Below are 180,472 nucleotides of genomic sequence, written 5' to 3'. Positions count from 1 at the left end.
TATATCCAGCCTTGCCAAAAGAAACCGCCACCGGCAGCCCCACATAGCCCAGGCCAATTACTGAAAGTGTGTAGTTAGAAGAAAGAGAGGTCATCAGTATTCTCAATTTTTAATAGCTTGAACTCTAGCACTCAAAAAATAAGAAATCAAAAAAATTCAAATTTATACAAGCAATCCTTGTCGTTTCAAGGTTGTCTCAAAATCAGCGGCAGATAGGCTTGCATCTAAGAAAAGGCCTTTCTCAAAAATAACTCGGTTAAGGCCGCTCCCTGGTGCAAGTTTAAAACTTTTTTAATTTTAATGCAACCGGCCTGATGTTCATGCATGAGGTATTGCACCACCTCTAAGTTAGAGAAAAAAATGCCCGTTTCTGAGTTTGCCGCCGCAAAAACTTTCCATGATTATGGGGTTTTCACGGGATATTTTATTTAAGGGAGTTGCGATATATTTTTTACATACTTAGAAAAGATTTTATAATGAAACCGTTGCTCTATCGCTTGAGTTTATTTTTGACACTTTTTTGTTGTGATCAAGCTATTGCTTTACCTTCAAATTTTCCAAGTGATGCCGAGATGGAAGGTCATCTCGTTCAAATGCATCAGGTTTATACAACCCATATGATTCCCTTTTCTAAGGCCTATCATGAACTCAAGAAAAATGGGAAAACACAATACAAACACAGCGCCCTTAAAACACTTTTTGACCAACTACCGAGATGCTCTCACAAAAAACAAAAAACAGGTCATTTACACTATGAATTAGATGATTTCCCCCTACACTTTGGTTTAGGACATATTAATGAAAATGTCGACTCAGGGGCCTTCAAGGGACAGTACGAAATATTACAACCTTTTATGAACTTTCTTTGTAATGATATTTTCTACCTTCCCATGACACCCCGATCAGAACGCACTGCAATAAAGAGAAGAAAAGTGGACGTCATTAACCCTTTTACACCACGGCCTATTCAAGAGCAAATAGCGGTATATAAGCAGTATGTTGAGAATAAAGAACTTTTCGAAGAGAAGATGAAGCACTATCGGGAGTTAATTTAAAAAGAGTTCTTTGAGGAGCTTTACATATTTTCTATAAGTTCGCGGCCGCGAACTTTAATCTTATATAAACCAAGGGGTGGCTATTGAGGTTATTTGCTTTGGGCTCTCTGTTAATCAATGTTTCTTTCTTATTATCCTATTCGCTTAAATGGCTTTTTAATAATCGAAGGGAGTTCGAATCCCGTTTTTGGATTTCTTAGAAATGCTCATCGTTGTAGAACATTTTATCTGAACACCATAACCGGAACATGGCAGGATTTAATCAACTGGGCTGTTGTGCTTCTTAAGAGCATTGTCCTCATGCGTGAATGACTATAAGACCCCATTAATAAAAGATCCATTTCTTTCGCTTCTACATAAGCCTTAATCACGTCATCAACGTGCCCGTCTTTTTCAGTGTGTTTGACAACTTTATAGCCCGCTTCTTCTAATTTTTTGATGGCGGATGCCGTCTCTATGGAAGCCCCCTGATCAACAGTGATGAGATGGCACTCAAGCCCTTTCAACAGATTCGATGTGCAAGTGAACTCAATGGCCTTATTGGCGTTCTCTTTTCCATCATAGGCAATCAAGAATTTGTGAATGGGGCGCATGTAACTCGAAACTAGGAACAAAGGCTTGTGAACACTTCGGGCCACTTTCTCAAGGTTAGAGCCAAGAAATTCTGATTCAGCATTGGCTTGTTCCCCGCGCTTGCCGATAAAGATCATATCTGCGGCGCTTTCAAATTCTTTGATTGTTTCAGATAGGCTGCCGCGCCGGTGGATCGTGTTAATTTTTTGTACATCGGCCTTTCTCAAGGCCTCTGCTGCATGATCTAGAATGAGACGACCCTTTTGCTGATCAAGCTTGGCACGCTCTTGATCGATCTTCACAAGCTCGTCCATAAGATCGCTTCTGGCTCCGATACCAATGGCTCCTGTGTGATCTGTAGACGATGCGTTATAATCAGAATGACGACGCAGAACATGAAGTAAATCTATTTCAGCATCCATGCGCTTTTCTGCCCATGCGGCATGGGTTGTGATGTTATCGGCATAAGCTGAGCCATCTACACATACGAGTAATTTTGTCATTTTATTTTCCTTAATGTTTCAGCAGCAGATCAAGCGCATTTGGCTTATCGTGAATAGCGAGCTTGTCCACGATTGTCGCACTGGCTTCATTCATGCCAATAAGCTCAACTTCTGTTCCCTCGCGTCGGAATTTCATGACAACTTTGTCCAAAGCGCCCACGGCGGATAAATCCCAGAAATGTGCCTGACTGACATCAATGGTAACTTTTTCAACAACTCCTTTAAAGTCAAAAGCATCTGTGAAGTTATCTGCAGATGCAAAAAACACCTGGCCATAAACGGTATAGGTTCTGTGCTGTTTATCGTCTGACAGCGTTGAGGTGATTTCCATCAGGTGGGCCCTTACGGGCAAAGAACAGCGCACTCATCAAAACACCAACGAACACACCAATAGCGAGATCATGGGTCAAGACGACAACAGCCACCGTTACCATCATGACAAGGCTTGAGCTTTTTGGGTGGGTTTTTAAATTTTTAATTGAAGACCAGCTGAATGTTCCGATGGCGACCATGGTCATTACGGCAACAAGCGCGGCCATTGGAATTTGGCGCACCCAATCTCCTAACATCAAAATTAAGAACAGTAAAAACAAGCCAGCAAACAATGTTGATAAACGTCCACGACCCCCGGATTTGATGTTAATAACGGATTGTCCAATCATCGCACATCCAGCCATTCCACCAAAGAAACCAGAGACGATGTTGGCAATACCTTGACCTTTACATTCACGATTTTTATCACTTGGGGTATCCGTTAAGTCATCAATGATTGTGGCGGTCATAAGAGACTCAAGCAAACCAATCGCGGTCAGCGTTAAGGCGTATGGTAAAATAATCGTCAGTGTTTCAAGGTTCAGGGGAATATTAGGCAGCAGGAACATAGGCACTGTGTCGGGTAATTGACCCATATCTCCCACCGTTCTTAAATCTAACCCCAGTGCCATGCTCAGCACTGTGAGCACAACAATGCAGATCAAAGGCGATGGTACGGCTTTGGTAAAACGGGGCAGGATATAAATAATGACCAGCCCCAGGGCAACCATGGCGTACATGATGATGCCCGCCCCCTCGAATTCTGATAATTGTACCAAAAAGATCAAAATAGCGAGCGCGTTCACAAACCCTGTGACAACAGATCGTGATACAAAACGCATGAGACTGCCTAATTTAAATATTCCGGCAATTATTTGAAACACACCCGTCAGGATGGTTGCAGCCAATAAATATTCCAGCCCATGCTCTTTAACAAGTGTTACCATTGCCAAAGCCATTGCACCTGTTGCGGCAGAGATCATGCCTGAACGCCCCCCAACAAAGGCAATTACCACAGCAATACAACATGAAGCATAAAGTCCCACTTTAGGATCAACGCCAGCAATAATTGAAAAGGCAATCGCCTCAGGGATAAGCGCAAGGGCAACAACCGTCCCTGCAAGCAGGTCGTTCTTAATATTGCCTAACCAGTGTATCTTATGTGTTCTAAAGCTGATGCTCGCATTCTTATATGCTCCATTAAGTTCGACTGTTTCAGGGTTTTCTTAAGAGACGACGCTTGATAATAGATGCTTATTCAAGCCTGACATCATTTGATCACGCTAGAAAAGAACTATAATACACGATACCTAGGCTGAAGGTTCGGTATACATTTCCAGCTCCTTCCCAGTTCTGGTGTGCCGCCCGAAGTTCGTTTTAAGTTAATGGCGGAGGGAGAGGGATTCGAACCCTCGATACAGCGTTAACCGTATACACACTTTCCAGGCGTGCGCCTTCAACCGCTCGGCCACCCCTCCAATAGAGAAAGTTGAAATCAATCTAGGGAATTAAAACATAAAAATCCATGTTTTTTTTATTTATAAATGCGCTTGCTGGAAAAGTGAGCTGAGCTAGATTTTCTTGAATTCAAGCCTGATCTCACATATGCTGAATAAGTTATAGCTTAATCAGGAAGGCAAAACTCATGAGATCACTGGTTTTATTGGCTGCTCTCTTGCTTTTTATTGCACCAGATCTCTCTGCTGAAATGGTTATTAATACCGTGACTCTTTCTGGATCAGATGAGAAAACATACTTCATTCTTGAGAGCAATCAGAAGAAACCATTAAAAGTTAAGACGGAAGATACTCAAGGCATTAAGGTTGAGCTCCCGGAAGATGTGAGTTGGCGGGCACCTCTTTCTAACGCGGCTGCTCAGGGCTTGGTTGAAGGCTATCGGATGGAATCCGGGGTATCGTTGTTGATTTTACGTCTGAAGCGCATGTTAAAGAGGTTATTTACAGGCAGCATAAGGGCATTGTTGAAACCATCCTTATCATTGTGCCAGGGCCAGCTGAACAAAGTATGAAGCAAACGGATCTGACAATATCAGCTGATGCACCGCCTCAGGCAGAACAAGAAGAGCCTAAGCTCCCTTCTAAATTTGTTCAAAAAAGAACCATTCCACAAACTGTTAAACGTGTGGATTTAGATTACGATGATCAAACCATTAAAATTGCCATTACTTTATCGCAGCCGGAACGTCTTAAGGTTGTTGAAAATGAACGCACGCATCAGTTCTCCATCCAACTTCCAAAAGTGAATTGGCAAACGGTTGATATTGACCCTGAACTTGAGCAAATCGCCAGCAGTTATTTTGTCGATCAATCCCATCCAAAATGGACAACGCTGGTTATTTCCATGGATCGAGATCTCACCATCTTAAAGCGCGAGGTCATCAATAATCCGGGACAAAACCCTCTCTTTGTTTTGTATCTGGGTCAAATACAGGGATGAATAGCATCAGGACAGCTTCAAACGACCCTTCAGCGATCCACCTAGGGGCGGACCTTAAAGAGGAAGCGGAAAAAGAAGACCCCCTTGAGCAACACATGCATTATGCAAACTCTGAAAAAACAATTATTCAAAAGAATCCTTTTTCTTCTCAAACAGAAAAGCCAAAGAATCCTTTTTCTTTTCAAACAGAAAAGCCGTTGTATCTTAAGAAAACAGCCCGCTATAAAAAAGGAACAACCAACTATACGGATATTTCTCGAGGGCCGTATATGGCCATTACTTCAGGATTCGCCTCGGGCCAGTCTGGGTTGGTCATGAGTGCTCCAAACACTACCACAGCCCAGCAGCCTGGCTTAAATGGCTTTAATTATGGCTTTATTGTTGGGTATGGTGAAAACATTGATAAATTTTATGTCGGTCTAGAGCTCTTCTTTGATATGAACCGTCAGTCTGGCACCTCCAGTGGTACCGATGCTGCTTTAGGCGCTTTTAAAACAACCACAGTTTTAAAATATAGCTACGGTGCGGCGCTTCGCCTGGGGATGTATGCAGGCCCTGAGTCTATGGTTTACATGCGTCTTGGAGGAATTGGGAGCAAATTTCGCCATAAATCCACCGACACAGCCGGGGGGAGAATGGCTTTTGCGGGAAGTGCCACACAGGGAATGTCTGGGTTTCTGTATGGCTTTGGTATGGAAACCGCTCTTGATAATCACTTCAGCGTTCGGATGGATTATGACCGGCTGACGTATCAAAGCTTTAGTAAAAACTTAACCAATCAGCTGGGCGCTAGTTCTGGCAAGTTTTCACCGCGCATGGATCGTTATACTCTTGCCTTAAGTTATAAATTTAATGACAGTGTTGGACCCAATAGCCCCACAGGTATTTATCAAATTCCAGCTGGTTTTTATCTTGGGACCGGTTTGGACATGTCTAACACATCCCTCAATCATTCCATTACAGCGCCAACGCTTTCTTGGGGTATGAAATCAACCACGCTCACGCCCATGTGGATGATGCACATGGGGTATGGCATTCAACACGGACGTTATTATTATGGTATGGAACTCTCAACAACGTTGGGAACAAAATACATCAAGGAAACGCTTAATGATCAAGTGAACAATGCCATTCAAACAGCTAATTCACGTTTCCAACCCACAGCGGGGCTGTTCCTGAGGGGAGGCTACACCTTTGGTCATGGCAATATGGTTTACTTAAAGTCTGGCATGATCCTCTCAGGCTTTCACCGTGAAAGCCAAGTTCAAGGAACGGCCCGTCTTGCAGGAAATGTTCAGGGCAAAAAAACATTGACCGGTGTTGGTATTGGGGGTGGACTCGAGACCTTTGTCAGCCAAAATGTCAGCATACGAAACGAAGTCATGCATGAAATATACAAAAAATTCAAACTCCATTCAGCGGGTGTTCAAGAACACTTTTCGCCCAGCTTGATGCGCTATCAATTATACATGAATTATACGTTTTGATCCTAGCTATGTTAGTTGTAATAAATAATGACTAAACTCTATTTCATAGGTGGTGCAAGTGGCAGTGGCAAAACTTCTATTATGGAAGAACTGCAGTTGCTCTTGGGCCTGGACATCAATGTTTATGATTTTGATGACATAGGTGTTCCTGACGGGGCGGATAAAAAATGGCGTCAAGAAACCACAGAAAAATGGCTGAAAAAATTACTCGATACGGGCAAAGATTCCTGCTTGCTTGGACAAGTTGTTTTGGGAGAGATTCTTGCCTGCCCTTCAGCTGTAAGGTTAGAAGGCATCTTTTTTTGTTTGCTCGATGTTCATGACTCTGAACGTATTCAGCGCTTGCAAAAACGCAATCCAAATGATGCTGATTAAAGCATGTTAAATTGGGCTTCTTGGCTTCGCATGCATCAACAAGATCCCCAGTGGGCGCAACATGTAATTAAAGAAGAGGCTTGGGAGGGGATGGATTTTTCTATCTGGGACAAAGAATCAACATGGCCTGAAAAAGTTAAACTGAAAGAGATCGATACAACAAACAACCATATAAAGAAAGTTAGTGAGCACGTTGCCCACTGGATCCAAGGCCTAAGAGGAGAGACTTAAGGGAGAGATGATTATGAAAAGTGAAGAGCTAGGATTACCCATATTTTATCAACAATATCCTGAGTATTTTGATACGCCATCTAATATTTATTATACAAATGAAAAAAATGCAGTAATAGAAAAATTACTAAATACGTATGGTGTCAGAACTGTTTTGGATATGGCTTGTGGCACTGGCGCTCAAGTATTATATCTAGCAAAATTAGGATATGAGATTTCTGGATCAGATTTCAGTCCTGGCTTATTAGAAATAGCTCGGGAGAAAGCTTTAGAGCAAGGCACGAATGCTCAGTTTATTAATGGCGATATGCGCACATTACAGATGGGTAAGTTTGATGCGGTGATCACCATTGATAATGCAATAGGCCACCTTGTCAAAGGTGATTTTGGATTAGCTATCAGAAATATACATAAAAATCTGAAGCAAGATGGAATATATATTTTTGATATTCTTAATCTAGATGAGATGACTGACGAAGTTGTGAAATCTGACAGTGAAAGAATGACCGACAGAAGAGTAACGAGTGATGGAACCATAATTGATAATACAAGATATTCTACAATCGATAGAAATAATGGTCATCTCACATCAGAAAATAATTTTACTATTCAAAAAGGCGGCGAACAAAAGAAAGTTAAAAATAAATGTACCTTGCAAATTTATACTATGGATGAGTTGAGAAATATCCTTTCTAAAAATGGCTTTCAGCTGATTGAACAGTATAAAATGAATGCATACACTTTTCAAAAAGATGATCTTGGCTACAGCATCATGACCGTTGCTCAAAAGGTTTAGTATCGTGTGTGCGGTGATCTACTGAGATTCTTGAGGCATTCAAGTAATAATTTTTCAAAAATAATTTTATCATCATGGCTAATGGTTGACATCATTTTACTCTCGACGTCTCTAATAAGGCGATGAGCTTTTTGAACAGCTTCAAGCCCTTTCTCTGAAAGGTTTGTAAAAATAACTCTTCCATGATTTGGACTCTTTTCTCGCTTTATAAGACCGCGCTGCTCTAATTTTGCAACTATGCCATGCATGGTTTGTGCCGTAATGAAAGATCGTCGAGCAAGCTCCGCATTTGAAATTCCAGGCTCAAGCTCAAGTTGAGCAAGAACGGCATATTGAGGTGTTGTAAGATTGATCTCTTTTAAAGCTTCATCCATTTGAAGTCGTAATGCGTGCTGCGTTTTCTTAAGAGTATAACCCAGCGAACTAGATGTTTTTTTAGCAATTGACATATCAGCTTCCTTATACTAGTTTGTCGGCATGCTTATAATATATTGAGGTATACACATGAACGCAACTCCATTTAAAGATAAAACAAATTTAGAAAGAGTCATAGGTTACTATGATGCCATGATTGCCAAAGATTTTGAAACGATGGGAAGCTATCTCCATGATGAAGTTGAATTCATAGGCCCTCTTGCGGAAAGGAAGGGTAAGGCTTCCCTTATTGCAGCTGCTGAGAATTTAAGTCAAATATTAGACAAGATAGAGATACGATCTAGGTTTGAAAACGATAATCAAGTTATGTTGGCCTATGATTTTTTGTTTCCGAGTCTTAATTTAAATTTGCGATCAGCTGGCATGATAAATTTTAAAAAAGGTCTAATCATAAGAATAGAGGTATTTTATGATGGCAGGCCCTTTCAACAAAAGCAGGAAGAAATATTTACAGATCAATCTTAGTTTGTGCATCTCTGAGACCACCTTGTAAACGCTTTAGATTTTAATGATTTTACGTTAGACTTAAGTGCGTATAAATCTGATTAAGACATTCAAATGGAAACACTTCACTACAAATCACCTCTTGGTTGGATGCAGATGCATCTGAATGAGAATAGCCTAAACAATTGCATTTTTGTTGAGGGTGATTCCTTGATAACCCAACAAATGACCCTCTCTACCTTGGGCGAAAAGGTCGTTGGCCAATTGACAGATTTTTTTGAAGGCAAAATACGAAGCTTTGAGCTGCCGTTTTCAGCAAAGGGAACCCCTTTTCAAAAGGAAGTATGGCAGGCTATTTGTTCAATTCCTTATGGACAAACTATGGATTATACAACCCTTGCACACGCTATCGATCGACCTAAGGCCGTTCGCGCGGTTGGCTCTGCTTGCGCTCAGAATCCCTTAGCGATTTTTATTCCTTGTCATCGGGTGATCCATCGTTCTGGATCTGTTGAAGGCTACTTGTGGGGAGATGAGAGGAAAAAATGGCTTTTGGACTTTGAACAAGCCCACTTAAAATATTAGTGAAAATGAGGACGGATAAAATCTCCCAAATAGCCAACCGATCCTCTTTCAAACGCATTGCTATTTTTGGAAGGCCTGGCTCAGGAAAGTCAACCTTTGCATCTCACCTCAGTTTAAAGACCGGCCTACCGTGCTATCATTTGGATAAAATCTTTTTTGGTCCCGGCTGGGTCGAAAGACCATCTGAGGATTTTTTGACAGATCAGCGAGGGTGTGTGAAAAAGAGTGCGTGGATCATCGATGGTAACTCGTTTCGATCCCTGGAAATACGGTATGAAAATGCCGACTTATGCCTTTATTTCGAACTCCCTTTTTGGCTGTGCTGTTATCGGATTTTTAAAAGAATCATTACAAGAGATGGGACCATTGATGATCGGGCAGATCACTGTCCAGAAAGGCTCAATATAAAGCTTTTATGGTATTGTTTGAGTTTGAGAAAAAGGGCGCTTCCTAAGCTTAAAACCCTTAAAGAACTGTATCCCAACGTTTTGATCCTGACAGTCAGATCAAGAAAAGAAGTGAGAGAGCTGTTTACTTACCTTGCAAAAAAAAGCTAAACATCCTCGCCATCAGCAATCAATAAACCTTTGAGTTAATTTATCGTCAGCCATCACTCCACTATTTTATAAGTTTTACGAGGCTTTTAAGTCGATGAAGCTGATTCCTTCTCCGTTTTTGCGACGTATTTGTCTAAACTTGCTTGGGAACAGAGTTCAAGCAGCACCGGGCTTTGGGGTTTAATATTTTGAATGTTCCAATGCGTTTTTGTGCGGATGGCTTCAATGGTATTTTTGGTTGTACCAATGAGTTTAACAATGTACCCCTCTCTCATTGTTGGGTAGTGCTTTAAAAGCCAAGAGATGGCGTTGGGCTTATCTTGGCGGCGGGCAATGGGTGTATACTTTCCCTTTTTGCTTGTGGCACCAGCCATAAGGTTTTTTTGCAGCTTGAGCTGGGCATCTTTGTCTTTGGTGCAACGATCGATTTCTTCTTGAGTCAGTTGACCGTTAATGATGGGGTCTAAACCGATAATCGTCGCAACTTCTTGGTTGGCCAAAGTTTCGACCTCTAATATGTGGAGGTGGCAAAAGTCTGCAATTTGCTTAAATGTAAGGGCTGTATTATCAAGCAACCATACGGCAGTTGCTTTTGGCATGATGGGGGCTGTCATAATCTGTATTTCTCCTGCAAGGTCTCAGTAAATTTTTGTCAATATATTATATATTTAGTCAATTGTCTCCCGCAATTGTTTTGGGATCAACGCCAAAGGAGGTACCAAGCCGTAGCGCTGCTTTAACAAGTTCACTTCCAAGGTCAACATATTTATAGTGTTGTGTGGCTTTTTCCAATGGCACTACCGTAACAGAACTATTGTGCCATGCAACCATACAATCAAATATATTATTGGCAATGCATTCAATGGCTTTTGCGCCAAAGGCTGCGGCCATAAGGCGATCTTGGGATCCAGGACGACCACCCCGTTGAACGTGCCCGAGAGTGGTTGCTCTGATTTCTCCATCAATCACTTTTCCTAACTGCTCACATAAGTAGGGTCCAATGCCCCCATAACGTCTTGCCCCAGAACATTTTTTTGCTGTTTCTGGATCTTCGCCTTTCTGATGAGCTGCTTCTGCAACAACAATGAGAGCAAAAGTACGACCGCCGTCCCGAATGCTTTTAATTTTTTGGGCAATCAGATCCACGTCGTAAGGAATTTCAGGCAAGAGAATAATATCAGCATCTCCAGCAATACCTGTGTGGAGCGCAATATTTCCTGCATCACGGCCCATAACCTCAAGAATCATAACCCGGCTATGGCTGGCTGCTGTGGGCTTCAAGCGATCAAGAGCTTCTGTTGCAACTTCAACGGCTGTTGCAAAGCCGAGGGAATCCGTGAAGCTAATATCATTATCGATGGTCTTGGGAACGCCAACAAAAGGAATGTTTCCTTTTTGACATATTTTTCGCAAGACAGATAAACTGCTATCGCCCCCGCTGGCAACCAAGGCATCTAGACCTAGTTTTTGATATCCCTCAATAAAACGGTCGGCATCTTCAAAAAAGCAGGTTGCAGGGGGAATGGGTTTGTTGAGCGTGCCAAGACATGTACCAGCAACACCCAGAAGTGAATATCCGTATTTGGATCCAAAAATCTCATCAATATTGATTGATTTTATCGGGCGTGTCATCAACCCAGGAATGCCATCTTCAATGCCAATCACGGTCCAATCTTTTTCTTTTGCTGCCAGGTATACAGAGCGAATCAGTGCATTGAGTCCGGCACAATCACCGCCGCTGGTAAGCAAGCCAATTTTTTTAGGCATGCGCGCTTCCTCTCTTCTTGAATTGGTTAGATTATTGTATAGAATGACACCCTAAATCAATAAGCGATTTCTGTGGACATGGAATGTAGAGATAAATTGCGTCAAAAGCTGGATCAACTTGTTGAGGAGCATAAATCTTGTGAGGCAAAATTAGCCCAACAAATGCGTGCTGTTGTGCCGAGCTGCTTTGAAATTCGCTTGTTGAAAAAAAATAAACTAGAGCTCAAAGACCAGATCCAAAGCCTTAAAAATAAAATTAATCCCGACATCATTGCTTAAATATTTTGCTAGATACCTGATATAGACCTTAGGTTGAATGTTATGGAGCGCAAACAAATGATTGACAGCTCGTATAAAAAGGATTAGAGAACTAACAAACAATTTTTTGGAATAAAACATGGCGAACCATAGCGCTACTGAGAAAAGTATTCGTAAAACAGCAACGCGGACACAGCACCGTCGCTCGCTGATGTCTGCGGTTAAAACATCTGTTCGTCAGTTCCAAGAATCATTAGCATCAGGCAACAAAGAGAAGCTTGAAAAGACGCACAAAAATATGCAGTCTCAATTAATGAAAGCTGCAAAAAAGAACTTGATGCACAAAAATACAGTTTCTAGAAAAATTGCACGCCTGACAAAGAAGCTCAAATCATCAGTTTAATCTTTTGTGTTTTCGTGTAGAGTGACGCTATGGACGCGCGCTTTAAACAAAAATACCCTTTACTTCAGGAAATAGCGACAGGTCTTCGCGCCAACCCTTTTGTCATTCTCGTTCTGTTAATGCCTTTTAGCCTGTTCATTGGAAAAAGTGCAACAGATATACTGGTCAGTGCTTCGGCGATTCTTTTTATTTATCAAAGTTGGCGCAAACAAGAGTGGGCTTGGGCCCATCAAAGATGGTTTTTGGCACTTTGGGCGGTGTGGCTCTATATGCTGATCCGCGCGCCGTGGACGGTAGAACCGTTAAGCGCACTCAAAACAGCCACTACCTATGGCCGATATTTCGTTTTTTCCGGGTTGATTTCTTCATTGCCTTTTACTCAAAGATGGGCACGAATTTTACTTTTGTCAGTGTTATACGGAGTTGTTCTATTTATTTGTATAGACACGATGACCCAATATATCTGGGCCGCGAACTTGTTCAATAAAGCTTCAAACTATGGTTCTCGATTGGTGGGGCCCTTTAAGCGGCCCTATGTCGGCGTTTACCTCTCGTGGTTAAGTTTTCCATTAGTCAGTCATCTTTTTCAACAAGTATGTGATCGTACAACTTTAAGACAAAGCATCATTAAACTGGTTATATGTCTCAGTTTTTCTTGCTTGACCCTTATGACGATATATAGCTCCGGTGAAAGAACGGCTCTTTTAGGCACGCTGTTATGTTATGGCTTGATGATATTTTTTGGCCCATCAAAAAAACGCTTTTTGCTTGGCTTGATTGTTTTTGTAAGTTTGATTATAAGCATTCCGGCTGTCAAAATAACGAAGGAGCTTTTAACGAGTAATCATCTTTCAAGCACAGTTAATACACCTACTACACCTACTACAGGGCCAATATGGCAGGTGGTTCTTCAAGAAATTCAGCTTAAAATTACTTCTTCGAAATCTTCTTATCAGACTCGGGGAGGGTATGGTCCGCTCTTCCAAGACGCACTTAGGTTGGCACGAAAAAATATTATTTTTGGTATGGGGCCTAACCAGTTTCAGTATTTATGTCATATTCATCATGATCCAAAACCAGACATAAAAAAATGTGCTTACCGCCATCCACACAATGCATGGTTGACTATTTTTGCCGAGTTAGGCCTGATTGGCGTGACATTATTTGGTGCTTTCTTTTTTACAGTGGCGTGGCGCATTAAGGAAGGCTGGCAACATTTTAAGCGCAATGGGTTTGTCATTGGCCTTCTGTGTGTTTTGATTTATCGATTTTTCCCCCTTGCTGGGGGTATGAGTATTTTTTTAAGCAATAATGCCCACATTCTATGGCTTTTGGCGGGGTGGTTGATGTGTTTTTTGAATAAAGACAGCCAATCCAAGGCCAGTCACTCAATTCCTCAATAACTCTCTTTAGAATTTTTCTAAATTTTATAGATGAAATCCAAGTCCGGCTTTGGTGACCAATTCATGGGGGGGCGCTTTTTAAAACTTAAGTTTGATTTTTTATTAGATGTTTTAATGGCAAGCTTGTAGTCAGCACCAGCAAGCCAGTAAAGCCGATCATTGATAACACTCTCCACACCAATTCCCTGGAACAATATAAGTCACGCCGGTATCTATTTTTGTTTCTTTGTCTGCTTTGAGGGTGATTTGACCAAGGTTATGCTCAAGCCCAAATTTAAAATACCCCAGAAGATCTGGCATGAAAAGGTATCCAAAGCGCAACGCAGCAGAAATGCCAAGCCGAGGTTTGTAGAAAAAGGAATAACTTTGGCCATTGACCAATCCAAGGCCTGCGTTTGTTGTGTTGGCGGTGAGGGTGCCAATAGCTGGATTGGCATTGGCATAAGACACCCCGAGTTCTGCGGAAAAATGTTTGCGCCCATAGGTGTGGCGATGCCCGGCATTGACCGCTACCGAATAGCTACCTTTGGATTGGCTGCGCCCCGCGAGCGTGCCATAATTTTGCCCCGAAAAGTTGCACAGAGGTCGAGTCTTTCAGCTGCGCTTTAGCTGTGCTGTATCCACCTGTTGTGCTTAAATAGTAACCTTCATTCCAGGAGGCTAATACAAGGGAAGGGATACTCGCAATAAACGCACAGATAATTTTTTTTGTCATTTTAGCCTCGCCTGAGTCAACTTAATCATAGCCATTTAACGTATCAAAGGCTAGTGGAGAAATTTTCTATTTTTTAATGAAAAGAAATACATTATCATAATAAAAAAACAGGGAGTTCACGTGTTTAAATCTTTTTCTGCAATTTTTTTATTAACGCTATGTTTTAGTTTTGCTCATGGCGGTGGTGAAGACGATTATGTTCTAATTAATAAAAGTGAAGCTGGCGGCGAACTCACGCAACAGGTCGTAAAAGGGAAGAGGCTGCAAAAAAAAGAAGAGAGTTCGTGGTTGCCAGATCTAGGCGTTATGAAAATGTGCCGTCGATTTTCATCCCTGGCAGCTTTGTGGTCTAATCCTGAAAGCTGCAGCAATGATTCCTCAAAGGTTGCTTTTATTATTGGTTATGGTTTAAAATGTAACTATCCATGGTCCGTTAGAAGACCAACTTTCCCTTGTTTAAGAGCTTATATGGAAGCAGGAAAATCAGATGCAGCTAAGGCAGTGCGAATGTCTTGCCTTAAAGATTCCACGCAAGGAAACGGTGGTAAAATGCTGGACATGGCATTGGAGTGGACTCTTAAAGCAAAAGAAGATCCAAAGAAAGACCAAGAAAAAAAATTATTTATAACTAAAAAAAGATTACACCAGACATTAAAAGAATTTCGTTATTATTCTGCTTTTGTACAGGCAATGAATGTATTGCAAGAAAAGATGGTAAAAAATCCAAAGCTATCTAAAGAGAAACTTTTGGAAACAACTCTCAACAGTAGTAGATTTAAAGAAGTTGACAGAAGCTCTATTAACATCATTAAAAAAATTATCCTTGCTTATGACAGATCTAGAAAAGGATATTTTCTTGATGTTCCTATAAGTCATGCCGCAAAATTTTTCCGTGATATTGTTATAGAAACAGATGAAGGCGCGACTTTAGAGCTTGTTAATCCTAAGATTGTTGCTGATATATATCAAGAGTGGTGGGAGACATACTTCACCAAATTAGAGTACCCTGATCATCCTTATTAATTCTGAAAGAAAACAACGCCTGAATTGAAAGAGGGATTCGCATCCCTCTTTTTTTATGCGTCAGTAAATGTGGACTTTCGGAAAAGGCTTGTAAGAATATGAGTTGCAGCCCCCGCATTATTGACAGGCTCTTTAGCCACACCCTCTTTTGCAAGGGATATTAGGCCAAGATGATGACTTAGAGAAGCCAAACGGAAACGGGGCACCCCGCTTTGTTCTGTGCCTAGCAAATCTCCACTTCCCCGAATTTTTAAATCTTCCTCGGCGATATGAAAACCATCTTCTGATGTTTTCATGACCTTTAGCCGTTGTTGCGTGGTTTGTGACAAGGGTGGTGTATATAGCAAAACGCAATACGATTGATGATGACTTCTGCCGACCCGCCCACGCAGTTGATGCAGCTGACTGAGTCCAAAACGCCCAGCATTCTCAATAACCATCACAGCTGCATCAGGAACATCGACGCCCACTTCAATCACCGTTGTGCTGAGAAGAATTGATGCTTCAGGATCTTCACGAAAAGCTTGCATGGCCTTTTCTTTGTCTCCAGATTTCAATTGACCGTGAACAACATGAATCTTATTCGGAAAGTATTTTTTCAGAGTTGGAAGACGTTCTTCAATGGAGATGACATCGAGTTCTTCGCTCTTTTCAATCAAAGGACATACCCAATAAACTTTAAAACCGGTCGCTATGATTTTATGAATCCATTGATAAAGAGGTTCTAATTTTGTTGTGGGCATTACAAGGGTTTCGATGGGTTGTCGATTTTTGGGTTTTTCAGATAAAGCATAAATATCCATCTGACCATAAAGCGTCATAGCCAAGGTCCGCGGGATGGGTGTTGCACTTAGATAAAGTAGATCGGGCGAGGGGGATAACTTTGTCAGAACTTGTCGTTGTTCGACACCAAAGCGATGCTGTTCATCAATAATAATTAAAGCTAAATCATTAAAACTCACCGTTTCTTGGATAAGTGTGTGGGTGCCAATGATGAAAGAAATATATCCAGATTTTAGTGAATTTTTGATCTGTGTTTTGTTTTTGGTATTAGAGGTGAGAAGATCAACGGCAATTCCTAATTTCTGACAATAAGGTAAAAGTGTTTCATAGTGCTGTTGAGCCAGCAACGTTGTTGGTGCCAATAAAGCCACCTGACCTTTGTTTTCTAGGGCCTTTAAAGCGGTTAGAAAGGCAACAATGGTTTTTCCCGAGCCAACGTCCCCCATCAGCAGGGCGCGCATCACTTCGTCTGACTGAAGAGATGCGTCAAGATTTTGAAGAACGTCGCGCTGCCCTTGCGTCAGTTGATAAGGCAAAAGTTCTTCGGCTTGTTGACGAAGAGAGGGAGAGGCATTTTGATAAAATCTTTGGCGTTTGTTTGAAGATATATATGTTTGGGTAAGACAAAGTTGATAGTGATAAAGCTCATCAAAGCCTAGACGCATCCGCGCTGGTGAATCAGGGCTGAGATCCTCCAGTATTTTTGGACTATGCACCTGTTTTAGGGCCTGGGTAAAAGAAGGCCAATGATGCTGGGTAAGGACATCTTTAGGAATCCATTCAGGAAGGCTGGGTATACATTTTAATATTTCTTGTATAAGTGCTCGATAGCGGGCTTGCCCAACGGCTTGAACGGAGCGATAAAGCGGCACACTCCCAACCCATTTGTTTTTTTGGCTTGGAGCCCCCACAAAATCAGGATGAATGATTTGCTTTTGGCCGTGAAAGACATCAATCTTACCGCTGATTAATTTTTTGTGGCCAACGGTATATAAACGTTTTAACCACTGAGCATTGGTGTTGAAATAAACCAACGCCATGGTTTCATGGCCATCTGATGCCCAAATAGTTGTTCGCTGGGGTGTTTTTTGAATATCAACAATTTCTACGATGATCGTCACGCGGGTGCCTGAGATACAGGTTGATAAGTGGGAGTGTTCATACCTTGTTTCAAGGGCATAAGGAAGATGAAACAAAAGATCAATCGGATGGACGCCAATTGTTTGCTCGATCTTTTTTTGTCTTTGAGGGCCAATTCCTAAGAAAGAGCTGAGAGATTTAAAAAAGGGGTGTAAAATTTCAGGGCGCATCGTGTATGTTACAGTCATTGGATCATAGTATAGCGCATGAAGACCATTCATAAAAAACTTCTTTATCAAAGCTGCTACATAGGGAGCAAAGAAAACGATCTGATTTTTGGAGGGTTTGCAAAAAGATACTTGCAAGTACTGACACAAAAGGAACTTGAGCTCTACCAAGATTTGTTAAGCCATAGCGATGGAGATTTATACAGGTGGGTTACGCGCGCACAACCTTTTCCCCATAAATATCAAGGCAGATTAAGCCAGCTTCTTATCGAATATAGCCTTGAAATAGGCGTTAGTTGATTTCTGCGTTGGGATCTTTAATCACTTTGTGGGCAAAGATTGTATAAACCACTGGAATCACATAAAGAGTAAACAAGGTTCCAATGATCATCCCCCCAAAAATGGTCCAACCCAATTGATGGCGGCTATAAGCACCGGCCCCGACTGCCCATAAGAAGGGAAGCGCCCCCAACGCCATGGCAAGTGTTGTCATGAGGATGGGCCGCAAGCGAAGAAGGGAGGCTTTATGAGCGGCTTCGGCCATGGTGAGGCCTTGCAGACGTAATTTATTGGCAAAGTCAACGATCAAGATCCCGTGTTTGGTGATCAATCCAATTAATGTTACTAGGCCAATTTGCGTATAAACATTAAGTGTCCCGCCTGTTAATTTGAGGGTTAGGATAGCGCCTGCAAGAGAGAGAGGCACCGTGAACATAATGATAAAGGGATCCGTGAAGCTCTCAAATTGCGCGGACATAATAAGGTAAATAAAGACGATCGCCAGACCAAAAATCAAAACCATTGAACTATTGGACTCGAGAAGATCTTTTGTTGTTCCGGAAAACTCGTAGCTGACATCTTTGGGCAAGTTTTTATCGGAAATTTCGGTAAGAACCTTGATGCCATCACCAAGGGTATAGCCAGGATTGATCATACATGTCAGTTTAATGGCTTTAAGTTGATTGTAACGCATGATTTCTCGGGGGCTGTTTTCTTGTTTGAAAATAACCAGATTTGAAAGGGGAATCATCTTTTTATCTTGGCCACGGACATAGATTTCTCGGAGGTCTTCGACGGACATTTTGCGTTCCATAGGGACGCCTACTTTAACTTTGAACTGATCCTCATTTCGTTTGAAGGTGGTTATTTTTCGGCCTGAGACAAAAATATCCAGCGTTTCTGCAATGGATTGAATATCAACATTCAACGCTGCTGCTTTGTTGCGATCAATATCAACCTTATATTCGCTGACATCTCCACCAACTTCGTACCATACTGTTGAAAACACACCGCTGTTTTCAGCCAAATTTTTAATGATAGCGCTTGCTGGCCCAAGTTTGCTGGCTTCTTTGGAGGTTTGGATGATAAAGGCAATGCGGTCCGAAGAGCCCCCACCGATAAACGATCCTCCGGGGTGAACACCCACACTCCCCAATCCTGGTGCTGTTTCTAGTTCGATTTTCTCTTTAACATCTTTGACAATTTGTAACGAACTTTTCTTTCGTTCACTCCATGGTTTTAAGATATTCCAGGTATAAATCTTATCTAAACCGATCATTGCTAGACGATTGGCAACTTCAGGAATGTCTCTAAAGACTTCTTCAACTTGATCGACCTGTTTTGTGATGTACTCAACCGTTGCACCGACGGGCGGAAAACCATAGGAAAAGACAACGCCAATATCTTCACGAGGTGCCATCTCTTTTTTGAGGCCATCAAAAGCAACGATTGCGCCCAATAAAGAGAATGCTCCGCCAAAAAAGAAAATAATAAAACGATGTTTGAGGGCCCAAACCAGGGAGTGACCGTAGTGCGCCTCAATGCGGTTGTAAACCTTATCAAAAGGTGTGAGACCCCCATGGGGTTTAAGCAGGCGGGCACACATCATGGGGGAGAGGGTCAATGCAACCAGACCTGAAATAATAACCGAGCCTGCCAATGTAAGGGCAAACTCTGTAAACAATTTACCAACAACACCCTGAGAGAGACTGATTGGCGCATAAACCGCTGCAAGGGTCAACGTCATGGCAATAATGGCAAAGCTGATTTCTTTACTTCCCTTGATGGCGGCTTGCATCGGGCTTAGGCCTTCTTCAATATAGCGATATATATTTTCCAGCATCACAATGGCATCATCCACCACAAGGCCAATCGCCAAAACAATCGCTAAGAGGGTGAGGGTGTTGATGGAAAATCCTAGAATATAAAGAAGCGTAAACACAGATATTAAGGAAACTGGAATGGTGACTAATGGTATCAGCGTTGCGCGGCCAGACCATAGGAAGAGGAGGATAACCGCTAAAACGCAGAGCGTTGCTTCATAAAGCGTTTTGTAAACTTCATTGATGGACTGCTTGATGAAGAAGGTTTTGTCGTAGGCGATTTGAATATCGTAGTCATTAGGAAGGGTTTTTCGGATTTTTGGAAGAATGCTCTCAAGCGCTTTTGAAATTTCAACAGGGTTGGCAATCGATTTCCTTTTAATACCAATTAAGATAGCGGGTTTATCGTTGAAGTAAGCGGCATCCCGGGCTTCATCTGCGCTAAATTCAATATCAGCAATATCATTTATTTTGATGGGATATCCCTTGTGATTGGCGACAACAACCTCACCAAAGGCTTCAGGGCTTTCAAGTTTAGCGGCCGTATTGACGTTGTATTCTCGATCGTCACCCTTTACACGCCCTGCAGGCATATGAATATTTTGACGCTTAAGCGCGCCCGAAACATCTTGAGCTGTTACATTGAAAGCTGACATCTTTTGACTATCAATCCATACGTGGAGAACAAAGTCGGCCGCGCCAGAGATTTCAACTTCTGATACCCCGGGAAGGGATTCTAAATCAGACTTGATATTCTTATCGGCATAACTAAACAAATCCACAACTTTTTGAGTGTTGGATGAGAGGGCAAGATAAATAATAGGGGCGGATTCAGACTCTGTCTTTCGAATGGTTGGATTTTTAGCCCCGTCAGGAAGTTGGGCCCGCACTCTAGATATTTTGTCTCGAACATCATTGGCAGCATCGTCGAGGCCACGTGTGACTTTGAAATGAAGATCAATAAAACTTCCTTCGGTCTGGCTTCGTGATTGAATAAAGTCAAGCCCCTCAATCCCTGCCAAAGCAGATTCAAGTGGCCTTGTAATAAGGCTTTCAATAATTTGCGGGCTCGCCCCTTCATATCCTGTTTGAACACTGACTACAGGCCTATCGTACGCAGGATATTGTCTTACGGGTAGGTACGAAAAACTTACACTGCCAACGATAACCATAATCAAGCTTATGACAATGGAGAGGACTGGACGACGGATGCAAAGTTCAGTTAATGACAAGACAAAGCCCCTTACTAAGTTTGTTTATATTTCTGGATGGTCCCACGAGAGCGAACAAGAACTTTGACTCCATTGGCAACCCTTTTTTGTCCGGAAACAATAATAACCTGACCCGGCCTTAATCCACGGCTGATTTTAGCAACTTGGCCATTTCGGCTAGCAACTTCAATGGGCGCCTGGCGGGCGACTCCATCAACAACAATGAACACATAGTCTTGGTTACCAGAGTTTTCGAGGGCAGATTCAGGAATTATAATCGCTGAATCATCTTGAAACTCAGGGATTTTAATCCGTGCAAAGAAGCCGGATCTGAGCTCTTGGTTAGCATTGGGGAGTTCAGCGCGCACCCGGATGGTGTGGCCGGTGGCATCCGCACTTGGTTCGATGGATTCAATGATCGCTGTGTAGTCATTTTGCGGAAACCCATCAATTTCAACCATGATTTCTTGGCCAACTGTGATGGTACTGACGTGTTTCTCGTTAAGCATGAAGTCCAAATACATGGGATCTGTCTTATCCAAAGTTACAAAGTCTTGACCTGGCTTCAGATAACCACCTGGGCTTATTTCTTTGAGGCCTAAAAATCCATCGAAAGGAGCCCGAACGGTGGTTTTCTCTAACCGCAACCGATTAATTTCAACATTTGCAGCCGCAACGCGATAGGCGTTTTCTGCTTCTTCAAGTTTGCTCAAGGTTTCAATTTTGCGTTCATAAAGAGCTTTAGACCGCTCATACATGCTTTTGGCGGTGCGAAATTTAGAGAGAGTTTCATTAAGACGCGCTTCTGCCTCTGCCTTTTCAAACTGTAAAAGAGGGTCCCCTTGCGCAACTTTTTGCCCGCTTTTGAATAGGACTTTTTCAACAATACCGCCCTCTTGTGAGGCAAGCTTAACGGTTTCACTGGCTTTTAAGGAGCCAACGGCTGAAATATATTTTTGATACGTGCCTTTATGAACAAAAACAGTTTCTACTTGAGCGGCGGGAAGCTTACGAGCCGTCTGCGCAGCCACATCGATGGATTTGAATTGATTTTTTAAAAAGTAATATCCAAGACCCAAGATCACTAAGAATTGTAGCAGCGCAATAGAGATCCATACTGTTGACTTATTTTTTTCAATTTTTAAGTTCATTCTATCTTTTCTTAATTTATTTATGAATATGGGTTTTTCTTTGTTTTTTTCAAGTATAATATTCATCCGATAGTCTATCTAATTGAGCGGCTGAATACCAGAACATTCACTTTCTTAACGCCTGCCTTCTTTAATGTTTTTGCACACGCTTCAAGGGTAGCGCCGGTGGTCATAACATCATCAATCAAGGTGATGGTACTTTTTAGGAGCGTTTTCTCGTTTGTTTTTGAATGAATAGAAAAGGCCTTCTCAATGTTTTTCTGCCTACTTTTGCGGGATAATTGTCCTTGTGAGGGGGTGTCTCTGTGTCTTTTCAAAAGACTTGTATTGACTTTGACTTTTAGAGAAGGGGCAAGGGCTCTGGCTAGGAGCGTTGCTTGATTGAATCCCCTCTGCTTAAGTCGATTGGGATGCAGAGGAACGGGAATGATAAAATCTGATTCTTGTAAAAAAGATTTTCCAACTTGATGCATGTGATGTGCCATGAATCGTGCGGTGGGCGTTGCCTGGCTTCTTTTGAGCTTCAGGGCTATTTTTTTTACGAGATCTGAGTAGGCATATACAGCGAGTGCTTGATCAAAAGCCGGAGGTGTTAAAATACACGCCCCGCACTTTTCTTCATTCAAAAAGGCTGCTTCCAATGGCGCTGCACACTGTAAGCAAAAAGGTTTTTCAATGCGTTGCACCTTAGGCCAACAGCTATTGCATGTGCTGAATTCCTGATCAACTTTTGTGCGACAATAAGGACAAATAACAGGATAGAAAATATTGATAATGGATTGAATCAAATGGTTTGTTTTAAGCATTTTCTTAAGAGCGTGTTAGCTCGCTACTTTCTGAATATCTATCAGACTCGTCTGTGATATCTCCAACAATTTCTTCAAGAATATCTTCAAGTGTAATGATGCCAATAAAATGTTTATTTTTATCAACGACAATGGCCATGTGATGATGGCGGGCCTTAAACAGTTGGAGTTGATGAAAAAGAGTATTTGAATCTGCGACGAGCCAAGCAGGAGCAGAAATTAAGTCTTTTATTTTTTGGGTGTTTTTCTGTTTAGACAGCAAAAGCTGGGTCAAAAATCGTAAATGAACAACACCGCTAATATTGTCTGGCGAAGCATCCCAAACAGGGAAGCGAGAATAGGGTGAGTTGAGTAATTCAGGCATAAGCTCTTCTAAGGTTCGGTTGCCGTCAATGGTCATAACCTGATTTCTGGGACGATAACAACTTAATAAATTTGATTGAGAAAGCTCTAAAATACCGCGAATCATCCCCAAATCATTGCGCGCTTGTGCATCTTGAAGCATTTCCAGCAGCGCGGTTATTTCCTTTCTTGTGCTGAGCGTGTCCATGGCTCGAGGGGGCGTCATTCCCATAAGATGCCAAAGCCAATACACGAAGCGTTGGATGGTTGAGACGACAGGGCCTAAAACCTGAAAGATGACTTTTAAAACAGGAGCGGTAAATAACACATATTTTTCAGCATGTTGGAGGGCATATACTTTTGGCATGAATTCTGCAAAAACAATCAGGATCACTGTCATACAGAACGTTGCAATCCCAATTCCGCCTTCGGAAAAAAAGCCTATAAAAATGCTTGTTGCAATCGATGTGGCAAGAATATTAACAAAATTATTGGCCAGAAGAACGGTTCCCAAAAGACGTTCCATTTGTTTTTGAAGCTGACCTGCTAGCTTTGCATTATAAACGTTTTGTTTTGAGAGTTGATGTATGCGGGCTCTTGAGACGGTGGTGAAAGCCGTTTCAGCGCCAGAAAACAGCGCGGAAAGCAGGATGAGCAAAAGGATAATAAGCAGGAGGAGGATCATGAATTACTTTTTAAGAATGTTTTCTAGCATGTATAGATCATCCGCAAATTGTGTATCTTGCTGCAAGAGCTCTTCTACTTTTTTAACGCCATGCATAACAGTCGTATGATCTCGCCCCCCAAATTTACGACCAATTTCTGGCAGGGAAGCAGACGTCATTTTTTTGGCAAGGTACATCGCAATTTGCCGTGGACGGGCAACAATCCGCAGGCGTCTATTGGAATACATGTCACTGATTCGAACATTGTAATGCTCGGCAACTTGTTTCTGGATATCTTCGATGGTCATCACTTTATCATTAGCCCGCAAAAGGTCTCTGAGAACAGCTTGCGTAGACTCTAAGGTAATCTTTTGCCCCACCAGAGTGGCATGGGCAACAATACGATTGAGGGCTCCCTCTAGTTCGCGAATATTAGACGTAATTTTATGGGCGAGAAATTCAATAACATTTTCTGGAATGACCAAATCGATGGATTCAACTTTGGATGCTAGGATTCCCAAGCGTAATTCATAGGTGGTGGGATGAATATCAACAACCAAGCCCCACCCCAATCGAGAGCGCACCCGTTCCTCTAAACCCTGCAATTCTGTTGGAGACTTATCAGCGGAGAGAATGATTTGCTTTTTTTTATCTACCAAAGCATTGAAGGTATGAAAAAATTCTTCCTGGGTTGAGTCTTTACCACTGATGAATTGAACGTCATCAATCATCAGAACGTCCACAGATCTAAATTGGTCCCTGAACGCAATAATATCTTTGTGTCTTAGAGCCCTAACAAAGCGATGCATAAATTGTTCAGCCGACAGGTATAAAACCTTTCGTTTGGGATGGTTATGATTAATGTGCCAAGCAATGGCATGCATTAAGTGGGTTTTACCAAGGCCAACGCCTCCATGGAAAAACAGAGGATTGAAATAGATTGTTTTTGAATCAGCAACGCGTTGGGCGGCTGCATACGCAAGTTCATTTGGTTTGCCAACCACAAATGTATCAAAGGTATAGCGATTATCGAGTTTGTTGTCCCCATCAAGATTGGTTTTGGTTTTTTGAATGAAAGACGTGTCTTGTGTTGATTGCTTCGTAACAGTCTGCGATGAGTCCATTGATTCAGCAGGAGTGTTCTGAGGTTTTACCAAAACTTCTAGGGAGAAAACCCCGGGCATGGACTCTTGCCATAGCTTTAAAAGTTGATCTAAATAGCGATTGGTTATCCAATCTCGAAGAAACCGCGTGGGAACAGATAAGTATATACGCCCATTATTAAGCTCTTCTAGCTCAAGAAATTTAAGCCAACTTTCATATGTTTTCTCGCTAAAATGAGTTCGCAAGCGAGGTTTAAGCTCACTCCAAATTTTATTTGGTGACATGGGTTATGTTTGAATTTTCATAATTTAGGAACATTACACTATTTTTACAGCAGCATACAATTGGAAAAAATAACCAAATTGGTGTCCTCGGCAGGATTCGAACCTGCGACCTTCGGATTAGGAATCCGACGTTCTATCCTACTGAACTACGAGGACATAATGAAGATTTACCATCTAACCAATGTGGGTGAAACATCCTTTTGCATGAATAAGCTTGAAGTTCTGCGCGCGCCACCATGCGCTGTTTAGAGATCTTTCAATGTCAGGATGGCCATTGACCAATCGGCTGGTGGGGTTTTGATAGACATAAGGCAAAATGGTTTTTAATAAAAATGACCCCGAGGTCATGAGCGCTTGATTGGTCCAGTTAAAATTTTTAGGAGAGAGCTCATACCCTGCTTTGTGCCACGTAAAAAGAGTTTGTTTTACCTCTTCTGGAAGAGCGGGATCGTATAAAGCTAATCCCAAAAGTTTCTTGGTTTTGAGGGGTCTTAGCTTCCCCTTTAGGTTTGGTGTGAGCGTGCCATTGGAAAAAGAATAGAGTTTTTTATATTTCGTTAAATCAAAATTATTGCCTGGTTTTTCCAAGTCTCTCAGAAAACAAACAGTGGCTTCCTTTTTTTGCAGGGCCTCTACAGAAAGTTTGAGTTGATTGTAGACGGTTTGTTTATTTCTGCTGATGAGCATGTCTTCTTCAAGGTGTAAAACGTGTTCTGTTGGCGCTTGTGCAAAGGTGCGTTGAACCCCGCCTGCAATGCCTCTGTTATCAGCAAACGTATTCAAAGAAACGCCAAATTCTTTGCATATACTTTCATGCTCTGGGGTTGCTTCTTGGGCAACAACATACAAATGTGCATAGTGATCAACAGCAGCATTTTTCAAAAGGCTCAAATTTGCTCTTAAAAGGTGAGGGCGGCGCCATGATAAAACACCAATGCTTAGAGGTAAGGGGCTAAATTGATTCATACATTGGTCTTAGCAGAAAAAGGAGTGTCTGTGAATTCTAGTTGTTGTTCTTATTAAAACTGCGTTATTCTTAAGAAAGATAACTATTAATTTTTTTGTTAAACTTGCAATGCAAGGATTGACCTGATAGAGCACATTTAACAAGAGCGGGTATACATGAGAAAAGATAGCATCCGTTTTATTGATAAGCGCACGCCCCTTTATGAAGGGGCAAAGAAGATTGTCTTTGATGGCAATGATTACAATACATCATTGCTTTACTTTAAAGACAGCTGGCCAATAGCTGATGACGCGCCTCAAACCATCCCTGAAAAAGGTGTGATCAACAACGCCTTGTCTTCTTATATTTTTGAAAAGTTGAATGTATATGGCTTGCAAACGCATCATATACTTAAGCAAAATGGTCGTGAACAATTGGTTCAAAACCTTGAAATGATTCCAGCACACATCCACATTTATAATGTTGCCCCACCGCATGTCGCTAAGCCCCTGGGCTTATCAGAGGGGGTTTTGCTGCCGACAGCCGTCGTTGATTGGTTTGTCAAAGATGATCAAAAAACAAAATCTATGATGAACCCTCAGCACTTTGAAGCTTTGGGAATTGTCAGTTCAGATGAAGTAAATGACATCAATACCATGGCTTTGCGGGTGAATCATTTCTTGACGGGGTTTTATGCGGCTCTTGGCCTGCAACTGAATGAAGTGTATCTTCGGTTTGGTCGTCGATACAATGAAATTATTGATGATACTGAAATCATGCTGGGGGATGAAATAAGCCTAGATACCTGTTTTATTGTTGATATTCTGACTAATAAAAAACTTGGTTTTGCAGGTATAGATCGTGAAGTACCGGATTCACAGCACTGTTATAGAGATTTTCTTTCGCGTTGTCCTTTTGATCTGCTTTCAAGTGGCTCAAACCCCCTGCCATCCAATGCCGATGTTGTGAACCTGAAAGCTAATATTAAGGAAGCGGCGCATAATGGCCATTAGTCACAATGATCTTTTGAAACTCATTCAAGATACTTTTCCGACTGCAGAAATAGAATTAACAGATCTTGTTGGTGACGCTGATCACTATCAGGTGGTTATTAAGGATTCAAGTTTTGACGGATTGTCTAAGCTTGCTCAGCACCGCAAAGTTCACGCAGCCTTAGGCTCACGATTAGGCGCTGAACTTCATGCTTTAAGTATTAAGACGGCTCCTAAGTCTTAAAACTGAACAAACCAGCCTCAACCCGGGGAAGGTTTTCATTTGTTTTGATTGCTAGCTCGAAAATCTCTCCTTCTATCGCTTGAGGCTGTCTGCTAATATGACATTGTTATAACGTATCGGAGTTCAGTATGATTGAAACAGCATCGGGTCAGGTTGCAGAAAGTCTTTCGCAACAGGCATCTTCCCCTTCTTTTTTTCACCTTTTTCTCAGCGCTGAATGGGTCGTTCAATTGATTATGGTGGGATTGATTCTAACCTCAATCGTGACATGGGCCCTTATTTTTTCTAAGGGGCGCCATTTATTGCGCCTGCGCAAAGCCATTCATAACTTTGAATCTTTCTTTTGGCAGCAGCAAGAACAACAATCGGTTGATAAGCTAACCCTTCCTATGGAAACGCCTCAGGTTTATAAAAAGTTTTTGAATATCCTTCACCGTGAGACGAAGCTGATCAATGCCTTAAACCAAAAAGAAAATGGCAGAATGGTGTCTCTCTTCCAAAATCGGTTGGAACGAGCATATGGCGTTTATATCAGGCAAGAAATTGAAAAACTCTCCCATGGATTGACGTTTCTTGCAACGGTTGGATCTGCCGCTTTATTTGTTGGATTGTTTGGAACCGTTTGGGGCATTATCCATAGTTTTCAGAGTATTGCTGCCAGTAAGAACACCAGCTTGGCTGTGGTTGCGCCAGGCATTGCAGAAGCATTGTTGGCAACAGCGTTAGGACTCATCGTCGCCATCCCTGCAGTTGTGGCTTATAATAAGCTTTCAGCCCTTGTTGATGGTATTGGTTCTCAGCTAGAAAACTTTGCTGATCGCTTGATCGGGGTCAGTGGTCAGGGGTTATTGCAGGTTAAATGATGAGACAGTCTCGATACAGCCGCCGCGCTTTGACACCGATGAGTAGTATCAATGTTACGCCTTTTGTGGATGTTGTTTTAGTGCTGCTGATTGTCTTCATGATTTCTGCGCCCCTGATTAACGTGGGCGTTGAAGTGTCTTTGCCTAAAACTGAAGCTGGCCCCATCCGTGAGAAAAGTGAGCCTGTGGTTATTAGTTATCAGAAAAATGGCAAAATTTTTATTCAAGAGAAAGCCACAACGCTTAAGCAGCTGATTCCCCAACTAAAAACCATTATGCAAAAAAATCCTAAAACAGAGATTTTTATTCGGGGGGATAAAGGCTTGAGTTATGGAAAAGTCATGGAACTTTCAGGCCGCCTTAGCCAGAATGGCTTTGAGCGTATTTCACTTGTGACAGATCCGCTTTAGGGTGATGTTTGATGCTTGGTCCACAGAAGCTTAGTTTTCTTTTTTCTCTCTTCCTCCATATCTTTATTTTGCTTTTCGTCTATCTTATTGGATCTTATTCAAGACCTCAAAAACCTTTGATGCCGAAATCTATTCCTTTGAAAATGATGCCGATTAAGAGCAAAACACAGCTCAAAAAACAAATTAAAAAGGATCAAAAAACGGTTAAAAAGACCCCTAAAATGGTCAAAAAACAGCCTAAAAAGACCTTAAATAAGGCTAAAAACCCCTTAAAAGAGGCCCAAAAAGTCGAAAAAAATGTCAAAAAACTTCCGGATAAAAAGAAAATGGGAGAGAAAAAAGCGCCAAAAAAAGAAGAACCTGTGAAACCAAAAGAAAAGCCACAAGAGGTGAAGAAGCAGAAGGTCGAAGATACAAAAAGACCAGTTGAAGAAAAAGATGATTTCTTGGAAGTGATGCGCACCATTGAAGATCTTCCGACGGAAACCAAGGAAGAAATGAAAATGGATGAAGAGAAAAAAAAGAGTGAGCCAGAGGCGGTCGACGATCAACCGATTGAAGAAATCCTTTCTTTGTCTGAGCTTGACGCCTTACGTCAACAAGTTTCGTCCTGTTGGCGTCTGCCGGCGGGTGTTCGCGGCGCACAAGATCTTGTGATACGGATGCGGGTGACCATGAATTCTGATAGGACTGTTCAAGCGGTGGACCTAGAAAATACCGGTGCTGAAACCAAGGACCCGGTTTTTGTTGTGGCGTATGAAAGTGCTAAACGAGCCTTGTTCCACCCCAAATGTACGCCGCTTAAGTTACCAGCTGAGAAGTTTAACCAGTGGCAACGCTTTTTAATTATATTTAATCCAAAGGAGATGATTGTATGAGGACCCTTGCATTTATCGTATTTTTCACCTGTATGTTCTGTCGGTCTGAATTTCAGCTGGAAGTAACAGAAGGACACCGAGAGCCGCTTCAAATGGCGATGTTTGTTCAGCCCAGTGAGAGCGCTGATCAAAAACAATTAAGTGACAATCTGAGTAAAATCATTCATCTCGATCTTCAAAGTACCGGCTTGTTCCAGTTTACTGATCCAAAAACTTTCTTAGAAAAGGACATCCCATTGAATAATCCACCGCGGTTCGTTGACTGGCGGTTGTTACAGGTTCAATTTGTTGTGAACCTTCAAATTAATCTGCTTGCCAACAATAAAGTTCAGATTATTTACCGGGTTTGGGATGCGCTCACTGAACAACTGTTGATCTCAGCAACGTTAGAAACGGAAGCGCGTTATCAGCGACGTTTAGCCCACCTAGTGGCAGATGCCATATACAGCCGCCTGACAGGAGAGGCGGGCTACTTTGATACGCGTATTGTTTATGTGACTGAAGAGGCTAAAGGACTTGCTCAAAAGAAACGGTTGGCAATCATGGATCAAGATGGCGGCAACCATAAGTACCTCACAAGCGGTAAGCATATTGTTTTAACCCCGCGATTTTCAGCGAATCTTCAACGAATTACCTATTTGTCTTATGAGAAAAAGATTCCCCATGTTTATGTGTATGATTTGGAAACAGGCCAACATGAATTGGTGGGCGCCTTTCCAGGTATGACCTTTGCGCCCCGCTTTGGCCCTAAAGAAACGGATCTGATCATGAGTCAGGCAGTTGGAGGGCGGACAGATATTTATCATATTGACCTGAAAACGCGCCGGTTTAAGCGGTTGACTCAAGGAAATTGGATTGATACCTCCCCGTGTTATGATCCTGCTGGGGAAAAAATTGTCTTTAACTCGGACCGTGGTGGGACCAAGCAGCTTTATATGATGGATAAAAAGGAAGGCGGGGTGAAGCGTATCAGTTTCGGCGATGGCAATTATGCCACCCCTGTTTGGTCACCACGTGGTGATTATATTGCCTTTACTAAAACGCACAAAGGCAGTTTTTATATTGGCGTCATGCGCCCAGATGGATCAGGGGAGCGCTTGGTCTCAACGGGATATATTGTTGAGGGTCCAACTTGGGCGCCTAATGGCCGGACTTTGATGTTTACTCGTACGGACAAAAAACCTGGTAAACAAGCCAATCCCTCATGGATCTATGCCATTGATATGACAGGATTTAATGAAAGACGGGTTAAAACACCTCAGTACGGATCGGATCCTTCTTGGTCAGCGCCTTTGCCTAAGGCGTAAATCAGGCATAAACAGAGGATGATCTGCACTCTTCTTTAGGTTGCATCAGGCGCATGGCTTTGATGAATTGATCGGTGTTGTGTCGGATCATTGCAAGATAGGTTGAGCCGGGTTGATCTTTTTCAGAAAGAGCATCAGAGAAAATTTCTTCCCCAATTTGAATGCCTGTTTCTTCAGACAATTGTTGAATCAGTTTTTTATTGGTAATGTTTTCAACGAAAATCATCTTAATTTTGTGCGCTCGAATGACATCGATTAAAGAGGCCATGGCTTTGGGGGAAGGTTCATCGGCAGTGCTCGTCCCGACTGGCGCTAGAAATTTCACACCATATCTTTGGCCATAATACCCAAAAGCATCGTGAGCTGTGATGATGATTCTCTTTTTTTGGGGAATCTCTTTGATCGCATTGACAATAAATTGATCCAGATCTTCAAGCTTTGCCAAATAATCTTCATAATTTTTGCGATAAAAAGGCGCTTGCTCAGGGTCAATCTTACTGAGAGAGGTATATATGTTTTTAATGTATATTTTAACATTCTTAATATCGTTCCAGGCATGGGGATCGGGCACTTCTCCTTCACCAGGATCGTTAATCATCATGGGCTGAATTCCGTCTGTGGCGGTCACAATTTTCCCTTTATAGCCGGAGCTTTTGATCAAACGGTGAATCCAGCCTTCAAATCCAAGTCCATTGATAAAAATCAGGTCAGCTTGGGCAATTTGACGCACATCCCGGGGAGTTGGCTGATAGGTATGCGCATCACTGTTAGGGCCAACAATAGATATCACGACTTTATCCTTACCAATTTCACGAACGAAATCTTGTAGAATGCTAAAGGTGGTCACAATTTTTAGAGGGGGGGATGTGTCTGCGCGGCAGCCAAAGATGGATGCAACGAGAACAAAAGGAATAAGGAAACGGCAGCAATAATAATTCATGTCTTGCTCTTCATATACATTAAAACACTGCCTCGTCTACCAATAAAAAGAGATAATAGGTAAAAAATACCCGCAACCAAAACAATGGCTGGACCCGATGGTAAGTTGAAGTGATAGGACAAGGTTAGGCCTACATACCCCGAAAGGGTAGCAAGAATAGTTGTTAAGATAATAATGCTAAACAGTTTTTGTGACCAGAAGCGTGCGGCCAGTGCCGGTAAAATCATCAGCGCGAGAGATAAGAGCGTTCCCATGGCTTGAAACCCAGAGACGAGATTCAGGACAACAAGAAAGAGAAATATAACGTGGTTTCGGGTTCCTTGCCCACCAATCATTCTGAAAAATTCTGGATCAAAACATTCCATGACCAATGAGCGATAAAGAAGGGCCAGCACTGATAATGTAATGGTGGAAACAGTGCCGATGACATAAAGAGAGATACGATCAATGGCAAGCGCGCTGCCAAAGAGGATATGCATAATATCAATGGAGTTACTTCGCGTTGAAATAATCAGAACCCCCAAGCCAACCGAAATCAGGAAGAATCCGGCAAAACTAGCTTCTTCTTTCATCATGGTATATCGAGAGACAATGCCGGCTAAAATGGCGACGATAAGCCCTGAAATGACACCACCGATCGCCATCGGGAGAAGAGATAATCCCATGACCACATAGCCAAGCGCGGCCCCTGGTAGGATTGAATGAGAAAGGGCATCGCCCATAAGACTCATGCGCCGCAAGATCAAGAAGATGCCAACGGGGCCGCAGCTTATGGCAAGGCATAGGCATCCAACGAGCGCTTTTTTCATGAAGGCATATTCAAAGGGAGCGAATAAAATATCGTAAATCATGCCGTATTTTCCAATAATTTTTTAAAGGCAGCTGCAATATTCTTTTCAGACATAACCTGATCTGTAGGCCCATGGCTGATAACTTCACGAGCCAGCAAGACGGTATTGGGAAAAAACCGTTTAACAAGATCAAGCTCATGGAGAATGACCACAATGGTTTTGCCCTTTTGATGCCAAGTTTGAATAATGGATAACAGCACTTCTTTTGTCTGCTCGTCAATGTGAGCAAAGGGTTCATCGAGAATAATTAAGGGTTGATCTTGCAAGAGAAGCCTTGCAAACAGGAGCCGTTGAAATTGTCCTCCGGATAAGGTTTCAACCAATTGCTCTCTTTGGTTCTGAAGGCCCATATCTTCCAGTGTTTGATCAAGTTTTTCAATCTGATCGGAAGTAATGGCTCGATAAAGATTTTTTTTGGACAAAAGTCCCATTGCAGCCACTTCATGAACCGTTATTGGGAAAGACGTATCTAAGAAAGATTTCTGTGGAACGTAAGAAATATTCTCAGAAGAGGTGCCATGAAGACAGATACGACCTTTGGTGGGTTGAAGTTGGTCTGTAACGCATTTCATGAGCGTTGATTTTCCGCCGCCATTGGGCCCAACGATGGCCGTTAGACTTCCTTTTGGAAAGCACAGGTTAATATCTTTGAGGGCAGTAAAGTGACCAAAAGAGATGTTGAGACCATCAACGACTAACTCGCATTGCTTCATGGTTTTCTTCATGTGCGTGCTGACCAAAGTATCATAACCCACATGAGGGAAATCAGCACCAGAACTACGCTGAAAAGAGAGAAGGACCCAAAAAAGAAGGCGGATTTTTTCTTCATGATTTTTTGCTGACTGAACTTCAAATTTATTTTTTAGTTAGCTTTTGTATTTCTTGTTGAACGATCTGCTCTATGAGCCGTGGAAGATGAGCATTGATCCATTCTTTAAGCATTGGTTTAAGGGCACGCAAGACTAGGGCTTCTAGACCATTATCAGATGAAGGCTTTTGATGCTTTTCTTCTTCATGTTTTCTCTCAAGGGTTTTTGCGAGGTCATCGAGTGCTTTTCTGGAAGCATTCGATGCATCTTCTGAAAGGAGAGACTGATCAAAAGATACTTTATCCAGATGAGGAGCATTTTGCACCGAGACAGTTTCTTGGCGGAAGATATATTCCTCCTCTGTGATTTTTGGGTCAAAAGACGCTTCATCCGAATGATATTCATTTTCATTGGATGGTTCCTCAGCAATTTCGTTTGTGAGCTCAATGATTTCATCATCACGAGATGCTGAGTTCTGGGCTTGAGCGTCAGCAGCTTCATGATCAGTGGTAATGATTTTGCGGATGGATGCCAACACTTCATCCATAGACATGTCAGGATGGGCGTTTGAGGGAGATTGGGTGTTATTACTCATTGATTTTCTTTTTTTCTGTGGTGGGTTTTTCAAAATTAATCTTAGACAAAACCGGATCATTTTTCCAACCAAAAGCAGCATACTGACGGGGAGAAGTGTCCCAGTATGGGCTTTCTTGTGAATGACTCAATTGTTCTTTTTCAGCATCTTTTTTGAGATGTGTTGTCAATGTTCCCATTCTCTTAAGCAATTCGTAGCCGCTCAACAGGGCTGCTTTTTTATTTCTGATGTAAGCATTGTTTGACTGAGCAGCCCTTGAGATCGCTTCGAGGACATCAAGATATTTCATTGTCCCTGCGTTGTATTGTTCTTGGACGGCCTCGAGAGATAGATCGGCTGCTTTGATTTGAGCCAGATACTTTTCATTGTTACTGAGGGAAGTTTTATAGTTTTTCCATGTTTGAAAAAGTTTTAAAATAAACTGACGTCTGAAGTTAAGCTCATCAAGGCGCTTTTGTGCATGGGCTGTTCTTTTTTCACGAACCTGAGCATGTTTAGCGCCGGTGTAATCGAGGGGAACTGTTAATTTAAGGGTAACGGATGCATTGTCTTGACGGCTCCAATCAACTTTTCCAGGAGTCGTTGACCCATTGGCGGCGCTCCAGTTTCGACCTCCAGATGCCGTTAAGGACAATTGAGGATAAATAACGGATTCGGATGCAGCGGCTTCTTGTTCAGCGATTTCAACGCCCAATGTTTTGGCTTTGGTTTCATAGCTGTTGGCAAAGGCCATTTCTTGAATAAGGTCAAAAGATTCTGGCAGGTCAGGCGTGGGGATGTCGATTTCTCCTTCATCAAGCTCAGAGCCAGTTAAAATTTCGTAGGTTTTTTCAGCAACATCTACCGCGGTTTTCTGGGCATTATATTCGGCTTTTGCCTGTTCTGCCTCCGCCTTGGTTGATTCCAGAGATGTAATGCTTTCAAGGCCATAGTCGGCTCGAATTTGCATATCATCGGCACGTTTTTCAAGAAGTTCTTTCTTTCTTAAGGCAACCTTTAAAAGGCCGCGCGCTTCTAAAATGTTCAGTAAGGATGTGATGACTTCAAGTACAAAACTATTTTCAGCTTCTAGATAGTTATTGTTTTGAAGGATATCAGTGAGTTGTGCTGCTTCAATTCTGCCGTCAATAGCCCCCCCTGTGTAGAGGTTTTGGGTGATCTCAAGAGTGGTTGAAGCAGAGGTTTGTGGAACTCTATTTTTCGTTGGATCACGCCCATTAACCTGCCTCCTTCTCACCGACTTGGTATCGTTAACAGCGCCGGTGCCATTGGCAACGATGTTGATGGTCGGCCATCGCGCTGCTTTGGCTTGTATGAGGGCTTCTTTGGCAATTTCTCTTTGCGTATCGGCGAGTGGAAGCGTTAAGGCGTTTTTGAAGGCGCTTTGAAGACTGTGTGATAAAAGTTCAGGCTTCTTGTTTTGTTGTGGTTTGTCTGCGACTTGTTTGTCATCACCCAAAACAGGAATGGCAAGGAAGCAGAGCAGTAATGAGAGAAAGTGATTTTTTTTGAACATTTGGTTGTCTGTGTTTTGTTGATTCATGGTGTTTATCTTTATTTATTCTTAGTACTTTGGGCACGTAGGGTCAATCACTTCTGACCAAAGATCAATCCCTCCTTTTAAGCTTTTTGCCGGAATATCTGCCGATGCAAGTATTTGAACAGCCTTCAGGCTACGCACGCCATGATGACAATAAAATATGAGGGGAGATTTTTCAGCTAATTCAGAAGCCCTGTCAGGGAGTTGCCCAAGGGGAATTTTAAGGGACGGTTCTATCGAGCACATTTCAACTTCCCAAGGTTCTCTGACATCCACAAGGCATACAGACCCTTTTTCTAAAAGAGGCTGAAGCTCGTCGGGGGTGATTTCTAATATATTCATGAGAGCACTCTAACAAAAACTTGACCTGATTGATAGCCATAGGGTAGGTAAGTGGGTATGAGGCCGGATGGCAGAGTGGTTATGCAGAGGACTGCAAATCCTCGTAGACCGGTTCGATTCCGGTTCCGGCCTCCACTTTTCTTATGCATATCGCATTTATGTACTTTATTTTTTAAAATAACTTTGTTAAACACATGAGTATAAATGGTCCACGGTAGCTCAGTTGGTAGAGCAAGTGGCTGTTAACCACTGGGTCGCTGGTTCGAGTCCGGCCCGGGGAGCCAATTTAAAAAATGTTTCCTTGTCTTAGCTTCAAAAAATATAGTAATTTGATTGTGTTATCTTGATAGGGTCGCGTTATCAAAAAACTAAGATCAACTTTTGCATCCCTTGCTGGGAACTTTATTGAGTACTACGACTATACGCTTTACGCTTTTCTAGCGACAGAAATCAACACTCATTTTTTCCCCGCATCTGCCCATAATAAGACTTTGGCCTTTATTCGTGTTTTCGGTGTTTTCTTTATGGGGTTTGCTGCCAAACCCGTCGGATCTATATTTTTGTCAAAAATAGGGGATTTGTATGGGCGGAAAAAAGTCCTCTTCATCAGCATCTTGAGGATGTTGTTGTCAACATTGTTGATTGGGTTTTAGCCCTCTTATGCAGAGATTGGCTGGCAAGCAACGGCTTTACTTATTTTTGCACGAACGCTTCAAGGAGCCTGTATTAGTGCAGAGGGAGATGGGGTTCGTGTGTTTGCCATGGAACATTGGGGAGAACGTAAATATTCTCTTGCCAATGGCTTTTCCAGTTTATCCTGTTCTGGTGGGATTTTCATGGCCTCTTATTTGGCTGGTTCTGTTTTAGACTTTGGATTTTCATGGCAATGGCTTTTCATTATGGGAGGTGTGTTAAGCCTAGGTATTCTTCTTCTGAGATTATCAATGGATGAAACACCAGACTTTGCGCATGCTCTGCAGGATGGTGAAGCGCTGTCGACTTGGGATTGCATTCAAAAAAATAAAACACTGATTATTTATATGGCTATTTTCGCGGGTTTAAATGGCGCGATCTATTATTATCTGGCTGTTTTTATAAATGGTTATCTAGCGGATATTCTTGAAATTATTGATCAAAAACAAGGGGTGAAAATCAGCAATGCCTATCTTTTTGGGTATGCCTCTGTGACGTTAGCGTTGGGATATTGTGCTGATAAGATTGATAAAGTTACAATTATTAAGGTTTTTTTATTTGGTTTAGTGATTTGTATCGCCATTATGGTTTACTGCGCCGCTCATAATCATTATCCCCTTTTCTTATTTGGTATCCTTGGTGTGTTGACTTTTGGTATGGTGGGGCCGATTATGCCCCTTATGATGGAGCGGACCACTGTCCGGGATCGTTTTCGGGTGATCTCCATTGGCCATGCGGTGGGAAGTACGGCTTTGGCTGGAACGGCCCCCTTAATTGGATCCTTATTACATGAGTATTCACAAAGTGCGCTTTTGACGCTGTCATATCCTGTGCTACTCGCGGTGTGTTATTTCATAACCATTACGTGCTTTAGCAGAAATTTTTCAACAGCTTCTTCTTGACATGTTGGCACCTTGCAGATATACATGTTAGCACACTGGCACATCAAGTGCTAAACATCAAAAATCTAATAACAACGAGGTCAAAATGAATTTTAAACCCCTACATGATCGCGTTCTTGTTCGCCGCGTAGAACAGGAATCTAAAACATCAGGTGGTATCATTATCCCTGATACAGCTAAAGAAAAACCAATCGAAGGTGAAGTGATTGCCGTTGGTGAGGGAAGCCGTGACGAAAACGGTAAGCTCGTCCAGTTAACCGTTAAAAAAGGAGATAAAGTTATCTTTGTTAAATGGTCTGGCACAGACGTGAAAATCGGTGATGAAGATCTACTCATCATGAAAGAATCCGACATTTTCGGAATCGTTCAATAATCTATAAACAGTTAATTTAAGGAGAAAACATATGTCTGCTAAAGAAGTTAAATTTTCAACAGACGCACGCAGTAAAATGCTTAAGGGGCTTGATACCCTTGCTAATGCGGTGAAAGTAACATTGGGGCCTAAAGGGCGTCACGTTGTTTTGGAAAAATCATTTGGAGCGCCACGGATAACCAAAGATGGTGTGTCTGTTGCCAAAGAAATCACCCTTGAAGACAAATTCGAGAACATGGGTGCGCAAATGATTCGTGAAGTTGCGAGCAGAACAAACGATCTTGCTGGTGACGGAACAACAACAGCTACAGTTTTGGCTCAAGCGATTGTTCGCGAAGGTCTGAAAGCAGTTGCAGCTGACATGAATCCCATGGATTTGAAGCGTGGTATTGATTTGGCAACAAATGCTGTTGTGGCAGATATCAAAAAACGCTCTCGCCAGGTGACAACAGATGATGAGATCTCGCAAGTTGCAACCATCTCAGCCAATGGTGAAAAAGAAATTGGTGAAATGATTGCCAAAGCCATGCAAAAAGTGGGCAAAGAAGGTGTCATCACTGTTGAAGAAGCAAAGTCTTTTGAAACGGAACTTGAAGTCGTTGAGGGTATGCAGTTTGACCGTGGATACATCAGTCCGTACTTTGCCAGCAACACCGAGAAAATGGTGTGTGAGCTTGAAAATCCATACATCTTGCTTTATGACAAGAAAATTTCAAGCCTGCAGCCAATGCTTCCCGTTCTTGAAAGCGTTGCGCAATCTGGTCGTGCACTGATGATCATTGCTGAAGATGTTGAAGGAGAGGCCCTTGCGACCTTGGTTGTCAACAAATTGCGCGGTGGTTTAAAAGTATGTGCAGTGAAAGCACCAGGATTCGGCGACCGTCGTAAAGCAATGCTTGAAGACATGGCCGTTCTAACAGGTGGAACACTTGTCAGTGAAGAAACTGGTCAAAAGCTTGAAAACATCACGGTTGATAATCTTGGTACAGCCAAACGCATCACAGTCAACAAAGAAAACACAACCTTTGTTGATGGGGCAGGTAACAAAGCTGCCATCGAAGCGCGCTGTAAAGAAATTCGGGGCCAAATGGAAGAAACAACCTCTGACTATGATCGCGAAAAACTTCAAGAGCGATTGGCAAAACTTTCTGGCGGTGTTGCGGTGATCCGCGTTGGTGGCGCAAGTGAAGTTGAAGTGAAAGAGCGTAAAGACCGTGTTGAAGATGCGATGCATGCAACGCGTGCTGCTGTTGAAGAAGGCGTTGTTGCCGGTGGTGGTTCTGCCCTTCTTCATGCACACACTGTGTTTGCCGGTCTGAAATTCGAAAATGATGATCAACGCGTCGGTATTGATATCATTCGCCGCGCTATTCAGTCTCCAACTCGCCAGATCGCCCAAAATGCGGGACATGATGGATCGATTGTTATTGGTAAAATCATGGAAAGCAAAGACAGCAGCTTTGGATTCAATGCGCAAACAGCTGAATATGGTGACATGTTCAAGTTTGGGGTTATTGATCCAACAAAAGTTGTGCGGACAGCACTTCAAGACGCTGCCTCTGTCGCTGGTTTGATGATCACAACCGAAGCAATGGTTGCTGATAAGCCAGAAGATAGCTCAAAATCAGCGATGCCTGACATGGGCGGCATGGGTGGAATGGGCGGCATGGGAATGTAATCCCCGTCGTCAGCTCTCACTCGAGTTGTTATCACTAAAAACCTGCCTCAAATTGGGGCGGGTTTTTTTTTGAGGATGAACTAAGGTATCCTCGGCATTAAGAATATATGGCATCATAGAAAACATTCCGAAAATAACCTTTGACGGTGATATATTAAAGCGCGTGATTTATTGTTAATTTTTTTTAAAAAACGTATATGAAAAAAAAATTATGAAAGATTTTAGAAAAATCCTCCTGTGTTTTTTAGTTACCGTGGCACTTTTTGAAACTGATGCTAAAAATATTCCCTCTAAAGACATTTCAGCGTGTGATGTTATTGTAGCAGTCAATGATAATGATCTAGAGTTTATCAAAGATGTTGTAGATAAGGGGGGGGGGGTGATTTGAACAGTTACCATAATAATAATTTGGGTATCCAATTAGGCACGCAAAAACACCAGAAATGATCGATTTGATGGTTGAAAATGGTGTGAAGTTAAATGACATCGGGCCTAAAAAAAATTCAGTTCTTTCGATGCCTCTCACAAGCGTTGAAATAGCAAAATATTTTGTGAGTAAGGGAGCAAAAGTAACCCCAAATTATGAAGGGAGAGAGCCTGTACTGCACCGAATGGTCCGGAATAGTTGGAATTTTTCCCCTAATCTAGAGCTTATTAAGTATTTAATTGAACAAGGCGCTGATCTGAATCAAAAAGATGATTTTGGAGAAACGCCTTACGGGCGTTTGTTGCATCTTAAAAGAAGAGCTCATCGATATATAGAGCGTTATAGCCACAAAAACCCCAAGGCATTAAAACAACATGAAATAATAAACCTTAGGGATGCTAAAATTTTTATGGCTGATTATTTCCCAGGTCTTGAAAAATTATTGAAACCCAACACGTATAAGTAGAACGAGGTGGATTAAAGCCACAAACTGATTCAAGATCTTTTGGGAAATTATCCGGTACAGCGCCCAAACTATTGAGAGTGAGTAGTTTAAAGGTCTATTTTCATGGTTACTAAATTTACCGTCATTCGATTTACATGCATGGTGACACTACCCCATACTCATAAACCAACATTTTATTAACCATCATTATCAATATTGATCCAACGGATACTTATGTTTATTTAGACATACTGATTTTGACGTAGAATCTTTTGATAAAAGGACCCTTTTGCCAAAATAAACACCCCCTTTTTCTTTGCACCGGTCACATTGATGGCGACAACTTTCATAGCTGCTAAATTTAGTACCACTCGCTCCACAGGCATGGTGACAGTGACTCGTACTTGTAAGCCAGCAGTCCTCCATATATTCATTGACTATACACGACTTCATAGTTCCCCAATATACCTTCTTTCCTTGTACATTGGTGTGTGTCCCTAGCAGAATCAATAAGAAGCTGGTAACTTTTAAGATTCGTTTTGCATTAAGTAAGTTAAAGGTTTTGTTAGATAACATTTAAGAAGTCTCCCAGTAATGATTAAACCACAAGTTATGATGGATCAAAAATTTATAAAAGTCAAATCAGGGATGAGGAGCGCAAACCACTTACAAAGAGATAAACGCTGACCCGATACTATGAAGGGAAATAAAAAAGAGGGGCCACAACAAGGATGAATTTATAACTAGATATTTAAGGATGTATGAATATATAATTAACATATAAACAACTTAAAAGAGGCTACTATGAAATTCGATAAGATGATTTATACCTGCTTAATAGGTGCTTTTCTGATTCTGACAGGATGCTCAAATCAAAATCAAGACCAGCCGAAAGTATTCACTTATAGTGAAATGGAGAATTTGATTAATGCGATTCAAGCGGATGATCTTGAAGGTACAAAGAAAATCCTTAGATTATATCCAATTGATGTTTCTTTTTGTCCATTAAAACCCGGCTGCCCCATTCATGAAGCCCGCTCACCTAAAATGTTAGAGCTTTTGATAGATAAAGGCGCTTCTGTTGATGTGCATAACCAGATTGGAAGAACCGGCCTTTATTACGTCAGAACACCTAAAATGGCCCGGGAATTTATTAAAAGAGGCGCTGATATTAGCGGAGCTGACCAAGACCCGATCCTTAATTATTGGGTGCGCAAAATACCCACCTATGCAGAAGCCCCTCTCTTTATCGAGAAAATTAAAGTAGGGCTGAATGCAGGCATGTCTACACGTAGGAAGAGTCGTGACTCTAAGACCCCTGATCATATTTTGGAAGATAATAAACAAAAATGCCAAGCTAAATTAGAGGGATATTTGGGTGTTCCAGAAATAGATAGAAAGGCTCACCAAAATGATTGGATTAAGACCTGTGTCCATTATACCTCTGAGGTATATCCCCAACTTAAGAAGCTCATTAAATCTTAAATGAGTGGTGTTTAGAAATTAAGAAGGGAAAGACCCAGCGCCAAAATAGAAAGGCCGGCTTTTAGAAATAAAACGCTGGCCTTTTTCTTGTTGAGCAGATCGTTTCAAAAATTCATGATGCGTTTCGTTTGAGACAATATCTATCTAGGACAAGATCCATGAATGCTTAATCTAGGTTTAAACATCACACAAGTGATCGATTGATCAAAGATAAAACTGAGATGCTGCCCCCTTAACGACCGAAGTTTTTGGAGAGCTGGCTCTGAGATTTTATAACTAGAGTATTGTACGCGTCTTCTATTGTGGTATAGTTTTTGCATTAAGGTTTTCAGTTTAAAACGATTCACAATAGTTGGTAATACACAAATGACTTCCCAGATAAACAGCGTCTCAGATCACTCAGAATTAGAAACTTCTCAAACAAAACGGGCGACAAGCCCCGAGCTTGAAGCGGTTTTGGGCCAAGCCTTTCCAGTGCTGGGCCATGGCTTTATCCGGGTCGTGGATTACATGGGCGACGATGCAGCGGTGGTGCAGGCAGCGCGGGTTTCCTATGGAAAAGGGACGAAGAAAAAAAGTGCCGATCAAGGATTGATCAATTATCTGATGCGCCATCGTCACACAACCCCGTTTGAGATGTGTGAAATTAAGTTTCATGTCAAGCTCCCCATCTTTGTGGCGCGCCAATGGATTCGGCACCGGACTGCCAGTGTTAATGAATATTCCGCCCGTTATTCGATTTTGGACCGTGAGTTTTACACGCCAACCGAAGACAACCTGGCTGCGCAATCAACCATTAACAAACAAGGACGAGAAGAACTTTTGGAAGGCGCTGAAGCAGAGCGAGCGCTTTATCTGTTGAAGCGGGATGCTGAGCAGTCTTATCAAACGTATGAAGAGCTTTTGAACCATCGTGAGACGGGTGAGATGATCACAGAGGGGAACAAAGGGCTCGCACGTGAATTGGCCCGAATGAATTTGAATTTGAGCTACTATACCCAGTGGTACTGGAAAACCAACCTTCATAATTTGATGCACTTCCTCTCTTTGCGCGCTGATTCCCACGCACAATATGAAATTCGTGTCTATGCAGATGTGATGATGGACCTGTTGAAAAAATGGATGCCCTTAAGCTATGAGGCTTTTGTTGAGCATCGCATGAATGGTGGATACTTTTCGGCAACGGCTCTGAAGGTGATTCAAAAAATGCTGAAAGGGGAAGAGATTGATCCATTGGCCATGGGGCTTTCAGCCCGGGAGTGGCAAGAGGTTCAAGCCAAACTTGGTCTTGCTTAAGGATAAGGAGGCAGCAAATCATGTCTGATGCTTTATACAAGACCCTTGGGCTTTCAAAAGGGGCCTCGGATAAAGATATCAAAGCCGCTTATCGTCGGCTGGCTAAAAAATACCATCCAGACGTTAACCCAAATGATCCAAAAGTTGCCGCTAAGTTTCAAGAGCTCACCGCGGCTTATGATGTTTTGTCCGATAAAGAAAAAAGAGCCCAATATGATGCCGGTCAAATCGATGATCAGGGCAATCCCACAAATCCGTTTGGTGGAGGAGCTGGCGGCTTTGGCGGCGGTTCTGGCCATCAAGGCGGCAATCCCTTTGCGGATGCAGGATTTGATTTCGGGGGCGCTAGCGGCTTTTCAACAGAAGATATTTTTTCATCGATTTTTGGTGGGGGCATGGGCGGCGGTCGGCGCTCTTATGGTCGATCAGCGCAGCAAGAAGCGCATGCACGCGGCTCAGACCGGACGTATACGCTGAAAGTTGGTTTTATTGATGCGGCACAAGGCACCGTTAAGCAAATCAATATTGGTGGGCCCAAGCCTGTATCCTTGAAAATTCCTGCCGGTACAAAAAACCATGACAAGCTGAGGCTTAAGGGCAAAGGCGAACCGGGACACAGAGGCGGCGCGGGCCAGCCGGGAGATGCCATCATTGAAATCTTGGTTGCCTCTCATCCCTATTTCACACGGGATGAATTGGATATTCGATTGGACTTGCCACTGACGATCTATGAAGCTGCGTTGGGGGCAAAAGTAACCGTGCCAACCATTCATGGTAAGTTAAGTTTGAAAATAACCGCTGGCAGCCAGTCGGGCCAATCATTGCGCTTGAAAGGCAAAGGCATTGAGAAGGAAGGGCGAAAAGGGGATCAAATTGTCAAACTCCAAATCATGCTGCCAGAAAAGCTGGAGACTGATTTCGAAACGATGATGCAGAAGATTCAGGATCAAAGCCCCTATACGCCCCGCAGAGATTTCTAAGGAGAGATCTCTGCAAGGGGTTTAGGTATGATTGCTAGGCAGACTTTTTCCGGGCAAAAGGTTTGCCACTTTTCTTTTTTAAGAAAGGTTTCTTATCATCTTTTGAAAAAGACTTTCTCGGGGCTTTCTTCGTGTTACTATCCATCTTCAGAATTTTCGGCGGTTTTGACCCTGGATTGATAAAGTGTTCGATGGCATACCACTTGGCTTTGTCAGCACCTGAAATCAAATTAAGCGCTTCCCCGGTGGCACCTGCCCGAGCAGTTCGGCCAATACGGTGGACATAATCTTCTGGGCTTTGTGGTAGGTCATAGTTGATGACATGTTCAATGTGAGGCACATCAAGACCCCGCGCCGCAACATCAGTTGCAACCAAAATGCGGTATTTTTTATTGCGGAAATTTGTTAAAACACGTTCCCGTTTGTTTTGCCGAAGATCGCCATGAATGGCATCGGAGTCATACCCTTGCTTAGAGAGTTTGATGGCCATTTTATCGGCATTATACTTGGTTTTAACAAAAATAATAATCGAGCCGGTTCTTTTGTCTAATTCATCACAGAGCTTTGTGTATTTTTCTGCTTCATGAACATTGATGTTTTCCTGCTTAATGTTTGTTGCAGGGGCAGTTGCGGAACTCACAGAAATACGCGCTGGGTTTTTTAAATATTTTTCAGCAATTTGAGATATTTTTTTGGCGAGTGTTGCAGAGAACAGAAGGGTTTGTCGCTCAGATTTCATGTGTTTGAGGATTTCATCAATTTGAATTGAGAAACCCATATCAAGCATACGATCTGTTTCGTCGAGCACCAAAAAGTTTGTTGTTTTGAGTGAAAGACTGCGGCGATTGAGATGGTCATTAACGCGGCCGGGAGTGCCCACAACCAGCTGAGGGTTTCGCTTGAGCTGTTGTAGTTGCTTGGGCATTGGATCGCCACCAATGAGCAGGGCCGTTTGAATTTTTGTTTTTTGGCCAAGCATAATACGAAGTTGTTTTAAAACCTGATCCGCAAGCTCCCGTGTGGGCGTCAAAATCAAGGCTGATGATTGAGGTTCTTTTAATAGCTTTGCAATCAGCGGAATACCAAAAGCAGCTGTTTTCCCGGTTCCGGTTTGAGCCGATCCTAGAATGTCCTGTCCGGAGAGGGCAAGCGGAATGGTTTGCTGTTGAATGGGAGTTGGGGTTTGAAAGTTCATGCTCTGGAGCGTGTGCATAAGAGATTCGGGCAAGCCCATGGTTTGAAAAGTAGTCATAATTCCTCTGAGGTTTGACGTTTTTTAGAGTTGTCACCTGAACACAAACCGTTTGGTTCAGCTGCTTCCACTCTTATTCAAACGCTAAAGACTCAGTATTTAGGAAATCTTTAGATGCCTATGCGATTCACAGGCGTTATATACAAAAAATCGTATTCATTTCGCAAGAGGACGGATCACTCAACAGACACATAGCGATTCTAAATGAATAAAGCAAGCTTTTAACAAATATACTAAGAGGTTGGGTTAATATTTGTTTTAAAAAAGCGCCGGGCTGAATTTTATTTTTCTTACGCAGGTTACAAATATAAGGGCTGACGCTGGGGGTGTGCACTGACCGTAAAGCATATAATTTATAAGGGGCATTCCCGTCTTTGAGATAGAGGGATGTTTTCATAAAAAAACATTACAACCTTGAGAGATTTTTCAGTATGATAATAGGACAAATATTGGAGACTATCGATGCAACAGAGCAGTCGCTTTGATGACATTCACTTGCCAGAAGGTTACAAACCTCATTTAGATGAACCATTTATGAACTTGCAGCAAATTGCTTATTTTCGGAAAAAATTATTGGATTGGCGGCAAGAAATTTTAGAAACATCAAGCGAAACGCTCACGCATCTGCAAGAAGAGACTCAAAAAGAGCCTGATGTCAGTGATCAAGCTTCCCATGAGACAGACCGATCTCTTGAATTGAGAACCCGGGATCGTGAGCGGAAGTTGTTGAGTAAAATAGATCAAGCGCTTCAACGCATTGAGGATGGCTCGTATGGCTACTGCATTGAAACAGGTGAACCCATCTCGCTTAAGCGACTGGAAGCGCGGCCCATTGCAACGCTTTGCATTGAAGCCCAGGAGCAACACGAGCGGATGGAACGTATTCACAAAGACATCTGATTTTATATATTGCCCCGAGGTTCAATGGCTAAGTTTCGTCAAGAGCAAGACACCTTTGGTTTGGTTGAGATTCCAGCAAACAAGTTTTTTGGGGCGCACAGACGCAGCGATCTCTGGATAACTTTTCGATAAGCTCCGAGACTATTCCTTTATCCTTGATCTATGCCTATGCTTTGGTCAAAAAAGCGTCTGCTTGGGCTAATATTGAAAGCCTGTCTCAGCCCATTGTTGAACGTATTTCGGCGGCGGCGGATGACATTTTAAAGGGACAGTATGATGATCACTTCCCCTTGAAAGTTTGGCAAACAGGGTCGGGCACACACACCAATATGAACTTAAATGAAGTGATTGCCAACATCGCAAATCATCAACAAGGTCAGCCGTTGGGGAGCAAAACACCGGTTCATCCCAATGACCATGTGAATTTTGGGATGTCGACCAATGATTCTTTTCCAACAGCGATGCATGTGGCAACGGTGATGGCATTAAAAACCCAGTTGATCCCGGCATTGCAAAGAGTTGAGAAAACTTTTTCTAATAAGGTCCTTGATTTTCAAGAGCTGATTAAAGTGGGGCGCACGCATATGCAGGATGCAACGCCGATCACGCTTGGACAAGAATTTTCAGGCTATCAAACACAACTCAAGCTTTCTCGCGCAAGACTTGACAGCATGCTGCCGCGTTTGCTGGCTTTAGCAATGGGGGGAACTGCTGTGGGCACGGGGTTGAACAGTACAGAATCTTTCCCACAGAAATTCATCCATCAGTTGAATGCATTCACGGGGTGTGCTTTTACGGAAGCGGAGAATAAATTTGAGGCGATTGCCGCCCATGACGCCCTAGTGGAGCTTTCGGGTGGCTTGAATACACTTGCTGTTTCCATGATGAAAATTGCCAATGATCTTCGACTGCTTTCATCGGGGCCACGATGCGGTATTGGAGAGCTGGAACTTCCTGCCAATGAGGTGGGGTCTTCGATTATGCCGGGGAAGATTAATCCCAGCCAAATTGAAGCACTCACAATGGTTTGTGCGCAGGTGATGGGCAATCATATGACCGTGACAATTGCGGGGTCCAGTGGGCAACTGGAATTAAATGCTTTTAAACCAGTTATTATCTATAACGTTTTAAAATCCATTGAGCTATTAAGGGATGCCTTGGTGGGCTTTGATGAAAGATGTCTCCAAGGGATAAGCCCGAACTTTGAGAAAATAGAGGCGTATCTTCAACAGTCTTTGATGCTTGTTACGGCATTGAATCCCATTATTGGGTATGATAAGGCAGCCAAGGTTGCAACTAAAGCATATCAAGAAAAGATCACTTTAAAGCAGGCTGTGGTTGCCCTGGGCTATCTGAGTGAAGAGGCTTTTGATGAAGCGCTTGATCTTAAAAACATGACGCAGCCAAAAGAGGGATGAGTTGTTCGTTTAAGGAGAGGCCTTAGGTTTTAGCTTGCGGGGTGGGCCAGAGATTTTCAGAGGGCGTGTACCCTTTAATTTTTAGGTTTCCTGATTTGAGAGATACTTTACAAATAGACGTATTGCAATGATCGGTTACAACAATCACATCCGGTAATAGGGTGGCTTGAATCGGACTTTGGGTATTTTTTGTTTTTCGGATATGTGTTTTTTTAACAACGATCTTGTGAAGCTTACGGCTTAGAAGGGAACGATTGATCCAGCCCTTTGTTCCTGTGTGATCTGCCACTTTGTACCAATCCCGAAAAGCCGTGATCACCCGAAACGGCATGCCTCGGTAATTGTAAACCCACTCAATGGGAAAGTGTTTTCCCGGTCCAACGCGCATATTACTCGGCGCGCTTTTGGTGGATACATATTTAGGCAGTTGCAGAGCAGGCTGGGTTTGACAATGTAAGCCTTTGAAAGGGAGAGTGAGTGTTAGAGCTACCAAAACAGGGGAAATCCAGGAAGAGGTAAAAAAACCGTTCATCCTAGGCCCCGGTGCAAATCCGATCAACAAGCTGCTTAACGGCTGGGACAAATCCATCTTTATAGAAAGGATCTTGAGCAAAGCGATAAGCACTGTGACCTGCAAACATCAAATTATCATTTACACTTCCACCGTGGGCAATAGATTGAAGTGTTTTTTGAATGCAGAAGGAGCGTGGATCTGCTTTGCGACCAGTGGTTCCAGATTCCCCTTGGGACCAATTACTGAAGACACATGCGCTGAGACATCCCATGCAGTCAATTTGATCTTTGAGGATTTGGGTTGACTGTTCAGGTGTGACGAACACAACGGTGCTATCAGGGGTTTTCATCAATGTGGTAAAGCCTTGTTGTTTCCAGGCATTAACAGCTTCTAGGTCTTTGGCTTGAATGTATATGAGACGACCGCGGCTTCCAAAAGAAACAGGTGTGTTAAACGTATCCGAATCTTCTGTTTGGAAAGAAACTTGACGTTCACTTCTTTCCTTGAGATCGATGAGGAAATCATTTTCCACCGCTGATGAGTAAAAACCAGTTGGACTGAATTTGTTAAGATATATATCGCCTTTTTTCAACGTTAGAAGCTTTTTCTTCCAGGCATGGGAAATTTGGCTTTCTTGTGTCAGTAAAGGGCGTGTGCCGAATTGAAAGGCAATGGGGCCAAGTTCTGGATTGTCAATCCAATTCTTCCAATCATTTAAATGCCAAACACCGCCGGCCATGATAATGGGTGTTGCTGAAAGACCCAGAGATTTCAATGTTTCACGAAGAGCTTTTACCCGGGGATAAGGATCTTCGGGGATATCAGCACTTTCGGTGCGTGAAAGGCCATTATGCCCACCAGCAAGCCAAGGATCTTCATAAACAACGGCACCGAGCATATCCGAAAACTTGTTATAGGCACGCCGCCAAAGGGCGCTAAATGCCCGTGCAGAGGAAACAATGGGATAATAATAGATATTATATTTAGCTGCAATTTCTGCCAAACGATAGGGCATCCCGGCACCACAGGTGATGCCATGAACAAGACCCTTTGTTGCTGATAGGACACCATGTAAAATTTTCTCGGCGCCCGCCATTTCCCACAAAACATTCATGTGAAGGCGGCCTGAACCGGCAGCCATATCATGAGCTATTTTTGCTTGGGAGATGCCCCCTTTGATTGCATAATCAATCAGTTCAAAATGACGCTCACGGCGGGTTTTTCCCTTGTATACAACAGGGATCAGCTTGCCGTTTTCATCATAAGCATCGGCATTGACGCCAGAGAAAGTGCCAATACCGCCTGCATTGGCCCAAGCACCAGCGCTCACGCCTGTGGAGACAGCGATCCCTTTACCGCCTTCGATAAGGGGGAGGACATCTTTGCCTGAGAGAAAAAGATTTTTCAGGTGTACCATGGATTCCTGCTTATTATTAGTCTTGGGTGATAATTTCTTTCCTACTAAGCCTGATTTTGCCACGATTGTCAATGCCAACAACTTTGACGTCAATCATGTCTCCAACAGCAAAGTGGTCAGATACTTTTTCAACACGTTCTTGGGCGATTTCACTGACGTGTAATAACCCACTTGTTCCCATGAAGTCAACAAATGCACCAAAGTCTACAAGCTTGGAAACTTTACCACTATAGATTTGACCAACTTCTGGATCTTGGACGATTTCATTAATCATGTCAAGGGCCAGCTGAAGTCCTTCTTGGCCTACAGCAGCAATTGTGACTTTTCCGTCATCTTCAATATTGATCCGAGCGCCTGACTTTTCACAAATTTCACGGATGACTTTACCACCCGATCCAATGACATCACGGATTTTATCAACGGCGATTTTCAGTGTTTCCATTTGAGGAGCGTGCTCACTGAGGTGTTCGCGAGACTGAGGAAGGGCTTTTTCCATTTCACCGATGATGTGAAGGCGGCCTTGCAAAGCTTGGGCAAGAGCAGACTTCATGATTTCTTCGCTGATACTGGTGATTTTAAGGTCCATTTGCAGGGCAGTAATACCTTCTTTGGTTCCTGCAACTTTAAAGTCCATATCGCCCAGATCATCTTCATCTCCTAAGATATCTGATAAAACAACGAAGTCTTTTCCTTCTTTGATTAAGCCCATCGCAATTCCAGCAACATGACTTTTCAGAGGAATGCCGGCATCCATCATGGCGAGTGATCCACCACACACAGTTGCCATGGAGGAAGATCCATTTGATTCTAGGATTTCAGATACAATACGCAGGGTGTATGGAAATTCTTCTTTTGAAGGGAGCATTGGGTGAAGAGCGCGCCATGCAAGTTTTCCATGACCAACCTCACGGCGGCCTGGCGTTCCCATTCGGCCTGTTTCACCAACAGAGAAGGGAGGGAAGTTGTAGTGCAACATGAAGCCTTCACGGAATTCTCCGGCAAGGGCATCTACCATCAGTTCATCATCAGATGTTCCGAGGGTTGTGACAGCTAGGGCCTGCGTTTCTCCACGGGTAAATAAAGCACTTCCATGACAACGAGGAAGGGGCGCAACAGCGATATCGATGGGACGAACCTGATCAATTTCACGACCATCAATTCTTTTTTGGGTCTTGATCAGTTGATCGCGGACGTACTCTTTTTTGAGGCTTTTGATTAAAGAGGCAAGTTGTGTTGCAAACTCAGGTGTTAATTCTTCAACTGAATACTGTTCGAAAACCTTTGCTGTTATGGCGTCGAGAGCATGTCGGCGTTTCGTCTTGTCTTTGAAGCCATATGCTTTTTTGAGATCATCCTGGATCAGCTTGAAAATTTCGTCTCTACGTGCTTCTTCTGAATCATCCTCAAGAGTGCTTACATCCCAGTCTGGTTTGCCAGCTTCATCTTTCAGCTCTTGAATCATTTCAAGAACGGGCTTGAATCCAGCATGGCCGAACATCACTGCTTTAAGCATTTGCTCTTCTGAGAGCTGGTGGGCCTCGGATTCAACCATCAAAACACCTTCTTGCGTTCCGGCAACAATAAGATCTAGTTTTGAGTTTTCCATTAGATCATTGGTTGGATTGAGCACCAACTCATCGTTAATAATACCAACGCGTGCTGCAGCGAGGGGACCTTGGAAAGGAACGCCTGATAGGCTGGTTGCGGCAGAAGCTGCAATGAGTGCCAAGGCAGAAGGATCCATCTCTTTGTCATAACTTAATAGAGAGCAAATGATCTGAACTTTATTTTTAAATTTTGCGTGAAACAACGGGCGGATGGGACGGTCAATCAGGCGAGATGTCAAAGTTTCCATCTCTGTTGGACGCCCTTCACGTTTGATGTACCCCCCGGGAATCTTACCGATGGCGTAGGTTTTTTCTTGGTAGTGCACCGTAAGCGGGAAGAAAGATTGGCCAGGCGTTGCAGATTTAGCCGCAACAATCGTTGCAAGAATGCTTGTTCCCCCCATCTGCACCATCACAGATGCATCAGCCTGCCGAGCATAACGCCCTGTTTCGATAGAGAGCTCTTGACCTCCCCAATTGATTGTTTTTTTGATGATATTAAACATAACTTAATTCCTATAAATTCAAATGGTTGAGGTCAGTGCTGAAAGTAACGGGTAAAGACAAAACTAGTGACGAAGCCCGAGTTCTTTGATCAACGCTTGATACTGTTCAACGCTGTTGTTTTTGATGTACTTGAGCAAACGACGACGACGGTTCACCATGGCGATCAGGCCGCGTTGTGAGTGTAAGTCTTTTTTGTGAACTTTCATGTGCTCAGTCATATTTTTAATGCGCTCTGTTAAAACAGATACTTGAACTTCAGGAGAACCTGTATCTTTTTCGTTCTGAGCGTGTTTTTTGATGATTTCTTGTTTCTTTTCTTGTGTAATCGACATCGTTTTATCCTTAGTTGGTTAAATATTAAAGACGCGCTTGGGACGTAGGAGCCCGTCTTGAAAGAAAGCCATGGCAATAAGTGCGTTTTTTTCTGATTTACAAGCAACAAGAGTATCGTTTTCAGTGTTTTGTAAACCATTAACTCTGATGGCTTGACCAGACCGCAATAGCTTGATTTGGCTTTCTGTCACCGTTATATCCAGGATGTCGCCCAGAACATAATCCGATGATAGTATGTGTGGTTTTATATCAATGTTGGTATTTTGATCAAGGAATTTCTCACCATCGACAGCATTATTCAGATCAAAAGGGCCAACACGGGTGCGTTTTAAGGCCGTTATATAACCATAACACCCAAGCTTAAGTCCCTATCTCTGGCCAAACTACGGACATATGTGCCCTTGCCACAGTCGATGGTGAATCGAGAAAAATCGGGCGGGTGCTCTGTTAGTGCCAACTCAGAGATGATTATATCTCGGGCTTCAAGTTGGACGTCTTCACCTTGACGAATGCGATCGGATGAACGCTTGCCATCAATTTTAAGAGCTGAGTACTGAGGAGGCATTTGCCTAATTGTGCCAAGAAAGCTGGGCAGAAGCTTTAAGACTTCTTGTTTCGTTGGTCTTTTCTCGCTAACAAAAAGAGGCGCGCCTTCGCTGTCATCTGTTGTTGTTTACTGGCCCCATGTGACCTCAAACTCATATGTTTTCCAGGTGCTCTGCGTATATTGGATGAGTTTTGTGGCTTCTCCCACCGCAACGGGTAAAACGCCACTGGCTAATTGATCAAGCGTTCCAGCATGGCCGACCTTTACTTTAGGGAGGTGTTTTTTGAGACGGTTCAATAAGCAGGCTGACGTTATATGTGCGGGCTTATCAAGGTTGATCCAGCCACTGTAAGCGTTAAGATTCATCTTCTGAAGATACGCTTAAGTCTTTTTGAACTTTATCATTGCTAAGCATTGAGTTGATCCGATCACTTTTGTGAAAGCGATCATCGAGAACAAAAATAAGGTGTGGCATATACTTTAGATATATTTTCTTAGCCAGGAGACTTCGAATTTTTGGTTTGTTCTCATTAAGATAACCCACTGCCTCTTCAGCACTTTTTCCACCAAGGGGGAGTAAAAAAACTCTTGCTGTTTTGACGTCCGTTGACATTTGGGCCTCTGTGACAGTGAGGCTTATGCCTTCTAACCTAGGATCGATGATGGCGATCTCTAGGAAAAGCGTTGCAAGAGATCTTTTGATTTCTTCACCAACCTTCAGACATCTGGGGGAAAGACAAATTCGCATAAAAAACTTTGTTTTGTTCTGTTTGTTATAACGCTATTGTGTCAGAAAACAATGGTAAAAGCGCGCATTATGTTAACGTCAGAGTCCATTCGATCCGAGCTTGCTAAGGCTTATCAAATCATTGCGATGTTAGGATGGGACGATGCTACCTATACCCACTTGACTCACCGCCACCTAACAGAGCCTCATTTTTATATTCAGCCCTTTGGCTTGTTATTTGAAGAGGTGGATGAGAGTTGTTTGGTTGAGATGGACTTCTCTGGAAACCTGATTGCACCCAAAGACGCCAAGATCAATCAAACAGGGCATGCGATCCACAGCGCTATTTATCAGGCAAGGCCAGAGATTCAAGCTGTGTTTCATCTTCACACCCCAGAATCTATTGCCGTTTCTGCTTGCCCTCAGGGGATTTTGCCCATCAGTCAGCATGCTTATCATTTCTATGAGCGTGTGGGTTATTTTGATTATGATGCTTTGACGCTTCATCAAGATACACAAGGGAAAACCATTGCCAATCAAATACATGCACATGTGCCAATCATTATGTTGCGCAATCATGGTACAATCGTTTGTGGTCGGACGGTGCAAGAGGCTTTCTTTTACCAGTACCATTTACAAAAAGCCTGTGAGATCCAATGCTTGTTAGATCCGTTGAAGGCAGAAAGTTATGTGCGGCCATCAGATGACGTATGCAGGCGCGCGCAGAGGGATATTTTGAATTTTGAGAAAGATTTAGGACTGCGTGATTGGCAGGCTTTTAGCCGAAAACTTGCGCGAAAAAAAGCATTTTTAAAAAGTTAGAGCCCTTTTACTTGAATTTGTTGTTCGTGATTCCCACATCATACTTTAAGAGTATGAGGAAATGGAATGAAATTCAAAGTAAACCAATGGTTGCATGATCCGCTAAACGGCATCGGCCAGATTAAATCTTTTGAGACAATGACCATCGGAGATGAGAGCGGTGAGTTTATGCTTTTATCGTTTACGAATCCAAATTTCATTGCCCGGGTTCCAATGAACCGCCTTAAGGAGCGGGGTGTTCGTCCCCTTGCATCTAAAGCGGAGATCAAAAGGGCATTCGCTGTTTTAAAAACAAAACCTAAGTCTTATCGAATGTTGTGGAGCCAAAAGTCTGTTGTGCATGAAACAAAACTTCTCTCTGGCGATCTTCAGCAAATTGCTGAGGTTGTGAGAGATCTGCATCAAGGATTCCAAAATCCTGATTGTGATCAATCTTATACGGAATTCCAGCTTTATCAAAAGTCTCTGATCCGCTTCTATCGTGAAATAGAATTGGTCGAAAGCATCGACGCGCGGCAAGCTCAGAAAAAAATACTTGGGGCACTCAAAGTTGCATAGAAAAGCAAAATAGGATACATCAGATTTGTGTAAGTAAGAGGATCTTGAGATGCGCTTGATTCGTAATGCGGTTTCGGTTGGAAGTTTTACAGCAGTTAGCCGTTTATTGGGCTTTGTAAGAGAGTGGTTGCAAGCACATTACATTGGTGCTTCTATCACAACGGATGCGCTCAACTTTGCCATAAGCTTCCCTTCTTTTTTTCGTCGCATATTTGCAGAGGGCGCCTTGAACGCCTCGTTTGTTCCTATCTTTAGCAGCACATTAGCCGGTGAAGGCGTTGAAGAGGCGCGTCGATTTGCAGAGTCTGTCCTGAGTTTACTTGCTGGTTTTTTAGCGATTTTTGTTTTGTTGATGGTTCTTCAAGCTGAAAATATCATCCCCTGGATCCTGCCTGGTTTCAAGGACCAGCCAGAGCGCCTAGAGTTAACCGTTGGATTTATTCGCATTACCTTTCCTTTTTTATTGTTCATTTCTTTGACAGCCTTTTTTAGTGGCATGTTGAATTCGGTTGAGAGATTTGTTGCAGCGGCCTCATCCCCGGCTGTTGGGAATTTGGTGATTATCGCAACACTGGCCTTATCACCCGATTTTGGTCAAGACCCTGCAAGTGCTTTAGCGATGGGTGTTTTGGGGTGTGGGGTGGCACAATTTTTGTGGGTTTTTATTCCCTCCCAAAGATCTGGTGTGCGGCTGAGGTTAAAAGTTCCGAAACTCTCGCCAAAAGTTAAAATGTTTTTTCGTCGCCTAATGCCAGCTGCTTTGGGCGCAAGTGTTGTGCAAGTTAATCTGATTGTTGATATGATGCTTTCTTCCTATCTTCCAGAGAAGTGTTTTAGCTTTTTGAAGTATGCAGATCGCTTTAGCCAGTTGCCTATTAGCATTATTGGCACTGCGGTTAGTACGGCTTTACTGCCGACATTGAGCCGGCAATTACGTAAGGGAGAATTTGATGATGCCCATAAAAGCCAAAACCGCTCAATCGAGTTTGTGTTGTTTTTCTCTCTGCCCATTATGATTGTTTTTATGTTCATGGCGCATGAAATCATCGCCAGCTTTTATGTTCATGGCAAATTTAAAGTGGCTTATGTTGACCCAACTGCCAAAACATTAATTGCTTTTGTCACGGGTTTACCAGCCTATGTTTTGGTAAAGGTGCTGAGTACAAGTTTCTTTTCTCGCGGTGACACCCGCACCCCTGTTGTGTTGGCCGTAATAGCTGTTTTGCTTAATTTTTGTTTAAATCTGATTCTGATTCAAAAATATCATCAAATAGGGATGGCCACTGCAAGTGCCGTTTCGGCCTTTGCAAATGCTCTTTTGTTAGGTGGATTACTCTATCGTAAAGGATTTTTAAAGGCAGACTATAAATTAAAACGTTTTATCCCTCGGATTTTCTTAACCACAGCGGCTTTAACTGGATATATGATGTGGATACATCCCGTTGTAATGCAGGGGGTGCAGACGATGATTTCTGCTCAATGGTTTGTGACGCTTTTATCCCTTTCTTGCGCTGGGCTCTTTTATTTAGGGTTTGCTTATTTGATTGGTACATACACATTGGGCCGTGTGCAGGAACATTTGTCTGCGGCACACAAATAAAACAGACTTTCTCCATGGAAAAAAGCCCCTGTTTGGGGTAGTGTTTGATAAACATTTTGAGCCGGGTATGACTACTTTTCTGAAAAAACAAGCCGATTGTATTCGTTTTTTAGCCGTTGATGCTGTTGAAAAAGCTCGTTCTGGCCATCCAGGTTTGCCCATGGGCATGGCAGACGTGATGACGGTGCTCTATCGAGATTTCCTAAAATATAACCCGCAAGATCCTTTGTGGCCTGATCGTGATCGTTTTGTTTTATCAGCGGGCCATGGATCGATGATGCTTTACGCGGTTTTGTATCTGACGGGGTACGAAAACATGACATTAGACCAGCTTAAGAATTTTAGAAAGCTTGGTTCTGAAACACCGGGGCATCCTGAGCATAATCCAGCTTATGGTATTGAGACAACCACAGGTCCTTTAGGTCAAGGTGTTGCCAATGCTGTGGGGATGGCAATGGCAGAGCGATTGTTATCGCACCAATATCCAGAGTTCATGGATCATGATACCTATGTTCTTGCTGGAGATGGTTGCCTCATGGAGGGCATTACTCAAGAAGCTATTAGTTTTGCCGGTCATCAGCAATTGAGCAAGCTAACCCTTTTATTTGATGATAATGGTATTACTATTGATGGGAAAACAGAGCTGGCCATTACGATTGATCATCAACAGTTCTTTGAATCTTGTGGCTGGCATGTTGTGAAGGTTGATGGGCATGATTGTGATGCTATTTATGCAGCCCTGCAAGCAGCCAAAGCTGAGAACCAAAAGCCAACAGCTATTTTGTGTAAAACAGTTATTGGATATGGCGCGCCCACAAAAGCAGGGACAGAGGCTGTTCATGGCAGTCCATTAGGGGCGCAAGAAACAGAATTGCTTCGTGAGGCTTTTGATTGGCCATATGAACCCTTTGAGATTCCAGATGAGCTTAAGCAAAGTTGGGAGGCTATGCCGCATCGGTGTAACGAAGCTTACTCTAAATGGCACAATGCCCTTGAGCTTTTGTCTGATGATCGGCGGGACGATTTTTTTCAAAGACTGAATCGTCAGATAACCTTTGATTCAAAGGCTGATTTTTCTCATACCATGGCAACTCATTTAGAAAATAAAGATATGGCAACCCGCAAGTGCAGTGATGTTGTTTTATCAGACTTGGTTAAATTTGTGCTTGAGCTTATCGGCGGATCTGCAGATCTGACGGGATCAAATAATACGCGTGTGGCAGGGATGATGGCCATACAAGCTCAGCACCCCTTTGGTAATTACATTCATTATGGTATCCGTGAACATGCCATGGCTGGGATTATGAATGGCTTGGCGACTCATGGTGGTTTTATTCCATATGGGGGCACGTTTTTGGTTTTTTCAGATTATTGCCGGGCATCAATCAGGCTTTCAGCATTAATGGGGTTGAGGGTGATATATGTGTTAACGCATGATTCGATTGGCCTTGGCGAAGATGGACCAACGCATCAGCCCATTGAGCAATTGATGAGCTTGAGGCTTATTCCCAATCTTTTGGTGTTTCGTCCTGCAGATTTGGTTGAGACAGCTGAAGCTTGGCAGTGTGCTTTGCAAGAGACATCACGGCCCTCTGCCATTGTGTTGAGCCGACAGAATTTGCCGCAACTCAACAGCTGGCGAGAAAATAATAAATCAAAAAAAGGGGCATATCGGCTTTGTAGTCATAGCTCTGTGATTCAATTCACACTCATAGCTACAGGCTCAGAAGTTTCCCTGGCTCTAGAAGTGTATGAAAAACTCACCGAAGCAGGGTATAAAGGGGCCTTGGTTTCCATGCCCTGCACAGACTATTTCGAGCAGTTAACCCCTGAAGAAAAAACAGAAATTATCGGGGATGAGTCTGTTAAAAAATTTGTTATTGAAGCTGGTACATCAAAGGGATGGGCTTCTATCTTGAATCAAATAGTGACTGTTTTTGGGATTGATACTTATGGTGTTTCTGCGCCTAAAGAGGATGCTTATGGGCATTTTGGACTTACCCCTGATGTGCTTGTAAAAAAAATAAAATCAACATTAGAAGAGTAGGAAAGAGAATATGAAAAAACGAATTGCTATTAATGGTTTTGGCCGTATTGGCCGCTTGGTCTTAAGAGCGCTATTGGAAAGACAGGAATGTGATTTAGAAGTAGTGGCCATCAATGATTTGGCAGATCCAGAAACATCTGCGCATTTGTTGCGTTATGATTCCGTTCATGGTCCTTTGACAGAGAGCTGTACCCTTGAAGGTGAATTCCTTAAAGGGGACGGTTTTTCAATCCGTATGTTGTCAGAACGCGATCCCTCCAAACTGCCTTGGCAAGAGATGAATGTAGATTTGGTGATGGAGTGCTCAGGCATATTCACCAAGAAAGAAAAAGCATCTGCCCATTTAAAAGCGGGCGCAAAAAAAGTTTTGATTTCAGCTCCTTCGCCCGATGCTGACCAGACAATTGTTTATGGCGTGAATGATCACGTTTTGACAGCTCAAGATATCATTGTTTCGAATGCTTCGTGCACGACAAACTGCTTAGCGCCTGTGGCAGCAACCCTGGATCAAACTGTTGGCATTGAATCCGGGTACATGACAACTATTCATGCTTACACTGGTGATCAAAGTCTCATTGACCGGGCACACAGTGATTTGCGTCGTGCTCGGGCCGGGGCTTTATCTCTGATCCCAACATCAACCGGTGCCGCTAAGGCTGTTGGATTGGTTCTTCCACAATTAGAAGGTAAGCTAGATGGCACAGCTATTCGGTTGCCCACAGCCAATGTTTCTCTGGTTGATTTTACGTTTCGCACGCCCGCCAAAACAACTGTAGAGGCAATCAATAAAGCGATGGAAGACGCTGCAAAAGGGCCCTTAAAAGGCGTCCTTGGCATTAATAGCGCGCCGTTGGTTTCAACGGACTTTAATCACAATCCCCATAGTTCTATTTTTGATGTGACTCAAACACAAGTAGTACAAGGCCAGTTCTGCCGCATCCTCTCCTGGTATGATAATGAGTGGGGGTTTTCCAACCGGATGCTTGATACAGCAACAGTGATGACACAGTTAGGATAAGTTCTAGAGCGCCATTCTGCTAGAATATGCCGCGGAACATAAGGGCCTCAGCCATGTGGTCTTGTTTAACCACAGTGCTTTGGGCAAGATCTGCAATGGTTAAAGCCACTTTAATGCTGCGATAATACGTTCGTGCCTATAAATGATATTTTTCAGATGCTTGGTTAAGTATGGCTTTCGCTGGCTCGGAGAGAAAACCAGATTCTTCAATATACCTGTTGGAAATGCGGACATTGGTTTCATAAGGTAAATCTTGAAAGCGTTCCGTTTGTTTAAGACGTGCATTCGCAACCCGTTTGGCTATAACGGGACTTGATTCGCCGCTATCTAGAGAGCTCAAGGCGTGTGGCGTGACCCGATCAACGGTCAAATGCAAATCTATACGGTCCAGAATCGGCCCAGATAAGCGTTGTTGATAAAGTTGAGAACAATTTCTTTGGGGCTGGCATTGTGCTTGTGGTGTGTTGAAGTATCCACATTTACAAGGATTCATGGCGGCAATCAGCTGAAATTTTGCTGGAAATGTAATGTGAGCATTGGCTCTGGCGATAACCGCTTGCCCCGATTCAATGGGCTGACGAAGGGATTCGAGGGTATCTCGAGAATATTCAGGAAATTCATCCATAAAAAGAACACCGTGATGTGCCAGAGAAATTTCACCAGGCCTCACTTTTATTCCACCCCCAATTAATGCCACCTTAGAGGCTGAGTGATGAGGGTTTCTGAACGGGCGTTCTTGAAGCAGTTGACCTTGTTTTAAATGGCCAGAAATACTGTGAATACTAGATATTTCAAGAGATTCTTGCGGTGATAAGGGGGGGAGAATGGAAACCATGCGCTCTGCAAGCATGGACTTCCCAGCGCCGGGTGGCCCATTGAGTAAAACGTTATGCCCACCTGCCGCAGCAATCTCAAGCGCGCGTTTAGCGAGTTTTTGCCCCTTCACTTGTGTGAAAATCAAGTCGTGATTTGATGGGAGGTTTCAATGTTGAAGGCGGCGTTAAAATTGTTTTTTCACCTTTGAGCGTTTGGATAAGCGCTGTTAGCGTAGGCGCAAGCACATACTTTCACTCCTTCTATCCATTGGGCTTCAGCAGCATTATCATGAGGGCATATCATCTTTTTACCATTGTTAAAGGCATACATGGCAATAGGCAAGGCGCCCAAGACCGAACGAATGGATCCATCGAGTTCAAGCTCTCCAACAGCAATAGCATCTGAGATTAAGGTTTTGTCTAAAACGTCCAAAGCTGCTAGCAAAGCAAGCGTAATGGGAAAGTCAAAGTGACTTCCTTCTTTTTGTAGATCAGCGGGGGAGAGATTGATGGTGATTTTTTTTGCCGGAAGCGTAAATCCAATAGAATAAAGAGCGCTGCGAACCCGTTCACGCGATTCGGTGACAGCTTTATCGGGCAGGCCCACAATGTGAATGCCAGGCAGGCCGTTTGCTGCTTGGACCTGAACATCAATAGGCGCAATATCAATGCCTTGAAAAATAGTCGTTTGAATTTTAGCGACCATACCGCACTCTCTTCCTTTTGTTTGAGTTCACTCTCACAAACGTCTAAGAAGCATCCCTTGACTGGTTGATAAAACTAAAAATTAGTAATTAGGTGAATCAAGCGTAATGTAACTTACAACTTTCTCAACCCCTGTTATGCTGCGCGCAGCATTGATAACTTTTTGGCGTATTTGTTCGTTTGGCGCTTTGCCAAGAATATATACAATACCCCGATAAACTTCGTAGGTATAGTCATCTCGCATGATGTCACCCATGACAAGCAGAGACCAGCCAAGCCGTTTTGAAATATAGCTATCGTTCACATAATCTACGGTTGAGCTGTAACTACGTCCAACAATAATATGATTGTAAACTTTTGCTACGGATTTAATATCACAAACCACTTTCTCGGCTATTTGTTTCTCTTTCTCTGTTTTAACAGAGCAGGCGAGTAAAACACGTCCTTCAAAAATGGCGTAACAAACATCCCCAAGGATTTCTATATTTTCTTTAAAGAGGGCATAATCAATTTTATTGCTTAAATCAAAGTCACTCACAGATTTATCGGCTAGAGAAACGCGGCGCGCAGATGAGCACCCCACCAGAAAGCATAAAGCGAGTAAAAAAGGAAGAATTTTGAGTCTGTGTTTAGTGTGCATGATCAATACTAAGAGCATTTAGGTGATGTTTAAGCTGATAGTAACGATTTATTAAAATGACATCAAACCTTATTTGGGCGGTGGGTGGTATGTTGCGTTGATAGGAGGTCGCTGCTTGAGTGATTCTTCTGATTTGTTTGTGTGTAAGGGCGTAGGCACCTTGATGATGATGGGCGCGGTACTTAACCTCAATAAAAATATAAGCGCTCCCTTTTTTGGCAATAAGATCAATTTCTCCATATGGTGTTTTGACTCTGTGAGCGATGATCTTGTATCCGCAAAAGAGCAAATAGCTACTCGCCAGAAGCTCGGCAGCATATCCGCGAAGCCATGGCCAGTATCTTTTTTGTGTGCTTGTTGAAAAAATCTTTTTTAAATGAACAAAGATCATGATTTAATATGACACGGAAATATATAAGCAGGTAGTGAAATAAAATTTATGAGACACAGATCTTTAATCAAACTCGTTCTTTTCTTCTTTTGTCTTTTTTCTTATCAAGCCATTGCTAATCCGAGGATGATGGAAAAAGTTGCTGTTCTGCTCCCCTTGTCAGGTAAAAATGCTAAAATGGGACAAGCTGTTCTCAATGGCATAAAGCTCTCTTATTTTAAGTTTAAACCCTCTACAGTTCTGAAAATTTATGATACGGGGAGTGATCTTGAGAAACTTGATCAATGTCTAAAGGCTATTCGTTTGGATATGATTCAAATTGTTATAGGGCCTATTTTTAAAGAGGATATTGAAGCCATTAGAGAATTTTCATTTTTTGTTCAGCCTTATTTTTTCACCCTTTCAAATCAAGAGGAGCTCTCATCCTCTCATATATTTAATTTTGGTTTAACGCCGCGCCAACAAATTAATTCTTTTGCGACGTCTGGGTATTTATCTGATGACCATATTTCATCAATCAACCTGCTTGCGCCGAAAAGTGAATTTGGATACGCCTGTGCCCAGGCTGCAACAAAGCAAGACCTTTTTTCTTTTCAGGTTCATAACCTTGAAAACGCTCAAGAGGCCCAGAGAATTAAGTTCAATGAGCACTCAAACCAATATTCACTGGTGATCGTAATGGGTTGGGATTTGGAGAGTGTGCCCGTGGCAGCTTACCTAAAAATGGCAAATCCTAATGTTAAACTGACATTCTTAGGAGATTATGATTTTCAAAATCTACAAATCAAAGATGATCCTGTCCTAAAACGAGCACCTCATATCTCTTTTGATAATCGATTGGTTCAGCAATTCACAAAGAATTACCAGAAAAATTATAATGAGCCACCCCATCTTCTTTCTTTTTATGGTTTTGATGTCGCATCGGTTGTGTTTTTAACGCTGAAGAAATCAAATGATGAAGGAAAAGAATTCAGCGACGTGCTTTCACAAACAAGATATCAGGCTACTTCTGGGACGCTAGAGATTAACCCGGAGAATGGTAAAATAGAAAGAGTGCTTCAAATTGTTGCTTAAGGATTTCAGTTTTAAATAAGACCGTCTAGTCCAGATAGAATCATGAGAACCCCAAAAATAAAAATACAAAGAGAAGATACACGATTAATAACCAAGATTAAATCTAACTGATCTTGAGTTTCCAGCTCGGGTATGAGCCATCTTAGGGGAATCAGTAGTTTTTTGAAGGGGCCTTTCATCATCTTTTGGGGTGATAAGTATGTGCCTGCGGCAACCAGCTTGGCAACAATCAAAGAAAGAATCACCCACCAGAGCAAAGCGCCTACAAAGACGCCTAAAGCGAGAGAAATAATACGATAGGATGTTAGCTGATCGTTTAAAATGCCAAATTTTCCAAACATGGCTAGAAACAAGAAAGTTGTCATGGGGCTTAGAAAAGTCATGATCATTGTTGTCCAACAAGCTCGAAACATACTATGGTTTTGTTCATCCATGCCTTGATCAAACTTTATCGACGCGCGTCGAATTTTATTTGCAAGATAGACTAAAAAAACACCGCCAACGAGCTCAAAGTAATGCATGTAGTCTTTGATCCATTGTTCAACAAATGAGGCGCCATATCCGGCTATGATTGTGTAAAATGCATCAGCAATTGAGGCGCCCAGCCCTGTTATGACGCCAGCAAGAAGGCCGTAGGCTGATGCTTGACGGATGCAAAAGATACCGATCGGTCCGATCGGCGCGGCAACAGAGAATCCAATTGCAACGCCTACGTATACATAAAACAATTGAAAATCCATTAGACTATTTTTCCCTAACTTTATCTGATTGGCTTTTTTCAATCAAATGTCGAGTCATATGCTTTTAAAAATTAAAAGAGGGCATTTAAGCCCTCTTTTAATTTATTTTCTTGATGAATTAGCCCGCCAGGGTTGCAAGGAGTAAAATCGCTACAATGTTAATGATTTTAATCATTGGATTAATGGCTGGACCGGCCGTATCTTTGTAAGGATCCCCCACGGTGTCTCCGGTGATTGAGGCTTTATGGGCTTCAGACCCTTTTCCACCATGGTGACCATCTTCTATATATTTCTTAGCATTATCCCATGCACCCCCTCCAGATGTCATGGAGATTGCAACAAAGATACCGGTCACAATTGTACCCAATAGCATGGCACCAATTGCTTCAAATGCCTCTTTATTGCCGGCAAAAGGAAGAAGATGCGCAATAACAACATAAAGAACAATAGGGGCTAATATTGGTAGCAAAGAAGGTAATATCATCTCACGAATCGCTGATTTTGTGAGAAGATCGACAGCCTTGCCATATTCTGGTTTGGTTTCACCTGTCATAATCCCTTTGATTTCTTTGAACTGACGTCTCACTTCAATGACAACCTGTCCACCTGCTCTTCCTACTGCCATCATACCCATGGCTCCAAAAAGATAGGGTAGCATCCCTCCTAGGAAAAGGCCGATCACAACAAATGGATTGGTTAAGCTAAAGTCAAGAGTTAGATCCGGGAAGTAGTGGCTAATATCTTGGTTATAAGCTGCAAATAAAACCAAAGAGGCTAGGGCTGCAGAACCAATGGCATATCCTTTTGTGACAGCCTTTGTTGTATTCCCAACAGCATCCAGTGCATCTGTCACTTTTCGTACTTCGGGCGGAAGCTCAGACATCTCAGCAATTCCTCCAGCATTATCTGTTACGGGACCGTACGCATCGAGCGCAACAATAATACCAGCCAGAGATAACATCGTTGTGGCAGAAATTCCAATGCCGTATAGCCCCCCAATGTGAGCGGAAAACAGGATAGCAATAACAATGACAATAATTGGAAGTGCCGTTGCTTCCATGGAAATGGCTAGGCCTTGAATAATGTTTGTGGCATGCCCGGTTTCAGACGCTTTTGCAACACTTCTAACAGGACGATAACTTGTTGATGTGTAATATTCAGTAATCCAAACAAGAAGGCCCGTTACGGCAAGGCCGATGAAGCTACAGTACGCCATGGTCCAAAAATCAACTTGATGACCTGTCGTTTGTGTCCAAGAGCTATCTCCCATCAGTAGGTGGGTTGCACCAAGAATAAAGACAAACGATAGAATACCACTGGCAATTAAACCTTTGTATAGCGCTTGCATTATATTTTCGTTTTTACCAAGCTTGACAAAGAATGTTCCTAGCACGCTAGCAATAATGCAAGATCCCCCAATGAGAAGAGGATAAACCATTGCTGACTTTTCAATGGCTGCATCGAAAAAGATTGCTCCTAGCATCATGGTTGCAACAATAGTCACAACATAGGTCTCAAATAAATCTGCTGCCATACCAGCGCAATCACCAACATTATCACCAACGTTATCTGCAATAACAGCTGGATTTCTTGGATCATCTTCTGGAATGCCCGCTTCAATTTTCCCCACAAGGTCAGCACCGACATCAGCACCTTTGGTGAAAATTCCACCACCAAGCCGCGCAAAAATTGATATTAAAGAAGCACCAAAACTGAGGCCAACGAGGGCTTCAATCACATACCGGGACGAGTGTTGTTCAGCTAAAATAGAGTAGTAAGCAAAAACGCCTAGAAGCGCCAGACCAACAACGAGAAATCCGGTTACAGCACCAGACTGAAAAGCGATGTTGAGCGCTTTTGTGATGCTTGAGCGTGCTGCTTCAGCTGTTCTGACGTTTGCACGAACCGAAACATTCATTCCAATGTATCCAGCGATTGCAGAGAGGATAGCGCCAATAGCAAAGCCGATGGCAACATGGGCACCTAATGTGAAGTAAATGATGAGGGCAATGACCACCCCTACATATGTAATGGCGCGATACTGACGGTTTAGATAAGCGGCAGCACCTTCTTGAATAGCAAGTGCAATTTCCCGCATTTTGTCAGTGCCTTGTGACTGAGCTAGGATGGATCTAGATACAAAAAAGCCATAGCCAAGGGCAGTGACGCCAGAAATTAAAATAATGAGTGATATGATGTCCATAAGTTCCTCTTTGAAGTATTTTTATAAAATTAGCCTTATCACTTCTGACAAATTTTTCCCATTTCTGCAAGAAGATTTGGTTTATGGGCTGTATTTCCTTCTGTGTACCAGAGTTTTAGGAAAAACATTCGGGGCGATGTGCTCTGGCAATTGTGTTGAGAACGCCGTTAACAAAAACCGTTTCTTTCTGAGAGAAATATGAAGATGAAATATTAACATACTCATTTAGAATGATTTTTGCATCGAGATCCACTGAGCTGATTAATTCATAACAGGCAGCTTGCAAAATGATTTTGAGAATCATTTCAAGGCGATCAAAGTGCCATTGAGGCGGCAGGTTGTTTTTTATAAGCTCATTAATATTTTCCTTGCGTTCAAGTATTCCAAAAAATATGCTTTTGAACAAGTCTGTGTCTGGGGCGGAGAGGTCTTGATGAGACTTATCTGGGAAGTGATAGGATAAAAACTCTTGGTATGTTTGCTCTGGCGTCTGGTTTTGGTTTTCAAGTTGATACAGCGCTTGAATCGCAGAGAGACGGGCAACGGTTTTTTGCTTGTTTGACATGACTGAGGTCTAAGCAGGCTTGTTAGGGGCTAAGATGATATGTAAAAATTTACCATCTGCCTTAAGCGGAAATTCTGCTTTTCCGACTTCCATTAGATCAGCTTCGAACCGTCTGAGCATTTTTTCACCAAGTTCTTTGTGTGCTATTTCTCGGCCACGGAAACGGAGAATTGCTTTGACTTTATTGCCGCTTTCAAGAAAGGCGTAGGCTTTTTTTAATTTGACTTGATAATCATTCTCACCGGTGACAGGTCTAAGTTTTATTTCTTTAACCTCAATAACCTTTTGGTTCTTTTTAGCAGCAGCTTTTTTCTTTTGAAGTTCATACTTATACTTGCCACTATCGAGGATTTTGCAAACAGGAGGGTCTGCATTTGGCGAAATTTCGACTAAGTCAAGGCCAAGGTTTTTAGCTTTCTCAATGCCCTGGATAACGGATACAACGCCGAGCATTTCTCCATTTTGATCGATCAGTCTGATTTTTTCAGCTTTGATTTGATTGTTCATTCGAGGCCCAGTACTGGGTTTGGGGGGAGCGAAACGACTAATGATGTCCTCCTTGGTTTTTAATCATCTTGTTTTCCTTTGGTTTGTATTTTTTCAACCAGTCTAGCCACTGCTGAATCTAAATCAAGAGTATGTGATCCCTGATGGCCTAATTTTCTGATAGAAACTTGATTGTTTTGCGCTTCTCTTGGGCCAAGTACAAGGATATACGGTATCTTTTTTAAGCTATGTTCACGAATTTTGTAATTAATTTTTTCGTTCCGTGTATCAGCTTCGCAGCGAATCCCCGCATCTTGAAGTGTTTTGATCACTATATTTGTGTAGTCATCTTGATCGTTGGTGATGGGTGCAACGATTACGTGAACCGGTGCAAGCCATAATGGGATGTGGCCTGCGTGGTGTTCCAAGAAAACCCCAATAAAACGTTCGAAAGTGCCCAAGATAACCCGATGAAGCATGACGGGTATTTCTTGACTGCCATTTGAAGAAATGTACTTGGCGCCCAGCCGTTCAGGCAAAATAAAGTCTAACTGAAGCGTCCCACACTGCCAGGACCGGCCAATGGCATCTTTGATGTAAAATTCTAGTTTGGGGCCATAAAAAGCACCATCCCCTTCGTTTAGTTCATAGGGAAGCTCCAGGGTATCAATCGCACCTTTAAGCGCATTTTCAGCCTGATCCCAAGTTTCATCGGAGCCAGTACGTTTTTCAGGGCGGTCTGCAAATTTGATGGTGACATCATCGAACCCTAAATCACGATAGACATCAAATAAGAGCTTACAAAAAGCAGCTGTTTCGGATTGAATTTGCGCGGGCGTGCAGAAAATATGGGCATCATCTTGAACCATGGCTCGGACACGCATCAGGCCATGAAGGGCGCCTGAGGGTTCGTATCTGTGACAACAGCCAAACTCAGCCAGTCGAAGGGGCAGATCGCGGTAGCTCTTGATGCCTTGTTTGAACATTTCAACATGACAGGGACAGTTCATGGGTTTAAGGGCAAAGACACGTTCGTCTTCTGTTTGAGTCACAAACATGTGTTCGTGATATTTTTCCCAGTGGCCAGACTTTTCCCATAGTTTTCGATCAAGCAGTTGGGGGGTGTTGATCTCTTGGTAGCCGTTTTTGGATATTTTTTGGCGAATGTAGTGTTGAAGACCTAAATAAAGCTGCCAGCCACGTGGGTGCCAAAAAACAGATCCAGGCGCTTCTTCCTGAAGGTGAAATAAATCCATTTGTTGACCCAGTTTTCGATGGTCCCGCTTTTCAGCCTCTTCCAGGCGATATAAATAATCTTTGAGTTCTTTATCAGTGCGCCAGGACGTGCCGTATATTCTTTGCAGCTGTTCGCGTTTGGCATCACCGCGCCAATACGCCCCAGCAAGCTTCATTAGTTTAAAGGATTTACCAATTTTTTTAGTTGAAGGTGCATGGGGGCCACGACACAGGTCCAGAAAGTCCCCTTGCTTATAAACAGAAATCTCTTCATGTTCCGGCAAATCACGAATCAGCTCAGCTTTAAATATTTCACCAATCGATTCAAAATATTCAATGGCTTTATTACGCGGCCAGACAAATCGCTCTATTTTTTCGTCACGATCGACAATTTCGGCCATTCTTTTTTCAATTTTGACAAAATCTTCTGTTGTGAAGGATTGCTGACGATAAAAATCGTAATAAAAACCATTTTCAATGGCGGGCCCGATGGTCACCTGTGTTTCAGGGTAGAGCTCTTTGACGGCTTCAGCTAGTAAATGTGCTGTATCATGGCGAATCAATTCTAATGCCAAATTATCATCACGGGTGATGATCTTAAAGGTTTCATCAGAGTTGATTGGGCGTGTCAAATCCCACTGTTGATCATTAACAATTACAAATAGAGCCTTCTTGGCGAGGCCTGCGCTAATGGATTCAGCAACTTGAAGCCCGGTTGTCCCTATAGGGTATGAGCGTTCAGATTGGTCCGGAAACGTTAGATTGATCGTGTTATTATTTAAACTCATTATGAAAAATCAATAGCAGCTTACCGTTAGGAAATCAATAATATCAATTGTTGAGTAGGCAAAGACATTAAGTGTGACGGTTGTTTGTTGTGATATTTAACTATCTATAAAAATTTTCTTAAAGATTTAGCCATTTCATCAGGATCTGTTTCGTGATTAAAATGGGTGATAAATTTCCCTTTTGGTGACATGAAATAAACAATGGAGCTATGGTCTATTAGATACTCTGTTGTTTGTGACGATTCAGGGTCGACTTTCGTAGAATAAACGCGATAAGCTTTCTTTGCCTGACCTACCTGTTCTTTTGTGCCTGTTAAGGCAATAAAACTAGGGTGAAAATTTTCCATATAATCATTTAAGTTTTCAGGTGTGTCTCGAGACGGGTCAACGCTAATGAATAAGGGCTGGATCTTTTTACTTTTTGAGCCCAATTTTCCTAGGGCAGCGCTTATATTTGATAGTGCTGTTGGGCAAATATCGGGACAGTAGCTGTATCCAAAATATACTAAGAGGTGTTTATTTTTAAAGTCATGGTTGCTGCGTATTCTTTTTTTCTGGTCTACCAGTTGAAACTCGCCGCCTATCAGGGCATTCTGGCTGTGGCCTGAATCTGAATGCTGAGATGATTTGTGATTGGCAATCCGGTTAAACAAAAAAACCGCACCAAGAGTGACGAGTATCAAAGATAAAATGTGAAGCTTTTTCATAGTCTTAACCATAAAGGAAGCAGCATGGATTGTGAATTCTTTTTTTTTGATTAAAAATATAATTAAATATTATCTTGTATTTATTTATTTACTTGATACTAGTTGTTTATATTTATAGGTTATTAAAATTATGAAGAAGTATATTTTGTTTTTTTGTTTTGGTTTTTATTTGTGAAATTCAATCAATGGATCTAGAGCAAATCGCGGAAGATCAACCCAATCTGAGGCGAGGTATTGAAGAAGTACCTGCAGTAGTGCCTGACAATCAGCCACACTTACTAGTTAGACCCGTGCCAAACTTTCAGGACGTTAATCATGAAATTGACCCTGATCAACAACAAGAAAGATTGCACTTGGAAAGACTGATGGTGCGACTGCAACAGGAATCCATTGAAAAACGCCGACGTGAGAAAAGAGTAGCGCGGTTTGTTAGACCCCGTAATCATGCCCGATTCTAGAACCGCGTTGTGAGATAGGCGTAACAACCGTGCGTTCATTAATCGCTTGCCAGAGGAAGAGCAGCGCGTCAGTCGGTAGAAATATTGCTGCGACTTCTAGAAGATCGCTCCGTTTGGACCTGGAAGATGCTTGTGAGCTTGATAGATCTGCTGAATAAGAGTCTATCAAGATCTATTCGGTGTTGAAACGAGACTGATCGAACTCCATTGTTTACTCATTAATTTATAATTAAATTCTTCGATTTTGGGTGTGCATTTGATAGTATGGCTGAAAATTCTGTGTGAAAAATGTCGTTTCTATCTAGACGTATTCAAAATATCAAGCCATCTGCTACATTATCAGTGACGCAAAAAGCAAATGAACTTCGTGCTGCGGGTATTGATGTCATAAGTCTGAGTGCTGGAGAGCCTGATTTTGACACGCCAGACTTTATCAAGAAAGCAAGTTATGAGGCTCTTGAAAAAGGAGCCTCAAAGTATACGAACATTGACGGGCTTGTTGAGTTAAAGAAAGCCATTCAAAAAAAATTTTCATCTGAAAACCAAATTAATTATGAGCTTAACGAAATCATGGTGAATCCAGGAGTTAAGTTCGGTATTTATGCGGCAATGATGGCAACATTAGATGAGGGTGATGAAGTTATTATCCCGACACCCTATTGGCCTTCATACCTTGATATTGTGGTTGTTGCGGGCGGCACCCCGGTTGAAGTGTTTTGTCCGATTATGAAATTAACGGCTGATCAACTTGAAAAAGCCATAACACCAAAAACAAAATGGCTCCTGCTTAATTCACCCAGCAATCCAAGTGGGGTTGTGTATTCCCGCGAGGAGTATGAGCAGATTGCTGCAGTCCTTCGAAAGCATCCGCATGTTCATATTCTCTCTGATGAAATATACGAGCACCTTGTGTATGAGGGGGTGCGTTTTTACAGCTTTGCCCATGTTGCTCCTGACCTAAAAGACCGCACCTTAACTTTGAATGGTGTATCCAAAGCCTATGCCATGACAGGGTGGCGGATTGGCTATGCAGCTGGGTCTGTATCTCTCATTAAAGCCATGTGTAAATTACAGTCACAAAGCACCTCAAACCCAACAACAATTAGCCAACATGCTGCAATAGAGGCATTAACTGGTCCTCAAGATTGCCTGACTGAGTTTCGCGACACTTATGCTCGAAGAAGAAAGTTGATGGTTGATATGCTTCAGCAAATTAAAGGGTTTTCGTGTCAGGTCCCTGAAGGAGCTTTTTACACGTTTCCAGATATTCATGCGCTGATGGGTTTAAAGACACCCCAAGGTAAAACGTTGTCTTCTGATATTGACGTGAGTGAATATTTACTTGAAGAGGCAAGAGTTGCAACTGTGCCAGGATCAGCTTTTGGTCAGCCTCATCATTTGCGCCTTTCTTTTGCAACCAGTGATATTATCATTGAAAAAGCCCTGGATCGAATCAAGCAAGCAATCGAACAGTTACATAATTGATGTCAGTAGATACGCCCTCAAGTATAACTAAAGCAGAAATTCCTGGGCACATTCGTGGACTGAACGCCCCCCAAAAAGAAGCCGTCGAGCACCTTGAGGGCCCCTTGCTTGTGCTAGCTGGGGCTGGAACAGGTAAAACACGTGTTCTTGTTCACAGGATCAACCATATCTTTTTTGAAGGGCGGGCATGGCCCTCAGAGGTGTTAGCCGTCACCTTTACCAACAAAGCTGCTAATGAGATGCGCACACGGGTTATGGAGCACTCTGGTCAAATGTCATCAGGTCTTTGGCTCGGTACTTTTCATTCAATCAGTGTGAGAATCTTAAGGCGTCATGCAAATCTCATGGGGTACTCTGAAAGATTCAACATTATTGATACAGATGATCAATTGAGGCTGATTCGTCAGATTTTAAAGGACTCAAACCAAACCCATAGTAAAGAAGTTTGTAAACAATTTCTTGGCCACATTGAAAGCTGGAAAGATCGGGGGCTGATACCTGAAAAAGTGAGCTCGAGCCATTTGGTGAGTGATGTGCATGAGCAAGCTTTGTTTATTTACAAAACCTATCAACAACGGTTGATGGCGCTTGATGCAATGGATTTTGGAGATTTGATTCTTAACTGCTTGACCCTTTTTCAAACCCAGCCAGAAATCCTAAAAGAGTATCAAGAACGATTTAAATATATCTTGGTTGATGAATATCAAGATACCAATGTGGCGCAATATTTATGGGTTCGTATTTTAGCTCAAAAGCATCAGAATCTTTGCTGTGTGGGAGATGATGACCAATCTATTTATGGTTGGAGGGGCGCAGAGGTTGCCAATATTTTACGTTTTGAAAAGGATTTTCCTGGTACCAAAGTCGTCAGGCTGGAGCAAAATTACCGCTCGACTTATCATATACTGGCTGCAGCTTCAGCCTTAATTTCTAAAAACCAGCAAAGACTTGGAAAAACTTTGTGGACAGATGATGAAGGTGGCGAAAAGGTACATATTAAGAGCGCCTGGGATGCCAAAGAAGAAGCAAGGTGGATCGCAGAAGAAATTGAAGATCTGCAGCGTCAAAAAATAGACCTTTCTTCCATTGCGATATTGGTGCGTGCGGGTTTTCAAACACGTGAATTTGAGGAATGCTTTTTACAAATGGGGATTCCTCATCGTATTGTGGGCGGGTTCCGTTTTTATGAGCGCCAAGAAATTAGAGATGCTTTGGCTTACCTGCGCTTGATTGCCCATGATAAGGATGGTTTGGCCTTTGAGCGCATTATTAACGTGCCGAAGAGAGGGATTGGCACAGCAACGCTTCAGAAAATTCACACTTGCGCGCGTGAGAAAAATTGTTCTTTTTCTGATGCAGCGCAAAACCTTCTAGAAACAGAGCAATTAAAAGGAAAAGGGGCTGATAAGCTTCGTGAATTTTTCAGTCAGCTAGAGAACTGGCGTTCTTTTGCTTTGAATAATCCGTTGCCTGAGTTGGTGGCGCATGTGATGAAATCATCAGGCTATCAAGCGTATTGGCATCAGCAAAACAGCCTTGAATCTCGGGGGCGTTTAGAAAACATCCAAGAGCTGATTCGCGCTGTTAAGGACTATGAAACCCTTGATGATTTCCTGGAGCACGTTAGTCTGGTCATGGAAAATGTTAAGGGTATTGATCAAAGCAATGTAACAATCATGACTATTCACAGCGCTAAAGGGCTTGAGTTTGATTATGTCTTTCTCTCTGGTTGGGAAGAAGGTGTTTTTCCATCTGAAAGAAGTCGGTTGGCCAATGACTTAGAGGAAGAGCGTCGCCTTGCTTACGTGGGATTAACGCGCGCACGAAAAAAAGCCTTTATTTCTTTTGCTCTGAATAGACACTTTTTTGGTCAATGGAGTTCTAATCCACCTTCAAGGTTTATTCGAGATTTGCCGCAGGAGAATATTTTGGAGTTACCTGCGTCCTTTCAGCGGCTTAAGGGTGGTATTTCATCAGGAAAGATTCATACTCATCAAAAATTCAGCATCGGGGAGCGCGTCTTCCATGTTAAATTTGGATATGGGTTGATTACCCATGTCTCAGGTGCTCAAGTCGATGTGACATTTGATTGTACGGGGCCCAAAAAAATTCTTGAGGAATTTTTAAAAAAAACAACATAAGGAGAGTTCTGTGCAGTCTCAACCACGTCATTCAGATCGGATTTGGTCATTATTTATAAAAGTAAATGCAAACCAGATCCCACACTATCAATGTGCTTTTGAGGGATTGAATGCATCGCTGGCATGGTCTCATGATGCAACAGGGCCCGAAAAACAGCTTGAAGTTTTGCTTGCGCCAGATGAAAGACATGTAAGCGCTCAAAGTGTTAGAGAGACTGTTCAATCTCTTCTTGAGTCTTTTGATCTTCCATTTGAAGAAGTGAGCCTTAAAGAGCGCCCCACCAAAAACTGGCTGGCTGAAAATCGTAAGCAGTTTCCTCCCATCACCTGTGGCCAATTTTTTATATATCCTAGTTTTTATGAAGAGAGCTTGCCAAAAGACCATTTGACCATTCAACTTAATGCAGCGATGGCGTTTGGCAGTGGTGAGCACGAAACGACCAAGGGGTGCTTACATGGCCTTTTGCGGCTTGCAGAGAAACACTCTTTTAAAAACATTTTAGATTTAGGATGTGGCTCTGGGATTTTAGCCATTGCAGCAGCTAAGCTTTGGCCAGCATCTTCTGTGTTGGCAGCAGACTTTGATCATTTTGCCGTTAAAACAACCCAAGACAATGTCCAAACAAACCAAACGCCCCGTGTGCAAACGCTTTTCTCAGATGGCTTTCAATCGATTGAGATAAAGGACTTTGATTTAATTATTGCGAATATTCTAGCAGGTCCGTTGATCACCCTGGCGCCAGAAATTTATGCGCACTGCGCAGAAGATGGGAGGGTTATTCTATCGGGTCTTCTGAACTGGCAAGAAAGAGATGTTGCTTCTGCATATGAAAAAGCTGGGTTTGAATTACTTGAAAATTTTGTTGTTAAAGAGTGGGCCACGCTTGTTTTTTCAAAAATAGCAAAATAATCATGACCTTTTCAAAACTGGAAAACCTGAGAAATTCGATGAGGAATGCGCATCTTGATGCCTTCCTTGTCCCAATGACCGACCGATTTCAAAATGAATATCTGCCGGAAGATCAAAGAAGAATTGCATGGCTGACAGAATTTTCTGGGTCTGCGGGATATGTCATCGTAACTGTACATCAAGCGGTTCTTTTTGTTGATAGCAGATATACAGAGCAAGCACATCAGCAGGTTGATTTAAAAGAAATACACATCAATTCATTAAGATCAGGTGCAATCACAAGCTGGCTATGTTCTGAATTAGACATGAATGCGCGCATTGGGTTTGATCCTTGGCTTCATTCTATTAATGAAATAAAGCATTTAAAAAAAGTATGTGCCAAGAAGAATCTTAGCTTCATTTCGTTAGCTCAAAATCCCATCGATCAAATGTGGATTGACCAGCCAAAGCCAAATGGGAAGCCAGCTTACATGCTTGATTTATCAGAATTTGGGGCACCAACATTTGAAAAAATAGGACAACTGATCAGTGTTTTGATAAAGAGAGGCGTTGATTGCCCAGCCCTTATTTGTGATGTGACTGCGAGTAATTGGCTTTTGAATATGCGTGGTTATGACTCACCCTATACCCCTGTTTTTTTTTAACTATACCCTGATCACGGAAAAGGGGGCAGTAGAGGTTTTTACCAATCTAGAGCAAGTTTCAGAAAGGATCCAATGTATCTTGAAAGAAAAGGTGCTATTCCGTGATTGGGCTGAATTTGAGGTGTCTTTAAAAAAGCATAAAAAACTATATCTTCCCTCTGAACATGTGCCCGAGGCGATTAGAGAAAAGTGTGAAAAAAATGATGTTTTTTATACGTTGGGGGATGATTTTTACAGCGCTAGCAAAGCGCAAAAGAATAAAGTTGAAATAAATAAGATGCGCGAATGCCACATGATTGATGGGTTGGCTGTTACGCGCTTTCTTTATTTTCTGCAAACGTTGACATCTTTTGATGATATTACAGAACTTTCAGCTGCTAAAACTTTAGAAGATTTTCGTAAAAAGTCACAACAGTATTTGAGTCCTAGTTTTTCAACAATTTCGGCACTGGGAGAACATGCTGCTTTGCCGCATTATATGCCATCTGAAAAAACAAATGCTTCCCTTAGAAAAGACATGGTTTATTTGTTTGATTCAGGCGGTCAGTATACCAATGGAACAACGGATATCACCCGCACGATATTCCTTGGGGACAATCCTAGCCCATTACTCAAAAAGCATTATACACTTGTTTTAAAAGGCCATATCGCCCTTGCCAGGGCGCATTTCCCCAAAGGCACGAGTGGAGTTCAGTTGGATGTTTTGGCCCGACAATTTTTATGGAAAGAAGGATTGGATTATGGACATGGAACTGGGCATGGTGTTGGTTATCGGCTCAATGTTCACGAAGGGCCTCAGTCTATCAGACCGCGGGCACAGAATCAACCACCACTAGTTGAAGGTGTGGTTTTAAGCAATGAGCCAGGGTATTATCAAAAAGGTGCGTATGGCATCCGCCTAGAAAATTTAATGGTTGTTGAAAAGAGTTTAGTAAACCAAGATTTTTTATGTTTTGACACCCTTTCTTTGGCACCATTTGATAGAATTTTGATTGATGAAGCCATACTTACTCAAGATGAAAAAGAGTGGGTTAATGCCTATCACCAACAGGTTTTTAAAACACATAGAGATTTTTTGAGCGGTACTGAGAAAGGTTGGCTTCAGCACATAACTGTACCGATTTTATAACCCGTTAACGTCTTATTTTTTAAGCTTTTGATCGGCTTTTTCATCACTAAGCCATATACCTTCTTCAACAAATGTTTGCTTTTGTAACGCGGCGCGTTGACCACAATAAGAATGGGGAAGATTTGAGGCTTGAAGAAAATGGAAGCCTTTAAACAAGATGTTTTGGGACTTACAATATGTTTGTAAATCCAAAATTTGTTCAAGTCGATCATCAACGAATCTAATTTTTTCCGGTTTTGTGTTTCGCCTTTTTATAAGGGCATCCAGAGTTTGACTTTTGGAATGCCCCCCGGTGAACAGAGCTCCTTGATAGAGAGTGGCTGCATTCACATGCTTTTCTTGAATAAGAATTTCAGCCTTGTCACTAGGAGTGTTAGGATAGAATGACACACCAAGATCGTTTAATTCTGTTAAACGCCACTCTTCAACCGATTCAATGGACCCAAAAGAACCGGTATCCATTTTGGTCAGAGCTAAAACTGTTTTTTCGCTTTCTTGATATTTCTTCAAAATTTCAAGCCACAAAGGATCAACTAATTCTACGTCACGATGCAGTCTGAAAGCGCTCAGAAATTGTTGGAATAGCTGCGTCTGTTCTGGACCATTTTTTTTGACTTTCTTTTTAAAGTCATCAATGACTTCAGCAAAAGGATTTAATTCTTTGGGGGCCCTGAAAACGCTATCTTTGGGATGGATAAGCGTGCCATCAACATCTAGGAGTAGCCAGCTTTGATGATCTTCAGGCAGAAGATCATCATAAATTTCAAAGAGGGTATTAGCCTTTATAATTGATGTCATTTAATTGTTTGTAAGTATTTCTCAGCATCCAGCGCAGCCATACAGCCTTGACCAGCAGCCGTCACTGCTTGACGATAAACTTTATCTTGAACATCACCAGCTGCATATATACCTGGAATTTCTGTTTGGGTTGTGCCGGGCTTAACGTTTAAGTAGCCAGTTTCATCCATGGAGAGGATTTCTTTGAAGAGCTCTGTCTGAGGTGTATGACCGATAGCAATAAAAACACCATCGATATCTTCAGTGCGTATATCTCCTGTTTTGACATTTTTTAATTTTATCCCAGTGACTTTTTTCGGATTCTCGTCACCGATGATTTCTTCAACCTCATGATCCCAAATCACTGAAATTTTATCATGAGAGAGTAGCCGTTTGGCTAACATTTTTTCTGCTCTGAGTTGATCGCGCCGATGTACGAGCGTTACATGAGAGGCATGGTTGGTCATATACAAAGCCTCTTCAACGGCTGAATTTCCGCCACCTATAATCATTACTTTTTGATTTTTGAAAAAAAAGCCATCACAGGTTGCACATGCAGAAACACCATGCCCTTGAAATTTTTTTTCAGAAGGAATATCAAGCCATTTAGCCTTGGCGCCAGTAGATATAATAACACTGTCGGCTGTATATGTTTTGCCACCATCTGTTTCAACGACAAAAGGACGATTGGAAAAATTAACTTTACTGACCATATCATGGACAATCCGAGTGCCAACATTTTCGGCTTGTTTTTTCATTTGCTCCATGAGCCAAGGGCCTTGAACGACGGATTCAAATCCAGGGAAGTTTTCTACATCCGTTGTAATCATCAGCTGTCCACCAGGCTCATAGCCAGCAATTTGTATCGGCTCTAGGCCAGCCCGTGCAGCGTAAATGGCAGCTGTGTAGCCCGCAGGACCACTGCCAATGATGATAATTTTTGCATGATCAGATGCATTCATATGTAACTCCTATAACTTCCTAAAACATAGGGCAAACCTTGTCTTTTGTCTACAGAGAGAGGCGCCCTAAATTACTTTTTCAATCTTGGAGAGAAACATGATACAAATGACGTAAATTTTTAACGGAGTTTTTTTGGTGTCAACTGTTCAAGAGCAAATTAAAAATCTGATTGAAAGCCATGATGTTGTCCTTTTTATGAAAGGGCAGAAGGACTTTCCTCAGTGTGGTTTTTCAAGTGTTGTTTCTCAAATTCTTCAACGATTGAACGTTGAATTTCATGACGTCAATGTGCTGGAGGATATGGAAATTCGAGAGGGGATTAAAGTCTATTCTGATTGGCCGACCATACCCCAGCTTTATGTTAAAAAAGAGTTCATCGGGGGTTGTGATATTGTCCGAGAAATGTATGAATCTGGGGAACTGAAAGAAGTTCTGGAAAAATAATTGACTATTGAAGGATTAAAAAATGGCTTGTGATATTTCTCCAGAAAATCAAAGTGAAATTCGTATTGCAAAGGTTCGAAGGCTGCGAGAAGCCGGGCAAGAGCCCTACGCTTACCTGTTCAAAAAAAGCCATGGTCTGGATCAGCTTCAGGAGATGTACCGTGATCTTGCCAATGAACAGGTTACAACAGACTCTGTTATCGTTGCAGGCCGTATCATGGCCATTCGTAATAGTGGTATGTTTATTGTTTTACAGGATAGTCATGATCAAATTCAGATTTTTTCTCATAAAAATAATTTAACTGAAAGTCAGTTAAATGCCATTAAGGATTTGGATTTGGGAGATTGGATTGGAGTTCAGGGAATTGTTCGGCGTACGCCACGTGGGGAGCTGACTATTAACGCTACCGATGTGACGCTTCTTTCAAAGGCACTCCAGACACTTCCTGATAAATATCATGGTCTAACGCATATTGAGACAAGATATCGTCAACGTTACCTGGACTTGATTGTAAATCAAGAAAGCCGCGACCGTTTGAGGGTGCGCTCAATGTTGATTCAGAAAATGCGCCAAGAACTGTACAAGCGAGATTTTATAGAAGTGGAAACACCCATGCTTCATACCATCGCTGGTGGAGCAGCAGCAAAGCCTTTTTGTACCTATCACAATGCTTTACATGCTGATATGTTTTTGCGGATTGCCCCTGAATTACATCTTAAGAGACTTATTATTGGTGGGTTGTCAGAGCGCGTATTTGAGATTAACCGTTGCTTTCGAAACGAAGGTCTCTCCCCCAAGCATAATCCAGAGTTTACAACGCTGGAGCTTTATCAGGCTTATGCTGATTATCAAGATATGATGGATTTAACGGAGACATTGATTGCGTATCTTGCATCAGAAGTCTGTGGCTCAGCTCAAGTAACATATGGAAATCATCAGATCAACTTGGCGGCTCCTTGGCGGCGCATGTCAATGGCAGAGCTCGTTGCCGAAAAAACAGGCATTGATTTCCTTAAAATTCAAAGTGATGATGAGGCGCGTAAGGCTGTGATGAGTAAGGGATTTGCTTCTAAACCCTCGGAAACTTGGGGTATTTTGTTGGCGCGTTTATTTGAGGAAACGGTTGAAGATGATCTGATTCAGCCGATTCATGTAACAGATTTTCCGCTTGATGTTTCACCACTTGCCAAGCGTCATCGCACGGATGCACGCCTAACAGAGCGGTTTGAAACATATGTCAATGGTTGGGAAATTGCCAATGCTTTTTCTGAATTGACAGATCCTATTGACCAGAAAGAGCGGTTTGAAAAACAGGTTGCAAACAAAAATGCCGGCGATGAAGAGGCGCATCCAATGGATGAAGATTTCATTAAAGCACTGGAATATGGGATGCCACCAACGGGAGGCCTTGGTATTGGTATTGATCGTCTGGTCATGCTGTTAACAAATGCATCAAGCATTCGCGATGTTATTGCCTTTCCAACCATGAAACCAATTAAAAAAGGCGAACAAAAGTCATGAGCCGTCGCACTAAAATTGTTACAACGATTGGTCCTGCATCAAGCTCAATGGAGATGATTGAGCGATTCTTCGATCTAGGTGTTAATGTGTTTCGTTTGAATTTTTCTCATGGAACGCACCAAGATCACTTTGATGTGGTTAAGAAAATTCGCACAGTCGAAAAGCATAAAAATAAGATTGTTGCAATTTTAGCTGATCTTCAAGGGCCAAAGCTCAGAGTCGGCAAGTTTAAATCTTCGCCAATTTCTCTGAAAGAGGGGCAACAGTTCAGACTTGATCTTGATTCTGAACTGGGAGATCAAAATCGTGTGCCTTTCCCTCATCCTGAAGTTATCGAGAGTTTAGATGTGGGGCATCGTTTGTTATTGGATGATGGAAAAATTCGATTGCGTGTGACCCGTGTCAACGATCAATCCATTGAGACAATTGTTGAGGTGTCAGGCCAGCTTTCAAATAATAAAGGTGTCAATATTCCAGATACCAATTTGAAAAAATCTGCATTGACTGAAAAAGATCTCAAAGATATTGAATTCATTAAAACGCTTGATGTTGATTATGTTGCACAGTCGTTTGTGCAATCAGCTTTAGATGTGAAGGCTCTACGTGCTCTTATTGGTAATCAGTATAAAATTATTGCCAAAATTGAAAAGCCACAGGCGCTTTTAGAAATTGACGAAATAATAACCATCTCTGATGGAATCATGGTAGCCCGGGGCGACTTAGGTGTCGAAATGGACCTGGCTCACGTTCCTATTACGCAAAAATCTCTCGTTGCCAAAGCTCGTGAAAATTATAAGCCCGTGATTGTTGCAACTCAAATGCTTGAGTCTATGATACAAGCTTCAACCCCAACACGTGCAGAGGTTTCTGATGTGGCCAATGCCGTTTTTGATGGCGCCGATGCCGTTATGCTCTCAGCTGAGTCAGCAGCCGGTCAGTATCCAAGCGAGGCTGTGTATATCATGTCTCAAATTCTTGAAGCCACCGAGTCAGATCCAATCTATCAAACATCGATGATGGATGTGAAAGGTGAGCCTGTTCTTCCAAGTCAAGCCATGGCAGCAGCTGCGCATCATTTGGCAGAGAATATGCAAGCGTGTGCTATCATTTGTTCAACTCTAACGGGTGCGACGGCTCTTCGGGTGGCTCACTTTCGAGGGCATATACCTATTTATGCGATGACGCCTGACATGAAAACAGCACGGTCTTTGTCTTTGATTTGGGGAGTGTCTTCTGTCATGTGTCAGGGCCACGATCGATTTGATCAGTTCATAGATGAAGCATTTTCTTATATTTTGAAGCAAAACATTGCCTGTTCAGGTGACAAGGTGATTGTCACAGGGGGGAGCCCGGTTGGTCGTGCGGGCCAAACAAATTTGATTCAAGTCCTGGAAATAGATTAGAGCTCTATGAAAAAAACACCTCATAAAAATGATTGGATATATGGTGTCCATGCGTGCTTAGGGGCTCTTAGAAACTCAAAGCGTCTATGTCATGGTCTTTATACAGATCTATCTTTTTCTGATTTAGAGATTTTGGAACAGGCAAAAAAAAGAAAAATCCCCATCCACAAATGTGATGTCAAATCATTTGAACATAAATTGCCTCCTGGCGCTGTCCATCAAGGAGTTGCACTGAATGTCGATCCACTGCCTCTGTCCCATTTGCCTGAAGTTATTGAAAAATTTCCCGAAAGGGGAATGGTGTGCGTCTTGGATCAAATCACGGATCCTCAAAATTTAGGAGCAATCATCCGCTCAGCTGTTGCGTTTGGCGTTCGGGCGTTAATACTCCCTAAGCATCAATCGGCACCGATAACTGGAACTGTGGCAAAAGCGGCTTCTGGGGCTTTGGAGCTGATATCTCTTTGTCAGGTCAGCAATCTTGACAGCGCTTTGGATGCTCTGAAGAAAAATAATTTTTGGGTTTATGGTTTAGATGAGGCTGGCGAAGAAATGGAGACAATAGACTTTCCAGAGAGGGTGGTTGTTGTCCTTGGAGCAGAAGGAGAAGGGCTTAGAAGATTAACAACGGAAAAATGCGATCAACTGATTAAAATCTCAACAGCGGCAGATTTTAGCACCCTTAATGCCTCAAATGCTGCAGCAGTTGTCATCCATCAATGTTTCATAAAAATGGGACTTGGCCAATGATGATAGCTGTTCTTCTATCTTTAGCGAGCTACCTTTTGGGCTCTGTGCCAACGGGGTTCGTTTTGGTGTCCCTATTGCACGGCAAAGATATTCGTAAGCAGGGATCTGGTAATATAGGGGCAACCAATGTTTGGCGAAGCTATGGAGCGACTCTGGGTATTTTAACTTTTGTGATCGATGCCTTGAAGGCGGCAGCGGCCATATTTTTAGTTCAGGGCTTCTGGCCAGATGTAAGCTATAAATTATTATTTTTCATCGGCTTTTTTGCCTTTCTAGGGCATGTTTTTTCTCCTTGGCTCAACTTTAAGGGAGGCAAAGGAATTGCAACACTTTTTGGATGGATGCTTGCCTGGAATGCATGGATTTTCATCGGGATGGCAGCAGTATGGAGCTTTATATACCTTCTTTTAAGGCACTCATTTATCGCGGGGCTTGCTTGTGCAACTTATGTAGCTATTGGATCTATATACTTTTGTTTTAGTGTGGAGATTGCTATAGGATCGCTGCTTCTTTGGTCGATTGTTTTATATCGTCATCAGAAAAATATTCGTGACTACATGAGAAAAAGGGCAAATGTGTGACTAGCAGTTGTTCCTATGTCTTAGCCATTAGCCAAACACCACGCATTAGGCCTGTGACATTTTCTGCGCTTTTGGAAGAGCACCAGTCAATTGAAGCGGTTTATCAATATTTGATAGATGAACCTAAATACAAAATCAAACCAGATCTCAAGGCTGCCGAGGATATGCGCCTCAGAGCACAAAAAGAGAAGGTTGAAGTATGCACACTCTTAGATGTTGACTACCCAGATTTGCTTTCCTCGGTCAGGGATGCGCCCCCTGTTTTGTTTCTAAAAGGCAACCGTGCTTTGCTTGCCAAAAACCAAATTGCCATCGTTGGAGCCAGGCAAGCATCCATCGCAGGGCAAAAAATAGCTTATTCCATATCCTTGCACTTGACCTCTTCTGGATATTCAACGGTTTCTGGTTTTGCCAGAGGGATTGATTATTCAGTACATAAGGGAGCGCAAGATCATGGATCCATTGCTGTTTTTGCTGGCGGTATTGATCAAGTCTTTCCTCCCGAGCATATCAAATATGTGGATGAATTTTTAGAAACAGGCCTCATTATTAGTGAAATGCCTCTGGGTCATAAACCGGTTCAACAGAATTTTCCTAGGAGAAATCGAATTATTTCTGATTTATCGAGGGCCGTGATTGTTGTTGAAGCAGCGTATCAATCAGGCTCTTTACTCACGGCTTCATATGCACTGGAGCAAGGAAGGGAAGTGGGTGCTGTGCCAGGATCTCCACTGGACCCAAGATGTAAGGGAAGCAATAAACTTTTGCGCGAAGGCGCTCATTTCATTGAAAATGCCTGGGATGCGATGGATTTGCTCGGAAATTCGGATAGAGTTGAGCAAAAAAAAAGATTGCTCTGATGAGAATGCTGTGACAAATACATCAGCTACGACAAACATTGATCTTGAAGAGACCATTATATCTTTGCTAGGTTACTCCCCAACCGAGATTAATGAGTTGCTAAACCAGATTCCGGCCCAAGCGCATGAAGCACTTGGAGTCATTAGTGCTCTTGAGCTGGCCGGTAAAATCGTAAGGGGCGCAGGCAATGAAATTTCATTGAGGCCACCGCTGTAAAGAGGAGCAGTTAAATTTATGAAATTGGTTATTGTTGAGTCCCCAGCAAAAGCAAAAACAATTGAGAAGTATTTAGGTCCAGGCTTTAAGGTATTAGCATCTTATGGTCATATTCGTGACTTGCCCTCTAAAGTAGGGTCTGTGGACCCTGACAAAGACTTTAAAATGGTCTGGGAAAATTCATCTTCTGCTACTAAAGCAATGAAAGAAATTGTCCAAGCGGTGCAAAAATCTGATGCTCTTTATTTAGCGTCAGACCCTGATCGTGAGGGAGAGGCTATTTCATGGCATGTTCTAGAAGCTCTTAAACAAAAAAAACTGTTAGATAAGGTTGAGGTGCACCGTGTTACCTTTAACCAAATCACTAAAAAAGCGGTTTTAGATGCCGTTGCCAATCCTCGTGAAATCAATCAAGAGCTTGTTGATGCATATCTGGCAAGGCGGGCCCTTGACTATCTTGTTGGGTTCAATCTATCTCCCGTTCTGTGGCGGAAGCTGCCAGGGAGCAAATCTGCCGGGCGCGTTCAATCAGTTGCCCTAAGATTGATCACATCACGAGAAGCAGAAATAGAGAGTTTTGTTCCTCAAGAATATTGGTCGGTTATTGCCGATTGTCAGACGGAAGTGCCTGAGGATTTTCAGGCCCGTGTTACACATGCACTCAAAAAGAAATTAGATAAATTAGCAATTGAGAATCAAGCTCAAGCCAAAGAAATTGTCAAAGGCCTTGAGAAACAGGCCTTTACTGTTAAGGCTGTTGAAAAAAAACAAGTCAAAAGATCTCCTCAACCACCCTTTACAACGTCAACGCTGCAGCAGGAATCTGTTCGTAAGCTTGGATTTTCATCAAGTAATACCATGCGCGTTGCCCAAAAGCTCTACGAGGGGATTAATATTGGAGGGGAAACGGTCGGGTTAATCACCTATATGCGTACGGATAGCATTGCCATGGCAGGAGAGGCCATACAGTCATGTCGGGAGCAGATTCAGGGCCAGTATGGAGCCCGCTATGTCTCTGGTCAGGTACGGCAATTTAAGTCAAAAGTTAAAAATGCTCAAGAAGCGCATGAGTCTGTACGACCAACAGATTTTTCAAGAACCCCAGAGCAAATGAAGCCTTATCTTGATGCGTACCAACTGAAGCTTTACAGCTTGATTTGGAAGCGTGCAATCGCTTCACAAATGGCTGATGCACAAAAGGAACAGATGAGCGTTGATATCATTTCGGGCGATGAGCAATATATTCTTCGAGCGAATGGATCGCGAACCGTGTTTGATGGATTTCTCAAAGTTTATGAAGAGGGATCCGATCAGGAAAAAGAAAAAGAAAATCAACTGCCCAACTTAAAACAGGGGCAAAAAATTGCTCTCAAGGAAATCCATCCCAAGCAACACTTTACGCAACCCCCGCCTCGTTATACAGAGGCATCACTTGTCAAGCAGCTTGAGGAAATCGGAATTGGGCGCCCCTCTACCTATGCCACGATCATTTCTGTTCTGCAAAACCGAGAATATGTTTGCCTTAAAAATAAACAATTCATTCCTGAAGAGCGCGGGCGGTTGGTTGCAACCTTTTTAGAACATTTTTTCCAAAAATATGTTGAGTATGACTTTACAGCTCAATTAGAGGAGGAGCTAGATTCAATCTCCACAGGAAAATCTGATTGGAAATCGGTACTCGAAAAATTTTGGATTCACTTCCATAAGGTTGTTGATGATACCAAAAGTCTAAAAAATTCAACCGTTCTTGATGTGCTTGATCAAGAGCTTTCAAAACACTTTTTCCCAGATGATGAGCGGGCGTGTCCGAAGTGTAAAACAGGAAAACTTCATTTGAAGGTTGGAAAATATGGCGCTTTTGTTGGTTGTGAACAGTATCCAGAGTGCACCTATATTCGAAAAGAGGTAGAAGAAAGTACCATGGAAGATAACGGCAAAAAAGAAGATGCTTCTATTGAAGAGTATCCAAAGATTGTGGGGCAGGACGAAAAAGAGGATGATATTTACCTAAGAAAAGGGCCATATGGCTTTTATCTTCAAATTGATAAAAAACAGCAAGACCCTAAAGATAAGAGCAAGCCGAAGAGGGCAGGACTTCCAAAAGGGATGAATCCAGCTGAAGTTGATCTAAAACAGGCTTTAGATTTGTTAAGCTTGCCAAAAACAATCGGACAACACCCTAAAACAGGCGAGGATATTGTTGTGGGCATTGGTCGCTATGGTCCCTTTGTTAAATACCAAAATAAGTTCCATTCTATAAAAAATAGGTCTATCTTATCAGTAGATATACCTTATGCAGTTGAAGTCATTGAAAAAAGTCCAAAAAAATAACTCTGTGCTGAACAAAAAAAATAGCGCTGAGAAAAAATCAGATACAAAAAGCTATGAATCTTTACTGAAGGAAGTGGAGATTCTTATTAAAAATCTTGGATATTTTCCAGATAAAAGAGAAATAGCGCAACGCTTAAATATTAAAGGTGTTAAAGCACGCCAAGATCTGAAATCAATTATAAAATCTCTTAAAAAAGACACATTAAAAAAACAATCCCTCCGTCAGAGGGTGTTTAGGATTGTTGAGTTTGATGATGCGAACAGTCCTTTGGTTGTGGCTGTATCTTTGGGGGTCGAGTATGCTCCCAATAATCTTCATAAATACACTGTCTCTTCATCTTCAATAAAACAGTTTCAAAATGCACAGGTTGATGATGTTTTTTATGGGGCTGTTTTACCGGATCAAACAGTTCAGTTTATTCGATGGGATACTAAGAAAGATGCTAAAGATCTTATCTATGGCCTCATTGCAAAAAACAAGGATCAAGTTGTATTTGTGCCTGCCGATCGATCGGATCGAAATACATATGCGATTGCTTACGGAGAAGGGGATATTGAAAAATCAAAGTTACCTCTTTTTGCAACGGCAAGGGTGATGCAGGATCAAAGCCTTAGTGTTGAAATTGAAAAAATTATTGGTGATGAAACAAAGTTATATGACTTTATCATTGAACGACGAAATCTGCCCCGCGCCTTTGACCAAGGTATATTAAAGTCTCTTGAAAAAGAGGTTGTCCCCCCCTTGGGAGAGAGAAAGGATTTGCGTCAATTACCATTTGTAACGATTGATGGACAGGATGCTAAAGATTTTGATGATGCAGTATATGCAAAGATGAATCCGGATGTGTCTTGGCGCTTAGTTGTTGCCATTGCTGATGTCACCCATTACCTAAGGTCACACCCAGACCTTGATAAACAGGCTTTTGAGAGAGGAAATTCTATTTATTTCCCAGGTTATGTTATTCCCATGCTGCCTGAAAAGCTCTCTAATGATTTATGTTCACTAAAGCCTCAAGTAGATCGCGCTGTTTTAGGGGCTGATATCCTGGTGAATAAAGAAGGAAAAAAAATAAGCCACGAATTTTATTCAGCATTGATTCACTCTCATGCGCGTCTTACCTATAAGCAAGTTGAGCAAAGGATGGAAGGCGTAACTGGTCACCAGATAAAGAATGAAGCCTTGTCAGCCGTGGATCAACTCATTGGACTGCATGAAACGTTACTAAAGCAGCGGGTCAATAGAGGACCTTTAGAGTTAGAGAGTGTAGAACTCAGCTTTGAATTCGATAAAAAGGGGAAAGTTACTGGTATTACCAATGCCCCTCAGTTACAAAGCCAGCAACTCATTGAAGAGATGATGGTTCTTGCCAATCAGTGTGCGGCAGAAACATTGAGTGAAGCGCAATTAACGATTCCTTATCGGATTCATGAAATGCCCACAGCAGAAAAAATCCATGACTTTAAGCAGCATCTAAAATCATATCAAATTAAGGCAGGCGCTTTAACGACGCCGTCAGGATTCAATAAAATCTTGAAAAGTCTTGATGGCCACTCTTTGCGCTCTACCATTATGGACTTATGTTTGCGAACGCAATCAAAGGCAGTATATTTTCCATCAAATCAAGGCCATTTTGGGCTGAATTTATCACATTATTGCCACTTCACTTCTCCAATACGCCGATATGCTGATGTGTTGGTTCATCGTGCGCTTTATGCAACGATTTCTGGTAATACGAAAACGTTCAAGATGGAAACAGATAGGCACATGAAAGAATGGTGTGATCAACTTAGTGAACTTGAGAGGCGTGCCTCTCAAGCAGAAAGAGAAGTATCAGACCGTTTGGCGGCCTTTTTCTACGCCCATAAAATTGGATCTGTATTTAAAGCTGTCGTAAGCGGCATTTCTGGCGCAGGGATTTTCGTGACTCTTTCAGATCCAGAGCTAAGCGGCCTTGTTCCCATGGAAAATTTGGAGGATGATTATTACATCCTAAGAAAAGATCCACTTCATCTTAAGGGGCGTCGCCGTGGACGACTTTACAAGATTGGTCAGTTGCTGCAGGTTAAACTTCAAGAAGTGGATTTAGCCCGGGGAAGGATGAATTTTTCAATAGATCGCCCTCAAGAAAAGACTGAAACCAAATTGAAAAATCCCTCTTCATATAAAAGAGCACCAAAGAAAAAACTTCCATCAACTAACTAATCTATCTTTGAAGAAAGTTGGCTGTGAATGTTATCGATCACTTTAGAATAGACTTTAACACCGTATTTTTTCTCTAGCGCTTTTAAATAAGCCCCCCGATAATTTTGGCGGAAAATATTATTAATCGCTTCCTCAAACTCTTTTTTCTGTTTAAGAGGGGTCTCGTTTTTTTGCAGGTGAGTCACGACAATAACTTTTGCTCCTTCATCTGTTTTGACCAGCATCGCTTGATTTTCTTTTAATTTTGACAACTGGATAAGCTGTTCAATGGTTAGATTGAGTTTGCTGTTAAGAGCCAGTAAGTTGTTCTTGTTAATGACTTCTTTTCTTAAGTGACGCTCGTTTATTTTTGATCCGTTGTTAAGAGATTGAACAATCTCAAGGCCTTTGTCTTGAGCGCGTTTGATAGCTTCACGCTGGAGATAGTGTCTTTTTACCACTTCTTGAATTTTTTCAAATTTGGGGACATGTTTTGCTTGAACTTTTTCCAATCCAAAAGCATATGCTTTTTGGTTTTGATCATAATAAATCTGCCCTTCCTCACCCATTTGTTGGCGGAAGATTTGCGTTGCTTGATCAGAACCAAATTCTTTGTGAAGTTGGTTAAATGATTTGTTTTTAAAAGTTTTGATAGTGACTGTCTTAGGATATTTTTTCTCTATTTCTTCGAAAGAATCACCTGCAGCAATTGCATCATCAATTTTTTGCACAAGAGCTTTTTGCTCTTTAATTGTTTTTTCTTGTTTTAACGTTTTTTCAATTTGATCTTTGATTTGATTCAAATCTAGCGTTCTTGATGGGGTTATTTTTTTGACCCAATAGATTTTTTGCTTTCCCTGATCAATGATACCCTCGGAAAACTGATTTTCACCTAAGCTGAAAACTTTTTCAGCAAGTGTTTCATCAATCATAGATCGACTGACACTTCCTAGTGGAATGAAGCTAGCAGAATTTTTCTTAAGATCTTCTGTTGAAGTAGTCGGTTGATCTTTAGAAATTGATAAGACGGCAATCTCTCTGAGTTCAGGTTGTGAGAACCGTTCCTTATTATTCTGATAGTAGGTGGCTATTTCTTCTTTTGAAACATCGGTTTTTGGATGTGTAATCATAAGCATTTTAAAGTCCCTTTTTTCAGGCACTTCAAAGTGAGTTTCATTTTTCTCATAAAACTCTTTCAAAACCTTGTTCGAAGGAGTCTTTAACGAGGGAAGCGCTTTTTCAGTAACGGTTAAAATGCGAACGCTGCGCTCTGTCAATTGTGCTTTACTCAAGACATCTAACAGATTCTTTGGAAGAGAGATGCCAGAAAACAAAGCCACGAGCAGCTGGTTTTTCATAAGGTCTTGTGCAATTTGCCCTAGGAAATTCTTTTCATTCTGACCTGTTCTTTGCAAATACTGTTTAATTTGTTGGGGTTGAAAGTCAGGGATGCTGCGTAAGTAACTTTTGAGCACAACTTCTGGGACTGTAAGGTTCAGTTTTTCAACTTCTGCATCCATGAGCCGGGCATCGATTTCATCTTGGACAATTTTCTTGATCATTTTTGTGGAAAAGAGAATAGCTGGGTCCACGGATCCTGGTAAATCGGTGAGCACCCTTTTAATCGTGTGTTCAATTTGATTTTGTCTGATTTTAGTTGATCCAACTTCAGCAACAGTTTGGCTTTTTTGGCCTGAGGCAAGATATGACTGAACCCCAGTAAACATAAAAGCCACAAGGATGAGGGTAATAACAATTTTCGCCAGAAACGTATTTTTTTTTCTGTAGCCTTCCGCTTGGGTATTTTGTTGATTCGTCATATTTCCTCTTAACAGTTGATCATTAATTCATTTATGTTAGTCCATAATATCTAGCACAGGTCCGGTATGAGTTCCATGGCAAAAAAATACATTGTTGCTAACTGGAAGATGAATCTTCCCACAGAATCTTTTGAGCATTACTTTCATGAACTGCCTAAACAGGATTTGGTGAATGTGGTCGTTTGCCCCCCATTTGTATATTTAAAAGAAGCCCTCCGCCATGCTCAAGGGGTATTTTCAATCGGTGCCCAACAATGCTCGGCACATGCTAAGGGCGCATTCACAGGGGAGGTTTCAGCATCTATGTTGGCTCAAGCCGGGGCTAAGTATTGTTTGGTCGGACACTCAGAGCAAAGACAGAATTGGCCGCAAACTTTGTGGTTGTCGTGTGTGGAAAATCTCCTAGGTCAGGATATTGTTCCCATTTTTTGTGTGGGGGAAACAAAAGAGCAGAGAGAACAAGACCGGACGCTCACTGTAATCAGTGAACAAATTGACGGTATCAAATCTTTTGGGGCGTCACTTATTATTGCTTATGAGCCGGTATGGTCAATTGGGTCCGGTGTCGTTCCAACCACGAGAGAAATTGTTAAAGTTGTGGAATTTATAAAGTCTCAGGTTAAACAATCGCCCGTTTTGTATGGAGGGTCGGTTCAAGAGAAAAATGCCTCTGATTTTGCACAGTTGGCCGAACTTGATGGCTTGTTGGTAGGGGGCGCTTCGCTCTCGTCGGCTTCTTTTGGTTCTATCATAACAACCTACCTGGGGGATACCTTAATAAAGCGTTAGAATAAGGGGGTAAAAAAAATCTCTCTCTCTTGAAAAATAATGGTATAAAGCGAAAAAAATAAATGAACATATGAAATTATTACTCAAAATCCGTGGTTATCTATTTGCAGGTCTTGTTTTTGCGGCGCCAACAGCCTTAACTTTTTACTTAGTTTATTGGATGACACTAACAATTGATAGACTTGTTAGGTCCATTTTCCCCGCACAGTTGACGTGGATTGATCAAATTTTCCTTGTGCCAGGTGTTGGTGTGATCACTTCTATTTTCGCCTTCGTGCTCCTTGGGTTTCTCTTGCAAAATGTTGTTGGTCATTACATTGTTTCCAAGTGGGAGCGGTTGTTTTCGAAGCTGCCGCTTGTGCGAACAATCTTTTTAACAATTAAGCAAGTGATAGACGCATTTTTTGGCAAGAACGCCATGTCTTTCCGGGAAGTTGCTCTTGTGGAATATCCTCGGCACGGCATATGGGCCCTATGCTTTGTAACCGGGACAACACAAGGTGAAGTGCAAGAGAAAACATCTGATGATGTCATCAACGTTTTTTTGCCAACCACCCCTAATCCGACATCAGGGTTTTTATTATTCGTGCCCAGGCAGGAACTGCATATTCTTGATATGACCGTTGAGGAGGGCATTAAAATGATCATCTCAGCAGGCATTATCACACCTGATTATGTCAGAAAGCCAAAACCACTTAAGGTGGAATAATTATTGTATATAAAAAGATTCAAATACTCTTGAATCCCTTTTTGAAAAAAAGCATTATGACAAAAAAAATTGAATCATGAAAATAGCAGTACCTAAAGAGACCTTGAAGACAGAAAATCGCGTTGCCGCGTCTCCTGACGTGGTCAAGAAATGGACCAAATTGGGTTTGACTGTATGTATCGAATCTGGCGCGGGGGAGGCCTCTGGTTTTTCTGATAAAAGTTACACAGAAGCCGGCGCTCAAATTGCTAAAACGCCGAAAGACGTATACGATCAAGCACACATTATTGTTAAAGTTCAAAAGCCACAAGAAGGCAAAGCGGGGGAACTCGATCTTATGCCTATGGGAGCGACTATCGTTGCTCACTTTAATCATAGTTTTACCGAGGGATATCTTCAGGCCCTTTCTTTAAGGAAGCTTAACGTTTTTGCCCTTGAGCGGGTTCCGCGCATTACCCGTGCTCAGACCATGGATGTACTTTCTTCGCAAAGCAATTTAGCTGGGTATCGATCTGTTATAGTCGGCGTGAACGCTCTCACAAAAGCCTTGCCAATGATGATGACGGCTGCTGGCACGATTATGCCTGCTAAGGTTCTCATAGTTGGCGCTGGTGTAGCTGGGCTGCAGGCAATTGCAACGGCTAAACGCCTTGGTGCGGTTGTCTCTGCTTTTGACGTCCGTCCAGCTGCAAAAGAACAAGTAGAGAGCCTAGGTGCTAAATTCATCGAGGTTGCTGAGGATGCTTCAGCTGAAACCGCCGGTGGATATGCCAAAGAAATGTCAGAGGAATATAAGAAGAAACAAGCAGAGCGTCTTAAAGAAGCTTTGAGCAAGTCAGATCTTGTTATTACAACAGCTCTCATCCCGGGCCGTCCGGCGCCGAAGATCATAACGCAAGAAATGGTTGAGGGTATGCCCATTAACTCTGTCATTGTTGATATGGCTGCTGAAAAAGGCGGCAACTGTGAACTGACGAAAGCAGGTGGGGACGTTAACCACAAAGGTGTTCGCATCATGGGGCCGCTTAACCTGGCTTCAGAGCTTGCCGGAAATGCGAGTGCTCTCTATGCAAAAAACATGTCATCATTTTTGGATTTAATGGTGTCTGATCAAGATGGAAAAGCACATCTTAATCCAGAAGTTGACGATGAGATTATTCGTGCAAGTTGTGTCATGCTATCGGGAAAAGTAACGGAAAATGAGCGATCATCATAGAGAGGAACCCTATGGAATTTAGTATTATTTTAACAATTTTTATTTTAGCGATTTTTGTGGGTTACTACGTGGTTTGGAGTGTCACGCCCGCCTTGCATTCACCCTTGATGGCTGTAACGAATGCCATCTCAAGCGTGATTGTTGTTGGGGCACTCATTGCTGCCGGCGCCTCTCATTCCCCCTTTGCAAAGTGGTTTGGTTTTTGTGGCGTTGTTTTAGCTGCCATTAATATTTTTGGGGGATTTGTTGTGACGCAACGAATGCTCTCAATGTTCAAAAAAAAGAAATAAAAGGAAAAATCTGTGTCAAACATAACATCCTATTTATACCTGGTTGCATCGGTTTGTTTTATCCTTTCCTTAAGAGGGCTTGCGTCGCCAACTTCTGCACGCAGGGGAAACTTCTTAGGCATGATCGGGATGACCATCGCTGTTGGTACAACGATGGTGAGCCAAAAAGTTTTAAGCTATGATCTTATTATTGCGGGCCTTGTGTTAGGTGCTGGGATAGGTGTCATCATTGCCCGATCTATTGCCATGACAGCTTTACCTCAACTTGTTGCTGCTTTTCACAGTCTTGTTGGCTTGGCAGCAGTCATGGTTGCAGCTGCTGCATTTTATAATCCAGAGGCCTTTGATATTGGCCCGATTGGTTTTATCAAAACGGGCGCTCTTATCGAAATGGGACTTGGAACAGCAATTGGATCTCTTACTTTCACAGGATCTATCGTTGCCTTCTTAAAACTCCAAGGCATTTTATCAGGCAAGCCTCTCCGGTTCCCTGGTCAACATATGATGAATGCTCTCTTATTGTTATCCATTCTCATCATTTTGGGTATTTTTGCTGCTTATCAAACAACAGTGGCCTTTTGGGCGATTGTCTTTCTTTCCTTTGCTCTTGGGTTCCTTCTTATTTTGCCCATCGGCGGCGCTGATATGCCAGTGATTGTTTCCATGCTGAACTCCTACTCAGGGTGGGCTGCATGCGGCATTGGGTTTACATTGCACAATCCCCTCCTTATTGTAACAGGGGCATTGGTTGGCGCCTCTGGCGCGATTTTGAGCTATATTATGTGCAAGGGAATGAATCGCTCTATTATTAATGTGATTTTGGGCGGATTTGGATCCCAGACTTCTTCAAATGTTGCGGGCGCCGATGAGGAAGAAAGGCCTGTTAAGGCTGGAAGTGCTGAAGATGCCGCATTCCTTATGCAAAACGCAGATTCTGTGATTATTGTGCCAGGCTATGGGATGGCAGTTGCCCAAGCTCAGCATGCTTTAAAAGAAATGGTATCTGTTCTAAAAGAAAAAGGGGTGAGAGTTCGATTTGCCATTCACCCTGTTGCAGGCCGTATGCCCGGGCATATGAATGTTTTGCTTGCTGAAGCAAATATTCCTTATGAAGATGTCCTTGAACTTGATGAAATTAACAATGATTTTTCTTCAACCGATGTTGCGTTTGTGATCGGAGCCAATGATGTAACAAACCCTGCAGCAAAGACGGACCCTGAAAGTCCTATTTACGGGATGCCAATTCTTGATGTAATGGAAAGTAAAACAGTTCTTTTTGTGAAAAGATCCATGTCACCTGGGTATGCAGGGGTTCAAAATGAACTATTTTTCAAAGATAATACAATGATGCTCTTTGGGGATGCTAAAAAGATGTGTGAGTCAATCGTTAAATCTATTAACTAGTTTTTGCTTTTAGTAGGCGTTTGTTTTTGTGTTAGTATTTTAATATCAAAAAACAAGGAGCTTTATTATGACAAAAGCAACAGTTGAGTCGTTAAAAGTGGGTTTTTCAAATACCTATGCACTTTATCTAAAGACACAAAATTATCATTGGAATGTTAAAGGCCCTGATTTTGCCCAGCTACATGTTTTTCTTGAAGGCCAGTACCAAGAGTTAGCTGAAACGGTTGATGATTTAGCAGAGCGAATTGTGACTTTGGGTGGGAAAGCGCCGGGGAGTTTCAGAGAGTTTCAATCACTTATGACGACAAATGAAGCCCCAGAAGGGTCTTTGTCTGCTCTAGAAATGATTGAAGATTTGCTTCTAAGCTATGCAACCACCATCAGTTCTCTTCGAGATGTGCTCCCACATTGTTCAGAAAATACCGATGCAGGAACTGAGGATCTCATTAGTTCTGTCATTGGTGCCCTTGAGAAAAAGGCCTGGATGCTAAGGGCTCACTTAAAACAATAGGGACAAGTATGTAGGTTTACACTTTGTTCACCATTTGATAAATTAATAAAAAAGAGAGAAAAAATTATGAAACTTTTGATGTTATTCATGGTTCTTATTGGTTTATCAAATTGCTCTTACGAAGAAAAAAAACAAAAGGATCCGTTAGGGGTCCATGAAAAGAAAACTTACGAGCTTAAATAGCCTCCTTTCACTACTAGCATACTGCATTTATGCGAAGATCATTCTTTAATCACCTTCGTTAACTTTGCAGTTAATGAAGGTGATAAGATGTTAATCTTATCAATATGTTGGCCTGTTACAATATTTAGGCTTGCACTCTGTTTTCCCATTCGTTATAACCAAGAAAAATTAGTTAATCAGATGAAAAAAGATATTCACCCACGTTACCACACCGTTAAAGTTATTATGACCGATGGCGAAGAGTATGAAACGCGCTCTACTTGGGGTAAAGAAGGTGATGTGATTCGTCTGGAAATTGATCCCAAAACGCACCCTGCTTGGACAGGTGTTCACCGTCTGGTTGACTCTGGTGGTCAACTTGCCAAGTTTAACAAGCGTTTTAACGTCAACTTTGGTTCTTAGATTTAAAACTATTACGAAAGGTTAGAAAATCGTGGAAATTTCAGTCCGTGACAATAACATAGAACAAGCTTTAAGAATTCTCAAAAAAAAGCTTCAGAGAGAAGGCGTTTTTCGTGAAATGAAGCTTCGTCGTCAATACGAAAAGCCATCCGAACGAAAAGCCCGTGAGAAGTCAGAGGCTATCCGCCGCCTACGTAAGCTTGCCAGAAAGCGCATGCGCTAGAGCTGACTGCATAAAGCGCTTCTTTTTATCAATCAACTTTTTATTCAGTTTTTCTCAGGGCCGTCACTCAGGTCCTGTCTGCTCTACCAAACAACCTAAGTTTGGTTGCTGGGATAAAACTATATCTTAACTTCTTTTGTGACAGGTCTAGAGGGCGCTGGCATTTTTATCAATGTTAAGCCGATAAATCCTAAAATAATTAATATAACTAAGCCAAAAAATATTTTTTTCATCTCTCGGTTCCTTTCTTGGGGGGTTAAATAGAGCGTTACACTTCTTTAGATATCACGTTGATTCAACTCTTTGTGCTTTTAGATATAGCTGCCAAAAGCCCAAGGAGCTTAAAGCAGCCGTCTCGGAGCGTAGAATGTTGAGCCCCAAAGACACCGGCTGCACAAAAGAATAACTTTCCAGAAGCATGATTTCTTCGGTGGTAAGCCCACCTTCTGGTCCAACTAAAAAGGCAGGAGATTGAATGAATTGATTGATGAGAGTTTGAGCAAGGGGCTGTGAGCCGGTACGTTCTTTGCAGAGGAGGATCGTTTTGTTGATAGGCCACTCTTTCAATAAATCGGGCAGAGAACGTAATGAGTGAATCCGTGCAAGTGAAAGGCGTTCGCACTGTTCTGTTGCCTCAATAATGTGCCTTTGGGCGCGTTCTACATTGAAAGATCGATATTGTGTGCGTTCTGTTAGGATGGGATATAAATCTGTCACGCCAAGTTCAATGGCCTTTTCGATCAGGAAATGCATGCGCTCTTTACGAAGGGGGCAAAAAATCAGCGTAAGGGGCAGATCATTTTTGGCAGGTCGGATCATCTCTTCAACGACTAACGTGCATTTTTTCTTGTCAATGCCATCAATTTTTGCCAAAAACTCCCCCGTTTCAGCATTGAAAACGCGAAGGTTATTTCCTGGCTTCATTCTAAGGACAACCGTTAAATAGTGACTTCCATCGTCACATAATGTGACTTTTTGTCCGGCATGAGGCGGTGTTTCTAGGAAAAGTCTGGGTAAGTTGTTGTGCTTTGACATTTAAAATTACCTAGTAAACGGCTGTTTTTTTACGTATTTAAGATATCAAGTAATAAACAGGCTGTATACAGATAAGGAATAGAAAATGCTAAATTTTTTTGATCTCCGGTTGATAAAATCTTATTTTTCAGGATATGTGAAATTGGCACGATGGCATAAACCAACCGGCGCTTTATTGTTATATTTACCCTGCTGCTGGGGGCTTGTATTGGCGTCAGCCTCAACCCATTCGACTTTTCTATATGCCAAGTTTCTGATCGGAAGCTTTCTCATGCGGGGCGCTGGGTGTACAATCAATGATATATTTGATCGTCAGCTTGATCGAAAAGTTGAGAGAACCCAGGCCAGACCCCTTGCTTCTGGTGCTATATCGGTGGTTGCTGCGCTTATATTTCTATGCATTCAGCTTATTTTGGGACTTTGTCTCTTATTATCATTTGGCCATACAACCATATGGCTGGCAGTATCGATCATGCCCTTTGTTATCATCTATCCACTGACCAAAAGAGTGACCTATTTTCCTCAATTATTTTTAGGTATTGTTTTCAACTGGGGTGTACTTATTGCGTATCTGGAGGTTACCGGTACACTTACTTTGTCTGCTTTCCTTGTCTATTTGATAGGAATCCTCTGGACACTTTTGTATGATACCATTTACGCCTATCAAGATATGGAAGACGATCGCCTGGCCGGGATAAAATCAATGACATTGATCATCTGTGATTATCAAAAAATTTTCTTTCTAGCTTTTCTTGCGATGATTACTATCCTTTGGGTGCAGCTAGGGAATTTAAAAGAGGCTGGTCTTTTTTATTACACAGCTGTTTTGATATTGCTGGGAATCATCGGTTCACATCTGATCTCCTTGAACACAAAAGATAAAAATAGTTGCGCGCATTTTTTCAATCAATGTATATGGTATGGGGTAGGTTTTTATTTTTTATGTTTATGGAGTTAAAATGACCACGCGAGTTTTCTTTTTGTTGATAATGCTTGTGGGGCTTAGTGGTTGTGGTAAAAAATCGTCGGTTAAATCTCCGGAGGATGTGCCAGAGACCTATCCCCGATCTTATCCCTATGTTCCAACATCGAAAGATTGATTCTTGAAAAAAAAATTGAATTGCAGTATTGTGAGTCGCACAATTTAAACAAGGTAGCGCTATGAAGAACTTATATAAACTTATTTTATTCACTCTTATATTAGGCTGTGGGGCTGAACAAGCGCAGGCAAAAATTGAATCTAATAATCAAAAGGATCAAAAAAGCACTGTGATCAATACAGATTGGTTTAAAAAGCCGCAGGCTAAAGTTAAGGGTAAGCTTATTTTTATTGCCGGGGCAAATACGGCAAAGAAACGGGATAGTCGCATTGATCAGGCAAGTTTTTCCACTAAGGGTGACGTTGGTTTCAGTATTTTTGCTGACGGCTTGAATAATGATAGTTATGGTGCCGACATTGTTTTTGATTTGCGCCGTGAAAAATCAGGCTCTGCCGACTTTATCAAAGCCGCCTATGCTTATTACAACACCGATGAATATGGAACTTTTAAAGTGGGTGAGATGGAAGGTGCTCTTGAGCAAACACTCCTAGATGGACGTGATGTCATGGGTGCTACCGGTGGATTTGGGGGTGAATTATTTACCTTTGCGACACCAAGTACAGGGACACTGACTTATTATCAACACGCAGCACATGATAAATACGCAACCAAGGTTCTTTATCAAACACCGACCATTAATGGTTTCCAGTTTGTAACCAGTTTCACACCTCATTCTCAATTGCTTGGCTCGCGTAAGCGTGGCGCTGATGAGGGAAATAGTACTTCCTTTGGGGATGCATTTAATAAGAACGAAGTCATGCTGCGCCGCGTCGTTGAAGGAGTTGTTTCTTATGGTTTTAATACCTCAGGGGTTGATGTGAACATGTATCTTGGGGGAGCCGTGGCTGATCCAAGTACAAAAATAAATCAGAATCTTGCTGTTAACGCCGTTCATCCTGCTAAGTCTTTCCTTGCTGGGCTATTGGTTGACTTTGGAGATGTTCAATTTGGTGCGGGATACATGAATAACGGCAAATCATTGACGCGGAAAGACCTCTCCGAGACATACGGTGATGCTGTCAATGCGGCGATCAGTTACGCGCTTGGTCGTCACTATGTTGCAGCTGGGCATATGGCGTCTTGGCGGAAAGTAGAAGGCGGGAAAGCAAAAGCAAACATTAGTTCTGTTACGTATGAATATAAAGCCGCCCCTGGACTCACGTTATTCAGTGAAGTGAATTATTTTGATACCCGTAACACGTCACAATACTATAATAATGCGGCAGCTACTCCTAAGGATCGCAGTGAAAATAAGCAGTTATTCTCAGGTGGTATTAGAAACAACAATAAAGGGGCCGTTCTCTTGGTTGGAACAGCGATCCGTTTCTAAAATAATGTTTAAGGGATATTTTCCCTGATAAGATATTGCTAGGCTTTCGAGCCTAGCTTTTTTTATGTCTCTTAGGATCTACGTCTACAACAGATATATTTATAAATTTTCTTTGCGATTTGACCACAAAACTGATCACAAATAAGATCAAGGCAGAACCGAAAATCAATCCAGATGTTAAGTATATAGCCCCTGTATGACGGTAAATCAATTCAGCATAGAAAGGGGTGGGGCCATTGCCAACAGCCTGTCCTAAGAAAAAGGGGATGGCAAATCCGGTATATCTAAAGTCGACGGGAAATAATTGATGGGACAAAAGCATGATAGGCGGAACGACCATGGATGTTGCAAGAGCAACTAACAGACGATTTATTATATGAAAGCCAGGAAAGGGATTTTGAAGTCCTACTAATAAAAAAATACCAGTCAAAAAAATGGCAACAGCTCCAAGAGCAAGCATTTTTTCTGGCTTGACATATGTGATCATCCAAAAAAATAGAATCAACGTTGTGCTACACAAGCCCATGGCAAGGGTTGTGTACAGTAAGCTTGTAGAGCTACTGGCATCTATATGTTTTGCAATCCAAATATTGCTGTAATAAAAGGGCGTTAGCATACACAAGCCAAAGCAAAAAACACAAAACATAGAAATTGGAAATTTTTTAAGGCATTGAATCAAGGGAATGCTGGGCTTTGTAGTCGGAAGAGCTTCTTTGTTTTTTTTATGCTCAATCCACTCAGAAGATTCGGTTAGGTGTCGACGCAGTAATAAAACAATAATCCCAAGAGCAGAGGCTAAAAAATAAGGAATTTTCCAGCCCCAACTTACAATTTTGTAGGTGATAAAGACATAACTTAACCCAATGGCTAGAAGGGCGCCAAAAAAGCCTAAAGACATAAGAATGCCCATATTTAAGTTGCGTCCTTCAGGGCTGCCTTCGCCCACAAGCACAATGCGCCCTGCAAAAGCACCACTTCCGCCTAGGCCTTGAAAAATTCGAACGAGAATAAGGAGCAGAGAGGCAACAATACCGATTTGAGCATAGCTTGGTATCAGGGGGATAAGCATGGAAGGTACAATGCTCATGAGATAAGCCAAAATCAGCGCAGGGCGACGACCAAAATGATCACCAATCCATGAAAAAATAAATGCTCCAAAGGGTGCGAGAAACAGCCCAGAGGAGATGGCAATATAGGCTCCATAGTGCCCTAGCCAATGATGAGGGTCTTGAGAAAAAAAATAGCTGGCGGTAAAAGCCCCCGCAAAGGTAAAAATGGCGCTTTCAAAATGTTCAAACACGTGGCCTAAGAGAGATATCAAAACATTTTTCTGGTCTTTGGTCATCTTGTTCCCAGCTGATTGTGCGCTTGTATGTTTCATTATATTAGTACGTTATTTGCCTTCAAACTTCAAAGTTGATTTTAGAAATAAAAAACCCCCCAAGTGGGGGGTAATAATAAATAAGAGCTACAGCCTGTTATGCGTTATTGCCGCTGATATCATCAACCGAAATATCAAGATCTTGTGCTGCTTGAATTGCATGCGCAAGTTCTCTTCTTTTTTCTAGGGCTTGCTCATAACTTTGATTGCCAATAGCAGAACTAGGATCATGTTCTTCTGCTAATCCAAGAACAGGCTCTGATCCAGAAACTAGATTTTTTACATGCTTAAGAACGTGTAATTCTGTTGCCAAAATCTTTAAGGCTTCAGCTCTTTTTGTGGCACCAAACACACCATTGTTTTCAGATATTACTCTTATCGCTGCAGAAACATTAGCCATTGTGTGAGAATATTCTGATTTACGACTTCCGTTTAGGCCAAAATATCCGAGAAGTTGCGCAGCACTCGCGCGGGGGGATAATGCAACCTCATCTTCTTCTTTTTTCAATAAAAGAGTATCTAATTCTTTGCGAACAAGTGATTGTGTTTCTTGTTCTTTTGTCGCCAACATGCCTTTAAGAACCTCTACACAATATTTTAAATTTGCAGATGTGCCGGTTTTTGATTGCCCTCTACTTGTAATTGGCCTCCAGTCAAGCTTATAATAGCCTCTGCAAGATCTTGAACGAGAGCCGCATATTCAGCAGTTCTTTGTTTATATTTTTGGGCGCGTTCTTTTTGGGCACTGTAATCTGTCACCATTCTTTGTGTGTGTGCATACAATCTATCAACATTCTCTTTAAGGGCCTGATCTGTAAATTTATGCCCAAATGCTCTGACAATATTTGCAATGCCTTTAATTTGATCAGTTGCTTCAAGATTGAGAAGTCTCTGAGCTTCAGCAGCTAAATAATTTTTCTGCTTTTTCATTTGCTATTGTAACTTTTCAAGTTTTGCTTTTTTGCGAGAAATTTCATGATCTAACATGTCTACTTTTTGTTGAAGTGAAACATTTTGGCCAATAATTTTTGCAGCATCAGCCTCAGTAAGCTGTGTAAGACCCGTTATCTTTGAAACACCTGTCAAGTGTGTATATGCCGCGGATGGTGCCACTGACCCAGCTGCTGATGTGGTTGAGGAAGCATCGCCCTCCGATGCTGCCAGTTCACGAAGCGCACCCAATCTTGGGCCTGCACTAGATGTCTTTAAAAGGTCATCGAGATTGCTAGCAGCAGAGAGATTTGTCCTAGCAAGTGGGCGTCGGCCAAGGGATGTTGGTGCAGAAAGTTGCATGCCATCCTCAGTTATGCTGTTTTCATTATCACCGGGCCCAGCTGAAATATTTAAGCAGAGCACTGTCATAGTTACCGCTAGGTACCTATTGGATTTGTTGAGTGTAGTTTTCATAATATTTTTCTCCATTTCTATGGGTCGTTTTTGTTCTTTTGTTGGGTTAATTTTGTTCAAACTATTCACGGGACATTTCCTTAAAAATCTTCAGGGGTTGCATTTTCTGAGCCAGGACCAGCAGCCAAATCTCTGCTTATACCAAGTGGTTTTTGTGAAGAATCATCAGGACTTGGTTTTGCAGCAGCGTTTTTAGGGCGCAGCGGGCTACTCGGTAGCTGAAGAAGAATACTTTCTTTGGCTTTGAGGGGATGTCTGTGGCGCAGGGTGAGGAGTTCGCTTAAGTTTTGCAGGTGTTTTAAAGCTCGCCCCAAATCTTTTGAGGGCATCTTTTTCAAGTTCTTGTCTTTCTTCTTCCTCTGATATGAATGTTCTCGTAACTTGTTTTTGTAACTCTAAATGAGCTGGGGGAGGGGAGTTGAGCTCATCTAGAGAACCATAGCTGTCACTAACCAGATCGAACGTAGAGATGTTGTCTGCAGGGTTAGATGATGCTCTTCTTGATTTAACAAAGCCTTTAGAGTGTCGTGAAGAACTAGAGGATGACTCATCTTCTCCTAGATCAAATACTGAACTTGGAGCAAAGCTACTTGTTGGGGCTGAGATTTTTACTGCAGGAGCACCAGCTGCCCCTGTTAGATCAGGAGCAGAGGTTTCTTGCCCATGAGATTCTGTTATGTGAGAAGGGGTTCCGGACAAATCAAAAACATCACTATCGCCACCTGACAAGTGAGATCCAGCTGAACGAGATCCTTCTTCTGGGGCACTTCTTTTTTGCAATAATGCGTTTCCTCTTGCAAGTTGTAAAGCAATAGAAGTTCCATTTACCTGACCAAGTGTTGCGGGGATGTGAGCAGTTAGAATCCCAGAAACATAATCGTCTTTTGCCCCTGGATTGAGTTTATTAAAGGTAGCGCCGTATATATTTTTCATTGTTTCTTCAACAAATGGCCAGAGCGCGCTTCTTAGAGAGTTCGTATCTCCGCCGTTTTCGCTGAACATTTGTACAGCTCTTGCAAATATATTATCGCTGTCATAACGATCCTGTGCCAGGTCGCGTTGGCGTTTCATCTCTTGTTCTTGAAGTTCTGTTTGTTCTTGCAAAAGAGCTTTTTCTTTTTCAAATGCACGAGATTTCAACTCTCCCAAAACGCTGGAAAATTTATTTTTAACTTTCAAGTCCTCGACCTGTCGTTGCGCCTCTGCCAATGCTTGATCACGCCGGTGGATATAATTTTGAATCCATTTAAGATCTTCATGGGCTTGTTGAATGGTTTTTTTAAAATCTTCATCAGGGGTAGAAAGCTTAGAAAGATCTAGCTTAAGCGAATGATAATTGAACAGCACTAATAGTGGAAGTAAAAAAATCAGAAGTGCGGTGCATAAACTTGGCGTTCAACGCACTACAGCGCTTACCAGTTTACGGCGGTTACAAGCAAAAATAGGCCTTACACTCTTTGATATTTCGAAAGCAGGAAATGTACGCTCCAGACCTGAAGCTGAGCATATCCTTGCAAACTTTTCCCAGATTGTCGGGGCCTATGATCATATGTATTCAACTCTGGGGATGCATTACAAAACTGAAAGCCCCAGTGAAGTAATCCTGTCGTCAACGCAAACCATTTTGGAAGGTTTTTTTGCGCCATACATTGCAGATTTTTATAACAAAACGCCTGACCTAGATTTATCCATTAGCCAAATTGACTCGTTCTTTCACATCGATCAACGGTACAATGAAATCTTCCTATGTTCCTGGCTTGATAATGAAACCAACGAATATTTTGATTATATTCCGTTTTATAACTTTAAGCAGAAATTATGGGCTTCTCCTAAGCTTATTGAGAAAACAGGTCCCATCAAAATCCTGGATGATTTAAAAGGAAAAACACTGATGTTCTTTAATAGTCCTCTGCCCAAAGTAGCTAAATATGGCAAGAAATACAGCAAGTATGATCTTTTGAAAGCGACTGAAAAAACACGTGTTATTAATGTTTATGGGCCGCGCATTATGGACGTTTTGGCTGAGCAAGGCCTGGGGATTATCTCTGCCTCTGAAGAAACGCTTCGATTGACGAATTTAAATTTGGTTCAGGTTTTGCCGGATTTTGAGGGGGATGAAATTGATTTTTATGTGCGGGTGAACAAAAACTTTCTCCCGTCCAAAACGTGTCAAGAGCTATTGAAGTGGGTGTTTGAGAGCCGTGATCACGCATTGGCAAAAATTGGCATGTCCACAAACATTAAGTTAAAGGATCACGTGCGAGGATGACGTGGCTTTGTCTAGATGAGTTTTGATGGTTTTTTGAACCAAGCCATCGACATACTCATTTTCCAGATGGCCGTCATGACCGCGAACCCAATGCCAAGTGACATGGTGTTTTTGATTTAAACGGTCAAGCTCTTGCCAGAGATCCAGGTTTTTTATTTTCTTTTTAACCGCTGTTTGCCAGTTGTTGCAGCGCCAGTCTGCAATGTAAGAAGTCATCCCTTTCACAACATATTGACTGTCGGAATAAAGATGGACGGTCATTGGGCGCTTCAGTTGACCCAGCCCGTGAATGGCCGCCATCAGCTCCATCCGGTTGTTGGTGGTTTGAGGGTCAAACCCTGAAAACCCTTTTTCCTGACCCTGCCATCTTAGTAGAGCGGCCCATGCGCCCGGGCCTGGATTTCCATGACACCCGCCATCGGTGTATATGTAGACATCTTTTCTCAAAGCAGACCATGTGTTATCACTATTCATTAAGTGTTAATAAAAATAGTGGTTTCTGTCCAATGAACTTTTCTAAACCATTACAGATCGGACGTCTTGTCCGGCGCTATAAGAGGTTTTTAGCTGATATTGAATGCGAAGATGGATCTGTGGTGACGGTGCATTGTCCCAACTCTGGATCCATGATGGGGCTTAAGGACCTGGGGCTGAAAGTTGCCTTTAGTATGAGTGACAATCCTACCCGCAAACTTCCATATACGCTTGAAATGGTTCAAGTTGAGGGGGCTTGGGTTGGCGTTAATACCCAGTGGCCAAATAAGCTTTTCCAAAACGCTTTTGTTGCCGAAAAACTAGAGGCGTTTAAACTCTATAAAACCTGTCAGCCTGAAGTGAGAGTAGGCATGCAAACCCGCCTCGACTTTTTGCTCACCACCCCAACACAGCGCTGCTATGTGGAGGTGAAAAATGTGACACTCATGAGAAACGAAAGCTGCGCTGAGTTTCCAGATGCAGTGACTCTACGCGGCGCTAAACATCTTCAAACGCTGATGGATTTGAGAGATCAGGGCGATGCCGCAAGTCTTGTTTTTATGGTTCAAAGAGAGGATTGCACGCGGTTTAGACCTGCCTGTGATATAGATCCAAGCTATGCTAAGCTCTTGCAACAAGCGTATCAAAAAGGTGTTGTTGTGATTGCTTATTCCTGTAAAGTGTCTCCGACTGGCATCAACATCATAGGAGAATTACCATTGGAGCTAGAGATATGAGTTATTTTGACCACGCCGGCAAGCAGGTGCGCATTCACACCAAAGCTGAATTTGAGAAAATGCATCAAGCGGGCCAGTTGGCAGCTGAAACACTCGACTTCATTACACCGCATGTTGTCCCTGGTGTGAGCACGGACTACTTGAATGAGCTCTGCCATGAGTTCATTATTGATCATGGGGCTGTTCCAGCACCCCTGAACTACCGTGGATTTCCAAAATCTATATGCACGTCGGTGAATCATGTGATTTGTCATGGCATTCCTGGTCCTAAAGTGCTGAAGGACGGAGACTCTCTTAATATTGATGTAACGGTTATCCTAGATGGTTGGTATGGTGATACCAGTCGGATGTTTTATGTGGGTAAACCAACCATCAAAGCTCAAAAACTCATTGAAACAACCTATGAGTGCTTGATGGATGCCATTGCCATCGTTAAGCCTGGGGTGACATTAGGTGATATCGGTCACGTTATTCAATCAAAAGCTGAAAAGAAAGGCTATTCCATTGTACGCGAGTTTTGTGGGCATGGATTGGGTCAGGTTTTTCATACCGCGCCAGAGGTGCTGCACTACGGTAAACCCGGAACAGGGATGAAACTTGCTGCGGGTATGTTTTTTACCATTGAGCCGATGATTAATATTGGGAAGCCCGATCTGCGTATGCTTGCTGATGATTGGACAGCTGTGACGCGTGACAAAAGTTTATCTGCGCAGTTTGAACACAGCATAGGCGTGACTGAAACAGGATGTGAAATTTTCACGCTGTCGCCAAAAGGATGGCATTGCCCGCCATACAAAAGTTAGCATGACTATCAAGCATCTGAATCATGGTCATAGACAACGTTTACGGGATCGCCTGTTGCAAAGTGGCCCAGATGCGATGGCGCCTGATGAGCTTATTGAGTTAATTTTATTCCTTAGTATTCCAAGAGGGGATGTCAAGCCAATTGCTAAAAAACTGTGGCAGCGTTACGGTACTTTTCAAGAATTGATTGATCGGCCAATTGATGAATTAAAACAACTCTCAGGCCTTGGTGACCAGACCATTGCAACGCTTAAGACCATTCATGCCTTAGCTGTTCAGTTGACCTCACCAACAAAACAACAAAAGCCGCTGTTAACAGCATTTGATCAACTGATCAAATATGTCCGCTTGCGCATGACTCCCTTTGAATGCGAGCATTACTTGGTGTTTTATCTGAATGCGCGCCATCAGGTGCTATACGAAGATATTCAAACGCAAGGGGGCGTTAACGCTGTTCTGATTCATCCAAAAGCGATGATGCGTCAGGCACTTAATTGTTCGGCTTCAGGTCTTATGTTGTTTCATAATCACCCGAGTGGCCGGGCGATGCCTTCAGAGCAAGATGATCAAATCACCACAAAATTACAAACCATGTGCCACAGCTTGGAAATAGAATTGGTTGATCATGTGATCATCACTCAAGATTCCTACTATTCTTACCAGGAAAAGAACCAGTCTTACGTATCTTAGGTAGCCCGGAGAGAATGGTTTGCCGCCAGATTTGTGCGGGCAAACGCCCCCCTGTGACACGTTTCATCGGTGCGCCATCATCATTTCCTACCCATACGCTTAAGGTTAATGTTGGGGTAAAGCCCATAAACCAGGCATCTTTATGGTTTTGTGATGTGCCAGTTTTACTTCCTTTGCTGATACCCGCAATATACGCTCTTCGACCTGTGCCGATTTGATTAGAGCTTTGAAGAAGGGTGGTCATCTGTTGTACAATGTCAGGTGTTAGTAAAAGTCTGGAAGTTGTTGTTGAGGGGCGCTGATAGAGAAGCTGCCCCTTCAGGTTATGCACCTCAAGAATGCAATAGGGCTCAAGATCATAGCCATCATTCGCAAGGGTTGTATAGGCTTTGGTAATAGTGAGTAAGGATCCAGACGTGCTGCCGAGCGCTGTGCTGAGATTGGGTTCAAAAGGGCCACTGAGACCGAGGCGCTTCGCCACTTCAATGACAGGCTGAATGCCAACGCGATGGGCAATCCGAACGGCGATGGCATTGACCGAATAGGTGAACCCATCCAAGAGAGAAATCTGGCCCCGCGGCCGCCAGCCGTAATTGCGGGGCTGCCAGTTTTGCAGCTTGGGCGGGGTGTCAGAGAACATATCGGTTAGTTTTAAGCCGTGTTCAAGACCGGCCAAATACACAAAAAGCTTAAAGATAGAGCCATACTGACGCTGGCTTTGCCAAGCACGGTTATAAGAAGAGCGGTAATAATCAAGTCCCCCCACAAGGGCGACAATGGCTCCATCATGCTGCAAACCAACAAATGCTCCTTGGTTGACGTTGAGTGAGGCTTGATTTGCTGAAATTTGCACCTGCAAAGCCGTGTTGGCATTGTGTTGGAGCGTTGAATTCAGGGTTGTTGTGACAATTAAATCTTCATCCGTTTTGAGAATGGACGCGAGTTCTTGGCGGGCGTAATCAATAAAATAACCGGTGTTATCACGCAGGGAACGTGGTTGAAATTTAAGGGTATCTATTTGTTTTTCCAACGTTTTTCCAAGGGCAGGCGTGATGGTATTTTGTTGGACCATGCGTGTGATGACAAGCTTGCCACGCTGACGGAGTTTATCAGGGTTTACAAAGGGTGACAGCAGGCTTGGCGCTTTAAGGAGCGAGACAATCAGAGCGGATTCAGCCAGAGTTAGCCGACTGGCCGGCTTGCCAAAGTATTCTTGTGCCGCAGCGTCAACGCCATAAACACCTGAGCCGAGATAAACCCGGTTGAAGTAGATGGCTAACAGCTGGTTTTTACTGAATTTATTTTCAAGTTTCCAGGCTAAAATCAGCTCTTGAACCTTTCTTTTCAGCGAGCGTTCCGGCGTTAAAAAGATATTTTTGGCAATTTGTTGGGTAATGGTGCTGCCACCTTGAACAATGGATCTGGAGGTGATGTTTTTGATAAAGGCCCGAAATAATCCATAAATATCAATGCCATGATGCTCCATAAAGCGACTGTCTTCAATGGCCAGCAAGGTGGTTTTGAGCGAGGCTGGAATGGTGTTTGGTTGGATGGTTTCGCCGGTTAAGTCGCCGTGACGGCCGATTTCCTGGCGATGACGGTTAAGATAAACAATGCTTTGACGCTTACTCCCGGGTTTGACTTGGTCAATGCTCGGCAAACCCTGCAGGAGCCAAGCGCCGACAAAGAGAAAAACGATAAAAAAGAACGCCAAAAAAGGAAGCAAAAACCGCCTTATTTTGATCGAAATTGAGCTTTTTGGAGCCGATTTTGATCGTTTTGGGCGTGATTTTATGTGGTATTTATTCACCGTTAATCGCGACTAAGCATCCAAGTTTTGAACATTCAGCGCATTTTCCTGAATGAATGCTCGACGAGGTTCAACGACATCTCCCAATAAGGTTGAGATCATTTCATCGGCTTCTTCAGCGTGATGCATTTTAATCTGAATCAACGTTCGAGCTTCGGGGTCGAGGGTTGTTTCCCAAAGTTGGTCGGCACTCATTTCACCTAGTCCCTTATAGCGGGTGATGGTGATGCCTTTCAGACCCTGATCTTCGATATATTTGAAGAGAGCAATTGGACTGAAGAAAACTTTTTCACCCTCTTTGGTGCGCAAAACAGGCTCTTGCTCAAAAAACTCTTTCAGCTGCGTGTGCAGACCGTTGAGCTGATAGGCTTCGGCGGTTTGTGCCAGTTCTGGACTTACGATGAACATTTCAGGGACATCATTTTTACGCGAGTTCAAAACCAACGCCCCTTGACCATCGATGTGGCCATGCCAAGTGGTTTGATCGGGAATTTTGTTTAAGCGCTCAAGAATTTTCTCGAGCGTTGCCTCGGTGTACTGACCATCAACAAGGTTCTTGATATCCAACAAACCGGCAATGGCCATTTGCTCAATGATATGGGCATAGGGGAATTGACGCGTTAAATGCACCACCAAGGTTTTGACGCGGTGGCACATGGCCGCGAAAGCGACCAAATCTTGAGCAGTGCTTTGCAGGCCATTGCCATAATGCAACACGGCATCTTTTAATCCCTCTTGGATCAGGTAATTGGCAAACGCTTCTTCATCCTGCATGAAAATTTCAGATTGGCCGCGCTTGACTTTGTACAAAGGCGGACGGGCCGCATAGAGATAGCCCCGCTCAATGATTTCTGGCATTTGCCGGAAGAAGAAGGTCAAGATCAAGGTCCGAATATGACTGCCATCAACATCGGCATCGGTCATGATGATGATGCGGTGATAACGGAGTTTATCAATATTGAACTCTTCTTTACCGATGCTTGTGCCCAGGGCACAGATCAAGTTACCAATTTGCTCTGAAGCAATCATCCGATCAAAACGGGAGCGTTCAACGTTTAAAATTTTCCCCCGCAAAGGTAGAACAGCTTGGAACTTTCGATCCCGGGCTTGCTTGGCAGACCCTCCGGCACTGTCCCCCTCAACGATGAGGATTTCACTTTGCGCTGGATCTTTTTCCTGACAATCCGAAAGTTTTCCAGGCAGTGAGGCAATTTCCAGTACACTTTTCCGGCGGGTGAGTTCACGGGCTTTGCGGGCTGCTTCCCGCGCCGTTGCAGCCTCAATGACTTTTTGAATAATTTTCTTAGCTTCATCTGGGTTTTCTTCAAGCCATTGATTGAGCTTGTCTGCAATGACGGATTCAACCACCGGCCGAACTTCCGAAGAGACCAATTTATCTTTGGTTTGAGAGGAAAACTTGGGGTCAGGTACTTTAACCGAGAGCACACAGGTGAGACCCTCCCGGGAATCATCGCCGTTGATGGTAACTTTTTCTTTTTTAAGTAAACCAGAAGCGTTGGCATAGCCATTGATCGCCCGGGTCATGGCTGCCCGCAACCCTGCCAAATGGGTACCACCATCCCGTTGGGGAATATTGTTGGTAAAACACAAGGTGTTTTCATGGTAGGCATCTGTCCATTCCATGGCGGCTTCAACTTCGATGCCGTTTTTACTGCCTTCAAAACTGATGGGCGGGTGCAAAGGATGTTTCGCCCTATCAAGGAACTTCACATAGGCCGTAAGCCCCCCTTCATAGCAGAGATCAGCCACTTTTTCAGGCTGCGTGCGCGCATCGGTTAAGATTAAGTGTACCCCCGAGTTTAAGAACGCTAACTCACGCAAGCGGTGCTCAAGCGTTGAATAGATAAATTCTATGTGCGTGAAAACATCTGTCGAGGGGGTGAACTGAACTTTGGTGCCGGTTCGTCCTGGTTCCGCATCGCCCACAACTTTGAGAGGGCTGATGGTGGCGCCATCGGAAAATTCAACCACGTGTTCTTTTCCTTCACGCCAAATGGTCAGTTTTAAATGAGAGGAAAGGGCATTCACCACGGAAATACCAACCCCGTGTAATCCCCCAGATACTTTGTAAGAATTTTGATCAAATTTACCACCGGCATGAAGCTGGGTCATGATCACTTCAGCGGCTGAGATGCCTTCACCTTCGTGGTGGGCTACCGGGATCCCCCGGCCGTTATCTTGAACGGTGACGGACCCATCGGGGTTAAGGGTGACATTAACAACATCACAGTGGCCAGCCAGCGCTTCATCAATGGAGTTGTCAACGACTTCATAGACCATGTGGTGCAAACCAGATCCATCATCGGTATCCCCAATATACATCCCGGGGCGTTTACGAACCGCTTCAAGCCCTTTCAGGACACGAATGGAATGGGCGCCATATTCTTGAGGATCAGCTGAAGTGTTTGGGGTATCTGACATGTTTTATTTTCCTAACTTTGCGGCGTTGTTGTAAAGAACTGAGCGTTTCCGGCAAGGGCCTCAAAGAGGGCTTCATCAGTACCGGTTAGCCACGTTTGCATTTTTAAATCCACTATTTCATTAAATAGTTTTTCCCGTTTGCTTTGATCTAAGTGTGCCACCACTTCGTCCAAAAGGACAATTGGCATCCGGTGTTTTTTTGCCTGAGCCAACCGCGCATGCGCTAAGAGAAGCGAGACCAAAAGCGCTTTTTGTTCACCTGTTGAGCATACCTCAGCCGGGCGGTTAAAATCAAGGTGATTGACACATAAAACGCTTTGATGCCCTCCCATGCTGTTGGTGCGATTGAGAAGATCTTCAGCGCGATGATCTCGGAGATAGCGGCAAATCTTTTCTTCAACGGCCAGAGCTGGGCTTTGGTCCAGCCATGTTTCGATTTGGCCAGTAAGGGTACAGAGCGGAATGGGAAACGGCGTTTGCCTGCTTTGCAATTCGGCATTCAGTTCCCGGAGATAGGCTTGACGGGTGTTGATGATCACCACAGATTCGCGGGCAATGCGATCTTCTAGAACCCGATACCACACATCATCGGTGACCTGATCACGCAGCAACTTACTGCGTTCGCGTAAGGCGTATTCCAATTTGGCGGTATGTGTTTGATGATGCGGGAATAAGGCAGAGATCAATCGATCGAGAAATTTGCGTTTGGGGGCGGCAGATTCCATGAAGATTTGATCCATGAAAGGCGTGAGCCATAAAACCGTGAGCCACTGAAATAAGTCTGTTTGGTTGGTGACCGTGCCATTGACCAAGGTTTTGCGCTTGGTTAAGGTTTCAGGATCTTGCGCCGCCACCACTGTGTGACTGTCGGTGTCACTATAATGCAGGCGACCATGAACCGCCCAGGGGCTCTGCCTTTCTTGAAACCGGCGCATGTCAGGAATTTTTGCCCGGCGGAGCCCTTTGCTGGTGCCGAGAATAGAGATCGATTCCAGGATATTGGTTTTCCCCGTGCCGTTGGGCCCCGTTATCACCACCGGCCGGGTATCGGTTTCAAGGGTGAGAGCGGTGTAATTTCGGAATGAATAGAGATTAAGCTCAGCCAGCCAGCATGCCGACGCTGCAGGCGATGGGTTGTGCACCCTGCCTCCTTAAACGCGGATGGGCATCAGGACATAGAGGTTTTCACCCTCATCCTGACCATAGAGAATCATCGGCGTGTTTTCATCATGAAGCTGGCCCACCAGAGTTTTAGATTCGATGTGTTCCCCGATTTGGCTGAGATAGGCGGCGTTAAAACCTGTTTCTATCGCATCACCACTGTAATCAATGGCCACTTCTTCAACGGCGCTTCCTGCATTGGGACTGGCGGCTGAGAGCGTGAGACTGCCGGGATTGATGCTCATTTTGATGCCGTTGGTTTTATCTTGAGAGAGCAAGGACACCCGATCCACCGCCTCTAAAAAGTCACGGCGATTGATCTTAAGCTCAAAAGTATTTTGAGTGGGAATCACATCAACATAGTTAGGGAATTGACCATCTATCAGACGGGATTGAACGTGAATGGTGTTAAAGGCAAAAATCACTTGGGTCAAGGAAACGCTGACGTTCACATCGAAATCACGGTTTTTCTCAAGAAGCTTGAGGATCAGGCGAATGGTTTTGCGCGGAATAATCACCCCGGGCATGTCCATGCACGATTTAGGCGCTGGCTGTTGAGCATAAGCCAACCGATGACCATCGGTTGCAACGGCACGCAGGATTTCCCGGTCATCTTGTTTGAGGCTGTGCAGATAAACGCCATTCATGGTGTAATGCGAATCAACATCGGACATGGAAAAAGCTGTGTTGCGCAACAAGGCATAAAGTTCAGCGCCGGTTAAAGTAAATTGATTGGGGAGGTCGGCCGCCAAAGAGGCGCTGAATTGATCGGCTGAAATGGACGGCAATTGAAAACGCGCTTTGCCACTTTTAACAACGACTTGGCCGTTCTCTTCATTGCTTTTGAGTTCAATTTCAGAGCCATCGGGGATGCGGCAGACAATTTCATAGAGAGTGGCGATATTGATGGTGGTTGACCCGGGTTCCACAATGGTTGCTTTGGTTTCCTCGCGGATGCTGACATCCAGATCCGTGGTGGTGAGGAAAAGACGCCCGTCTTGCGCTTCGATCAAAACATTGCCCAAAACGGGAGAGATGTTCCTTTTTTCAACGATATAACGCACATGGCCCAGGGCCTCAGTTAAGCTTTTTTGTTCAATAACGAGTTTCATGAAAGTCCATTAATAAAAATTTAAAGGCATTATATTTTTTATGTCTCCCAACTGCAAGGAGATATGTAAGGACGGGCGGGAGAATTTTGACCCAGTATCCCAAGATTGCGATAGTTCTAGCGAGAGAGATAGCCGCGTTGGGGCTTGTGCACCGCCCACGCAAGGGCGCGAAGAAGCAGGGAAGGAGATTGCCGCAGTCGCGGGCTCCCCGCAATGACGATGGTTTTTTATGCACCGCCCACGCAAGGGCGAAGAATAAAAACGTCATCCTGAGGCGCGCATTTCTTTCCCCGTCATCCTGAGGAGAAACATTGTTTCGACGTGAGGATCTGGTTTAAGGATGGAGATTGCCAGTGTCTTGCTATGTGGTTATAATGAATCTATTCTAAAAACTTTGGGAGGAAAGTCTGATGAATTTATTGCGATTAAAGAGTGTGTTTATCTTGGTTTTTGGGGTTTTGACGCTGTCAAATGTATATGGCGATAATAGAGAAAATGGCTGTATGGAAGAGGGCGAATCCTGTCAGTGTTCTGGACCGAATGAGCTTTGGTCTGCATATGAAAATAAATGTAAGTTGAATGCAGATGGTTTAACTTGTGGCTGTGTTACGTCATATGAAGGTTGTAAAAAAGCAGACCAAGACTGCAAATGTGATAAAGGGAAGGTCTCCACGAGTCAAAATAAATGCATACTTATGATAAGCGATGGGACTGTATATGGGGTTTCATGTGGTTGTAAGTACTCCTAATCAAGTGGGAGGCGTGTGAAGATCTTTTGGAATTCGTAATGAGATTTTCATGGCGGCGTAAAACGCCTCCTCAGAATGACGATTATCTTCTAACAGTTTCCTTCCTTCGCAACGACGTCCCTGTTTGTCATTGCGAGACGGGGCGTAGCCCCAACGTGGCAATCTCCTTTATTCATGAGATCCTCACGTCGCTGCCCTCCTCAGGATGACGTGTGTTTTTTATGATCGAACTACCTGACTTGCACAGGAATGACAGACTAAAAAAAAATTGTGTGATCCTCCTTGCGTCTTTGACAGATTCTTCGTAAAACAGAATATATGACTTGGAATAAGTATATTGGCACAATTTTAATTGTGGCCGGAACAACCATTGGTGCCAGTATGTTGGCGCTCCCCCTGAAAACAGCTGAAATTGGGCTGCCGCGGGGCCTGATATTTATGGCGGTGGCTTGGCTGTTTATGCTGGCCAATGCTTACATCATTTTAAAAGCCATGAAGCCGCACCCAGAACACGCCACTTTTCATACGTTGGTGGTTGATGGTTTTGGTCGCCCCGGTGCTGTGGTGATGGCAATTGCAATGCTGTGGTTGTTTTATGCGTTGTTGGCTGCGTATGCCTCGGGGGCCAGTCAGCTATTGCATCAGTTCACGGGCTATCCGGCCAAAGGCATTGGGATGTTGATTTTTGCCGGGTTTGGCGGCGTGATTCTCTGGCATACCGGCTTCACGGATTATGCCAACCGGCTGTTATTTTTGGTGAAGCTGGCAGTATTTGTGGTGGTGGCTGTGCCGCTGATCCAAATGATTGAAGCGCGCGCGTTTCTGGCGTCTTTTGACCGGCCTTTGACGGGGTTACAGGGTGTGGGCCAATCCGTGGCAGTTTTATTGCTTTATATTGCTTCCTTTGGGTTTCATGGCAGCATTCCCAGCCTGATCACGTACAATAATGGCCAGGGTGCGGCGCTGCGCAAAGCGTTCTTTTGGGGGACGTTTTTATCCGTGGTGCTGTATTGTTTCTGGATTGCGCTGTGCTTAGAATTGACAAAATCAGAGCCCGCAGCGTTGAGAGATATGGCAACGATGATTAAGTTCTTGGGCCAAAAGACGGGGATTATTTGGATTGAAATTGGGCTCAATCTCTTTGCGTTGTTTGCAGTGTTGACTTCCTTTATTGGCGTTGGTTTGGGGCTTAGTGATTATTTTAGAGATATGCTGAAAACGGATCAGCGAGCCGCTCCCTCATTACTGGTGGGGGCGTGCACATTTGTGCCACCAATGGCGGTGATGCTCTATGATGATCAGTTGTTTGTTCAGGCTTTAGAATTTGCCGGAGTGGCTCTGGTCTTTATTGCGGTGTTGGTACCCAATGCCATTCTTCAGGTTCAACGCATACGGCGTCAGAATACCCTTTCAATAGGCGATCATGCGCTCTCTCTTTTTATGATTGCAGCAGCGCTGGTGTTGATTCCGCTTTACTTTTTCGGTTCTTTCTAATTGGGGCCTGTGCTATAGACTAGTAAGGACAATAAAAAGCAGTCGCCATGGAAACAGCCTTTCAAAATATGATTCTGAATCTGCAGATGTTTTGGGCCAAGCAAGGCTGTGCGATTTTACAACCCTATGATATGGAAGTGGGGGCAGGCACGTTTCATCCCGCGACAACGCTGCGGTCCGTGGATCCTCACCCCTGGAAGGCGGCGTATGTGCAGCCATGCCGGCGGCCAACCGATGGCCGATATGGCCAAAATCCCAATCGATTCCAACACTATTACCAATTTCAGGTCATCATTAAACCCTGCCCCATCAATGCCCAAGCGCTGTACCTCGATAGTTTAAAAGCCATGGGCTTTGATTTGAAGGCCAATGACGTTCGGTTTGTTGAGGATGACTGGGAGAGCCCCACACTCGGCGCCAGTGGCTTGGGTTGGGAAGTATGGGGCAATGGCGCTGAGATTTCTCAATTCACCTATTTCCAACAAATGGGCGGCTTGAAATGTGAACCGGTTTCCTTGGAGTTGACCTATGGATTAGAGCGCCTGGCCTTGGTTTTGCAGAATAAAAAAAGCGCGTTTGATCTTAACTGGAATGGTCAAACCGGGGCGGATCAAATCACGTGGGGGGATGTGTTTTATGAAAATGAAAAACAGCAATCCGCCTATAATTTTGAACATGCCGATGTGCCGGTTTTGATGGATCAGTTTAAGCACTATGAACAGCAGTGCGCAAAATTGGTGGACCATGCTTTGCCCTTGCCGGCGTATGATTTTTGTATGAAAGCCAGCCATGCCTTTAACTTGCTTGATGCCCGGGGGGCCATCAGCGTGACCGATCGCGCGGCATACATTGGGCGGGTGCGCGCCATGGCCAAAGCGTGCTGCTCTCTGTGGCGAGAACAACGGGAGTCAGGAAAAGGGGCATGAGCGATTTTTTGTTTGAAATCTTTTCGGAAGAAATCCCAGCGCGGATGCAACAAGCCGCCTGTCAGGCTCTGAAAGACCACTTTGAGAACGGCCTGGCCGAAAAAAACCTGAGCTTTGAGCGTGTGGAAACAGCTGTGACGCCGCGTCGATTGGCGATTTCAATTCAAGGCTTGCCAGCCACACAAGCGGATGAGGTGTTGGAACGTAAAGGCCCCGCGGTGAATGCACCCCAAAAAGCCATTGACGGATTTCTAGAGAGTGTCCAATTGTCTTTGGATCAGCTTGACCAGCGGGACTTGGATAAAAAGGGTGTGTTTTACTTTGCAGCCCTTACGCAAAAGGGACAGGCTACCGGGGAGATTTTGGCCGCGTTGATCAGCCGCTTTTTGCAAAGCTATCGCTGGCCCAAATCCATGCGGTGGGGATCTTCTGACTTTAGCTGGGTGCGGCCTATTCATACATTGGTGGCGTTGTTTGACGGTGAGATATTGCCGGTGCCAGCGCCCCATCCTGGAGTGACGGTTGGGCGGGTGTCATATGGCCATCGCTTTATGGCACCAGATGCTTTTGAGGTGCAAACCTGGGCGCAATACAACCAAGCGTTGCGAGATCGTTTTGTGATTCTCCGAGCAGAAGAGCGGGCGGAAAAAATTCAGGCCGGTTATCAGGAAAAAGCCAGCGATAGAGAATTGGTTTTGCCAGAGACCGCACAGGCACAAGCCAAGCAAGTGGCTGGCTTGGTGGAGTGGCCAGTGGTATGTGTGGGTCATTTTGCCAAAGACTTCCTGCAAATGCCTGTTGAAGTTTTAACCACCTCGATGTGGACGCATCAATATTATACCCCTCTTTATGATACGCAGGGGGCCTTGAGCCATGCTTTTGTTTTTACCGCTAATATTGATCCTGAAGCCGGGGTTGACGCCATTATTGCGGGAAATGAAGCGGTTCTTCAGGCGCGCCTTCAAGATGCTCAGTTCTTCTGGCGCGCTGATCAAAAAGCGAGCTTGGATGCCTGGAATGAAAAATTAAAAGCCCAAACCTTTCATGAGAAGTTAGGGACTGTCTATCAGCGCCTGGAGCGCTTTGAAAAAATGGCCGCCCAGCTAGATGACGCAAACGACGCGTTGAAACAGGCGTGCCGCTATGCCAAAGCTGATTTGGCCTCGCAGATGGTGGCAGAATTTCCGGAACTGCAAGGGGTGATGGGCGGTTATTATTTGGCCCATCATGGATATGATTCAGAGGTATGCCAAGCGGTGCGGCAGCACTACCAAGACCAGGGTCAAACCGACAAAACGGCAGCGCAGTTGGCCTTGATTGAGCGCTTGGATACCTTGACCAGTTTCTTTGCTGTGGGCATTCAGCCGACCAGCTCAAAAGACCCCTATGCGTTGCGCCGGGCGGCATTGGGAATCATTCGTTTGTGTGTTGATCATGGCATAAAGATGGACGTTGAAAGACTCATTCAAACAAATTATCTATCGGTGGTGAGCGATGAAAAAATCGACTATGCGGTGTACAGCCAACAATTGCGGCAGTTTATCCTGGATCGGTTCCGTTACTATTTAAAAGAAACGTATGCCCATGATGTGATTGACGCAACGCTGCGGAGCTCTTGGTTTGTGGAGAGTTTGGATTTTGCCCGGGCTGTGCAGGCCTGCCAGGTTCTGACAGCCGTGTTAAAAACCCCGCAGGGGCACAATTTGGTGATGGCTTTTGATCGGGTGGATCGCATTTTAGGAGAAGCTCAGGAAAGGGACCCTGTTGCAGAAGATGTGTTCCAACATTCCATTGAAACCGCCTTGTGTAAGGTGGTTCAGGCCTTGGAAAAAACAGTGCCGGATTTGGTCAAAACAGGCCAGTTTGAAGCTGTTTTGGGTCAGTTTGAGGCTCTTTATGATCCCTTGAATGCGTTTTTTGAAGGTGTTTTGGTGAATGATCCTGATGCCAAAATTGCTGCCAATCGCCGATCCCTTTTGCAGCTTCTGCGGTCTGTCATGCAGTGCTGTTTTCAGTTTGGATCGATCGAGAAAAGCTAAGAATTGCCGTTTTGGTATCAATCAGATCCTCACGTCATGGCTGCGCCATTCCTCAGGATGACGGGGAGATAAGTGTGCTCTTCAGGGGGTCGTCCTATTTGTCATTGCGAGGCGGGGCCGTAGCCCCAACGTGGCAATCTCCTTCCTCTTCTACGTCATTGCGAAGGAGTGAAACGACTGTGGCAATCTCTCTAGATCCTCACGTCGAAACAATGTTTCTCCTCAGGATGACGGGTGTTTTTTTTGTCATTCTGAGCGACAGAATGGCGCGTGAGAATCCTATCGGTCTCATTTTAGAGCCCTCTGGACGATCTCAAAAGCTGCGCAATTTCTTCTTTGATTTTTGCACGCGCCTTTGGGGTATGCGCATATGCTCTTGCCTCTTTTTTTAACGCCTCAATATTATCCACATTAAAAATTTCATGCAGGAGCTTGTGTTCATGAACTTTAAAGTTGATGCGGTAATAAGAAAAGTTATGAACCAAGTGATCTATATGGAGAAGGGTTTCATGAATTCTCGGTATGGAACTGAGGGTAACCATTTGCAAAACTTCAGAAATAATTTTGTTAAGGGGGATGTTTTTTTTCATGGATTTTTGCTCAACCGCAGACCCGGTACCAAGAGAAATAATGTTGATCTTATGGCCTGGAAAAAGCTCACTTGCATAGAGATAAAGAAGGAGAGACGCACTACTAGAAGAAAGCGTGCCATCAATTAAGGGATATGGCTGAGCCTCTTGCATGCCCATGCTCTTGATGAAAGCTAAAGAAAAATAGGTGGGCGCTGCAGACGTTGCCCGCGCAACATCTTTCATGTAAAAATTTTCAAACTTCTCTGATTCGGTTGGAAAGCTTTTGAAAGTAAAAGGCGCATAATGCCCGGGGGTATTTAAAACCGATAAAAGGACGACTGGCTTGGAGGCATCTTTAAGAGAGGCATCACCAAAAATTTTATCGGCCACCTCTATGCGATTTTTTTCACTAAATCGATACCCGTAATAAACAAGACGGAGTTTATTTAAAACACCGCCCCAAAAATCAGAGCCCATTAAATCTACACTTGCTTTTGTGAATTTATCATTGATCATCTGCATCTGTTCTTTAGGGGATCGCTTTTCCCACCCCTCTTTTTTGGGCATTGTCAGCATTAAACTTATAATGCCGCCTGCTGAAACACCGCCCACCATATCGAAGGCATCATCAAAAGTAATGCCTGCTTCTTCCATGATTTCCTCAAGCAGGGTTATTGAACCCACACCACGAACACCACCCCCATCGATGCTTAAAATATTTATGGGCGGCCGATTTATCTCTGAAAAAGTGGAAAAGCTTAAAACAGATATTAGAAAGAGAAGGGTCTTTTTCATAATTTCACCTTAAAATTTAGACCAAAAATGTCTTTTTTGACCATTTTTTCATTTTGTAACTGTTTCTTGGTTGGAATGACGAGCTCAGCAAAAAAGTCGGCGTATTCAGAAAGTTGCCCTCTGAAACCTAAATGAGTACTGCTAGCATGAAGTTTATTTGAGATGCCTGATGGCTTTCTTCTTTTTCTTAAGTCAAAGTATGAAAAAAATCCATAAAGTTCAGACTTCTTCAATAGTCCCTTGGACTGCATTTCATACCCAAGTTTCAGTTTATATTCATATCCACTATCCCCTAAAAAAAAGATATCTGGATAAAAGGACCAAAAAAGAGGTGTTTTAGGTTTCATGAGTTCTGAAAAGGCAACGCGGCGATCGGCAACTTGCCCTACAAAAGTAACGCCGGCATTCATGCCGTAAGGCAACTTTTGCAAGCGCTGAAGCGTTATATTTCCAATCCAAAAACGCGTATGGCTATCTCTTTGTACTCTTGTTTGCTCTCTATCCTTTGATCCTCCTAATTCCGGCATCCCGTGCTTTAATTTAAAATCAATTAAATTTTTGCCATACCAACTATCGATACCTTCATAAGTATTGGTGATAACAATTTTTCGCACCCGGTCTTGTCTTTTTGATCTCAAGGATCGAATTTCATTTTTTGTATTGGTCATTTCTAGCGCCAGCTCGGATCGGATCTTTTTTTCAGATTCGTTAGCAAACAAATAAGTCAGTCCAAGTTTAAAGTTTTGTTTAATAATATGAAGATCACGGGCTTTGAAATCCTTGCCGATGTGATGAAATTTATCTGAAAAGGCGCCCATCACAAGTTGGAAGGGCCCCTTAAAAAAAGGCTGCTCGTAATCAAAAGATAAATGCTCTTTAGAATTATTATCAATTGATTTTAACGCGTTGAAGTGGATTTTTTCATCAGTCCCCATGAAATTTTCAGCTTGAATACCTCCACTATAAAACAGGGGACCAACGTTTTTTGTGCCCATACTGACAACACCAGACGTGAGGGTTAAGGTTTCTTGCTTTGCTTGGTCTTTACAATTTTCATATTCAGGGTGACAGATCGTATGACCATGATGGGGGCTTCTAAAGTGGTTGGTTAAAACATGGTTAGAGGCATTTCCATATAGATATGGGCACAGAACCAATAATAAAAACTTTTTCATAAGATGCTCCCCTTTAGATTAAAAAAAGCATATATCATGATCTCAGAAACGGCAATAGCTTAAAGGGCAACCGCGCCGTGCGCGGCGTGTTTCCGCCTTAAGTTACCAAAATCTGCCCTGCATTATTAGATCCTCACGTCGTGACTTTGTCACTCCTCAGGATGACGGGGAGATAAGTGCGCGCCTTAGGAGGGCGTCCTATTTGTCATTGCGAGGCGAGGCCGTAGCCCCAACGTGGCAATCCTCTTCTACGTCATTGCGAAGGAGTGAAACGACTGTGGCAATCTTTTTCTTTATTCATTAGATCCTCACGTCACTGCGTTCCTCAGGATGACGGGGGAAGAAATGCGCGCCTTAGGAGGGCGAATTTATGGGGCTGTTACACAAAAAGAACCTTTTTCGCCTTCGGTACATTTTCCCATGTCGCCGTATACATCATAGCAGTCGTGGTCAATATGTACTTCAGAACAGTCGGTTACACAATTAGTTTCCCCTTTCCAGGGCTGTTTGCACATACCCTTAACGCCCCCTGGATCAGTGCAGGGACTGCTAACCGTATTACACGAACCATGCCCCACAACCGGCGCAAGAAATAAAACCACCATACCGACACACTTTAACATTTGCACCATTTCTTTGATCTCCCCATTACTTTATTACTTGAATGTATTTTACCTCTTCCTGTTGATAAAATCAAATCACCCGGTTTTTCTTCTCTATTTCTTTAAACCCCCATATTTTTCCGGGATAGTAATTCATAACAAATCTTTAATAGACTAAGATTAATACAGATGAAGGATTGTCATGCATCAAGAACCCGTTCAACCGCAACTCGCTGGTCACTTGAATCATGTTCTTTATCATACCATGCGTGAACCCCTTCGCAATCTCGTCTGTGTTTCTTCCTTGCTCAGCGAGCAGATCAAGCAGTCTAACAACTCAACGCTTCACGATTATACCGATGCCCTCAGCAGCAATGCCGAGCGTTTATCTGGCATCATCCAAGGCCTTCTTGACTTGATTAATTTAGAACAGGCAATGCTGAGCGAGCAACGGCACTGTCTGAAGTCTCTTGTCAAAAAGGCTTGGAATACCCTGGACCAGACGTATGAGCCCAAGGTCAATCTTCAGTTTCAAGGAACCTTTCCTCAGCACGATGTCGATCCTCATCTGCTGAGCAGAGCGTTCCTTGAGATTTTGAAAAATGCACAACAAGCCACATCTTCAGAGACCATTGATGTGCAAGTGTGCTGTCAAGAAACCGATCAAGATATCATACTCACCTTTCAAAATAGTTGTGGGGGTCTTAGTCCCGCTCTTATAAACACCCTGACCCATCCATTTGTGAGTATCAATCGATCGCGGGAGCATCTCGGATTAGGCCTCACCCACGTGGCCGAAATCATCAAGCGGCATCAAGGAGTGCTTACCGTTGCGCTTCAAAAAGAAAACGAATTCTTCGTAGAAATTAAATTAAAAAAATAAATATTCGTTAAGTAATAAAGCGTATGAATTAACGTTCATCATGTTTCATGACTTTGGTTGTGAAACATCCCCTTAAACTTGATCCGGATCATTCTTGATCCGGGTTCTTTTTTATCTTTTACTTGAAAATAAATAATGAACACTTATATATCAATCTATTAATCAAACAATTTAGGAATAAAAAAATGAAACTTTATTTAAACGCCCTATTTTTTGCTTTCATCTGTCTGTTTCAAATGAACGCAACGTTAAAGGTATATGAAGCTGTTCCCAGTGAAGACTCTCCCTATGCTGGTAGAGAATTTATTTGCTGCCCACCATGCACCATAAAGCATTTAAAAGCTTATCCAAAAATACCCAAAATTTTTTAACAGAGATTCAAGAGGCAAATGGTTATCTGTTTCATGAAGGGGGGGAGAGTGAAAACGAAAAGTGGATCGCTAAGCTTATGGAATTTGAAGCTGAAGATCAGGATAAATATACTGAATTTTGCCAACAACCTGCTGTTAAAGAAGTGATTGAGCAATACATTGAGGAGTATGATGGGATGAGCAAGGAGCAAATCTTAGCCTCTCCTATTCTTTTGATTTTCGTAAAACTTGGCTTAATGTCGGCGGAGTGTTATCAAGGAGAGGATGCTTTTGACTATAAACTGATAGATATGTTCGAAGAAAAAAGTCTGGCACTAGAAGATTATGTGGGGGTCGCTCTATCATTTTATGAATCGTAAGGGTGAAGATAATAAGATTTCTTATGATACCTATGCAGGCGTTTTTAAAGGCTTGAAGAAGGTTTTACCAGAGCAGATCAAAGCCGTTGAAGATTTATATGAAGCTCAAGATCTTTTAACATATTCAGTGCCTCAGCTTAATGAAGAGCTGGGTCAAAAATTAGGTATTGAAATCCCAGAGATTAAGCCAGAAGATGATTTTTTTCTTAGTTTTAGAAACAAATCATGGATTGAAAAACTTCCTAGCCTTTTTGAAAAAACACCCGAAGAGAGTCCCATCCTTATTGCTGCGGGCATGATGCATTTTTTGAAAAATGACGGCACGGGTCTTTTCGAATATTTTGAAGCACAAGGATGTGAACTTCGACTCATGGAACCTTGTCATGAGAGCCTTTCTTAAATAGATAGCCAGGCTTGAGGATTAAGATTTTTTAGCCAGTCATCAACAACCAATCAAAATGCCCAAAACAGGCTCATCAATGTTTCGGGCATATTTGACTTGTAGATAAAATGGTTTGATCATATTTTCTTAAAATCCAACGACATGCTTTTTTTCATACTGGCATTTCAAGAAGCACTCACTCATTTTCAACCCAGTTTCCATCGGAACCTTTGTGATATTTTTTTTCGACCCGCTGCCCACCGCCCACCCGATGAGACACTTCTTCAAGGGAGGCATTGTCCCGTCTTTTTTTGGGATCTTTATATTGTTCATGGGCGCTGTTTTATAAGCTTCACGGTAAATGTCTTGAGCATGCGGGGGCAGGACATGCTGCGCGCCTTTAGGGAGGTCTTTATTAGATTGATATGGCATTTTACCCTCCTGGTTATTTTTTAAGGTACGTCGTTAAACGTTCAAGATTGGTAATGACTTTTTGTCTCAGGCGTTCTTTTTCTTGATCTTGGGCATGTTTCATTTGACTGAATGCAGCCTCTGTTTCCTTTTGCATCTCCTCAATTTCGGCGCGGGCACTCTCGGACCATTTGTGATAATATTCTTTTGACTGCGTTTTGTAGTCCTGCCACTTTTCACCCAAGTGATCAATCTGGTGGTACGTCTCTTTTTTAAGATCCGTAATCATGTCTTGAATTTTTTTGATCATGTTTTCCATCATTTTTCCCTCCTAAATCTTTGGACGATTTATCTATTAACTTTATCATAACATAGGGTAAACGTTTCCGTCAAAATGGCTGTTTTCAAGTTTACTCCACCCGCCTTGATGGAGAAACGGCTACTTCCGGCGTGTACTGTATCAAAATCTCTAGATAGAATAAAGGAATAGGGAGGCTTACTGGGAAGGTTTGGCTTATTTAATTTTTGACATTGAAAAATCAAAATAAGTTCTTAAGTTAATATAAAAAAATATAAAAAAATGAAAAAAATAATGATGACTTTGTTGATGATCGCGGTGCAACTCTCTTGGGGCTTGCACGCCGCGCCTCCCCTCTTAGAGGGGGCTGATTTGATGGGGCGACCCGCTGGTCCAGGATTGATTCATTATTATAAAGATAAATTCAACCCCCCTCAGGGTGATCTTGAACACAGACGTCAAGGCGCCCGGTTTTTGAAGCGGTTTATCTCAAAATGTACCTTGACTGAAGAAGATTTCTCCCCTGAAAACCAAAATAGGGAGGATAATATCCTCGCGGCCATGCAAGCGGTCTTTGACTTGGTTGAACATCGCTTGGGAGACGACTATGAGCTGGGACCGTTGAATGATGCTTATGAAGTCCAGCGACGTCACAAAATCAATTCGGCGTTGGTCAATTTATCCAACATGCTGCTTCACAAACGCTTTTATCCTGGGGCACCGGAAGCACACCCCCTGTTGGGTGCGTCTTTTACGATATATGCCAAAAATATTCGGCATAAGGTTTGGCAGCAAATTGAAGACATCAATGCTTTGGATCACCCAAATGACTCTGATCAGAAAATTTTACCCATGCTCCTGCATGCGTATGTCTACAACGTGATTGAGATGAAGCGCTATGGTTTAGATCCCACAGAAGAAGAAAAACAGAGAGCATGGAGGTTGACGCATGTTATCCAAAATACATATTCACAATCAAAAATGTTGTTTTTGATTCAAGCCACACTGTTGCACTGGGGATATAGGCCAGAGGGGATGACACCTGACGGGGCGCACGAGCAAAAACGAGCCTTTTATGAGCAGTATGTCCGCGTTGATCATCGAGAAAATGCGCCGCTTGCTCTTTATGATTTTTTAGCGCACCCAGAGCCACTAGAGGAAGATATGCCCCAGCCAGCGGGCACCAGAGGCTGATGCAGAAGATGAGATTGTTAACCCTTTAGATGCGCTTGCGCCCAATTTAACGCAGGTGACCAAAGGCAAAAAAAGGGAAAGCGACCATCGTGGATATTTGGCGCTGGCACAACAAATTGCGATAACGGTTGAAGAACCTCTGGAAAACCCAGTTGATGCAGGAGGCGGAGAATATGGATCAGAGCCTTCTGACGCGGGAGATGAGGCGGGGGGATTAGCCTCAGGTGCCTCTTCACCAGATTATTCAGGGGCTGATGCTTCCGAAGATGAAAGGGACGAAGAAACAGATGACGACATGTCAGTAGCCAGTGATGAGGTCAGTGGATCGAGCGCTGCAGCGGCAGAAGGCCGGGGAGCATCTTCTCAGGTGCTTTTAGGTGATTCCTCTCCTAGATCTGGCAAAAGACGCGCATCAGCATACGCCTCTGGTGATACAACGGATGAGGAAGCGTCAGACACGTCAAGTATGCCCGCGGCTAAGAAAGCCTCAATCACTCAGACCTATCTCTTTACGCCAACCTTTAAGCAGGAAAATAAGACAGCTTTTCTAAAGGCTCTCAAAAGGGTTTATCAAGCTAATAACCATCAAAGATTGTTACCTTATGTTGCAGCAAAGAACCTCGCTATCTATTTCCGCACAAACAAGGAGTCTTTTAAACTTCAACACGAGGTCAATCTTAATGATTTCTCAGACGATGCCTTGCGAATCAAAATGAAACGATGGGTCGATGAAATAGCGGAAAAAGATAAGCAGCGTTATATTTTAAAGACTGATGAAAAGAAGGAATTAAATGAAAAGCAGAAAGCTGACATTCTAGCTGAAATTAATTGAGTTTATCGCAATACAGGTGAATACATTCCTTTTAACCAAGCAATTGAAAATTTAAATCAACAGCCTGGTGCTATGAAAATGGATACACGTAAGTTTAGTGGGTTTTTTAGAAAGTGTCCTGATTATATCAGAGGACGCAAGCAAGAAGAAGAAAAGCGTGTTGCATTTTATGGCCTTTTGCAAGGCTTATGTGACCAGTACAAAAAGGAAAATGGTCGGAATATCACCCCAAACCAACTAAAAAATCGTGCAAAGACAGATCAAAAATTTCAACGGCTTGTTAAAAAAAATCCGCACCTAATGAAAAAAAGACCTTTGAATGTGCGATTGATCGGGATCGGGGACGCAAGGGCAAGTCTTAAAGAGCGTCGGGGAGGTGGTAGATAATGTTGGCGTGGTATTCTCTCCACGCGTCTTCAGAGCGCCTGCGCCAGTCTTTGGTTTTACGTGATCAAATTACTTAATATCTACACGCGCAAATTGATCGTTAACAGAGAAGAATGTTGCGTCAACTGACTGGGTAGTATAAGGCTTATATCAACTTAATATTAGATATAGATATGTCCATTGATAAAATTCGCAATGTTGCCATCATTGCCCACGTTGACCATGGTAAAACCACGCTGGTTGACCAACTGTTAAAAGAGGGAACCACCCAAACCCGTCCTACGGATGATGATGTGGGCCGTTTGCTGGATTCCAATGATTTGGAGAAAGAGCGCGGCATTACCATTTTGGCTAAATGCACCTCGATTGAATGGCAGGGGATTCAGTTTAATATTGTTGATAACCCTGGTCACGCTGACTTTGGCGGTGAGGTTGAGCGGATCATGACCATGGTGGATGGTGTGTTGCTATTGGTGGATGCGGCCGAGGGCGTGATGCCCCAAACCAAGTTTGTGTTGACCAAAGCGTTGGAGCAAAACCTGAAACCGATTGTGGTCATTAATAAAATGGACCGACCCGATGGTCGCCCCAATGAAGTGATTGATGAAGTATTAGAATTGTTCATGAATTTGAACGCCGATGATAATCAGTTGGACTTTCCTGTGATTTATGCCTCGGCCAAAAATGGCTGGGCGACCCTGGAGGCCGATAAGCCGCAAGACAATATGCAAGTCATCCTAGAAACCATTAAAACCAAAATTCCAGCCCCAACGGGGAATGTGACCGCTCCCTTTTCTTTCTTGGTGACGATGATTGATAGCAACCCTTATTTAGGCCGGGTCTTAACTGGCCGGATTTATGATGGTGGTGTGAAGGTCAATCAATCGGTGCGGGCGCTGGACTTGAATGGCAAAGTTATTGACCAGGGCCGAATTACTAAAATTTTTGAAATGCGCGGTATTCAACCTGTGCACATTGAGGAAGCCAAGGCTGGGCAAATTGTGTCCCTGACTGGGCTGACGGTGGCAACAGTGGCCAATACCATTGCCGACCCCTCTATTGAAAAGCCCTTGCCGAGTAAAGGCATTGATCCCCCCACTATTGCCATGACCTTTAGCATTAATGATTCGCCGCTGGTGGGACGTGAAGGGAAGAAGCTGACCTCACGGATGATTCGGGATCGCTTGATGCAAGAAAAAGAAAAGAACATCTCGATTCAGGTGAATGAAACTGAAAACAAAGATGCCTATCAAGTTGCTGGCCGAGGAGAATTGCAGCTGGGGATTTTGATTGAGACCATGCGCCGGGAAGGTTTTGAACTTTCGGTCAGTCGGCCGCGCGTGCTGTTTCAAACAGATGAGCAAGGCAATAAAATTGAGCCCATCGAAGAAGTGAAAATTGATGTTGATGAAGGCTATGTGGGCGCGGTTGTTGAAAACCTGGGGCTGCGCAAAGGAGAGCTGCAAGATATGTCGCCGTTGGATGGCAATCGAACGCGGTTGACTTTTCTGTGCCCGGCACGGGGGTTGATTGGATTTCGTAGTGAATTGCTGACCCAAACCCGGGGTACAGGGGTGATGCATAAATCGTTCAGTGGGTTTGCCCCTTACAAAGGACCCATCGAAGGACGACGCAACGGCGTATTGGTTTCTAATTCACCAGGAAAAACCACCTCTTATGCGCTGTTTAACTTGGAAGACCGGGGCATTTTGTTTATTGATCCCAGTGAAGATGTTTATGAAGGAATGATTATCGGGGAGCATAGCCGCGACAATGATTTGGACGTTAATCCGATTAGAGGCAAAAAATTGACCAACGTACGTGCCTCGGGGAAGGATGAAGGCATTCGTCTAACACCGCCCCGTCGTTTGTCGCTGGAGCAAGCTTTGTCTTACATTGAAGATGATGAGTTGGTTGAAGTGACCCCGAATAATATTCGCCTTCGAAAAAAACATTTGGACCCGAACGCACGTAAGAGGCATTCTAAGAAAAGCAACTAACGACTGAGTGGATGACAAAAATCCTTTCTGCGGTAAAACCCTATTTCGACCCTCGGGTGCTGACCATGGCGGTGCTGGGGTTTCCTTACGGAATGATGTTCTTCTTAGGCGTGCAAACTTTGCAGCTTTGGTTAACAGAAGAGGGAATCAGCACGGCTGAAATCGGTTTTTTCTCTTTTGTGACCTTGCCTTATATTTTTAAAGTCTATTGGGCTCCGCTGATTAACTTTATCCCAATCCCATTCCTAAGCTTTTTGGGGCCGCGGCGTAGTTGGCTGATTTTCTCTCATCTATCGTTGATTGTGCTCTTGAATTTAATTGCTTGGTCGAACCCCAGCCAAAATTTATTTTATGTGGGAACTCTGTCTTTTATGCTGCTGATTTTTGCCAGTATTCAGGACATTGTGGTGGATGCCTACCGGATCGAGATTTTGAAAAAAGATCAGGCTGGCCCGGGCATTGGGATGCTGACAGCGGGCTATCGTATGGGATCGTTTGCTGCGACATTTGGAACGCTCACGCTGGCCGATGCCTACTCCTGGCAACTGGCTTATACCGTGATGTCATGTCTGGTTTCCATGGGAATTGTCGCAGCTCTCTTGAATCGAGAGCCTGAAGGAATCAATATTAAATATTCAAATCATGTTCGATTCTTTCGACAGTTTTTTGAGAATTTAGTTCCCCCTTTCCAGGAGTTTTTCAGTCGGCGAGGGTGGTTTTTTGTGGTGCTGTTTATCCTGAGTTACCGAATTGGTGATGCGTTCATTCACACCATGGCCGCCCCGTTTTATATTCAGCTGGGCTTTACCAAAGCCGAAATTGCCGATATTACAAAGTTTTTTGGCGTGCTGCCAACTTTAGCCGGGGGATTGATTGGCGGGGCCCTTGCAACTCGCCTTAACATTTTTACAGGGCTTTTTGCGGCGGGTCTTCTCCATGCGTTGACCCATATTATGTTTATTTTACAAGCCACGTATGGCTATGATCCTCATTTCCTCTATTATGTTATCTTTTTTGAAAACATTACCGGGGGGATTACCACAGCAGTGTTTTTGCTGTATCTCTCGCGGGAGGCGCATCCAAAATACATCCCCACCCAATATGCGTTCTTTACATCGCTATGGTCTTTGCCCACGCTGATGGCCAGTGTTTCCGGCGTTCTGGTCGAGTGGCTGAACCATGATTGGCCAAGTTATTTTAAGTTTTGTTTATTGATTTCGTTGCCGCCTTTAGCCCTGATCTTTGTATTACGGCGCTATCCTTTGTTGCATGCGGGTGGATTAGCCAAACATTAACTGAACGGTGCCTTTGCAGCCTGGTGTATTTTTCTACTCTGAGTGGGGCGCTGCTGCGCTTAAGGGGAATCGCTGAATGAACAACAATCAACACAGGCTTGAAGATCTGATTGGGCATAACATGGAGTATGCTCAAACGCTTTACAAGCGTTACATCACGGATCCTTCAACGGTGCCTGCGGATTGGCGAAACGTCTTTGAACAGCCGGACGCGGATTGGGCTCTTTTTTTCCAGGAAGAGCAAGATCAGCAATCTTTGGACCCCTCGCTGTTTCATCCTTCTCGTAACAACACGGGCGCACAAGATGGGACGGGCCAGTGTCTCAGACCGAACGATGTCCAACAATCGGTGTGGGCGCTGATGATGATTCATGCTTTTCGAGCCCGCGGACATACCAATGCGCAGCTCGAGCCATTTGGGGCTTCATACCAATGCCAAGCCCTCTCCAGAGTTGGATCCCAAGCATTTTGGATTTACCGATGCAGATATGGACACAGATATCTATATTGGCGGGGCGCTGGGACTTGAATCAGCACCGCTGAAGAAAATCATGGCGATTTTGCAGCAAACTTATTGTGGCTCTCATGCCGTTGAATTTGTGCATTTGATGGATCCCGAGCAAAAGTTATGGATTCAAAAAAAGATCGAAGGCTACGTTGCCCAAAAAGTTTTATCTGATGAGGAGCGGCTGGTGGTTTTAAACCAGCTCATGGATGCGGAGAGCTTGGAGACATTTATCAATACTAAGCATGTGGGTGCTAAACGTTTAGGCATTGATGGGTTAGAGGCTTTTATCCCGGCGCTTCATGAAATTTTGCGGGTTTCTAGTGCGCATGGTGTTATTGACACAATCATGGGGATGGCTCATCGCGGCCGCTTAAATGTTTTGTGTAATATCATGAAGAAGCCGTTGGAAAGCATCTTTGCTGAGTTTCTGGGAACCTTACAGCGCGATGGGTCGTTTGATAGTGGCGATGTGAAATATCATTTGGGATTTCGGGCAGAAATTGATCTCGAGGGTAAAAAGATGGCGGTTTTTTTGGCCTCTAATCCATCGCATCTTGAATCCATTGACCCCGTGGTTTTAGGCAAAACCCGGGCGAAACAAGATTTAAAATCCGATGAAAAGCGCGAAGAAGTGATGGCGGTGTTGGTTCATGGCGATGCCGCTTTTATTGGCCAAGGCGTGGTGGCGGAGTGTTTTGGTTTTTCAGATGTACAGGGATATACAACCGGTGGGACGTTGCATGTTGTGATTAACAATCAAATTGGGTTTACCACAACGCCGCCTTCCTCCCGCTCAAGCCCCCATTGCACCGAGGTTGCCAAAATTATCCAGGCACCGATTTTTCATGTCAATGGTGATGATATCGATGCTGTGGTTTTTATGGCGCGATTGGCAGCAGAATTTCGCCATGCGTTCAAAAAGGATGTGGTGCTTGATATTGTTGGGTATCGACGGTATGGCAACAATGAAGGCGATGATCCAACTTTTACCCAACCAAAGATGTATCAGGCCATTAAAAACCATCCCTCTGTTCGAGACTTGTATGAAAAAACATTGTTAGAAGCCAAGTTGGTGGATGAGGACACCCTTACGCAGCTTCGTGAGCAAAGAGAGGAAAGCTTAAAAAAAGCGTATAGCAGTGCGATGAAAGGTTACCGGGTTGAAGTCGATATCGTACACGGTCAGAACTTGGGATTAAAGCCGGACTTCTTGCTGGCGCCAGAAAACAAGGTTTGTGGCATTCAGGTCAAAGATCTTCGATCTTACTTACAGGTTTTGACAACGGTTCCCGATTCTTTGGCAGTTCACAAAAAGTTGCCACGCTTACTGCAAGCGCGATCAGATATGCTCAAAACAGGGCAGAACGTGGATTGGAGCACTGCTGAATCTTTGGCCTTTGCCAGCCTGCTTACTGCGGGTATTCCAGTGCGTCTGAGTGGCCAAGATTCTGTTCGTGGGACTTTTTCTCAACGACATGCTGCGTGGATCGATCAAAAAACCGAAGAGCCTTACATTCCGTTGAATCATCTCTCTGATGATCAGGCGATTTTTGAGCCCTTGAACAGCCCCCTTTCTGAATTTGCCATTTTAGGGTTTGAGTATGGATACAGCTCAGCCAACGTCCGTGCGTTGGTGATCTGGGAGGCGCAGTTTGGTGATTTTGCCAATGGCGCGCAAATTATTTTCGATCAGTACATTAGTTCCGCCGAAGTTAAATGGCAGCGTGTTTCTGGATTGGTGGTGTTGCTCCCCCATGGCTATGAAGGGCAAGGGCCTGAACATTCCTCGGCTCGGCTTGAGCGTTTTTTAAGCCTATGCGCTGAAAACAATATGATTGTTGCCAACTGCACCACACCGGCCAATTATTTCCATATTTTGCGGCGACAATCTTTGGCTTCTTTCCGTAAGCCCCTTATTTTGATGACGCCCAAATCTTTATTGCGGCTGCCCGAGGCGGTATCGTCTCTTGATGAGTTTGGACCAGACCAGGCCTTTCAGCCGGTGTTACCTGATCCAACGGCGCCGGCAAACAAGGTGACACGTGTGATTATATGCACAGGAAAAGTATATTACGACTTGTTGGAAAAAAGAGACACACGAACGGATGTTGCGTTGGTGCGTCTGGAGCAGCTCTATCCCTTTCCAGGGGCGGCAGTGTCGGATGCTTTGTCACGCTATTCGAAAAACATAAAAATCGTCTGGTGCCAAGAAGAGCCTCAAAACATGGGGGCCTGGCAGTATATGGACAGGCGCCTTGAAGATGTGTTGATTGAGTTGAATTTCAACCAAACGCGTCCGCACTATGCTGGACGAGATGCGGCTGCCGCAACAGCATCTGGCTATCCAGCGCAATACACATATAAACAACAAAAACTGATCGAGCAGGCATTAGAGGGGTAAAATTATGGCACAAACTGTCAAAGTTCCACAGCTGGGAGAATCTATTACAGAGGCAACAATAGCGCGGTGGCTTAAGAAAGAGGGGGAGTATGTACATGCAGACGAGCCTATTGCTGAGCTGGAAACAGATAAAATCAATCTTGAGGTCAATGCCCCTGTTGCAGGGCAGTTGAAACAGCAGAAAGCCAAAGAAGGCGATACGGTTAAGCCCGGTGCTTTGCTTGCTGTGATTGATGAAACAGCGAAAGCGGACCTGACGCCAGAAAAATCTGAGAAAAAGCCTGCGCCAGCAGAAGAGGAAGCATCTGATTTTGACGATGAAACAGAACCTAAAGAGGTAGGCTCTGATGATACTGAATCAATGGCGATGGCCTCACCAGCTGCGCGTAAGATTGCTCAGGATAAAGGGGTTGCGCTGACTTCTCTTCAAGATTCCGGCAAAGAGGGACGCATTACTAAGGAAGATGTTTTGAAGGCTGCGGCAGGAGATCAGCAGAAGAAAGACCACTCCCCTCTTGGAAAGAGCGGACACGGGACAACAAAGCGGGTAAAGATGTCTCGGTTGCGGCAACGTATTGCGGAACGGCTCAAAGAAGCCCAATCAACAGCTGCCATTTTAACGACATTCAATGAAATCGATATGTCGGTTGTGATGCAGGCGCGCCAGAAATATAAAGAGGCATTTATCGAGAAATATGGCATTAAGCTGGGCTTTATGTCTTTTTTCACCAAGGCAGTGATTGCGGCTCTTCATCAATATCCTGTGATTAATGCTGAAATTGAGGGCGATGATATTCTCTATAAAACATTTTTTAATATCGGCGTTGCTGTGGGCACGGACCAGGGGTTGGTGGTTCCTGTTATCAAAAATGCTGAACACATGGATTATCATGAAATAGAGAAATCTATTAGCGCTTTTGCACAAAATGCCCAAGCGGGCAAGCTGACGTTGGAAGACCTTTCAGGCGGTACCTTTACTATTTCCAATGGGGGAACCTATGGGTCTCTTTTCTCAACGCCGATCTTGAATCCGCCACAGTCAGGGATTTTGGGCCTTCATAAAATTGAGGAACGGCCGATTGCTGTGAATGGTGAGGTAGTGATTCGCCCGATGATGTATGTCGCGTTGAGTTATGACCATCGATTGGTGGATGGTAAAGAAGCTGTTGGCTTCTTGGTGGCTGTGAAACAGTTTATGGAAGATCTAACACGCCTGCTGCTAAATATATAAGGAGACAAGATGACAGATTCCTATGATGTTGCCGTGATTGGTGCTGGTCCTGGTGGATATGTGGCCGCCATTAAGTGTGCGCAACTGGGGCTTAAAACAGTTTGTATTGATAAAAGATCAACGTTAGGGGGGACATGTTTGAACGTGGGCTGTATTCCCTCAAAAGCTTTATTAGATGCAACTGAGAAATATGCAGGACTTGATGACCTGGCAGATCTTGGCATTCAAGTTGGATCCAAAAAGGTAAATTTATCGCAAATGATGGCAAAAAAAGATCAAGTTGTCAGCGATTTGACCCAGGGCATTCAGGCACTGTTCAAGAAAAATAAGGTTACAGCGCTGGAAGGCGTTGTCCAGTTCAAGGATGCCCATACACTTCTTGTTCAGGGAAAAAAGAAACAAGAGATCACTGCAAAGCATATCATTCTTGCAACCGGCTCAAAGAGTACAGATCTGGCGGGAGTTGAGATTGATGAAAAAAAAATTGTCAGTTCAACTGGCGCTTTATCTTTAAAGAGCATCCCTAAAACCCTGACAGTGATTGGCGGCGGGTATATCGGATTGGAGATGGCCTCTGTGTGGGCACGCTTGGGCAGTCACGTAACTGTGGTGGAGTATGGTGATAAGATTGTGCCCATGATGGATCATGATGTGGCGCAGGCCTTGCATAAGGCGCTGGAAAAACAGGGGATGATATTTCAGTTGAAGGCAGAGATGATGGAGGCAGAAACCAAAAGAAACCATGTTTTATTGACGCTTAAATCCCGAGAGACTGAGAAGGAAGAAAAGATCAAAACAGATGTGGTTCTCATTGCGGTGGGACGAAAGCCTAACACCGACGGGCTTGGCATCGACAAAGTGGGCATTGAAACAGATGAGCAGGGATTTATTAAGGTGAATCAGAGCTATCAAACATCCCAACAACATATTTATGCCCTGGGAGATGTGATTCCTGGCCCCATGTTGGCACACAAGGCAGAGGAAGAGGGGATTGCCGTTGCGGAACTGATTGCGGGTCAGGCGGGTCATGTGAACTATCAGGCGATTCCATCAGTGATTTACACCACCCCTGAAGTGGCATCAGTGGGGAAAACAGAAGAAGAACTAAAGAAGGCAGGAGTTGCTTATAAAATTGGTAAGTTCCCTTTCGCGGCAAACAGCCGGGCTAAAGCAACGTCTCAAACACAAGGCTTTGTGAAAATTTTGACCGATGAAAAAACCGACCGGGTTTTAGGGGTGCATATCATTGGAGCCCATGCCGGAGATCTGATTGCTGAGGCTGTGCTGGGCCTGGAATATCACTGTTCAGCCGAGGATATTGCCCGAACGTGCCATGCCCACCCAACGCGGTCAGAAGCACTGAAATAGGCGGCTATGGCTGCTTATGATCAGCCTATTCATCGCTAGAAGACCATTTGCGGATATAAAGAGTTTTAAAGTTTAGCACACGCCAAAAGAAGCACATGAGAATGGCACCGATGATGGTATAGATCATGGCGAGCTCTATTTTTTCACTGCTGATTTTGTGCGAATCGATGCGGAGATAATAGGATAAAAGCAAGCCCCATATCACGGCAATTTCTGGATAGGGTTTTTCGTGGAAGTGTGTGATGTAGGATTTCTTGCGAATGATGTCCCGTAAGATGCCACCCCCTGTGCTGGTGATAAAGGCAATAAAAGGACCCCATATCAAAAGCGGGTCCGCATTCATCACAACGGACACAACAACCCCGAGGACAATAAAGCTGGCAAAGCCGACTGTATCGGAAGTGAAATAAATCGTCTCAAAAAACGAGGTGACCTTTTTGTTTTGAAAAGTTTTCTTCTTGGAAAAAAGATGAATACATAAAAAAGAAAACAGCGTTGTAAACAACACAATTAAAATATAAATGGGTGATTGAACGAAGGCAATTTCGTGACGACTTAAAAGTAGATCCCGCATAATTCCCCCACCGGCAGAGGGAAGCAAAGCATACACAAAAGCCCCGAAAAGGGTTGTTCGATCTTGGTAGGCAAGGATGATCCCAGAGAGGGCAAATGCAATGGTTCCAATGACTTCAATAATGAAGAACCAATTGCTATTGAGGGTTTGCATCATCACCAGAGGTTGAACGTATTTTGCAAACAACTTATCAAGGCGACCGCTCTTCTTAAGAGAGGACAGGGCCTCATTGATCTGCTGGATTTTAGCTTGCGAATGGACGGCTTTACTGAGGCAGATATGTACCGGAGATGATTGGCCGATGGGCATTTCTCGGATGTTTTTTATGAGACCAGCCCGCCAAACTTCGGTTGCACCACTGAGGCGATCAGCCAAGAAGCCATCAATTTCATCATTCATTAGCTTGCGAATATTTTCGCTGTTGTCTCGGGCAAAATAAATTTTGTTTTGGTTGTTGGGATCATTGATAAAGGCGTTCAGTTCAGGGTCTGTGTGACTAAAGCTGCGAACGACGCCCAAGCGATATTGATTCCTTTTCATCAGTTTAATCAGAGAGGTGGGGGTGTGATCATCAACCATCAGCGAGAGTTTCTTTTTTTTGATAAAAAGCCCGGTTCGCTCCTTGCGGTATGGCAAAGAATAAAAAACAAAGGGTTCGAGGTCTGCTGTTTGTGTTACCCCTGCAGCCAGATCAACATCGCCTGTTTTAAGTTTTTCTTTATGTGTGTGCCACTCAAGAGACTCAAATTGAACTTCCGAATGAAGCATGGATAGTGTGGCACGTAAAAGCTCGGGGTCAAGGCCGGTTAGATTTAAGATGCCATCGCGGCCTTCTTGGACATATTGATAGGGATCTTGCTGGTACCACCCACTTTTATAGGCAAGTCCTTGGTTTGATAAACAAAGGAGGCTGATACAGCACAAGAGAAGACGGGCATATCTTATCACTGGCTTTCCTTAATTTTTTTAAGAGAGGCCATCGCAAGCTTTGTTTTTTGATTCGCCTCCACAAGCTTTTCTAAAGCGTCTTTTGCTTCTTGAATGACTTCTGGTGCAGCTTTTTCAATAAAGGCTGGATTGTTTAAACGGGCAGAGAGGCCGGCTTCTTCTTTTCCGCGTTTCTGGAGAGTTCTCTCAAGGCGGGCTAATTCAGCGTCAAAATCAACCAACCCCTCAACTCTCATATGATAGCTATGACTGCCAACAACGATTTGTATGGTCGACTGAAGGGCCTTTGAGTCTGTTTGCAGATTGAGGCGGCCGACTTGTTGAAGAATAAGACTGTAGGAATCTATATCGTTAAGATCAGAAAGCGAAGTCGTGGGCGCATCAACATCAACAATTTGTCCGGGCTTAATACCAATTTCAGCCTTGACTGCCCGAACGGTTTTCACAAGATCAATCATCCAAGGAACAATTGACGATGCGTGTTGCTCAAAAGGTTGTGGTTTTGGCCAAGAAGAAAGCATCAGGGGAGAGCTCTCTGGCATGACTTGTTGCCAAATTTCTTCGGTAACAAACGGCATGATTGGATGCAAAAGATGTAAGATTTGGATCAATCCCCACGCCAATGTTTTTTGCGTTTCAGAACGATAGGTTTCTTCTTTTAAAAGAGGCTTTGTCAGCTCGAGATACCAATCACAATAGGTCCCCCAAATAAAATGATACAAACGATGAGAGGCCACATTCAGTTCATAGCGATCGAGCGCTGTTTGAATGTCGACAATGAAATCATTGAGTTCCGCTAAAAACCACTGATTGATGGGATGGTTCACCTCTGTTGCTTGAAATTCAGCATCAAATTGAGCATCTGTCATCATGACATATCTTGATGCGTTCCACAGTTTTGTGACAAAATTACGCGATGTTTCGACTTTTTCCTCGGAGAACTTAATATCGCGTCCAGGGGTTGCCATGCTGGTGAGGGTGAATCTGAGAGCATCTGTTCCGTAACGTTCCATCACATCGAGAGGATCTACAACATTGCCTTTCGATTTTGACATCTTTTGCCCTTTTTTATCTCGAATCAGGGCATGAATATAAACATCTCGAAACGGGACGGCATCCATAAATTGGCAACCCATCATCATCATCCGCGCAACCCAGAAGAATAAAATATCACAGCCTGTTACCAGAACGGAAGATGGATAAAAGTGCTCCAGTTCTGGGGTTTTTTCAGGCCAGCCAAGGGTCACAAACGGCCACAATGCCGAAGAAAACCAGGTGTCTAAAACATCAGGGTCTTGGGTGAGAGGGATCTCTTTACCAAACTGTTTGACCGCGTATTGCTGGGCGTGTTCTTCAGATTCAGCGACGATGACTTCGTCATTGGGGCCATACCAAACTGGGAGAGCGTGTCCCCACCAAATCTGACGGGAGATGCACCAGGGGTGGATGTTCCGCATCCATTGGAAATAGGTTTCACGCCAGTTGTCAGGGATGAAGTTTGTTTCTTTGTCTTCAACGGCTTTAATGGCTTTTTTTGCGAGTTTCTCGGCATCAACAAACCACTGCTGTGTGAGCAAAGGTTCAATGACACACCCCGTACGATCACTGATGGGCAGGGTCTGTTCTTTTTCTTCGATGCGATCCAGTAAGTCAGTTTCTTCTAACTGTTGAATCACTTTTTGACGCGCTTCTTGAACAGAGAGGCCTCTAAATGAATCTGGGACATTTTGATTCAGTGTGCCGTCTTTGTTGAGGATGTTCAGCGTTTCAAGCGCATGGCGTTTGCCAACCTCGAAGTCATTAAAATCATGGGCAGGTGTGATTTTAACAGCCCCTGTTCCTTTTTCAGGATCGCTGTATTCATCAGCAATGATGGGTATGTGACGATTAGTAAGGGGAATGCGCACCTGTTCACCGATCAGATGATGAAGAGCCTCATTATAAGGATGGATGGCGATGGCTTGATCCCCGAACAAGGTCTCTGGCCGCGTTGTGGCAATGAGGACATGTTTTTGAGGATTTGATACCAGGGGATACCGAATAAAATAGAATTGTCCTTTTACTTCTTTATTGGTGACTTCCAGATCTGAAATGGCCGATTGCATGTCTGAATCCCAGTTAACCAGTCGCTCATCCCGATAAATGAACCCCTGTTGATAAAGGGTGACAAAAACCTTGGTCACGGCCGTGTTAGCCTCGGCGTCCATGGTGAAACGTTCTCGACTCCAGTCAGCACTGGCGCCAAGCCTTTTGAGTTGATTGATGATTTGACCGCCAGACTGTTCTTTCCAAGACCATACTTTGTCTATGAAGGCTTCTCGCCCCAGATCTGTGCGGGTGATCCCTTGTTGTTTGAGTTGTTTTTCAACAATGATCTGGGTTGCAATGCCCGCATGATCTGTGCCCGGCTGCCAGAGGACTTTTTTGCCCAGCAAACGGTGATAGCGAACCAGCGTATCTTGAATGGTAAAGGTGAGCGCATGGCCGAGATGAAGAGATCCGGTCACATTGGCAGGGGGCATAATGATGCAGTAGGGATCACCTTCTGGATTGACCGACGAGCTGGAAAAGCAATTGTGGCGTTCCCACTTTGACCAAATTTCTTTTTCGGTTTCTTGCCAGTTAAAACTTTTTGTCACAGAAATTTCTCTCTTTTAACTTTATTTATCTTAATCTTTTGACCTTGTCAGTAGCTAACTCTTTCTTCAAGGGAGGAAGGATTCGCCATGGATTTTGAGTTTTGTTCTGGTATGATCACATCATGGATACACTCGAAAAAATAAAAAGTAAACTTTTCAAGGCTGTCTTGACCTCTGACCTTCGTGAATGGTCTTTGGAGGCATTAGAGGATTTACGGTTACAGGTTGGCGGACTTGACATTCCGGCCATCACCCTCTTTAAAGGCGAAGCTGATATTGCTCTGCGAGAATTTAACAGCTTTTGCGACCATCTGATTTTACAAGAGCTAACAGAAAAAGGCTCTGAGACTGCCCGCACCCACGAAAAGGTTGAAAAGGCCCTTGCATTGAAGTTTGCTCTTTTTCATGAGTCTCAGAGTGTCACCTTGGCGATTGTGAAATATCTTTCTCATCCTTTGAGGTTAAGGCTGGCGCTTGACCTTCAGTGGCAAACCTTGAATAAAATTTGGTATTATGCCGGTGATCGTGCGACAGACTTTAACTATTATTCGAAACGGGCGCTTCTAGGGTATATCTATAAAACAACTTTTATATTTTGGCTGCGCCATCGACATCAGGACTTGGATGATACCTTATCTTTTATGCAGAAGCGCTTTAAAGATGTGGCCCTTGATCCCCAAGCCAAAAATTTTTTGAAGGAAAAAGTTCTTTTTATGAAATCGATGATCCTGAAGAGAAGCCCATGAAACAGCCTTTGAAATATGTTCTTTTGGTTGCTTTTTTATGTGGGGCTTTTATTGGGCAAGCCCTTGAGCTGCCTAAAACGGAACAACAGCTTTTAAAAAATCTGAATGATATTCATACCTATGAAGCAGACTTTGTGCAGATCAATGACGATGGGTCCAAGGCTGCTGGACGCTTTTATATGGATCGGCCCAACCAGAGGCTTCGATTTATTTACAGCCACCCTGAAGGAACATCAATTTTAGCAAAAGAGGGATGGATTAAGATATACGATGCAGATCAAGATGAAGAGATGAGCTTAAGTATTGATGAAACGCCCGCTCAGTTTTTTCTTAATGGAGAAATCACCCTCGATACAACAGATTTTCAAAGGGAAATCGTAGAGGCTGAAGGCCGCGACACCCTTTTGAAAGTGTTTGATCAAAACAGCGGTTTTTTGCTGGTGTTGCCGATTGCTCAACGCACACAGTATCTTATGGGATGGCATGTCAGAGATATCAATGGGAAATGGACCCGAATAAGATTTTCAAATATTCGGCTGAACCAACCCATTGATGAAGAAGTTTTTAGAAAAAATAAGTCTTTTACCAGTCATCGAGACAAGTAGTTTTTAATACACACTCTCTAAGACAGCCTCAACTTGAGGGAGGATATTGTGTTTTGACTGCCACTTCTCTAAAGAGACATCACCTGTTCTGAGCTCTCGATAAAGGGCGTTGCCTTGCAACTTATCAAAAACGGTTCCTAGGTTGCTATACATATTAAACCAATCTGTATAGCGACCCCGCACTTCATTCATCGCGGCAAGTTCAAGAGACGTTCGGCCTCTGGTGGCTTCTCGCTTGAGAGAGTTGCTTGTACGATAGGTGTAATGCGGTAAACGGGGGGTCACAAGGATAATCACTGATTTATAACTTTTGGTTTCCGATCGTTTTGAAAAGAAGAAATCCAAAATTGGAATGTCGCCTAATACTTGTGTTCCACTGCGATCACTGTTGTGAACCCTGTCACTTAGCCCCCCAAGGACGAGGGTATCTCCAGCCTCAAGGACAACATCTGAAATCAGACGGGTTGTTGATGTTTGGAAGCCTGCCACAGAACCCTCCTTTACATTTGCGTTTTGTGGAACAAAGAAACTTCTTTTGACATCCAGCTTGATATTAACCCGGCCATCATCAAGGATATGAGGGGTTACAACAAGAAAAATCCCAACTTCTTTTTCTTTGAAATCAATGTTGTTATTGGTTCCAAATCCAAAAAGGATATTATCACCAGAGAAAAAGTGCGAGGATTCGCCATGGCGTGCAAGGAGTGACGGGCGTGCCAGAATTTCACTTCGGGTTCCCTGGGCTGTGGCTGCATTTATACTATAACTTACTTCTGGAATGGTAATGCTGTGAAGAAAATATTGAAAATTGCTGTTTTTTGCCCCAGCGGTACTAAATCCACCATTGTCAGAAGAAAAGTTTGTGTTAAACCCGCTCCCAAATTTATGGTGGAGGCTATAATTCAAAGTTAATTTTTCAAGAAGGTTTAAACCATATGTATCTGTGTTTTCTTCTTGTGTGAGGATCAGGACAACGTCAACAATGACCATCCGGTCATCGATCTGATCAAGGGTTTTTTCTGTGCTCTTTTCATCGGCACTTTCAGGACTTTTGATTTCTTCTTTTAACGCTTTAAAGCCACCTGAAGCCATGCCCGTATCCTCTTCTGAGGCTAATTTGAGATGCTTATGAAAGCTTTGCCAGTCCCCAATTCGGTTGGCAACAAAGTTTGCTTTGCGCTGATGTTTTTCGAAGCCTTTAAGTTTTTTTTGATAGATCTCTGCTTTTTTAAATTCACCACCAGCTGCCATGATAATAGCGGCTGTGTGCAAGAATTCTGGGTTTTTAGGATCCAGGGACAGCGCTTTATCAATCGCACCTGCAGCTGTTGTGATATCGTGTGCATAATAAGAACTAACGGCAAGCCCATGAAAAAATTTGGGCTGGTTCGGCTTGTTCAAAATGGCACTGGCAAAATCATTTTGTGCTTCTTGATATTTCTTTTTCTCAAGCATGAGAATACCGCGATAGTAATACGAGTATGCGTGAGATGGATCACGTTTAATGGCTAGGGTATAACCAATTTCAGCGAGATCTGCTTTTTTAGCATCCCCTTGTTTGGAGATTAAATGATAGGTCAAGGCATTGAGAAAATGAGGTAGGGGATCTTTAGGTTTAGAAGCCAGGGCACGATTAAACTCCAAGCTTGCGCGAGCCAAATCATCTTCTAAGAGATGATTCAGGCCTTTTTTCTCATGCTCACTTAAGAGAGATGATTGTGCAATTTCACTTGAATTCAAAAAAGAAACAAGTTTGGCAGATGAATATTCTGTATCTTCACTTGTGTGTTTAGAGCAAGAACTGAGGATAAGAAGAAGAGAAATAACAACAGTGACTGGTTTTTCTTTGAGGTAAATCATGGCTCTAGGCTTGTTCTTTCTTTGATGCTTGTTTCATCAAGGTTTGATTAAATTCGGGCTGTAATATATCCATGCTTCTCTTCTCCAGAATCGTTTTATCTGAGATGACATCAAGAGTTTTCGGAATATATTGTGAGATTGGGATATCAACTGAGGACGGTAGAGCTTTTGCAAGACTTTGGAGGAACCAAGTAACACCAAGGTGTTCAGGTATGGGCAAATCCTTGAAGCTGCCTAGTAGTGTTAGATCGCTTAGGGAAGGGTGATAGACTTGGATAAAGAAGAAGTTCTCTTTGACTTCATCTAAGATATTTTTAATGATGTCCCCAGGAATGGCATCATGGGTGATAAAGATCAGCCGGGTTGCAAGCCGCGAGGAGGCAAGTTTTCGAAAGGGGGCAATAAAGCTGTCTTTAACTTTTTTAAATGTAGGCTCTTGGTTAATGGCGGCGTTCATCTCGGCTTCTGAAAGCTTGATCTCACGAATTGGGCAAGATTTTTTGATCAGAGTGATCAAGAAACTTGGGGAGGTATCCATGAAAGCAAGCGCTTCATCTTGACTTTGACAGAATTTTTCAATGCTTTTTATAATGCTTTTTGTTTTAATGCATTTAAATTCATAGCTTTTACTTAAAGTCTCTAGAGCTCGCTCTGCCGAGATATCAGACCCTTCTATTCTAATGGTTTTAAGATCGCTGAGTTTTTGATGGGGGGCGTTCTCTGGAACAACAAGATAGAAACTTGAATACCCCAAGTACAAAAGACCCCGTAAATTCATGTTGGCATAAGTGCCATCTTTTTTATAGAAAAATTTCTTCAGGGCATACTCAGGGATAATTGCAAAATCGTTTTCACGTTCTTGGAGGCGTCTGAGATTTTCTTGGGTTCCTGAAGTTGCTTGTGCTTGACATTGGTCGTTTTCTGCGCTGATGATTTGGCACATAAGAGCGCTTAATCCAATGCTAAAACTATAAATATCTCCACCAGCAATTTTAATTTTTTGATTTCTTGGGTGGAATGGATTTGATTTTACACTGTTGCAGGATAAACAAGCACACAAACCAATCAAGATGCTAAAAGACAACAGATTATTCTTGAGATTCATCATTTTGAGCATTTTCACCTTCAGGTATTTTTTTACTACTTACTGTAGAGGCTGTTTCTTGAGAAGCTTCTTTCCCCTCAGGCATTTTTTTATCCTTTACTCTAGAATCAGTTTCTTGAGGCGTTTTTTTACCAGAGGGTGCTTGGGACTTTTTCTTTAAAGTGGGAAGAGATTCAGATGGCTTATCCTGATTTTGAGAGGCGTTTTCTGTATGACTTGTTGGATCTTTTTTGCCGGTCTCTTTTGAAGGTGTTTCTTTTTTCTCTAATGAGGCAATTAATTGAGAAAATTCGAGAGGTCTACAGTGTTCAAGGACAATGCCGGTAGGCAGTATCACTCCACATAATTTTGCGCCTTCTAAATTTGTATTGTTTATGATGGCACCGCTTAAATTCACACCCCGAAGATTTGAATAGGAGAGGTTGGCATTTGTGAGATTGGCACCTCCAAGATCTGCTCCACTAAAGTCACTGAAGTCAGCAACTGCATTGGAGAGATCAGCATCTTTAAGAATAGCATTTTTAAAAGAGGATTGACGAAGATGGGCATTCTTAAAATTAACGTCACGCATCTTAGCTTCATCGAAAACGCCATTAATGATTTTGCTATCACTGAAGTCTATATCTAGTCCTTCAATGTGAGTAAAAGAAGGGAGAACAAGATTAGCGCCTTTGAAAGATGCATAGTTTAAATCGCCATTGTTAAAGCTGGCAAACTTGCCTTTGGTATAGGAAAAGTCTGCATGCATAAGGCCTGCAAAGCTTGCCTGTATATTGGAAATGTTAGAGTGACTTGCGTTCACGTCACTCATGAGTGCATGGACGAAATTTGTTGCTTGGAGGTTTGAATGCGTGAGTTTTACATTGGTGAGGATGGCACCAAAAAAGTAGGAGCCTGTTAAGTTTGAGTGAGAAAGATCGCGATTTTTAAGATCAGTGAATTTATAGTTACAGGTTACGCAAGCCTTGTAGGGCCCAAGTGCTGTTGGCTCATCCCCAGAATTTGAGCAGTTTGCTAGAGCCAGTAGCAAAAACAAATGTCCAACACTTTTTAACATAACATCTCCCTGACGCCTTAAGAGTAGATAATGCCTCGCAACATGTAAAGAAAAAAAACCCCCGCAAAAAAGCGGGGAAAACAAAAGGATAAGTAATTTAACCTTATCTGCGATCGCCAAGAAGGCGCAAAAGATGAATGAAAAGATTCATGAAGTCTAAGTAGAGCATGAGAGCCCCATTGACAGCTTTTTTCTCGGCATCTTCTTGAGAATCTGCCTCTTGATAAATTTCTTTAATTCTTTGAGTGTCATAGGCTGTTAATCCCGTGAAGATCCCAACCGCTAAAATAGAGATGAGGAAGCTGAGACCACTACTGCCCATAAAAATATTAACCACGCTCGCAATAACTATCCCAATCAATCCCATGAAAAGAATAGATCCCATTTGGCTGAGGTCTTTTTTAGTGGTGTAGCCATAAAGGCTCATGGCACCAAAGGTGGCAGATGTTATTAAGAACACCCGAAAAACACTGACGCCTGTGTACATGTACAGGATCGGTGATAAAGATAGGCCCATTAACGTGGCGTAAACGTAAAAAATCATTTGAGCTGTTTGGGCAGCCATATTGTGCAAGCGCGCTGCAAAATAAAAAACCAGCCCCAGCTGTACAAAGAGTATGATCCACATTGGTCCATTCATCAGAGCCATTAGTGTAGAGGGGCTTTGCAGAAGAAAGTAAGAGACGAGTGCTGTGACGCCTAAACCAATAAACATAAGATTGTAGACGCGCAACATGAAGGCACGTAGACCTAAATCAACGCCAACGGACGAGGAAGAAGAACGTATAATTGTTTTGTTTGTCATAGTAACCATCCTTTAACTTGTGGATTTTATCTATTAATACCTTGAAATTATAGTAAATACAATAGGATCTTGATGGATCAGGTTCATAAAGAACGCATATGGTGCCAGTGTTTTTTCTTGACAATGTGATTGGAGGGCTTATAAAGAATTTTAACATCAATTTATAAGAGTTTATCAAATGTTCGCAATCATTAAAACAGGTGGCAAACAATACAGACTAGCCAAAGGTGCTAAACTTCTAGTGGAAAAACTTGAAGGTGAGGTTGGTAAAGAAATCCAATTTACCGATGTTTTGATGGTGGGCGATGACAAAGAAACTGAAATCGGCACTCCTTTTATTCAGAATGCCGAGGTTGTTGCAAAAGTTATTGACCAAATTAAAGACAAGAAAGTCATTATCTTTAAGAAAAAGCGTCGTCAAAACTACCGCCGTAAAAAAGGACACCGTCAACTTAAAACAGTTATTGAAATCCTAGATATCAAAAAAAACGGAAAGTCGGTTGCGCCTGCTACATCTAAAAAGCCAGCTCCTGCGAAAAAAGAAGAAACAAAGCCAAGCGCTGAGAAAAAAGAAGCTGTGCAAAAAACATCTGCAACTGAAACAAGCAGTGACACCCCCAAGAAAACAGTTAAAAAAGCAGCCCCTAAAACAGCTGCAAAGAAAACAACCAAATAATTAGGAGACTTTAATGGCACATAAAAAAGCAGGTGGTAGTTCGAGAAACGGAAGAGATTCTGCCGGTCGCCGTCTTGGTGTGAAAAAATTTGGCAATGAAGCTGTGATCCCAGGTCAAATCATCATTCGTCAGCGTGGGACAAAATACCACCCTGGTGATAATGTGGGTATGGGGAAAGATCACACAATTTTTGCTAAAGAAACCGGATCTGTTGAGTTTTCCATTCGCCGCAATCGTCAAACGGTATCTGTGAAGGTATAGGATCACTCTTTATAATGAAGTGGTTTAAATCAATTTTAAGATGGCCCTGTTATGCAGGGCTTTCTTTTTTAGCTTTTGTTGTTCTCAATTACACTTTATCGCCTTAAAAAATGATCTCTCCTTAAGGCAGGTGGTTGGGTTAGAGTCTTATAACAAGACAGCCAACGCAGCGCTGCCACCGGTTTATCTAATCAGTTTCGCCCACGGCCCAGCATACTATTTACAAAACCAAAATGCTATGGCGGCATCAGCCTTAAATAAGGGTGTTGATTTTATCTTTAATTTTCGATCTTCTCACCTGGCGCCACAGTTTTTAGAAAGCAATAAAGAGGTTTTTGAAAAGCATGGCCCTAATGGTTTGTGGATTTGGAAACCCTATTTGATTGATAAGGTTTTAAAGGAAATACCAGAAGGGGCTTATCTGGTTTATCTAGATTCAAATTTTATTTTCAAAAAGCCGATTGTTCCCTTGCTTAAAAATCTTGAAACCCATGACATGGTTCTTTTAGAAGCCTTGGGCAAACCGCAAAAATTAGCTGAATATGTGAAAATGGATGTACTGAAGACACTTGATGTTGATCTTGGGCGCCATCAAGACAGCTCCGTTTTAGCGGGTGGATGCTTGTTCCTTAAAAATAATGCGCGGACCCGATCTTTCTTCGTCGCTGGTATGAGCTATGTCAACACCCCTATTTTCTTGATGGTTCTCAATCAGTTGCAGCCAATCATCAGTCGTTTAAATATCATTTTCATGAAGGCGCCTTGTTGTCCGCGCTGTACTACAGCGTTCTCCCAAAATCTAAGATTCTGACGATGAGAGAGGGGTATGAATATTTCTACTGGGCGCACCGTAAAAGAAGTTATCGCAGTTCTTTAAAAACCTATTACACACTTTATGGCGTTCAAGAGACGCTCTTTTATTCCTTGCGACCTTCTGGTTCGGCGTTGACGTCTGTAAGCATTCTGAATTTCCCTCCACTGGTTCATGTAAGGAAATGGTTGTACCAAGCTTTGGGTTGGTAAGAGAGAGCGCACAAAAAAAGCGGCTATCAAATAAGCCGCGTTTTTTTACGAAAAGATAGGATGACTTTATTCGGCGCTGTCTTCTTTTGAGACGGTTAAACCATCTTGAATGATTTCTAGCTCCATGGCCGCACTTTCCGGCTGATTAACCCATTTTTGTTCTTCATTCAAAAATTCAAGCACGTCTTCATCGTCTGCGATCGGGGTGATTTTTTGATTGGAGCGAATGAGGTTTTCTCTTAAGATTTTGGGATCGACAAATTTTCCGGCAATCTCTCTTAAGGCAAGGACAGCTGTTTTATCATTGTCCCGGGTAACCTCGGAAGGGGCCCCAGAGATGATTTCTCTAACCCGCTCGGCAGCTAAAATAACCAAATCAAATCGATTTGGGATCTTATCAATACAATCTTCTACGGTAACTCTTGCCATCGTTTGTGTTCCTTTGTTCTGTGCTGACTATATCGACGTCATCTCTCTTTGACAACACTGTTTTAATCAATCCGTAAACTCACCATTGATTTGACCTGCTTGATAGGCGGCAAACGTTGCGCTTTTGAGAAGGTCTGATGTTGTCGTGGTCATTGACACAATTTGAACCGCATGGTTGAAGCCCGTTAAAATCGGACCAATCATCGATCCTTGTCCTTTTTCACACACCATTTGTGTGGCAATACACGCTGAGTTAAGGTCGGGCATGATCAGAATGTTGGCCGGCCCAGAAAGCCGGTTAAAGGGATAGTAAGCCTGCATTTCTAAATCAAGTGCAACGCTTGGCGTCATCTCCCCTTCGTATTCAAAAGCGCGTGGTTGTTGATCAAGGATATCAAGAGCCTTTTGAATGGTTGTGGGCTCTGCTGTAATTGGATTGCCAAAATTACCATGAGATAAAAAGGCAACCCGTGGTTCTTGGCCCAGGGTTCGCGATATGGTTGAAGCGTGAATGGCGATATCTGCCAATTGCTCAGCGTTAGGAGTGTTGTGAATGGCAGTATCAGCAACAATGAGGGGGCGCTTGTTGACAACCACGATTGAATATACATAGGTTGGTACATCCGCCAGGGGATCGTAAACCATTTTTATATCTCTTAAGGCCGCTGCGTAGTTTCTGGTTAAGCCAGTGACAACAGCATCCGCATGCCCAAAAGCAACCATACAGGCACCAAACACGTTTCTATTTTGGTGGATATATCGTTGACAATCACGCTTAAGACGGCCTTTTCTTTTAAGGCGTTCATAGATGAAGTCGATGTAAACGGCGTTGTTATCACAGAGCTTTGCATTATGGAGAGTGATTTCAGGAGGAAGCTGCAAGCCAATTTTTTTTGCATTTTTGATAATTGTTTTTTCTTTTCCAACTAAGATCGGCGTTCCCAGACCTTGATTAAAAAAGTTAAGGGCTGCGCGGATGGCGCGTGGCTCTTCCCCTTCAGCAAAGACAACTCTTTTGGGAACGCGGCGCACCTTTTCTGCAATGATTTCTAGATTTGAATAAGTGGCATCAAACCGACTGGTCAGTTCGCGGCGGTACGCAGCCATATCAGCGATGGGTTTGCAGGCAACACCTGTTTTCATGGCTGCTTCTGCAACCAGAGGGGGGATGACCTGTATCAGGCGTGGATCAAAGGGAACAGGAATGATGTAATTGCGCCCGTAATCTAAAGAGCGGCCTTTGTAAGCCTTGTTCGCTTCTTCACTGACCTCTGCGCGTGCAAGTTGGGCTAGGCCTTCAGCTGCCGCAATTTTCATGTCATCGTTAATTTCTATGGCTTGAACATCAAGCGCCCCTCTGAAAATATAAGGGAAGCATAATGCGTTGTTTACTTGATTGGGATAGTCAGACCTGCCTGTTGCAATCAGAACATCAGGCCTTACTTTAAGGGCAATTTCTGGTTTGATTTCTGGATCAGGATTTGCCATGGCAAAAATCACAGGATCAGGCGCCATGCTTTTCACCATATCCTCGGTTACCTTATTGGCGCTTGAGAGGCCAATGAACACATCTGCGCCTTTGATTGCATCGGCGAGTGTGCGGCAGTTGGTATCATTGGCATATTCTGCTTTATAAGGGTTCATTGACGTTTTGCGTCCTTTGTAAATAACGCCTTCTCGGTCAAGCATGATGAAATTGTTTTTGTTAATGCCGTATTTCACAAGAAGATTTGCGCAGGCAATCGCTGCTGCGCCCGCTCCAAGACAGACGATGTGAATTTCGGAGAGTTTCTTCTTAGCGATGTGAAGAGCATTCATGAGCCCGGCTAAAACAGCAATGGCTGTTCCATGCTGATCATCATGAAAAACGGGAATATCCATTTCTTCTTTGAGGCGTTTTTCGATCTCAAAGCAGTCGGGGGCTTTAATATCCTCAAGATTGATCCCACCAAAACTGGGGCCCAGGTGTTTAACGGCATTGATAAAAGACTCTACATCTTCGGTATCGACCTCTAAGTCAATGCTATCGATGTCTGAGAATCTTTTAAACAGGACAGACTTTCCCTCCATCACGGGTTTAGAAGCAAGCGCCCCAATATTGCCAAGACCTAGGACGGCAGTACCATTTGAAATAACAGCAACCATATTGCCTTTGTTGGTATATTTATAAGCATCCCTGGGATTTTTTTCGATGGCAAGGCACGGTGCTGCAACACCAGGGGAGTAGGCAAGAGAAAGATCCTTATGACTTGTTAAAGGTTTTGTTGCCGTGATTTCATATTTGCCTGGTTTCCCATCGGAGTGAAAAGCGAGAGCTTCTTGATCAAGTAATTTTTTGTCCATTATTAGTTTCTTAGTGTTGCTGTTTGGTTGTGAATTTGTTGATATGTATAATCTGTTGCAAAGATATATTAAATGCTCTAAGGATGCTAGTATGAATATACCTGAATCAATTACGATCGTCGATTTTGTTATTTTAATCATTACACTCTTCTTGGGGTATCAAATCTATCGTGCTCTTGGTATGCGAACGGGGACAGAAAAAAAACGTCATGGTTTTTCCCCGAGAGATGTAAGTCCTTCTCATCAAGAAAGTGCAAAGGCCCAAGATGAAAATGAGGTTCGAGAAGAGCTGACCCAGATTGATGACCCCAAACTGGCCCTTAAACTCGAAAAAATTATCAAGGCTGATCCATCTTTTCATATCAATCAGTTTCTTCAAGGTGTGAAAAATGCGTTTGAGTTGATCTTGAAGCGGTTTCTTGAAGGAGATAAAGCGGCTTTAAAACCCCTTCTTTCTCCTCAAATGTATAATCAATTCAGCGCCCTTATTGATCAAAGAGAAAAGAAAAAACAAACCGCTGACCTTGCTTTTTTTCGAATGGTCAATGCGGAGATTGTTGAAGCTGAGTGCCAAAGAAAAACGGTCCGTATGCGTGTTTTGATTACCTCAGAACAAACCCTATTGATAAAAGAGGGTGATAATAAGGTGGTTGATGGCGATCCTGATTACATTGATACTGTAACGGATACATGGACTTTTGAACGCAAGATAGATAGTGGCTCTTCAATTTGGATTTTAAAAGAGATCGCGGACGTATCTGAATAAGACTAGGCCTTTGCATGTCTTGCTGCAGAATAAGGAGGGCATCATGATCCGCATGAAGATGTGGCTTATAATTCTGATAACAATTGCACTGGGCGCTGATCTATACACATATAGGCAGTCTGTTCTTTGTGTGGTTGAGTCTTTTTCTTCTTCAAAGAAAACCCTGTTAGATAAGTATCCGGTTCAGTTAAAAAAAAGATCATTTGATACCTTAGAAGGATGGAAGCAAAGTGATTTGAAACATGCTTCTAAGGCTATCACGAATGTATGCTCTATTATTATGAAAAAAAAGAGCACGCGATATTTGGATGAGCTACGGATATACGGCCAGTGGTCTGTATATCAAAGTGCTTGCCGCAAACTTCTAGAGGCTACTTCCTCAAAAAAATCTGATGCAATCAAGACTGTTCTTGAGGAGCAATTTGTCCCTTATCAAGTTTTGATGAAAAATACTAAACAGTCAGAGAAGGCTCTTTTTACAGGTTATTATGAGCCGGAGCTAAAGGGATCTTTGAAAAAACAAGGGAAATATGTTTACCCATTATATAAGACGCCCAAAAATTTGGTGATCAGCCAAGATTTAGGCCTTTTTAATGAAAAACTAGCAGGACACAAAATCAAAGGCGTTGTTGAGAAGGGTATTTTTAAACCTTACCATAAGCGGCATGAAATCGATGCTTTGAATGAACACCCAGACTTTGAGCCCCTGATTTGGGTGGATAACGAAGTGGATGCCTTCTTTTTGCACATACAAGGATCTGGGTCTGTTCGTCTTCAGGATGGAACCTGGGTCCGTGTGGCCTATGCAGAGCAAAACGGCCATAGGTATGTGTCTATTGGGCACGTCCTTCTTGATATGGGGGTTGCTGAAAAGGCTCAAATGAGCATGCAATTTATCAAGAAATGGTTTCGTGAAAATCCTGGAAAAATTAAACAGTTGCTTCATAAAAATCCATCTTATATTTTTTTTAGAAAGTTAAAAGGAGAAGGGCCCGTAGGTACCATGGGAATACCTTTGGTACCAGAGCATAATCTGGCTGTAGATCGATCGGTCTACCCTTTGGGGCTTCCGATGTGGATTTCTTTTCATGATCCCTTTGAGCTTGATACAACGCTTCATAGGTTTGTTGTGGCGGCTGACACAGGGGGTGCTATCAAAGGACCTCTTAGAGGAGATTTGTTTTGGGGAAGAGGGGAAAAAGCAGAACTCAATGCAGGCCATATGAAATCCACAGGGACCCTGGTTGTGTTTTTACCCAAAGAGTTGAAGCTCCCCCCATCAGTTGTGGCATGACGGATCAAACAGACCGTGCTTGGCAAGCTTATACTAAAACGGTCCAAGCTTATGAAAAGAACGAAGATTTGAGCAGCCCTTCTGTTGCAGACACGCCTGTTGAAAAAAATATTGATTCAAGGCCCCCTCAAGAGAAACAGGGTGCTCAACGTTTGTTGACGTCACCTTTAGCGAAACTGCACAAACCTCAATTTTTAATGAGCATTCACGATATTAGACGGGAAATGCGACAAGGTCGTTTAAGCATTCAGGCGAAGCTAGATCTGCATGGTATGACACTCGCCCAAGCCCATGAGCAAACAACCGATTTTATTATGACCAGATCTCAACAGCAGAAGAAATTGATTTTGGTTATTACCGGTAAAGGATCTGGTGGGCGTGGTCTCAATCAGGAAGGGGTTTTAAAAAGAAACTTTCCGCACTGGATAGATTCTGGCGTTTTAAGCGATATCGTCAATTGGTATTCTTTTGCCTTGAAGGAGCATGGCGGTGAAGGTGCCTTTTATGTTCGCTTGAGAAAACCCCGGCCCTAGGTATGAAATTGTGCCGCTAAAATTTTCTCTTCAAGATTTGAGTTCTGGGCGTGAATAATTTCAATTGAGTGGGACGCATCGTGTTGAATGATAACTTCTTTAGCGTTGCGTATTTCAATATTATCAGCCACCGCACTAACGGGCCGTTCAGTGGGTGAGGTGACTCGAATGCGGATGGTTTGATCGTTTTTGATCAGAGCGCCATGCCAACGCCTTGGCCTGAAGGGATTGAGAGGGGTGAGGGCAAGAAGATTACAGGAGAGTGGAAGAACAGGACCCCGCGCAGAATAATTATATGCTGTGCTTCCCATCGGTGTGGCCACAATCAAACCATCGGCCACCAGATTTTTCATCTCAATATCCTGGTTAATGCTGATTTCAAGCTTTGCACTTTGGTGTGTCTGGCGGAAAAGGTATATTTCATTGAAGCCATGGGCAACATGGCTGTTATTTTCCTGGTCGGTCACGTCCATTTTTAAAGGATTGAGTGTGACAGAGTGGCCCGTTTCAATTTGAGCGTCTAGCCCTGTTGAGCTGTAAGGATTCATCATGAATCCTACCGTGCCACAATTAATGCCATACAGTTTTTTTTGGGTGTCCATAAATTGATGCATCGCCGAGAGCATTGTGCCATCTCCCCCAAGAACAATGATGTGGCTTGCGTCTTCAGGATTGTGATTTTGATGCTGTGTCAGTAGAGACGCTAAAAGCTTTTGAGCTTTTTCTTTTTGGCTGGCATAGAAATGGAATTTGAGGGAGGTCATTCATCACTCCTGAGGGAACAGTTTATACGTATCCTGCACGGTGTTTGCCCTCATCATATTTGCCAATGGAACCAAATATTTCTTTAAAGAGAGCGGGGTCTCGCCCTAAGGTAGGTGTTTTGTCACCAATGGGTTTGATTTCTAGCCCTTCAGATTCATCATGAATTTGAATTCTCTGGATTACGTTTTTGTCGCTAAAGCTAAAGTAAATGACTTTGCGTTCGGTCACCTTTGGGTTGAAAAAAGAGGTTGTTCTGGTTTCTTCGCCAACATAATACCATCCTTTGCCGCCATATTGTTCAGTATATGTTGGGGGACCAGCAATGGATAGGAGATCTTCTTTGGTTGTTTCACCAACTTTTATCATCTTCATATCTTCGGCGGTCAATAAGTTGCCACGTATGTTGATGGTGTTTTCGCAGCTTGATAAAAACAACAGTGATAGGGCAATAAGAGTGTATTTCATAAAAAGCAAAAGGTTATCAAATCTTTTTTACAATCGCATAATAAACTCTAGACTGTCAATGAAGAATAAAGTTGTATATTGTGCGAGAAAAACATTCGTAAATTAATGAAATTTTTTCCTTTAGTCTTTGGTGCCTTTTTTCTGTCAATGCCAGCATACGCGGAAACGCCACACGGATCGGACCTGTCATTGTTTTGGGGCATGCCTTTTGTTGGTATATTGCTCTCTCTGGCTTTTTTTCCCTTGATTCGCCCAACCCTCTGGCACAACCATTATGGAAAAATTGTGGGGGCCATTGGCGCAGTCTTTTTTGCTCTTTTTTCCTATAGTTTTGGTTTTCGAGCCGCCTTTGATACTCTGATGGCTGCGGTTTTACATGAATACATTCCGTTTGTATCCCTTTTGTTTGCCTTGTTTACAATAAGCGGTGGCATTCGGATTACCGGTCCTTTTACGGGCACGCCCAAATCAAATGTTTTGATATTAGCTATCGGTGCTTTGTTGGCCAGTGTTATTGGAACGACGGGCGCTTCGATGCTTTTCATTACAGTGCTTTTAAGGGCGAATCAGTGGCGCTTGCACAAAAAACACACAGTCATCTTTTTTATTTTTTTGGTTGCCAATGTGGGTGGGTGTTTGACGCCGCTTGGTGATCCACCGTTATTTCTTGGGTATTTACATGGCGTCCCCTTCTTTTGGCCCTTACAGAATTTATCCCATGGCTTGATTATTGTTGCGGGGGTTTTGTTATTTTTTTTCTATATTTTGGATTCATATTACTTTCGCTTTGAAACCGATAAGCAAGAGGCCCCCGTTAAAGATAAGCTCAGGTTATATGGCAAACGAAACATTCCCCTGCTGGCCAGTGTCATTGGCTTGGTATTGATGAGTGGCATAGGGCAAGATGATATGCATGTAATGATATTCGGGATTTCAAAAGCTGTCTCTGATATTGTCCGAGATGTCGGATTGATTCTGATCGGCATGCTTTCGATACGTGTTTCGCATAAAGCGGATCGTCAAAAGAATCACTTTTCTTGGGAGCCTATTCTTGAGATTGCAAAAATATTTTTCTTCATTTTCCTAACGGTTTCGCCGGTGGTGATGATCCTTCATGCGGGAACAGAAGGGGCATTGGCGCCGCTAATTGCGCTGAGCCATCATGCGGACGGCCGCCCTGATAATTTTGCTTATTTTTGGCTTTCTGGGTTGCTTTCAAGCTTTTTGGATAATGCCCCCACCTATCTTGTTTTCTTTCACATGGCGGGGGGGGATGCTCTTGAGCTAGTCGGCAAACTAGGCCATACATTGCAAGCTTTATCTTTTGGTGCGGTTTTCATGGGAGCTATGACTTACATTGGAAATGCTCCTAACTTTATGGTGCGAACCATCGCTGAAAAAAGAGGCGTAAAAATGCCAAGCTTCTTTGGTTATATGCTTTGGTCTTTTGGTATTTTAGGGCCGATCTTTTTCGTTTTTTCTCTATTCCTATAAATCAGAGAATTTTTCTTGTAATAATGAAAAAATATGGTAATTTTCTTTCATTAATAACAGGGGCTAGTAGCTCAGTTGGTTAGAGCGCACGCTTGATAAGCGTGAGGTCGGAGGTTCAAGTCCTCCCTGGCCCACCACCATCCCTTCTTTAATTTTTATTTCTTTAAGGCGCTGGCTTTTGGCAGGAAGCGCAGAAAAAAGTTGAGCGATTGGCTTGAATGTGTCGCTTGATTTCTTGAGAGCAGCGCGCTCTTCGGCATGTTTTGCCTTCTTGATTATAGACCCATAAATGATGTTGAAAGTATCCTAAGGATTGATCCGGTGATTTAAAGTCTCGGATTGATGTGCCTCCATAAAGAAGCGCCTTTTTTAAAACCAATTTGATGGCAAAAACAAGAGCACGAATCTGCGGATATTTCAGGGCACAGGCATGTTGATGGGGCGATATCTGAGCAAGATATAGGGCTTCGCATACGTATATATTTCCAAGCCCACTGATTTTTTGTTGATTGAGAAGAAGTGATTTAATGGGTTGATTGGACTGAGAGCATAAGGCTTGCAAGTTTGCAGGGGTGAGTTCGTTTAAGGCGCAGGGGGCTGAGTTTGGCTTGAGCTGGCTTAACAATAAAACAGCGCCAAATCGTCGGGGATCATTTAAAATCAGGCTTCGACCCGATTTAAAATCAATTTGATAATGATCGTGCTTTTTCCTTGAAATTTCATCTGTTGGCACCAAGCGCAATACCCCCGACATACCCAGATGAATAACAAAATCCATATCTGAAGAGCTGGTCTGAAAAACAAGATATTTATGGCGGCGTTGAACAGATGTCAAAACCAGCGGCTTATCCGAGTTTAAGAGAACTTCTGGAATGGGAAAGCGTAAATCTTTTCGAAAAGCATATTGGTGAATGATGGAATCGTTGGTGATTTGGCTGCTTAAATAGCGAACACATGTTTCAACTTCAGGAAGTTCAGGCATGGCATATATATAACTGGTTTATATTTTTTTTAACAATTGAATTTAACTCTGATTGCTTAGCATGATCAGCGCCTTGGTATCTTAGCTGAGCTCCTTACTACCATTTAACTTTAAACACTTACAACCTTGTCAGCTTCTCTTTACTCTTATATTTTTTGACTAAATTAAACTTGAATTTACTTTGATATTTTGTTATAGAAGTAACAAAAATATGTACAAACAATGAAATTTTTATCTATTATCGCATTCATAGGATTTTCTTTTTTAAACCTAGCTGCTTTGCCGCCCTCTTGGTGTGAAATGAATGACTCAAGAAGAGGTGTCCCACGCCTATTAGACCAGCATGTCCAAAGAATCCAAGAAAGATATAATGGCTTAGCTAAAATGCTTAAGGCAGCGGAGGCGTGCAAGGAAAACCCTGATCTAAAAGGTGATCAAGTTTATTCTGCAATTTTAGAAATGGATGGCCTGAAACAAGAAAAAACAAGGAAAATGCAATCCTCTTTTTCTTCTGGTAGCTATGAACAATGGGGAAAAGTAACTGATTTTTTTAAATTTTACTCTTTGCGTTATGGTCGCTTTTTGGCTGTGATTGAGGGATGTAAAAGCGAAGATCTCGATTCCATATTTTCGTTTAATTACTATGCTGTTCTTTTGTGGAAATCAGAGTCTCTTAAGAAGGCAGAATTACGAGAGAGATTTAGCTCTTCACGTAGTCACTTGGACTTTTGGCCTGGTGGTTTTGATAAGGATCGTCAAATATATCAAGATCTTTTCGAGTCTTTAAGGTTGTGCATTCCCAGTCTCATAGAGGGAAGTGAATTGTTTAAGGCTCAAACGGCAAAACCAACCCCTGAAGGAAGTTTGGTGAGGCTGAATCAGCAATCAAAAGAATTTAACAAGTTTACGCCGGATCAGTTGAAACGTATAGAAAAATGGCGGCAAAATAAAAAAAGCTATTATGAAGAACTTATCAAAGTTTCTGCGCGTGATCAGTCCAATGATTTGGCAGCGTCGGCAAAATACGGAACACTTTCAGATCTGCGAGAGATGATTTTGAAATTTATTACAGATGAAGAAACCCTTGAACAAGAAAAAGTAATGGAAGAGCAAAGGAAGCTTGCCGCCTCTGGTGCTTGGTCAGCTGTTCCAGGGCCAGCTTTTAGTCTTCTTGAATATTAATGAAGAGATTTCAAAGGAAATGGGTGGCGCAGCTGCAGCTGAGGGCGGCGAATAATAGCGGCGGTTTAAATATTATATTTAAAAAACGAGTTGACAGGTTTTTTCACTAACCTTTTCTTGAAAAAAAAATTAACTGATCTAATATATAAAGTAATCAGTATGCGAGACATCAATGCAACTCGAAAAAAAACAGAATATCCAAGATCTATTTCTGAATACTCTTAGAAAATCAAAAACACCTTTGACCATGTTTTTGGTTAATGGCATTAAGCTACAAGGGATTGTTTCGGGGTATGATAACTTTAGTGTCATGATCCGGCGTGATGACCAGATGCAACTTGTCTACAAACATGCCATTTCAACCATTGCGCCTAATGGCCCCATTAATCTTTATGAAACAGAGGGTGATTCGCAGTCGGATGAAACAAAAAATGCGTAACGCCTCCTTTTTTCTGATTGAGAACTGATGATTCAATCTAAAGCAATTGTTTTACATCCAGATCTTGTGCGCTTGCCGGCATTGGAGCGCCAATACCGACTTGATGAGGCTAAAAGCCTAACGCAATCTTTGGGCCTTTCGATTATTCATGAAGAGGCTTTTCCAGTCAACAAACCCCGTGCCGGTACCTTGATGGGGCAAGGTAAAATCGATGAGATCAGAAATATCATCGATGGTCAGCGCTGTGACGTTGTCATTGTTGACACGCAATTGACGCCCATTCAGCAGCGTAACCTTGAAAAAGAACTTGATACGAAGGTGTTGGATCAAACCGCGCTTATTTTAGAAATTTTTGGGGCGCGGGCCCAAACCCGTGAGGGGGTTCTTCAAGTTGAACTTGCGGCGCTGACTTATCAAAAAAGCCGATTGGTTCGCTCGTGGACCCACCTTGAGCGACAGCGTGGCGGGTTGGGTTTTATTGGTGGTCCCGGTGAATCACAGATGGAACTTGATCGACGGATGATTAACCAGCGCATTCGCGTGATTAAAAAAGAACTAGAGAAAGTTAAGCAAACCAGAGCCCTTCACCGTCGCAAACGCGAAAAGATACCCTATGATGTGGTTAGTTTGGTGGGGTATACCAACGCAGGTAAATCAACTTTATTTAATGCGTTGACTGGAGCCAATGTTACTGAAAAAGATCAGCTTTTTGCAACGCTTGACCCCACGTTGCGGGCGCTAACGTTGCCCCATGGGCGTAAAGTGATATTATCTGATACGGTTGGTTTTGTCTCTGATTTGCCCCATGAATTGGTCGCCGCCTTTCAGGCAACCCTTGAAGAAGTGGTTTCTGCAGATATTATTTTGCATGTCCATGATGTTGCGAATCCAGAAGAAGCTAAGCATACAAAAGAGGTTAATAAAGTGCTTCAGATCTTGGGGGTGGACCCCAATTCAGATCAAATTATCCATGTCTATAATAAGATGGATTTACTGGATGAAGAGATGCTTGCTGAAAAGCAATCGATTCTCTCTTCTCACGCCAATCATCTCTTGGTTTCGGCAATGGATCCCCAGAGCTTATTGTCTCTTCGGCAAATGATTGAAGCACAACTTGAGCAGGAAGATGTTGCTATAAGAGCCGCTATTCCTGTGCATGATGGTGAGGCTTTAGCCTGGCTTTATCGAAGAGGAGCAGTGAAAAAAAGCCAAAATGATAATGAGACCATCTTGTTAGAAGTTGAGCTCAGTCCGGCGGATGCCGCTGCTTTTCAACAGGTGTATCCATCCTATTTATAAGATCGGGCATTTTTGATCTCTTGAATTCTATCTAAAACCAGACTATATCAACATCATGACAACAATCTTTGCATTCGCGAGTGGCCATGGACGGTGTGGTGTGAGTGTGGTTCGTGTGAGTGGGCCGCAGGCCCTTGTTGCTGCTCGGAAGTTATGTCCGTCTTTGCCGGAGAAGCCGACGGCACGTCAAGCTTATTTTACAAACTTATGTGATTTGAGAGGTCAAAATCTGGATCATATTTTGTTGTTGTATTTTCCAGCGCCCCACAGCTTTACGGGGGAAAATGTTGTTGAATTTCAATGTCATGGCAGCCCCTACATTTTAGAAACAGTTCTATCATCATTGGCCCAGATTCCGGATTTTCGGATGGCAGAGCCTGGTGAATTCACCCGCAGAGCGTTTGAAAATGGCAAACTTGACCTAACGCAAGCAGAAGGGTTGTACGATCTTATTCATAGCCAGACTGAGGCACAGCACCACCTAGCCTTGGGGCAATTGAATGGCCAATTATCAGAGCAGTATCAGGCGTGGCATGATCGGTTGAAACAGCTTTTATCTTATGCCGAGGCGGCCATTGATTTCGCAGATGAAGAACTGCCCGACGGGTTTCAGCAACAAATTGATGAAAAAATAGAACAGCTTAGCCAACAGGTCGAAGCCCATATTTCTGGCTCTAAAGGAGAACAAATTCGGGAAGGGTTTTCGGTGGTGATCCTTGGCGCACCGAACGTTGGAAAATCATCCTTGATTAATGTTTTGTCGAAAAAGGAGCTAGCGATCGTTTCTGACATTGCAGGAACAACCCGTGACATGATTGAAACGTCTGTGCAATTGAATGGTCAGTTGGTTGTTTTTGTCGATACGGCGGGTTTAAATAAAACGCCAAGAGACGCTGTTGAGGCAGAGGGCATTCGACGTGCCAGGCAGCGCGCTGAAAATGCCGACCTTAAAATTGTAATGCTATCGGTGGATCATCTTGAGTGGCCACTTGGGTTGGAAAAAGATGATAAAACCGTGGTAGTTATCAATAAAGTTGATCAACACATGCCTGATATGCCAGCTGACATTCAAGCATTGAATCCGTTCATGCTTTCGGTGAAAGATGGTAAAGGCATTGCTGATCTGCTTTGCCATATTGGGAAGATTCTCTCAAATCTGAATAAAGAAGCGGTGCCACTGACGCGGGTGCGTCATCGGATTGCGTTAGAGCATACCCTGTATTGGCTTAATGAAGCACTGAATGTCCCAGAAGTAGGATTGCTGGCCGAAAGCTTGCGCTGCGCCATGCGGGAGCTTGGAGGCATTACGGGCCGTGTGGATGTAGAGGATCTTTTGGATGTGATCTTTGCTGATTTTTGTATAGGTAAATAATGAAAAAATTTGATGTGATTATTGTGGGTGGTGGGCACGCAGGCTGTGAAGCCGCGGCGGCTTCGGCGCGCATGGGCGCTGATACGGCGCTGGTAACCGGTGATTTAACAAAGATTGGTGTGATGTCTTGTAATCCAGCTATGGGCGGCATGGGCAAGGGGCATATCATCCGCGAAATTGATGCGTTAGATGGCATTATGGCGCGCATTTCAGATGCATCGGGGATTCAGTTTCGGGTGCTGAACACTTCTAAAGGAGCCGCGGTGCGTGGGCCACGAGCTCAGATAGACCGAGCTCTTTATCGCCAAGCCATGCAAAAGGAGCTGCAAGAAACCCCGAATCTCACCCTCATTGAAGGGATGATTATGGATATTATCATGGAGCACGGCGAATGCCGCGGCGTTGAGATAGAAGGACAAGGTCTCCTTTATGCAAACGCTGTTGTTGTTACCACAGGCACCTTTTTGCGGGGGATGATTCATGTCGGAGATCAGGCAACGCCCGGTGGACGGATTGGTGATCAACCAGCGGTGGCTTTGGCAGATCGCCTCAAAAGCCTTGATTTTAAAATGGGACGCCTTAAAACCGGCACACCCGCACGCTTGGATGGGCGCACCATTAACTGGGACGCGGTGGAGATTCAACATGGCGATCAAACACCTGTTCCCTTTTCATACCTAACGGATAAAATCGAGCAAGAACAGGTGACCTGCGGCGTGACCTATACCAATGAAAAAACCCATCAAATTGTCCGGGATCATCTCGATCAATCGGCGATCTTTGCCAGTAAGGTTTTTGATAAGGGGCCGCGTTATTGCCCGTCTATTGAAGATAAATTGAGACGCTTTCCAGAAAAAACATCTCATCGGATTTTCTTAGAGCCAGAGGGATTAAATGATCCAACCATTTATCCAAATGGTATTTCAAATTCACAGCCACATCCGATCCAAAAAGCTTTTTTACAGACGATTTCTGGATTGGAAAACGTTGAAGTATTGCAATATGCGTATGTGATTGCCTATGATTTTTTAGATCCGCGTCAATTGAAATATACGTTGGAAACGAAGAAGGTTCCTGGGTTGTTGCTTGCTGGGCAAATCAATGGCACCACGGGGTATGAAGAGGCAGCGGGACAAGGCCTGGTTGCGGGTATTAACGCGGCCTTGATTGCCGCTGGCCGCACGCGTGAGTTTGTGCTGAGTCGGCAGCAATCTTATATTGGTGTGATGGTTGATGATTTGGTGTTGCGCGGGGCAGAAGAGCCGTATCGGATGTTTACCTCTCGCTCGGAATATCGCCTGTCTTTGCGCGCTGATAATGCGGATCAACGGTTGACGGATTTGGGTATTGAAATTGGCTGTGTGGGCGAAAAGCGCCAAAAAGTTTGGCATCAAAAAAAGCAAAAATTGACCCATGCATTTGCGTTGGTCCGTGAGCGTCCCTTTATTCCTAAAGAGTATCGCTGTTTAGGTATTGAAGGTGGCAATGATGGTAAGGCTCGGACATTGTTTGATTTAGCAGCACTGCCAGGGGCAACGTTTGACAAATTAAAACAGCTATTGCCTGAGTTGGGTGAGTTTCCGGCAGAGGTGCAAGAACAAGTCGAAATTTTTGGCAAGTATCAAGGATATCTGAAGCGCCAAGATCAAGAAATTGCCCGAGCCCAAAAAGAGGAGAATGCCAAAATCCCCGATTCCTTTTGGACCCAAACCTTGGCTGGCTTGTCAAACGAGGTGTTGGATTTACTACAACGCCATCGACCGCCCACCCTGGGCGCTGCCAGCCGGATTCAAGGGGTGACTCCGGCTGCTATTGCGATTCTCTCCGGCCATTTGCGAAAGTTGAGCCGGGACAACAAGGACAGTTAGAAATGATAACTCATTCCAAGTCTCAGATTAAGCCCGCGGTTGCGAATTTTAGGTTCAATAGAAAGACCAGAGCTTGAGGATGTTTGACTTACTTGGAAGCCATATCCAGCGCTGAGTTGCAGAGCTGTTTTTTCAGCTAAGTAGTGCTTAACTGTTATCTCAGGTGCAACTTGAATGCTTAGTAAGGATTTTTTTATATTAACGTCATAATTTTCAAAAACGTCGTCATCTTCATATGAACCGCTAATTATGTATCGACCCCTCATCATTTCACCCTTTAGGCCAAAGAAGAGAATTGTATTATCTTCTATAAATAATCCAAAGCGTGCTCCAAGAGAAATAGAAGGCCCTGTTTTTAGATAAATGTTTACATTTTGAGTTTCTGGGCCAGCATTGACAGGTAATAAAGTGCCTGCAGCATTAGCTATATTATAGATAGAGCCAATCTTTGTTTTGCGTGATTCAATAGTGAAATGAGCAAACATATCTAAAACAAAGCTTTTGCATAATGATTGTGTTCCAAATTCTAATATTCCACCAATAGGATATAATGTTTTTTGTTTGTTTGTGAGTGTGGCATCAATATATCTAATGCCATTGTTATCGGGAGACCCTATGTTATGGATGCGAATAGCTTCTGACTTAAGAGTTGCCTTTGTGAACCCTGTTTTTGCACTTAGGCCTATATAAGGACCGCTGGAGACGCCATGTGACAAGCTAAAGCAAGATAATGTGGTTAAAAAAGAAAATAATATTTTTTTGTTAGACAATGTAGTACGTGCTCCCAAACTTAATTATATGAAATATTTACAATATTTGAATAAGATAGTAAATTAAAAACATGTCTAAAGGGGCTTTGTAAATGCACTATATAAAATTTTTTGTGGGTATTTTAATGTTTGCTGCAAACTTAGAAGCTGCCTACACACCAGAGCAACAACGCAGCATTCAAAAAAATCATTTACAAAAAAGAGAGTACGCTGTTTTTGACAAGACACCTCAAATGGCAATTGCAAATGCTAATAAAAAGGGGTTAAAAATTGTTGACTATCGTACCAAACCAAATAGCGTAAATATTAATTCAGGCTCCACAGCCGCTTCTGCGGCGGCGGTTGGTCAATCCTACGCTGGTGGAAGTGCAGCTGCCGCTGGAGCCTCTGCGATGCCAACACGCAATATTGGCGCTGCCGCTTCACAGCAAGATAGGCGTGGACGATCACCTGCATCCCGGCCCACAGCACGAACGCGTTCTCCATCGCCGGTCAATACTGTTCGCGTAGATAAAACAAAATTTGAAGAATTAAAAAAATTAGAGGGTTACTTAGTTCAGCCAGATGGTTCAATAAAAAGCAAGACTGGCACACGGTATGTTCCGGAAGGTTGGGCCAGGGCTTCTACTGCTTCAAGGTCACGTTCAGTATCCCCCCAACCCCGAGGACGTAGCCCGATACCGGAAAAACCAAAACCGGGAACAAAAGCATCACCGAAGGGTGATAGCGGTCGGGGGTCTCGTTCACGCTCTCCATCTCCACCAAAAATTTCTAAAACAGCGGAACAGGTCTTGTTAGAGAATCTTAATGCTCAGCTTGTTAGTGGTGAGATAGATGCCGATCTAGCTTTGCAAATAGTTGTGAGTAATGCCTTTGAATCAGCTGATCAAATAGATGAAGACCTGCTCACTAAAATACTCTCACCCTATCCTAATCTGGCCTTGATTTAAATAGAATAATGAAAGTTATGAAGGCTCTTCACGAGGCTAAATATAGAATGGATGAGATAGTAGATGTTCATAAAGATGTCAATAAACAAATGAGTTTAGAGTTCTCTGTCATTTTGAAAGAATATTATGAGTCAAATAATTTATTACAATTTTATAAGTCTATCATCGATCGTATGCGCAATGGGGAAGATGTTAATCGAATTGTTGCGGATCTTGCTAAGAAAAAAATGTCCAAAACACAAAAAAATAGAAGAGTTCCTGGAACAATTAGTGACTTTGGCAAAGGGCTTGCCGAAAGAATCATGTCACCATTATCAAATAAAAAATTGCCTGAATTTTTGGCAATAAAACCAGAACAATTTACAAGGGAATTAACAGTTAAACTACAGAAACGCTTATTGAGCAGCGATTTGTTTGATGAAACAATTGGTCCACTGTTGAAAGATGATAATCTGAGAAAGCTAATAACTAAAGAAAATAATATTGCCCTAAGACAAGCAGTCCTAATTTGTGTCAATGAGTTCCTTCATAAGTTGTTTAAACCTGTCATTGACAAAAATGGAGAGATTAAAGAATTTGAAGAAACAAAGCCCCAAAAATTACAAGAACTTACCAGAAAGTTTACAAGCTTACAAAAGCAATGGCAAATAGCTCAAACTGATGAAATGCGGGCTAAGCTTTATAAACAGATTGAAGAAATAGAACGTGAAATAACAAGAGCTCAGAAAGATTGGCAAGGCCAAATGGATTTTGATCCTATTATTACATTAGGAAAATTTTCAGTTGAAGGTGTACGAGAAGCTCAGAGATTTTATCGAAAAAACGGCGATGTTTTAAAACTTGCCAGTTGGCCACAAAGTTATCTATCAAGGCCAGCTTCGCCAGTAGGTGGTGGAGCGGCTGCATCTGCAGGAGGGGGCGCTCCTCCTCCACCCCCTCCAATGCCACCTGGGCTTGGTGGCCCTGCTGTTCCGCCGCCTCCGCCGCCAATGCCGGGCATGGCTGGAGCCAGTGGTGCGAATATGCCACAGAATAAAATACCATCGCTTACTGCAGCAGATATGACGCGTAAACTGAGTGAGTGGTTGGACCTTGATTTTAGTCGTGACTTGAAAACACAAACGCTCTACGTCAAAATTATTAATTATCTCTTGGTAAAAGATGGTAGTGCAAAACCATTAAAAGAAGCGAGGTGTGTTTCAGATATTCCAAACATTGCTCAGAACCTTTTGCCAAAGAAAAAATCACCTACTGAATCACCAAAGGCACATCGCAAAGGAGGCGGAGGTGCGGCAGCTGGTGGCGCTAGAGATGGAGTGCCAGACTGGCTCACTAAAAAGCTTACTCCGACTCCAAAAAAAGGCGCGGCAGCAGCTGCAGATAACACCCCTGATTTAAGGGCTGGACTTAAAAAGGGAGCAGTTGAGGTAGCCACGATTGTTCAAAAAGAACTAGGGAACTACTACATGTTTTGGGTGAGTCCATCGAGGAATAATAGAGATATTGCTGTTCCTCAGCCTGTTGAGGGACTTGATAATAGTTTGTTGAAAAACCAAATTCATCAGCAGTTCCTTAGAATTACAAAGACCTATCAAGGTTATGATCCTGCGCAGGTAGAAAACGACTTGAAGGCTAAAGTTAACAACTATAAAACTAATATGACCCGACAGATCCAAGATAAACTGAGTACAAAAGACCTTATGGGCATTCCTGATTATGTTTATTGGCATGAAGATCCAACGTTGGATCACTACAAGGATGATGACTTAGAGCCAGTTTTAACTAAAATCAAAAAATTGAGTCCTAATCAAAAGGCATTTGCTTCGGCTGGGCACTATCTTAAGTTTCTAAGAACCCTTTCCTAAACTACTTTTTTGTAGCGACCCTTGTGCCCGGGATTCCATGTCCCGGGTTTTTTTTAGAAAAACGGACTTGTTTTATTGCTGTGCAGATTATCCCGGCTTTGCTATCAGAGGAAAAATCTTAAGGCCTGATCAATTCTTTCTGCGCCGTGGGGGAGGAGATATCGGTTGTTAAGAGTTTCATCCCCGTGGGTGCGGAGGCTCTCTCTGAACTGTGGGTTTTGTGAGAGATGGATCAGAGCGGCGGCCAATTGAATAGGATCATCCACAGGGGATAACAGGCCGTTTTCTTGATTGATCATCAGCTCTTTGGGGCCCTCTGCCTCTGTCGCAATGATGGGCACCCCATGATACCACGCCTCAAGAATGACCAAACCAAAAGGCTCTGTGCGCGAAGGCATGCAAAAAATATCAACACACTTAAAAAAGTCTTCAGCTGGCATCCACCCTTTGAATTCAACATGCGTATCAAGTTCAAGTTTTGTGCAGAGCTCTTTAAGCGATGCTAGCTCTTCGCCGGTGCCGGCAATGATTGCTTGAAAAGGAATGTTTTGCATCTTCATTTGATGAAGCGCCCGTAAAAAAACATCAATGCCTTTCCGCTTGATCAACCGCGCCATGGCACCGATGCGGATGGGCGTGTTGTTCGAGAGAGGCTGGAGGGAAGGCGCCGACGTAACGGGTAAAAAGTTCTCAGCCACTTGAATGCGTGTAGAGCAGTAACCTTGGTTAATGGCATGTTGCTTCATCGCCGTGTTGATGGCAATCAGCCCCTCAGTTTTTTGAAGCGCCTTGATATTAAAACTGTGGGAAACGGCAATGGTGGGGCAAACTTTGTTTTGCTGGGCAAAGTAGGCGGCGCGGCGGCCATGAGTAATGCACACATCAGGACGATGTTTTTTGATTTGGTGGCCCAAAGTATAGCGGGCGATAAAATCGCGGCTGCCCAATAAATTGCAGATGGAAGTGTTGAGACCAAGGTTGTGTGACTGAAAGGCTGGGATCATCTCGCTCTTGGGATTGAGATACGTGGTTACATCGTGGCCAAGAGAGGTGAGGGCCAAAGCATAATCCAAAGCTGCTTTTTCCAGGCCGCCTTTTTTTTTGCCAAACATCAGGTTGAAAATTTTCATGCGGTTCGCTACCGTTTGTTATGAAAACCAAGAGTAGCACGATGACCCATTTTATGACAACGCCTTGTGGCACATCGATTGCCTATGATTGCCAGATTCATGATGATGCCGCGACAACGGTTTGTTTTTTGCCCGGATTCATGTCGAATAAAAAGGGGACAAAGGCGCAGTTTTTAGCAGAATTTTGCCAAGACTACGCTTTGAATTATCATGCTTTAGATTACCGCGGACATGGCGCATCGGGTGGAAATTTTCAGGAGCTGACCTTATCTGATTGGCTTGTGGACTGTGAACGATTGCTGGCAAAAATTGATCAACCGCTGATTTTGGTGGGCTCTAGTATGGGCGGATGGTTAAGCTTGCTGTTGGCCCGGCGGTATGCTCAAAAAGTAGCTGGGCTGGTTTTATTAGCGCCCGCCCCTGATTTTACGGTGCGTTTGATGCAGGGATTCACACCTGCTCAGAAAGACGACCTCCAAAGCCAGGGATTTGTCAGCATAGATAGCGGCTATGAAACGCCCCATATTTTTACGTGCAAACTGATTGAAGATGGGGAAAAGCATCTGGTGAGCCAGTCTGATATTGCCTTGGAAATGCCAGTGAGCATCCTACAGGGAAAAAAAGATACCTCTGTGCTGTGGCAAGAAACAACACAACTTTTAACACACATTCAAAGCCCGATGGTTCGGTACCATTTAATTGAAAAGGCCGATCATGGCTTGTCTAGACCCGAAGATTTAGCGCTATTAGCAGAGGAAATTTTGCGGCTATCCGCCACTTAAAAATCGAGGTTGCTATAGTTTGTTGGCGGTGTGATGCCAGAGAAATGATCGGCTAGGAGCGGTCGGAAACTGGGCCGTGATTTAATGCACGCATACCAGTTTTTAATCAGTTGGAATTTACCCCAGGGCATATACCCCAGAAAATCAATCAGGGATAAATGAGCCGCTAAATAGAGATCAGCGACACTGAGATAGGGAGAGGCCAGCCAATCACGCTCTTGGAGAAAATAGGTAAAATAGGTGAGGTGGTGATTGAGGTTGGTGGTGGCGCGGCGCAGCTCTTTTGAATCGGCCCAGCCTTCGCGATAAAAGCGCTTCAAAACCCGTTCATAGAGTAAAATCTGAGTGACTTCTTGATTAAATTTCTCCCGCAGCCATGCGATGATTTTGCGTACTTCCACGTGAACAGCGGGGCCGCCGGTGATCAATTTTGTGTGACTGGGATAGGTTTCTTCAAGATATTCAATCAGAGGGTACACTTCGGAAACGACAAGACCCGAACTTTCAACCAGGACAGGCAATGTGCCCGCCGGATTTAGCGCGATAAAGTCAGGCCTTTCTTGCCAATATTTTTCGGTAATTAGTTTAAAGTCGAGGTTTTTTTCAGCCAATACAAGGCGCGCCAAGCGTGAATGCGGGCAAATGGGCAGATGATAAAGTTGGCGCATGGCGTTTCCAAGCATGAGTTCTTTTTAAGTATTACGATGTATCTTAGCAGAAAATCTTGTCCAACTTATACCAAAACTAACTGTAAATCCCAAATATAGATTTAAAATAAATGAGGGAGTCGCTCTTTTTTGGCTTTAGAGAGGCAAAAAAAAGAGATGATTTTAGGTCTTTTTTGTACGGTTTTTGACATAAAACGATGTCTTTTCGTAACAAATGGCAGCTTTTTTGTGCTAAATTGACATCAAAAATAGAGCTATTATGAAAGACATTTTTATCCTCTCCATTATTCAAGGGATTACAGAATTCATACCAGTCAGTTCAACGGCACATTTGCAGTTGGCCCATCGACTTTTTTCTTTACCCTCTTTGGGACGATTGACAGAGGTGATGCTCCATTTTGGTACTGTGCTAGTGCCGTTGGTTTATTTCCATAAGGATATTATTAACATGATTGGTGGTGTCTTGAGCGCGGTGCGTGGGAAAGTGACGGACGGCTTTTGGTTAGCGTTTTTTATTGTGGTGGCGACAATTCCCGTTGTGATTGCCGGTTTTACCTTAGAAACCTATTTACCGTCACTGGGACGGACGATGAAGATCATTGGGTGGACATCCATTATATCGGGCGTGCTTCTTTATGTGATTGATGAAAAGGCACCCACTTCTAAAAACCTCTCAACGATGACATTTAAGGATGCGTTGGTGGTAGGCATGTTGCAGGTTATTGCGTTGATTCCAGGTGTGAGTCGCTTGGGAATTACGCTGATTGCAACGCGTATTCTTGGATTTAAAAGAACGGAGGCGGCCCGCTTTTCATTCTTGCTGTCGATTCCAGCTATTTTAGGGGCAGCAACGCTGATGGTTGCCAAATTGCCGGACCCTCTGGTGATGTTTACCTCCACAACGTTGTTAACGGCGATGGCGATTTCATTTGGTGTTGGGCTGATTGGGCTCTTTATGATTATGACGTGGTTGAAAAAGTTTTCATTCGCCCCGATCGCCCTTTACCGCATTGCCTTGGGTCTTTTTTTATTGTGGTATTTTTAGACGTCTTTTGAAATCCCGAAAAACGTTTCTAAAGTATCAGACGTGAGGGCTGTTTCTGTAGGCCCGCTTTGGGCAAGCCGGCCGTCTTGAAGCAACCAAATATCCGTGCAGTACTGTTTCACCAGATCCAGTTGATGACAGCTGGCAATGACAATTCTTCCCTGATCCGACATCTTTTTTAAGAGACGCATTACTTGATGTTGATGGCGATGATCGAGGGAATTCAGCGGTTCATCCAGAAGATAAAGGGGCACGCTGGGTGATAAGCATAACGCAAGAACAACCCGTTGCTTTTGCCCAGATGAAAGCGTGTGAAAAGGGTGGTTTTTTATCTTTTCAATGTCGAGCTCCTGATAGAGCCTAGAGCTGGGATTGGGCGCAAAAAGAGATAGAATTTCCTGAACGTGGAGCTGCCAAATGTCAACATCTTCCATACTGAAATAACTGAGCATCGAGGGCCGCTGAGGCGCTGAGAGAGTTTGTAAACAGGTATCATTGAGGGTGGTGCGGCCCTGACTGGGCATCAAGAGACCGGATAAAGCCCGCAACAAAGTGGTTTTTCCTGCCCCATTTTCGCCAATAAGGCCAATAAAAGAGCCAGGTTTAGAGGTGGCAGTGAGGGTGGTAAGGAGAGGCTTGCCTTTGATTTGATAACTTAGATTATGCACTTTAAGCATGAGAGCGGCTCCATAAAAGATGGATGAATAGCGGCGCGTTAATCAGAGCAATGAAAATACCAATATTGATTTCATAAGACAGGGGCAGTAAGCGAACCAAGGTATCAGCAAACAGGCATAATGTTGCCCCGGCCACCATACACGGTAGCATCATCTGGCTTGGCGCTTGACGGTAAAGCAAGCGCATCACATGGGGTACGCCGATTCCAATAAACCCGATTAATCCCGTCATGGAAATGATTGGACCTAATATCAATGTGCACGCAAGCACAAGGCGTAGGCCCAGATGATGGCTTTGAATGCCGGCGGCAAAGATACTCTCATTGCTGAGGCACAAAAAATCATAGTGCCTTCGTTTGTAAAAGAGAAGGGCAAAGCCTATCAAGAGAGGCGGTAGAATCAAGAGGACATCATCAAGGGTGTGATAGCTAAAGGAACCAAAAAGCCAAAACAGCATTTCCGATAACGGAAAGTTTTGATGAATGATGTAAATGAGGAGTGACACCACCCCTTGAACAAAAGTGGTTAAGCAAAGCCCCATTAAAACAAGGGAGGTTTGGGTGAGATGATGGCGCAAAAAGAGATGGTAGATGAGGGGAATGATCAGGGTAAACAGGCAAGAGCATAGAATCAGGAGTGCGGACGATTGAACGCCTAGGGCAAGGCCAACCAACGAGCCCAGAGCGGCAAACGATCCCAATCCAATGAGATTGGCATCGGCAAGCGGTGTGCGTAGGTAACTTTGGAGAAGGAGGCCTGTAACCGCGTAACTTGCGCCAGTGAGAGAGGCCAGGAGAAGGCGCGGTAATCGAATGTGAATAAAGAGCCAGCCATCTTCGAAAGGAGAGGTTAGGCGGAGGGCTGAAACGGGATCTTTTGAGAGCACGGATCCCATGCTTAAAACCAGAGCAAATATCAAAAAGAGAATCCGTGTTTTGGTGGATGGTTTCATGAAGGGCCTATGGTTTTTGAGAGGTGTTTTAAATGCCAGGGAGTAGGACACATTAAAAATTTGGGATCAAGATCTGTATAAGGTTGCGCCCGTTGCTTAAGGATTTTTTTAAGGTACCGCGTTTGGCGGTGGTCCAGATCTGCAATCAAAATCATAGAAGGAGGATCTGCGCACACTGTCCCTATGGTAATAGGCTGAAGGCCTATATGGCGCGCCTGATTTTTGAGGCCGATTGATTTTAAGAGCATATCGCCCGGTGTGTATTGACCATGAATCTGGCCAGCAGAAGAGATAATGAGGGCAGATTTGTGGGCGTGAGGGGCGTGATGCAACATCCCATGACTCTTATCTGATTCTTTAAAATAGTGAGGTGGTAGATGCCGCCTGAGGACTTTTATGCGGTGGGTAAAATCTTTAACCTCTCTGATGGGTGGCAGCACAATAACTTTCCACCCCTTTTTTTCAAAAGATTTTTTTTTGAAGGGATGCAAAAATCCATCAGCAATGAGGTAACAGGGGGCCAATTTCTGAATTTGATCGAGGCTGCCGTTATGCGTAGGCAACGTCTGGGCATCTTCTGCCAGGTGTGAAAATTGGCAATTCTGAGCAAGATGGCTGAGAGCTGAGATATATTGAGGTTTGATCAGTTCTAGCACCCATTGATCAGCACACACATCCAAACTGACAAGCTGGCCAACGCAAGCGTGATATGTCAGAACGCAAAAGAAAGAAAGCCACCTAAAAACGGCCATGGATCCCCACATGAATGGCGCGCCCTGGTGTACGCACCTGATAGAGTGTTTGATATTTTTTGTTCAGGGCATTTTTGAGAGTGATGTAGAGGTTCAGGTTCTGTGCGGGCTGGTAGTTCAGTTTAAACGCTAACAACTCATACGCACTAAGCCGGATCAGGGTCGGCGTGCGGGTGCCATTGGGTTTTTGACTGGGACGCTTACTATTCAGATTGACGGTTGTTTGGACAGACAATTGCGGGGTGATGTGGTTTTGGATCAGTACGCGTCCTTGATGACGAGCGATGCCTAAACGAAGACCATAGAGGCCGGTTGATCCTATATGTGTTTGTGTGTAATTCAATTGAATCTGCCACATGTCTCGTTGCCAGTTCACGGAGGCTGTTCCGCCCCAAGTCTGGTTGTTTTGATTGGTCTTTTGATAAAGATTCTGCTGAATTAAAAGAACGGTGATGGCATTGGCTGTCTGCGTTTTAAAGAGAGAGCCTGTGACCTGCCAGGACGGCGTGGGTGTCCATTGCCACTCACTTTGCCAGACATGGCTCCTTTCAGCCTTGAGGTGCGGACTTGCGATTTGAATGTTAGGAATAGAGGTGGTTTCTATCAGAGTTGGATAACGATGGGTTTGCTTATAACTGATATGCCACCGGATGTTGGAGGGGAGATCAAAGATAACAGCGACCTGAGGACCCAGGCGTGTGCCATGGTGGGTAACAATATGACTGAGGGCCGCTACTTCAAGAGATATTTTTTCTGTGAGGGGTTCGGTATGACCAAGGAAAATCCGGAGATGATCTTGGTGTTTCTTTTGAGGGTTTGTTCGGTAAATGGTTTGGTCAACGTGGGTCGTGAAGGACGTTGTTGCCTGGGCCTGATACTGGCCCTGATAGCCCAGTTGGTGACTGGTGAAACTGTTACGCGACGTGCTTTGGTTGAAGGTGTATTGATTTTTTTCATGGTATCCCCCATACCAAAAGGCGTGTGTATACGGAGAGCCAGCATCATAAAGAGCTTTGATTTTATAGAGGTCTAATGTGCTTCGAATGAGATCTTGGGGAGTTGTTGGTATCGGTGGCGCGCCGTCTGTCTCTAGAGAGCTGGCTTTGTGATGGAAAAAAGATTCCAAACGCCAATGAAGATCGAGCGGGGTTTCAAGTTTGATCCCGTAAGACCCTGCTTGAAAAGCATTCAGCGCCCCCCTCTGTCTTGGGGTATACTTTTGAGGAATACCATCATCTAAAATGCCAGCTGCCATAAGGCCCACTTTTGTTTGGCCGGCTTTGATGATGGTGGAGGCTTGAGCTTGGATACTGCCCAACGAGCTGGCTTCTGTGCTGATGTCATGGGTGTAAGCGCGGTTGAGATTCATGCCATCAAAAGTTGCCAGACCTGCTCCTTGATAAAAAGGATGGGGACTGAGTGTTTGAAGGCAGGCGCTTGTTACCTGAAGATGATTGAGGTGTGCAAGATTGACCCCCCCTGAATTTTGACCATTGAGAATAATATCCTCAAACAAAACAGTGCATGAACTACCCGGCATTGCAAAAAGAGAAAGTTGTTGAACACCGCCGGGATTCAAATCACCTTTCAGGTTGAGGCCGGGCATTTGCTGAAGAGCTTCTGTAATGGGCTGATTGGCTTCAACGGAATGGCTTGGGCTCTTTTGGGGTGAATAAGAAGGAGATACTTCCACAACAAGCGCCTGAACGCTAAAGCATTTCATCAGCAAACAGCACGATAGCCATACGTGCACTAAGAAAGAATGTCGTTGTTTCAAGTTCGCTCCGCCTTGAAAGAAAGGTTGCACCAAGCAGGTCGGTCTCCTGGCTTATGAGGGGTTTGCCGTTAACACCTTCCCAGCTTGCGCCAGTGGTTTTTGTTAGCGGTAACCTCACTTACAGTTGCGGAGGCAGCCGAGGATTTGTACCGAGTACGCACCCCATTCCCAATTTTTTACTTAAACCTTTTGGTGACCTGATAGTAGTTTTTCACCCTCTTTTGTCAAGTAAATGTGTGAACGTTTAAGAAGGGCGATTGCCACAGTCGCGGTGCTCCTTCGCAAGGGTGAAAAACCAGTGTCATCCTGAGGAGAAACATTATTTCGATGGGGGGATTCTAATGAATAAGGAAGAGATTGCCACAGTCGTTTCACTCCTTCGCAATGACAAATGGAGGCTGCGCCCCGCGCTTTCTCGCAATGACGATTCTTTTCTTTTGACGGCGCAACGTTTATACTCTTTTTAATTCAAAAAAGGATCCTTTTTATGACGCCAATGCTGGCTCAGTACGCGCAAATCAAAAGTGAAAATCCTGACTGCCTCTTGTTCTTTCGGTTGGGTGATTTTTACGAATTATTTTACGAAGATGCCACAACGGCTGCGCATATTCTCAATATTACTTTGACCAAGCGAAGCCGTGAAAAAGGCCAAGATGTTCCCATGTGCGGCGTTCCATTCCATGCCGCTGATGGCTATATTGCCAAGCTTATTCAAGCTAATCAGAAAGTGGCCATTTGTGAGCAATTAGAAACGCCGGAAGAGGCTAAGAAGAGAGGGCATAAGTCTATCGTCCGCAGAGGTATTGTAAGGGTCATCACGCCGGGAACGGTGACGGAACAAACCCTGCTTGAGGAAAAAAATCACAACTATTTGGCGTGTGTGGTACCTGATAAAAAACAGTGGGGCTTGGCCTATGTTGATGTCTCGACAGGTGATTTTTGGGTGACGGCAGCGCCTTTCGAAAAGTTGATTCATCAGATTTTACCGCTGAGGCCTCGGGAACTTTTGCTGCCAGAAGGGTGCACGGAAACAGAGCCGATCCAAAAAATTTTGCACGAAACACAGGCCTTGTTAAGTCAGCAACCCAAGAATCGATTTTATTTTAACAGCGCCCACAAACGATTGCTTGAAGCGTATGGAGTGACAACCCTTGAGGGATTCGGCACGTTTGAAACGCTGGAAGTGCAAGCTGCAGGGGCACTCCTGGAATACATTCATTTGACGCAATGTGGCACATTGCCGACATTGAAGCCCCCAAGGTCGGTGAGAACAAATCACGCATTGATGATTGATTATGCTTCTTTGAGAAACTTGGAGGTGTTTCAAACATTACGCGGAGAAAGGCAGGGATCCCTGCTTGCTGTCATTGACCACACACAGACACACATGGGCGCGCGGCTGTTGGGGCAGCACGCTCTATCCCCGACGCAAGATCGAGCATTGCTGGCCAGAAGGTTGGATGCTGTGGAGGCCTTGGTAGAAACGCCTGATTTAAATAGGCTTCAGCAGTGTTTAAAATCCATCCCAGATTTAGAGCGCATCCTAATGCGCTTAACGATGAATCGAGGCGGGCCGCGCGATTTGGTTCAGATTCGATCAGGGCTTCAAGCCGTGACTCATTTAAAGGAGGTCTTGGAGGATCAGCGCGTTGAAAGCACTTTGTATGGATGTTATCAAGATTTACAGGAATTGGCGCAGGTGTTGTTGGAGGCCTTGGCGGCTGAGGTGCCCCTTTTAGCCCGCGATGGGGGTTTTGTCCGCCATGGCTATGACAAAGATCTTGATGAGTTACGGCAGCTGGAAGATGAAAGTTCGGCCCATATCGCGATGCTGCAACAACAATATCAGCAACAAACAGGTATTCCCTCTTTGAAAATCAAACACAATCAAGTGTTGGGATATTTTATTGATGTGACCTATGTGCATAAAGAAAAAGTACCAACCTCCTTTATTCAACGCCAAAGCTTGGTTAATAGCAGCCGATATACAACGGATGCGTTGATCGCTCTACAAGAAAAAATAGAAACTGCGACTGAGAAGAAGCTTACTATTGAGTTGGGCATTTATGATCAGTTGGTTCAAAAAATTCATCAGCATGCACCTTATCTTAGAGACGTATGTGCATGGGTGGCAGCGGTGGATGTGGCCGGATCTCATGCGCAGTTGGCCCAAGATTATGGTTACACCCGCCCGTTGATTTATGAGGACACGCGTTTAAAAATTGACGGCGGTAGACATCCGGTTGTTGAACAAATGATGCGGGTGCGATCTGAGCCTCAGGTGTTTACAGCTAACGAGTGTCTGCTGACCGAGCAAACCAAAATGTGGTTGATGACAGGCCCAAACATGGCAGGTAAAAGTACGTTTCTGCGTCAAAATGCCTTGATCGTTTTGTTGGCACATATGGGCGCCTACGTACCGGCTGATCGGGCCGAAATTGGCTGTGTGGACCGCCTATTTTCCCGGGTCGGCGCTTCTGATGATTTGTCACGCGGGCAATCGACTTTTATGGTGGAAATGGTAGAGACGGCAGCTATTTTGAATCAAGCCACCGAGCGGTCATTTGTGATTGTTGATGAGATTGGCCGGGGAACGGCAACCCATGACGGCCTGGCCATTGCCTGGGCGATTGCTGAATATTTGCATAATCATGTTGGATGTCGTAGTTTATTTGCCACGCACTATCATGAGTTGACACGTCTGCGCAATCATCTGAAGCGGTTTGCCTGTTACACCATGGCCGTTAAAGACTGGCAAGGAGAAGTGGTTTTCTTACATAAGGTGATTGAAGGCATCGCCGATCAATCCTATGGGATTTATGTAGCGCAACTGGCAGGGTTGCCCAAAAAAGCGCTACGGCGCGCCCAAGATTTGATGACCCGTTTTCAAGAACGGGACAATCGCGCTGCTCAAGCGGTGTCTGCCCCCTTGTTTGAAAAGGCGCAAAATGCAACAATGGATGCTGTTTATGACCAACTCAAAGCATTGAATCCTGATAGCTTAACCCCGCGGCAGGCTCTTCAGGTTTTGTATGAATTACAGAGTAAAGCGATCGAAAAGGAAAAATAAGTGAAACTTTCACAAGTGAACCAAGGGATATTATGGTTTTTAAGCAGTCGGCTGAGCTTTGCTGTGGCTGGCATTGTTATTAAGCTTTTCCCCCAAAATAGTGCCTTACAGTTTAACTTTGTGCGGGCCTGTTTTATTGTGATTTTCGTTGTACCGATAATCTACCTTTTTAACCGGCATGAGCTGGATTGGCGCGCACCCTTTCGATCAAAAAACCCAAGCTTAATGATTATCCGGGTGGTGTTGGGGTCAATCGGGTTGATCTGTTTTTACTATACGTTTCAAACCATGACCTTTGCTAAAGCTTTCACCATTGCAGCGGCCACTACTTTTTTCACCCCGCTTTTTGCCAAAATATTTTTAGGAGAAAAAATTGGCATCCATCGCATGGCGGCTATTTCAGTAGGCTATGTAGGGGTTTGGTATGCCCTTGATCCCATCTATTCAGGCATTGATATTTATGAAATTATTGCCTTGGTCAATGTGATTTTAACCGCAACAGTGAGCACCATTTCCAAGAAAATTTTGATTAAAGATAGCCCGTTTGTTTTAATGTTTTATACGGCAATGTTTTCGATTTTTCTTGCTTTGGGGACGTGGTCCACGCAAGGGCCGATCACAGCGATGACGGGTTTTGATGCCTGGCCCTCTCTGACGATTTATAGCTTTGTGCTGCTATTGATTACCATGGGCCCTTTTGCTTTTATGGGGAAATATGGGTATCTAAGAGCGTTCAAAAAAACAGACCTGAGCCTTCTGATGCCCTATGAATACACCAACTTTGTGTTTGCCGCCTTGTTTGGCTATTTCATTTTTAATGAAATACCAGAGGCGAATACTTGGGTTGCCATGGGCCTGATTATCTTGGCAACGACCTTGCTGACGCTGTATGAAACCCGGGGAAAGGCGAGAGGACTGAGACGTTAACGTTCCTAAATGAATAGAGGCCTACTTTTCTTAAGTAAGTAGCACTCTCACTCTAGGTGTAAGTTCCCAAAGAAGGCGTTTTATTACATTCCTTCAAACATGATGGCGCCTTGAGGGGAGTTTGAGTTCAACTCCATCATTTACTTTTGCTCGCGACTAATTGAGAGCTCTGCTTATCAAATGTTATTTTAGGATAGTCCTGTATACTATAGGTCACTTTTTTCTCCTTACCGCCACATATCAATTCTAAGCAACAAGTGTCAACGTTACACAAGCCGGGGCCACTCTTTACAGACTCACATCCAGCTACATTAAGATTGCCTTTCTCTCGGGGGCACATTCATCCATCACCGTACAGGAGAGGTTATTATTGTACTCACATACTCCTTTCGAGGGATTGTTATTATAAAGGCAGCATCCAATCTGATTTTTGCCGGATCCAAGGCAATCTGTGGATGGTCCCGTAAGACCCGTACCTTCTTCTGGACAACCAGAAGAACAGGACGAATCGACCAAAGGACAGATTGCCACCAAAACAAAAACCAAATATTTTAATTGTGTTCTTCTCAATAATTTAAACATAGTTTTTTTTCTCCCATATGTAGTGTGTCACCTTGAGGTAGGCTGGGGGGCTTGGGTCAACTCTTAAAGCTTATGGGTGTGCCGCGCCCTTGTCAAGGATTCTGGGCGATACCAGTTGATTGATCCAATGAGCGATGCAAAATTGGTCTGCAAACAGCACGATTATTGAAAGTAAAAGGGCGTTCTCTCTGTGTCAGACTTGTGTTTCATAAGCGCTGGTTACTTTGAATTTAATCAATGCTGTTCTTATCACTCAGCCGATAGCCACGGCCCCAAACCGTTTGCATATAATCTTTTTCAAGACCAGAATCTGCTAATTTCTTTCGGATGCGCCAAACAAAAGCATCGATGATGCGTATCTCAGGCTCATCAACGCCACCATATATATATTCTAACAAAAATTCTTTGCTTAGGACTTTGCCTTTGTTCAAGGCGAGGCACTCGAGCAAAATAAGCTCTTTCTTGGTGAGATCAATTTGAGCATCCTCTAAAAAAACTTGATGTTTGGATAGGTCAATTTTCAGAAGGCCAACTTCAATGGTTGAGCTTTTTAGGCCATGCAAGCGCCGAACAAATGCACGGATCATTGCCACCAGAACCTGACTTGAAACTTCGTAGTTTATAACCTTGTCAAAACCCGTATCTAAATAGCTGATGATTTCAGAATCACTTAGCTTTCCATCGCTTGTAACCAAAATGAACAGGCAATCTAAATGATAAGACCGAATGCTTGCAAAAAATGAGCTCGCTTTTTGTGGGGTCAATAGTTGATCAGTGACAACACAATCGTATCCATAAATCTGGATATACTCAATAATGTTCTTAATAGATGTTACTTGTTTTGCTTGAATCTCAGGTAATGAAAGAAGGTAATCTCTT

175 protein-coding genes, 5 tRNA genes, 4 pseudogenes and 1 riboswitch (1 of these 185 running past the window's edge) are annotated in these 180,472 nt (G+C 43.2%); of the genes and pseudogenes, 103 read left to right on the top strand and 81 right to left on the bottom strand.

Features of this window, described 5'->3' with window-relative positions; all coding sequences use genetic code 11:
• The first annotated feature begins 476 nt into the window (after positions 1-476).
• Positions 477-1,055: a hypothetical protein gene (locus C0582_04540; GenBank protein PLX29797.1), complete on the top strand. Its 579-nt coding sequence runs from the start codon at positions 477-479 to the stop codon at positions 1,053-1,055.
• A gap of 224 nt (positions 1,056-1,279) precedes the next feature.
• Here the strand turns inward: C0582_04540 and C0582_04535 are convergent, their stop codons facing one another.
• The 3 genes and pseudogenes from C0582_04535 to C0582_04525 form a co-directional block, all read right to left on the bottom strand.
• Positions 1,280-2,131, bottom strand: a complete 852-nt coding sequence (locus C0582_04535; GenBank protein ID PLX29796.1) for a universal stress protein UspA — start codon at positions 2,129-2,131, stop codon at positions 1,280-1,282.
• Positions 2,132-2,141: 10 nt separating this feature from the next.
• Positions 2,142-3,600: pseudogene (locus C0582_04530) on the bottom strand (sodium-independent anion transporter).
• 229 nt (positions 3,601-3,829) lie between these two features.
• Positions 3,830-3,921, bottom strand: a tRNA-Ser gene (locus tag C0582_04525).
• A 167-nt stretch (positions 3,922-4,088) separates the two neighbouring features.
• Between C0582_04525 and C0582_04520 the strand changes: the two genes are divergently transcribed.
• The 6 genes from C0582_04520 to C0582_04495 are packed head-to-tail and all read left to right on the top strand — an operon-like array spanning position 4,089 to position 7,789.
• Entirely contained in the window at positions 4,089-4,472 is a 384-nt protein-coding gene (locus C0582_04520; protein PLX29795.1) for a hypothetical protein, read from the top strand.
• Complete coding sequence (locus tag C0582_04515) at positions 4,469-4,900, top strand: hypothetical protein (protein ID PLX29794.1); 432 nt, start codon at positions 4,469-4,471, stop codon at positions 4,898-4,900. Before C0582_04520 ends, C0582_04515 begins: the two co-directional genes overlap by 4 nt.
• Positions 4,897-6,387 carry a hypothetical protein gene (locus C0582_04510; GenBank protein PLX29793.1) on the top strand — a complete coding sequence of 497 codons (1,491 nt, stop codon included), beginning with the start codon at positions 4,897-4,899 and terminating at the stop codon, positions 6,385-6,387. Before C0582_04515 ends, C0582_04510 begins: the two co-directional genes overlap by 4 nt.
• A gap of 27 nt (positions 6,388-6,414) precedes the next feature.
• A complete protein-coding gene (locus C0582_04505; GenBank protein ID PLX29792.1) occupies positions 6,415-6,762 on the top strand; it encodes a hypothetical protein in 348 nt (115 codons plus the stop codon).
• A gap of 3 nt (positions 6,763-6,765) precedes the next feature.
• Positions 6,766-6,993 (top strand): hypothetical protein, encoded by a 228-nt coding sequence (locus tag C0582_04500; protein ID PLX29791.1) that lies wholly within the window; start codon positions 6,766-6,768, stop codon positions 6,991-6,993.
• Between the two features lie 7 nt (positions 6,994-7,000).
• Positions 7,001-7,789, top strand: coding sequence for a hypothetical protein (locus C0582_04495; protein ID PLX29790.1), 789 nt, complete (start codon positions 7,001-7,003; stop codon positions 7,787-7,789).
• Here the strand turns inward: C0582_04495 and C0582_04490 are convergent.
• Positions 7,786-8,238, bottom strand: a complete 453-nt coding sequence (locus C0582_04490) for a MarR family transcriptional regulator (GenBank protein ID PLX29789.1) — start codon at positions 8,236-8,238, stop codon at positions 7,786-7,788. The genes C0582_04495 and C0582_04490 overlap by 4 nt on opposite strands.
• Positions 8,239-8,293: 55 nt before the next feature.
• Between C0582_04490 and C0582_04485 the strand changes: the two genes are divergently transcribed.
• The 3 genes from C0582_04485 (at position 8,294) to C0582_04475 (ending at position 9,810) form a co-directional block, all read left to right on the top strand.
• On the top strand, positions 8,294-8,689 hold the full coding sequence (locus C0582_04485) for a hypothetical protein (GenBank protein ID PLX29788.1): 396 nt from the start codon (positions 8,294-8,296) through the stop codon (positions 8,687-8,689).
• Between the two features lie 93 nt (positions 8,690-8,782).
• Positions 8,783-9,253, top strand: a complete 471-nt coding sequence (locus C0582_04480; protein PLX29787.1) for a cysteine methyltransferase — start codon at positions 8,783-8,785, stop codon at positions 9,251-9,253.
• A 5-nt stretch (positions 9,254-9,258) separates the two neighbouring features.
• Positions 9,259-9,810: a DNA topology modulation protein gene (locus tag C0582_04475; protein PLX29786.1), complete on the top strand. Its 552-nt coding sequence runs from the start codon at positions 9,259-9,261 to the stop codon at positions 9,808-9,810.
• An 86-nt stretch (positions 9,811-9,896) separates the two neighbouring features.
• Here the strand turns inward: C0582_04475 and C0582_04470 are convergent, their stop codons facing one another.
• Positions 9,897-10,424 carry a DUF1013 domain-containing protein gene (locus C0582_04470; protein ID PLX29785.1) on the bottom strand — a complete coding sequence of 176 codons (528 nt, stop codon included), beginning with the start codon at positions 10,422-10,424 and terminating at the stop codon, positions 9,897-9,899.
• 58 nt (positions 10,425-10,482) lie between these two features.
• Positions 10,483-11,577, bottom strand: coding sequence for a 6-phosphofructokinase (locus C0582_04465; GenBank protein PLX29784.1), 1,095 nt, complete (start codon positions 11,575-11,577; stop codon positions 10,483-10,485).
• A 78-nt stretch (positions 11,578-11,655) separates the two neighbouring features.
• On the opposite strand from C0582_04465, the gene C0582_04460 reads away from it, so the two are divergent.
• The 3 genes from C0582_04460 (at position 11,656) to C0582_04450 (ending at position 13,641) form a co-directional block, all read left to right on the top strand.
• On the top strand, positions 11,656-11,856 hold the full coding sequence (locus C0582_04460) for a hypothetical protein (protein ID PLX29783.1): 201 nt from the start codon (positions 11,656-11,658) through the stop codon (positions 11,854-11,856).
• Positions 11,857-11,974: 118 nt separating this feature from the next.
• Entirely contained in the window at positions 11,975-12,238 is a 264-nt protein-coding gene (locus C0582_04455) for a 30S ribosomal protein S20 (GenBank protein PLX29782.1), read from the top strand.
• A 29-nt stretch (positions 12,239-12,267) separates the two neighbouring features.
• Positions 12,268-13,641, top strand: a complete 1,374-nt coding sequence (locus tag C0582_04450) for a hypothetical protein (GenBank protein ID PLX29781.1) — start codon at positions 12,268-12,270, stop codon at positions 13,639-13,641.
• 156 nt (positions 13,642-13,797) lie between these two features.
• On the opposite strand, the gene C0582_04445 is transcribed toward C0582_04450, so the two are convergent.
• Positions 13,798-14,091 carry a hypothetical protein gene (locus tag C0582_04445; protein PLX29780.1) on the bottom strand — a complete coding sequence of 98 codons (294 nt, stop codon included), beginning with the start codon at positions 14,089-14,091 and terminating at the stop codon, positions 13,798-13,800.
• 70 nt (positions 14,092-14,161) lie between these two features.
• Complete coding sequence (locus C0582_04440; GenBank protein PLX29779.1) at positions 14,162-14,356, bottom strand: hypothetical protein; 195 nt, start codon at positions 14,354-14,356, stop codon at positions 14,162-14,164.
• A 120-nt stretch (positions 14,357-14,476) separates the two neighbouring features.
• On the opposite strand from C0582_04440, the gene C0582_04435 reads away from it, so the two are divergent.
• Complete coding sequence (locus tag C0582_04435; protein PLX29778.1) at positions 14,477-15,379, top strand: hypothetical protein; 903 nt, start codon at positions 14,477-14,479, stop codon at positions 15,377-15,379.
• 53 nt (positions 15,380-15,432) lie between these two features.
• Here C0582_04435 and C0582_04430 read toward each other — a convergent pair whose 3' ends face one another.
• The gene (locus C0582_04430; protein PLX29777.1) at positions 15,433-17,607 is read right to left on the bottom strand and encodes an ATP-dependent DNA helicase RecG; all 2,175 of its coding nucleotides are present in this window, start codon (positions 17,605-17,607) and stop codon (positions 15,433-15,435) included.
• On the opposite strand from C0582_04430, the gene C0582_04425 reads away from it, so the two are divergent.
• Positions 17,509-17,769 (top strand): hypothetical protein, encoded by a 261-nt coding sequence (locus C0582_04425; protein ID PLX29776.1) that lies wholly within the window; start codon positions 17,509-17,511, stop codon positions 17,767-17,769. The two genes, C0582_04430 and C0582_04425, sit on opposite strands and share 99 nt — an antisense overlap.
• On the opposite strand, the gene C0582_04420 is transcribed toward C0582_04425, so the two are convergent.
• The 7 genes from C0582_04420 to C0582_04390 form a co-directional block, all read right to left on the bottom strand.
• A complete protein-coding gene (locus C0582_04420; protein ID PLX29775.1) occupies positions 17,762-20,803 on the bottom strand; it encodes a multidrug transporter AcrB in 3,042 nt (1,013 codons plus the stop codon). The two genes, C0582_04425 and C0582_04420, sit on opposite strands and share 8 nt — an antisense overlap.
• A gap of 14 nt (positions 20,804-20,817) precedes the next feature.
• Positions 20,818-21,999 (bottom strand): hypothetical protein, encoded by a 1,182-nt coding sequence (locus tag C0582_04415; GenBank protein PLX29774.1) that lies wholly within the window; start codon positions 21,997-21,999, stop codon positions 20,818-20,820.
• Between the two features lie 8 nt (positions 22,000-22,007).
• Positions 22,008-22,739 (bottom strand): hypothetical protein, encoded by a 732-nt coding sequence (locus C0582_04410; GenBank protein PLX29773.1) that lies wholly within the window; start codon positions 22,737-22,739, stop codon positions 22,008-22,010.
• 4 nt (positions 22,740-22,743) lie between these two features.
• Positions 22,744-23,766, bottom strand: coding sequence for a hypothetical protein (locus tag C0582_04405; protein PLX29772.1), 1,023 nt, complete (start codon positions 23,764-23,766; stop codon positions 22,744-22,746).
• 3 nt (positions 23,767-23,769) lie between these two features.
• On the bottom strand, positions 23,770-25,134 hold the full coding sequence (locus tag C0582_04400) for a chromosomal replication initiator protein DnaA (protein PLX29771.1): 1,365 nt from the start codon (positions 25,132-25,134) through the stop codon (positions 23,770-23,772).
• A 79-nt stretch (positions 25,135-25,213) separates the two neighbouring features.
• Positions 25,214-25,290 (bottom strand) — tRNA-Arg (locus C0582_04395).
• Between the two features lie 18 nt (positions 25,291-25,308).
• A complete protein-coding gene (locus tag C0582_04390) occupies positions 25,309-26,100 on the bottom strand; it encodes a hypothetical protein (GenBank protein PLX29770.1) in 792 nt (263 codons plus the stop codon).
• Positions 26,101-26,256: 156 nt separating this feature from the next.
• Between C0582_04390 and C0582_04385 the strand changes: the two genes are divergently transcribed.
• From C0582_04385 to tolB, 6 genes are all read left to right on the top strand, one after another.
• Positions 26,257-27,093, top strand: coding sequence for a hypothetical protein (locus C0582_04385; protein PLX29769.1), 837 nt, complete (start codon positions 26,257-26,259; stop codon positions 27,091-27,093).
• Complete coding sequence (locus C0582_04380; GenBank protein PLX29768.1) at positions 27,083-27,316, top strand: BolA family transcriptional regulator; 234 nt, start codon at positions 27,083-27,085, stop codon at positions 27,314-27,316. The genes C0582_04385 and C0582_04380 overlap by 11 nt, the downstream gene beginning before the upstream one ends.
• A 128-nt stretch (positions 27,317-27,444) precedes the next feature.
• Entirely contained in the window at positions 27,445-28,179 is a 735-nt protein-coding gene (locus C0582_04375) for a protein TolQ (protein ID PLX29767.1), read from the top strand.
• Entirely contained in the window at positions 28,176-28,589 is a 414-nt protein-coding gene (locus tag C0582_04370) for a protein TolR (protein ID PLX29766.1), read from the top strand. Before C0582_04375 ends, C0582_04370 begins: the two co-directional genes overlap by 4 nt.
• Positions 28,590-28,600: 11 nt before the next feature.
• Positions 28,601-29,467, top strand: coding sequence for a hypothetical protein (locus tag C0582_04365; protein ID PLX29765.1), 867 nt, complete (start codon positions 28,601-28,603; stop codon positions 29,465-29,467).
• Complete coding sequence (tolB, locus tag C0582_04360; GenBank protein PLX29764.1) at positions 29,464-30,774, top strand: Tol-Pal system beta propeller repeat protein TolB; 1,311 nt, start codon at positions 29,464-29,466, stop codon at positions 30,772-30,774. Before C0582_04365 ends, tolB begins: the two co-directional genes overlap by 4 nt.
• 1 nt (position 30,775) lies before the next feature.
• Here the strand turns inward: tolB and C0582_04355 are convergent, their stop codons facing one another.
• From C0582_04355 to C0582_04330, 6 genes are all read right to left on the bottom strand, one after another.
• Positions 30,776-31,714 (bottom strand): ABC transporter substrate-binding protein, encoded by a 939-nt coding sequence (locus C0582_04355; protein ID PLX29763.1) that lies wholly within the window; start codon positions 31,712-31,714, stop codon positions 30,776-30,778.
• Entirely contained in the window at positions 31,711-32,565 is an 855-nt protein-coding gene (locus tag C0582_04350) for a zinc ABC transporter permease (protein ID PLX29762.1), read from the bottom strand. Before C0582_04350 ends, C0582_04355 begins: the two co-directional genes overlap by 4 nt.
• On the bottom strand, positions 32,562-33,290 hold the full coding sequence (locus C0582_04345; protein PLX29761.1) for an ABC transporter: 729 nt from the start codon (positions 33,288-33,290) through the stop codon (positions 32,562-32,564). Before C0582_04345 ends, C0582_04350 begins: the two co-directional genes overlap by 4 nt.
• Positions 33,291-33,420: 130 nt before the next feature.
• The gene (locus tag C0582_04340; GenBank protein ID PLX29760.1) at positions 33,421-34,050 is read right to left on the bottom strand and encodes a hypothetical protein; all 630 of its coding nucleotides are present in this window, start codon (positions 34,048-34,050) and stop codon (positions 33,421-33,423) included.
• Positions 33,962-35,512: a hypothetical protein gene (locus C0582_04335; GenBank protein PLX29759.1), complete on the bottom strand. Its 1,551-nt coding sequence runs from the start codon at positions 35,510-35,512 to the stop codon at positions 33,962-33,964. The genes C0582_04340 and C0582_04335 overlap by 89 nt, the downstream gene beginning before the upstream one ends.
• A gap of 21 nt (positions 35,513-35,533) precedes the next feature.
• The gene (locus tag C0582_04330; protein PLX29758.1) at positions 35,534-35,851 is read right to left on the bottom strand and encodes a hypothetical protein; all 318 of its coding nucleotides are present in this window, start codon (positions 35,849-35,851) and stop codon (positions 35,534-35,536) included.
• Between the two features lie 61 nt (positions 35,852-35,912).
• On the opposite strand from C0582_04330, the gene C0582_04325 reads away from it, so the two are divergent.
• From C0582_04325 to C0582_04300, 6 genes are all read left to right on the top strand, one after another.
• Positions 35,913-35,986 (top strand) — tRNA-Cys (locus C0582_04325).
• A 73-nt stretch (positions 35,987-36,059) separates the two neighbouring features.
• Positions 36,060-36,135: transfer RNA gene (locus tag C0582_04320), tRNA-Asn, on the top strand.
• A gap of 384 nt (positions 36,136-36,519) precedes the next feature.
• Positions 36,520-37,446 (top strand): hypothetical protein, encoded by a 927-nt coding sequence (locus tag C0582_04315; GenBank protein ID PLX29757.1) that lies wholly within the window; start codon positions 36,520-36,522, stop codon positions 37,444-37,446.
• Between the two features lie 85 nt (positions 37,447-37,531).
• A complete protein-coding gene (locus C0582_04310; protein ID PLX29756.1) occupies positions 37,532-37,819 on the top strand; it encodes a co-chaperone GroES in 288 nt (95 codons plus the stop codon).
• Positions 37,820-37,850: 31 nt separating this feature from the next.
• Positions 37,851-39,497 carry a chaperonin GroEL gene (groL, locus tag C0582_04305; GenBank protein ID PLX29755.1) on the top strand — a complete coding sequence of 549 codons (1,647 nt, stop codon included), beginning with the start codon at positions 37,851-37,853 and terminating at the stop codon, positions 39,495-39,497.
• Between the two features lie 443 nt (positions 39,498-39,940).
• Positions 39,941-40,390: a hypothetical protein gene (locus C0582_04300; protein ID PLX29754.1), complete on the top strand. Its 450-nt coding sequence runs from the start codon at positions 39,941-39,943 to the stop codon at positions 40,388-40,390.
• Between the two features lie 221 nt (positions 40,391-40,611).
• Here C0582_04300 and C0582_04295 read toward each other — a convergent pair whose 3' ends face one another.
• On the bottom strand, positions 40,612-40,803 hold the full coding sequence (locus C0582_04295) for a hypothetical protein (GenBank protein ID PLX29753.1): 192 nt from the start codon (positions 40,801-40,803) through the stop codon (positions 40,612-40,614).
• Positions 40,804-41,173: 370 nt separating this feature from the next.
• Here C0582_04295 and C0582_04290 point away from each other — a divergent pair, with 370 nt between their 5' ends.
• From C0582_04290 to C0582_04280, 3 genes are all read left to right on the top strand, one after another.
• Complete coding sequence (locus C0582_04290) at positions 41,174-41,854, top strand: hypothetical protein (protein ID PLX29752.1); 681 nt, start codon at positions 41,174-41,176, stop codon at positions 41,852-41,854.
• Between the two features lie 366 nt (positions 41,855-42,220).
• Positions 42,221-43,150 (top strand): thymidylate synthase (FAD), encoded by a 930-nt coding sequence (locus tag C0582_04285; protein PLX29751.1) that lies wholly within the window; start codon positions 42,221-42,223, stop codon positions 43,148-43,150.
• Between the two features lie 20 nt (positions 43,151-43,170).
• Positions 43,171-44,130, top strand: coding sequence for a molecular chaperone DnaJ (locus tag C0582_04280; GenBank protein PLX29750.1), 960 nt, complete (start codon positions 43,171-43,173; stop codon positions 44,128-44,130).
• Between the two features lie 34 nt (positions 44,131-44,164).
• Here the strand turns inward: C0582_04280 and C0582_04275 are convergent, their stop codons facing one another.
• Positions 44,165-45,364 (bottom strand): ATP-dependent RNA helicase, encoded by a 1,200-nt coding sequence (locus C0582_04275; protein PLX29810.1) that lies wholly within the window; start codon positions 45,362-45,364, stop codon positions 44,165-44,167.
• Positions 45,365-45,518: 154 nt separating this feature from the next.
• Positions 45,519-45,779, bottom strand: coding sequence for a hypothetical protein (locus tag C0582_04270; protein PLX29749.1), 261 nt, complete (start codon positions 45,777-45,779; stop codon positions 45,519-45,521).
• 65 nt (positions 45,780-45,844) lie between these two features.
• Between C0582_04270 and dksA the strand changes: the two genes are divergently transcribed.
• Positions 45,845-46,282, top strand: a complete 438-nt coding sequence (dksA, locus tag C0582_04265; protein ID PLX29748.1) for an RNA polymerase-binding protein DksA — start codon at positions 45,845-45,847, stop codon at positions 46,280-46,282.
• Between the two features lie 24 nt (positions 46,283-46,306).
• Positions 46,307-47,700 (top strand): annotated as a pseudogene (gene fumC / locus C0582_04260) (class II fumarate hydratase).
• A 22-nt stretch (positions 47,701-47,722) separates the two neighbouring features.
• Here the strand turns inward: fumC and C0582_04255 are convergent.
• The 8 genes from C0582_04255 to rbfA all read right to left on the bottom strand — a co-directional run bounded on the left by C0582_04255 (position 47,723) and on the right by rbfA (position 53,373).
• Positions 47,723-48,289, bottom strand: a complete 567-nt coding sequence (locus tag C0582_04255; GenBank protein ID PLX29747.1) for a hypothetical protein — start codon at positions 48,287-48,289, stop codon at positions 47,723-47,725.
• Positions 48,234-49,631: a nitronate monooxygenase gene (locus tag C0582_04250; GenBank protein ID PLX29746.1), complete on the bottom strand. Its 1,398-nt coding sequence runs from the start codon at positions 49,629-49,631 to the stop codon at positions 48,234-48,236. The genes C0582_04255 and C0582_04250 overlap by 56 nt, the downstream gene beginning before the upstream one ends.
• A 16-nt stretch (positions 49,632-49,647) precedes the next feature.
• On the bottom strand, positions 49,648-51,744 hold the full coding sequence (pnp, locus tag C0582_04245) for a polyribonucleotide nucleotidyltransferase (GenBank protein PLX29745.1): 2,097 nt from the start codon (positions 51,742-51,744) through the stop codon (positions 49,648-49,650).
• A 63-nt stretch (positions 51,745-51,807) separates the two neighbouring features.
• A complete protein-coding gene (locus C0582_04240; GenBank protein PLX29744.1) occupies positions 51,808-52,077 on the bottom strand; it encodes a 30S ribosomal protein S15 in 270 nt (89 codons plus the stop codon).
• Between the two features lie 18 nt (positions 52,078-52,095).
• Positions 52,096-52,419 carry a hypothetical protein gene (locus C0582_04235; protein PLX29743.1) on the bottom strand — a complete coding sequence of 108 codons (324 nt, stop codon included), beginning with the start codon at positions 52,417-52,419 and terminating at the stop codon, positions 52,096-52,098.
• Positions 52,416-52,643 carry a hypothetical protein gene (locus C0582_04230; GenBank protein PLX29742.1) on the bottom strand — a complete coding sequence of 76 codons (228 nt, stop codon included), beginning with the start codon at positions 52,641-52,643 and terminating at the stop codon, positions 52,416-52,418. Before C0582_04230 ends, C0582_04235 begins: the two co-directional genes overlap by 4 nt.
• Positions 52,644-52,751: 108 nt before the next feature.
• Positions 52,752-52,991, bottom strand: coding sequence for a hypothetical protein (locus tag C0582_04225; protein ID PLX29741.1), 240 nt, complete (start codon positions 52,989-52,991; stop codon positions 52,752-52,754).
• Positions 52,981-53,373: a 30S ribosome-binding factor RbfA gene (gene rbfA, locus C0582_04220; GenBank protein PLX29740.1), complete on the bottom strand. Its 393-nt coding sequence runs from the start codon at positions 53,371-53,373 to the stop codon at positions 52,981-52,983. Before rbfA ends, C0582_04225 begins: the two co-directional genes overlap by 11 nt.
• A gap of 51 nt (positions 53,374-53,424) precedes the next feature.
• Here rbfA and C0582_04215 point away from each other — a divergent pair, with 51 nt between their 5' ends.
• The 5 genes from C0582_04215 (at position 53,425) to gap (ending at position 59,397) form a co-directional block, all read left to right on the top strand.
• Positions 53,425-54,174 carry a hypothetical protein gene (locus C0582_04215; GenBank protein ID PLX29739.1) on the top strand — a complete coding sequence of 250 codons (750 nt, stop codon included), beginning with the start codon at positions 53,425-53,427 and terminating at the stop codon, positions 54,172-54,174.
• 66 nt (positions 54,175-54,240) lie between these two features.
• On the top strand, positions 54,241-54,732 hold the full coding sequence (locus tag C0582_04210; GenBank protein ID PLX29738.1) for a hypothetical protein: 492 nt from the start codon (positions 54,241-54,243) through the stop codon (positions 54,730-54,732).
• Between the two features lie 49 nt (positions 54,733-54,781).
• Positions 54,782-56,332 carry a murein biosynthesis integral membrane protein MurJ gene (gene mviN / locus C0582_04205; protein PLX29737.1) on the top strand — a complete coding sequence of 517 codons (1,551 nt, stop codon included), beginning with the start codon at positions 54,782-54,784 and terminating at the stop codon, positions 56,330-56,332.
• A gap of 67 nt (positions 56,333-56,399) precedes the next feature.
• Positions 56,400-58,379 (top strand): transketolase, encoded by a 1,980-nt coding sequence (gene tkt, locus C0582_04200; GenBank protein PLX29736.1) that lies wholly within the window; start codon positions 56,400-56,402, stop codon positions 58,377-58,379.
• Positions 58,380-58,389: 10 nt separating this feature from the next.
• Positions 58,390-59,397, top strand: a complete 1,008-nt coding sequence (gene gap / locus C0582_04195; GenBank protein ID PLX29735.1) for a type I glyceraldehyde-3-phosphate dehydrogenase — start codon at positions 58,390-58,392, stop codon at positions 59,395-59,397.
• A gap of 19 nt (positions 59,398-59,416) precedes the next feature.
• Here the strand turns inward: gap and C0582_04190 are convergent.
• The 3 genes and pseudogenes from C0582_04190 to C0582_04180 all read right to left on the bottom strand — a co-directional run bounded on the left by C0582_04190 (position 59,417) and on the right by C0582_04180 (position 61,948).
• A pseudogene (locus tag C0582_04190) lies at positions 59,417-60,918 on the bottom strand (AAA family ATPase).
• A gap of 81 nt (positions 60,919-60,999) precedes the next feature.
• Positions 61,000-61,575, bottom strand: coding sequence for a hypothetical protein (locus tag C0582_04185; protein PLX29734.1), 576 nt, complete (start codon positions 61,573-61,575; stop codon positions 61,000-61,002).
• Positions 61,547-61,948, bottom strand: coding sequence for a YraN family protein (locus C0582_04180; GenBank protein PLX29733.1), 402 nt, complete (start codon positions 61,946-61,948; stop codon positions 61,547-61,549). The genes C0582_04185 and C0582_04180 overlap by 29 nt, the downstream gene beginning before the upstream one ends.
• 48 nt (positions 61,949-61,996) lie before the next feature.
• On the opposite strand from C0582_04180, the gene C0582_04175 reads away from it, so the two are divergent.
• Positions 61,997-63,022 carry a hypothetical protein gene (locus C0582_04175; protein PLX29732.1) on the top strand — a complete coding sequence of 342 codons (1,026 nt, stop codon included), beginning with the start codon at positions 61,997-61,999 and terminating at the stop codon, positions 63,020-63,022.
• 11 nt (positions 63,023-63,033) lie between these two features.
• Here the strand turns inward: C0582_04175 and C0582_04170 are convergent, their stop codons facing one another.
• The 6 genes from C0582_04170 to C0582_04145 all read right to left on the bottom strand — a co-directional run bounded on the left by C0582_04170 (position 63,034) and on the right by C0582_04145 (position 69,759).
• Positions 63,034-63,762 carry a hypothetical protein gene (locus C0582_04170; GenBank protein PLX29731.1) on the bottom strand — a complete coding sequence of 243 codons (729 nt, stop codon included), beginning with the start codon at positions 63,760-63,762 and terminating at the stop codon, positions 63,034-63,036.
• 118 nt (positions 63,763-63,880) lie between these two features.
• A complete protein-coding gene (gene hppA / locus C0582_04165; GenBank protein PLX29730.1) occupies positions 63,881-65,965 on the bottom strand; it encodes a sodium-translocating pyrophosphatase in 2,085 nt (694 codons plus the stop codon).
• 115 nt (positions 65,966-66,080) lie between these two features.
• A complete protein-coding gene (nusB, locus tag C0582_04160; protein ID PLX29729.1) occupies positions 66,081-66,530 on the bottom strand; it encodes a transcription antitermination factor NusB in 450 nt (149 codons plus the stop codon).
• Between the two features lie 9 nt (positions 66,531-66,539).
• Entirely contained in the window at positions 66,540-67,037 is a 498-nt protein-coding gene (locus tag C0582_04155) for a translation initiation factor IF-3 (protein PLX29728.1), read from the bottom strand.
• Positions 67,038-67,096: 59 nt separating this feature from the next.
• Positions 67,097-69,040 (bottom strand): threonine--tRNA ligase, encoded by a 1,944-nt coding sequence (locus tag C0582_04150; GenBank protein ID PLX29727.1) that lies wholly within the window; start codon positions 69,038-69,040, stop codon positions 67,097-67,099.
• Between the two features lie 104 nt (positions 69,041-69,144).
• Positions 69,145-69,759: an SCO family protein gene (locus tag C0582_04145; protein ID PLX29726.1), complete on the bottom strand. Its 615-nt coding sequence runs from the start codon at positions 69,757-69,759 to the stop codon at positions 69,145-69,147.
• Positions 69,760-69,905: 146 nt separating this feature from the next.
• Here C0582_04145 and C0582_04140 point away from each other — a divergent pair, with 146 nt between their 5' ends.
• From C0582_04140 to C0582_04115, 6 genes are all read left to right on the top strand, one after another.
• Positions 69,906-70,205, top strand: coding sequence for a hypothetical protein (locus C0582_04140; GenBank protein ID PLX29725.1), 300 nt, complete (start codon positions 69,906-69,908; stop codon positions 70,203-70,205).
• Positions 70,206-70,493: 288 nt separating this feature from the next.
• Entirely contained in the window at positions 70,494-71,690 is a 1,197-nt protein-coding gene (locus C0582_04135) for an aspartate aminotransferase (protein ID PLX29724.1), read from the top strand.
• Positions 71,690-73,831: a DNA helicase II gene (locus tag C0582_04130; protein ID PLX29723.1), complete on the top strand. Its 2,142-nt coding sequence runs from the start codon at positions 71,690-71,692 to the stop codon at positions 73,829-73,831. Before C0582_04135 ends, C0582_04130 begins: the two co-directional genes overlap by 1 nt.
• Positions 73,832-73,841: 10 nt before the next feature.
• Positions 73,842-74,741 (top strand): 50S ribosomal protein L11 methyltransferase, encoded by a 900-nt coding sequence (locus tag C0582_04125; protein ID PLX29722.1) that lies wholly within the window; start codon positions 73,842-73,844, stop codon positions 74,739-74,741.
• Positions 74,742-74,743: 2 nt separating this feature from the next.
• Positions 74,744-75,385: a hypothetical protein gene (locus C0582_04120; protein PLX29721.1), complete on the top strand. Its 642-nt coding sequence runs from the start codon at positions 74,744-74,746 to the stop codon at positions 75,383-75,385.
• Positions 75,354-76,514 carry an X-Pro aminopeptidase gene (locus C0582_04115; protein ID PLX29720.1) on the top strand — a complete coding sequence of 387 codons (1,161 nt, stop codon included), beginning with the start codon at positions 75,354-75,356 and terminating at the stop codon, positions 76,512-76,514. Before C0582_04120 ends, C0582_04115 begins: the two co-directional genes overlap by 32 nt.
• A 12-nt stretch (positions 76,515-76,526) precedes the next feature.
• Here C0582_04115 and C0582_04110 read toward each other — a convergent pair whose 3' ends face one another.
• Together C0582_04110 and trxB are read right to left on the bottom strand one after the other, a co-directional pair.
• A complete protein-coding gene (locus tag C0582_04110) occupies positions 76,527-77,312 on the bottom strand; it encodes a hypothetical protein (GenBank protein ID PLX29719.1) in 786 nt (261 codons plus the stop codon).
• Positions 77,309-78,253, bottom strand: a complete 945-nt coding sequence (trxB, locus tag C0582_04105; GenBank protein PLX29718.1) for a thioredoxin-disulfide reductase — start codon at positions 78,251-78,253, stop codon at positions 77,309-77,311. Before trxB ends, C0582_04110 begins: the two co-directional genes overlap by 4 nt.
• Positions 78,254-78,386: 133 nt before the next feature.
• On the opposite strand from trxB, the gene grxD reads away from it, so the two are divergent.
• From grxD to C0582_04060, 9 genes are read left to right on the top strand one after another with little or no spacing between them, the layout of a single operon-like run.
• Entirely contained in the window at positions 78,387-78,698 is a 312-nt protein-coding gene (gene grxD, locus C0582_04100) for a monothiol glutaredoxin, Grx4 family (GenBank protein PLX29717.1), read from the top strand.
• Between the two features lie 22 nt (positions 78,699-78,720).
• Positions 78,721-80,220: a lysine--tRNA ligase gene (lysS, locus tag C0582_04095; protein ID PLX29716.1), complete on the top strand. Its 1,500-nt coding sequence runs from the start codon at positions 78,721-78,723 to the stop codon at positions 80,218-80,220.
• On the top strand, positions 80,217-81,623 hold the full coding sequence (gene pyk, locus C0582_04090) for a pyruvate kinase (GenBank protein ID PLX29715.1): 1,407 nt from the start codon (positions 80,217-80,219) through the stop codon (positions 81,621-81,623). The genes lysS and pyk overlap by 4 nt, the downstream gene beginning before the upstream one ends.
• Positions 81,624-81,629: 6 nt before the next feature.
• Complete coding sequence (locus C0582_04085; protein ID PLX29714.1) at positions 81,630-82,373, top strand: 23S rRNA (guanosine(2251)-2'-O)-methyltransferase RlmB; 744 nt, start codon at positions 81,630-81,632, stop codon at positions 82,371-82,373.
• Positions 82,343-82,954, top strand: coding sequence for an acyl-phosphate glycerol 3-phosphate acyltransferase (gene plsY / locus C0582_04080; protein ID PLX29713.1), 612 nt, complete (start codon positions 82,343-82,345; stop codon positions 82,952-82,954). Before C0582_04085 ends, plsY begins: the two co-directional genes overlap by 31 nt.
• Before the next feature lie 53 nt (positions 82,955-83,007).
• On the top strand, positions 83,008-83,814 hold the full coding sequence (gene dprA, locus C0582_04075) for a DNA-protecting protein DprA (GenBank protein PLX29712.1): 807 nt from the start codon (positions 83,008-83,010) through the stop codon (positions 83,812-83,814).
• Positions 83,789-84,031, top strand: coding sequence for a hypothetical protein (locus C0582_04070; GenBank protein ID PLX29711.1), 243 nt, complete (start codon positions 83,789-83,791; stop codon positions 84,029-84,031). Before dprA ends, C0582_04070 begins: the two co-directional genes overlap by 26 nt.
• A gap of 18 nt (positions 84,032-84,049) precedes the next feature.
• Positions 84,050-86,362, top strand: coding sequence for a type I DNA topoisomerase (topA, locus tag C0582_04065; GenBank protein ID PLX29710.1), 2,313 nt, complete (start codon positions 84,050-84,052; stop codon positions 86,360-86,362).
• Complete coding sequence (locus C0582_04060) at positions 86,325-88,565, top strand: hypothetical protein (GenBank protein PLX29709.1); 2,241 nt, start codon at positions 86,325-86,327, stop codon at positions 88,563-88,565. The genes topA and C0582_04060 overlap by 38 nt, the downstream gene beginning before the upstream one ends.
• Here the strand turns inward: C0582_04060 and C0582_04055 are convergent.
• Entirely contained in the window at positions 88,562-90,364 is a 1,803-nt protein-coding gene (locus C0582_04055) for a hypothetical protein (GenBank protein PLX29708.1), read from the bottom strand. The genes C0582_04060 and C0582_04055 overlap by 4 nt on opposite strands.
• Positions 90,365-90,430: 66 nt before the next feature.
• On the opposite strand from C0582_04055, the gene tpiA reads away from it, so the two are divergent.
• From tpiA to rpsU, 8 genes are all read left to right on the top strand, one after another.
• Positions 90,431-91,153, top strand: a complete 723-nt coding sequence (tpiA, locus tag C0582_04050; protein ID PLX29707.1) for a triose-phosphate isomerase — start codon at positions 90,431-90,433, stop codon at positions 91,151-91,153.
• Positions 91,154-91,223: 70 nt separating this feature from the next.
• Complete coding sequence (locus C0582_04045; protein PLX29706.1) at positions 91,224-91,862, top strand: hypothetical protein; 639 nt, start codon at positions 91,224-91,226, stop codon at positions 91,860-91,862.
• A 76-nt stretch (positions 91,863-91,938) separates the two neighbouring features.
• Positions 91,939-93,078: an NAD(P)(+) transhydrogenase (Re/Si-specific) subunit alpha gene (locus tag C0582_04040; protein ID PLX29705.1), complete on the top strand. Its 1,140-nt coding sequence runs from the start codon at positions 91,939-91,941 to the stop codon at positions 93,076-93,078.
• 11 nt (positions 93,079-93,089) lie between these two features.
• Positions 93,090-93,368, top strand: coding sequence for a pyridine nucleotide transhydrogenase (locus tag C0582_04035; GenBank protein PLX29704.1), 279 nt, complete (start codon positions 93,090-93,092; stop codon positions 93,366-93,368).
• Between the two features lie 12 nt (positions 93,369-93,380).
• Entirely contained in the window at positions 93,381-94,772 is a 1,392-nt protein-coding gene (locus C0582_04030) for an NAD synthetase (GenBank protein ID PLX29703.1), read from the top strand.
• 67 nt (positions 94,773-94,839) lie between these two features.
• On the top strand, positions 94,840-95,283 hold the full coding sequence (locus C0582_04025) for a DNA starvation/stationary phase protection protein (GenBank protein ID PLX29702.1): 444 nt from the start codon (positions 94,840-94,842) through the stop codon (positions 95,281-95,283).
• Between the two features lie 363 nt (positions 95,284-95,646).
• Complete coding sequence (gene rpmE, locus C0582_04020) at positions 95,647-95,868, top strand: 50S ribosomal protein L31 (GenBank protein PLX29809.1); 222 nt, start codon at positions 95,647-95,649, stop codon at positions 95,866-95,868.
• A 31-nt stretch (positions 95,869-95,899) separates the two neighbouring features.
• Positions 95,900-96,091, top strand: coding sequence for a 30S ribosomal protein S21 (rpsU, locus tag C0582_04015; protein ID PLX29701.1), 192 nt, complete (start codon positions 95,900-95,902; stop codon positions 96,089-96,091).
• Between the two features lie 285 nt (positions 96,092-96,376).
• Here rpsU and C0582_04010 read toward each other — a convergent pair whose 3' ends face one another.
• Positions 96,377-97,126: a 16S rRNA (uracil(1498)-N(3))-methyltransferase gene (locus tag C0582_04010; protein ID PLX29700.1), complete on the bottom strand. Its 750-nt coding sequence runs from the start codon at positions 97,124-97,126 to the stop codon at positions 96,377-96,379.
• An 85-nt stretch (positions 97,127-97,211) separates the two neighbouring features.
• On the opposite strand from C0582_04010, the gene C0582_04005 reads away from it, so the two are divergent.
• Positions 97,212-98,084: a 4-hydroxybenzoate octaprenyltransferase gene (locus C0582_04005; GenBank protein ID PLX29699.1), complete on the top strand. Its 873-nt coding sequence runs from the start codon at positions 97,212-97,214 to the stop codon at positions 98,082-98,084.
• 203 nt (positions 98,085-98,287) lie between these two features.
• Positions 98,288-99,556, top strand: coding sequence for a hypothetical protein (locus C0582_04000; protein ID PLX29698.1), 1,269 nt, complete (start codon positions 98,288-98,290; stop codon positions 99,554-99,556).
• 52 nt (positions 99,557-99,608) lie between these two features.
• Here C0582_04000 and C0582_03995 read toward each other — a convergent pair whose 3' ends face one another.
• The 5 genes from C0582_03995 to C0582_03975 all read right to left on the bottom strand — a co-directional run bounded on the left by C0582_03995 (position 99,609) and on the right by C0582_03975 (position 103,691).
• A complete protein-coding gene (locus tag C0582_03995) occupies positions 99,609-100,937 on the bottom strand; it encodes a hypothetical protein (GenBank protein PLX29697.1) in 1,329 nt (442 codons plus the stop codon).
• A gap of 97 nt (positions 100,938-101,034) precedes the next feature.
• Positions 101,035-101,508 carry a hypothetical protein gene (locus C0582_03990; GenBank protein ID PLX29696.1) on the bottom strand — a complete coding sequence of 158 codons (474 nt, stop codon included), beginning with the start codon at positions 101,506-101,508 and terminating at the stop codon, positions 101,035-101,037.
• 26 nt (positions 101,509-101,534) lie between these two features.
• Positions 101,535-101,867 carry a hypothetical protein gene (locus C0582_03985; GenBank protein ID PLX29695.1) on the bottom strand — a complete coding sequence of 111 codons (333 nt, stop codon included), beginning with the start codon at positions 101,865-101,867 and terminating at the stop codon, positions 101,535-101,537.
• A 3-nt stretch (positions 101,868-101,870) separates the two neighbouring features.
• Entirely contained in the window at positions 101,871-102,413 is a 543-nt protein-coding gene (locus C0582_03980) for a hypothetical protein (protein ID PLX29694.1), read from the bottom strand.
• A gap of 138 nt (positions 102,414-102,551) precedes the next feature.
• The gene (locus C0582_03975; GenBank protein PLX29693.1) at positions 102,552-103,691 is read right to left on the bottom strand and encodes a hypothetical protein; all 1,140 of its coding nucleotides are present in this window, start codon (positions 103,689-103,691) and stop codon (positions 102,552-102,554) included.
• A 31-nt stretch (positions 103,692-103,722) separates the two neighbouring features.
• On the opposite strand from C0582_03975, the gene C0582_03970 reads away from it, so the two are divergent.
• On the top strand, positions 103,723-104,613 hold the full coding sequence (locus C0582_03970; GenBank protein PLX29692.1) for a hypothetical protein: 891 nt from the start codon (positions 103,723-103,725) through the stop codon (positions 104,611-104,613).
• Here C0582_03970 and C0582_03965 read toward each other — a convergent pair.
• On the bottom strand, positions 104,590-105,087 hold the full coding sequence (locus C0582_03965; GenBank protein ID PLX29691.1) for a ribonuclease HI: 498 nt from the start codon (positions 105,085-105,087) through the stop codon (positions 104,590-104,592). The genes C0582_03970 and C0582_03965 overlap by 24 nt on opposite strands.
• A gap of 32 nt (positions 105,088-105,119) precedes the next feature.
• Here C0582_03965 and C0582_03960 point away from each other — a divergent pair, with 32 nt between their 5' ends.
• Genes C0582_03960 through C0582_03950 form a run of 3 tightly spaced genes read left to right on the top strand, consistent with a single transcriptional unit; the run spans position 105,120 to position 107,318 of the window.
• The gene (locus tag C0582_03960) at positions 105,120-105,824 is read left to right on the top strand and encodes a DNA/RNA nuclease SfsA (GenBank protein ID PLX29690.1); all 705 of its coding nucleotides are present in this window, start codon (positions 105,120-105,122) and stop codon (positions 105,822-105,824) included.
• Entirely contained in the window at positions 105,821-106,627 is an 807-nt protein-coding gene (map, locus tag C0582_03955) for a type I methionyl aminopeptidase (GenBank protein ID PLX29689.1), read from the top strand. Before C0582_03960 ends, map begins: the two co-directional genes overlap by 4 nt.
• Position 106,628: 1 nt before the next feature.
• On the top strand, positions 106,629-107,318 hold the full coding sequence (locus C0582_03950; GenBank protein PLX29688.1) for a hypothetical protein: 690 nt from the start codon (positions 106,629-106,631) through the stop codon (positions 107,316-107,318).
• Here C0582_03950 and C0582_03945 read toward each other — a convergent pair.
• The 4 genes from C0582_03945 to dnaN are packed head-to-tail and all read right to left on the bottom strand — an operon-like array spanning position 107,263 to position 113,843.
• Positions 107,263-109,128, bottom strand: coding sequence for a hypothetical protein (locus tag C0582_03945; GenBank protein PLX29687.1), 1,866 nt, complete (start codon positions 109,126-109,128; stop codon positions 107,263-107,265). The genes C0582_03950 and C0582_03945 overlap by 56 nt on opposite strands.
• 12 nt (positions 109,129-109,140) lie before the next feature.
• Positions 109,141-111,570 carry a DNA topoisomerase (ATP-hydrolyzing) subunit B gene (gyrB, locus tag C0582_03940; GenBank protein ID PLX29686.1) on the bottom strand — a complete coding sequence of 810 codons (2,430 nt, stop codon included), beginning with the start codon at positions 111,568-111,570 and terminating at the stop codon, positions 109,141-109,143.
• 11 nt (positions 111,571-111,581) lie between these two features.
• A complete protein-coding gene (locus tag C0582_03935) occupies positions 111,582-112,712 on the bottom strand; it encodes a DNA replication/repair protein RecF (GenBank protein ID PLX29685.1) in 1,131 nt (376 codons plus the stop codon).
• A 9-nt stretch (positions 112,713-112,721) separates the two neighbouring features.
• Positions 112,722-113,843: a DNA polymerase III subunit beta gene (dnaN, locus tag C0582_03930; protein PLX29684.1), complete on the bottom strand. Its 1,122-nt coding sequence runs from the start codon at positions 113,841-113,843 to the stop codon at positions 112,722-112,724.
• Positions 113,844-114,910: 1,067 nt separating this feature from the next.
• On the opposite strand from dnaN, the gene C0582_03925 reads away from it, so the two are divergent.
• The 3 genes from C0582_03925 (at position 114,911) to C0582_03915 (ending at position 119,051) form a co-directional block, all read left to right on the top strand.
• Positions 114,911-116,086 carry a hypothetical protein gene (locus tag C0582_03925; GenBank protein PLX29683.1) on the top strand — a complete coding sequence of 392 codons (1,176 nt, stop codon included), beginning with the start codon at positions 114,911-114,913 and terminating at the stop codon, positions 116,084-116,086.
• 68 nt (positions 116,087-116,154) lie between these two features.
• The gene (locus C0582_03920; GenBank protein ID PLX29808.1) at positions 116,155-117,012 is read left to right on the top strand and encodes a glycine--tRNA ligase subunit alpha; all 858 of its coding nucleotides are present in this window, start codon (positions 116,155-116,157) and stop codon (positions 117,010-117,012) included.
• Complete coding sequence (locus tag C0582_03915) at positions 117,009-119,051, top strand: glycine--tRNA ligase subunit beta (GenBank protein ID PLX29682.1); 2,043 nt, start codon at positions 117,009-117,011, stop codon at positions 119,049-119,051. Before C0582_03920 ends, C0582_03915 begins: the two co-directional genes overlap by 4 nt.
• Positions 119,052-119,344: 293 nt before the next feature.
• Here C0582_03915 and C0582_03910 read toward each other — a convergent pair whose 3' ends face one another.
• The 3 genes from C0582_03910 to C0582_03900 form a co-directional block, all read right to left on the bottom strand.
• The gene (locus C0582_03910; protein PLX29681.1) at positions 119,345-120,418 is read right to left on the bottom strand and encodes a hypothetical protein; all 1,074 of its coding nucleotides are present in this window, start codon (positions 120,416-120,418) and stop codon (positions 119,345-119,347) included.
• Positions 120,415-121,593 carry a hypothetical protein gene (locus C0582_03905; protein ID PLX29680.1) on the bottom strand — a complete coding sequence of 393 codons (1,179 nt, stop codon included), beginning with the start codon at positions 121,591-121,593 and terminating at the stop codon, positions 120,415-120,417. Before C0582_03905 ends, C0582_03910 begins: the two co-directional genes overlap by 4 nt.
• A gap of 368 nt (positions 121,594-121,961) precedes the next feature.
• On the bottom strand, positions 121,962-122,225 hold the full coding sequence (locus tag C0582_03900; protein ID PLX29679.1) for a hypothetical protein: 264 nt from the start codon (positions 122,223-122,225) through the stop codon (positions 121,962-121,964).
• 172 nt (positions 122,226-122,397) lie between these two features.
• Between C0582_03900 and C0582_03895 the strand changes: the two genes are divergently transcribed.
• From C0582_03895 to C0582_03885, 3 genes are all read left to right on the top strand, one after another.
• Positions 122,398-123,078, top strand: coding sequence for a hypothetical protein (locus C0582_03895; GenBank protein PLX29678.1), 681 nt, complete (start codon positions 122,398-122,400; stop codon positions 123,076-123,078).
• A 319-nt stretch (positions 123,079-123,397) separates the two neighbouring features.
• Positions 123,398-123,808 carry a hypothetical protein gene (locus C0582_03890; protein PLX29677.1) on the top strand — a complete coding sequence of 137 codons (411 nt, stop codon included), beginning with the start codon at positions 123,398-123,400 and terminating at the stop codon, positions 123,806-123,808.
• The gene (locus C0582_03885; GenBank protein PLX29676.1) at positions 123,798-124,208 is read left to right on the top strand and encodes a hypothetical protein; all 411 of its coding nucleotides are present in this window, start codon (positions 123,798-123,800) and stop codon (positions 124,206-124,208) included. The genes C0582_03890 and C0582_03885 overlap by 11 nt, the downstream gene beginning before the upstream one ends.
• A gap of 178 nt (positions 124,209-124,386) precedes the next feature.
• Here C0582_03885 and C0582_03880 read toward each other — a convergent pair.
• Together C0582_03880 and C0582_03875 are read right to left on the bottom strand one after the other, a co-directional pair.
• A pseudogene (locus C0582_03880) lies at positions 124,387-124,622 on the bottom strand (cation transport regulator ChaB).
• Between the two features lie 13 nt (positions 124,623-124,635).
• Entirely contained in the window at positions 124,636-124,920 is a 285-nt protein-coding gene (locus C0582_03875) for a hypothetical protein (protein ID PLX29675.1), read from the bottom strand.
• Positions 124,921-125,181: 261 nt separating this feature from the next.
• Here C0582_03875 and C0582_03870 point away from each other — a divergent pair, with 261 nt between their 5' ends.
• From C0582_03870 to lpdA, 9 genes are all read left to right on the top strand, one after another.
• Positions 125,182-126,093: a hypothetical protein gene (locus C0582_03870; GenBank protein ID PLX29674.1), complete on the top strand. Its 912-nt coding sequence runs from the start codon at positions 125,182-125,184 to the stop codon at positions 126,091-126,093.
• Positions 126,094-126,148: 55 nt separating this feature from the next.
• Entirely contained in the window at positions 126,149-126,925 is a 777-nt protein-coding gene (locus tag C0582_03865) for a hypothetical protein (protein ID PLX29673.1), read from the top strand.
• A 72-nt stretch (positions 126,926-126,997) separates the two neighbouring features.
• Complete coding sequence (locus C0582_03860; protein ID PLX29672.1) at positions 126,998-127,312, top strand: hypothetical protein; 315 nt, start codon at positions 126,998-127,000, stop codon at positions 127,310-127,312.
• A gap of 173 nt (positions 127,313-127,485) precedes the next feature.
• The gene (gene typA, locus C0582_03855; GenBank protein ID PLX29671.1) at positions 127,486-129,312 is read left to right on the top strand and encodes a translational GTPase TypA; all 1,827 of its coding nucleotides are present in this window, start codon (positions 127,486-127,488) and stop codon (positions 129,310-129,312) included.
• An 11-nt stretch (positions 129,313-129,323) separates the two neighbouring features.
• Positions 129,324-130,607 carry a hypothetical protein gene (locus tag C0582_03850; GenBank protein PLX29670.1) on the top strand — a complete coding sequence of 428 codons (1,284 nt, stop codon included), beginning with the start codon at positions 129,324-129,326 and terminating at the stop codon, positions 130,605-130,607.
• Between the two features lie 76 nt (positions 130,608-130,683).
• Entirely contained in the window at positions 130,684-131,136 is a 453-nt protein-coding gene (locus C0582_03845) for a hypothetical protein (protein ID PLX29669.1), read from the top strand.
• Positions 130,979-133,516 carry a 2-oxoglutarate dehydrogenase E1 component gene (gene sucA, locus C0582_03840; GenBank protein ID PLX29668.1) on the top strand — a complete coding sequence of 846 codons (2,538 nt, stop codon included), beginning with the start codon at positions 130,979-130,981 and terminating at the stop codon, positions 133,514-133,516. The genes C0582_03845 and sucA overlap by 158 nt, the downstream gene beginning before the upstream one ends.
• 4 nt (positions 133,517-133,520) lie before the next feature.
• Positions 133,521-134,747: a dihydrolipoyllysine-residue succinyltransferase gene (locus tag C0582_03835; GenBank protein ID PLX29667.1), complete on the top strand. Its 1,227-nt coding sequence runs from the start codon at positions 133,521-133,523 to the stop codon at positions 134,745-134,747.
• Between the two features lie 9 nt (positions 134,748-134,756).
• Entirely contained in the window at positions 134,757-136,115 is a 1,359-nt protein-coding gene (lpdA, locus tag C0582_03830) for a dihydrolipoyl dehydrogenase (GenBank protein PLX29666.1), read from the top strand.
• 25 nt (positions 136,116-136,140) lie between these two features.
• Here lpdA and C0582_03825 read toward each other — a convergent pair whose 3' ends face one another.
• A complete protein-coding gene (locus tag C0582_03825; protein PLX29665.1) occupies positions 136,141-137,637 on the bottom strand; it encodes a hypothetical protein in 1,497 nt (498 codons plus the stop codon).
• Positions 137,634-140,276 (bottom strand): valine--tRNA ligase, encoded by a 2,643-nt coding sequence (locus C0582_03820; protein ID PLX29664.1) that lies wholly within the window; start codon positions 140,274-140,276, stop codon positions 137,634-137,636. Before C0582_03820 ends, C0582_03825 begins: the two co-directional genes overlap by 4 nt.
• 101 nt (positions 140,277-140,377) lie before the next feature.
• Between C0582_03820 and C0582_03815 the strand changes: the two genes are divergently transcribed.
• Together C0582_03815 and C0582_03810 are read left to right on the top strand one after the other, a co-directional pair.
• Complete coding sequence (locus tag C0582_03815; protein ID PLX29663.1) at positions 140,378-141,022, top strand: COQ9 family protein; 645 nt, start codon at positions 140,378-140,380, stop codon at positions 141,020-141,022.
• Positions 141,019-141,627, top strand: a complete 609-nt coding sequence (locus C0582_03810; GenBank protein PLX29662.1) for a hypothetical protein — start codon at positions 141,019-141,021, stop codon at positions 141,625-141,627. Before C0582_03815 ends, C0582_03810 begins: the two co-directional genes overlap by 4 nt.
• A 3-nt stretch (positions 141,628-141,630) precedes the next feature.
• On the opposite strand, the gene C0582_03805 is transcribed toward C0582_03810, so the two are convergent.
• From C0582_03805 to C0582_03790, 4 genes are all read right to left on the bottom strand, one after another.
• Complete coding sequence (locus C0582_03805) at positions 141,631-143,487, bottom strand: hypothetical protein (protein PLX29661.1); 1,857 nt, start codon at positions 143,485-143,487, stop codon at positions 141,631-141,633.
• Between the two features lie 4 nt (positions 143,488-143,491).
• A complete protein-coding gene (locus tag C0582_03800) occupies positions 143,492-144,604 on the bottom strand; it encodes a hypothetical protein (protein ID PLX29660.1) in 1,113 nt (370 codons plus the stop codon).
• Positions 144,576-145,649, bottom strand: coding sequence for a hypothetical protein (locus C0582_03795; protein ID PLX29659.1), 1,074 nt, complete (start codon positions 145,647-145,649; stop codon positions 144,576-144,578). The genes C0582_03800 and C0582_03795 overlap by 29 nt, the downstream gene beginning before the upstream one ends.
• Positions 145,650-145,752: 103 nt before the next feature.
• Positions 145,753-146,454: a hypothetical protein gene (locus C0582_03790; GenBank protein ID PLX29658.1), complete on the bottom strand. Its 702-nt coding sequence runs from the start codon at positions 146,452-146,454 to the stop codon at positions 145,753-145,755.
• 178 nt (positions 146,455-146,632) lie between these two features.
• On the opposite strand from C0582_03790, the gene rplU reads away from it, so the two are divergent.
• From rplU to C0582_03775, 3 genes are read left to right on the top strand one after another with little or no spacing between them, the layout of a single operon-like run.
• Entirely contained in the window at positions 146,633-147,130 is a 498-nt protein-coding gene (rplU, locus tag C0582_03785) for a 50S ribosomal protein L21 (GenBank protein PLX29657.1), read from the top strand.
• 13 nt (positions 147,131-147,143) lie between these two features.
• Complete coding sequence (locus tag C0582_03780; protein ID PLX29656.1) at positions 147,144-147,392, top strand: 50S ribosomal protein L27; 249 nt, start codon at positions 147,144-147,146, stop codon at positions 147,390-147,392.
• A 40-nt stretch (positions 147,393-147,432) separates the two neighbouring features.
• Positions 147,433-148,203, top strand: coding sequence for a hypothetical protein (locus tag C0582_03775; GenBank protein ID PLX29655.1), 771 nt, complete (start codon positions 147,433-147,435; stop codon positions 148,201-148,203).
• Between the two features lie 278 nt (positions 148,204-148,481).
• Here the strand turns inward: C0582_03775 and C0582_03770 are convergent, their stop codons facing one another.
• Positions 148,482-148,844 carry a DNA-directed RNA polymerase subunit omega gene (locus C0582_03770; protein ID PLX29654.1) on the bottom strand — a complete coding sequence of 121 codons (363 nt, stop codon included), beginning with the start codon at positions 148,842-148,844 and terminating at the stop codon, positions 148,482-148,484.
• Positions 148,845-148,910: 66 nt separating this feature from the next.
• Positions 148,911-151,187, bottom strand: coding sequence for an NADP-dependent malic enzyme (locus C0582_03765; protein PLX29653.1), 2,277 nt, complete (start codon positions 151,185-151,187; stop codon positions 148,911-148,913).
• A gap of 13 nt (positions 151,188-151,200) precedes the next feature.
• Here C0582_03765 and C0582_03760 point away from each other — a divergent pair, with 13 nt between their 5' ends.
• The 3 genes from C0582_03760 to C0582_03750 are packed head-to-tail and all read left to right on the top strand — an operon-like array spanning position 151,201 to position 153,780.
• Entirely contained in the window at positions 151,201-151,953 is a 753-nt protein-coding gene (locus C0582_03760; protein PLX29652.1) for a hypothetical protein, read from the top strand.
• 10 nt (positions 151,954-151,963) lie between these two features.
• Entirely contained in the window at positions 151,964-153,247 is a 1,284-nt protein-coding gene (locus C0582_03755; GenBank protein PLX29651.1) for a murein transglycosylase, read from the top strand.
• Positions 153,244-153,780 carry a hypothetical protein gene (locus C0582_03750; GenBank protein ID PLX29650.1) on the top strand — a complete coding sequence of 179 codons (537 nt, stop codon included), beginning with the start codon at positions 153,244-153,246 and terminating at the stop codon, positions 153,778-153,780. The genes C0582_03755 and C0582_03750 overlap by 4 nt, the downstream gene beginning before the upstream one ends.
• Here the strand turns inward: C0582_03750 and C0582_03745 are convergent.
• Positions 153,777-154,544, bottom strand: coding sequence for an NAD kinase (locus C0582_03745; GenBank protein PLX29649.1), 768 nt, complete (start codon positions 154,542-154,544; stop codon positions 153,777-153,779). The two genes, C0582_03750 and C0582_03745, sit on opposite strands and share 4 nt — an antisense overlap.
• Before the next feature lie 22 nt (positions 154,545-154,566).
• Entirely contained in the window at positions 154,567-155,010 is a 444-nt protein-coding gene (locus tag C0582_03740; GenBank protein PLX29648.1) for a hypothetical protein, read from the bottom strand.
• A 105-nt stretch (positions 155,011-155,115) separates the two neighbouring features.
• On the opposite strand from C0582_03740, the gene C0582_03735 reads away from it, so the two are divergent.
• On the top strand, positions 155,116-156,504 hold the full coding sequence (locus tag C0582_03735) for a sodium:proton antiporter (protein PLX29647.1): 1,389 nt from the start codon (positions 155,116-155,118) through the stop codon (positions 156,502-156,504).
• A 60-nt stretch (positions 156,505-156,564) separates the two neighbouring features.
• Positions 156,565-156,641: transfer RNA gene (locus C0582_03730), tRNA-Ile, on the top strand.
• Between the two features lie 26 nt (positions 156,642-156,667).
• Here C0582_03730 and C0582_03725 read toward each other — a convergent pair.
• Positions 156,668-157,486 (bottom strand): DNA-formamidopyrimidine glycosylase, encoded by an 819-nt coding sequence (locus C0582_03725; protein ID PLX29646.1) that lies wholly within the window; start codon positions 157,484-157,486, stop codon positions 156,668-156,670.
• 222 nt (positions 157,487-157,708) lie between these two features.
• Between C0582_03725 and C0582_03720 the strand changes: the two genes are divergently transcribed.
• From C0582_03720 to C0582_03700, 5 genes are all read left to right on the top strand, one after another.
• The gene (locus tag C0582_03720; protein ID PLX29645.1) at positions 157,709-158,668 is read left to right on the top strand and encodes a hypothetical protein; all 960 of its coding nucleotides are present in this window, start codon (positions 157,709-157,711) and stop codon (positions 158,666-158,668) included.
• A gap of 172 nt (positions 158,669-158,840) precedes the next feature.
• Positions 158,841-159,107 carry an RNA chaperone Hfq gene (locus C0582_03715; protein ID PLX29644.1) on the top strand — a complete coding sequence of 89 codons (267 nt, stop codon included), beginning with the start codon at positions 158,841-158,843 and terminating at the stop codon, positions 159,105-159,107.
• Positions 159,108-159,134: 27 nt separating this feature from the next.
• Complete coding sequence (hflX, locus tag C0582_03710; protein PLX29643.1) at positions 159,135-160,406, top strand: GTPase HflX; 1,272 nt, start codon at positions 159,135-159,137, stop codon at positions 160,404-160,406.
• 46 nt (positions 160,407-160,452) lie between these two features.
• On the top strand, positions 160,453-161,778 hold the full coding sequence (locus tag C0582_03705) for a tRNA uridine-5-carboxymethylaminomethyl(34) synthesis GTPase MnmE (protein ID PLX29642.1): 1,326 nt from the start codon (positions 160,453-160,455) through the stop codon (positions 161,776-161,778).
• Entirely contained in the window at positions 161,778-163,646 is a 1,869-nt protein-coding gene (locus C0582_03700; protein PLX29641.1) for a tRNA uridine-5-carboxymethylaminomethyl(34) synthesis enzyme MnmG, read from the top strand. The genes C0582_03705 and C0582_03700 overlap by 1 nt, the downstream gene beginning before the upstream one ends.
• Here C0582_03700 and C0582_03695 read toward each other — a convergent pair.
• Positions 163,643-164,416 carry a hypothetical protein gene (locus C0582_03695; protein PLX29640.1) on the bottom strand — a complete coding sequence of 258 codons (774 nt, stop codon included), beginning with the start codon at positions 164,414-164,416 and terminating at the stop codon, positions 163,643-163,645. The genes C0582_03700 and C0582_03695 overlap by 4 nt on opposite strands.
• Before the next feature lie 92 nt (positions 164,417-164,508).
• Between C0582_03695 and C0582_03690 the strand changes: the two genes are divergently transcribed.
• On the top strand, positions 164,509-165,366 hold the full coding sequence (locus C0582_03690; GenBank protein ID PLX29639.1) for a hypothetical protein: 858 nt from the start codon (positions 164,509-164,511) through the stop codon (positions 165,364-165,366).
• 8 nt (positions 165,367-165,374) lie between these two features.
• Positions 165,375-167,231 (top strand): hypothetical protein, encoded by a 1,857-nt coding sequence (locus tag C0582_03685; GenBank protein ID PLX29638.1) that lies wholly within the window; start codon positions 165,375-165,377, stop codon positions 167,229-167,231.
• Positions 167,232-167,335: 104 nt separating this feature from the next.
• Here the strand turns inward: C0582_03685 and C0582_03680 are convergent, their stop codons facing one another.
• Entirely contained in the window at positions 167,336-168,361 is a 1,026-nt protein-coding gene (locus C0582_03680; protein PLX29637.1) for a hypothetical protein, read from the bottom strand.
• A gap of 20 nt (positions 168,362-168,381) precedes the next feature.
• Between C0582_03680 and C0582_03675 the strand changes: the two genes are divergently transcribed.
• Positions 168,382-169,143, top strand: a complete 762-nt coding sequence (locus C0582_03675) for an alpha/beta hydrolase (protein PLX29636.1) — start codon at positions 168,382-168,384, stop codon at positions 169,141-169,143.
• On the opposite strand, the gene C0582_03670 is transcribed toward C0582_03675, so the two are convergent.
• Together C0582_03670 and C0582_03665 are read right to left on the bottom strand one after the other, a co-directional pair.
• Positions 169,140-169,811 carry a glutathione S-transferase gene (locus C0582_03670; protein ID PLX29807.1) on the bottom strand — a complete coding sequence of 224 codons (672 nt, stop codon included), beginning with the start codon at positions 169,809-169,811 and terminating at the stop codon, positions 169,140-169,142. The genes C0582_03675 and C0582_03670 overlap by 4 nt on opposite strands.
• Positions 169,812-169,887: 76 nt before the next feature.
• Positions 169,888-170,103, bottom strand: coding sequence for a hypothetical protein (locus C0582_03665; GenBank protein PLX29635.1), 216 nt, complete (start codon positions 170,101-170,103; stop codon positions 169,888-169,890).
• Between C0582_03665 and C0582_03660 the strand changes: the two genes are divergently transcribed.
• Positions 170,071-170,856, top strand: coding sequence for an undecaprenyl-diphosphatase (locus tag C0582_03660; protein ID PLX29634.1), 786 nt, complete (start codon positions 170,071-170,073; stop codon positions 170,854-170,856). The two genes, C0582_03665 and C0582_03660, sit on opposite strands and share 33 nt — an antisense overlap.
• Here C0582_03660 and C0582_03655 read toward each other — a convergent pair.
• The 4 genes from C0582_03655 to C0582_03640 are packed head-to-tail and all read right to left on the bottom strand — an operon-like array spanning position 170,853 to position 174,990.
• Positions 170,853-171,533: a hypothetical protein gene (locus C0582_03655; GenBank protein PLX29633.1), complete on the bottom strand. Its 681-nt coding sequence runs from the start codon at positions 171,531-171,533 to the stop codon at positions 170,853-170,855. The two genes, C0582_03660 and C0582_03655, sit on opposite strands and share 4 nt — an antisense overlap.
• A complete protein-coding gene (locus tag C0582_03650) occupies positions 171,526-172,485 on the bottom strand; it encodes a hypothetical protein (protein ID PLX29632.1) in 960 nt (319 codons plus the stop codon). Before C0582_03650 ends, C0582_03655 begins: the two co-directional genes overlap by 8 nt.
• Complete coding sequence (locus C0582_03645; protein PLX29631.1) at positions 172,482-173,237, bottom strand: hypothetical protein; 756 nt, start codon at positions 173,235-173,237, stop codon at positions 172,482-172,484. The genes C0582_03650 and C0582_03645 overlap by 4 nt, the downstream gene beginning before the upstream one ends.
• Entirely contained in the window at positions 173,224-174,990 is a 1,767-nt protein-coding gene (locus C0582_03640) for a hypothetical protein (protein PLX29630.1), read from the bottom strand. Before C0582_03640 ends, C0582_03645 begins: the two co-directional genes overlap by 14 nt.
• Before the next feature lie 42 nt (positions 174,991-175,032).
• A riboswitch (cobalamin riboswitch) is annotated at positions 175,033-175,219 on the bottom strand.
• A gap of 291 nt (positions 175,220-175,510) precedes the next feature.
• Here C0582_03640 and C0582_03635 point away from each other — a divergent pair.
• Positions 175,511-178,084 (top strand): DNA mismatch repair protein MutS, encoded by a 2,574-nt coding sequence (locus tag C0582_03635; GenBank protein PLX29806.1) that lies wholly within the window; start codon positions 175,511-175,513, stop codon positions 178,082-178,084.
• A complete protein-coding gene (locus tag C0582_03630; protein ID PLX29629.1) occupies positions 178,085-179,011 on the top strand; it encodes a hypothetical protein in 927 nt (308 codons plus the stop codon).
• An 812-nt stretch (positions 179,012-179,823) separates the two neighbouring features.
• Here C0582_03630 and C0582_03625 read toward each other — a convergent pair.
• On the bottom strand, positions 179,824-180,472 hold the 3' portion of the coding sequence (locus C0582_03625) for a hypothetical protein (protein PLX29628.1). The gene runs 77 nt beyond the window's last position; the window shows 649 of its 726 coding nt (coding positions 78-726); its start codon lies off the right edge, out of view — the gene reads right to left on this strand; the stop codon is at positions 179,824-179,826.

The sequence above is a fragment of the Alphaproteobacteria bacterium genome, assembly GCA_002869105.1.
Classification (GTDB): domain Bacteria; phylum Pseudomonadota; class Alphaproteobacteria; order UBA7879; family UBA7879; genus UBA7879.
Note: the sequence above shows the minus strand (reverse complement) of the source record. Positions and strands in the feature narration are given on the sequence as shown.

Coding starts and splice junctions, on each gene's coding strand:
- C0582_04540 (PLX29797.1), top strand. CDS start 477: ATGAAACCGTTGCTCTATCGCTTGAGTTTATTTTTGACACTTTTTTGT.
- C0582_04535 (PLX29796.1), bottom strand. CDS start 2,131: ATGACAAAATTACTCGTATGTGTAGATGGCTCAGCTTATGCCGATAAC.
- C0582_04520 (PLX29795.1), top strand. CDS start 4,089: ATGAGATCACTGGTTTTATTGGCTGCTCTCTTGCTTTTTATTGCACCA.
- C0582_04515 (PLX29794.1), top strand. CDS start 4,469: ATGAAGCAAACGGATCTGACAATATCAGCTGATGCACCGCCTCAGGCA.
- C0582_04510 (PLX29793.1), top strand. CDS start 4,897: ATGAATAGCATCAGGACAGCTTCAAACGACCCTTCAGCGATCCACCTA.
- C0582_04505 (PLX29792.1), top strand. CDS start 6,415: ATGACTAAACTCTATTTCATAGGTGGTGCAAGTGGCAGTGGCAAAACT.
- C0582_04500 (PLX29791.1), top strand. CDS start 6,766: ATGTTAAATTGGGCTTCTTGGCTTCGCATGCATCAACAAGATCCCCAG.
- C0582_04495 (PLX29790.1), top strand. CDS start 7,001: ATGATTATGAAAAGTGAAGAGCTAGGATTACCCATATTTTATCAACAA.
- C0582_04490 (PLX29789.1), bottom strand. CDS start 8,238: ATGTCAATTGCTAAAAAAACATCTAGTTCGCTGGGTTATACTCTTAAG.
- C0582_04485 (PLX29788.1), top strand. CDS start 8,294: ATGAACGCAACTCCATTTAAAGATAAAACAAATTTAGAAAGAGTCATA.
- C0582_04480 (PLX29787.1), top strand. CDS start 8,783: ATGGAAACACTTCACTACAAATCACCTCTTGGTTGGATGCAGATGCAT.
- C0582_04475 (PLX29786.1), top strand. CDS start 9,259: ATGAGGACGGATAAAATCTCCCAAATAGCCAACCGATCCTCTTTCAAA.
- C0582_04470 (PLX29785.1), bottom strand. CDS start 10,424: ATGACAGCCCCCATCATGCCAAAAGCAACTGCCGTATGGTTGCTTGAT.
- C0582_04465 (PLX29784.1), bottom strand. CDS start 11,577: ATGCCTAAAAAAATTGGCTTGCTTACCAGCGGCGGTGATTGTGCCGGA.
- C0582_04460 (PLX29783.1), top strand. CDS start 11,656: ATGGAATGTAGAGATAAATTGCGTCAAAAGCTGGATCAACTTGTTGAG.
- C0582_04455 (PLX29782.1), top strand. CDS start 11,975: ATGGCGAACCATAGCGCTACTGAGAAAAGTATTCGTAAAACAGCAACG.
- C0582_04450 (PLX29781.1), top strand. CDS start 12,268: ATGGACGCGCGCTTTAAACAAAAATACCCTTTACTTCAGGAAATAGCG.
- C0582_04440 (PLX29779.1), bottom strand. CDS start 14,356: ATGACAAAAAAAATTATCTGTGCGTTTATTGCGAGTATCCCTTCCCTT.
- C0582_04425 (PLX29776.1), top strand. CDS start 17,509: ATGAAGACCATTCATAAAAAACTTCTTTATCAAAGCTGCTACATAGGG.
- C0582_04415 (PLX29774.1), bottom strand. CDS start 21,999: ATGAATATTATACTTGAAAAAAACAAAGAAAAACCCATATTCATAAAT.
- C0582_04410 (PLX29773.1), bottom strand. CDS start 22,739: ATGCTTAAAACAAACCATTTGATTCAATCCATTATCAATATTTTCTAT.
- C0582_04405 (PLX29772.1), bottom strand. CDS start 23,766: ATGATCCTCCTCCTGCTTATTATCCTTTTGCTCATCCTGCTTTCCGCG.
- C0582_04400 (PLX29771.1), bottom strand. CDS start 25,134: ATGTCACCAAATAAAATTTGGAGTGAGCTTAAACCTCGCTTGCGAACT.
- C0582_04390 (PLX29770.1), bottom strand. CDS start 26,100: ATGAATCAATTTAGCCCCTTACCTCTAAGCATTGGTGTTTTATCATGG.
- C0582_04385 (PLX29769.1), top strand. CDS start 26,257: ATGAGAAAAGATAGCATCCGTTTTATTGATAAGCGCACGCCCCTTTAT.
- C0582_04380 (PLX29768.1), top strand. CDS start 27,083: ATGGCCATTAGTCACAATGATCTTTTGAAACTCATTCAAGATACTTTT.
- C0582_04375 (PLX29767.1), top strand. CDS start 27,445: ATGATTGAAACAGCATCGGGTCAGGTTGCAGAAAGTCTTTCGCAACAG.
- C0582_04370 (PLX29766.1), top strand. CDS start 28,176: ATGATGAGACAGTCTCGATACAGCCGCCGCGCTTTGACACCGATGAGT.
- C0582_04365 (PLX29765.1), top strand. CDS start 28,601: ATGCTTGGTCCACAGAAGCTTAGTTTTCTTTTTTCTCTCTTCCTCCAT.
- tolB (PLX29764.1), top strand. CDS start 29,464: ATGAGGACCCTTGCATTTATCGTATTTTTCACCTGTATGTTCTGTCGG.
- C0582_04355 (PLX29763.1), bottom strand. CDS start 31,714: ATGAATTATTATTGCTGCCGTTTCCTTATTCCTTTTGTTCTCGTTGCA.
- C0582_04350 (PLX29762.1), bottom strand. CDS start 32,565: ATGATTTACGATATTTTATTCGCTCCCTTTGAATATGCCTTCATGAAA.
- C0582_04345 (PLX29761.1), bottom strand. CDS start 33,290: ATGAAGAAAACCATGAAGCAATGCGAGTTAGTCGTTGATGGTCTCAAC.
- C0582_04340 (PLX29760.1), bottom strand. CDS start 34,050: ATGCTGCTTTTGGTTGGAAAAATGATCCGGTTTTGTCTAAGATTAATT.
- C0582_04335 (PLX29759.1), bottom strand. CDS start 35,512: ATGAATCAACAAAACACAGACAACCAAATGTTCAAAAAAAATCACTTT.
- C0582_04330 (PLX29758.1), bottom strand. CDS start 35,851: ATGAATATATTAGAAATCACCCCCGACGAGCTTCAGCCTCTTTTAGAA.
- C0582_04310 (PLX29756.1), top strand. CDS start 37,532: ATGAATTTTAAACCCCTACATGATCGCGTTCTTGTTCGCCGCGTAGAA.
- groL (PLX29755.1), top strand. CDS start 37,851: ATGTCTGCTAAAGAAGTTAAATTTTCAACAGACGCACGCAGTAAAATG.
- C0582_04300 (PLX29754.1), top strand. CDS start 39,941: ATGATCGATTTGATGGTTGAAAATGGTGTGAAGTTAAATGACATCGGG.
- C0582_04295 (PLX29753.1), bottom strand. CDS start 40,803: ATGAATATATGGAGGACTGCTGGCTTACAAGTACGAGTCACTGTCACC.
- C0582_04290 (PLX29752.1), top strand. CDS start 41,174: ATGAAATTCGATAAGATGATTTATACCTGCTTAATAGGTGCTTTTCTG.
- C0582_04285 (PLX29751.1), top strand. CDS start 42,221: ATGACTTCCCAGATAAACAGCGTCTCAGATCACTCAGAATTAGAAACT.
- C0582_04280 (PLX29750.1), top strand. CDS start 43,171: ATGTCTGATGCTTTATACAAGACCCTTGGGCTTTCAAAAGGGGCCTCG.
- C0582_04275 (PLX29810.1), bottom strand. CDS start 45,364: ATGGGCTTGCCCGAATCTCTTATGCACACGCTCCAGAGCATGAACTTT.
- C0582_04270 (PLX29749.1), bottom strand. CDS start 45,779: ATGAAAACATCCCTCTATCTCAAAGACGGGAATGCCCCTTATAAATTA.
- dksA (PLX29748.1), top strand. CDS start 45,845: ATGCAACAGAGCAGTCGCTTTGATGACATTCACTTGCCAGAAGGTTAC.
- C0582_04255 (PLX29747.1), bottom strand. CDS start 48,289: ATGGATTTGTCCCAGCCGTTAAGCAGCTTGTTGATCGGATTTGCACCG.
- C0582_04250 (PLX29746.1), bottom strand. CDS start 49,631: ATGGTACACCTGAAAAATCTTTTTCTCTCAGGCAAAGATGTCCTCCCC.
- pnp (PLX29745.1), bottom strand. CDS start 51,744: ATGTTTAATATCATCAAAAAAACAATCAATTGGGGAGGTCAAGAGCTC.
- C0582_04240 (PLX29744.1), bottom strand. CDS start 52,077: ATGTCGATTACACAAGAAAAGAAACAAGAAATCATCAAAAAACACGCT.
- C0582_04230 (PLX29742.1), bottom strand. CDS start 52,643: ATGCCTCCTCAGTACTCAGCTCTTAAAATTGATGGCAAGCGTTCATCC.
- C0582_04225 (PLX29741.1), bottom strand. CDS start 52,991: ATGAATCTTAACGCTTACAGTGGCTGGATCAACCTTGATAAGCCCGCA.
- rbfA (PLX29740.1), bottom strand. CDS start 53,373: ATGCGAATTTGTCTTTCCCCCAGATGTCTGAAGGTTGGTGAAGAAATC.
- C0582_04215 (PLX29739.1), top strand. CDS start 53,425: ATGGTAAAAGCGCGCATTATGTTAACGTCAGAGTCCATTCGATCCGAG.
- C0582_04210 (PLX29738.1), top strand. CDS start 54,241: ATGAAATTCAAAGTAAACCAATGGTTGCATGATCCGCTAAACGGCATC.
- mviN (PLX29737.1), top strand. CDS start 54,782: ATGCGCTTGATTCGTAATGCGGTTTCGGTTGGAAGTTTTACAGCAGTT.
- tkt (PLX29736.1), top strand. CDS start 56,400: ATGACTACTTTTCTGAAAAAACAAGCCGATTGTATTCGTTTTTTAGCC.
- gap (PLX29735.1), top strand. CDS start 58,390: ATGAAAAAACGAATTGCTATTAATGGTTTTGGCCGTATTGGCCGCTTG.
- C0582_04185 (PLX29734.1), bottom strand. CDS start 61,575: ATGCTCTTAGTATTGATCATGCACACTAAACACAGACTCAAAATTCTT.
- C0582_04180 (PLX29733.1), bottom strand. CDS start 61,948: ATGATCTTTGTTCATTTAAAAAAGATTTTTTCAACAAGCACACAAAAA.
- C0582_04175 (PLX29732.1), top strand. CDS start 61,997: ATGAGACACAGATCTTTAATCAAACTCGTTCTTTTCTTCTTTTGTCTT.
- C0582_04170 (PLX29731.1), bottom strand. CDS start 63,762: ATGGATTTTCAATTGTTTTATGTATACGTAGGCGTTGCAATTGGATTC.
- hppA (PLX29730.1), bottom strand. CDS start 65,965: ATGGACATCATATCACTCATTATTTTAATTTCTGGCGTCACTGCCCTT.
- nusB (PLX29729.1), bottom strand. CDS start 66,530: ATGTCAAACAAGCAAAAAACCGTTGCCCGTCTCTCTGCGATTCAAGCG.
- C0582_04155 (PLX29728.1), bottom strand. CDS start 67,037: ATGAACAATCAAATCAAAGCTGAAAAAATCAGACTGATCGATCAAAAT.
- C0582_04150 (PLX29727.1), bottom strand. CDS start 69,040: ATGAGTTTAAATAATAACACGATCAATCTAACGTTTCCGGACCAATCT.
- C0582_04145 (PLX29726.1), bottom strand. CDS start 69,759: ATGGTTAAGACTATGAAAAAGCTTCACATTTTATCTTTGATACTCGTC.
- C0582_04135 (PLX29724.1), top strand. CDS start 70,494: ATGTCGTTTCTATCTAGACGTATTCAAAATATCAAGCCATCTGCTACA.
- C0582_04130 (PLX29723.1), top strand. CDS start 71,690: ATGTCAGTAGATACGCCCTCAAGTATAACTAAAGCAGAAATTCCTGGG.
- C0582_04120 (PLX29721.1), top strand. CDS start 74,744: ATGACCTTTTCAAAACTGGAAAACCTGAGAAATTCGATGAGGAATGCG.
- C0582_04115 (PLX29720.1), top strand. CDS start 75,354: ATGACTCACCCTATACCCCTGTTTTTTTTTAACTATACCCTGATCACG.
- C0582_04110 (PLX29719.1), bottom strand. CDS start 77,312: ATGACATCAATTATAAAGGCTAATACCCTCTTTGAAATTTATGATGAT.
- trxB (PLX29718.1), bottom strand. CDS start 78,253: ATGAATGCATCTGATCATGCAAAAATTATCATCATTGGCAGTGGTCCT.
- lysS (PLX29716.1), top strand. CDS start 78,721: ATGGCTTGTGATATTTCTCCAGAAAATCAAAGTGAAATTCGTATTGCA.
- pyk (PLX29715.1), top strand. CDS start 80,217: ATGAGCCGTCGCACTAAAATTGTTACAACGATTGGTCCTGCATCAAGC.
- C0582_04085 (PLX29714.1), top strand. CDS start 81,630: ATGAAAAAAACACCTCATAAAAATGATTGGATATATGGTGTCCATGCG.
- plsY (PLX29713.1), top strand. CDS start 82,343: ATGTTTCATAAAAATGGGACTTGGCCAATGATGATAGCTGTTCTTCTA.
- topA (PLX29710.1), top strand. CDS start 84,050: ATGAAATTGGTTATTGTTGAGTCCCCAGCAAAAGCAAAAACAATTGAG.
- C0582_04060 (PLX29709.1), top strand. CDS start 86,325: ATGCAGTTGAAGTCATTGAAAAAAGTCCAAAAAAATAACTCTGTGCTG.
- C0582_04055 (PLX29708.1), bottom strand. CDS start 90,364: ATGACGAATCAACAAAATACCCAAGCGGAAGGCTACAGAAAAAAAAAT.
- tpiA (PLX29707.1), top strand. CDS start 90,431: ATGAGTTCCATGGCAAAAAAATACATTGTTGCTAACTGGAAGATGAAT.
- C0582_04045 (PLX29706.1), top strand. CDS start 91,224: ATGAAATTATTACTCAAAATCCGTGGTTATCTATTTGCAGGTCTTGTT.
- C0582_04040 (PLX29705.1), top strand. CDS start 91,939: ATGAAAATAGCAGTACCTAAAGAGACCTTGAAGACAGAAAATCGCGTT.
- C0582_04035 (PLX29704.1), top strand. CDS start 93,090: ATGGAATTTAGTATTATTTTAACAATTTTTATTTTAGCGATTTTTGTG.
- C0582_04025 (PLX29702.1), top strand. CDS start 94,840: ATGACAAAAGCAACAGTTGAGTCGTTAAAAGTGGGTTTTTCAAATACC.
- rpmE (PLX29809.1), top strand. CDS start 95,647: ATGAAAAAAGATATTCACCCACGTTACCACACCGTTAAAGTTATTATG.
- C0582_04010 (PLX29700.1), bottom strand. CDS start 97,126: ATGTCAAAGCACAACAACTTACCCAGACTTTTCCTAGAAACACCGCCT.
- C0582_04005 (PLX29699.1), top strand. CDS start 97,212: ATGCTAAATTTTTTTGATCTCCGGTTGATAAAATCTTATTTTTCAGGA.
- C0582_04000 (PLX29698.1), top strand. CDS start 98,288: ATGAAGAACTTATATAAACTTATTTTATTCACTCTTATATTAGGCTGT.
- C0582_03995 (PLX29697.1), bottom strand. CDS start 100,937: ATGAAACATACAAGCGCACAATCAGCTGGGAACAAGATGACCAAAGAC.
- C0582_03990 (PLX29696.1), bottom strand. CDS start 101,508: ATGTTGGCGACAAAAGAACAAGAAACACAATCACTTGTTCGCAAAGAA.
- C0582_03985 (PLX29695.1), bottom strand. CDS start 101,867: ATGAAAAAGCAGAAAAATTATTTAGCTGCTGAAGCTCAGAGACTTCTC.
- C0582_03965 (PLX29691.1), bottom strand. CDS start 105,087: ATGAATAGTGATAACACATGGTCTGCTTTGAGAAAAGATGTCTACATA.
- C0582_03960 (PLX29690.1), top strand. CDS start 105,120: ATGAACTTTTCTAAACCATTACAGATCGGACGTCTTGTCCGGCGCTAT.
- map (PLX29689.1), top strand. CDS start 105,821: ATGAGTTATTTTGACCACGCCGGCAAGCAGGTGCGCATTCACACCAAA.
- C0582_03950 (PLX29688.1), top strand. CDS start 106,629: ATGACTATCAAGCATCTGAATCATGGTCATAGACAACGTTTACGGGAT.
- gyrB (PLX29686.1), bottom strand. CDS start 111,570: ATGTCAGATACCCCAAACACTTCAGCTGATCCTCAAGAATATGGCGCC.
- dnaN (PLX29684.1), bottom strand. CDS start 113,843: ATGAAACTCGTTATTGAACAAAAAAGCTTAACTGAGGCCCTGGGCCAT.
- C0582_03925 (PLX29683.1), top strand. CDS start 114,911: ATGACTTGGAATAAGTATATTGGCACAATTTTAATTGTGGCCGGAACA.
- C0582_03920 (PLX29808.1), top strand. CDS start 116,155: ATGATTCTGAATCTGCAGATGTTTTGGGCCAAGCAAGGCTGTGCGATT.
- C0582_03915 (PLX29682.1), top strand. CDS start 117,009: ATGAGCGATTTTTTGTTTGAAATCTTTTCGGAAGAAATCCCAGCGCGG.
- C0582_03910 (PLX29681.1), bottom strand. CDS start 120,418: ATGAAAAAGACCCTTCTCTTTCTAATATCTGTTTTAAGCTTTTCCACT.
- C0582_03905 (PLX29680.1), bottom strand. CDS start 121,593: ATGAAAAAGTTTTTATTATTGGTTCTGTGCCCATATCTATATGGAAAT.
- C0582_03900 (PLX29679.1), bottom strand. CDS start 122,225: ATGGTGCAAATGTTAAAGTGTGTCGGTATGGTGGTTTTATTTCTTGCG.
- C0582_03895 (PLX29678.1), top strand. CDS start 122,398: ATGCATCAAGAACCCGTTCAACCGCAACTCGCTGGTCACTTGAATCAT.
- C0582_03890 (PLX29677.1), top strand. CDS start 123,398: ATGCACCATAAAGCATTTAAAAGCTTATCCAAAAATACCCAAAATTTT.
- C0582_03885 (PLX29676.1), top strand. CDS start 123,798: ATGAATCGTAAGGGTGAAGATAATAAGATTTCTTATGATACCTATGCA.
- C0582_03875 (PLX29675.1), bottom strand. CDS start 124,920: ATGGAAAACATGATCAAAAAAATTCAAGACATGATTACGGATCTTAAA.
- C0582_03870 (PLX29674.1), top strand. CDS start 125,182: ATGAAAAAAATAATGATGACTTTGTTGATGATCGCGGTGCAACTCTCT.
- C0582_03860 (PLX29672.1), top strand. CDS start 126,998: ATGAAAATGGATACACGTAAGTTTAGTGGGTTTTTTAGAAAGTGTCCT.
- typA (PLX29671.1), top strand. CDS start 127,486: ATGTCCATTGATAAAATTCGCAATGTTGCCATCATTGCCCACGTTGAC.
- C0582_03850 (PLX29670.1), top strand. CDS start 129,324: ATGACAAAAATCCTTTCTGCGGTAAAACCCTATTTCGACCCTCGGGTG.
- C0582_03845 (PLX29669.1), top strand. CDS start 130,684: ATGAACAACAATCAACACAGGCTTGAAGATCTGATTGGGCATAACATG.
- sucA (PLX29668.1), top strand. CDS start 130,979: ATGCTTTTCGAGCCCGCGGACATACCAATGCGCAGCTCGAGCCATTTG.
- C0582_03835 (PLX29667.1), top strand. CDS start 133,521: ATGGCACAAACTGTCAAAGTTCCACAGCTGGGAGAATCTATTACAGAG.
- lpdA (PLX29666.1), top strand. CDS start 134,757: ATGACAGATTCCTATGATGTTGCCGTGATTGGTGCTGGTCCTGGTGGA.
- C0582_03810 (PLX29662.1), top strand. CDS start 141,019: ATGAAACAGCCTTTGAAATATGTTCTTTTGGTTGCTTTTTTATGTGGG.
- C0582_03805 (PLX29661.1), bottom strand. CDS start 143,487: ATGATTTACCTCAAAGAAAAACCAGTCACTGTTGTTATTTCTCTTCTT.
- C0582_03800 (PLX29660.1), bottom strand. CDS start 144,604: ATGCTCAAAATGATGAATCTCAAGAATAATCTGTTGTCTTTTAGCATC.
- C0582_03795 (PLX29659.1), bottom strand. CDS start 145,649: ATGTTAAAAAGTGTTGGACATTTGTTTTTGCTACTGGCTCTAGCAAAC.
- C0582_03790 (PLX29658.1), bottom strand. CDS start 146,454: ATGACAAACAAAACAATTATACGTTCTTCTTCCTCGTCCGTTGGCGTT.
- rplU (PLX29657.1), top strand. CDS start 146,633: ATGTTCGCAATCATTAAAACAGGTGGCAAACAATACAGACTAGCCAAA.
- C0582_03780 (PLX29656.1), top strand. CDS start 147,144: ATGGCACATAAAAAAGCAGGTGGTAGTTCGAGAAACGGAAGAGATTCT.
- C0582_03775 (PLX29655.1), top strand. CDS start 147,433: ATGGCCCTGTTATGCAGGGCTTTCTTTTTTAGCTTTTGTTGTTCTCAA.
- C0582_03770 (PLX29654.1), bottom strand. CDS start 148,844: ATGGCAAGAGTTACCGTAGAAGATTGTATTGATAAGATCCCAAATCGA.
- C0582_03765 (PLX29653.1), bottom strand. CDS start 151,187: ATGGACAAAAAATTACTTGATCAAGAAGCTCTCGCTTTTCACTCCGAT.
- C0582_03750 (PLX29650.1), top strand. CDS start 153,244: ATGACGGATCAAACAGACCGTGCTTGGCAAGCTTATACTAAAACGGTC.
- C0582_03745 (PLX29649.1), bottom strand. CDS start 154,544: ATGACCTCCCTCAAATTCCATTTCTATGCCAGCCAAAAAGAAAAAGCT.
- C0582_03740 (PLX29648.1), bottom strand. CDS start 155,010: ATGAAATACACTCTTATTGCCCTATCACTGTTGTTTTTATCAAGCTGC.
- C0582_03735 (PLX29647.1), top strand. CDS start 155,116: ATGAAATTTTTTCCTTTAGTCTTTGGTGCCTTTTTTCTGTCAATGCCA.
- C0582_03725 (PLX29646.1), bottom strand. CDS start 157,486: ATGCCTGAACTTCCTGAAGTTGAAACATGTGTTCGCTATTTAAGCAGC.
- C0582_03720 (PLX29645.1), top strand. CDS start 157,709: ATGAAATTTTTATCTATTATCGCATTCATAGGATTTTCTTTTTTAAAC.
- C0582_03715 (PLX29644.1), top strand. CDS start 158,841: ATGCAACTCGAAAAAAAACAGAATATCCAAGATCTATTTCTGAATACT.
- hflX (PLX29643.1), top strand. CDS start 159,135: ATGATTCAATCTAAAGCAATTGTTTTACATCCAGATCTTGTGCGCTTG.
- C0582_03700 (PLX29641.1), top strand. CDS start 161,778: ATGAAAAAATTTGATGTGATTATTGTGGGTGGTGGGCACGCAGGCTGT.
- C0582_03690 (PLX29639.1), top strand. CDS start 164,509: ATGCACTATATAAAATTTTTTGTGGGTATTTTAATGTTTGCTGCAAAC.
- C0582_03685 (PLX29638.1), top strand. CDS start 165,375: ATGAAAGTTATGAAGGCTCTTCACGAGGCTAAATATAGAATGGATGAG.
- C0582_03680 (PLX29637.1), bottom strand. CDS start 168,361: ATGAAAATTTTCAACCTGATGTTTGGCAAAAAAAAAGGCGGCCTGGAA.
- C0582_03675 (PLX29636.1), top strand. CDS start 168,382: ATGAAAACCAAGAGTAGCACGATGACCCATTTTATGACAACGCCTTGT.
- C0582_03670 (PLX29807.1), bottom strand. CDS start 169,811: ATGCGCCAACTTTATCATCTGCCCATTTGCCCGCATTCACGCTTGGCG.
- C0582_03660 (PLX29634.1), top strand. CDS start 170,071: ATGAAAGACATTTTTATCCTCTCCATTATTCAAGGGATTACAGAATTC.
- C0582_03655 (PLX29633.1), bottom strand. CDS start 171,533: ATGCTTAAAGTGCATAATCTAAGTTATCAAATCAAAGGCAAGCCTCTC.
- C0582_03650 (PLX29632.1), bottom strand. CDS start 172,485: ATGAAACCATCCACCAAAACACGGATTCTCTTTTTGATATTTGCTCTG.
- C0582_03645 (PLX29631.1), bottom strand. CDS start 173,237: ATGGCCGTTTTTAGGTGGCTTTCTTTCTTTTGCGTTCTGACATATCAC.
- C0582_03635 (PLX29806.1), top strand. CDS start 175,511: ATGCTGGCTCAGTACGCGCAAATCAAAAGTGAAAATCCTGACTGCCTC.